Origin of the sequence: Lactobacillus sp. M0390 (assembly GCF_016102085.1) — a bacterium.
GTDB lineage: Bacteria > Bacillota > Bacilli > Lactobacillales > Lactobacillaceae > Lactobacillus > Lactobacillus apis.
In genome coordinates this window covers 1-230,686 of the sequence record NZ_JACFPH010000002.1, presented here as the reverse complement: position 1 = coordinate 230,686, position 230,686 = coordinate 1, and the positions used below count along the sequence as shown (strand labels likewise).

193 protein-coding genes, 4 tRNA genes, 1 pseudogene and 2 riboswitches (1 of these 200 cut by a window edge) are annotated in these 230,686 nt (G+C 37.6%); of the genes and pseudogenes, 167 read left to right on the top strand and 31 right to left on the bottom strand.

Features of this window, described 5'->3' with window-relative positions:
* Together H3R25_RS05150 and H3R25_RS05145 are read left to right on the top strand one after the other, a co-directional pair.
* Window positions 1-320 carry the final stretch of a C40 family peptidase gene (locus tag H3R25_RS05150; RefSeq protein WP_122036018.1) on the top strand. It extends 418 nt beyond the left edge of the window, so the window shows 320 of its 738 coding nt (coding positions 419-738); its start codon lies beyond the left edge, outside the window; its stop codon occupies window positions 318-320.
* Between the two features lie 158 nt (window positions 321-478).
* Window positions 479-1,393 carry a C40 family peptidase gene (locus H3R25_RS05145; RefSeq protein WP_198194486.1) on the top strand — a complete coding sequence of 305 codons (915 nt, stop codon included), beginning with the start codon at window positions 479-481 and terminating at the stop codon, window positions 1,391-1,393.
* Window positions 1,394-1,441: 48 nt separating this feature from the next.
* Here H3R25_RS05145 and hflX read toward each other — a convergent pair whose 3' ends face one another.
* Complete coding sequence (gene hflX, locus H3R25_RS05140; protein ID WP_198194485.1) at window positions 1,442-2,707, bottom strand: GTPase HflX; 1,266 nt, start codon at window positions 2,705-2,707, stop codon at window positions 1,442-1,444.
* Between the two features lie 271 nt (window positions 2,708-2,978).
* Between hflX and H3R25_RS05135 the strand changes: the two genes are divergently transcribed.
* The 5 genes from H3R25_RS05135 (at window position 2,979) to H3R25_RS05115 (ending at window position 8,142) form a co-directional block, all read left to right on the top strand.
* Entirely contained in the window at window positions 2,979-3,719 is a 741-nt protein-coding gene (locus H3R25_RS05135) for an L-ribulose-5-phosphate 4-epimerase (protein WP_187158347.1), read from the top strand.
* Between the two features lie 100 nt (window positions 3,720-3,819).
* Window positions 3,820-4,275 carry a PTS sugar transporter subunit IIA gene (locus H3R25_RS05130; protein ID WP_187158348.1) on the top strand — a complete coding sequence of 152 codons (456 nt, stop codon included), beginning with the start codon at window positions 3,820-3,822 and terminating at the stop codon, window positions 4,273-4,275.
* Between the two features lie 20 nt (window positions 4,276-4,295).
* On the top strand, window positions 4,296-5,696 hold the full coding sequence (locus H3R25_RS05125) for a PTS galactitol transporter subunit IIC (protein WP_198194484.1): 1,401 nt from the start codon (window positions 4,296-4,298) through the stop codon (window positions 5,694-5,696).
* Between the two features lie 18 nt (window positions 5,697-5,714).
* Window positions 5,715-6,005, top strand: coding sequence for a PTS sugar transporter subunit IIB (locus H3R25_RS05120; protein ID WP_074425849.1), 291 nt, complete (start codon window positions 5,715-5,717; stop codon window positions 6,003-6,005).
* Between the two features lie 37 nt (window positions 6,006-6,042).
* Entirely contained in the window at window positions 6,043-8,142 is a 2,100-nt protein-coding gene (locus tag H3R25_RS05115; RefSeq protein ID WP_198194483.1) for a PTS sugar transporter subunit IIA, read from the top strand.
* 164 nt (window positions 8,143-8,306) lie between these two features.
* Here H3R25_RS05115 and H3R25_RS05110 read toward each other — a convergent pair whose 3' ends face one another.
* From H3R25_RS05110 to H3R25_RS05100, 3 genes are read right to left on the bottom strand one after another with little or no spacing between them, the layout of a single operon-like run.
* Complete coding sequence (locus tag H3R25_RS05110; RefSeq protein ID WP_198194482.1) at window positions 8,307-9,860, bottom strand: hydantoinase/oxoprolinase family protein; 1,554 nt, start codon at window positions 9,858-9,860, stop codon at window positions 8,307-8,309.
* The gene (locus tag H3R25_RS05105; RefSeq protein ID WP_198194481.1) at window positions 9,861-10,976 is read right to left on the bottom strand and encodes a DUF917 domain-containing protein; all 1,116 of its coding nucleotides are present in this window, start codon (window positions 10,974-10,976) and stop codon (window positions 9,861-9,863) included.
* Window positions 10,977-10,979: 3 nt separating this feature from the next.
* Window positions 10,980-12,323 carry a cytosine permease gene (locus tag H3R25_RS05100; RefSeq protein WP_198194480.1) on the bottom strand — a complete coding sequence of 448 codons (1,344 nt, stop codon included), beginning with the start codon at window positions 12,321-12,323 and terminating at the stop codon, window positions 10,980-10,982.
* A gap of 320 nt (window positions 12,324-12,643) precedes the next feature.
* Here H3R25_RS05100 and H3R25_RS05095 point away from each other — a divergent pair, with 320 nt between their 5' ends.
* The 11 genes from H3R25_RS05095 (at window position 12,644) to H3R25_RS05045 (ending at window position 23,644) form a co-directional block, all read left to right on the top strand.
* Window positions 12,644-14,089 (top strand): MFS transporter, encoded by a 1,446-nt coding sequence (locus H3R25_RS05095; protein ID WP_198194479.1) that lies wholly within the window; start codon window positions 12,644-12,646, stop codon window positions 14,087-14,089.
* A gap of 247 nt (window positions 14,090-14,336) precedes the next feature.
* On the top strand, window positions 14,337-14,624 hold the full coding sequence (locus tag H3R25_RS05090) for a type II toxin-antitoxin system HicB family antitoxin (RefSeq protein ID WP_198194478.1): 288 nt from the start codon (window positions 14,337-14,339) through the stop codon (window positions 14,622-14,624).
* A 338-nt stretch (window positions 14,625-14,962) separates the two neighbouring features.
* Complete coding sequence (locus H3R25_RS05085) at window positions 14,963-15,529, top strand: aldose epimerase (protein WP_198194477.1); 567 nt, start codon at window positions 14,963-14,965, stop codon at window positions 15,527-15,529.
* Between the two features lie 100 nt (window positions 15,530-15,629).
* On the top strand, window positions 15,630-16,727 hold the full coding sequence (locus tag H3R25_RS05080) for an LCP family protein (protein WP_198194476.1): 1,098 nt from the start codon (window positions 15,630-15,632) through the stop codon (window positions 16,725-16,727).
* 19 nt (window positions 16,728-16,746) lie between these two features.
* A complete protein-coding gene (locus H3R25_RS05075) occupies window positions 16,747-17,364 on the top strand; it encodes a glycerol-3-phosphate acyltransferase (protein ID WP_198194475.1) in 618 nt (205 codons plus the stop codon).
* A 40-nt stretch (window positions 17,365-17,404) separates the two neighbouring features.
* Window positions 17,405-20,380, top strand: coding sequence for an alkaline phosphatase family protein (locus H3R25_RS05070; protein ID WP_198194474.1), 2,976 nt, complete (start codon window positions 17,405-17,407; stop codon window positions 20,378-20,380).
* Between the two features lie 265 nt (window positions 20,381-20,645).
* Window positions 20,646-21,911 carry a tyrosine--tRNA ligase gene (gene tyrS, locus H3R25_RS05065; protein WP_187158356.1) on the top strand — a complete coding sequence of 422 codons (1,266 nt, stop codon included), beginning with the start codon at window positions 20,646-20,648 and terminating at the stop codon, window positions 21,909-21,911.
* A gap of 99 nt (window positions 21,912-22,010) precedes the next feature.
* Complete coding sequence (locus H3R25_RS05060; protein WP_198194473.1) at window positions 22,011-22,400, top strand: NUDIX domain-containing protein; 390 nt, start codon at window positions 22,011-22,013, stop codon at window positions 22,398-22,400.
* Between the two features lie 111 nt (window positions 22,401-22,511).
* On the top strand, window positions 22,512-22,835 hold the full coding sequence (locus H3R25_RS05055) for a heavy metal-binding domain-containing protein (protein ID WP_046307748.1): 324 nt from the start codon (window positions 22,512-22,514) through the stop codon (window positions 22,833-22,835).
* A gap of 57 nt (window positions 22,836-22,892) precedes the next feature.
* Window positions 22,893-22,965, top strand: a tRNA-Thr gene (locus H3R25_RS05050).
* A gap of 25 nt (window positions 22,966-22,990) precedes the next feature.
* Complete coding sequence (locus H3R25_RS05045) at window positions 22,991-23,644, top strand: HD domain-containing protein (RefSeq protein WP_198187804.1); 654 nt, start codon at window positions 22,991-22,993, stop codon at window positions 23,642-23,644.
* Here the strand turns inward: H3R25_RS05045 and H3R25_RS05040 are convergent, their stop codons facing one another.
* Entirely contained in the window at window positions 23,645-24,145 is a 501-nt protein-coding gene (locus tag H3R25_RS05040; protein WP_370567429.1) for a methylated-DNA--[protein]-cysteine S-methyltransferase, read from the bottom strand.
* 345 nt (window positions 24,146-24,490) lie between these two features.
* Here H3R25_RS05040 and H3R25_RS05035 point away from each other — a divergent pair, with 345 nt between their 5' ends.
* The 6 genes from H3R25_RS05035 (at window position 24,491) to H3R25_RS05010 (ending at window position 31,422) form a co-directional block, all read left to right on the top strand.
* On the top strand, window positions 24,491-25,582 hold the full coding sequence (locus H3R25_RS05035) for a BMP family protein (RefSeq protein WP_046307744.1): 1,092 nt from the start codon (window positions 24,491-24,493) through the stop codon (window positions 25,580-25,582).
* 126 nt (window positions 25,583-25,708) lie between these two features.
* The gene (locus tag H3R25_RS05030) at window positions 25,709-26,779 is read left to right on the top strand and encodes a BMP family protein (RefSeq protein ID WP_198187801.1); all 1,071 of its coding nucleotides are present in this window, start codon (window positions 25,709-25,711) and stop codon (window positions 26,777-26,779) included.
* 78 nt (window positions 26,780-26,857) lie between these two features.
* Window positions 26,858-28,393: an ABC transporter ATP-binding protein gene (locus tag H3R25_RS05025; protein WP_198194472.1), complete on the top strand. Its 1,536-nt coding sequence runs from the start codon at window positions 26,858-26,860 to the stop codon at window positions 28,391-28,393.
* The gene (locus H3R25_RS05020) at window positions 28,386-29,519 is read left to right on the top strand and encodes an ABC transporter permease (protein ID WP_198194471.1); all 1,134 of its coding nucleotides are present in this window, start codon (window positions 28,386-28,388) and stop codon (window positions 29,517-29,519) included. The genes H3R25_RS05025 and H3R25_RS05020 overlap by 8 nt, the downstream gene beginning before the upstream one ends.
* Window positions 29,519-30,475: an ABC transporter permease gene (locus H3R25_RS05015; protein ID WP_046307737.1), complete on the top strand. Its 957-nt coding sequence runs from the start codon at window positions 29,519-29,521 to the stop codon at window positions 30,473-30,475. Before H3R25_RS05020 ends, H3R25_RS05015 begins: the two co-directional genes overlap by 1 nt.
* 8 nt (window positions 30,476-30,483) lie before the next feature.
* On the top strand, window positions 30,484-31,422 hold the full coding sequence (locus tag H3R25_RS05010) for a nucleoside hydrolase (RefSeq protein ID WP_122035982.1): 939 nt from the start codon (window positions 30,484-30,486) through the stop codon (window positions 31,420-31,422).
* A gap of 62 nt (window positions 31,423-31,484) precedes the next feature.
* Here H3R25_RS05010 and H3R25_RS05005 read toward each other — a convergent pair whose 3' ends face one another.
* A complete protein-coding gene (locus H3R25_RS05005) occupies window positions 31,485-32,801 on the bottom strand; it encodes a C1 family peptidase (RefSeq protein WP_109715836.1) in 1,317 nt (438 codons plus the stop codon).
* A 145-nt stretch (window positions 32,802-32,946) separates the two neighbouring features.
* Window positions 32,947-33,369, bottom strand: coding sequence for an Hsp20/alpha crystallin family protein (locus H3R25_RS05000; protein WP_046307732.1), 423 nt, complete (start codon window positions 33,367-33,369; stop codon window positions 32,947-32,949).
* A 226-nt stretch (window positions 33,370-33,595) separates the two neighbouring features.
* Between H3R25_RS05000 and greA the strand changes: the two genes are divergently transcribed.
* The 3 genes from greA (at window position 33,596) to H3R25_RS04985 (ending at window position 36,221) form a co-directional block, all read left to right on the top strand.
* Window positions 33,596-34,057: a transcription elongation factor GreA gene (gene greA / locus H3R25_RS04995; protein ID WP_198187788.1), complete on the top strand. Its 462-nt coding sequence runs from the start codon at window positions 33,596-33,598 to the stop codon at window positions 34,055-34,057.
* Between the two features lie 76 nt (window positions 34,058-34,133).
* Window positions 34,134-35,450, top strand: a complete 1,317-nt coding sequence (locus H3R25_RS04990) for a nucleotidyltransferase (RefSeq protein ID WP_198194470.1) — start codon at window positions 34,134-34,136, stop codon at window positions 35,448-35,450.
* A gap of 108 nt (window positions 35,451-35,558) precedes the next feature.
* Window positions 35,559-36,221, top strand: a complete 663-nt coding sequence (locus tag H3R25_RS04985; protein WP_187158363.1) for a CPBP family intramembrane glutamic endopeptidase — start codon at window positions 35,559-35,561, stop codon at window positions 36,219-36,221.
* 58 nt (window positions 36,222-36,279) lie between these two features.
* Here H3R25_RS04985 and H3R25_RS04980 read toward each other — a convergent pair.
* Both H3R25_RS04980 and H3R25_RS04975 read right to left on the bottom strand, forming a co-directional pair.
* Window positions 36,280-36,350: transfer RNA gene (locus H3R25_RS04980), tRNA-Gly, on the bottom strand.
* 94 nt (window positions 36,351-36,444) lie between these two features.
* Window positions 36,445-37,050 carry an SOS response-associated peptidase family protein gene (locus tag H3R25_RS04975; protein WP_198194469.1) on the bottom strand — a complete coding sequence of 202 codons (606 nt, stop codon included), beginning with the start codon at window positions 37,048-37,050 and terminating at the stop codon, window positions 36,445-36,447.
* Between the two features lie 96 nt (window positions 37,051-37,146).
* On the opposite strand from H3R25_RS04975, the gene trpS reads away from it, so the two are divergent.
* From trpS to H3R25_RS04845, 26 genes are all read left to right on the top strand, one after another.
* The gene (trpS, locus tag H3R25_RS04970) at window positions 37,147-38,166 is read left to right on the top strand and encodes a tryptophan--tRNA ligase (RefSeq protein WP_198194468.1); all 1,020 of its coding nucleotides are present in this window, start codon (window positions 37,147-37,149) and stop codon (window positions 38,164-38,166) included.
* Window positions 38,167-38,171: 5 nt separating this feature from the next.
* On the top strand, window positions 38,172-38,651 hold the full coding sequence (locus H3R25_RS04965; protein WP_109715831.1) for a deaminase: 480 nt from the start codon (window positions 38,172-38,174) through the stop codon (window positions 38,649-38,651).
* Entirely contained in the window at window positions 38,581-39,237 is a 657-nt protein-coding gene (locus H3R25_RS04960) for a TPM domain-containing protein (RefSeq protein WP_370567428.1), read from the top strand. Before H3R25_RS04965 ends, H3R25_RS04960 begins: the two co-directional genes overlap by 71 nt.
* Window positions 39,238-39,299: 62 nt before the next feature.
* Window positions 39,300-39,464, top strand: a riboswitch (M-box (ykoK) riboswitch).
* Window positions 39,465-39,550: 86 nt separating this feature from the next.
* Window positions 39,551-42,241 (top strand): magnesium-translocating P-type ATPase, encoded by a 2,691-nt coding sequence (gene mgtA, locus H3R25_RS04955; RefSeq protein ID WP_198194467.1) that lies wholly within the window; start codon window positions 39,551-39,553, stop codon window positions 42,239-42,241.
* 111 nt (window positions 42,242-42,352) lie between these two features.
* Window positions 42,353-44,329 carry a methionine--tRNA ligase gene (gene metG, locus H3R25_RS04950; protein WP_198194466.1) on the top strand — a complete coding sequence of 659 codons (1,977 nt, stop codon included), beginning with the start codon at window positions 42,353-42,355 and terminating at the stop codon, window positions 44,327-44,329.
* Window positions 44,329-45,096: a TatD family hydrolase gene (locus H3R25_RS04945; protein WP_198187777.1), complete on the top strand. Its 768-nt coding sequence runs from the start codon at window positions 44,329-44,331 to the stop codon at window positions 45,094-45,096. The genes metG and H3R25_RS04945 overlap by 1 nt, the downstream gene beginning before the upstream one ends.
* Window positions 45,083-45,655: a ribonuclease M5 gene (gene rnmV, locus H3R25_RS04940; protein WP_198194465.1), complete on the top strand. Its 573-nt coding sequence runs from the start codon at window positions 45,083-45,085 to the stop codon at window positions 45,653-45,655. Before H3R25_RS04945 ends, rnmV begins: the two co-directional genes overlap by 14 nt.
* Window positions 45,648-46,538, top strand: a complete 891-nt coding sequence (gene rsmA / locus H3R25_RS04935; RefSeq protein ID WP_198194464.1) for a 16S rRNA (adenine(1518)-N(6)/adenine(1519)-N(6))-dimethyltransferase RsmA — start codon at window positions 45,648-45,650, stop codon at window positions 46,536-46,538. Before rnmV ends, rsmA begins: the two co-directional genes overlap by 8 nt.
* 82 nt (window positions 46,539-46,620) lie before the next feature.
* The gene (locus tag H3R25_RS04930) at window positions 46,621-46,866 is read left to right on the top strand and encodes a Veg family protein (protein WP_046307712.1); all 246 of its coding nucleotides are present in this window, start codon (window positions 46,621-46,623) and stop codon (window positions 46,864-46,866) included.
* Window positions 46,867-46,990: 124 nt separating this feature from the next.
* Window positions 46,991-47,821, top strand: a complete 831-nt coding sequence (gene purR, locus H3R25_RS04925) for a pur operon repressor (RefSeq protein ID WP_046307710.1) — start codon at window positions 46,991-46,993, stop codon at window positions 47,819-47,821.
* Window positions 47,822-47,872: 51 nt separating this feature from the next.
* On the top strand, window positions 47,873-49,258 hold the full coding sequence (glmU, locus tag H3R25_RS04920) for a bifunctional UDP-N-acetylglucosamine diphosphorylase/glucosamine-1-phosphate N-acetyltransferase GlmU (protein WP_198194463.1): 1,386 nt from the start codon (window positions 47,873-47,875) through the stop codon (window positions 49,256-49,258).
* Between the two features lie 153 nt (window positions 49,259-49,411).
* Complete coding sequence (locus H3R25_RS04915; RefSeq protein ID WP_198187765.1) at window positions 49,412-50,980, top strand: SLAP domain-containing protein; 1,569 nt, start codon at window positions 49,412-49,414, stop codon at window positions 50,978-50,980.
* Window positions 50,981-51,140: 160 nt separating this feature from the next.
* Window positions 51,141-52,517, top strand: a complete 1,377-nt coding sequence (locus H3R25_RS04910; protein ID WP_198194462.1) for a glycoside hydrolase family 1 protein — start codon at window positions 51,141-51,143, stop codon at window positions 52,515-52,517.
* Between the two features lie 16 nt (window positions 52,518-52,533).
* Window positions 52,534-53,403 carry an ROK family protein gene (locus H3R25_RS04905; protein ID WP_198194461.1) on the top strand — a complete coding sequence of 290 codons (870 nt, stop codon included), beginning with the start codon at window positions 52,534-52,536 and terminating at the stop codon, window positions 53,401-53,403.
* 2 nt (window positions 53,404-53,405) lie between these two features.
* Window positions 53,406-54,389 (top strand): LacI family DNA-binding transcriptional regulator, encoded by a 984-nt coding sequence (locus H3R25_RS04900; RefSeq protein ID WP_187158374.1) that lies wholly within the window; start codon window positions 53,406-53,408, stop codon window positions 54,387-54,389.
* On the top strand, window positions 54,382-55,707 hold the full coding sequence (locus H3R25_RS04895; protein WP_198194460.1) for an alpha-L-fucosidase: 1,326 nt from the start codon (window positions 54,382-54,384) through the stop codon (window positions 55,705-55,707). Before H3R25_RS04900 ends, H3R25_RS04895 begins: the two co-directional genes overlap by 8 nt.
* A 138-nt stretch (window positions 55,708-55,845) precedes the next feature.
* The gene (locus H3R25_RS04890; protein ID WP_187158376.1) at window positions 55,846-57,174 is read left to right on the top strand and encodes a PTS sugar transporter subunit IIC; all 1,329 of its coding nucleotides are present in this window, start codon (window positions 55,846-55,848) and stop codon (window positions 57,172-57,174) included.
* A 301-nt stretch (window positions 57,175-57,475) separates the two neighbouring features.
* Window positions 57,476-58,831 carry a PTS sugar transporter subunit IIC gene (locus H3R25_RS04885; RefSeq protein ID WP_074425821.1) on the top strand — a complete coding sequence of 452 codons (1,356 nt, stop codon included), beginning with the start codon at window positions 57,476-57,478 and terminating at the stop codon, window positions 58,829-58,831.
* Window positions 58,832-58,856: 25 nt separating this feature from the next.
* Entirely contained in the window at window positions 58,857-59,957 is a 1,101-nt protein-coding gene (locus H3R25_RS04880) for a DUF871 domain-containing protein (RefSeq protein WP_198194459.1), read from the top strand.
* Between the two features lie 120 nt (window positions 59,958-60,077).
* Window positions 60,078-61,127 (top strand): MupG family TIM beta-alpha barrel fold protein, encoded by a 1,050-nt coding sequence (locus tag H3R25_RS04875; protein WP_198194458.1) that lies wholly within the window; start codon window positions 60,078-60,080, stop codon window positions 61,125-61,127.
* Between the two features lie 100 nt (window positions 61,128-61,227).
* Window positions 61,228-61,701, top strand: a complete 474-nt coding sequence (locus H3R25_RS04870) for an isochorismatase family cysteine hydrolase (protein ID WP_074425818.1) — start codon at window positions 61,228-61,230, stop codon at window positions 61,699-61,701.
* 109 nt (window positions 61,702-61,810) lie between these two features.
* On the top strand, window positions 61,811-63,784 hold the full coding sequence (locus H3R25_RS04865; RefSeq protein ID WP_198194457.1) for a glucose PTS transporter subunit IIA: 1,974 nt from the start codon (window positions 61,811-61,813) through the stop codon (window positions 63,782-63,784).
* 9 nt (window positions 63,785-63,793) lie between these two features.
* The gene (gene murQ, locus H3R25_RS04860) at window positions 63,794-64,690 is read left to right on the top strand and encodes an N-acetylmuramic acid 6-phosphate etherase (RefSeq protein WP_198194456.1); all 897 of its coding nucleotides are present in this window, start codon (window positions 63,794-63,796) and stop codon (window positions 64,688-64,690) included.
* A gap of 164 nt (window positions 64,691-64,854) precedes the next feature.
* Entirely contained in the window at window positions 64,855-65,826 is a 972-nt protein-coding gene (locus H3R25_RS04855) for a ribose-phosphate diphosphokinase (RefSeq protein ID WP_198194455.1), read from the top strand.
* A gap of 189 nt (window positions 65,827-66,015) precedes the next feature.
* Window positions 66,016-67,605 (top strand): ABC transporter ATP-binding protein, encoded by a 1,590-nt coding sequence (locus H3R25_RS04850; protein WP_198194454.1) that lies wholly within the window; start codon window positions 66,016-66,018, stop codon window positions 67,603-67,605.
* Between the two features lie 2 nt (window positions 67,606-67,607).
* Entirely contained in the window at window positions 67,608-69,200 is a 1,593-nt protein-coding gene (locus H3R25_RS04845) for an ABC transporter ATP-binding protein (protein WP_198194453.1), read from the top strand.
* A 51-nt stretch (window positions 69,201-69,251) separates the two neighbouring features.
* On the opposite strand, the gene H3R25_RS09160 is transcribed toward H3R25_RS04845, so the two are convergent.
* Window positions 69,252-69,959: a GntR family transcriptional regulator gene (locus H3R25_RS09160; protein WP_122035921.1), complete on the bottom strand. Its 708-nt coding sequence runs from the start codon at window positions 69,957-69,959 to the stop codon at window positions 69,252-69,254.
* A gap of 344 nt (window positions 69,960-70,303) precedes the next feature.
* On the opposite strand from H3R25_RS09160, the gene H3R25_RS04835 reads away from it, so the two are divergent.
* From H3R25_RS04835 to H3R25_RS04810, 6 genes are read left to right on the top strand one after another with little or no spacing between them, the layout of a single operon-like run.
* The gene (locus H3R25_RS04835; protein WP_187158384.1) at window positions 70,304-70,708 is read left to right on the top strand and encodes a PTS sugar transporter subunit IIA; all 405 of its coding nucleotides are present in this window, start codon (window positions 70,304-70,306) and stop codon (window positions 70,706-70,708) included.
* Window positions 70,705-71,193 carry a PTS sugar transporter subunit IIB gene (locus tag H3R25_RS04830; protein WP_198194452.1) on the top strand — a complete coding sequence of 163 codons (489 nt, stop codon included), beginning with the start codon at window positions 70,705-70,707 and terminating at the stop codon, window positions 71,191-71,193. Before H3R25_RS04835 ends, H3R25_RS04830 begins: the two co-directional genes overlap by 4 nt.
* An 18-nt stretch (window positions 71,194-71,211) precedes the next feature.
* A complete protein-coding gene (locus H3R25_RS04825) occupies window positions 71,212-71,958 on the top strand; it encodes a PTS sugar transporter subunit IIC (RefSeq protein ID WP_122035915.1) in 747 nt (248 codons plus the stop codon).
* Window positions 71,958-72,788 carry a PTS system mannose/fructose/sorbose family transporter subunit IID gene (locus tag H3R25_RS04820; protein ID WP_122035913.1) on the top strand — a complete coding sequence of 277 codons (831 nt, stop codon included), beginning with the start codon at window positions 71,958-71,960 and terminating at the stop codon, window positions 72,786-72,788. The genes H3R25_RS04825 and H3R25_RS04820 overlap by 1 nt, the downstream gene beginning before the upstream one ends.
* Before the next feature lie 13 nt (window positions 72,789-72,801).
* Window positions 72,802-73,473 (top strand): hypothetical protein, encoded by a 672-nt coding sequence (locus H3R25_RS04815; RefSeq protein ID WP_198194451.1) that lies wholly within the window; start codon window positions 72,802-72,804, stop codon window positions 73,471-73,473.
* Window positions 73,442-74,539: an SIS domain-containing protein gene (locus H3R25_RS04810; protein WP_198194450.1), complete on the top strand. Its 1,098-nt coding sequence runs from the start codon at window positions 73,442-73,444 to the stop codon at window positions 74,537-74,539. The genes H3R25_RS04815 and H3R25_RS04810 overlap by 32 nt, the downstream gene beginning before the upstream one ends.
* A 56-nt stretch (window positions 74,540-74,595) precedes the next feature.
* On the opposite strand, the gene H3R25_RS04805 is transcribed toward H3R25_RS04810, so the two are convergent.
* Window positions 74,596-75,963, bottom strand: coding sequence for an HD domain-containing protein (locus H3R25_RS04805; RefSeq protein ID WP_198194449.1), 1,368 nt, complete (start codon window positions 75,961-75,963; stop codon window positions 74,596-74,598).
* A gap of 191 nt (window positions 75,964-76,154) precedes the next feature.
* On the opposite strand from H3R25_RS04805, the gene H3R25_RS04800 reads away from it, so the two are divergent.
* A complete protein-coding gene (locus H3R25_RS04800; protein ID WP_074425812.1) occupies window positions 76,155-76,985 on the top strand; it encodes a helix-turn-helix domain-containing protein in 831 nt (276 codons plus the stop codon).
* A gap of 290 nt (window positions 76,986-77,275) precedes the next feature.
* On the opposite strand, the gene H3R25_RS04795 is transcribed toward H3R25_RS04800, so the two are convergent.
* A complete protein-coding gene (locus H3R25_RS04795) occupies window positions 77,276-77,512 on the bottom strand; it encodes a hypothetical protein (RefSeq protein ID WP_074425811.1) in 237 nt (78 codons plus the stop codon).
* A gap of 468 nt (window positions 77,513-77,980) precedes the next feature.
* Between H3R25_RS04795 and H3R25_RS04790 the strand changes: the two genes are divergently transcribed.
* From H3R25_RS04790 to H3R25_RS04775, 4 genes are all read left to right on the top strand, one after another.
* Window positions 77,981-78,385 carry a DUF1934 domain-containing protein gene (locus tag H3R25_RS04790; RefSeq protein WP_198187736.1) on the top strand — a complete coding sequence of 135 codons (405 nt, stop codon included), beginning with the start codon at window positions 77,981-77,983 and terminating at the stop codon, window positions 78,383-78,385.
* Between the two features lie 46 nt (window positions 78,386-78,431).
* Entirely contained in the window at window positions 78,432-78,977 is a 546-nt protein-coding gene (gene rpoE / locus H3R25_RS04785) for a DNA-directed RNA polymerase subunit delta (protein ID WP_046307684.1), read from the top strand.
* Between the two features lie 118 nt (window positions 78,978-79,095).
* The gene (locus H3R25_RS04780; RefSeq protein WP_074425809.1) at window positions 79,096-80,715 is read left to right on the top strand and encodes a CTP synthase; all 1,620 of its coding nucleotides are present in this window, start codon (window positions 79,096-79,098) and stop codon (window positions 80,713-80,715) included.
* Between the two features lie 130 nt (window positions 80,716-80,845).
* Window positions 80,846-82,120, top strand: a complete 1,275-nt coding sequence (locus H3R25_RS04775) for a UDP-N-acetylglucosamine 1-carboxyvinyltransferase (RefSeq protein ID WP_074425808.1) — start codon at window positions 80,846-80,848, stop codon at window positions 82,118-82,120.
* A gap of 465 nt (window positions 82,121-82,585) precedes the next feature.
* Here H3R25_RS04775 and H3R25_RS04770 read toward each other — a convergent pair whose 3' ends face one another.
* Complete coding sequence (locus H3R25_RS04770; RefSeq protein WP_198194448.1) at window positions 82,586-83,491, bottom strand: peptidylprolyl isomerase PrsA; 906 nt, start codon at window positions 83,489-83,491, stop codon at window positions 82,586-82,588.
* A gap of 292 nt (window positions 83,492-83,783) precedes the next feature.
* Here H3R25_RS04770 and H3R25_RS04765 point away from each other — a divergent pair, with 292 nt between their 5' ends.
* The 11 genes from H3R25_RS04765 (at window position 83,784) to scrK (ending at window position 100,704) form a co-directional block, all read left to right on the top strand.
* Window positions 83,784-89,759, top strand: coding sequence for a S8 family serine peptidase (locus tag H3R25_RS04765; RefSeq protein ID WP_198194447.1), 5,976 nt, complete (start codon window positions 83,784-83,786; stop codon window positions 89,757-89,759).
* 211 nt (window positions 89,760-89,970) lie between these two features.
* Window positions 89,971-90,261 (top strand): type II toxin-antitoxin system MqsR family toxin, encoded by a 291-nt coding sequence (locus tag H3R25_RS04760; RefSeq protein WP_198194446.1) that lies wholly within the window; start codon window positions 89,971-89,973, stop codon window positions 90,259-90,261.
* 13 nt (window positions 90,262-90,274) lie between these two features.
* Window positions 90,275-91,198 (top strand): type II TA system antitoxin MqsA family protein, encoded by a 924-nt coding sequence (locus tag H3R25_RS04755; protein ID WP_198194445.1) that lies wholly within the window; start codon window positions 90,275-90,277, stop codon window positions 91,196-91,198.
* A gap of 1,334 nt (window positions 91,199-92,532) precedes the next feature.
* Window positions 92,533-95,268, top strand: a complete 2,736-nt coding sequence (locus H3R25_RS04750) for a sigma 54-interacting transcriptional regulator (RefSeq protein ID WP_198194444.1) — start codon at window positions 92,533-92,535, stop codon at window positions 95,266-95,268.
* A gap of 143 nt (window positions 95,269-95,411) precedes the next feature.
* Entirely contained in the window at window positions 95,412-96,185 is a 774-nt protein-coding gene (locus H3R25_RS04745; RefSeq protein ID WP_074425801.1) for a PTS sugar transporter subunit IIC, read from the top strand.
* Window positions 96,178-96,966: a PTS system mannose/fructose/sorbose family transporter subunit IID gene (locus H3R25_RS04740; RefSeq protein WP_198194443.1), complete on the top strand. Its 789-nt coding sequence runs from the start codon at window positions 96,178-96,180 to the stop codon at window positions 96,964-96,966. Before H3R25_RS04745 ends, H3R25_RS04740 begins: the two co-directional genes overlap by 8 nt.
* Before the next feature lie 11 nt (window positions 96,967-96,977).
* The gene (locus H3R25_RS04735; protein ID WP_074425799.1) at window positions 96,978-97,466 is read left to right on the top strand and encodes a PTS sugar transporter subunit IIB; all 489 of its coding nucleotides are present in this window, start codon (window positions 96,978-96,980) and stop codon (window positions 97,464-97,466) included.
* Between the two features lie 15 nt (window positions 97,467-97,481).
* Window positions 97,482-97,892: a PTS sugar transporter subunit IIA gene (locus H3R25_RS04730; protein ID WP_198194442.1), complete on the top strand. Its 411-nt coding sequence runs from the start codon at window positions 97,482-97,484 to the stop codon at window positions 97,890-97,892.
* A gap of 17 nt (window positions 97,893-97,909) precedes the next feature.
* Window positions 97,910-99,319: a glycoside hydrolase family 32 protein gene (locus H3R25_RS04725; protein WP_198194441.1), complete on the top strand. Its 1,410-nt coding sequence runs from the start codon at window positions 97,910-97,912 to the stop codon at window positions 99,317-99,319.
* 15 nt (window positions 99,320-99,334) lie between these two features.
* On the top strand, window positions 99,335-99,712 hold the full coding sequence (locus H3R25_RS04720) for a VOC family protein (RefSeq protein WP_198194440.1): 378 nt from the start codon (window positions 99,335-99,337) through the stop codon (window positions 99,710-99,712).
* 119 nt (window positions 99,713-99,831) lie between these two features.
* Complete coding sequence (gene scrK / locus H3R25_RS04715; RefSeq protein WP_187158400.1) at window positions 99,832-100,704, top strand: fructokinase ScrK; 873 nt, start codon at window positions 99,832-99,834, stop codon at window positions 100,702-100,704.
* 127 nt (window positions 100,705-100,831) lie between these two features.
* On the opposite strand, the gene H3R25_RS04710 is transcribed toward scrK, so the two are convergent.
* Window positions 100,832-102,247 carry a C69 family dipeptidase gene (locus H3R25_RS04710; protein ID WP_074425793.1) on the bottom strand — a complete coding sequence of 472 codons (1,416 nt, stop codon included), beginning with the start codon at window positions 102,245-102,247 and terminating at the stop codon, window positions 100,832-100,834.
* A 147-nt stretch (window positions 102,248-102,394) separates the two neighbouring features.
* On the opposite strand from H3R25_RS04710, the gene H3R25_RS04705 reads away from it, so the two are divergent.
* Both H3R25_RS04705 and H3R25_RS04700 read left to right on the top strand, forming a co-directional pair.
* On the top strand, window positions 102,395-102,532 hold the full coding sequence (locus H3R25_RS04705; protein ID WP_198194439.1) for a hypothetical protein: 138 nt from the start codon (window positions 102,395-102,397) through the stop codon (window positions 102,530-102,532).
* A 252-nt stretch (window positions 102,533-102,784) separates the two neighbouring features.
* Window positions 102,785-103,663 (top strand): phosphotransferase, encoded by an 879-nt coding sequence (locus tag H3R25_RS04700; protein WP_198194438.1) that lies wholly within the window; start codon window positions 102,785-102,787, stop codon window positions 103,661-103,663.
* A 119-nt stretch (window positions 103,664-103,782) separates the two neighbouring features.
* On the opposite strand, the gene H3R25_RS04695 is transcribed toward H3R25_RS04700, so the two are convergent.
* Window positions 103,783-105,069, bottom strand: coding sequence for a nucleobase:cation symporter-2 family protein (locus H3R25_RS04695; RefSeq protein ID WP_198194437.1), 1,287 nt, complete (start codon window positions 105,067-105,069; stop codon window positions 103,783-103,785).
* On the bottom strand, window positions 105,069-105,647 hold the full coding sequence (locus H3R25_RS04690) for a xanthine phosphoribosyltransferase (protein ID WP_198194436.1): 579 nt from the start codon (window positions 105,645-105,647) through the stop codon (window positions 105,069-105,071). Before H3R25_RS04690 ends, H3R25_RS04695 begins: the two co-directional genes overlap by 1 nt.
* 80 nt (window positions 105,648-105,727) lie before the next feature.
* Window positions 105,728-105,825: riboswitch (purine riboswitch) on the bottom strand.
* A 156-nt stretch (window positions 105,826-105,981) separates the two neighbouring features.
* On the opposite strand from H3R25_RS04690, the gene guaA reads away from it, so the two are divergent.
* Window positions 105,982-107,562 carry a glutamine-hydrolyzing GMP synthase gene (gene guaA / locus H3R25_RS04685; protein WP_198194435.1) on the top strand — a complete coding sequence of 527 codons (1,581 nt, stop codon included), beginning with the start codon at window positions 105,982-105,984 and terminating at the stop codon, window positions 107,560-107,562.
* A 139-nt stretch (window positions 107,563-107,701) separates the two neighbouring features.
* On the top strand, window positions 107,702-108,409 hold the full coding sequence (budA, locus tag H3R25_RS04680) for an acetolactate decarboxylase (protein ID WP_198194434.1): 708 nt from the start codon (window positions 107,702-107,704) through the stop codon (window positions 108,407-108,409).
* 258 nt (window positions 108,410-108,667) lie between these two features.
* On the opposite strand, the gene H3R25_RS04675 is transcribed toward budA, so the two are convergent.
* The 4 genes from H3R25_RS04675 to H3R25_RS04660 all read right to left on the bottom strand — a co-directional run bounded on the left by H3R25_RS04675 (window position 108,668) and on the right by H3R25_RS04660 (window position 113,291).
* Window positions 108,668-110,761, bottom strand: coding sequence for an ATP-binding protein (locus H3R25_RS04675; RefSeq protein WP_198194433.1), 2,094 nt, complete (start codon window positions 110,759-110,761; stop codon window positions 108,668-108,670).
* A complete protein-coding gene (locus H3R25_RS04670) occupies window positions 110,755-111,996 on the bottom strand; it encodes a DNA methyltransferase (RefSeq protein ID WP_198194432.1) in 1,242 nt (413 codons plus the stop codon). Before H3R25_RS04670 ends, H3R25_RS04675 begins: the two co-directional genes overlap by 7 nt.
* Window positions 111,997-112,306: 310 nt before the next feature.
* The gene (locus tag H3R25_RS04665; RefSeq protein ID WP_198194431.1) at window positions 112,307-112,861 is read right to left on the bottom strand and encodes an NAD(P)H-dependent oxidoreductase; all 555 of its coding nucleotides are present in this window, start codon (window positions 112,859-112,861) and stop codon (window positions 112,307-112,309) included.
* Window position 112,862: 1 nt separating this feature from the next.
* Entirely contained in the window at window positions 112,863-113,291 is a 429-nt protein-coding gene (locus tag H3R25_RS04660) for a MerR family transcriptional regulator (protein ID WP_074425783.1), read from the bottom strand.
* A gap of 351 nt (window positions 113,292-113,642) precedes the next feature.
* Here H3R25_RS04660 and H3R25_RS04655 point away from each other — a divergent pair, with 351 nt between their 5' ends.
* From H3R25_RS04655 to H3R25_RS04640, 4 genes are read left to right on the top strand one after another with little or no spacing between them, the layout of a single operon-like run.
* Window positions 113,643-114,497: an ABC transporter ATP-binding protein gene (locus H3R25_RS04655; RefSeq protein ID WP_198187688.1), complete on the top strand. Its 855-nt coding sequence runs from the start codon at window positions 113,643-113,645 to the stop codon at window positions 114,495-114,497.
* The gene (locus H3R25_RS04650) at window positions 114,498-115,343 is read left to right on the top strand and encodes an ABC transporter permease (protein WP_122035856.1); all 846 of its coding nucleotides are present in this window, start codon (window positions 114,498-114,500) and stop codon (window positions 115,341-115,343) included. It begins immediately after the preceding gene.
* A 1-nt stretch (window position 115,344) separates the two neighbouring features.
* Window positions 115,345-115,797, top strand: a complete 453-nt coding sequence (locus H3R25_RS04645; RefSeq protein ID WP_109715785.1) for a LytTR family DNA-binding domain-containing protein — start codon at window positions 115,345-115,347, stop codon at window positions 115,795-115,797.
* 1 nt (window position 115,798) lies between these two features.
* On the top strand, window positions 115,799-116,191 hold the full coding sequence (locus tag H3R25_RS04640; RefSeq protein WP_198194430.1) for a DUF3021 family protein: 393 nt from the start codon (window positions 115,799-115,801) through the stop codon (window positions 116,189-116,191).
* 86 nt (window positions 116,192-116,277) lie between these two features.
* Here H3R25_RS04640 and H3R25_RS04635 read toward each other — a convergent pair whose 3' ends face one another.
* Window positions 116,278-117,732 (bottom strand): FAD-dependent oxidoreductase, encoded by a 1,455-nt coding sequence (locus tag H3R25_RS04635; protein ID WP_198194429.1) that lies wholly within the window; start codon window positions 117,730-117,732, stop codon window positions 116,278-116,280.
* 107 nt (window positions 117,733-117,839) lie between these two features.
* Here H3R25_RS04635 and H3R25_RS04630 point away from each other — a divergent pair, with 107 nt between their 5' ends.
* Window positions 117,840-118,760 (top strand): LysR family transcriptional regulator, encoded by a 921-nt coding sequence (locus H3R25_RS04630; RefSeq protein ID WP_198194428.1) that lies wholly within the window; start codon window positions 117,840-117,842, stop codon window positions 118,758-118,760.
* Between the two features lie 29 nt (window positions 118,761-118,789).
* Here H3R25_RS04630 and H3R25_RS04625 read toward each other — a convergent pair whose 3' ends face one another.
* Window positions 118,790-120,097 carry an APC family permease gene (locus H3R25_RS04625; RefSeq protein WP_198194427.1) on the bottom strand — a complete coding sequence of 436 codons (1,308 nt, stop codon included), beginning with the start codon at window positions 120,095-120,097 and terminating at the stop codon, window positions 118,790-118,792.
* A 225-nt stretch (window positions 120,098-120,322) separates the two neighbouring features.
* Between H3R25_RS04625 and rbsK the strand changes: the two genes are divergently transcribed.
* The 11 genes from rbsK to alr all read left to right on the top strand — a co-directional run bounded on the left by rbsK (window position 120,323) and on the right by alr (window position 130,538).
* Entirely contained in the window at window positions 120,323-121,237 is a 915-nt protein-coding gene (rbsK, locus tag H3R25_RS04620) for a ribokinase (protein ID WP_074425781.1), read from the top strand.
* 118 nt (window positions 121,238-121,355) lie between these two features.
* Window positions 121,356-122,264: an L-lactate dehydrogenase gene (locus H3R25_RS04615; RefSeq protein WP_074425780.1), complete on the top strand. Its 909-nt coding sequence runs from the start codon at window positions 121,356-121,358 to the stop codon at window positions 122,262-122,264.
* A 388-nt stretch (window positions 122,265-122,652) separates the two neighbouring features.
* Window positions 122,653-123,312, top strand: a complete 660-nt coding sequence (locus tag H3R25_RS04610; RefSeq protein ID WP_109715778.1) for an amino acid ABC transporter permease — start codon at window positions 122,653-122,655, stop codon at window positions 123,310-123,312.
* On the top strand, window positions 123,293-123,970 hold the full coding sequence (locus H3R25_RS04605; protein WP_122035837.1) for an amino acid ABC transporter permease: 678 nt from the start codon (window positions 123,293-123,295) through the stop codon (window positions 123,968-123,970). Before H3R25_RS04610 ends, H3R25_RS04605 begins: the two co-directional genes overlap by 20 nt.
* Window positions 123,971-123,975: 5 nt before the next feature.
* Window positions 123,976-124,716: an amino acid ABC transporter ATP-binding protein gene (locus H3R25_RS04600; RefSeq protein WP_122035835.1), complete on the top strand. Its 741-nt coding sequence runs from the start codon at window positions 123,976-123,978 to the stop codon at window positions 124,714-124,716.
* A 9-nt stretch (window positions 124,717-124,725) separates the two neighbouring features.
* Window positions 124,726-125,571 carry a transporter substrate-binding domain-containing protein gene (locus tag H3R25_RS04595; protein WP_198194426.1) on the top strand — a complete coding sequence of 282 codons (846 nt, stop codon included), beginning with the start codon at window positions 124,726-124,728 and terminating at the stop codon, window positions 125,569-125,571.
* A 115-nt stretch (window positions 125,572-125,686) separates the two neighbouring features.
* A complete protein-coding gene (locus H3R25_RS04590; RefSeq protein WP_046307648.1) occupies window positions 125,687-125,932 on the top strand; it encodes a type B 50S ribosomal protein L31 in 246 nt (81 codons plus the stop codon).
* 130 nt (window positions 125,933-126,062) lie between these two features.
* Window positions 126,063-127,430 (top strand): UDP-N-acetylmuramoyl-tripeptide--D-alanyl-D-alanine ligase, encoded by a 1,368-nt coding sequence (gene murF / locus H3R25_RS04585; RefSeq protein ID WP_187158419.1) that lies wholly within the window; start codon window positions 126,063-126,065, stop codon window positions 127,428-127,430.
* Between the two features lie 10 nt (window positions 127,431-127,440).
* Window positions 127,441-128,973, top strand: a complete 1,533-nt coding sequence (locus tag H3R25_RS04580) for a DEAD/DEAH box helicase (protein ID WP_187158420.1) — start codon at window positions 127,441-127,443, stop codon at window positions 128,971-128,973.
* 78 nt (window positions 128,974-129,051) lie between these two features.
* Window positions 129,052-129,405: a holo-ACP synthase gene (gene acpS / locus H3R25_RS04575; protein WP_198194623.1), complete on the top strand. Its 354-nt coding sequence runs from the start codon at window positions 129,052-129,054 to the stop codon at window positions 129,403-129,405.
* A 2-nt stretch (window positions 129,406-129,407) separates the two neighbouring features.
* Complete coding sequence (gene alr / locus H3R25_RS04570) at window positions 129,408-130,538, top strand: alanine racemase (protein ID WP_198194425.1); 1,131 nt, start codon at window positions 129,408-129,410, stop codon at window positions 130,536-130,538.
* Between the two features lie 55 nt (window positions 130,539-130,593).
* On the opposite strand, the gene cbpA is transcribed toward alr, so the two are convergent.
* Window positions 130,594-131,301: a cyclic di-AMP binding protein CbpA gene (gene cbpA / locus H3R25_RS04565; RefSeq protein WP_198194424.1), complete on the bottom strand. Its 708-nt coding sequence runs from the start codon at window positions 131,299-131,301 to the stop codon at window positions 130,594-130,596.
* Between the two features lie 223 nt (window positions 131,302-131,524).
* Between cbpA and pth the strand changes: the two genes are divergently transcribed.
* The 11 genes from pth to lysS all read left to right on the top strand — a co-directional run bounded on the left by pth (window position 131,525) and on the right by lysS (window position 144,552).
* A complete protein-coding gene (gene pth, locus H3R25_RS04560) occupies window positions 131,525-132,091 on the top strand; it encodes an aminoacyl-tRNA hydrolase (RefSeq protein WP_198194423.1) in 567 nt (188 codons plus the stop codon).
* A 1-nt stretch (window position 132,092) separates the two neighbouring features.
* On the top strand, window positions 132,093-135,584 hold the full coding sequence (gene mfd / locus H3R25_RS04555; RefSeq protein WP_198194422.1) for a transcription-repair coupling factor: 3,492 nt from the start codon (window positions 132,093-132,095) through the stop codon (window positions 135,582-135,584).
* 11 nt (window positions 135,585-135,595) lie between these two features.
* Complete coding sequence (locus H3R25_RS04550; protein ID WP_122035818.1) at window positions 135,596-135,838, top strand: RNA-binding S4 domain-containing protein; 243 nt, start codon at window positions 135,596-135,598, stop codon at window positions 135,836-135,838.
* 76 nt (window positions 135,839-135,914) lie between these two features.
* Window positions 135,915-136,292, top strand: coding sequence for a septum formation initiator family protein (locus H3R25_RS04545; RefSeq protein WP_101138680.1), 378 nt, complete (start codon window positions 135,915-135,917; stop codon window positions 136,290-136,292).
* Window positions 136,292-136,657, top strand: coding sequence for a S1 RNA-binding domain-containing protein (locus H3R25_RS04540; RefSeq protein WP_198194421.1), 366 nt, complete (start codon window positions 136,292-136,294; stop codon window positions 136,655-136,657). The genes H3R25_RS04545 and H3R25_RS04540 overlap by 1 nt, the downstream gene beginning before the upstream one ends.
* Window positions 136,647-137,906 (top strand): tRNA lysidine(34) synthetase TilS, encoded by a 1,260-nt coding sequence (gene tilS / locus H3R25_RS04535; RefSeq protein WP_198194420.1) that lies wholly within the window; start codon window positions 136,647-136,649, stop codon window positions 137,904-137,906. The genes H3R25_RS04540 and tilS overlap by 11 nt, the downstream gene beginning before the upstream one ends.
* Before the next feature lie 87 nt (window positions 137,907-137,993).
* Complete coding sequence (ftsH, locus tag H3R25_RS04530) at window positions 137,994-140,201, top strand: ATP-dependent zinc metalloprotease FtsH (RefSeq protein WP_198194419.1); 2,208 nt, start codon at window positions 137,994-137,996, stop codon at window positions 140,199-140,201.
* A gap of 48 nt (window positions 140,202-140,249) precedes the next feature.
* Entirely contained in the window at window positions 140,250-141,122 is an 873-nt protein-coding gene (gene hslO, locus H3R25_RS04525) for an Hsp33 family molecular chaperone HslO (protein ID WP_198194418.1), read from the top strand.
* A gap of 113 nt (window positions 141,123-141,235) precedes the next feature.
* Window positions 141,236-141,868: a histidine phosphatase family protein gene (locus H3R25_RS04520; RefSeq protein WP_187158431.1), complete on the top strand. Its 633-nt coding sequence runs from the start codon at window positions 141,236-141,238 to the stop codon at window positions 141,866-141,868.
* Between the two features lie 99 nt (window positions 141,869-141,967).
* Window positions 141,968-142,978 carry a tRNA dihydrouridine synthase DusB gene (gene dusB / locus H3R25_RS04515; protein ID WP_046307621.1) on the top strand — a complete coding sequence of 337 codons (1,011 nt, stop codon included), beginning with the start codon at window positions 141,968-141,970 and terminating at the stop codon, window positions 142,976-142,978.
* A 26-nt stretch (window positions 142,979-143,004) separates the two neighbouring features.
* Window positions 143,005-144,552 (top strand): lysine--tRNA ligase, encoded by a 1,548-nt coding sequence (lysS, locus tag H3R25_RS04510; protein ID WP_122035804.1) that lies wholly within the window; start codon window positions 143,005-143,007, stop codon window positions 144,550-144,552.
* 81 nt (window positions 144,553-144,633) lie between these two features.
* Here the strand turns inward: lysS and H3R25_RS04505 are convergent, their stop codons facing one another.
* Window positions 144,634-145,455, bottom strand: a complete 822-nt coding sequence (locus H3R25_RS04505) for a DUF2785 domain-containing protein (RefSeq protein WP_198194417.1) — start codon at window positions 145,453-145,455, stop codon at window positions 144,634-144,636.
* A 127-nt stretch (window positions 145,456-145,582) separates the two neighbouring features.
* Between H3R25_RS04505 and H3R25_RS04500 the strand changes: the two genes are divergently transcribed.
* The 7 genes from H3R25_RS04500 to rpoC all read left to right on the top strand — a co-directional run bounded on the left by H3R25_RS04500 (window position 145,583) and on the right by rpoC (window position 157,852).
* Window positions 145,583-145,657 (top strand) — tRNA-Gly (locus tag H3R25_RS04500).
* Between the two features lie 46 nt (window positions 145,658-145,703).
* Window positions 145,704-145,777 (top strand) — tRNA-Pro (locus H3R25_RS04495).
* 85 nt (window positions 145,778-145,862) lie between these two features.
* A complete protein-coding gene (locus H3R25_RS04490; RefSeq protein ID WP_122035776.1) occupies window positions 145,863-146,171 on the top strand; it encodes a hypothetical protein in 309 nt (102 codons plus the stop codon).
* A gap of 692 nt (window positions 146,172-146,863) precedes the next feature.
* On the top strand, window positions 146,864-147,448 hold the full coding sequence (locus H3R25_RS04485; protein WP_198194416.1) for a hypothetical protein: 585 nt from the start codon (window positions 146,864-146,866) through the stop codon (window positions 147,446-147,448).
* 379 nt (window positions 147,449-147,827) lie between these two features.
* The gene (locus H3R25_RS04480; RefSeq protein WP_198194622.1) at window positions 147,828-150,332 is read left to right on the top strand and encodes an ATP-dependent Clp protease ATP-binding subunit; all 2,505 of its coding nucleotides are present in this window, start codon (window positions 147,828-147,830) and stop codon (window positions 150,330-150,332) included.
* A gap of 211 nt (window positions 150,333-150,543) precedes the next feature.
* Window positions 150,544-154,176 (top strand): DNA-directed RNA polymerase subunit beta, encoded by a 3,633-nt coding sequence (gene rpoB, locus H3R25_RS04475; protein WP_122035770.1) that lies wholly within the window; start codon window positions 150,544-150,546, stop codon window positions 154,174-154,176.
* Between the two features lie 16 nt (window positions 154,177-154,192).
* The gene (gene rpoC / locus H3R25_RS04470; protein ID WP_198194415.1) at window positions 154,193-157,852 is read left to right on the top strand and encodes a DNA-directed RNA polymerase subunit beta'; all 3,660 of its coding nucleotides are present in this window, start codon (window positions 154,193-154,195) and stop codon (window positions 157,850-157,852) included.
* Window positions 157,853-157,922: 70 nt separating this feature from the next.
* Here rpoC and H3R25_RS09035 read toward each other — a convergent pair.
* From H3R25_RS09035 to H3R25_RS04460, 3 genes and pseudogenes are all read right to left on the bottom strand, one after another.
* Window positions 157,923-158,096, bottom strand: a pseudogene (locus H3R25_RS09035) (DUF3021 family protein); the annotation flags it as partial.
* A 15-nt stretch (window positions 158,097-158,111) separates the two neighbouring features.
* Window positions 158,112-158,444, bottom strand: a complete 333-nt coding sequence (locus H3R25_RS09030; RefSeq protein ID WP_232354557.1) for a hypothetical protein — start codon at window positions 158,442-158,444, stop codon at window positions 158,112-158,114.
* A gap of 92 nt (window positions 158,445-158,536) precedes the next feature.
* Window positions 158,537-159,226: an A24 family peptidase gene (locus H3R25_RS04460; RefSeq protein ID WP_187158443.1), complete on the bottom strand. Its 690-nt coding sequence runs from the start codon at window positions 159,224-159,226 to the stop codon at window positions 158,537-158,539.
* A gap of 180 nt (window positions 159,227-159,406) precedes the next feature.
* Here H3R25_RS04460 and rpsL point away from each other — a divergent pair, with 180 nt between their 5' ends.
* The 41 genes from rpsL (at window position 159,407) to H3R25_RS04255 (ending at window position 194,174) form a co-directional block, all read left to right on the top strand.
* Window positions 159,407-159,814 (top strand): 30S ribosomal protein S12, encoded by a 408-nt coding sequence (gene rpsL, locus H3R25_RS04455; protein ID WP_046307589.1) that lies wholly within the window; start codon window positions 159,407-159,409, stop codon window positions 159,812-159,814.
* Between the two features lie 15 nt (window positions 159,815-159,829).
* The gene (gene rpsG / locus H3R25_RS04450; RefSeq protein WP_046307588.1) at window positions 159,830-160,300 is read left to right on the top strand and encodes a 30S ribosomal protein S7; all 471 of its coding nucleotides are present in this window, start codon (window positions 159,830-159,832) and stop codon (window positions 160,298-160,300) included.
* Between the two features lie 23 nt (window positions 160,301-160,323).
* Window positions 160,324-162,426: an elongation factor G gene (gene fusA / locus H3R25_RS04445; RefSeq protein ID WP_074425752.1), complete on the top strand. Its 2,103-nt coding sequence runs from the start codon at window positions 160,324-160,326 to the stop codon at window positions 162,424-162,426.
* 388 nt (window positions 162,427-162,814) lie between these two features.
* A complete protein-coding gene (gene rpsJ / locus H3R25_RS04440; RefSeq protein ID WP_046307586.1) occupies window positions 162,815-163,123 on the top strand; it encodes a 30S ribosomal protein S10 in 309 nt (102 codons plus the stop codon).
* A gap of 25 nt (window positions 163,124-163,148) precedes the next feature.
* The gene (gene rplC, locus H3R25_RS04435) at window positions 163,149-163,778 is read left to right on the top strand and encodes a 50S ribosomal protein L3 (protein WP_198194414.1); all 630 of its coding nucleotides are present in this window, start codon (window positions 163,149-163,151) and stop codon (window positions 163,776-163,778) included.
* 14 nt (window positions 163,779-163,792) lie between these two features.
* Window positions 163,793-164,425: a 50S ribosomal protein L4 gene (gene rplD / locus H3R25_RS04430; RefSeq protein WP_046307581.1), complete on the top strand. Its 633-nt coding sequence runs from the start codon at window positions 163,793-163,795 to the stop codon at window positions 164,423-164,425.
* Window positions 164,422-164,727 carry a 50S ribosomal protein L23 gene (gene rplW, locus H3R25_RS04425; protein WP_046307577.1) on the top strand — a complete coding sequence of 102 codons (306 nt, stop codon included), beginning with the start codon at window positions 164,422-164,424 and terminating at the stop codon, window positions 164,725-164,727. The genes rplD and rplW overlap by 4 nt, the downstream gene beginning before the upstream one ends.
* 15 nt (window positions 164,728-164,742) lie before the next feature.
* A complete protein-coding gene (gene rplB / locus H3R25_RS04420; protein WP_122035762.1) occupies window positions 164,743-165,579 on the top strand; it encodes a 50S ribosomal protein L2 in 837 nt (278 codons plus the stop codon).
* A gap of 18 nt (window positions 165,580-165,597) precedes the next feature.
* A complete protein-coding gene (rpsS, locus tag H3R25_RS04415; protein ID WP_046307575.1) occupies window positions 165,598-165,879 on the top strand; it encodes a 30S ribosomal protein S19 in 282 nt (93 codons plus the stop codon).
* Window positions 165,880-165,898: 19 nt separating this feature from the next.
* Window positions 165,899-166,252 carry a 50S ribosomal protein L22 gene (gene rplV / locus H3R25_RS04410; RefSeq protein WP_046307574.1) on the top strand — a complete coding sequence of 118 codons (354 nt, stop codon included), beginning with the start codon at window positions 165,899-165,901 and terminating at the stop codon, window positions 166,250-166,252.
* Between the two features lie 13 nt (window positions 166,253-166,265).
* Entirely contained in the window at window positions 166,266-166,937 is a 672-nt protein-coding gene (rpsC, locus tag H3R25_RS04405) for a 30S ribosomal protein S3 (RefSeq protein WP_046307570.1), read from the top strand.
* Window positions 166,937-167,377: a 50S ribosomal protein L16 gene (gene rplP / locus H3R25_RS04400; RefSeq protein ID WP_046307568.1), complete on the top strand. Its 441-nt coding sequence runs from the start codon at window positions 166,937-166,939 to the stop codon at window positions 167,375-167,377. The genes rpsC and rplP overlap by 1 nt, the downstream gene beginning before the upstream one ends.
* A complete protein-coding gene (rpmC, locus tag H3R25_RS04395) occupies window positions 167,367-167,564 on the top strand; it encodes a 50S ribosomal protein L29 (RefSeq protein ID WP_046307567.1) in 198 nt (65 codons plus the stop codon). Before rplP ends, rpmC begins: the two co-directional genes overlap by 11 nt.
* Window positions 167,565-167,582: 18 nt before the next feature.
* Window positions 167,583-167,849: a 30S ribosomal protein S17 gene (gene rpsQ / locus H3R25_RS04390; protein ID WP_046307565.1), complete on the top strand. Its 267-nt coding sequence runs from the start codon at window positions 167,583-167,585 to the stop codon at window positions 167,847-167,849.
* 32 nt (window positions 167,850-167,881) lie between these two features.
* Complete coding sequence (gene rplN / locus H3R25_RS04385) at window positions 167,882-168,250, top strand: 50S ribosomal protein L14 (protein WP_034980437.1); 369 nt, start codon at window positions 167,882-167,884, stop codon at window positions 168,248-168,250.
* A 17-nt stretch (window positions 168,251-168,267) separates the two neighbouring features.
* Complete coding sequence (rplX, locus tag H3R25_RS04380) at window positions 168,268-168,519, top strand: 50S ribosomal protein L24 (protein WP_046307564.1); 252 nt, start codon at window positions 168,268-168,270, stop codon at window positions 168,517-168,519.
* A gap of 14 nt (window positions 168,520-168,533) precedes the next feature.
* Complete coding sequence (rplE, locus tag H3R25_RS04375) at window positions 168,534-169,076, top strand: 50S ribosomal protein L5 (protein ID WP_046307563.1); 543 nt, start codon at window positions 168,534-168,536, stop codon at window positions 169,074-169,076.
* A gap of 12 nt (window positions 169,077-169,088) precedes the next feature.
* Window positions 169,089-169,274 carry a type Z 30S ribosomal protein S14 gene (locus H3R25_RS04370; protein WP_046307561.1) on the top strand — a complete coding sequence of 62 codons (186 nt, stop codon included), beginning with the start codon at window positions 169,089-169,091 and terminating at the stop codon, window positions 169,272-169,274.
* A gap of 22 nt (window positions 169,275-169,296) precedes the next feature.
* Window positions 169,297-169,695 (top strand): 30S ribosomal protein S8, encoded by a 399-nt coding sequence (gene rpsH / locus H3R25_RS04365; protein ID WP_046307559.1) that lies wholly within the window; start codon window positions 169,297-169,299, stop codon window positions 169,693-169,695.
* Window positions 169,696-169,719: 24 nt separating this feature from the next.
* On the top strand, window positions 169,720-170,250 hold the full coding sequence (gene rplF / locus H3R25_RS04360) for a 50S ribosomal protein L6 (protein ID WP_046307557.1): 531 nt from the start codon (window positions 169,720-169,722) through the stop codon (window positions 170,248-170,250).
* Window positions 170,251-170,274: 24 nt separating this feature from the next.
* Window positions 170,275-170,634, top strand: a complete 360-nt coding sequence (gene rplR / locus H3R25_RS04355) for a 50S ribosomal protein L18 (protein ID WP_074425750.1) — start codon at window positions 170,275-170,277, stop codon at window positions 170,632-170,634.
* Between the two features lie 16 nt (window positions 170,635-170,650).
* A complete protein-coding gene (gene rpsE, locus H3R25_RS04350) occupies window positions 170,651-171,157 on the top strand; it encodes a 30S ribosomal protein S5 (protein WP_046307555.1) in 507 nt (168 codons plus the stop codon).
* Window positions 171,158-171,170: 13 nt separating this feature from the next.
* Window positions 171,171-171,356 carry a 50S ribosomal protein L30 gene (gene rpmD / locus H3R25_RS04345; RefSeq protein ID WP_046307554.1) on the top strand — a complete coding sequence of 62 codons (186 nt, stop codon included), beginning with the start codon at window positions 171,171-171,173 and terminating at the stop codon, window positions 171,354-171,356.
* 23 nt (window positions 171,357-171,379) lie between these two features.
* The gene (gene rplO / locus H3R25_RS04340; protein ID WP_046307553.1) at window positions 171,380-171,820 is read left to right on the top strand and encodes a 50S ribosomal protein L15; all 441 of its coding nucleotides are present in this window, start codon (window positions 171,380-171,382) and stop codon (window positions 171,818-171,820) included.
* Entirely contained in the window at window positions 171,820-173,115 is a 1,296-nt protein-coding gene (gene secY, locus H3R25_RS04335) for a preprotein translocase subunit SecY (protein ID WP_046307552.1), read from the top strand. Before rplO ends, secY begins: the two co-directional genes overlap by 1 nt.
* Before the next feature lie 10 nt (window positions 173,116-173,125).
* Window positions 173,126-173,776, top strand: coding sequence for an adenylate kinase (locus H3R25_RS04330; RefSeq protein ID WP_074425749.1), 651 nt, complete (start codon window positions 173,126-173,128; stop codon window positions 173,774-173,776).
* A gap of 71 nt (window positions 173,777-173,847) precedes the next feature.
* Window positions 173,848-174,069 (top strand): translation initiation factor IF-1, encoded by a 222-nt coding sequence (gene infA, locus H3R25_RS04325; RefSeq protein WP_046307550.1) that lies wholly within the window; start codon window positions 173,848-173,850, stop codon window positions 174,067-174,069.
* A gap of 14 nt (window positions 174,070-174,083) precedes the next feature.
* Window positions 174,084-174,200: a 50S ribosomal protein L36 gene (rpmJ, locus tag H3R25_RS04320; protein WP_046307548.1), complete on the top strand. Its 117-nt coding sequence runs from the start codon at window positions 174,084-174,086 to the stop codon at window positions 174,198-174,200.
* 23 nt (window positions 174,201-174,223) lie between these two features.
* Window positions 174,224-174,571: a 30S ribosomal protein S13 gene (rpsM, locus tag H3R25_RS04315; protein ID WP_046307546.1), complete on the top strand. Its 348-nt coding sequence runs from the start codon at window positions 174,224-174,226 to the stop codon at window positions 174,569-174,571.
* A gap of 24 nt (window positions 174,572-174,595) precedes the next feature.
* On the top strand, window positions 174,596-174,979 hold the full coding sequence (rpsK, locus tag H3R25_RS04310) for a 30S ribosomal protein S11 (protein ID WP_046307544.1): 384 nt from the start codon (window positions 174,596-174,598) through the stop codon (window positions 174,977-174,979).
* A gap of 45 nt (window positions 174,980-175,024) precedes the next feature.
* The gene (locus tag H3R25_RS04305) at window positions 175,025-175,963 is read left to right on the top strand and encodes a DNA-directed RNA polymerase subunit alpha (RefSeq protein ID WP_046307542.1); all 939 of its coding nucleotides are present in this window, start codon (window positions 175,025-175,027) and stop codon (window positions 175,961-175,963) included.
* A 26-nt stretch (window positions 175,964-175,989) separates the two neighbouring features.
* A complete protein-coding gene (gene rplQ / locus H3R25_RS04300) occupies window positions 175,990-176,373 on the top strand; it encodes a 50S ribosomal protein L17 (protein ID WP_122035758.1) in 384 nt (127 codons plus the stop codon).
* A gap of 461 nt (window positions 176,374-176,834) precedes the next feature.
* On the top strand, window positions 176,835-177,686 hold the full coding sequence (locus H3R25_RS04295) for an energy-coupling factor ABC transporter ATP-binding protein (RefSeq protein WP_046307538.1): 852 nt from the start codon (window positions 176,835-176,837) through the stop codon (window positions 177,684-177,686).
* Complete coding sequence (locus H3R25_RS04290) at window positions 177,662-178,507, top strand: energy-coupling factor transporter ATPase (protein ID WP_198194413.1); 846 nt, start codon at window positions 177,662-177,664, stop codon at window positions 178,505-178,507. Before H3R25_RS04295 ends, H3R25_RS04290 begins: the two co-directional genes overlap by 25 nt.
* Window positions 178,508-178,513: 6 nt before the next feature.
* Window positions 178,514-179,311: an energy-coupling factor transporter transmembrane protein EcfT gene (locus H3R25_RS04285; protein ID WP_122035754.1), complete on the top strand. Its 798-nt coding sequence runs from the start codon at window positions 178,514-178,516 to the stop codon at window positions 179,309-179,311.
* A complete protein-coding gene (gene truA, locus H3R25_RS04280; RefSeq protein ID WP_198194412.1) occupies window positions 179,311-180,096 on the top strand; it encodes a tRNA pseudouridine(38-40) synthase TruA in 786 nt (261 codons plus the stop codon). Before H3R25_RS04285 ends, truA begins: the two co-directional genes overlap by 1 nt.
* A 106-nt stretch (window positions 180,097-180,202) precedes the next feature.
* Entirely contained in the window at window positions 180,203-180,646 is a 444-nt protein-coding gene (gene rplM / locus H3R25_RS04275) for a 50S ribosomal protein L13 (RefSeq protein WP_103752399.1), read from the top strand.
* A gap of 13 nt (window positions 180,647-180,659) precedes the next feature.
* Window positions 180,660-181,055 carry a 30S ribosomal protein S9 gene (rpsI, locus tag H3R25_RS04270; RefSeq protein WP_074425745.1) on the top strand — a complete coding sequence of 132 codons (396 nt, stop codon included), beginning with the start codon at window positions 180,660-180,662 and terminating at the stop codon, window positions 181,053-181,055.
* Between the two features lie 113 nt (window positions 181,056-181,168).
* Window positions 181,169-181,516: a DUF6176 family protein gene (locus H3R25_RS04265; RefSeq protein WP_198194411.1), complete on the top strand. Its 348-nt coding sequence runs from the start codon at window positions 181,169-181,171 to the stop codon at window positions 181,514-181,516.
* 471 nt (window positions 181,517-181,987) lie between these two features.
* The gene (locus tag H3R25_RS04260) at window positions 181,988-186,973 is read left to right on the top strand and encodes a SpaA isopeptide-forming pilin-related protein (RefSeq protein ID WP_198194410.1); all 4,986 of its coding nucleotides are present in this window, start codon (window positions 181,988-181,990) and stop codon (window positions 186,971-186,973) included.
* An 841-nt stretch (window positions 186,974-187,814) separates the two neighbouring features.
* Complete coding sequence (locus H3R25_RS04255) at window positions 187,815-194,174, top strand: SpaA isopeptide-forming pilin-related protein (RefSeq protein WP_198194409.1); 6,360 nt, start codon at window positions 187,815-187,817, stop codon at window positions 194,172-194,174.
* Between the two features lie 140 nt (window positions 194,175-194,314).
* Here the strand turns inward: H3R25_RS04255 and H3R25_RS04250 are convergent, their stop codons facing one another.
* Window positions 194,315-195,580, bottom strand: coding sequence for an ABC transporter permease (locus H3R25_RS04250; protein ID WP_198194408.1), 1,266 nt, complete (start codon window positions 195,578-195,580; stop codon window positions 194,315-194,317).
* Window positions 195,580-196,260, bottom strand: a complete 681-nt coding sequence (locus H3R25_RS04245) for an ABC transporter ATP-binding protein (protein ID WP_198194407.1) — start codon at window positions 196,258-196,260, stop codon at window positions 195,580-195,582. Before H3R25_RS04245 ends, H3R25_RS04250 begins: the two co-directional genes overlap by 1 nt.
* A gap of 243 nt (window positions 196,261-196,503) precedes the next feature.
* Between H3R25_RS04245 and H3R25_RS04240 the strand changes: the two genes are divergently transcribed.
* From H3R25_RS04240 to H3R25_RS04225, 4 genes are all read left to right on the top strand, one after another.
* Window positions 196,504-196,818: a PadR family transcriptional regulator gene (locus tag H3R25_RS04240; RefSeq protein WP_198194406.1), complete on the top strand. Its 315-nt coding sequence runs from the start codon at window positions 196,504-196,506 to the stop codon at window positions 196,816-196,818.
* Complete coding sequence (locus H3R25_RS04235; RefSeq protein WP_198194405.1) at window positions 196,811-197,458, top strand: DUF1700 domain-containing protein; 648 nt, start codon at window positions 196,811-196,813, stop codon at window positions 197,456-197,458. The genes H3R25_RS04240 and H3R25_RS04235 overlap by 8 nt, the downstream gene beginning before the upstream one ends.
* Window positions 197,458-198,330, top strand: a complete 873-nt coding sequence (locus H3R25_RS04230; protein WP_198194404.1) for a DUF4097 family beta strand repeat-containing protein — start codon at window positions 197,458-197,460, stop codon at window positions 198,328-198,330. Before H3R25_RS04235 ends, H3R25_RS04230 begins: the two co-directional genes overlap by 1 nt.
* Before the next feature lie 131 nt (window positions 198,331-198,461).
* The gene (locus tag H3R25_RS04225; RefSeq protein WP_370567438.1) at window positions 198,462-199,532 is read left to right on the top strand and encodes a S66 peptidase family protein; all 1,071 of its coding nucleotides are present in this window, start codon (window positions 198,462-198,464) and stop codon (window positions 199,530-199,532) included.
* A 60-nt stretch (window positions 199,533-199,592) separates the two neighbouring features.
* Here the strand turns inward: H3R25_RS04225 and H3R25_RS04220 are convergent, their stop codons facing one another.
* Together H3R25_RS04220 and H3R25_RS04215 are read right to left on the bottom strand one after the other, a co-directional pair.
* Entirely contained in the window at window positions 199,593-200,876 is a 1,284-nt protein-coding gene (locus H3R25_RS04220; RefSeq protein ID WP_198194403.1) for a glycosyltransferase family 2 protein, read from the bottom strand.
* Entirely contained in the window at window positions 200,873-201,367 is a 495-nt protein-coding gene (locus tag H3R25_RS04215; protein ID WP_198194402.1) for a cell division protein, read from the bottom strand. The genes H3R25_RS04220 and H3R25_RS04215 overlap by 4 nt, the downstream gene beginning before the upstream one ends.
* Window positions 201,368-201,780: 413 nt before the next feature.
* Between H3R25_RS04215 and H3R25_RS04210 the strand changes: the two genes are divergently transcribed.
* The 9 genes from H3R25_RS04210 to H3R25_RS04170 form a co-directional block, all read left to right on the top strand.
* Window positions 201,781-202,230, top strand: coding sequence for a PTS sugar transporter subunit IIA (locus H3R25_RS04210; RefSeq protein ID WP_046307504.1), 450 nt, complete (start codon window positions 201,781-201,783; stop codon window positions 202,228-202,230).
* A gap of 2 nt (window positions 202,231-202,232) precedes the next feature.
* Entirely contained in the window at window positions 202,233-202,550 is a 318-nt protein-coding gene (locus tag H3R25_RS04205) for a PTS fructose transporter subunit IIB (RefSeq protein WP_046307502.1), read from the top strand.
* Window positions 202,551-202,552: 2 nt separating this feature from the next.
* Window positions 202,553-203,653 (top strand): PTS fructose transporter subunit IIC, encoded by a 1,101-nt coding sequence (locus H3R25_RS04200; RefSeq protein ID WP_046307501.1) that lies wholly within the window; start codon window positions 202,553-202,555, stop codon window positions 203,651-203,653.
* A gap of 76 nt (window positions 203,654-203,729) precedes the next feature.
* The gene (locus tag H3R25_RS04195) at window positions 203,730-206,399 is read left to right on the top strand and encodes a glycoside hydrolase family 38 C-terminal domain-containing protein (RefSeq protein ID WP_198194401.1); all 2,670 of its coding nucleotides are present in this window, start codon (window positions 203,730-203,732) and stop codon (window positions 206,397-206,399) included.
* Window positions 206,400-206,407: 8 nt separating this feature from the next.
* Entirely contained in the window at window positions 206,408-209,029 is a 2,622-nt protein-coding gene (locus tag H3R25_RS04190; RefSeq protein ID WP_198194400.1) for an alpha-mannosidase, read from the top strand.
* Between the two features lie 41 nt (window positions 209,030-209,070).
* Window positions 209,071-211,002 (top strand): BglG family transcription antiterminator, encoded by a 1,932-nt coding sequence (locus H3R25_RS04185; RefSeq protein ID WP_198194399.1) that lies wholly within the window; start codon window positions 209,071-209,073, stop codon window positions 211,000-211,002.
* Between the two features lie 230 nt (window positions 211,003-211,232).
* Window positions 211,233-211,493: a SemiSWEET family transporter gene (locus H3R25_RS04180; protein WP_074425732.1), complete on the top strand. Its 261-nt coding sequence runs from the start codon at window positions 211,233-211,235 to the stop codon at window positions 211,491-211,493.
* A gap of 792 nt (window positions 211,494-212,285) precedes the next feature.
* The gene (locus H3R25_RS04175; RefSeq protein ID WP_198194398.1) at window positions 212,286-226,151 is read left to right on the top strand and encodes an SLAP domain-containing protein; all 13,866 of its coding nucleotides are present in this window, start codon (window positions 212,286-212,288) and stop codon (window positions 226,149-226,151) included.
* A 557-nt stretch (window positions 226,152-226,708) separates the two neighbouring features.
* A partial coding sequence (locus tag H3R25_RS04170) for a DUF1542 domain-containing protein (protein WP_198194397.1) occupies window positions 226,709-230,686 on the top strand: 3,978 nt, incomplete at its 3' end.

The following is a 230,686-nucleotide window of genomic DNA, read 5'->3' as shown; positions in this document are numbered from 1 at the left end:
TTGGTAAGCCTTATGCTTGGGGCGGAACAGGCCCTAGTGGCTTTGATTGTTCAGGCCTAGCACAGTATGTATACAGTAAGGCTGGCCTTGACATTAGTCGCACAACTTATTCTCAAGTTAAAAAAGGTAAAACTGTTTCAATGAAGAATTTAAAACCAGGGGATTTGTTATTCTGGGGTTCAGCTTCTTCACCATATCATGTTGGCATTTATGTTGGTGATAACCAATATGTTCATGCCGCAACCCCCGCTCAGGGTGTTGTAAAAGAAAGCATTAGCTCATACTTTTACCCTTCAGTTGCTAAACGTGTACTTAATTAATTAGTTTAACAAGCTAAACACTTAGATTTTAGGTCTAAGTGTTTTTTTATTTTGTCCTTTTGGTCGGTGCCGCTTGATAAATAAATTTAACCAGTTAAAATAAAAAGTGAAGTACTAATTTATGACCACATCGAGCTACCAGAAGGAGATTGAATTTAATGAGACGTAATTTTTTAAAAATAGGTCTTGCGGCGGCGATGACACTGACAGGAGTCGCCACAGTTGCACCACAGAAAATAGTGAATGCAGCTACTTTAAAAGCGCCAATTAAACGCGTCCAAATAGATTACTTACCGGGTAAGGACGTAAAAATATGGACAAATTATCAAAAAGGTCAGTTGATTAGTTTCCGTGCTAAAAACAATAGCAAATGGAATGTTGCTGAAACTGCTGTCGATAAAAAAGGCAACTTATGGTATAAAATTGGCGACAATGAATGGATTGAAGCCCGCTATACTAAAGATTTAGATGGTGAGGCTGTTGATTCTGACGATCAGCCAGCTAAAAATCAACTAAAAGATTTGGCTACTAATAAAAAGAATAAAAAAGACAAAAAGGCTAAGAAGCAAAAGCAGCCTAAACAGACAAATAAAGAGGTTACTCCACAACCAACCAATGTGACAAATAAACCTCAAAAACCTAGTCAAGCTAAGAATAATCCTAGTTCATTACCTGCAGCAACTGCACCAGCAGCTACTGGCAGTACAGCACAGCGTCAACAAGCAGTTGTTAAATTGGCTAAAAGTCAGGTAGGTAAAGGCTATGTCTGGGGCGGAAATGGTCCGGATGCTTATGACTGCTCTGGCTTGGTGCAATCAATCTATAGTAAAGTAGGAGGGGTACAATTACCTCGCGTAACTACTGACCAAGTAAAAGTTGGAACAACAGTTTCAATGGATCAATTGCAGCCTGGTGATTTATTATATTGGGGCTCAGTTGATGCGCCATACCATATTGGAATTTACATTGGAAATAACCAGTATGTTCATGCTTCTACTCCTGATAAGGGTGTGGTCCTTGATACAATTAGCTCATACTTTTACCCTTGTGTTGCTAAACGTGTCATTCAATAAAAATAAAATAATAAAAGGTCACGCATTTGCGTGACCTTTTTGTGTCTTCTAAACAATATACTGGTGAAACTGAGCCTGCTTTTCAGGGGCCAATCTGGCAGTTACATGAACTCCATCAGTCTTATATTCTTCTAAAATAATTTGGGCGTACTCATGCAGGTTAGCCAGTGCCTTACCATCAGCCAGTGGAATAACCAAATTAACCTTCTGATAGCTTGCAAAAACACGCTTAGTAATTAGTTGGGCGAGCAGCTTAATCGACTCAGAATCAGTTGCGGAATATAAAATGCCGCTGCCCTCAATTTGCGGATAATTTCGATCGGTTTTATCAGCCTTGTTATATGCGGTAATCATTGGCACATCCTTAACGCCAATTTCGCTCAAAACGTTCTGCGTCGTTCGAATCATTTGAATCATGTTTGGATCTGAAGAGTCAACAATGTTAATCAATAAGTCAGCATCCTTAACTTCCTGTAAAGTTGCCTTAAAGGACTCGATTAGATTGTGTGGCAATTTAGAAATGAAGCCAACTGTGTCAGAAAGAATAAAGCTGAAGTTATTGCTTAGCTCAATTCGCCGTACGCTAGTGTCAAGTGTTGCAAATAACATGTCTTTAACAAAAACTTGCTTTTCATCATTTTCTTTAGAAAATTCTTCCAGTAAACCGTTCATCGTTGTTGATTTACCAGCGTTTGTATAACCGACTAAAGCAACTTTGGGAATATGAGTCTGGTTGCGGCATTTTGCCTTGATTTCTTCTTGCCCAGAAATAGCGTTAAGCTCTTTTTTAATTATCGTAATTTGCTTACCGATTGTTCTTCGATTTAATTCCAATTTTGATTCACCGGCACCACGGTTGGCAAAGCCACCACCACGTTGCTGGTCTAAATTATTTTCTGATGGATGCAATCGCGGCAATTCATACTCTAACTGAGCCAACTGAACTTGAAGCTTAGCCTGCTTTGTACGAGCACGACTTGAAAAAATTTCTAGAATAAGTTCGGTGCGATCAATAACACGTAATTTTGTCATTTTTTCCAAATTGCGAATCTGCACTGGGGATAACTCATCATTTAAAACAAGCACTTCAGCTTTTAAGCCGTGTGCCATATCTTTTATTTCATTGATTTTTCCAAGACCGAAATAAGTTCCTGCAACCACATGCTCTAAGTTTTGTCTTGATTGACCGATAACTTCCATATTGGCAGCTTGAGCCAAGTTAGCAAGCTCGGTCATATAGTAATCAAAATTTGAATCATTTAAATTAACGCCGGCGAGATAAGCTTTAACTTTACGAGGGGTATTATCAATCATTTGTTCCTCTTTCTACGTAAATCTTTGGTTTGTTTATTTAATATTCGCTGTTTTAATTTTAATAATCCACATGATTGCTATCTTCTTTCTTTAATTAGGTTAGTTTAATTGTAATACAAATGTTTGGGTTTACAAATAAGTAAAGTTTAGTTACACAAATGTAGTTAACAGTATGCACTAAAAACAACTCCTTTATTTGACTTCTTTGCTTTTTTACAGCGTGCTTCAATAATTGTTGACAAGCTAGTATTAATGAATTAGAGGAAAAACAATGTTAGAGAAGCTTAAAAGAGAAGTTTATGAAGCAAATATGCAGTTACCCAAATTAAATTTGGTTACTTTTACTTGGGGAAATGTCTCAGGAATAGATCGGGATAGTGGGTTATTCGTTATTAAGCCATCGGGTGTCAGCTATGAAGAGCTAAAGCCAGATGATCTTGTGGTAGTTGACTTAAATGGACAAGTTGTTGAAGGAGAAATGAATCCGTCTAGTGATACGCCAACACATACAATTCTTTATCGCGAATTTCCTAAGTGTGGCGGAATAGTTCACACTCATTCTCCTTGGGCTGTTTCTTTTGCTGCAGCACAGATGGATATTCCAGCAATGAATACGACTCATGCCGATACTTTCTACACCGCAATCCCAGCAGCTGAGGCTCTAAGTAAGGAAGAAATAGAATCAGATTATGAAGGTAACACAGGACGAGCTATCGTACGCACTTTTAAAGATCGTGGACTCGACTATGAGGCAACACCTGGTTCACTTGTTAGCCAGCATGGTCCATTTTGCTGGGGTAAAACGCCTAAAGAGGCGGTTTATAACGCTAAGGTTTTAGAAGTAATAGCTGAAGAAGACTACCATACTTTACAATTAACAAGGAAGAATTCTGAATTACCGCAATTTTTACTTGATAAACACTACTATCGAAAACATGGTCAAGCAGCTTACTACGGCCAAAATAATGCTAAGTCTAAGGAATATAGCAAAGCAAACCACAAGACTAGCTAGTTCAGTACTTGCACTGGTATTTTGTGTTAGCGGTTACTTATATAGTATTAACATAAATGCTTAAATGAAAAAGTAAACAAAAAGTAAAGGGGGTGGCTAGATGAATTTATTAAGTCCTCAGTTGGTTTTTGCACAAGTTGATTTTAATAGTGCAGATGAAATTATTCACTTTTTAGCAGAACAGTTAAAAAAAGAAAACAAAGTCAAAGATACGTTTGAGCAAGCAGTCAAAAGCCGCGAAGCAGTCCATCCTACTGGATTGCCTAGTGGCGAAATTGCGGTTGCGATACCACATACTGACGTTCAGTATGTAAACGCGCCTGCAATTACATTTGCGACCTTAAGTCATCCAATAAGTTTTCATAATATGGCTGTTACAGAGCAAATTTTGAATGTACAGATTGTTGTTATGCTTGCTTTAAAGGATCCACACAGTCAAGTAGAGATGCTTCAGAAGCTAATGGCTTTATTTCAAGATCAGGAATTATTAAGCAAGTTGATGCAAATATCAAGTGATGAAGATCTTTATAAAGCTGTTTCTAAGCATATACAATAAAAAAGTTTGGAGGGAAATTTATGAAACCGGTAATTGATTTCATTATGTATATTGTTGGCTTAGGTCCAACTGTTTTAATTCCAATCATCATGTTGATTTTTGGATTGTGTGTTAGGGTTCCATTTACTAAAGCATTACGTGGTGGATTGATGGTAGGTATTGGCTTTATCGGTCTGAATGCTACAGTTTCGATTTTGACTGACGTAATGAATCCTGCAATTAAGAATATGATTCAGGTTATGCACTTGAACTTACAGGTAATTGATGTTGGCTGGCCTTCAGCATCTGCTATTGCATATGGTACTGCCGTTGGAGTAAGTATGATTCCATTAGGAATTGCCATTAATATTTTGATGCTTATTACCAGAACAACTTCAACTATTGATGTTGATATCTGGGACTTCTGGCACTTTGCTTTTAGTGGCTCACTTGTTTATGCTCTAACTAAAGACATCGTTCTTAGTCTGTTTTTAGCCAGTGTAAACATGATTGTTATCATGGTAATTGCTGATAGAACAGCTCCACTTTCAGAGAAATACTTGGGTCTGCCAGGAATCTCAATCCCACACGGTTATGCTGGATCATTTGTTCCAATTGCAATCGTATTTAACTGGATTATTGATAAGATACCTGGAATTAACAAGATTCACATGGATGCAAAAGACTTTAACAAGAAATTTGGTTCTTGGGGTGAACCAACTCTACTAGGTTTTGCAATTGGTATTATTATCGGTATTTTAGCTTATGGCTTTATACCAGGGATGACAATTGCCACAAAGCTTGGAAAAATAATGCTTATGGGTGTTACTTTATCTGCGGTAATGATTATTACGCCAAAGATGGCTGCATTACTTTTGCAAGGAGTAGTACCAGTTTCAGATGCCATTCAAACTTTTATCCAAAAGAAATTCGCTGGAAAAAGAAAAATTTATATTGGAATGGATACCGCAGTAGGTATTGGTAGTCCGGTAGTTTTAGCTTGTGCTACATTAATGATTCCAGTTGCTTTGCTTTTTGCATTTATTTTGCCAGGTAATCAATTTTTGCCAACAATTGGTTTGGTTGGATTCGTCTTCATGTTCCCACTAATCGTTTCGGTTACTCATGGTGACTTTTTCAGATCATTCATTATTGGTGCGATAAATGTTGTTATCGGTTTATGGATTGGTACTAATTTAGCACCTTTAATTACTAAATGTGCTCGCGCAGCTCATTTTGCAATTCCAAAAGGCTCATCACTTATTTCAAGCATCGACTATGGCTCAAACCCATTCCCATGGTTAATTGTACAAATTGCACCATATAAGATTTTTGCTTATGCAATTGGTCTCATTTTAATTATTGGTTTATGTTGGTGGAATAGAACAAAAATAGTTGCTTCAGAAAAGCAAGATAACGCTGCAACAGACAGTAAAGAATAGAAATTAAGGAGAATAATCATGAAAAAAATTTTAGTCGCATGTGGTGCAGGTGTTGTTACCAGCACATCAGCTATGAACAAATTACAAGAAGAATTAGCTAAACGTGGAATTTCTGAAGATAAGTATACTCTGGGTCAATCATCAGTTGCCCAAGTAGAATCTTTGGCTCCAGAGTACGATTTAGTTATCACAACAACTCAATATGATAATGATGCTATCAAGGTACCTGTTATTAATGGTTTGCCACTTTTGACAAATATTGGAATTGATAGCGTAATTGATGAAGTAATTGATAAATTAGATCTTTAGTTTGAAATTATGTACTAAATAAAAAGGGTGATTAAGCGTGGTAGCATTTAACTCTACAGAGGTAATCAAAGCCCAAAATTTGCTTAATTATTTGACAAAAGCATCTGGTTTTGTGAGCTTAAAGGAAATACTCGAAACTTTTAATATTTCTCGTCGAACTGCATTTAATTGGCTAAATTCAACGAATAAAATATTACGCGAAAACAATTTAGATGAGATTGTCAATATCCCTAACTATGGGTACAAAATTACTGATCGAACAAAAAGAGAATTGAATTCTAATCATGAGATTATAAAGTCAGTCAACCAATCAAGTATGAGCTCAACTGACCGGAGAACAACGATCATCTTGCTTTTAATGAGTGAAAGCAAGGACGTTTCAATTAATAAATTGTCTACTAGATTTAAGTGCTCACGAAATACTATTATTAAAGATTTTAAAGCCATTAATGATCTTTTCCCTAATTTGAAAATAGTGAGTTCTAGGTTGGGGCATAAAATTGCAAGCGATGAAGCCTCAGTCCGAATAACAATGTACGAACTTTTACTACATCAAAATAAGGTTGCACATACATTTATTAAGAATTTAGATTATTCAATGACCGAAACTCAGCAAGCAGTAGTCAATATTCAGAAAAAGCTCCATATAAGTTTTTCAGGAAATTCCATTCAACAGTTAACGTATTTATTGGTTTTTACGCAGTGGCGGATAGCAAATAAAAAGTTAATTAATGACAGTTCAAATTTACAATGGATTGCTGATAATACTGATAATGTTTTAGCAACGTGTGAGGAGTTACTTAACTTTTTGACGAAGCAGAAAATAGAAGCTGCTGAGGTGGTTTTTATTAGTAAAATAGTTCTCTGTTCTCAAGCAACCGAAGTGGATTGTGTTAATAAAAATTTGTATAGGGACTTAGATAATATTGCTCAAGAAATAATTTTTCGCTATGAGCAGCTAACTGAACAACAAATTTCTTATAATTTGTTTACTAAAGTTCTACGTAATCATTTATATGCTACTTTTTTCCGTGTCAAATTCGATATTCCATATACGTCTAGTGAGGTAGACGAAATTAAAAAGCAGTATCCTGAGCTAATCAAATTTACAGCTATTGCTTGTGCTCCCCTCGAGCAATATTTGAATAAAAAATTACCAGACTCAGAAATTGCATTAATTTGTCTTTATTTTGGATCAGTAAATGCAAAAGGTTACCAAGACTTTTCGAATGTTGATAAGTTGAAAAGAGCATCACTTGCTGAAGTTTTAGTAGTGTGTTCAAGTGGAATTGGGACTTCGGCCATGCTATACCAGAAGCTTAGCAAAATGTATCCATTAATTAAGTTTTCTTTACCGCTTGAAATAAAAGATCTATGTGAAATATTTAAGCATAACTATCAAGCCAGATTAATTATTAGTACCGCAATTTTGCCCAGCTCAAAATATCCGATTCCTGTGGTCAACGTTAAAGCAGTGCTAACTAAAAGTGATCAGAATCTTGTTGAAAAGTACTTGCAAAAAGAGATGCCAAATAAAATTGGGCACAATACAAGTGCTGTCAACAATTTAGTGTCAATTATAAATGAATATGCAGATGTTAAAGACGAAAAAGGGCTAAGACTAAGTTTAGATCGTTTTATATCACCTGAAGCGAAGCGAGTCGATAAGCGCGACTTACCCTCTTTAATGAGTTTGTTACCAGAAAGACGTATTAAACTCATTCACAATGATGGTAGTTTGAATTGGAAAGACGTTCTACAAACGGGATGCAAGCTGCTAGAAAAAGATCAGGTGATTGATGATCATTATTTTGAAAAAATTGTTAAACTAATCGATCAATATGGACCGTATATGCTTATTTCCGAAAATATTTTTTTAGCCCATGCTGCTCCAAGTGAAAGTAATAAAAATATAGGGCTATCTTTAATAGCTTTGGATCAAGAAATAGAAATTGCTTCACGTAATCAACATGTACTCGTGGCTTGTATATTTGTGCTATCACCTGGCCTTAAAAGAGAACATGAAAAAGCTCTAGAACAGCTTATCGATATCGTTAGAAATAAAAATAATGTTTCATGTCTGGTTAATGCTAAATCGTCTAAAGAGATACGAAGATTTTTACTTTCTTTTTGTTAAACTACCTATAAGTATAATTAAAAGTTGAAAAGCAGCTGTCTAATCAAGATAGATGCTTTTTATTTACTCGATAATAAAAAACTGGATGCTTCAAATTCGCATCCAGTTTTTGGCATATTTAGTATTTAAGGATTTTAGAGATAATTAATTTACTTATTAAGAAGTTAAGCTATTTCACCGACAACCTTGGTTTTTACTCTGGTTGTTTCACCTGGAGCATAGGCAAGTGGGACTTCCGTAACCTCAACGACTTTGATCGTGTCTGGATTTGCTCCCGCCATGATTGCTTGTTGTGCAGCTTGCTTTTCTACATCTGCTAATGCATCTGAACGTTTAACTTCAACATATTGGTAAACTTTTTCATATTCACCACCGATATTGGCAATTGTTGCACCGATTGCGTTAGCAACACCGCCAAATTCGTTTTTAATGATTTGCTTAACGCCCTTGAGCTTGGTTGGTGCAATAACTGCACCACCACCGACTAAAATGACGTCAACATCTTCAGCACTGGTTTTCATTTGATCGATACCATCTTCTAAGATTTCGGCAATTTTAGCCATTGCTTCTTGTGCAATGCCTTCATCAATTGATTCAACTAGCTTTGGATCACCAACTTGGCATAAACCAAGGCGGACAGCAATATCGGTAGTCGTTAAAGTGTCCCCACCGAAAACAAGTGCCTTTTCTGTAATCGCATAACCAACACTATCAGGCCCAATTGCTACAGAGCCGTCATCTTTAACTCGGACGATCGTTCCACCGCCTAAGCCAACTGATAGAACATCTGGCATTCTAAAGTTGGTTCTTACTCCACCAACAGTAACTGCTTTAGATGATTCACGAGGAAAACCGTTGGTTAGGACACCAATATCAGAGGTAGTGCCTCCAATGTCAACGGTTAATGCATTTTTACTCTTGGATAAGTAAGCTGCTCCTCTAATACTATTAGTCGGACCACTACCGATTGTCAAAATTGGATATTTGGCAGCATATTCTAGTGACATCAATGTACCATCATTTTGACATAAGTATTCTTGTGCCTTAGTGATATTTTCCTTTGCTAAAGCATTTGAAAAGCCATTAGTAACATTTTTAATTACCTTATTTAATGCAGCATTTAAAATAGTGGCATTTTCGCGTCCAATTAAGCCAATGGAGCCAATTGATGATGAAGTAGAGACAGGGAAGTCAGCGCCCAAAATTTCATGAGCCAATTCAGCTACTCGTTTTTCCTGGTCATCGTTAATTGAAGAAAAGACACCAACAACTGCTAGACCATCAATCTCACCTTTCCACTCAGTTAATTTTTCTTTCACTTCTTGTTCTGAAAATGGCACGATTGGGTCGCCATTAAATTCATAGCCGCCATGAATTAATGCGTAACGATTTGAAAGGATAGCAGCAATGTCTTCGGGCCATTCAGTATATGGCAAGATTGAAGCAGTTGCTGGATAACCGATTCGCAGGATACCGACTTTACCCAAGTTTTTGCGTTCGACAATCGCATTGGTGGCTTGCGTTGTTCCAAGCATAGCCTGAGTAATTTGATTAACATCAATATCTTTTTCATTTACTACTGCATGAATTGCATTTTTAATTCCCGTTTCTACATCTTTAGTAGTATGCGTCTTAGTAGAAACAATTACATTAAGGTTTTCGTCTAAAATAGCTGCATCTGTATTAGTACCACCAACATCGATTCCTAATTTATACACTTATTTTTCCTCCCGCTGACTTTTGTATTCTTGACAACGTTTTTCAATTGGAATGTAGTCAACATCATATTTGAAGTAGCGCGGCCCCACCAATTCAATTCCGGCATCAGTGCGCCATTTGTCGTTAGCAGGTAAGCCAAGCACCATGATTCGTTTACCGTAACGAACCTCTTCATTTGTAATTGGCTGTAGAGTGTCTACGTCAACCATTGTGATTAAGTCGGGAACAGTTGCCAAGATTTGATCATCAAGCTGCATAATAATGTTTTCGTTTTGGAAAGAAATTTTACCAGTTTGCCCTTCATTTTCATTGAGCCCACTTAAAGTGATTTCGCCAAAGTTAAAACCGCCTTTAGTAACATGAGAAATGTCAGTAATCTTTGCAGTCATTAGCTTGTAGCCATGAGTTAATTTGAGCAATTCCTCAAGAGCACTAGCCACAGAGTCATAATCATTAGCATGTTGAATTAATTCACCAATTTTCTGACTAAGCGCAACAATATTTAAAACACCAGCCTCGCGAAGCTGCTTACCAGTCAATGAATCACTGGCACTGGATGAGGTAGCACCTACTTGAACGGTAAAATCACGTCCAATTTTTTCTGCCCAAAAAGAATCTGGTGTATTAATCAGAGAGGTGTTGCCACGTTCATCCGATAGAACCATTGGCGTTACAGAATGTCCTGCTAAAACAAAAGTAGACATTTGTAATTCAGGAAAGGCACGGCCCATCCCATCTGCATCTGCAATTGGCAAGTGCATCTTTGCAGCAGCGACAATTGGCATCATTGAGTTAATTCCACCAGCTTCAACCGGAAAGGTGCCGTAAATTTTTCTACCATAGTATTGTTCGAAAATTTTGAAGGCATTAACGAATTCATTACCGTTAGGAAACTTTTCCATTGAGACTGCTGGCGCACCAATGTTTGATGCGGAGACAAATAACTCATCATCTGGAAATTCATCAGGTTCGAGTAACGTCACTGGACCATGTTTTTTAACTGCGGAAATTGCCATCAATTCACCAATGAAAGGATTACCGCCACCACCAGAGCCAAGTAATGCAGCTCCAATGGCAATTTGCTTAATATCTTTAATTCCTATTTCTCTACTCAAAATTTACTCCTCAATTTCTCTATCTCTTAATCTACGTTGATCCACTTTTCTAACTAATAAACTGCCTAAATAGTAGACAACTCCTGAAGAAATCAAAACGTTAAGTGACTGAACGCCCCAAGTTACAAACTGACCAACCAAGATTCCAGCAACCCAAGCGATAACGGTCATTAGTGGCAGTTTAGAGGATGTTTGAGGTAATTCGCCTTTTGCACGACTGTCATCAAGTTTTTGCCGGTCTGTTTTTAAAATCCAGTAGTCAACAAACATAATTGCTGCAATTGGTGGGAAAACAACCCCTAGAATAGTTAAGAAGCCTTGGAACTTATCAATTAAACCGACTACTGAAAGAATTGTACCCAAAATTCCTGTAATAACAGTCATAACAGAACGATTCAGGTTAACACTGAATACCTGCCGGAAGAAGTTAACAACATTCAGGCTGGCTGAGTACAGGTTCATATCATTAACCTTAACCGATGATAAAACGATTAGGGCAATTCCAAGTGCTCCAGTTAATTGATAAATAATTGGCATAATTTCTTTTGAACCAATTGCATGGGCCATCAGTACACCAATGACATTAACACCTAATTCGCCGACAATTGTTCCGATTACACAAACCCAAAAGACATCGCGTCCATTTTTAGTTCGACGTGTAATATCCGGCATAATAATCGCACCAACAATGAAGTTACCGGTAACCATCGTAATGCCGGCACCCATGCCCATCGCAGCGCCAGGAGCAGCCATAGTAATTAAATGATGCAAATCGTTGCCCTTTAACATGTTGTATGTGGCCACGCCCATTACAACAATAAAGGCTGGAATAGAAATATTAGTTGTCCAACTTAAGCCTTTAAAGCCAAAGATAACTGAAAAAGTAACTAATAATCCGGTGATTGTGGCAACTAACTGATAGCTAATATTGCCGTGGGTGATAGAATGCATGATTTCAACTACACCTTGTGCAAAAACTGAGTTTTGAATTCCAAACCAACCAATCAAACTAATTGCAAAAGTTAGGCCAACAATGGCAGAGCCAATTGTGCCAAAGCCGGCCCATTTAGAAAGAAGACTTGTGGGTAAACCTTCTCTTTGACCGGCTAACCCTAAGCCGAAAGAAATAAATTGTAGAATTACACTACCTAATATAGTAGATAAAACAGCGTCACGGAAATTCATTCCATAACCTAGTTCGGCCCCAAGCATAAACTGACTTAAAGCGACGAAGCCTCCAATTTGGACCATCAAAACTTTCCACATGGGATCGCGTTTTTCTTTAGGAAAACGCTGTGTTGAATAGTCATCATAAATGTCTTCATTTGTGGTGTTCTTAGCTGCCATAATTGCCTTCTTTCTAAAATAGACTCTGTTTTGTTAATGCAATATTAAAATAACTATAGTTAGTTAATTAATATTTAATATAAAAGAGTCTAATCTAGTGGTAGTTGGATGTCAATGCTGAATGCTAAGTAATACAGAGAAGCTGACTTGATGAAAAATTAGTGAAAGCTAGATAGGGAGTGCTATTATGCAAACTTAAATAAATCTAGATAAAAAGTGAAATTAACTTATTTTTCTACTTGGCACAAAAGAAAATAAGAGTATAATTTAACTAATTAAGGTACCTAACTAAATTTCAAAAATTGAGAGGATCTGTAAAAATGACACAAGCTTTGAGTTATCAGACTGACGAAAAAGTGCAAAAAAATAGATGGTGGATCTTAGTGGCAGTCGGTTTGTTTACCTTCATGTCAACTCTAGATGGAACGATTGTTAATATCGCTTTACCAGTTATTAGTAAAAATTTGAACATTTCGATGAGTCAGTCCGAATGGGTTGTTTCATTATATTTAATTGTTGTTTGTAGTTTTATTCTATTCTTCGGTAAATTGAGTGATCTTCACGGAAAAATTAAAATCTTCCGTCTAGGTGCCATCTTCTTTATTGCTGGTTCACTTTTATCGGGATTTAGAGTTAATCTGGTATTTTTGTTAGTTTCACGTGCAATTCAGGCGTTTGGTGCCGCAATGACAATGGCAACCAATAATGGAATTATTACTGAAATTTTCCCATCAACTGAACGCGGAAAAGCGCTAGGAACAATTGGTTCATTTGTTGCCTTAGGTTCAATTGCTGGTCCTGGCTTGGGTGGCTTAATTTTGAGTCACTTGTCATGGTCATACATTTTCTGGTTGAATGTTCCTGTTGGGATTATTGCTGCAATTATTGGCGCAATTTTCCTACCAAAAGATATTACTTTTACCAATGCAGCATTGGACAAGAAGGGCTCATTTGGCTTTGCATTAGGGATGATTACTTTATTCGGTGGTGTCTTCTTAGGCCAACAATTAGGTTTTACTTCTGTACCGGTTCTAGCAATGTTAATAATTGGGCTAATTAGTTTCATTTGGTTTGTCTATACTGAAAATCACACAACTAATCCATTATTACAATTCAATCTGTTCAAAAATCCAGACTTTTCAGTTAGTTTGTTATGTGCATTGTTAATCTTCATTACAAACTTCTTCTTTAATGTAGTAACGCCTTTCTATTTAGAAAATGCGTTACACTTGGCACCAAGTCAAGCTGGTATTATCTTAATGATTTTACCTGTAGTTCAATTATTTGCTGCTCCAGTTGCGGGTACACTTTCAGATAAAATTGGACCAAAATTGATTACTTTTATTGGTTTAGTATTACTATTAGTTAGTCAAATTGGTTACTCACTATGCAATCTGCACTCATCAATCTGGCTATTTATTATTAGTATCGCAATTATGGGACTTGGTAGTGGTATTTTCAGTTCACCAAATAACTCTTTAGTAATGAGTTCTGTAGAACAGAAGGATCTTGGTGTTGCCGGCAGTATTAACTCGCTATCACGTAACCTCGGGATGGTAATCGGTATTTCAAGTGCTACGACAATCTTGTTTGCGGCAATGAGCCATGCAAAGGGTGCACGTGTGACTGAATACCTACCTAAGCAACCAGAAATTTTTATTTATGGTATGCATGTTGTATTTATTATTTCAATGATTATTTGTTTAATAACTGTTGTTTTAAGTGGCTGGCGTCTATTTAAAAAAGACGAAAAAGCAGCTAAGTAATCTATTATTAAAATAAAACTAGAAAACGTTATTGCATTATTAGCAATAACGTTTTTCTTTGTACATTAAGCAAAAAAACACTGTGAAAGCCTTATTTAACAATGTTCTAATTGAGGAAAATAGCCAATATAAAACAAAGGAATAAATAAAAATTTCATAATTTTTTCTTATTTCGCTGTTTTTGGGTATATGATGGTATTAAAGGAAAAGCTATGAACTATAACTAAACGATAGGGAGGTTGGGTAAATGGATCATCGAATTGTTACGTATCCGGCAATTTTTAAGCCGCTAGAAAATGATGTATATGTGATTCACTTTCCAGATATCAAAGGTGGTATCACAGAAGGTGAAGGTCTTCGAGAAGCGATGAAAATGGCTGCTGATACTTTGGCAAGCAGACTATATAATAAGGTAGATTTGCCAAAATGCAGTAAAACAAGTGAAATAGAGCTTCCTGATGATGGATCCTTTGTTGCACCAGTTTCCGCAGATTTGACAGAAGCATCCCATGATCGGATGAATTACGAGATATAACAAAAAAGCACCCCAGTTGCTTGAGGTGCTCTTTCTTATTAACTTGTTCCAAAAACTAATTATATTCTCGGGAACAATAGTATTATAGTATATTATAACGAAATTTGCTAATAATTTAGGCGGATTTTTTCAAAAAAATCAGTTGATAAAGGTGGTTGAGCGCTTGCAGTAAAAGCCTAACCAATCTTTTTAATATAACTGATATTAGTTTTGTAGTATAATCCTTGCACATTGAATTTCTCAGTTAAACTTAGCTAAAAAGCGGGATTTTAAGCTCGAATTGACATTAGTGTCAGTTACATGCTATTTTCTATAAGGGAGAAAGTTTGGAGTAAGCTATGCAAACAATAGAAAGTTCTATTTTGCGTGCTGCTGTTGATGAAAAGGATGCAAAGTTAGTTAATTTTGTATCCCAACATGATCAAATTGATTATTTCAAAGATGGCGACATGCAAAAGAAATTAGGAGTTACCTTTTTAGGCGACGGCCAAGGTGAAAATTGGGCGAAGCTATTGCCTTGGACAGTTGTAGATAAGGGAGACTCGCGGGTCAGTTTGGCCTTAATTGATGATAGTGAAAGTTATAAAAAGTTTCCGTATCATTTTGAAGTGATCTTAACCTATATTCTTGAAGGTAACCGGGTCGATATTAAGTACTACCTCAAAAATAATTCACATAAAGAAATGCCTTTTTCAGTGATGTTCACATTGCCGATTATCGAAGGCTGGGTTAAAAATAGAAATGTGAATGAAATTGAGTTGAGTAATGATGAAGTTAAATTAAAACTTGCTTCATCAAGTTTTGACTTAGATGTAAAAGACAAGCAAGTTGTTGCTTTACTTGATAAAGCGACACTTGAAGGTGATAGTGATGAAGAATTCACGCTAACTTTGACATTAAGCTAGATAATTAATGATTTTAATAAGATAATATAGACAAACCGCAGATGGTTTGTTTTTTTGTTATAATGTATTCATTGTATTTAAATTAGGTAAGTAAGAGAATATGGATCACAATCATAATCATCCGGACAAGAGTCGGGTAGAAATACATGTAAAAGATTACAACAAAAAGAAGAAATTGATAGCATGGCTATGTGGATTTATTTTTCTCATAGCTGCTGGTGTTGCTGCATACTCGTCTTACGTTTATTTTAAAACGAAGAATGCGGTAGACAATACCTATGATAATAATACGCATGTTCAAGTAAAAAACGGCGAATTTAATGGTAAGAAAAAGTTTGCCGTCTTACTAATGGGAACCGATACTGGAGCACTTGATCGTAAGGAGAAGATTGGCAATACTGATACGATTATTATTGCAGTTGTCAATCCGCAGAAAAAGCGCTACTCACTAGTGTCTGTTCCCCGCGATACAATGGCACAAATGGTTGGTGCTGAGCAGTTCCAAGTCGAAAAAATCAATGCTGCCTATCCAATAGGTGGTGCTAAGATGGCAATGGACAGTGTCTCTGAACTTGTTAATGTACCAATTAAATATTATGCCCTAGTTAATATGAAAGGTATCATGCGTCTTATTCGCTATGTAGGTGGAATAAATGTCAGACCTACACTTAGCTTTGAATATGGTGGTTATGTTTTCAAGAAAGGACAGCTGACTCATATGGGTGGCGGCGGTGCCCTTGCATATTCACGGATGCGCTACGACGATCCTAAGGGTGACTATGGCCGTCAGGAACGGCAAAGACAGGTCATTACGACACTTATTAAAAAGGCGGTTTCATTAAACACATTGACACAGCTTGATTCGGTTCTAACTTCAATTTCTGGCAATGTTAAAACTAATTTACCATTTGATTCATTGAAGGAGATTGCCTTTAATTACCGCAGTTCGACTAAGAATGTTAAAAATGACTATCTTCACGGGCATAACGCAATGGTTGATGGTGCATCTTATCAAGTTCAGTCAACTGAAGAGCTTCAACGAATTTCTGACTATCTTCGGGCTGAATTAGGCTTAAGTCCCAAAAAGGTTGATAATAATGAAACTTACCAAAACAAGCGAAATAAGGAACACGGCTTTGATTTCACTGATCTTGCAACGCAGGACTATAATATCTTTAGTGATTATGAAGGACAATAATAAAAGAAGGTGACGATTAATGACGAGACTGCTTGCCGTTTTAATCGGCTATGCATTCGGATGTATTTTATTTGCCATGCTAGTGGGTCGCTTTTGGTTACATCAAGACCCAACTAAAGTTGGATCCGGGAACCCAGGAACCGCCAACGTTGGTGCCGTTTTTGGTAAAAAATGGGGTATAATTACTTGCATTGGTGATATTTTAAAAACACTAATTTGCTTACTACTTGTACACTATTTTTTAGGAAAAAAGGTAATGTTGGCCTATGCAGGTTTAGGACTAATTTTAGGACACTGTTTTCCTTTTTGGGATCATTTTCGAGGTGGCAAAGGAGTGACAGTTGCTGTCATTTTAGCGGCTATTTATGATGTTAAAGCTGCGGCAGTAACGCTTTTAATTGCACTTGTTTTGACTATTATTCTTAAGAACTTAACGGTTCCGCCGTTAGTTTTTATTTTATTATTTAGTCTCTACGAATTGACTCAACTCAGGGAAGCTGGCATTGTATTATTAATTATTACCTTGATCATGACTTTTAAATTTAGATATGATTTACGGGACTTTTTTACTGGAAAAGGGAAAAAAGTAGATATTTTATACTCAATTAAGAAAAAATTGGGTATAAAAATGCAGTGATTGATAGCATCATTTTTTAGTGAGGACAGATACTAGAAACATGAATAAAAACAAAAAATCGTTAAAAGTCGTGCAGGCGATTTGCATATTAGTGGCAACGCTCTTTATGTTAATTCAAATGTATAGTTTGAAGGGTGTGGCTGCGAGAGCACATTACTCATTCGTGCGTTTTATGCCTAACATGATGCATAACGCAACAATGATGATTGTACCAATGGTTTTTGGTGCAGTTTATAGCAGGAAAAAACAAAGTGTAAGTGAAAGCTTTAAGTATTGGCTGATGGCCTTCGTTACGCTAGTTGTTTATTACGTCCTATTTTTCATTAAGGTACCTGCACGCTTTAATATGTGGCGTGTTTGGGGAATGTTGTTCCCAATTATTACCAGTACCTCAGTTTTATTTTCTGGCTTGTTTTTCAGTTTACTGGCACAACCACGGATTTATGACTTACAACATAAGCTGACTAAAAAGCAAAACTTACTAGTACTTAGCTTATTAAGTCTTCTTGGCTTTGCCTTGAGTGCCGGAAACTTATCCTTCCAATATTCACTCTATGGTTTATACCTTATTTTGTTCTTTGCATGGGGGATGTTTTTAGCTGGAGTTAAGGTTAATGGTAAGCTCTTTGGTCTAGCTTTATTTAGTGGGATTGTTTCATTCTTTGTTGTTGTAATCGGTGTTTCGGGTTTTGATGCCGTCTACTGGTCACAAATCATTTCCGGCAACGGTGGTGGTGACTGGAACAGAGAATTTTTGAACAATCCATCTTCACCATTTATGCTCCTGATGGTCTTAGCGGCATTCTTATTGTTTAAAAAGGTTATTATGACCTTCAATGAGAAGCAAATGCGTTACTTTATCCCAGTAATCATGTTCATGGATGCGCCAATTTCGACTAGGTTCATGAACGATTTCCGCTTCACTGGCTCATCTTTTGTTAACAAGCTAATCATGATTGTTGTCATGCTGCTTGCTGCTGCAATTTTGGATATGGTACTGGAAAAGTATCTATTTAAATTTAAGCCAGTTACTAAGATTGTTAAGTACTTAGATCATGAAACTAATTTAGCGAAAATTTGTGAGAAGGCTTGGACAAAATTCACTAAATTTATTGTTGCCAACAGAGTTAACTTACTGACTTGGGCTTGGTTCTATGTTTTGAGTTTTGGTTCATTTTTAATTGAATCTGATAACTTAAGAATCCAAATCAGTACTGCAGCGACAATTAATGCGATTGTTTACTTACTTGGCACCAAGTTCTTTGCCATTATTTTAACAACTATCTTCCTTGATGCGTTATTCTCAATTTTCTACTTTGTGACTACACGTTATTGGACATCCAATGTGCTAGTCAGCCTAATTGGAATTGGTTGGGCCATTGCCAATAAGATTAAACTGCTTCTTCGTGGTGAACCAATTTATCCAACTGAAATCAGTGAAATCGTCAATTGGAAGACGCTTTTACCAATGATTGGTAAAACAACAGTTATTGCTATCCTAGTTGCAATTGTAATCGTGATTGCACTGGATGTTTTCTTAGAAATCAAGTTTCCAATTAAGAAACGCGGCTCATGGAAACGACGTGGAATTTGGGCACTATTGAGTTTAGCGTTATTCATGACGCCATTCCGCTTCAACCATGATGGTGGAGTTATTTACCACATTAATCGTGGATTCGATAATAGACAGCGCTTTAGAAACCCAGAACGTGATATCCAGGTTAACGGACCAGTTCTGAATTTCTTAAACTATATTGACTTGCAAATCATGGATCAGCCAGCGACAGGCTACTCTGCTTCGACTATCAAACAGTTGAATGATAAGTATGCTAAAGTTGCTAACAAGATCAATAAAAACAGAAAGAATAAACTTAGTGACCAGACAATTGTCTTTAACCTAAGTGAAAGTTTCGTTGATCCGAATACTTTCCCAACCATTAAGATAGAACAGTCTGCACCAAATCCAGTTAAGTTCATTGAATCAATGAAGTCACGCTCTTCATACGGTACAATGCTTAGTGCTGGTTACGGTGGTGGTACGGCTAACATGGAATGGGAAACCTTAACGGGATTGAACATGGGATTGTTTAAGTCTACTTTGACGCCATATGTTCAGGTTGTTCCTAATTACAGTTTCTATCCAACAATCGGAATGAACTTTGACTACAAGTCAGCTATTCACCCATTTATTGGGACATATTACTCTAGACGTGAAGACTATCGTCGCTTTAAGTTTGATAAGTTTGTCTACACTGGTTCGAAGTATAAAGTTATTGATCAGAAGAAACTTGGTAAGAGTGGCTATAACTCTGACTTTACTACTTATGCTAATGGACTGCAGCAAATTAACGCACGTAAAGATGGCCAGTTCATCAATCTGATTTCAATTCAAAACCACATGCCATATAACAATTGGTATCCACACAACGAATATATGGGTAAGATCTCAGGTGATCTATTCAATACCCCAGCAGTTCGTGAACAAATGGCAACATATGTTAAGGGTACGCAATACACTGATAAGGCAGTTAAGCAATTTATTGGTCAAATTGATAAGATTAAGAAACCAATTACATTAGTCTTCTACGGTGACCACTATCCAAGTATTATTTCGCAGAGTTACACTGCTAAGTATCCGGTTGAAATGCACTCAACTCGTTACTTCATTTACTCGAATAAGTATGCCCGTGAACATGGTGCCAAAACGCACTTACCACGTAAGGCCAACAATTTTGTAAGTTCAAGTGACTTTATTGCGATGATGCTTGAGCAGACTGATTCAAAGGTTACACCATACCAAGCACTCCTTACTGAAGTTCATAAGAAATTGCCTGCAATTACAATTAACTTCAAGGGTGATAAGGGTTATGAATTAATTGGACGTAAGGGACAAGTAATTGAACCGCAGTACCTAACCAAGGAACAACAAGACCTCTTGGCTGATTATGAAACTATCCAATATGATATGACTGCTGGTAAAGCTTATGGTTTACAAATTAAGGGCTTCTACAAATAGTATCTGGTGTTGACTTATTAGAAAAAAATGAGTATTATTCATTTAGATATTTTAAGTAGCGCTTCAGTTCAGTGTTCAGAGAACTAGCGGTTGGTGTAAGCTAGGCAGGCTGAAGTTTCGCGAAATACATATCGGGTGGTTCCGCTAAAAACCAAACTTGAGGCGCTAATAAGCGCAAACGTGGGTGGTACCACGGCTAAAAAAGTAATTTAGTCGTCCCTGGATTTCTTAGGAAATCCGGGGACTTTTTTATTGGAGGAAAAAGATGGCAAACTTTAATATTTTAGAAGATTTAAAATGGCGTGGAGCAATTAACCAGCAGACAGATGCAGAGGGGCTAGCTAAGTACTTAGAAGAACATGATGACTTAGCACTCTATTGTGGTACTGATCCAACTGGTGATTCACTTCACATTGGCCACCTAATCCCCTTTATGATTTTAAAGAGATTCCAATTAGCTGGTTACCATCCAGTAATTGTTATTGGTGGTGGTACTGGTACAATTGGGGACCCATCAGGCCGTAGTACCGAAAGAGTTTTACTTGATGCTGAAAAGCTTCATCAAAATGAAATTGCTTTGACTAAGCAAATGGAGAAGCTGTTTGGTACTGAAAACTTTGAAATTGTTAACAACGCAGAATGGCTAGATAAGTTAAGTTTAATCGACTTCTTACGTGACTACGGTAAACACTTCCAAGTAAACAACATGATTAACAAGGACGTTGTTGCCAGTCGCTTGGAAAATGGGATTTCATTTACTGAATTTTCATACCAGATTTTGCAAGCAATTGATTTTTACCAATTAAATAAAAACCACGGTGTACAGATGCAAATCGGTGGTAGTGATCAATGGGGCAACATTACAGCAGGAATTGACCTTATTCATAAGTTAATGGGATCTGATCGTGAAGCATTTGGTTTGACTATTCCATTAATGCTTAAAGCTGATGGAACTAAATTTGGTAAATCAGCTGGTGGAGCAATTTGGCTTGATCCAGAAAAGACCAGTCCTTACGAGTTCTACCAATTCTGGATTAACCAAGACGACCGTGATGTAGTAAAGTACCTGAAGTACTTTACTTTCCTAAGTCATGAAGAAATTGATGAGCTAGCAGAACAAGTTAAGACTGAGCCATGGAAGAGAACCGCGCAGAAGACTTTGGCTAAGGAAGTAACCAAGTTTGTTCACGGTGAAGAGGGATTGGCTGAAGCAGAAATGATTACAGACTCTCTATTCTCTGGTAATGTCAAAGACTTAACTGTTACGCAAATTGAGCAGGGATTAAAGAGCGCACCAACTGCAGAATCAGGATCGGCTGCTAAGAATATTGTTGACTTTTTAGTTGATACCAAAATCGAATCGTCTAAGCGTCAAGCACGTGAAGACGTTGAAAACGGTGCAATTTACATTAATGGTGACCGTGAACAATCAGTTGATTTTGAAGTTGATCCAGCAAAAGCATTTGATGGTAAGTATGTAATTGTTCGTAAAGGAAAGAGAAAATATACTTTGGTTAATATCAAAGACTAGTTATATGAATAAAAGTCTGGTACATTATGTATCAGACTTTTTTATAAAGTGAAAAAAGTAGATGTCAAATAGTAGAGATTCAAAATAAGGGTGCTAAAAATGAGAGCACGAGTTGTCTTATATAATCCGGAATTAAAAGCTATTTTATTAATTCACAGGCTGAAAAACGAGCGCGACTATTGGGTAATTCCTGGTGGCGGTGCAGAAAACCAGGAAACGCCAATTGAAACTGCAATTAGAGAAATCAATGAAGAATTAAAGATTAAGTTGTTACCCGAAAAACTTAAGCGCTTGTTTGAAATTGACAATGAGGTTATCTTTTTAGCCCAAGCTGGGCAAACTAAAGCACCTCGAATTAGTGGGGAAGAAAAAGAACGCTCGAGCACAAAAAATATCTATGAGCCAGCTTGGGTTGCCTTAAAAGATCTCACTACGATTAATTTAATGCCACCAGAAATAGCACAACAGCTTTTAGAATTTATCAAATAATATGATATTTTTTAAGCAATATTTGACAAAATATCAGGCTATAATTCATAATCTATTTAAGGCAATAATTGCCTATTGCTATAAAATTACCCCGTTCTAGGAGGAAAAGAAATGTCTGAAATATTAGTTACTACTACGGAAAATATCCCTGGTAAAGAGTATGAGATTATTGGTGAAGTCTTTGGCTTAACCACTCAATCTAAAAATGCTTTCAAGGATTTTGGCGCAGGCTTAAAATCAATGGTGGGTGGAGAAATCCGTAGTTACACTAAGATGTTGCAAACATCTCGTGAGCAAGCTCTTGAACGTTTACGTCAAGAAGCTGAAGAAAAAGGTGCCGATGCAATCGTGATGATGCGTTTTGACTCAGGTACAATTGGCGGTGACATGCAGTCAGTAGTTGCATACGGTACAGCAGTTAAGTTCGTACAGTAAATAATTAAATTTAGCATCCACTAACTAAGGTGGGTGCTTTTTTGTTAAAATTAATTTGCCGCTTTAGCTCAGGAGGTAGAGCACCGCCGTGGTAAGGAGGAGGTCCTCAGTTCAAATCTGGGAAGCGGCTTAAGACTAAAAAAGGAGTGATTAAAATGGAAATAACAAAGGTAATCGATTTTGTTCAAAAGCAATTAGAAGGTGAAAAAACGGGTCACGATTTTTATCATGGTCAGCGTGTGGCCCACTTAGCTAGCCAATTATATTTACAGGATAATCCTGATGCACACGCAGACAGCCGCATGGTGGCGATTATTCAGACAGCAGGGTATTTACACGATACGATTGATGAAAAGATCTGTGCGGATCCTGAGCAAGTTATCGAGCAAATTAAGCATTTGCTACCACAGGTTGGCTTTAGTGAGCTTGAAGTAAAGGATATTCTTTTTACCATTCAACATATGTCGTTTTCACAAAATATTGAACACCATTATCAATTACCAGTTTCTGGTGAATATGTTCAAGATGCTGATCGCATTGAGAGCTTGGGTGCAATGGGAATTGCACGCGCATTTACCTATGGCGGTGCTCACGGGAATGTGATTTATGATCCAAAGATTAAGCCTGAAAAACTGGTTAGCCATGATCAATATCGTGAACACACCGAAACCACTATTAATCACTTTTATGAAAAGCTGTTTCAATTAGAAGATTTAATGAATACTGATGGTGGCAAAAAAGAAGCACACAAACGAACTGATTTCATGCGTGCTTTTGTTCAAGAATTTATGGATGAGTGGAATGTTTAACTAATTCTGGCGTTCGAATTGCAGTAACGCCTTCTTACGTTCAATTCCACCAGCGTATCCAGTCAATGAGCCGTCACTGCCAATTACGCGATGACATGGGACGATTAGTGTGATTGGGTTATGACCAATTGCACCGCCAACGGCGCGCGCTTTATTGGTTTTGATTGCTTGTTTTGCTTGTAGTTTGTCAGAGAGCTCACCGTAAGTGGTTGTTTCGCCATAAGGGACTTTTTGCAATTCATGATAAACTGCTTTTCTAAATGCTGTAACTTCTGGTCTAATTGGAATAACGAAAGGATCAGGGTTCAAACCAGCAAAGTAGTCATTGAGCCAGCGAAGAGCTAGCTTAAGTGGGATGTTTTTAACATCATCTGCTTGGTTCAACTGATAGTTTGCACCGAAAAATTTCTGATCCGCAAACCATAAGCCTAGTAAGGCCTTCTCATCACTAAGTAAGATCATGTCACCTAATTTTGACTGGAAAACTGCTCGATGTAACACTTTAATCACTCCATACTAATAAATTATGAAAACCATGCGGTTTCACCGGATGGTTTTTATTTGCGCATTATATTATTCATTTTAGCGTGCATTAATTTATTTTAATAGCGAACAACTTAAAAGCTCATTTTTTCAAAAGATAGTTTTAATAAACATAACACAAGTAAAAAAGTTCAAAAAATTTTCCTTGTCATATACAAAGCTCGATGGTTTAAGAGCCAAGCGCTAATTTGACAAAATCAAAAAGGTTGTTACATCAACACTCTATGTTGTATTATGACTTTGACGCGAATACTAAATATTGATATTCTAGTACTAGAAATTATATGGGGGTCATACATAACTATGAAGACTAAAATCAAGAAAATCCTATCCTTTGCTACCGTAACATTTGCGGCTGGTGTTGCACTTACTGCATGTTCGGGTAAAAAGCAGGGTGGAAGCGGTAACTCAACTGATAGCGCAAAGCATTCAATCGCGTTGATTACTGATACTGCGGGTGTTAATGATAATTCATTTAACCAATCCGCTTGGCGTGGATTTAAGGCATACGGTAAAGACCATAACTTAAAGCGTGGTAAGAACGGCTATCAGTACTTCCAATCGAGTAGTGCAGCTGACTTTGAGCCAAACTTTGACCAAGCTAGCAAAGCAGGATACCAAACAATTTTTGGTATTGGTTATAGTCTGAAAGATGCTGTTAGTGCAGCAGCTAAAAAGGACCCTAAGAAGAACTTTGTTATCGTTGATGAAGTAATCAAAGGTCAAAAGAACGTTGCTTCAGCTAACTTCAAGAGTGAGCAAGCTTCATACTTAGCCGGTGTTGCAGCAGCAACTCAAACTAAGACAGGTGTCATTGGTTTCATCGGTGGAGCTCACGGTAACATTATTGATTTGTTTGACGCTGGCTTTACTAAAGGTGTTAACGATCAAGCTAAGAAGTTAAATAAGAAGGTTACACTTCTAAATCAATATGTTGGTAACTTTACAAGTGCTGACAAGGAAAAAGCTATCGCACAATCAATGTACGCTAAAAAAGCTGACATTATCTTCCACGCTTCTGGTTTAGCTGGTAATGGTCTTTTCCAAGAAGCCAAAGCAATCAACCAAAACCGTCCTGCTGATAAGAAGGTTTGGGTTATCGGTGTTGATGTTGACCAATCATATTTAGGTAATTACAAGAGTAAGGATGGCAAGAAAGACAACTTTGTATTAACTTCAGTAATCACTGGTGTTAATGTTGCTACTCACGATATTGCAAACCGTGCATATAACGGTAAGTTCCCTGGCGGTAAAGAATTAGTTTACGGTTTGAAGACAAACGGTGTTTCCATTACACGCGGCCATATCGAAGACAAGGCTTGGAAATACTCACGTGACGCACGTCAACAAATTATTGACGGTGAAATCAAAGTTCCAATTCACCCTTCAAAATAGTTCGATTTTAGAATAACAAAAGTTTTTATATGCAAAGTCGAATAGATTTATCTTGTCTTTTTACGTATTTTATAATAAAGTAATAGATGAAAAGTTCGTATTTTTTGTGGAGGATAAAAACTAACAATGGGTAAAAAACTTGCGAGACTTTTGTCATTAGGAACTGTGGCTGCTTCAATTACTTTATTAATGAGCGGTTGTTCTGGAAAGAAACAGAATTCAACCGGTGAAAGTAAAAAGAATAGCATCGCCTTAATTACTGATAGCAACGGTGTAAACGACCAATCTTTCAACCAAGCTGCATGGGAAGGCTTTAAAGCTTATGGTAAAGAGCAAGGTCTTAAAAAAGGAAGTGGCTATCAATACTTCCAGTCAAACAGCGCAACAGACTATACGCCTAACTTTAACCAAGCGGCTAAATCAGGCTACAAAACTATTTTTGGTATTGGCTACTTATTAAAAGATTCGGTTAGCGAAGCTGCTAAGAAAAATCCAAAGAAGAATTTTGTAATTGTCGATGATGTAATCACCGGACAAAAGAATGTTGCTTCGGTAACTTTTAAGAGTAACCAAGCTTCATACCTTGGTGGTGTAGCTGCTGCTTACTCAACTAAAACTAACAAAGTCGGTTTTGTTGGTGGGGCTAAGTCAACCATTATTGAAAGCTTTGAAAACGGCTTTAAACAAGGTGTTGCAGATGCCGCTAAGGCAATGCACAAGAAGATAACAGTTGACTCACAATATGTTGGTAACTTTACCTCAACAGATAAAGCGAAATCAATGGCACAATCGATGTACGCAAACAAGTGCGATATTATCTTCCAAGCTGCTGGTTCAGCTGGTAACGGTGTTTTCCAAGAAGCCAAAGCTCACAACCAAGCACATGCTGCCAGTCAAAAAGTTTGGGTAGTTGGTGTCGACGTTGACCAAGAAAACATGGGACAGTACAAAGACAAAGATGGCAAAAAAGACAACTTTACCTTAACTTCTGTTTTAAAGGGCTTGGATGTTGCAACTAAATCTTTAGCAGATGATGCAGTTAAGGGTAAGTTCCCTGGTGGCAAGCACCTTGTTTATTCTTTAAAGGGTAACGGCGTTTCAGTTACAAAGGGTAATTTATCATCAAAAGCTTGGAGTGCAGTTCAGAAATCTAGGGCTGATATCTTAGCTGGTAAAATTACTGTAGCCGGAGATTAATCGCAAATAATCAAGTAATAGGAAACTCTTTGTGTTTTAATATACAAAGAGTTTTTTATAGAAAGAAATATAAGCAAAATGGAAAATACGACGAATGTAATCGAGATGAAGCATATTGTCAAAGATTTTAATGGCTTTAAAGCAAATAATGACATTAATCTAACTTTGCGCAAAGGAGAAATCCTAGCTCTTCTTGGTGAAAATGGTGCTGGCAAGTCAACCTTGATGAGTATTTTGTCTGGTTTGCTAATGCCAACTTCTGGTGAAATTGATGTTCGTGGGCAAGAAGTTGAAATTAAAAATCCGACTGTTGCCAAGAACTTGGGAATTGGAATGGTTCACCAACACTTTATGTTGATGGAGTCATTCACGGTTTTAGAAAATATTATTTTAGGTCATGAAACTACTAAAGGACCAAAGCTAGATTTTAAAAAGGCGCAACAACAAATTGAGGAGTTATCGCAACGCTATAATTTGAACATTGATTCTAAAAAGAAGGTTAGTGAAATTACAGTTGCGCAGCAACAACGAGTAGAAATCCTTAAGGTGCTCTACCGTGGTGCTGATATCATGATTTTTGACGAGCCAACTGCCGTTTTGACCCCGCAAGAAATTACGGAATTTATTCAAATTATTAAAGAGCTAGCTAAAGAAGGTAAGTCAATCATTCTGATTACGCATAAACTTGAAGAAATCAAGCGTGCTGCAGATCGGGTTACGGTTATCCGGGCAGGTAAAAGCGTTGGTACCTTTGATGTTAGCGGTGTAACTAATAACCGCTTGGCTGAATTAATGGTTGGCCGTCACGTTAACATGAAGCTGGATAAGCCTAGTGCTGAAGTAGGGAAAACTACACTTAAAGTTAATGACCTTAAGGTTAAGAACAAGCAAGGTATTCTTGCATTAAAGGGATTGTCATTTGACCTGCGTGCTGGTGAAATTTTGGGTGTTGCCGGGATTGATGGCAACGGACAAGATGAATTAGTACGAGCTTTGACGGGAATGCAACATGTTGATTCCGGCAAGATAAGTATTAATGATGAAGATATGACCAATCAGAAGGTACGAAAAATCACCGAAAAGGGCGTTTCGTATATTCCTTCCGATCGGCAAAAATATGGTTTAATTTTACCATTTTCAATCTCGGATAATCTGGCGTTACAGAATTACTATCATCAACCGTATTCAAGTCACCATGTAATGCACTATGATTTAATTCATCAACATGCCGATGAGTTGATTAAAAAGTTTGATATTAGAACGACTGGTAGCAGTTTGCCAGTAAGTGACTTATCCGGTGGTAATCAACAAAAGGTAATTATTGCACGTGAATTAGATCTTGACAGTGATTTGATTATTGCCTTTCAGCCTACTCGTGGCCTTGATGTTGGTGCAATCGAATATATCCACCAGCAACTCTTGCTTGAACGTGCAAAAGGAAAAGCAATTTTGCTAATTTCCTATGAATTAGATGAAATTATGCAATTGTCTGATCGAATTATTGTTCTTCATGATGGCGACATTTCTGGTGAAGTTAAGCCGGAAGAAACAAGCGATGAAGAATTAGGCTTGTTAATGACTGGCATTAAGAAAGAAGGCAACGCTCTTGCTTAAAGTAACACCAAAAACGAAAAAAATCTTAGTACCACTAATTTCTATTTTTGCTGGTTTTCTAGTTGGTGCATTGATTATGTTGATCTGGAGCTATAATCCGTTTGAAGCATATTCATCAATGTTCTCTAGTGCTTTAGGCAACATGAATGGAATTGGTGAAACAATCCGTGAAGCGACGCCGCTTATTTTTACTGCAATTGGCTTTGCCATTGCTTCAAGTGCCGGCTTCTTTAATATTGGTTTGCCTGGTCAGGCACAAGCCGGTTGGTTAACCTCAATTTGGATTGTACTTGCTAATCCGAACATGCCAAAAGTTATCTTACTGCCATTAGCAGTTATTGCAGGTGCCCTTGCAGGTGCTGCTGTAGCTGGTGTTGCCGGTTGGCTGCGTGCACAATTTGGAACAAATGAAGTTATTACTACTATCATGCTGAACTACATTGTGCTCTATTCCTGCCAGTACTTGATGCAACAAGTTATGTCTAGCAAATTGAGAATTGATACCGACACAACTAAGACAATTGCTGCTAACGGTAGTTTGAAAATTGATTGGTTGAGTTCAATGTTTGGCGATTCTAGAATTAACGCAGGTATTTTCTTAGCCTTAATCGGTGTTTTCATTTACTGGTACTTAATGAAAAAGACAACGACTGGTTTTGAGATTCGCTCAGTTGGTGCTAATCCATTTGCGAGTCGCTATGCCGGAATGTCAACGAAAAAGAATATTATCTATTCGATGCTTCTTTCGGGTGGCTTTGCTGGCTTAGGTGGTGTTGTTCAGGGACTTGGAACCTACCAAAACTACTTTACCCAGACTACTAGTTTGGACATTGGTTGGGACGGTTTGTCTGTTGCGCTACTTGGTGGCGGAACTGCAATCGGTATCTTGCTGGCAGCCATTTTGTTCTCAATTTTGAAAATCGGTGGCCTAGGAATGCAAACAATTGCGGGTATTCCTTATGAAATAGTTTCGATTGTAATTGCGGCAATTATTTTCTTTGTGGCAATTCAATATGTCATTGGACTTCTATTTAAGACCCGCAAAGCATCAGTTGAAGAGCCTGAACAAAAGACAGACGTCACTAATACTGCAAATACAACGTCAACTGAAGGAGGACAAAGGTAATGAATTTAGTTGGAATATTATCTTTATTGGTTTCGTCAACTTTTGTTTACTCTACGCCACTAGTTTTTACAGCTCTAGGCGGGGTTTATAGTGAAAACTCTGGTATTACTAACGTCGGTCTTGAAGGTATCATGACGATGGGCGCTTTTTCTTCAGTTGTCTTCAATCTGACCTTTGCTTCAACTTTTGGTAAGTTGACACCATGGTTAGGCTTACTAGTTGGCGGCGTTGTTGGATTGCTATTTTCATTGTTGCATGCTGTAGCAACGATTAATTTCCACGCTGACCACGTAATCAGTGGTACTGTGCTTAACTTAATGGCACCACCACTAGGCGTCTTTTTGGTAAAGGCAATTTATGATAAAGGTCAAACTGAAAATATCACTCAAAGCTTTGGTTACTTTAGTTTTCCTGGTCTTGCTGATATTCCAGTCATTGGACCAATTTTGTTTAAGAACACCTCTGCTCCTGCTTGGGTAGCAATTATCGTTTCAATTATCCTTTGGTGGGTATTGTATAAAACGCGCTTTGGTTTGCGTTTACGTGCCTGTGGTGAAAACCCACAAGCAGCCGACACAATGGGTGTTAATGTCTATGGGATGCGCTATGCTGGTGTTCTGATTTCTGGCTTTTTAGGCGGAATTGGTGGTGCTGTTTTTGCTCAAGCAATTTCCGGTAACTTTTCAATTTCGACCATTGTAGGTCAAGGATTCATGGCTTTAGCAGCAATGATTTTTGGTAAATGGAACCCAATTGGTGCGATGCTTGCATCACTGTTCTTTGGTTTTGCTCAGAGTATCAGTATTATTGGTAATCAATTACCATTTTTCAACCATATTCCATCCGTTTACATGCAGATTGCACCATATGTAATCACGATTGTGATCCTAGTTCTGTTCTTTGGTAAGTCAGTTGCACCAGCTGCTGATGGTCAAAATTATATTAAGTCGAAATAAGGAGAAAAATGAAAGAATTCTATTTCAATCACGATGGTAATATCGATGATTTAGTATCATACCTATTGTTTTTACAAGCACCAGAAATCAAGTTGCTTGGTGTTGGTGCAATCGATGCCGACGGTTATGTTGATCCATCAGTTGAGGTCTGCCGTAAGTTAACCGATCGTTTTAATACGCGCGGTGATAAGCTAGAAGTTGCTAAGTCAAATTCACGTGCTGTTAACCAGTTTCCTGAAGCTTGGCGGACAGCATCGTACTCTTTCAATTCATTACCAATTCTCAATGAATCAGGCAAAATGGTTACCAAGGAAGCAGACCAACCTGCTCACTTAGACATGGTCACTAAGCTCGAAAATGCTACTGAGCCTGTAACTGTTGTTATGACAGGTCCATTGACTGACTTGGCTCGTGCCCTAGATGCTGCTCCTGAAATTGAAACAAAAATTGAAAAACTTTATTGGATGGGCGGCTCCCTTGATGGTCACGGAAATGTTGTCCAAGTTAATGCAGATGGCACGCAAGAATGGAATGCATTCTGGGATCCATACGCTGTTGAGCGTGTACTAGCTTCAAATATTCCAATGGAAGTCATTGGCCTAGAAAGTAGTGAGGAACTACCGCTAACAAATGAATTGAAGATGCACTGGGCAGGTTTACGCAAGTATCCAGCTGTTGACTTGGCTGGCCAAGCTTATAGTCTTCTAGTTAATCCACCAATTCAAACAGCTCAACTATACTTTTGGGATATTTTAACTGTTATCAGTGCACTTTATCCTGAAGTTGTTTTAACAGCAGAAAAACGTAAAGTAAAAGTCATCACTAAGGGAACTGCTGCTGGCCGAATGGAAGAAGATCCAAATGGCCGTGAAATAACTTTAGTAACTAAAGCAGACAAAGATTTATTCTTCAAGAAGTTTGACGAATTACTTATGCGTGCAAAATAATAAACAAAAAGAGTGAAGTTCATAATTTTGAACTTCACTCTTTTATTTTGCCTATTTTTAGTTTAAGCGATTGAGTCCCAAGCAGGAAGATCTGTAATTGGGCCTTCTGCCAAGGCAAGTTGTTCAGAAGTTAAGTACTTCTTGTGTACGACAACTTCGTAGACATAGTCCTTGAACCAGTCATTATTCATAACGAAGAAGCCCTTGTCCCCGTTTTGTTCGCCCCATGAGTTTTCAACTTTCCATTGACGAATATGACCGTTATCTTCATCAACACCAACTAGCGTCATAGCGTGAGTAGCTGAACCAGCACCAGTACGTAATCTGTCAGCCTTAGACATTGTTAAATCAACGCCAAACAACTCGTTGAATTTGTATAGATTGTTATCAAGGTAACCTGCCTTACGGTCACTTTGTATACCAACATCATTACCAAACCAAACAGCTTCGCCGTCTTTTAATTGGTTAACTGCATAAGTTTCCAAAAACTCCATTGGCAAGTTTAGGAACTTGATTCGGCAGACACCTTCAACGTTGTCAGCGAATGGTAAGCCGTAGAGCTTGTTGTATTCATGATCAGGTGCATTTGTTAACACAACGTAGTCATCAAAGTCAACATCGCCCATGTACTTGTGCAAAAATTCGAGTGGGGTTAAGTCTTTATCTAAGTGATATTTCTTATCGTCATCACGATATTCCAAATCGAATTTCTTTGGTGGTTCACCAACAGCAATTGCTGTCATTTGGTAAACTTCACCTAAAAATTGTTCACGTGCTTTTTCGACTTCTTCGTCTTTTCCTTCTTGCTTTAATTTACGCAAAACCAAAGCGTCTTTCTTCAACTTGTCACCCAAAGCCTTACCCAAGGCACTGGTGTTATTAGCATTGAAGCTTTCAGGCATTGCATAAGAAGGTACAACACCATATTTTTCAATCAAAGCAGCTCCCATGTGGAAATGACCACCATCTTGACCGGCACCTTCTAAAATAGCTCTAACTGTCCGTGAGTTGAGGGGCTTGTCTGCTGTGTCCAAAATGTTGTCATAAAAAATGTTTGCACGCTCGATTTTGTCCCAGAAGAAGTTGTAACTTTGTGAAAAAGTAAAATTCTTACAGTTATGCTTTTTACCAAAGTTGTGGCGCAAAATATTTAATGTGGCGAATTCCCAGCAACGACCAGATTGACGTTGATTAGTAACGTTTTCTGTGTCTAATTCTGTTGAGAAAACACGAGTTAGTTCGCCTTGTACCCGTTCATTGTAAGCAGCAGCTAACACACCACTTTTTTGAGTTGCACGTGCAACTACTTGATTTTTAGGGTTTTGATTAAAATTGTCCGTAAACTTTTCTAGTTCTTGGACAGTAACTTGATGTCCCATAGATAATTCTCCTTTTTTAATCTAATTTTAAATTACTTTCTATTTTAATCTAAAAGAAAAGTGGGTTCAATAGCTGAACCCACTTTAGAGAATTATTTGTATTGGCAACTTATCTAGAACTTCTTGCAATTAAAATATAAATAAGCTAATCAATTTGAATTGAATTATCACTTTGATCAGAACTTTGTTTTGGTAAAGTAATAGTCAATACACCATTATCATACTTTGCACTGATCTCACTTGCAACTACATTTGGTAATCTAAAGCTACGAGAAATGTGACCATCGATTCTTTCACGATGAATAAGGCTGTTGTCCTTGGACATATCTTTAAATGACTTTCTTGAGCCTGAAACGCTTAAAATACCATTATTGTAGCTTAGATTAATGTTGCTCTTATCCATTCCTGGCATATCAACTTTAATCACATATTCTTTATCGTTTTCAATTACATCTGATTGCATTAATTTGGCAACATTAGTATCGTCAAAAAACTTTCTAGGAAGATCAAACCAATCATTCATTGCATCAAATAAGTCATTACGACGATTCATCATATCATTTGCCATAATTTAAAACTTCCTTTCAATTTTTTTGTTTTCAATTTAGTTAAATATGTAAGTAAAGACTTTCATTTCTTCCTTACAATTAATATTATAGTACCATTATTCGAAAAGTGAACAACTTTTTAGCACTTTTCTTCATCGAGTGCTAAAAAATAGAACAAAACGTTGATATATCAAGAAAAAAACTTGTATAATTTTTTTGCGAAAAAGTAAAAAAGGAGATAAAACTTTGGTTTATTATCAGAAAATGACGCCAACAGGCTACCAAAAAATTGAAGAAGAAATTGCTCGTTTAAAAAAGGACCGACCAAGACGAATCAAAATTTTGCAGGAGGCCCGATCACTTGGTGATTTATCGGAAAATACCGAGTATACAGAGGCTAAGAGAGACTTGGGGCACCTGCAAAGCCGTTTGCGCTACCTTGAAAAGCAATTGAAATATGCTGAAGTAATTGAAAAGAACGATGATGGCAAAGTTGATTTAGGTAAAACAGTAACGCTTCGTTTTGATGATGATGAAGAAACAGAAAAGTATCAGATCGTTGGACGAATGGAAGCTGATATTGCCGAAGGCAAAATTTCCTTTGACTCACCTTTGGGCCAGGCAATAAATAAAAAAGAAGCTGGAGCAGTGGTAAAGGTTGCAGCTCCTGCGGGTGAATACCAAGTGACAATTCTTGCAGTTGAATAAAAAATCCTTGCCGAATCGAACTTACGTTTGTATAATTTGTAATACAAACAAGAGTTCGGAATGGAAGTGGTAAAAAATGTATGATTATCGTTATGAACCTCATAATGTAGTGTTTATGATTGATAATAAATCGTTTTTTGCTAGCTGCGAAGCAATTGAATTAGGTCTTAATCCAATGAAGGCGGTATTGGCAGTTGCGTCTCATCAGCAAGATGAGGAAAGTTACGGTTCTGGCTTAATCATGGCTGCTTCGCCCTTAGCTAAGGCAAAATATGGTCTAAATAATGTAATGCGGGTTCGTGATGTTCCTAGCAAAAAAGAGGCACCTGACTTAATTTTGGTGCCCCCACATATGAATTTATATATTAAGCGCAGTACGCAGATACTTGAAATCTTTCGTCAATTTGCGGCTGATGAAGATATTCATCCCTATTCCATTGATGAAAGCATGATTGACATGACAAAATCTTGGCATTTATTTGGCGATGATCCTTATTTAGTTGCACGTAAGATACAGCTCGAAATCAAAAATAAGCTTGGCTTTTATACCACATGTGGAATAGGGGAAAATCCCTTATTGGCTAAATTATCAATGGATATCTCAGCTAAGCATCGTCACTCAATGATTGACTATTGGCACTACATTGATGTTCCAGATACCATCTGGCAGATTAAAGACATGGAAGAAGTCTGTGGCATTGGCAAACGCACAGCAAAGCATCTGCGCCGGCTTAACATTAATAATATGTATGAACTAGCACATTCAGATCCTGCAATTCTAAAAAAAGAGTTTGGCGTAATGGGCGAACAGTTATTTGCAATGAGTTGGGGGGTTGACCGAAGCATTATTAGAGAACAGTATTTTCCCAAAATGAAGAACTATGGCAATTCACAAATTTTGACAAGAGATTATACGGATCAGCGTGAAATAGAGATTGTCTTGCGTGAAATTAGTGAACAAGTGGCAGCTCGGATTAGATCGCATAGAGTGCAGACGGGATGCATTAGCCTAATGGTGAACTTTTCAAAATATCGGCTTAAGGGCAAACGAAAAGGCTTTAACGTTCAGCAAAAAGTTTGTCCAACTAATGATAATGATACAATTGCAGCAGAAGTGCTTGCCCTTTTTCGCAAAAACTGGCATGGAGAAAGGGTTCGTGCCTTAGGCGTGAGTTGTGGCGATTTGCATCCCGATAATTACCAACAATTAACCTTTTTTGTGCAACCAAGTCAACAGATTAAAAAGAAAAAAATTGATCAAACAGTTGATCAAATAAGACAAAAATATGGTTTTACAAGCTTAGTCAAGGCGTCAAGCCTGCTTCATGGTGCAACCGCAATTAAGCGTAGTAGCTTAGTTGGTGGCCATAATGGCGGTAATGCTTATGATTAGTGCTTAGTTTTTCTTAAGTGAAAAATGGTGCTGGTGTTTCATAAAGTAGTCTTTTTTTGCTATAATATGGAATTTGTAGGGTACACAAAGAGATAGGGGTAATTGATAGTGAATACACCAGCATCAAGACAGGGTAACCTAATACGCTATATTTTCTATTTAATTGGTTACTTGATGGTTGCCGGCGCGTTCAAACTGGTTACGATGAATTCACCAATTCACATCTGGGATTTGATTTTGTTTATAACCATTTCTTTGATGGTGTTGCTATTTTTTATTTACCGGTTTAATCGTGAGCAACGCTTTTTCGATAGAAGCTATTCTGGTTCCTGGCTTAATAACTTTGGCTTAATTATTGCTTCAACAATTGTTATAACAGTCTTACGCATTTTTGTTTCATGGCTACAATCAACTGGAAAATTAAAAATGTATCATTTTCAGATTGCTTATTTGCAACATGAATCGACTTTAGCCTATTGGTTTCTCGTATTGGCGTTGGGTGTGGTTATACCAGTTTTACAGGAATTCTTGATTACTGGTTTCTTGTTCAATTACGCTTTTCGCAAAAACACAGTAATGACAGCAGTTTTGGGTATTATTGTTTCAGGCGTTTTGTTTAGTTTGCTAAACTGGCAAGATTCAATTGCGCTTTTGCTAGTTAATGCGCTTTTTGGCGCAATATTTGCATGGTCGTATCTGCATACTCAGACAATTTGGATGCCAATCTACTTGGCGGTCCTAAATAGCGTAATTCTAATTATTATGACTTAAGCAAAATAACATAAAACAAAAAAGGCAACGATGATTAATCGTTGCCTTTTTCTTGTTAAGCGGATAGCGTGAATCGAACCCGCATCTTCAGCTTGGGAAGCTAACGTTCTACCATTAAACTATACCCGCATTACTCAAATAGTTTACCATGTTTCTTTTTTGAAACCAAGCACAGATTTGGTAATTAGCTTATGAAGAAGTTGAAGTTATTTTAAAAAGATACTTACTGCCGTTGAGGAAGCTTGGCACTTGTGAGCTGAAAGTGACTACGATCAACGAGGGATGAAAAGTCCTGAAAGAGCCACTGACGCAATTCGCTAGGTTTGATCACTAGCGGCATCCGATCGTGCACTTTGGCATATGCTGCTGACGGTTGTGTGGTAACCATTGAAAAATGGTCTTTTTGATAGATGCCTGCAATCAAGGTTAATGGTTCATTGGCAGTTTGGAAATAATAGCGCTCATGATATTCATGGTTGTTAGTAGCAACATAAGTTTCACGACTGGATTCAAAAAACTGGCTGGCAATAATGATGCACCGATATTTAGCAAAGGAAGAATCCCACATTGACTTCTTTTGCTCAAAAAACCGTTCAACGCGTGCGTTAAAAAGCACCTTTTGGTGGTCAAATGGACTAGGGTAACCCCAAGCTTTTGACTGGAGTTGAAGCTGATCATTTTGGTATAGCAACACTGAAGCGGCCCCTTTTGGAAAAACTGCCTGATTTTGTGGTAAGTTCTTATCGGGTTCAATTAATGGTAGGTTTAAGTCATTTACTAAGTATTTTTTAATATCTGCTAAGGTAGGCAGCTGAAATTGATTGCACATTTTATCCTCCATGTTTAATCATTGCTTGATTTTTGGTAGAATTAACTATAATTATTACATTAAAATAAATTTTAAGTTTTCAGAAAGGTAAAAACCATGGCTAAAAAAGTTATTTTGACGGGTGACCGTCCAACCGGAAAGCTCCACGTTGGACATTACATCGGTTCCTTAAAAAATCGGGTAATGCTACAAAATTCAGGGGAGTATCAGCCTTATATCATGATTGCTGATACACAAGCATTAACTGATAACGCTCGCGATCCCGAAAAAATTCGTAATAGTCTCATTCAAGTCGCATTGGATTATTTGGCTGTTGGCATTGACCCTGAAAAATCAACCATTTTTGTGCAATCACAAATTTCTGCACTATTTGAATTGACGGCATATTATATGGACCTTGTGACTGTGAGCCGCTTGGAGCGTAATCCAACAGTTAAGGCTGAAATTAAGCAAAAGAACTTTAATGATTCCATTCCGGTTGGCTTTCTGAACTACCCAGTTTCACAGGCAGCTGATATTACTGCGTTTAAGGCAACGCTAGTGCCAGTTGGTGATGACCAAGAGCCAATGCTTGAGCAGGCACGTGAAATTGTTCGCACGTTTAACCGCGTTTATGACTGCAATGTTTTGGTTGAACCAGAAGGTTACTTTCCTGAAAAAGGTCAGGGTCGTTTACCAGGACTCGATGGTAACGCCAAAATGTCAAAATCTTTAGGTAATGCGATTTATCTATCAGATGATTCTGAAACTGTTCAGAAAAAGGTCATGTCAATGTACACTGACCCTGATCACATTCACGTTGAAGATCCAGGCAAGGTTGAAGGCAATACTGTTTTCACTTACCTCGACATTTTCGATCCTGATAAGAATAAGGTAGCGCAATTAAAAGAAGATTACCAAAAAGGTGGCTTGGGTGACGTCAAAATTAAGCGCTATTTAAATGAAGTGCTTGAAAATGAATTGGCACCAATTCGCGAGCGTAGAGCAGAATATGAACAAAAGCAAGATGAAGTTTATGAAATGCTAATCGAAGGCTCGGAAAAGGCCAACCAGGTTGCAAATCAAACCTTAAGTGAGGTAAGGGATGCAATCGGTTTGAACTATTTTAAGAGGTAAAAAAGATGCGTGATCGGATTCCTTGGAAGCAATATTTTATGATGCAGGCGTTGGTAATTGCCCAACGTTCTACCTGTGATCGTGCGCTCGTTGGTAGTGTTCTGGTTAAGGATAACCGGATAATTGGTACGGGCTATAATGGCTCTGTTACGAATGAACCACACTGCGATGATGTTGGCCATCAACTGGTTGATGGGCATTGTGTACGCACCATTCACTCCGAAATGAACTCGCTTATTCAGTGCGCTCGTAATGGCGTTTCAACTGATGGTACGGAGATCTATGTCACGCATTTTCCATGCTATAATTGCGCCAAGTCGCTGGTTCAAGCTGGAGTTAAGAAGATTAATTATTATTTTGACTATCACGACAGTCCGTTAACAATTGCACTGTTTAAAGATTGTGGGGTTCCTTATGAGCAAATTAAAATCGACCGAAATTACGTGGAGCAATTGGCACGTAAATTGGAAGATGCTGAAAACTAAGCTAGTAGCAGTTATTGCACTGATCGGTCTTTTTCTAACAACGACCGCTTTTTCAAATCCAGATTTACACGATAACTGTAATTTGGTAGAAAAAGAAACTAGCAAGTTAATTAAGGAGAAAAACAACCGCTATTTACAAACCAGTGAGCAACCCAAGATTATTGTAAAAACAGTCAACCGGGTTGATCATTTAACACCTAAGAAATTAAGTAAGTATAAGCGCACTGTCTTTATTATTGTGGGTTATAAGGACAAAAAGAAAAATGTTCAGATCTATTCCAGCAAGGATTTGCATAGTGCCTTTACTGCTGACATTAGGGGTAACATTATTCGGTCACAATCTGATCAGCTTCGAAGCAATAATAAAAAAGAGTTTAATAAGGGCTTGCGGTTTGTTTTTAGAGCTTGCGCCACCACAATTGATCAGCGTTACCAATATGCACTAGATAAATATGATTTATCAAACGATGAAAGGACACAGCTTACACATCCGCGCCGTCTGGCATTACCGATTGCCTTGGCACTAGTACTCGTAATCGGTGGCTTATTATATTTCTTCAAGAGTAATATGCAATTGAAAAAATAAATTAAATAACTTGACTTAGCATAGTTTGATATATTACACTCAATATGAAAATTAAATAGCAACAAATAAACTGTTAGGTGAGACTCCTACGTGAACATATGCTATCGCCCGGAAACATCCAGAGATGCCAACGAGTCAAATAGTTTCCGTCGACATAAGGCGGCAACCAGATAGCTAGCTCTAAGCTTACGTCACGTAGTGTTAAAACTGAACGACGAGTATTAATGATACCTTGTTTTAAAGGGGTCGCCAGCGGTATGTAGGCGGCCCTTTTTTAGTTTGTTTGAGTTCTTTGAAAAAAGGAGTGAGAATAATGCTGAGAAAACCAAATGAGGCAACCAGCAACAAGGATTTAGAACTGGTGAAGGCAATTGCCAAAGAAAGCAGGTCTGAAACTTTAGCTAGACTACATGCAAGTAGTGACGGCTTATCCACTGAGCAAGCAGAAAAAAATCGTGAGGAGTATGGCGCAAATACAATTGAGTCCACCCAGCACAATTCAAAATTGCGTTTTTTGGCAGAAGCCTTTATTACACCATTTACACTGGTAATATTAGTTTTAGCTGCTTTGTCACTATGTACAGATTATATTTTTGTACCAGCAGGAGAAAAAGATTTAACTACCGTTTTAATCATGTTAATCATGGTATTTATTTCGGGAGTAACTAGTTTTATTCAAAATGTCCGGTCATCAAACGCGGTCGATTCACTGCTCAAGATGGTTTCTGTAACAACAGACATTATCAGAGACGGTAAGGACCAAGAAATTGATACCAGCGAAGTAGTCGTTGGCGATATCATCAGACTGGCTGCAGGCGACATGGTTCCTGCAGATATGCGTCTTTTAAATAGTAAAGATTTGTTCTGTTCATCCAGTTCACTAAACGGTGAATCGAATCCAGTAGAAAAGATTGCGACTAAGAAACCAAAAATTGGTGCCGATCGAGATTACCTCGACTACCCTAATGTTCTTTACGAAGGGACCACAATTGTTTCTGGTTCTGGACTAGGCGTGGTTTTTGCCACTGGTGAACGGACCATGTTTGGTAAGTTAGCCCACGATATTTCACACAATGATGTCAAAAATACAGCTTTTGATGTCGGCATCAAAAATGTTTCTAAGTTGTTGATTATCATGACGGCAATTATTGCACCACTTGTTTTCATTATTAACGGCTTAACAAAGGGTGACTGGGTTAGTGCATTAATCTTTTCAATTGCAACTGCTGTTGGCTTAACACCGGAAATGTTACCGGTAATTGTTACAACCAATTTGGTTAAGGGTTCAATCGAAATGTCTAAAAAAGGCACGATTGTTAAGAAGATGAACTCGATCCAGAACTTTGGTTCAGCTGATATTCTGTGTACTGATAAGACCGGTACATTAACTCAAGATAAAGTGGTTTTAGAGCGTCACTATGACCTCAACTTGCACGAAAACCAACATGTTTTGGAATTAGGCTATTTGAATTCATACTACCAAACAGGAATGAAAAACCTGATTGATAAGGCAATTATTGAAGCTGCCGGTGATGAACTAGACATTAATGAAATTCAACGTGACTACAACAAAATTGACGAAATTCCGTTTGACTTTTCTAGAAGAAGAATGAGCGTGGTTGTGGAAAATTCTGACCGTGAGCACGGTGAACACCTTTTGGTAACTAAGGGTGCGTCCGAGGAAATGATGGCTGTTTCCACTAAGATCGAGGTTGACGGACAGATTTTGCCACTTACTGATGAACGCAAGAAAAAGGTAATGGACAAAGTCAATGATATGAACGATGATGGCTTGCGGGTTATCATGATGGCATACAAGCGCAATCCAGCACCCGTTGGTGAATTCTCTGTTAAAGATGAGAGTGATTTGATTCTATGCGGCTTCCTTGCCTTTCTTGATCCACCAAAGGAAAGTGCTAAGGCTGCCCTTGCACGACTCAAGGATGATGGAATTACCGTTAAAATTCTAACGGGCGATAATGAAGCTGTTACCAGAACAGTTGGTTTACAAGTTGGCTTGAATGTTGACACTGTCTATTCTGGTGCAGACTTAGAAGGTAAGAGCCCTGAAGAATTGGCAAAAATGGTGGAAGAGTGCAATATTTTTGTTAAGTTATCTCCAGAAGACAAAACCAACATTATAAACTTATTGAAAGACAACGGTCACACGGTTGGCTACATGGGGGATGGAATCAACGATGCCCCTGCAATGAAAGCCGCAGACGTTTCAATCTCAGTTGATACAGCAGTTGATATTGCTAAGGAATCAGCTGACATTATCTTATTACACAAAGATCTGAACGTACTAGAAACAGGTGTTAGAATTGGGCGTAAGGTCTTTGGTAACACGATGAAGTATATTAAGATTACCTTATCATCCAACTTCGGTAATATCCTGTCGATTATGGTTGCTTCTTCATTTTTGCCATTCTTACCAATGCTGCCATTACAACTGTTAGCACTAGATTTACTGTATGGAACTAGCTGTCTATCGCTGCCATTTGATGATATGTCTGATGAATTCTTGCGTGAGCCGCGTACTTGGTCAACGAAAAAGCTGCCAAAATTCATGTTCTACTTCGGACCAACTTCATCCGTTTTTGATATTTTGACGTTTGCACTGCTGTACTTCGTCATTTGTCCACATTTAGTTGGTGGCAGCTTTACTGCAATTGGGCCAGCTAAACAAGCAGCGTTTATCGCATTGTTCCACACTGGCTGGTTTATTGAATCACTTTGGACACAAGAAATGGTTATTCATGCTTTACGTGATCCACGCTTACCATTTATTGGCCAGCACGCATCGCCAAGCGTTACTTTGTCTACTTTTGGCGCAGGGGTAATTGGAACATTGATTCCATTTTCCTTCCTTGCACAAAAATTAGGCTTTGGACCAATGCCAATTTCCTTTATCTGGATTGTTTTAGTGATTTTAGTTCTCTATATCTTGTTGACGATGATTGTAAAACACTTCTACATGAAAGATGAAAAATTCTTAATTTAAATAGGCAAATCTTTATAATATATCTAAAAAAGGGAACTCCGTGAGGAATTCTCTTTTTTATTGATGTAGTATAATATAATGAAATTAAACGAATCTTAAGGAGAACAGAATATGGCTGATAAAAAAACTTTTTATATTACAACCCCAATTTACTATCCGTCCGGCCGTTTAACCATTGGTAATGCATACACAACAATTGCTGCCGATGTAATGGCACGTTACAAGCGTAGCCAAGGCTATGACACTTTCTTTTTAACTGGTACTGACGAACACGGCTTAAAGATTGAACAAAAAGCAGAAAAGCAAGGAATTAAGCCACAAGAGTTTGTTGACAACATGGTTGTAACATACAAAAAGCTATGGAAGAGCCTAGATATTTCATACGATAAATTCATTAGAACTACTGATGAAGAGCACGTTAAGGGTGTCCAGAAAATTTTTGAACAACTATTAAAACAAGGCGATATCTATCTTGGTGAATACACTGGCTGGTACTCAGTTGAAGATGAAGAATATTTCACTGAATCTCAACTTGCAGAAGTTTATAAGGACGATGAAGGCAATGTGATTGGTGGTAAGGCGCCATCAGGTCATGAGGTTCAACTAGTTAAGGAGCCATCATACTTCTTTAAGATGAGTAAGTATGCTGATCGACTTTACCAATATTACCAAGACCATCCTGAATTTATTTTGCCTCATTCTCGTGAAAAAGAAATGGTTAATAACTTCATTAAACCTGGTCTTGAAGATTTATCAGTTACTCGTACTACTGTTTCCTGGGGAATTCCCGTCCCAAGCGATCCTAAGCATGTTGTTTACGTGTGGATTGATGCATTGTCTAACTATATTACTGCACTAGGTTATGGTTCAGATGATGACTCGCTCTTTAAGAAATACTGGCCTGCAGATGTCCACTTAGTAGGTAAGGAAATTGTTCGTTTCCATACAATTTACTGGCCAATTATGTTGATGGCACTAGACTTACCGTTACCTAAGCACGTTATTGGTCACGGTTGGGTACTAATGAAGGACGGTAAAATGTCCAAATCTAAGGGTAATGCAGTTTATCCTGAATCCATCATAAATCGCTATGGTGTAGATGCTTTACGTTACTACTTAATGCGTGCATTGCCATTTGGTTCTGACGGAGTCTTTACACCAGAAGACTTTGTTGAACGTGTTAACTACGATTTAGCAAATGATTTAGGCAACTTGCTTAACCGGACAGTTTCAATGATTAATCAATATCAAAATGGTGAAGTAGCGCCTGTTGCTAAAGACCAAGATGAGTTCGGTCAAGAGCTTGCTAGCGTTGCCACTGAGGCAATTGCTAATTATCAAAAAGATATGGATAAACTTTACTTTACCCAAGCAATTGAAGACATTTGGAAACTAGTTAGTCGCGCAAATAAATACATTGATGAAACTACTCCTTGGGAACTAAATAAGGAAGGCAAAAAAGAGGACTTGTCGCGTGTAATGTCCAACTTAGCTGAAAGTTTAAGAACTATTGCCTTATTAATTGCACCAATTATGACTAGAACTCCCGTTGAAATGTTTAGGCAATTGGGACTTGATTGGGATAATTCTGAGCAAAAGCAACTTGGATTTGGCAATTTTGCATGGAATGTCAAAGTTATCAGTGATCCTAAGCCAATTTATCCACGTTTGAAACCAGAAGACGAAATTAAGTACATTAAGGATGAAATGGCTAAGGCAAAGCCAAAAAAAGAAAGCCGCAGTGAACAAGGCAAAGAAAAAGAAATTTCAATTGATGATTTTGACAAAGTCAAAATTAGAGTTGGAAAGATTCTTTCAGTTGAGCCTGTCCAAGGATCAAGTAAACTATTAAAATTCCAACTTGATTTTGGTAATGGCGATGAACGTCAAATTCTAAGTGGTATTCGGAAATATTATCCAAATGCTAGCGAGTTATTGGATAAAAAAGTCTTGGCAGTCACTAACTTGAAACCACGTAAAATGCTTGGTCAATTAAGTCAAGGAATGCTTTTATCAAGCGAAAAAGGTGGCACAGTTAAGTTAGCAATTGTTGGCGACGAACATGAAATTGGGGCCGAATTAGGTTAATGGAATTAATTGATAATCATACGCACTTGCAAGATGGGCCTTTCCAAGGTAAAGAAGAATTTTATCTTGATCGCGCACGCCAATTAGGTGTTAATAAAATGATCTGTGTTGGTCAAGATCCAGAGTTTAATCGGGGTGCAATTGAGCTTAATCAGCGTTTTGAGCAGGTTTATGCAATGGTTGGGTACTGTCCCGATGTTGCTAAAGATTACGACCAAAAGGCTGAAGATGAGTTAATTGAGCAGCTTCAAATACCCGGTGTTGTTGCAGTTGGAGAAATCGGCCTTGATTATTACTGGGATGAATCTCCACGTGAACAGCAGCGCGAGGTATTTGCACGCCAGATAGAGGTTGCGCATGAATTGAAAATGCCCGTAGACATTCACACAAGGGATGCCTTTGCCGATTGTTACGATATCTTGAAGAATAGTAATCTGGAATACGGTGCAGTTTTGCATAGTTTTAACGGTGATGCTTCCTGGCTTGAAAAGTTTTTAGACTTAAACGTCTGCTTTTCATATTCTGGTGTCGTGTCTTTCACCAAAGCAACCGAAGTTCATGAAGCCGCTAAGAAGACGCCAATGGATCGGCTACTAGTTGAAACGGACGCACCATTTTTAACACCTAAGCCATATCGCGGTAAGCAAAATGAACCTGGCAACGTTTATTACGTTGCACGGGCAATTGCTGAATTGAAAGACATTCCGTTAGAAGAAGTTGCCAAGGCAACTTATGAAAATACGATGAGGGTATATGGTCTTAACTAAAAAACAATTTAATGCCGTTGTAGTGGTAGAAGGTAAAGATGATACGATCCGCCTAAAACAGTTTTTTCCTGGCATCGAGACAATCGAAACCAATGGCTCTGATGTGCCACAGGTGGTCTTGACTGAATTAAAAGAATTGGCGAAAAAACGTGAAATAATTGTCTTAACCGACCCAGATCTTAATGGTGAGAGAATTCGCAGATTAGTTACTGAGGCGGTCCCTAATGCCAAACAGGCTTTTATCACACGCAAAGAGGGCGATCCTCATAAAAAAGGAAAAGGCAATTCACTGGGAGTTGAGCACGCATCAAGGCAGGCACTTGTTAAGGCTCTGAGCGACTTACACGAACAGCAAGCACCTTCTAGTGATATTAGCAAGCAAGCTTATCAAAAACTGGGTTTGTCAAGCGGGCCCAATTCGCGAAAATTACGTGAGCAAGTGGGAATTAGCTTGCGTATCGGTTATGGCAACGCAAAACAGTTTTACAACCGGTTATGCACATTTGGTATTACGCTTAAGCAACTTGAGCAAGCCGTTAAGGAGGCAAAAAATGAATAACGAGATTCCAATTGGTTCCGCTGTTCGGACTCAAGCAATTATTAATCGCTACTTTGTTAAGGCGAAGAAGAACCTAGGACAAAACTTTTTAGTTGATTTAGATGCAATTAAGGGAATTGTTCAGGCAGCTGAAATTCAACCTGGTGATCAAGTAATTGAAATTGGACCAGGGATTGGTTCGTTAACGGAGCAGCTCTTGCTTGCAGGTGCAAAGGTCTTTGCCTACGAAGTTGATGAGAGTTTACCAGAAATTTTATATAATGAACTCCCTGCTAAAATAGATGGCGTCCCACTTGATGACCGCTTTAAATTAATGATGAAGGACATTTTAAAGGCAGACTTTCCGGCAGATTTTGAAGATTTTCTTGATGTAAATAAACCAATTAAGGTTGTAGCCAATTTACCATACTATATTACAACTCCAATTATTTTCTTTTTGAATCAAGCAAACTTAAATTTCACTAGTTTAACTCTAATGATGCAGGAAGAAGTGGCTGAGCGGTTAGACGCTCAGCCAAATAGTAAAGCTTATGGTCCTTTGACAATTGCGGTTCAAACGCAAATGACAGTCAAACTTGCGCTAAACGTAAAAAGCAGTTCATTTATTCCGCGCCCTAAGGTTGACTCAAGTGTAGTTGTTTTGACTCCTTTGACAGAACAGATGGATGTTGGTGATCCGAAACACTTTAATTGGGTAGTGAAAATGTGTTTCAGTCAAAGGCGCAAAACTTTAAATAATAATTTAAAGAATTTAGTACCAGATCCTGATCAACGAAAGCAATTGATAGACTCTTTGGGAGTGGATCCACGTATTAGACCGGAACAGCTCACAATCAAGCAGTTTATCCGAATTGCAGCCGCAATTTCACCGCAAAAATCATGAGAAGCTTCTGGGCTACCACTTAAAAAGAATTGAAAAAATGATAATATTGTAGTAAAATAGAGCTTCAAAGGAGTTGTTAACAGTGCCAACATCTATTACTACTATTAAGCAGAAATTAGATTCACATTTGGGTGATTCTTTGACTGTGGTTGCAAGAGCAGGACGTAAGAAAGTTACCAAAAGACGCGGGGTCTTGAAGGAAACATTCCCAGCTGTTTTCGTTGTTGATTTGGATCAGGACCAAAATAACTTTGAACATGTTTCATATAGCTACACGGATTTGTTAACCAAAAATATCACATTAAAATTTGATGATGCGGCTGAATAAGCTAGATTAAAAATAAAAAGATCATACTTTTTGGCATTAACATTTTGTAAAATGTTAGTGTCTTTTTTTGTCGTTCAGTGTATAGTAGAAACAGGCAAAAGACAAACATTAGAGAGGGGATTTTATGAAACGTTCAGAGAGATTGGTCGATATGACTAAATATTTAATGGAACGCCCACATGACTTGATACCATTACCATTTTTCGCTAAGCGTTATGGAGCTGCTAAGTCATCTATTTCAGAAGATTTGGCAATCTTAAAACATACTTTAGCTAATAATCAGGATGGTATCTTAGAAACTGTTGCGGGTGCTTCAGGAGGTGTCCGTTACGTTCCTTTTTGGGGTAAAAAACATGCGCAAAATTATTTAACTGATTTAGCTGCAAGAATTGAGGACCCGGATCGGATATTAGCGGGCGGCTTTGTTTATCTTTCTGATATTTTAGGAAATCCGCAAGACCTTGAAAAAATTGGTAAGCTGATTGCCACACGTTATGCATATTCTAAAATTGACGTGGTAATGACAATTGAAACTAAGGGTATTTCACTAGCTCAAGCTGTTGCGCGCTATTTAAACGTACCATTTATTATTGCACGCAAACGCTCAAAGGTAACTGAAGGCGCAACGGTTTCTGTTAACTACATTTCTTCTTCACTTGATCGTGTGTCCAAGATGGAATTACCTACAAGGGTTTTGAATGAGCACTCTAATGTTTTGTTAGTAGACGACTTTATGATGGCCGGTGGTACTTTGACCGGTATGCAGCAACTAGTTAGAGAATTCGATAGCAATATTGCTGGTATCTGTGTTTTATGTGAAGCTGATTTTGAAGATGAAAAGCTAATTGAAGGTCACCTTTCATTAGTTAAAATTAAGCGTGTAGACGGTAAAAAGAAAGTCATTATTGCTGAGCCAGGAACCATAGTCGCACATACCGATTATGATCGCTTTTAGTTTGAAATAATAAAAGTGGGCAAAATCAAAAATTAGAAGAGGCTAAAAATAATGAAAAAATTTGTTGTTGTCCTTGCTGCTGGTAAGGGCACGAGAATGAAATCTCAGCTATACAAGGTTTTACATCAAGTGTGTGGAAAAACAATGGTTGAACACGTTGTTGAAGCTGCACAGGGAATCGAACCAGACAAAATTGTGACTGTTGTTGGCACAGGCGCAGAAGACGTTGAAAAGGTATTAGCTGGAAAATCAGAATTTGCACTGCAGAAAAAGCAGTTGGGAACGGGTGATGCCGTTTTAACTGCAGAAAAAGAGTTAGCAGGAAAAGATGGGGCCACGTTAGTTATTACTGGTGACACACCACTGTTTACTAGTGAGACCTTTAAAAAGTTGTTTGACTACCATCAAACTAAAGGCAATGCAGCTACTGTTTTAACTGCGCAAGCACCTAACCCATACGGCTACGGTAGAATTATCCGTGACGATCAAGATAACGTCTTAAGAATTGTTGAACAAAAAGACGGCAGTCCTGAAGAACTGAAGATCAAAGAAATTAACACAGGTGTTTTTTGCTTCGATAATAAACTGCTGTTTGAAGCCCTGAAACATGTTAATAATCAAAATGCACAAGGTGAATATTATTTGACTGATGTATTGGAGATCTTGCGCAATGAAGGTCAACGAATTGGCGCATACCGCATGCGTGATTTTAGTGAGAGTATTGGTGTTAACGATCGTGTTGCGCTCGCACAAGCAAGCAAAATCATGCAAAAGCGGATTAATGAAAAGCACATGTGTAATGGTGTAACCTTTATTGATCCTGATACAGCTTATATTGATTCAGACGTGAAAATTGGTTCGGATACAGTTATTGAAGGCAATGTTGTTATTAAGGGCAAGACAGAAATTGGCAGTAATTGCTTAATTACATCTGGCTCACGGATTGTTGATTCAACTATTGGCGACCATGTAACAGTTACTTCATCAACAATTGAGAACTCACAAATGTTTGAAAACACTGATATTGGACCAAATTCGCATCTGCGGCCTAATTCAATCATCAAGAAGGGTGCACATATCGGTAATTTTGTTGAAGTTAAGAATGCTGAAATTGGCGAAAATTCTAAGGTTGGTCACTTGACTTACGTTGGGGATGCAACTTTAGGTAAAGACATTAATGTCGGCTGTGGCACTATCTTTGCTAATTATGATGGTATTAAAAAGGATCACATTAATGTTGGCGATCGTGCCTTCATTGGCTCAGGGGCAACTTTAATCGCACCGGTAAATATTTCAGATCACGCCTTTGTTGCAGCTGACTCTACTATTACCAAGGACGTAAACAAATATGATATGGCGATTGCACGTGGACGTCAGGTGAATAAGCCTGATTATTGGCACAAGTTACCATTATCAAAAGATGAAAATTGGGAATAAATCTATTTTTCAGTATTAAATTTAGAAGATAGAGCAAATGTAATTAAATAGTATTAAGAAAAGGTAAGAAGTTACCATCTTAATTGGTTTAATTGCATTTTTGGTATACAATAAATATATTAAAATAGTTTTTTAATGAGGTGTAATAGATAAATGAAACTAAGTCATAAATTAATGATGGTATCAACAGCTGCACTTATTGGTGTTAGTCCAGTATTGAGTGCGAGTCAAACTGCAGTAGTGCAAGCAGCTCATAAATCTACAGCAAAAAAGACTTCTTCTACCAAGAAAAATACTTCAAAGAAGGGCACAATTAAATTAAGCCACAATTCTTACGTATATGACAAAGACGGTAAGCGTCTAAAGACTTATATGGGTAGTGAGAAGAACACAACCATTGGTAAAGGCTATACTTTAAAATATTCAGACAAAGTAACTATTGGTGGTATTGATTTTTATGATATTGGCGGCGGCGCTTTTGTCAAGGCAGCTAATGTTGGCTATGTTGATGGTAAAAAGGTCACTAAAGCTAACACAACCACCGCTACTGCAAGTGCTAAGATTAAGCACAATGCTTACATTTACGATGCTAAGGGTAAAACTGACAAGAAGAAGATCAAGAAGGGACAAACTGCTACCTTTGATCAAGCAATTTACATTGATAAAAAGCTTTACTACCGCATTAGTGGTCAAACTAACCAATTTATCAAGGCAGCCAACGTTGGTAAATTATCTGGTGCAAGTTTAAAACCAGTCAATGAGGATAATACGCCAAGCGATAATCAAAAAGACCCTACAGTAATTACTTTGAATCATAATGCATATATCTATGACGACCAAGGTAATTCAAGCAAGACTTTACTTAAGAAGGGTCAACAAATTCAAGTTGATAAGTTACAGTACATTGACGGCAAATTGTACTACCGCATTAGCGATAGTAAATATCCCGGTGAAAACCAATGGGTTAAGAAGAGCAACGTTGGTGTAATCACTGGTAAGCAATTAAAACCTGCAAATGAAAAGCCGGTAGAAGATCAAAATGCAACTTTTGCTACTATTGCGCGTGACACCAATGTCTATGATGACAAGGGTGTTGCACAACCAACAAAGACCTTTGCTAAGGGACATGTTGCTCGTGTAAACGAATTACGTTACATTTGGGTTCAATCTGAAAACAAAGCTGTTTTGTTCTACAAATTACAAAGTGATAAGAATGGCTTTATTAAAGATGATGATGTTAACACTGTAAGTGGACATAAACTTACTCCAGTTAACACACCAGAAACTGCTAAAAGTCAGACCGTTACTGCTACTGATACAGACAAGAAGCCACTACAAGATGCTTTAGGTCAAGCAGCAGCTGTTAAGGCTAGCGATGCATATAAGCTTTCAGCTAAGTCATTACGTGATGCCTACGATGCAGCTATTGCAACTGGTACACAAGTTAATACTGCAATTTCAACTGTTGCACAGGTAAATGATACTTTAAGCAAAATAACTTCTGCTAAAAATGCTCTTAACGGCAAAAAAGTTGTAGTTAACGACTTAAAGAACTTAAGTATTAGTGAAGCTGATCAAATTGTTCAACTTGCTGCTACAGCAAATGGTGTGGACAAATCAGCAATTCAATTTAGCAATAATAACACTGTTTTAACAATCACTAGTGCAAATGGCTTCCAACAAACTTTGAACATTACTGATTACGCAACTACAAACAAATAGTTAATGCGTTTATATTAAATGCCACCAATAATTGGTGGCATTTTTTATTGTCAAAGATAGCTTACTAATATATCAGTTAAGTGGTAAGAAGCTTTACTTAATAAAAATGTTTTACTATAATATATTGAAACGTTTCAAAAATATTGAGTGAGGTATGAAAATGAATAATCAAGCGTTACCTGATAATTTTATGTGGGGTAATTCAACTTCAAGCATGCAGACGGAAGGAGCGGTCCATGAAGGTGGAAAAGGCGACTCTGTTTATGCAAACTATCGATCAGAAGACGGCTCATCAGTATGGGATGAAGCAATTGATGAGTACCATCGATATCCAGCTGATTTAGATTTGATGGCTAATCAGGGAATTAATTGCTATCGCTTTCAAATATCATGGAGTAGAGTAAACCCAATGGGTGACGGTGATTTTAACCCAGAGGGAATTAAGTTTTACTCGGATTTAATTGATGAACTGTTAAAAAGAAAAATTCAACCAATGATTTGCCTCTATCATTTTGACATGCCACTAAATCTAGCTAAGAAATATAATGGCTTCAGTAGTAGGTATGTAGTTGACGCTTTCGTTCGATACGGTAAAAAGATGATCGATCTGTTTGGTGACCGTGTTAAATACTGGATTACTTTTAATGAACAAAACCTTTATTTTATGCCTGGTGCAGCGAAAATTGCAGGCTCACTAAAAGAAGAAGAAACGCTGACGGATATTTATACCATTAGTCACCACTTGATGCTAGCTCACGCTAGAATTGCTGCTTACTTACATCAAACAACGGACTGTAAAATTGGGGGCATGCTCGCCTACAGTGAAGTTTATCCTGTTTCTGCACTTCCCAAAGATGTTTTGTATGCACGTCAATTAGATGAGTTCTTTAACAAAAATTTGTTAGATGCGTTTGTTTTTGGACATTACTCAAACGAAGTGATTAGTTTTGTTAAAAATAATAATCTTAATGTGGATGTTTTACCTGAAGACCTCAAAGAGATTAGTAAAATGAAAAGTGATTATATTGCTTTTAGTTACTATCAAAGTGCAACAATTAGTAGTAGTTTGATTCCAGACAAAACTGCGCCAAATTATTACCTTCAATATGGCGGTAAAGAAAATCCATTTTTACAAGTAAACGAGTGGGGCTGGTCAATTGATCCTACTGGCTTTAGAGACATTTTGACCAAGACGTATAATCAGTATCAACTGCCAATGTTTCCGATTGAAAATGGAATAGGAATTAGAGAGAACTACCACGGAAAAGAAATTGATGATGACCTTCGAATTAGATATCACAAAGAACATATTCAAGCATTAAAAGACGCAATTTACATCGATGGTGTCGACATTATTGGCTACTTAGTTTGGGGACTTATTGATATACCAAGTTCTTCAGGCAACATGGATAAGAGATATGGCATGGTTTATGTTAATCGTACTAACAAAGAAGTCCTTGATCTCAAACGGATTCCTAAAAAAAGTTACTGGTGGTTTAAAAAAGTAATTCAAAGTAATGGTAGGTACTTGGACTAAATACTAGGAGAGAAAAATGAAATTAGCGGTTTTCGATATTGGTGGCACCAATCTTAAATGTGGATATTTCGGTGACGATCATAACATTACGTGTCAAAAAAAGTCTGAAACACCTAAAACCTTCAAAGGACTGGTAAAACAGATACATCGCTATCTGGATACACTACTGGATATAGATGGGATTGCTATCAGTGCTCCAGGAGCAGTTGATGACACAAGGGGTGAAATTGATGGTATCAGTTCAGTACCCTATATTCATAATCGGCCAATTTTTCATGAGCTTGAAGCAGAATTTGGGCTGCCAGTAACTATTGAGAATGATGCTAATTGTGCTGGCATCTGCGAAGTTAATATTGGTGCAGGTAAAAACTTTACCAATGTAGCTTTTGTTGTAGTTGGTACTGGAGTCGGTGGTGCAGTTTTTATAAACAGAAAATTATACAAAGGTAGTCATCTGTTTGGAGGCGAGTTTGGTTTAATGTCGACTGCCGATGGCTCAATCTTGAGTATGCAAGCGACAATTGTTAAGGCAGCAGCCAAGTATGTTGCTCAAACAGAAGCCGATGATGTAGATGGAGAAAAACTGTTTTTATTGGCTGATCAAGGTGATAAGTTGGCAAATGAGCTGATTGACGAAGTGTATGACTGTTTAGCTATGGGACTTTATAACATTCAAGTTTCGTTCGATTTTGATGCAATTATTATCGGTGGTGGTGTTTCAGCGCGTAGCAGTTTTAGTGCTGAAGTAGCCAAGCGTCTAGAGGCACAACTTGTGGAAAAGAAAGTTGAAAAGATCATGCCTGTTGTTGAAACGTGTCAATACCATAATGACGCTAATTTATATGGTGCAGCCTATAATTTTATTGAAAAACAAAAAAAGAGGTAAAAATGGTCACGATTAAAGATATTGCCAATAAGTCAGGTGTGTCTGTTGGGTCTATTTCACGCTATTTGAATGGTGTTCATTTAAAAAAAGCAAATGAGGAAAAGATTCAGCAAGCAATCAAAGAGCTGCATTATATCCCAAATCAAACGGCAAAAGCACTGAAGATGAATAAATCATTTTCAATTGGGATCTTAGTTGATAATATGGATAACTTTTATAGCTCTCAGCTGCTGGCAGCATTAGAACAACTATTTGATCAAGCTGGTTACTTTTTGCTTTTAACTAGTCACCGAAACGACAAGGAAACTTTTGAATACAAGCTGAAAAAACTGATTGAACGGTCAGTAGATGCATTAATTATTTTGAAAGCTGAAACTAAGTGGGATGCATTTCAAGAAGTAGGACAGGTTGGGATTCCTGTAATCTCAGTTGAAGCATCTTTGGCAGACAAATCAGTTCCAGAAATATTGAGTGCCGATCAACAAGCGTCTCAAGAAGTTGTGGAACGAATGTTGAAAAAGCGAAAGAAAACAGCATTCATCATTCCAACTGAAAGCGATTATGTACTTCAACAACGATTAGCAGGAATTAATGCGGCATGTAAAAAAATGTCAGTTGAAATTTCATCTGATCAAATAATTTATGTTGACTATGGAACTACTGAAGCGTATGAAGCTGTATCTGAACTAATAAAAAACGGCTTTGATTCAATTTTTGTTACCAATTATACGAATGCAATTCAGGTTGTAGAAGGAATTCGTGATGCTGGTATGGAAGTTGGAACACAGATTGCAGTTGCTGGATTTGGTTACTCTCACCTACTCCAAAACATGAAGTTACCGATTACATTGATTAAGCAGCCTGTGGATAAAATTGCGGAAAAAGTGGCAGACTCAACTTTAAAACTTCTCGACAATCAAGAAGTGGATAAGCAAGTATTTATTCAGGATAAGATTTTTTGGCAAAAGGAGCTAGAAAATGAGTGAAAACAAGAAACGACAGGATATTATTGAAAACAAAGCAGCTCAGCAAGAAGCATATCAGGATTTGCCAACTGAAATTATTGATAAGCTTGAGTGGTTCCAAGATCAAAAGCTTGGCATTATTTTTCACTGGGGCCTATATTCACAAGCAGGAATAGTTGAGTCGTGGCAATTATCTAAAGAAGATGACTGGGCTCGCAAGCATGGTGCTTGGAGATCAGATTTAACCACATTAAGGCATGACTACTGGAATTTGAATAGGGAATTCAATCCAGTTAAATTTAATCCGAATGATTGGGCAAAAGCAGCTAAAGATGCGGGTTTTAAGTATATGTTATTTACAACTAAGCACCACGATGGCTTTAATATGTACGACACAAGCTATAGTGACTACAAAATAACGGCAGCAGATTCTGTGTTTCATACTAATCCACAAGCCGATCTTTTAAAGTATGTGAATAATGCGTTTCGCAAAGAAGGGATTGCGACAGGTGCATATTATTCCAAGGCTGACTGGCATAGTCCTTTTTATTGGGAGCCTAATTCAGACCCGCAAGGTCGATATGCTAGTTACGACCCTGAAGAGAAACCAGAATTGTGGCATCAATTTCAGCAGTTCGTTGAAAATCAGCTATTAGAAATTTGTCAAAATTATGGTCCAATTGATATTTTATGGCTTGATGCTGGTTGGGTTAATAGTATGCATCATGAGCAACTACCAATGGATGAAATTGCACAAAAGATTTGGCAGATTAAGCCAGATACTTTAATTGTTGATCGAACAATTGGTGGGAAATATGAAAATTATGTTACCCCGGAGCAAAAAATTCCAACAGTACCACCGAAAAAAGTTTGGGAAAGCAATCTTACTTTGGCCAAAAACTGGGGCTATGTTCCTAACGACCAGTATAAGAGCTTTGACGAAATTTTAAGTAGTATCGTAAAGATTATTAGCTTAGGCGGGAATGTGATTTTAGGTGTTGGGCCTAAGCCAGATGGGACCTTACCAGAACCCGCACTAGCTCTAATGAAGCAACTGGGTGAATGGCTAAAAGTGTTTGGGGAAGCGGTCTATAGTACACGTGGTTGTCCCGATTATGCAAAAAATCAGCTATATCTAACTAAGAAAGATGGTAATCATTATCTGTTTTACGAGCAACAACAGGGTGGTGAACAAAAATCTCTTGCTAATTTAGCTTTTTCTTATAAATCTATTGAGAACTTAGAAACAAACGAAAACATCCAGCCTGCTGGTTCTAAGATTAGTTTGCCAGAAACTGCATTTCCTTTTGGGGTACTAAAATTTAAAGCGGATAAGTAATTAAACTAAGGTAATCTGTAAAAGCTTTCATTTTTATATTGAAACGTTTCCAAAAACATTGTATAATACTATTATTGAAACGTTTCAATAATTGAATCCTTTAAGTTAGAAATTTCAAAAATAGTTAAGGGAGTAAAAATGAATATTTCTGAAAAAATTAATAAGCTTGTTTTACCTTTAGCAAATAAAATTGGTAATCAGCGACATTTAGTGGCTATTCGAGATGCCTTTGTTGACATTACGCCAATAATTATGGTTAACTCGCTTTTCCTATTATTAAACTCGCTAGTTCTAAATCAACCTGCGGTTTTAAAGGCATTTCCTTATGCAGCTAAATTGACTGAAATGGGAACGATGGTAAACAACGGTACTATGGGCTTTATGACCATATTTGTAACGTTTATAATTGGCTACCGGTTGCTTAATTCTTATATTGCTGACGGTAGAATTGGTACGAACGATATTAGTCCAATTCATGCGGGAATCTTAAGTGTAGCTACTGCCTTAATTATGTTTCCGTTGAATAATCCTGCAATGATAACTGGTACGGTCAAAACAGTCACAGTTGCTGGGGTCTACGCACAATCTCTAACTTCATCTGGTGGGATGTTTGTGGGCCTGATTGCGGCAGTTCTAAGCACAGAACTATTGTTGTTTTTCTACAAAGCGAAAAAGTTAAGAATTAAAATGCCAGACGGGGTACCGCCTGCAGTTGCGCAGTCTTTTAATTCGCTGATACCTGAGTCACTTGTAGTTATCGTTTTTGCGGTTATTACTTTTGCTTATGTCCAAATTTTCCACCAAGGAATAACCGACTTAGTTCAAGCAGTAATTTCCCAACCTTTGCAAGCAGCAATGGAGTCATGGATTGGTTGCTTCGTTATTCAGTTTGTGACACAGTTCTTGTGGTTCTTTGGTTTGCACGGACAGAATATCGTTGCATCAGTAACTTCGCCACCAATGATAGCAGCAATTCAGCAAAATATGGCTGCCTTTGCTGCCCACAAAGCCGTTCCGAATATCGTTACAAATCCTTGGATTGGTATGTACACTTTGTTTGGCGGAACCGGTGCGATTTTGCCGTTCTTAATAGCGATCTTTATTGCTTCCAAACGTAAGGAATATCGTGATGTAGCCAAATTAGGCTTGCTTCCAAGTATCTTTAATGTTTCTGAACCAATTATGTTTGGGATTCCAATTGTAATGAATCCTTACTTTGTAATTCCATTTATCTTTGTTCCACTGATTAACCTTGCAATTGCATATCCGCTAACATTATTAGGTGTAGTGGCAAAAAGCGTTGTTATTCCTGCTTGGACAATTCCTCCTATTTTAACTACATGGGTGACAACCGCAGGAGATATACCGGCAACGATCCTCTCACTCTTACTGTTCATTTTGGATATTTTCCTATATTTACCATTTGTTTTGGCAAGTAATAAAGGAGCTAAGTTAGAAGAAAAATAGATCTAGTATCACTTATGAAACTAACTAAAGGACTAATTTTTAATTAGTCCTTTTTTGATATTATTAAAAATTATGAAAGGCAAAAAATGATAATGTTTTTCGTATAATACTGTTATTTAATAATTCTGAATAAGCTGTTTTCCGAAATTAAAAGCTTATATTTATGGTTTTATACATCTAAAACTATACAAAAACCCTATTAAATACTATTATTTAATGCGTTTTTTTCACTTTTTCTAAAGCGATTTCATCTACTATGGTATAATACAAGTGTAGTTAAAAATAGTAGGAGGAAATTAAAATGAATGCTTTAATTAACTGGTTAAATAAGCATGTCGTTCCCGTTGCAGCAAAGATAGGTTCGGTTCGCTGGCTTGTAGCCTTGCGTGATGCTTTCATTTCTATCATGCCATTGATTATGGCAGGTTCTGTAGCTAATGTTATTAATGCGTTAGTAAGAGATCTACCAAATCAATTCGGCTGGACCGGCTTTGTGAATTCAATGCAATGGCTAATTGCCATTAATGCATTGGTCTGGACAGGGACAACCGCTGTTCTAGGTTTGCTATTTGCATTTACATTTGGTTACCAAATGTGTGTTCAATACAAAGTTGAACCAATTGCTGGTGGTTTAGTTACCTTAGGTACTTTTATCATGGGACTGCCACAGAGCTTCTCACTTGATTTAAAAGCTGCTTTAACAAAGGGAGATGTTAAAGCCATCACTGACGCTGGTGCAGCTGTAGCTGGTAAAAACGTTAGTGCATGGGGTTACTTCAACTTTAACAAGTACTTTGGTGCTTACGGTTTCTTCACAGTAATGATCATGGGCGGTATTGCTATTGCCGTATACATCATGTTGATGAAGAAACATATTACAATCAAGATGCCTGCTAGTGTTCCACCAGCAGTTTCTAACGCATTTACTGGAATTATTCCTGCTGTTGCAGGTTTGTATGTTGTCGGTATTATTAACTATCTATTCCAACTCAACAACACAACTGTTATTGACTTTATCTCAAAGACAATTCAAGAGCCTTTGATGAAAGTCAGTCAAGGTTACTGGTCAGTATTATTGATTACCTTCTTGGTTCAATTATTCTGGTTCTTCGGTATTCACGGTACCAACGTTCTTGCACCAGTTACCGAAAGTATTTGGACTACTGCGTTGATTGCTAACGTTAATGCCTACCACAACGGTAAAACATTACCTTACATGTGGACAAGAACAGACTTTGACCTTTATGTTTGGATTGGTGGTGCAGGTTCCACCTTACTATTGCTATTAGCAATCTTGATTTTCTCAAAACGTGAAGATCAACGTGCTGTTGCAAAAGTTTCATTAGTTCCTGGTATCTTCAACATTAACGAACCTGTAATGTTTGGTATGCCTGTTGTTTTGAATCCAATCTACTTCATTCCATTTGTTCTTGCACCATTAGTTATGGTTTCAATTTCATATGCTGCTTTGAAGTTTGGCTTGGTCAACCCAGTTAGAGCACAAATAACTTGGGCAATGCCACCATTCCTCAACGCATTCTTAGGAACAATGGATTGGCGTTCAATTGTGTTACAGGCTGTTAACATGGTTATAGGTTTCTTTATCTATGTACCATTCGTTATTGCTGCTAACAATATGAAACCTGAAGCAGAATAGTCCTAGTTTAAGGAGTAATAAAATTATGAAGCAATTAGGTATATCACTTTATCCAGAGCAAAGTACTTTTGAACAAGATCAAAAGTATATGGATTTGGCTCATAAATATGGTTATAAGCGTATTTTTACATCGCTATTGCAATTAAAAAGCGATGATGGCGAAGATTTATTAGCTAAGTTGAAAAAAGATGTTGCTTATGCAAATAAGCTAGGCTTTACGACTGTTGTTGATATTAATCCAGGCTTATTCAAGGAATTAAACATTGACTACAATAATTTAGTCTTTTTCCATGACTTAGGCGTTTGGGGCCTGCGCTTAGACGAAGGCTTCAGCGGGATGGAAGAAGCAGCAATGACTCATAATCCATACGGATTAAAGATTGAGCTTAATATGAGTCGTGGTACGAATTACCTTGATAGCATTATGTCTTATGATCCAGAGCCTGATAACTTAATTGGTTGCCATAATTTCTATCCACAGGAATATACTGGTTTGAGTGAAGACATTTTTATGGAATATTCACTCAAATATCGTGAGTATGGTTTACACACCGCTGCATTTATTTCTTCAAAGAATGCGCAATTTGGTCCATGGCCTGTTCATGAAGGCTTACCAACAATGGAAAGTGATCGTCAAAGAAACATTGCAAGCCAAGTGACACACTTACGCTTAAGCAAAATGATTGATGACATTATCATTGGTAATGCGTTTGCTAGTGAGGAAGAACTTGCTGCAGCTGCTGAAGCCTTCAATAGTCCATTTCCAGTTTTAGGAATGGATTTTGAAGAAGGTGTTCTACCAATTGAACAAACAATTTGTTTAAAAGATAAACATCTATACCGTGGTGATGCTTCTGAATACTTATTACGTGACACAATGCCACGTGTGGTTTATTCCGATGAGGACATTCCCGCTCGTAATAATGAGAAGTCTACCTTTGATTTTGGTGATGTTGTAGTTGTAAATGACAAGTATCCTCGCTATAAGGGCGAGCTACAAATTGTCTTAACTCCATTTGAAAATGACGGTAGGCGTAATCTGGTTGGCCACTTGAGAGAGGATGATCTTGATTTACTTGATCTAGTGGAACCATGGAGTACATTTGTACTTGAAGAAAATAACTAAAACTAGTTTTCTGCAAAAGAAAAGGCTATAGGTTTAACCTATAGCTTTTTTATTTTGATATCGCTTTCAAAAAAATAGTATAATAGAAATAACAGTTTTTTTATGAAGGAAAGAGAAAAAATGCTTGGATTTTCAATTTATCTGGATCATGACCTAACAGCCGATGATTACAACTACTTATTGGCAATGCGTAATGCTGGTTTAACGACAATTTTTACTTCTCTAAATATTCCTGAAGATGATGATAAACTAGTTTTAAAGCGCTTGGGGGAATTAACCAAGTGGTGTAGTAATCTAGATATAGATTTAATTGCGGATGTTTCTAAGGCTTGCTTAGAGAAATTAGGTGTAGCAATTACCGATATTGATCAGGTTAAAAAGTTGCATTTAACAGGATTAAGGATAGATTCAGGAGTTGATTACAGCACAATTGCAAAGTTATCAAAAGAGATGCCGATAGCACTAAATGCAAGCACGATTGAAAAAGACGATGTTACTGCATTGCGAAGTTATTGTGCCGACTTTACCCATTTACAAGCGTGGCATAATTATTACCCACGACCAGAGACTGGTTTATCCACAAATTGGTTAGCTACCAAAAATGCTTGGCTGCATGAAATGAACTTGCAGACGATGGCTTTTGTTGCGGGAGACGCAAAAAAGAGAGGGCCAATTAATGAGGGCTTGCCGACAGTAGAACAGCAACGAAAAGAAAATCCATTGGCAGCGATGCTTGAATTGAAAGAGCTCGGCTGTGATCACGTTTTTATCGGTGATGCTGACTTATCTCAGGCATCACTGAGAAGCTTTAAAAACTACATTAAAGAGAATGCAATTACGCTGCGAATAAACAAAGATGTACCAGAGCTATTTAGTCACGAATGGCACAATCGAAGGGATTGTGCAGAAAAAGTTATTCGTTTAGCTGAAGGACGTGAACGGCAGCTCTTTGGAACAACTCCTAATAGCGAAGCTCTGGCACGTCCTAAAGGAACGATTACATGTGATAATAGCTTATATATGCGTTATCAAGGTGAGTTACAAATCACAAAATGTGATTTGCCAGCTGATAAACGGGTTAACGTTTTAGCGCAGGTGATACAGGAAGATTTGCCATTATTAAATCAAATAGAAGCGGGTAAAAAGCTACTCTTTACATCGGATGAGTAATTTATCTTACAGCGAGTAATAAAGTTTAGGTTGAATATCAACAATATAGCGTTATAATAAAAACGGTTTCAAAGAAATATTTTTAGTTGAGAGGATAATTATGTCAGCCGATAATTTATTGTTAGTAGTTGATGTTCAGGAACAAGCGATGCACTTTTCGAGCAAGAAGACAAAGTTGCTTGAACGGATTAACCGTGTCATTAAAAAGTTTGAAGAAAATAATGATCCAGTTATTTACGTCAAGCAGGAAAACCTTGGTGACTTTTCTTCTAAGTTGAAGGTCGAGAGCTCGGCACCAGTTTTCACTAAGAACGAACCAAGTCCGTTTACGCAAACAAACTTTGCTCAGAAGGTACATGATCTTAATCCTAAAAATGTTGTTGTGGTGGGGTTAATGAATCATACCTGTGTTCAGGCAACAGTAAAGAGTGCATTGAGTCGCGACTACTCAGTTACATTAATTTCGGACGGATATGATTCTTCTATTAAACCAGTAACGAATCATTATAATCACTTATTAACTAAATTAGGTGCTCATCGGTTAACGACGGATGAATTTTTATTAGTTCAATAATTTTTGTAAGCCACGGATATACTGAAAAAGTATCTCCGTGGTTTTTGTGTTCTAAAAGCAGTAATATTTTGGTAACTAGCAAGTTATTTTTTTAAGCAAGGAGGCTTAAATGAGTATAGACAAGTATACAGATTTGGGACAAAAAATTTATGACCAGATCGGTGGAATCGAAAATGTTAAATCGCTGTATCATTGCATGACAAGGGTACGAATTTCGATAAGAGACAGAAATAAGGTTAACTTAGCCGGACTTAAGAAAATAGATGGTGTCATTGGAGTTGTTGACGGTGAAACTTTAGAAATTGTTTTAGGACCAGGGGTGAATACTAAAGTCGCTCAAAGCATGGTTGATGCTGCCGGTGTAAAAGAGAATGATCCTTTCCCAGCTATCGCACCAAGTTCGTCAAGTACCGAGACATATCAACAAGATAAATCAGAGGTAATGCAAAAAGCACAAATAGTTCATGATGCGCAAAAAGCTAGTTTAAAGCAAACTTGGTGGAGAGCAATTTTACAACATATTTCTGCTATCTTCATTCCACTTATTCCTGCCTTTGTTGGTGCGGGACTGATTTCTGGTGTGGCTGGGATGCTGAGAAACTTGATGACAGCTAAAATATTGCCACCAAGCTGGAATCTGGGCATAACTGTTTTAGGTGTAATTTCTTCTGGTTTATTTGCCTATCTAAACATTTATGTTGGTATTAATGCTGCCAAAGAATTTGGTGCTACACCAGGTTTAGGAGGCATTATTGGTGGAATTATTATGTTGCCAAATGTATTACCGCCAGTTACTATTCCGAACGTGTTTGACGGCAAACCACTTGCTGCAGGACAGGGTGGTATCATTGGAGTTTTAATATCTGTATGGCTACTTTCTTACGTAGAAAAGTTTTTCCACAAGCATATAGCCGATTCTGTGGATATTATTTTCACACCATTTTTAACGCTCTTAATAATGGGTTTAGCTACTATCTTTATTGTCATGCCTTTTGCGGGTTGGATCTCAAATTCACTAGTTAACAGTATTAATTGGGTACTTAAAGTTGGTGGTCCAATTGCCGGTTTTATTTTAGGTGCAGTATTTTTACCAATGGTTCTTTTTGGAATCCACCAAATTTTGACGCCGATTCATATTCAAATGATTCAAAAAATGGGCTATACTCCACTTCTACCGATTTTAGCTATGGCTGGTGCGGGCCAAGTGGGTGCGGCAATAGCTTTATGGATTAAATGCCGCAAAAATAAAGCGTTAACTAAGTTAATAAAAGGGGCATTGCCAGTTGGAATTTTAGGTGTTGGTGAGCCCTTGATTTATGGGGTTTCGCTCCCGCTTGGACGCCCATTCATTACTGCCTGTCTTGGCGGTGGTATTGGTGGTGCAGTCTTAGGTGCTTTTGGCAATGTAGGATCAACGGCAATTGGTACCTCAGGAGTTGCGCTGATACCATTAATTGCGAATAACAAGGCTCTATATTACTGCATTGGCTTATTAGCAGCTTACCTTGGTGGATTTGTTTTAACTTATTTATGGGGCGTTCCTCAAGATGCAATGTTAGCCAAAAATGAAGATGGCACTTTAGTAAACCAAGTTGAGGAAACAAATGAAGTGAAAAATAGTGTTTCAGTATCTTTAGCTAGTCCAGTTAGTGGTCAACTTGAAGCATTAACTGCCGTACCTGATGATGTGTTTTCGCAAAAAATGTTGGGTGATGGTTTTGCTGTTATTCCAGATAGTGATGAGATTGTTGCACCAGTTGATGGGCGAATTTTAACAATAATGGATACCAAACATGCGATTACGATGGAGTCAGCAGAAGGACCACTCGAAATAGTTCTGCATTTTGGAATAGATACGGTTGAACTTAAAGGTGAGCCATTTGAAATTAATGTAAAAAGTGGTCAGCATGTAAAACAAGGAGACTTAATTGCCAAAATGGATGTTGCAGCAGTTAAAGCGGCCAATAAGCCTACAGATGTGATGACCATTGTTAATAATATGGAAGATGTAGCTCAAATTAGTCCTATTTCTACTAAACAGGTGAAGGCAGACCAAATTGTTACAACTGTTACAACAAAGTAGAGGATAAAAATGGAAATTAAAGAGTTAAAAACTGAAGAGCGTAATCCTGCAACTAGTGAAATTGATAGAATGTCAACACTAGAAATGGTTAAGACGATTAATCAAGAAGATCAGAAAGTTGCTCAAGCAGTAAGACAGGAAAATGAGCAAATTGCCCAAGCAATTGATGCAGCAGCTAAAAATTATTCTAATGGCGGTCGTTTAATCTATCTTGGTGCTGGAACTAGTGGACGGCTTGGCGTATTAGATGCTGCAGAGCTAGTGCCGACTTATGGCATTAAGCCCGAAAGAGCAGTCGGACTAATTGCTGGTGGAAAAAGTGCAATGTTTTCAGCTGTAGAAGGCGCCGAAGATTCGGCAGAACTGGGTGAAAAGGACATAAGTGATTTGGCTTTAACTCAAAATGATGTTGTACTTGGCTTAGCTGCAAGTGGCCGAACACCATATGTGATTGGCGGATTAGACTATGCCAAAAAGCAAGGTACCTTAACAATTGCAATTGCCTGTGTAGCAGATTCTGTCATTGGTCAGCATGCAGATATTGCTATTGAAGCGGTAGTTGGTTCTGAAGTAGTCACTGGTTCAACTCGGATGAAGGCTGGTACAGCTCAAAAAATGATTTTGAATATGATTTCCACAGGCGTGATGATTAAGCAGGGAAAAGTATATTCAAATATGATGATTGATGTACAGCCGACTAATGAAAAGTTGGTTGATCGAGCATGTCGCATCATTAGTGCAACTGCCGATATTGACACTAAAAAGGCACTACAGTTCTTAGAAAAGGCCAACAAAAATGTGGCTCAAGCAATTGTGATGGCTAAAACAGGAAAGACTGAACATGAAGCTGCCGCATTACTAAAGAAATATCATGGTAATATTCGTAGTGTCTTAGATCATGAATAAAAATTTCTTTTAAAATAAGTGGAAAACTTACGCATTATCTGCGTATTCTAGCATTCGGGGCTTGAATGTCGTCCGCTAAAGTTGAATAATAGTATAGGAAAAAGCTTTTTCGGACAACTTTTGGTAAAATAATAAGTTGTTAACATTTTAATACGGAGGAAATTATGTCTTATAAAGACAATATGATGTTGTTTGCCCTCAATTCGAATTTGCCGCTAGCACAAAAAATTGCGGACCGCGTTGGGATTCCACTTAGTGAATCTAGTGTACAACGCTTTAGCGATGGGGAAATTCAAATTAATATAGACGAATCTGTTCGTGGTAAGGACGTATATTTAATTCAATCAACGAGTGTACCAGTCAATGATAATTTGATGGAATTGTTGATTATGATTGATGCTGTTCGCCGCGCAAGTGCACAGACGATAAATATTGTAATTCCATATTATGGCTATGCTCGTCAGGATCGCAAGACTCGTCCACGTGAACCAATTACAGCCAAATTAGTTGCTGATATGTTGCAAGAAGCAGGTGCCACTAGACTATTATCACTAGATTTACATGCACCTCAAATTCAAGGCTTCTTCGATATACCTGTAGATAATTTAATGGGTGCACCATTACTTGCAGATTACTTCTTAAGAAATAATCTGGAAAAGGATGCAGTTGTAGTTTCACCAGATCATGGTGGTGTTACTCGTGCTAGAAAGCTTGCAGAATTCCTAGGCACTTCAATTGCGATTGTTGATAAGCGTCGACCACGTGCTAATGTTGCCGAGGTAATGAACATCATTGGTGACGTTAAAGGTAAGCGAGCAATCATTATTGATGATATGATCGATACTGCTGGAACTATCACGTTAGCTGCACAAGCATTGATTGATGCAGGTGCAACTGAAGTTTATGCCAGTGCTACACATGCTGTTTTATCTGGTCCAGCCATTAAACGTATAAATGATTCTCCGATTAAAAGCTTGGTATTAACAGATTCAATTAACCAACCTGCAGAGAAGAAGTTGGATAAGACTTCACTTGTTTCAGTGGGACCGTTAATTGGGGATGCAATTAAGTGTATTCAAAAGAATGAACCACTTAGTCCTTTGTTTAATACCAGATATGAAAAAGATAAGCACTAAAATTTAAAATGACACGTAATAAAACCCTGAGATCAATTTGATTTCAGGGTTTTTTCTATATACTAAATTATCTTACTAATAAAATATGTGTCACTTAGTTGGAAAAAATGACCACTTAATTGAATCATATTGAATTTAAAATAAAATTAGACTTTAATAAGAAATATGAATTAAGGAGGCTTGAGACCATTGACACTAAAGCAATTATTAAAGACTAGCATACCAAGAACAATTTTAATTTTATTAGTTTTCTTGGCTTATGCACTAAGCGGTACTGCAACAACATATTTTTTCAAATACATAACTAATAATCTTAGTAATGGAAACTGGAGTGGATTTGCTTTTTGGATAATTGTAGAACTTATCATTTCAATTTTTACTATTCTTCTACTACCACTAGGAACATTTTTGTTTAACAAGCAGATTCAAGAATATTTGCACGAAATTCGCGCCAAAATAATGAAACACTATTATGCCGACGAACCAACTAAGGTTGCAGATATGCAGAATCAATTGGGAAATAATCTCAAAGTTTTGTCCGACGATTATGCGACACCATGGATAAAAATCTGGATTAATTTATTAAGCATCATTATGGCAATAGGAACACTATTAACATTGCATTGGTCATTAATTTTGATTGTGACCGTAGTAACGATTATTGTTCTTTGTTTACCTCAAATCATGACCAAAAAATTGTCCAGTTCAACTGCTAAAGCAGCTCAGAAGAATGCGCAATTTTTAAATACAATTGAGAACTGGTTTTCTGGTCTAGGAGAATTACGACGTTATGGTGCTGGTGGTCGTTTAGCCAAAGCGCTTGGTCAAGATAACCAGAAACTTGCAGATGCCAATGTAAATAGTAATAAAATGAAGTCTATTGCAATTGCAATTAATGGCGTGGGCAACTCAATCGGTCAAGTGGGAACTGGTCTTTGGGCTGGTCTACTATTTTTCAGACATATAATATCTCTGGGTGACTGGGCCATCGCTGGTGGTTTTGCTTCAACTATTTTTAATGGCTTATGGGAAATCATTAGTGCAATTACCCAAATTCGTTCAACAAAGGAATTGCGTGCTGATGTTACTAAACTCATTCAGCCGTTACCTGAAAGAAAGCCTAAGGCTGCAGTATATGGTTTAAAATGTCGCAACCTAGAGGTTCAATATCAAAATGGTGAAATAATCACTTATCCCGATTTCACTATTAATCAAGGCGATAAAGTTCTACTAACAGGTGATTCTGGCACTGGAAAGTCAACACTTTTCAAGGTTCTGTTGGGTAAAATTGAGCCCCAAAACGGTGAGGTCTATTTTATTGATCAAGCTGGTAACAAATTGCTACCTAAGCAAGCTGAATTAGGTTATGTGGCTCAAGACGCTACGCTTTTCCCAGATACGGTTGCTAATAATATTACGATGTTTAACCAAAAACTAAGTTCTAGATTAAGTGGAGCCGTTCAAAATGTACAGCTAGCTTCAGACATAGCAAGCTTTCCACAACAAATTGACACTAATGTTGATTTAGATCAAGGAAACTTATCTGGGGGGCAAAGACAGAAAGTTGTTTTAGCAAGGGCTGAAATACATAACAAACCATTTCTTTTATTGGATGAGGCGACAAGTGCAGTTGATAGCAAGACAACTAATAAAATCATTAGTGAACTGCTGCGAACAGATAAAACAGTCTTGCTAATTGCACATAATTTTAGTCCTGATTTAATGGAAAAATTTGATTATCAAATCTGCTTAAAAGCAAAGAAAAAGGAGGTCAAGTAGAAATGACTATTAAAGGTTTTTTTAAGCAAAACCCGTTACGCTTTGTAGTGATAATGGTAGTGCTAATTAGCTTTTATGCACTTATGATTGTTAACTCATTAATTGTAATGATTGAAACTACAGCAATTCAGCAAGGTAATTTTAGAACTTTCATGGTTATGGTTCTTGCTAGTTTTGTATGCATCCTGATCGATTATTTATTGCAAGGACTGCTAGGTTATCTTCAATCTAAACAAGAGGAACAATATAAAGCTGTTATTCGTCAAAAAACAATTGACCATTTTTATAAAGATCAAAAGGAGCACCCTGTAGCCCAGGTCCAGAATGGATTAACTAATGACTTAGTTCAAAGCCAAGAAAATTACTTAGAACCCTTTTTCAATTTGCTCGGTGGTGTAGCAATTATCGTGTCTGTTGTTGCGTTATTAATTTCATTACACTGGAGTTTACTTTTAGTGGTCACTTTGATGGTGATTATTTCGTTAACTGTGCCTAAGTTGCTTGAAAAACCGTTACAGCAAGCAATAACTCACATTTCTGAAAGCAATCAAAAGTATTTGGATTGCTTAGACAAGTGGCTTAGTGGCTTAGAAGAAATACAACGCTATTTTGCCGGTGAAAAGTTATTTGCGATAACAGATAAGGCAGCCAAAGACTTAGAGGATGCAAATGTTAAACAAAATGGGGTCATGCAACTGCTGTCTATTGTTAATGGGTTAATTTCAGTTTGCTTTCAAACAATCTTATTTTTATTAGCTGGCTACTTATTTCAGCAAAAACTAGTTGCTTTTGGTGTCATTATCGGTGTTGGAAACTGTCAATATTATCTAAGAATGGGCGTTGAAGAAATCATTAATTCATACGGCCAGATGAAGGGTGCCCAAGCTTTAAATAAAAAAATTGCTGAGGAAACTGAAAGTGTTGAACAGCCTAAACTAGAACAAGTCTCAGCACCTGCGGAACTGAGTGTTCGTGACCTTAGCCTACAATTTCCAAATGGTGAGAGTCTAAAATTCCCTGATATTGATATTAAAGCAGGTGAAAAAATACTATTAACTGGGGATTCAGGTGCAGGTAAATCAACTTTATTTAAACTTATTCTAGAACAGCTTAAGCCGACTACGGGAAAAATTGTTTTCAAGAATAAAAATGGCGCGCCAATTAATCCTGATATGGAGAAAATTGGTTATATCCCTCAAGATCCTGTTCTCTTTCCAGCAAGTATCGCTGACAATATGACGATGTTTGCTGATAAACTAAAAAGTGCTTTACCTTCGCTTGTAGAAAAAGTTCAGCTTAATGGAGATATTGCTAAGTTTGACCAAGGACTGAATCAGCAAATCGATTTGAATAAGTTAAATATTTCTGGCGGACAAAGGCAAAAAATTGTTTTAGTACGTGCATTAGTTCATCACAGTGAATTGATTCTAATTGATGAGGGAACTAGTGCAATTGATCAACAAGCTACGATGGAAATTTTGCGTGAAGTAACTGCAACCTCTGCATCGGTAATCTTTATAGCTCATAACTTTAATGAACAAATGAAGCAGTTATTTGATCGTGAAATTCATATAGTTAAAAATACAACAAAATAAGTAAATAAAAAGCACTCAATCTCATAGTATCAAGAGATTGGGTGTTTTTTACTAAGATTCGTTAAATCTGTAGGTGTAAAGATCTGGGTTGTAATAAGAAACAAATACACCTAATGGGACACGCTGATTATCAGAGGTTATGGTATCAGTGTTTGCCAAGGTCATTAACAAAAAATCTACGTCTAATTTGAGTGCTTTTTGCTGTTCCTTAGTTGCTTTAACAGCCTTAATTTCAACGAAATTTTGGATGACAGGCAATTTTAACTTTTTTAGGTAGGAATAAAGAGATGTTGTTAACAAATTAAAATCAATCTTTTTAATTAGTTTGGCACTTATATAGTCTTCAGTTAATGCGATCGGATTACCGTCTCCAGTCCTGAGCCTTTTCGTGTGATGGAATTTCTCAATTGGAGAGGAGAATTCATTGGCTGAAGGTACTTCATTTTGATTTTCTAAATTATAAGAAATCAGAGTTGAGCCTGGGGTCATTCTCTGTTGCTTAATAATATCGGTAAAACTGATATTGTCGGTTAGTAACCGTAGCACACTTTTTTCTTTTACAAAGGTGCCTCGTCCTGCAATTCTAGTTACATATCCTTGTTTTTCTAAATTTTTCATTGCCTTATTGACAGTCATACGGCTGTAACCGTATTTTTCACTAATTTGAATTTCGGGCGGCAGTTGATCACCTGCTTTAAGTACACCCTTGTTAATTTTTTCAATAAAGTAATCTTCTACTTTTTCATATTTAGCTTTCACTTGCGTATTCCTTAAATGATTTTATTTGTTGTCGTTGTTTTGATAACTGTTTCTTTATTAATTATAAATAATTTGTTGTGTGTTAAGCAAAAAATTATTTCCCTATGTTTCTTCATATAAAATGTATATACCATATATTTATAATAAAATAAAAAAGATAAAAATCAATTTTAAATTCCTAATAATTGCTTTAAAAATAGTATTTGTTGCCAAAATAAAATACAAGATATCATTTTTTATTCTTGCTAAAATGTATATACAGTAGTATATCTAACTTAGATTTAATGTTTACGCTAACATTTTAATCAAACGAACTGTAGAAACTAGTGAAAGGAAGTTATTCAATGAGTCAATTTATCATCGCTACGCACAGCTACTTAGCTGACGGATATAAGAATTCAATCAATTTTTTTAACGGCGCTACCAATAATGTTCATTTCATTAATGCATATGTCGACGATCAAAAGAATTTTGTTGAAGAGTTAAACGGGTTATTGGAAAAATTCAAAACTGACCAAATAGTAATTTTAACTGATATGCCTGGTGGAAGTGTTAATAAGGAAGCAGTTAATTTAATTAAAGATTACGACTGTAAAGTTATCAGCGGCATTAATCTCTCATTGGTATTGGAACTAATAATGAATCCAGATGACAAGTTGTCTGATGAAGCAATTCGCCTTGCTGTTAATGAAGCGCGTAAACAAATTATTTATGTAAATGATTTACTGAAGGAGGAAGATTTAGAATGATTAGTTTATTAAGAGCAGATGATCGACTTGTCCACGGCTTGGTTGCAGTGTCATGGACAAACCAATTACACCCTGACATTTTATTAGTTGCTAATGATCATGCGGCAACTGACTCAATGACTAAAATGACAATGAAATTAGCTAAACCAGCAGGTGTTACTCTGGGAATAAAGAGTCTTAAAGATGCAGCACAAATCTTAAACAGTCCTAAATATGCAAATAAGAAAATTTTTGTAGTAACGATTAATGTTAAGGATGCTGTAGCTTTAAAACATGATGTGGCAGGAATCGATAAGGTGAATGTAGGAACTGCAGGAATTCACTATGAAAACGGAGTTTCTGTTTTGCCACAAATTAAGATGACTGAAGAAGAGTTTGCCAGTGCCAAAGAGTTACACGACCAAGGTGTAGAAGTTTTTGCTCAGGTAACACCAACCGCTGAAAGCTTGAATTTTGCTGGTATTGAAAAAGCATTTAAGAAATAAATAAGAAGGAGATAAATTATGTTACAAGCATTCTTAGTTGCTCTCGTGGGAGCGGGAGCATACATGGAAAGTCGACTTGGCGGGCAGCACATGCTTGATCGACCAATCATCATTGGTCCTATAGTTGGTTTAGTAATGGGCGATTTTACCACTGGACTAATTTTGGGTGGACAACTTGAATTAGTGTGGATGGGTTTAGTTGGTATAGGAACAACTACTCCCCCAGATGTTGTTGTTGGTTCAGCTCTTGCGACTGCTTTGGCAATCAAGACAGGTACAAATTGGCAAACAACACTAACTTTGGCTATTCCAATTGCTTTAATTGCTCAAATTATTGCGATTGCAATTGGTAGCTTTAATGCGATTTTTACCCACTATGCTGATCGTCAAATTGAAAAGAAAAACTGGAAAGGAATTGCAATTGGACAATGGTCTGGAACAGTAATGCTATTCTTAGCAAAATTTGTTCCAATCATGGTTGGATATTTAGTCGGTGCACCAGTAATTAAAGTTATTATTAAGGCAATTCCAAAGGTTATTCAGGATGGATTAACTCAGTCTGGTAACTTGTTACCTGCATTGGGAATCGCAATGTTAATGCAGTTAACTTACGATAAAAAATACGCACCATTTCTCTTTTTAGGATTTGGTTTGGTAGCCTTTTTGAAGGTTCCAATGATAGGAGTAGCTGTGTTTGGCCTAATCATTGCTTACATTTACTACGAATTTAAACCAGCAGAAAATAACGAGGAGGACTTACTATAATGGCAGACGCAGCAACACAAAAATCAACTAAGAAGCTAACCAAAAAAGACCTGCGTAGTGTAATGTGGAGACACTACCAATTATTAGGTTCCTTTAATTATGAACGGCAAATGTCTCTTGGTTATGCATGGGCAATGACTCCAGTGATTAAACGCCTTTATGGTGATAATGATGATGAAATGCAAAAAGGATTTCAGCGTCATTTGGAATTTTTTAACTGTTCAGCATCTACTTCACCAATAATTTTGGGAATTAGTTGTGCAATGGAAGAACAAAACGCCAATTCAGAAGATTTTGACGCTAGTTCAATTAACTCTGTAAAAACGGCCTTAATGGGACCTCTTGCCGGAATCGGTGACTCAATGTTTTGGGGAACTCTACGTGTAATTGGTGTCGGGGTTGGAGCCCCACTGGCTGTTAAAGGAAGTATCTTAGGCCCAATTCTTTACTTTTTAATTAACGTTATTCCTAGTGAGCTGTTACGCTGGTTTGGTTTTAAACTAGGCTATCAAGGTGGAAACAAGTTTCTTGCTGAAGCAAGTGAAAGTGGGACACTACAAAAGCTTACGGAAGCTGCTAAAATTTTAGGATTAGTGGTGGTTGGAGCAATGATTGCGTCCATGGTAATTATTAAGGTGCCGTTAGTTATGAAATTAGGTGGAACAAAGGTCAGTTTGCAACAGACTTTAGACTCATTAATGCCTAATTTATTACCATTACTTTTGACTTTTGGCTGCTATGGACTATTACAAAAGAAGGTTAACGGCACAGTAATTCTGATTGGCTTGATTATACTTGGAATTTTAGCAGTTGCAGTTGGTCTACTATAGGGATTGAAGATTTATGCAATCAGCATTACTAGTAGTCTTGTTACTTTTGGCCTTTGGCCTTAGCTGGGTTGCAGAAGTTAAGCTAAGAAAAAAGCTACTTACACAGTTATTAACATTTCAGAAAAATGGTGATCAAAAGCGATATTTCCAGCTACTAAAATCACCGGTTGCAGTAGTTTGCTTATCTGCTAAAGCACGGGAATTTCTATCTTTAGATTATTACTTAGCATACGAGGACTATGAACAAGTTTGTCATGTTGTCGCTCATTTAACTGAAAAACAGGTTGATTTAACTAAAGAAAAAGAACAGGATCTATTGATTCGTCTGATGAGGTGCTATCTCTTTTATCTGGATGGTAATTATTTAGATAAAGCAATTGAGTTAGAAGAATATTTACTTAATAACTGCAAGCTTCCTGAAGTTCGCGCAGAAGTTCAGGAACTACATCAAGTTTATCTAGCACCAGATAGGGAAGTGTTAGCTAAATTAAAAGAGCAGTTGGATACGACCGAGGAGCCACAGCAGCAACTTATTATTTACCAAAGGTTAGTTAAAGTAACCGAAGAGTTGGGCTTAAAAAAGCAAGCAAAAGAGTATTTAGAAAAAATGCGCGAACTTGCGCAAACAACAATTAAAATGGAGGAATTTAAAGATGACAAAACTAACAATGATGGGACACATTGAGGACACAGATCGGGTATTGCAAAGAGCAATTGATGAACGAAATGATTATGGTAAGGAGTTTATTTCTTTCTGGTTAAACAATGACTTTAAAAAGGTTATTTTTACTGGTTCGGGTACTTCATATAATGCAATGCGTGTAATACGCAATATGTTTGTCAAATTACTAAATGTGGAAGGCGTTGCAATTGAACCAACTGTTTTTACTAGCTCAGAGAGCATTAATCCAAGCAGCTGTTTTAGAGATGATCAAATTTTAGTAGTAGGTTTATCCCAACATGGCGATAGCATTTCTACTTGTGAGGCTTTGCAACATGCACAAAAGTGTGGATACTCAACTTTAGGCATTTCAGAACAATTGGGATCAGCAATTACTAAAATTGCTGATCACTATGTTCACCTAGTTTGTGAAGAAGAACAGATTGGGCCAGAGACTCGTGGCTATACTGAGACTTTGTTACAATTCTATTTACTTGCTGTTGAAATTGCTCATCAATCTCAACTAATTGGTAAGGAAAAATATGACCAATTAATCAAGGATGCACAAGACTTAGTTGATAATTTCCCAACTGTTGTTAAAGAAAGTACTGCATGGTATGAAAAGCAGCAAGATGAACTAGTTGAAATGCAAAAAGCTTCAATTGCAGGTTATGGTTATAACTTCCCAACTGCACTTGAAGCTAGATTGAAGTTCTTTGAAACCTTTGGCCGTCCAACTAGTGCATATGAACAAGAAGAGCAATTGCATGGACCACTTCGCGCATATCATGACGACAACTTCATTTTCTTAATCGGTGGTAATAAAGGTTCAGAATTTGACCGCATGGTTGATGTAGCAGCATATTACCGTCGTGCTTATACTGAACATGTTTTTGTGGTTTCTGGTGAAGACTTTGAAGCAACTGACAGAGATTTAAAACTAAGTGTAAAAACTACCCCAATACTTTCTCCTATTTTTTATGTTGTTCCATTCCAAATTTTGTCAGCTAAACTATCTGAGAAAGTTGGCATTGATACCAGTGTCAGTCCTGTAACTGATACTTCAATTTCAGGACACATGAACGTGTAACCTAACAAACAGCTCCCCAAACAAAAAAGATCGAATTCAATCAGAATTCGGTCTTTTTATTTTTTATTAGTTTTTGGTTTTCGCAAATAGCGTAGTTTACCATTTTTGACATAACGTTGGAATTGTTGGTAAAGCGGGTCAAAAATTTGTGGTTCATCGCTATTGGACATCATGATTTTAGGGAAGAAGAACCGCTCGTCGCCCTGAATTGTTCCGTTAAGTGCACGAACTAACGGACTTAACTGTGACAGTTCAATTAGCTGACCGTCAGCTTGCATGATTTCGATTTGACTATTAGCGTTTTTCCCGCTTGGCTTATACGCATCATAAGGTTCATCAAAAGCGGAATTGGTGTCTGTATAATAGAGCGGATCAAACCCAGCTTGCTTAATTAGGTCCTTTAACTTGGGTAATAAGCTTTTAGTTTCGTCATCGATGCAAATACTTGCTAGTGGTTTTCGGTACAAATAGCAATTTGCTAAATCAGCTAAAATTGGGTCGCTTGCCTTTGTCCACATGGAGAAGTTTGTTTCCATGACTCCATCGTCTAATTCAAGGTAGTCGCTGAGCGTCCAGTCGCCAGCTAAAAACTTGGCTAAACTTGGTGTAACTTGCAGAGTACCTTGCTCATAAACAACTTTTGCTCGTTCAAGTAAATGCTGCAAAATAACTTCCATTGAACGGCCTACACGGTGAAAGTACACTTGCTGATACATTTGATAGCGCGAAACGATATAGTCCTCAACTGCATGCATTCCAGCCATTGTGAAGCAAATGCCACCTTGATAAGGTCTTATTTCTTGTAAAATTCGCGACAAATCAAATTCGCCGTATGTAACGCCAGTGAAGTATGCATCACGTTTAAGATAATCCATGCGGTCAGCATCAGCCTGACTGGAAATCATTTTAACGACTTGAGGATTAGGATAAGTTTTATCAATAACACTAGCAACTAATTCAGGAAAGTTTGGTGCAACTCCGCGCAAAACATGGTTAATTTCTGTATTAGGGTCAGTAATAATCTTTTGACCAATCTTTTCGTGGTTTGTACCAAATAGATGCTCAAAAGTATGTGAGTACGGTCCATGTCCGATATCGTGGAGTAAACCGGCACATTCAACTAATAAGCGGTTATTGTCGTCCCAGAGGCCATCCCCCGAATTATGAGATGGGTACTTTTCTGCGAAAATATTACAGATTTTTCTAGTTAACTCGTATACACCTAGATTATGTTCGAAACGGGTATGAGTTGCTCCAGGAAAAACATATGAAAGAGGCCCAAGTTGTTTGATACGGCGCATTCTTTGGAATTCTTCTGTTTTTAAAATGTCCAATATGACTTGATCTTCAATGTGAATGTAGTCATGAACAGGATCACGTAAAACAACTTCTTTAGTTAATTTTTTACTTTGAAATTTTGGCATAAATATTCCTCGAAGTTAGTTTATAATGTAAGATTAAAAATTGATTATTTACTTGATTATAGCAAATTTGCAATTTATAGGGCACTTTGAATATTCAAAAGGATCAATTTGTTAAAAACAAATAATATTTTTGAATGTTTTTCTGATTAGTGACCATAATATTTTATATGGAATAAAAAGGGATGATAATTATGAATCGTATTGGGAGCAAATTAAAAAAGTTACGTCATGATTTAGGTTTAACCCAAAAGGAGATGGCTGCTGATGTAATTTCTGTTTCGTTTTATTCAAAGGTTGAACGTGGCTTTCATGATATCGGAGCAGAAGAGTTGATCCAAATTCTTGAAAAACATGGGGTTAGTTTTCAGGAGTTTTTTTCTGAAACAGAAAATGGCAATTCTAATGACAATAAAATTAATTATTTGAGAAATCAACTTGTAAAGGCTGCAAATGAGGATAATGATGATGAAATAGTAAATATTACTGATCAATTAATGCAAATAGAGCCTCAAACCAGTTTAACAGAATCACTTATTTTACAGGCAAAGGTTATTTCAAATACACATAATGATGACTCACTTAAAAAACTAACACGTGCAGAAAAGAAAGAAATTAAGCAAGTACTATTTCAAAAAGACATTGATGATAATGGATACCTAAGGATTGTTTTATTAAGTAATATAATGGAACTGTATACAATAGATGAAGCTACTTTTTTAGTGAAAAGTATTATTAGGCGCTATCAAAATGTTTCTAATATTGAGAAAAAGGTTCTAGTGGCACTAAGCGTATTGGTGATTAACTATATTGACTTATGCATACAAGACAATAAAAGTAGTTTATGTATAGAGCCATTAAACTTTTTAAAGCAGTTGCCTAATACTATAGAATTGGCATTTACTAAAATGTTAGGAAAGTACTACGAAGACGTAATTAATGATAATCAAGAGGAGGCCGATCAAATAAAGAAAGTACTAATCAATTCTGGCTATGAGGTAACTGTTGATAGGTTAATAAAGTAATATTTTTCGAATATGAAAATCACCTTGTAAACAGTGCAATAGGGGTTATTATAATTAATGAAAAGTTTGGTTAATATTGATTTATATAGGAGAAGAAAAATGTCATTAGCATTATTTAAACCTGTCATTATTATTGTTACAGATTAAGAATTAATCATTTAAGAAGTAATATAGTATAAATTAAAGTAAAAAAGAGCTAGCTCAAGTTTCATGCTTGACTAGCTCTTTTTGTTTTTATTTGTTTTTGAAGTCAGATTTATTTTTAGACTTCAATCTAAGTTGACGAGTTTCTACTTACTCCTCTGTTCCCAGATAGCTTTGATTCGTGCTAGCTCTTTCGGGTCAGGATTCATTGCATTAGCCTTCAATTTCTCAATATCATCAGAAGATGGTTCCCAGCCATCTAAATGTGTAGCTTGAACTACTCCTCTAATTTGCTGGAACATAGTCTTGTCGGGTATAAAAATGCCTTGAATGGTTTGCTTCTCGTTGTCAATGTCTAAGCTATATTTTTTTGAATTTGACATATTTAGTAAGTCTCCTACATTTTAAGCTGGTAAAAAACAATGGACCCTCAAAAGGGTCAAATTGTAGTTGTTCTTCTTAAGTTCTAATGATAGTTAGGATTATCACAATTCATCTTTTAATTGGTTGCAATCATGCTATGAGTTACTATCAATATAGTTATATTTTATCAAATTTTGCTCATTTATGGGCGAGTGTTGACCATAATCAGAAATATTGGTGCCCAGTTTCATCAATGGTTTCAGGTATAATTCTTGATTGTGCCAGTGGAAAATTTATTATTGTCTTTTGCTCAAGCTTAATCACAATAGGTGGGATTAAGCTGGTAATATCACCGAAAAAGGAATTGGAGTAATTACTGGTATAAAAAAATAATTTGTTTTATAATGTTTTCTGCTAAAATTAAGAAGGATATTAAGAATTATTGCTAATCTTGATGGTTAGCTTTTTTATTGCAAAGAATCAAATATATGACTAAAGTAAAAATTGATTTTACTAGTAAAATTGTTCAGGAAAAGGAAAGTGAGACTTTCCATAAAACTGGCCAGGGTGAACTAATCGAAAATGGAGATGTGACTAGGGTTTCTTACTTAGAAGATGACAAAGTTCCAGTTAAGCTGCTAATTAAAGAAAATGATGTAATCATCAAGCGTGGCAATACTAACGATGATTATTCGCAACTTCATTTTACGGTTGGACAAAAAAAGGACTGCCGCTATGTTGCATCTGGCTACCAAATGGACCTGAAGAGTTCCACTAAATTAATTAAATTTTTCCCTAAAATTGACGGTTCAAAGCAACTTCAGATTGAATATGACCTCTTTAGTGGACTATACTTAGTAGGAAGTTACACAGTTACGTTGATTTTTACTTGAGCGCCTAGTAAAATAAAAAGGATTGTTAAAAGAGAGGAATACAATTGTGGGATTAAACGACTTTAAAGACAAAAATCGCAATGAACTATCAATGATTGAAGTTGCTCGTGCAATATTGGAAGATAACAATAAAAGAATGGGTTTTGCCGATATTGTTAATGCCGTACAAAAGTACTTGGGAGAGAGTGACGAGGAAATTAGGGAACGTTTACCCCAATTTTACACGGACTTGAATACCAACGGTGAATTCATTTCAATGGGTGAAAATGTTTGGGCTTTACGTTCATGGTTTCCTTATGAATCAGTTGACGAAGAAGTTAACCATCCAGAAGATGAGGACGAAGATGACAGTCGTGCACATCACAAGAAAGTTAATGCTTTCTTAGCAAGTGCTACTGGAAGCGACGACATTATTGACTACGATAATGACGATCCAGAAGATGAAGATTTAGATGCGACAGCTGACGATGAAGCAGATGACTTTGTCGAAGATGAAGATTTCGTTGATACTGATGATGACGATGATGAAGATTTGCCAGATGGCATTGAAGGTCAATTGTCAGAATTAGATGATGACGAAGATGATGAATAATTCTCTTGACTTAATGACGCAAAATAGATAGTATTTTAATTGGGCACCCTTATGTGCGTTTATGCTCCCTTTTTGGGAGCTTTTTTATTTTTATTTTTTGCAAAAAGGAGTTTGGCTAATGACAAAATATATTTTCGTTACGGGCGGCGTTGTTTCTTCACTAGGCAAGGGAATTACTGCTTCAAGTCTTGGTCGGTTATTAAAAAATCGTGGTTTGAAAGTAACCATGCAAAAGTTTGATCCATATATCAACATTGACCCAGGTACAATGAACCCATATCAACACGGTGAGGTTTTTGTAACTGATGACGGAACAGAAGCAGACCTTGATTTAGGCCACTACGAGCGAATTGTAGATGTGCGTACCAGTAAATACTCAAATGTAACTACTGGTAAAATTTACAAAGAAGTTTTGGAAAAAGAACGTCGTGGTGATTACCATGGCGCTACTGTTCAAGTTATTCCTCATATTACGGATATGATTAAGCAAAAAATCATGCGTGCAGGCTTAACCACTGACTCTGATGTGGTTATTTCTGAAATCGGTGGTACTGTCGGTGACATTGAGTCTACTCCTTTTATGGAAGCAATCAGACAAATGCGTCGTGAGGTCGGTGAAGAAAATGTGATGTACATTCACTGTACTTTAGTACCATATTTACACGCTGCTAAAGAAATGAAAACTAAGCCAACCCAGCATTCAGTTGCTGAATTGCGCAACATTGGTATTCAACCAAATATGCTAGTTTTACGTGCAGAAATGCCAATCAACCAAGAACATAAGGATAAGATTTCTAACTTTACTGATGTTCCAGTTGATCGAATTATTGAATCAATTGATGCGCCATCACTTTTCGACTTACCATTAGCCTTCCAAGAACAAGGTATGGATCAAAAAGTTTGTGACTTTTTACATATTAAGAGTCCAAAAGATGAAGCTGATATGGCTGAATGGACCCGTCTTGACGAAAGAGTTAAGAACTTAAAGTACAAGACCAAGATCACTTTAGTTGGTAAATATGTTGAACTTGAAGATGCTTATATTTCTGTTACTGACGCACTTAAGCATGCTGGTTATTCTTATAATACTGATGTTGAAATTAACAAGGTACAAGCAGAAGATATAACTGAAGATAATATTGCAGACTTCATGAAAGGTTCCGATGGCTTGATTGTTCCCGGTGGATTTGGTTCCCGTGGCTTTGAAGGCATGATTACTGCAATTAAATATGCCCGTGAAAATGACATTCCATTCCTTGGAGTATGTTTGGGTATGCAAATGGCAACTGTTGAATTTGCACGTGACGTTTTAGGATATAAAGATGCAAATACTGCTGAAGCTGATCCGAACACTAAGCACAATGTGATCGATATTATGGCTGATAAACGTGATGAAGAAAACATTGGTGGAACTCTACGTTTAGGTCTTTATCCAGCAGCATTAAAGCCTGGTACTAAGACCGCAGCTGCTTATGACAATCAAGATGTTATTCAAGAACGTCACCGTCATCGTTACGAATTTAACAATGAATACCGTGAAGCATTTGAAAAGGCTGGAATGACCTTTGCAGGTGTCTCACCAGATAACCATTTAGTCGAAGTAATAGAACTTACAAAGAATAAGTTTTTCATTGCTGCACAATATCACCCTGAATTTTTGAGTAGACCACAAAGACCAGAAGGACTATATAAGGCCTTTATCGGTGCTGCTTCTGGTTTAGAGGAAGAAAAACTATAAAGAGTGAAATTGAATAATACAAAAATCTTTATTTTTAAGCAGGGAAGACGAAGGTCTTCCCTTGTTTTTTCCGGTAAATTCCTTTAACATAATTATGACTAATCGAAAATAGAAAAGGATTTTTTCGCCAATGAAGCAAATGATAATTCATGGTGGAAAGCCCCTACAGGGTGATGTCTGGATTGGCGGCGCAAAGAACTCAACCGTTGCACTAATTCCGGCATCAATTTTGTCGCGTACACCGGTAACTTTGGAAGGCGTTCCAAGGATTGCAGATGTTGACAACTTAATGGATTTACTGAGTGAGATGGACGTCGTTTGTTCTTTTGAAAAGACAACTTTACAAATCAATCCAGAGAACATTAAGATGAGCCCATTGCCAAGTGGTAAAATCAAGAGTTTACGAGCTTCCTATTACTTTATGGGTGCTCTTCTTGGCCGTTTTGGTAAGGCTGTTGTGGGCTTCCCTGGCGGGGATGATATTGGACCCCGCCCCATTGACCAACATATCAAAGGTTTTGAAGCCTTAGGTGCATGTGTAACAAATGAAAATGACCAAATAACAATTACTGCTCCCGATGAAGGACTGCAAGGAGCGACTATTCACCTAGAAATGCCATCCGTAGGCGCGACAATGAATATTATCATGGCTTCAGTTACCGCAAATGGGCAAACTGTTATTGATAACGCTGCTAAAGAACCTGAAATAATTGACTTAGCAACTTTCCTTAATAATATGGGTGCAGTTATTCGAGGAGCAGGAACCGATTCAATTCGAATCGAAGGTGTTGAAAAGTTAGAAGCTAGAGCTCCGCATACGATTATTCCTGATCGAATTGAAGCTGGAACGTACATTTCTCTTGCTGGCTGTATTGGCAACGGTATCTGCATTCATAACATTATTGAAGAACACCTGGATTCTTACCTTGCGAAGGTAGAAGAAATGGGACTCGTCATTGATGCAGATGAGGACTCACTTTACGTTTATCCTGCTGGCGACTTGAAAATGACGCAGATTAAAACTGGTGCATACCCAGGTTTCGCTACTGATTTGCAGCAGCCTGTAACTCCTTTGCTGTTATCTGCTAAGTCTGGTGAAGGTGTAATAATTGATCGTATTTACCCTAAAAGAATTGGTCATATTGAGCAATTGCGTAAGATGGGTGCTGACATCAAAGTAGAGGATAATATTATTCTTGTTCATCCGACTGAAAAGCTGCATGGGGCAACTGTTGCTGCTGGAGAAATCAGAGCTGGTGCATGTTTGATGATTGCGGGACTAATGGCAAAAGGTGACACAATTATCAATAATGCTGGTAATATTCTTCGTGGTTATGATCGCGTCCAAGAAAAATTACGCTTGCTAGGTGCTGACGTTACGATCAAAGACGTTCCAGATAAGTAGCTAAAAATAGTGCAATTAAAGACATTTAAGTAAACGACTAATCTTTTGATTAGTCGTTTTTTACTATTTTCATTAATACTCATTACTAGTATTCTTTATTATTTTATTAAATCTGCTTTTTGTAGTTCTATTTGATTGTTTAATACAACATGCTGATTTTCAGAAGATGAAAAATAATTAGATATTAGAGTTTATAATATATTGCCGCTAGAATAATACTTTTAATTAACAAAATAGAAGGCAAATCTCAACTTTAGAGGTTTGCCTTCTATTAGTCTGTAATCATCTAAAAGAATGGATATAGTTTAACATCTTTTGCAATTTAGTCTGTTTGGTAAATATTCCTGACATGTTGTCGCAAGTTGCATAATGAAAGTAGATTATAAATGATTTGTGATTGATTAGATATTTAAAAGTTTTGAATCGTTAGTAAGTGTTCAACATGATTTTATAAGCAACTAAACGCTAATTTAGCCCTGACTTTGTAGATCCTTTGTATTGATCCAAGGCAGATTTTAAATCTTTGTCTGTAATTTTGACGTTTTGATCTTTCAAAACTTGACTGATTACATTTCTCATAACAGCAGAATTTGCAGCCCATTTGTCATAAAGATTATTTGTTAGTTCTGCTTTATTGTTCTCAAAACTTCCTTTAGCTGGATGGTTAATCATTTTTATTATTTCATAGCCATTAGTAACTTTTACTGGGGTGCCAGTATACTCACCATTTTTAAGTTTATATGCAGCATTTTTGAAAGTAGAATCCAAATTTTTATTTTCTTGATTAAAGGGTGCTAATTTTCCGCCATTAGTGCTGGTAGAACTATCCACAGAATATTCTTTTGCTAAACTTGAAAAACTTTTTCCCTTATCCAACTGATTGATAATTTTTTCAGCTGTTGATTGACTCGTTACTAAAATATGCTGAACAGTAATTTTTGGTTGATACGTTTTCCATTCTGCTCTTAATTGCTTATCTGTTGGCTTGATTTGAGAACGCAATGCAATTTCACTAAGTAGGTTAATTTGAATCATTCTCTTAAATGATGACTTAGTGTATAAATTTTGTGCTAAAAACTCATCAAATTGTGAACCATAGCGTTCTTTATAATTATTGTATTCTTGAGTAACTTCTTTAGAATTCAGTTTTTCCCCATATTGGGCTTTTAGAGCGTCATAAATTAACAAATTAGCTAAAACACTTTTACTCGAAGGAGCTGACTTAAGTTCCTTATAAAACTCTTGTTGCGTAATTTTTTTGTCTTTTCCATATTGAGCAACTTCTGCATTATTTGACTTTGAACAGCCTGCTAAGCTTAGTAAAGAAATACCAGTTACGGCAGTTATTATACCTTTTAATAATTTGTCCATTTTATCTCCTCCAATGAAGATTTCTTATCTAATTATTAAAAACATTAAAGCAGATTGCAACTTTTTATTTAATAAAATTACAAAAAATAACAAGTAATAAACAGGCACTCATCAAGGTTGAAGCTAAAAAATCCATGTATTACAGCAAAAAGTAATTGAAAACCAATAACTATCATTACTAAAATATTGTTGATTTTTTAATTTATTACTATATAATTTTTAATTAAATTGGTAGCATTATTAATTTAATCAGGCAAAAACACTTTTATTAATTAGGCTTGGGGGACTAACCATGAAAAAAAATAAGTATGTGGGAGTGCTAGTTTGTGCGGCTGCACTTTCTGTATTCTCTAATGCTGAACTGCAAGTTAAAGCCAGTGTTGACAGTCAAACAAAAACTGTTGCAAAAAGCTCTAAAGTAACAGAATCAGCTACAGTGGGCGTGACAAACAAAGCAATTGAAGCACAATTAGCTGCAAAGGGAGTTAATCTTAAGCATTTAACTTCTAGCGAAAAGCAAGATGTATATGTTGATGTAATTGTTCAATTGTCTGCTGCACCTGCAGCTGCAAATGGTTCAGTAAACACAAATTCAAGTAGTGCAGAAATTGAGCGGGCTACAAAACAAGTAATTGCCCAACAGGCTTCAGTTAAAGCAAATATAAAGGCAATTACCAATCAAGCAATTGGCCAAAGCTATGGTTATGTAGTTAACGGTTTTGCTACTAAAGCAAAGGTTAAAGATATTCAAAAATTAAGAGCTATTCCAGGTGTTAAATCTGTAACTTTGGCAAAGGTCTACTATGCCAATGATTCTTCAGCTGATGATATGGCTAATGTTTCAACAGTTTGGAATAATTATAAATACAAAGGTGAAGGCACTGTAGTTTCTATCATCGATACAGGTATTGATCCTAATCATAAAGATCTACGTTTGAGTGATGAATCTAAAGCAAAATTGACTAGAGAAAAGGTTGCTGCTTTCACTAAAGAAGCAGGTTATGGTCGCTACTTTACTGAAAAGGTCCCATATGGACATAACTATTCAGATAACAATGATAATATTACTGACAATAGTTCTAGTACTCAACACGGTATGCACGTTTCAGGTATCGTAGGTGCCAATGGTACTTCCGATTCTGTTAATTCAGTTGTAGGTGTTGCTCCAGAAGCTCAGTTATTAGCAATGAAGGCATTCTCTAATTCAGCTAGTTCTGCTTCTACTGATTCTACTAGCGTTATTGGGGCAATTGATGATTCAGCTAAACTTGGTGCTGATGTTTTGAACATGTCCTTAGGTTCAGTTTCTGGTCAGCAAACTGATGATGATCCAGAAATTGCTGCTGTTGAGCGTGCTACTAAGACAGGCACTGCTGCTGTAATTTCTGCTGGTAACTCCGGGACCTCAAACTCAAAAGCTGATGGCAACAACAAGGCATATTATGGCAATCCTGATATGGAAACTATAGGTAGTCCGGGTACTGCCAGAACTGCCACAACGGTTGCATCAGCAGAAAATAATAAAGTTACTACTGATGGTATAACTTTTACTTCAGCTGATGGTAAAACTGTAGTAGCAGGCCCAGAAGCTACTCAACTTTCAGAAGGTACCGATCGTTCATTCTTTAATGACAGGCAATTTTATGTTGTTAAAGATAAAAACGGACAATTAGGTATAGGCTCTGCAAATCAATATACATCTGATGTTAAGGGGAAAATTGCCATTGTTAAACGTGGGGCTCTTGCTTTTACAGATAAACAAAAATTTGCACAAGAAGCAGGGGCTGCTGGTTTAATCATTGTTAATAATCAAGCCGGTGCATTAACTAACATGCAACTTAATGCCGGGTTTCCAACTGTTGGATTATCAGGGGCTGCTGGAAGCAAGTTAGTAGAATACGTTGCAAAAAATCCTGATGAAGCATTAAAGGTAAGTATTGCTGTACAGCCATTAGATAATTCAGCGCTTAAGACAGATTTAATGTCTGACTTTACTTCATATGGTCCTGTTTCTAATTTGGCCTTTAAACCAGATATTTCAGCACCTGGTGGAAATATTTGGTCAACGCAAAACAATAATGGCTATACTAACATGTCAGGTACTTCTATGGCGTCTCCATTTATTGCTGGTACGCAAGCACTTGTTAGTCAAGCAATGAATGATAAAAATGGTTCTTTCTATGAAATTTATCAAAAGATGAGTCCAGATGAAAGAACAGCATTTATTAAGGCTTTGGAAATGAATACTGCAAGTATTCAACCTGATATTAGTCATGATAATGTAATTGTTTCACCTCGTAGACAGGGTGCTGGATTTGTCAATGCACAAGCTACTATTCAGGCATTAGCTAAAAATCCTTCGACCGTTGTTAGTAGCAATGACTATCCAGGTGTTGAACTTAAGAGCTTCACAGATAGAACGCACAAGTTCCAAGTTAAGTTTGTTAATAGAACGGATAAGACTTTAACTTATAACTTAACTAATAATGGTAAAGAATCAGATGTTTATACTTCTGCTATTGATAGTAGTTCAGTTTTATACGACAAGAAGATTGATGGTGCTTCAGTTCAAGCTGATGGTGATGTAGCTGTTCCAGCAAATTCAACTAAGGAATTAACTATTACATTAGCACTGCCATCTGATTTTAAGGAAAACCAGTTTGTTGAAGGATTCCTGACCTTTAATGGATCAGATAGTTCACAATTGCGTTTACCATACATGGGATTCTTTGGCGACTGGGCAAGTTCAGATTTGCCAATCTTTGCTGGCTTAAATGATCCAGACGTGTTCCACCCTGAGAATAACATCTTGGGTACCATTGTAACTGTTGGTAATGACTCTATTAATGCTAACCCGGGCTTAGACATTGATGATGAAGGTAATTATGTATTTGATTCCTCGAAATTCGCAATTTCTACTGCAGATAATGCTCAATTCCAATGGTTTAAACCGACATATTACTTATACAGAAATGCGAATAATGTTAAGGCTCAAATTTTGGATAAAGATGGCAAAGTAATTAATACTTTAGCTTCATTGAGCAATATCACTAAGTCATACTACTATGCACCAGCTCAAACATACAATTACTTTGATGAAGCTCCTGAGTGGCATGGTACATACTTTGACCAACAAGCTAACAAGACAGTTAAAGTGCCTGATGGAACATACACTTACAGAATCTCTGCTACTGTTGATGGCACAAACACGGAGCAGCACTACGATATGCCAGTTAAGGTAGACAGTGTCAAACCTGTATTAAAGAATCTCAAGTTAGAATCAGATACAGAAAAGGGCGCCGACGGCCAAGAAAAGACGCGCTACTACTTGTCTGTCGAAGCTAAGGATGACCTTAGTGGTTTGAGTGGTGACGCGAATGTTTCTATAAATGGTATCTTCAGTCAGTTAGCATATAATCCAACTGCTAAGGCAGATGAGGATGGCTTCCAAAAGGTTGAAATCGACTTATCTTCTGAACAGGTAAAAGCTTTACAAGCAGGTACTAATGACTTTGCTGTAGCTTTATTTGATAATGCTTCAAATGCGGGAACTGCTTCAGGTAAAAGCAATAAACCTGGTGAAACTGACTTTGGCTTAGTTCTTAGAGATGGTGGCTTACCAGATAAGATTTCTTCAAAGACTAAGAATTACGATCCTGACACTGAATCCTTTGTCTTCTCAGGTAGTTATCCAAGCAAGGTATATGGTACTTATACTGATAAGCATGGTGAGATTCATGACTTAGATATCGAAAGTGACGATGACAATACATTTGCTGCTGCGCTTCCACTTACTAAGGACGATTACAAGACAAAGGTTACCCTTTATGCTGATGCTGACCATAAGACCGTCCTTAAAGAAAAAGAAATTACAGTTAGTCTTGTACCAGCTAAGGTTGAAAATTTAACCGTTGATAAGACTGATACTTACGATGCAAGTAAGGATTCATCAGCTAAACTGGCCCAAACATCTGAAGCTACTGTTAAGCTTTCAGGTAAGGTAAGTGATGATACTAAGTCATTAGTAATTAAGCAAGATGGCGAAGACGACATATCAGTTGATTTAAAGGATGACCATACTTTCTCCATTGAATTACCAGTAAGCTTTGGTGAAAACAACTTTAATCTTGTGGCAACTGATGAAGATGGTAATTCATCCAGTGTTGAACAAAAGGTTAAGTCTAGTGACCGCGGTAAAACAACTGTAAAAAGCAGTGACGTTACATTCGATAACGGCATCAAGTGGGGCACCAGCACCGTTAGCGCTAATACCAAAAACTATGACCCTAAAACTGGTCAGTTGACTATTACTGGTAAGGTAAGAAGACCAACTACTACTTTGCAAATTGATGGTAAGGACGTGAAGATTAATTCTGATCAAACATTTGAAGTAACTCTAAATGTTGGTACTCACGGTGCTAAGATTATAAATGCTTTGATTGGTGATTCAACTGTTAGAGAAACTACTCAAGAGAGGCTAACTTTCTATGTAGATGCAGAATCACCTGTTTTAACCCTGGATGATGATGGTCCTGTTTACATTAACAAGGATAAATATACTATTTCTGGTACTGTCACTGATGACTACAATTACTATGGACTATCAATCAACGGTAATAGTATTGAATCTGCCTGGGGGGATGTAGATTACAACAGCAAGGAAGGTGTCAAGAAGGACTTTAAGTATGAAGTTGAATTGAAGAAGGGTAAGAATACTTTTAATATTAAAGTAACTGATGCCCAAGGCAATGAAACTACCCAAGCTTTAGTTGTTTACTATGAACCAAAAAAGACCTTAGATGAGCCTGATGTAAAGCAAACTGTGGCAGAAGATGCTGAGTCTGCTCTCCTTGAAGCTACTACCAAGGAGCTTGATGCAAAGGTGGTTTACAGTGTTGATGGCGGCAAGACATTCAAGGATCTGCCAGCTGACGGACTCAAAGTCACTGAAAATGGTACTGTTGAATTCAAGGCTGTTGATAAGTATGGCAATGAATCTGATGTTAAATCTGTAGAGGTCAAGGATCTTAATGAGAAAACTAACCCTGGTGCAGATGACGAAAAATTATCCAAGGCTAAAGAAAAGCTTCAAGCTAGTGTTGATGCTGGCGAAAAGAAAGACTTGAGTGGCTACACTGATGATTCTAAGAAGGCTTATGAAGAAGCTTTAAACAAGGCAAAAGATGTCCTGGCAGACAAAGATGCTACATTGGAAGATGTTCAGGCTGCAACTGATGCATTAGATAAAGCAGAAAAGGCATTGGCTGATAAAGAAAATGGTACTTCAGATGACGAGTTATCTAAGGCAAAGAAGGAACTTCAAGCCAAGGTTGACGCCGGTGCGAAGAAGGACTTGAGTGGCTACACTGATGACTCCAGGAAGGCTTATGAAGAAGCTTTAGGCAAGGCAAAAGAAATCTTAACAAAAGACGACGCTACATTGGAAGATGTCAAGGCTGCAACTGATGCATTGGATAAAGCAGACAAGGGATTGACTGATAAAGAAAAAGATACTTCAGATGATGAATTGCCTAAGGCAAAGAAGGAACTTCAAGCTAAGGTTGACGCTGGCACCAAGAAGGATTTGGGTAAATACACTGATGAATCCAAGAAGACTTATGAAAAAGCTCTAGACAAGGCAAAAGAAGTCTTAGCAAAAGACGATGCTACATTGGAAGATATCAAGGCTGCAACTGATGCATTGGATAAAGCAGAAAAAGATTTAACTGTTAAGCGTACTGAACCATCTATTCCATGGACCAATACCACTCCAAGTTCCATTGAATCTACTTCACAAGCAAGTGCAGATGTAACTGCTTCAGATAAGAACAAGGATAATGCGGAAAATAAGGATACCAAAGAAGAGGGTAAATCAACTAAGGTAATGTTCAAGTCTGTTCTTTACACTAAGGAGATCAAGAAGACTTCTAAGACTGCCAAGGCATATAGCTTCCTTAATCTTGTAGTTGAAAATGATAAGTTAAAGGTTTATACATTTAATGGTCAACATTTCTACAAGGTAGTAGATAAAGACGAATATGTTCGTGTAAGAAACATTACTGGCACCAAGGCTAAATTGAAGAGAAATTCTTACGTATACAAGTCTAATGGTAAAAAGGCATCACGCCAGCTTCTCAAGAAGGGTGCCACTGTAACCATCTACGGTAATCAATATAAGGCTTTAGAGAAATTCAAGAAGACATATAGAATTGGCGAAGGCAAATACGTCAAGAGCGTAAACTTCTATGAAGTTCATCTTGTAAAATAGCTTCTAGATTTTAAAAGATGATCAAATACGTCTCTTTGCTAAAACCTGTTGGTAAAGATTAAATGAAAAGAAGCAAGCAGCTAAAAACTGCTTGCTTCTTTTACCTTGTTTCTGCCAATCTGTATGGAACTACAAAGTATAATATTTGCTAATTGCTACTGATTAGTAGTAGATGCTACAATAATGTAGAAATGATACTTGGAGGTTTGTAATGGAAGTTGCTGAGGAATTAGCGAGGCTAAAATTCTTGGTGAAGCATGATCATTTTCAAATGGTTCAAAGAAGAGACAAAATGGCAATGCCAGTTTCAGTAACTTTGGCGAAAGAAATAGTTAAGCAGTTGTCAATCAGTGATTTTGTCAAACATGAACCGAATAGAAGTAATCCATTACAATTTGTCTGGGTATTTAAAACAAGCGATGGCCAAACTTACTACATTAAATTCGTATTTACTGAAGACAATCAAAAAGTAGTATTTATTAGTTCCCATCTTGATTATTAAAGGAGGGGTTTATATGGCTTACCAAAAGGATTTCACTACTATTTATACTATTGATGGACATAAGTATACAGTAACAGCACCAGCTCTTTTTGACAGTAAAACCAATGAACTGATTCCAGATAAGGCATTAGATGATCAAGCTGCTGAAATTGCCCGTCAAAAATATCGTGACGAAATGGGTCTATTGTCACCAAAAGAAATAAAACAATATCGAGCTAAAGTTGGATTAACACAACGTAATTTAGCAGAATTAACCGGATTAAGTCCAAATACGATTGCTCTTTACGAAACAGGTGCATTTCCAACAAAGGCTAATAATAGGTTGTTAAAAGCTCTCATAAAGAGCGATAATGTACTTGAACAATATATTTCTGATGAGAAGAATAAATATTCTGATGAATTGATAGCAAAAGTTAATTCCTATTTGAACCATAGTGATAGTGTTGTAGAATCACAGCCTGAGCAACCTAAGTTCACTGCTGTGCAGTTAGCCAATTGGTTTCGAGTTGAGAATTACTTTGAGCAGGATAATGATTTGAATGTTGATCCATTAACGCAAATGAAAGCCAATAAGCTTCTCTATTTTGCATATGGTAGATTTTTAGCTAAAACTAGAAGTAGGCTGTTTTCTTCCCCTATTATTCATTTACAATACGGTCCAGTAATAACTGAAGTACATAAAAAGTTTAATGGTAAGCGTGTTTTAGATATTGATAAACCAGACAAAGAGGCCATGAATGACTATAACTTGGTTTCTAAAGATGGTGAAATTGCCGATTTACTAGATAAGGTTAATGATGATTACATTAATTACAATGCTGCTCGATTAAGTAAGCGGACTCATCGGTCCGGGTCACCATGGGATTTAACTCCGGATAGAGAAATAATTAAAGATCAGTTGATTTTTGATTCGTTTAATCGAGGAATAGAAGAATAGTTTGAGAAAGAATAAATAATAAGTGTCCTAATGTGGGTCTCAACAAATTTATTGAGTTGTAGGCTCAGTCTTTTGCTTAATCCTATAACAGAGCTAACTGACTTTAAAGCAGTTGCTTGAAATTTAGAGAAGAAGTCTTGTTTACAAGGCTTCTTTTTTATATCTAGGCTATAACTTAGATAAATTAATCTTTTGCAAGAAATTGCTGAAAATGGTAATTATAATTGGTGCAGCAATTATTGAAGTAGTATTGAGCACACTCATGGTTGAAGATAAAATTCTTAATCAACTTTATTATCAAGCCATTTGAGTTAAATTTGGGCTTGCAGTACAATATAATTTAAGTGTACAAAATTATAAAAGTATAGTTTTAATTGATAATATTGGGCTAATAAAAATGGCGAATCTGGTGGATCGCTACCAGTTCTTATTAGTAATTTTAGAAGAATGCCACTGCATTTAGTGAGTGAATATATAGCTTGCTTAAGATAAGTTTTTATAAAAATTAAGCTAATGAACAATTCTAAAAATAAATCTTTTTTCTTTAGGAGTAGATTATGAAAATGAAGCTTAGAAAAATTTTTTCTATTTCAATAGGTATTATATTGATAATAATTGCGATAAAAGATTTTTCTACTTGGCGTAGTACAGGGGAAATAATAACAGGACAATAACATTGGCAGTGGCATTATTTTCCAAAAGTAAAGACCAAGAATCAACTTCTTCTGAAATAGATCACTTAGTTGACCACAAAGTTGTAATTTATTCGGAATGCATTTATTTGGCGATGTTTTTCGTCTTTCTAATTTTATATTACTTAGATGGGAAAAATGTTATACTCGGCGTTATATCTATTTATTCGTTATTGCTTTGGTATATTCAACTGGTAATGCAATTAATAATAAGTGTTTTAGAGATAGTAAAAAGCAATAAAAATAAATAATTTTTAAACCTTTTACTTGTTGTTTGAATGTTGAAAAAGTAGCTGAAACACTAGTATTGCTGATTCGTTGCTATCCAAGAAATGTAGTAGAAAAATAATTTAATTTAAACAAAAATGAGTTTTAAAAGACTTGAAGACAATAGCTTCAAGTCTTTTTTGTTTTCACACTGATATAAATTTTTCACACAAATGCTTTTTAAATTAATAAAAAGTGTGTGCGCCAAAGAGAAAAAACGCTATAACAAGAACGAATTAGATGAAAAAATCTTTTTCTGCCAGCCAGATTCACAGTTTGCTACAGTGAAAAAAGCTCAGATTTGTTAATAAAGTTAATGTAAAATGACTTTGAAAGCGGTTTTAAGTTGAGACGATATTTAAAAAAGAGGTCATTATGCTAAAAGACGAGATTTTACATTACTTGGATAAAGAAACGAAAACAGTCAATTTGGAGGAATTAGATGACAAATTTACGGCTGGTGGAATTGCTAAAGCTTTAAACGCAAAGCGTAATACCGTCAGCTTGTATTTAAATCAACTGACTAATGAAGAGAAATTGGTAAAAATTGAAACTAGACCTGTGCATTTTCTTCACCGCTCAAGCTTTGAAAAAGAGAACTACAAACTGAAAAAAAGTGTCTATCAATCTGTTACAAAATTAGAACAGGAAAATAGCAACCAAGATTTGCTAAAACGATTCGTCCAAATTAATCCTAGCTTGAAGGAGAGCATTGAGCGAGTCAGGGCCGCAGTTCTATATCCTAACGGCGGCTTGCCTTTACTGATTAATGGAGAAAGTGGTACAGGAAAAAGTTATTTGGTCAGCTTGATCAATCGTTTTTGCCGCACACATAAATTAATTAAAAAGTCTGCGCCCTTTATAACAATCAACTGTGCGCAGTACGCTGACAATCCAGAACTATTAACTAGCAATCTTTTTGGCTATAAAAAAGGTGCTTTTACTGGTGCTGATGAAGATCATGAGGGTGCATTTGTGGAAGCAGATGGTGGAATTCTCTTTTTGGATGAAGTTCACCGACTTGGTCCTAAAGGGCAAGAAAAGCTATTTACTTATTTAGATCAGGGGATAGTTTATCCAGTTGGTGAAACGAAAAAAGGAAAAAGGGTCCATGTGAGATTGTGTTTTGCCACAACTGAGGATCTGGATACCAGTTTTTTAACTACTTTTACACGTCGTATTCCCGTAAAAATCACTTTACCTCCGCTTAGTCAACGGAGTAAGGAAGAGCGCTTGAATTTGGTTTATACGCTTTTTAACAATGAGCAAAAAAAGATTGCTAAACCACTTTCTATTAGCGATCAAGTTTTAGACATGTTGGCCAACTATCAGCCAACCGGCAATATAGGAGACTTGAAAAATGCAATTAAGTTAACAATTGCTCGCGCTAATGCTGATCAAAAAGACAACGAGACAATTACTTTGACGGCATATAACTTACCACTAGACGTTTTGAGTAAAAGCAAAGTGGAGGTCTATCATCCTTCTTCTAAGCCAATTATGATTACAAATGAAACAGAAGTAGATGATTTAATTGAACGAAATTTTCCCGAAAAGAAAATTTTTCTTAACAGCTTAAATAAGTTACTCAAAGTCTATGAGCAAAGTGATGATAATTTGGCTGAATGTGAATCTAAGTTAAAACAAATAGTGTATCAGCTATTTGATTCCTTGCTTTTTGAAAAAAATAATAGCGATCATATTCCATTGCTTTCGTATGTGATCGATGGCGTTAACCATTTGTTTGAACAAATGAAAACAGCTTATCAGCTAAAGATTAGTAATAATGCAGTATATGCAGTTAGTTACTATTTATTTGAGCGCCAAAAGTTTCAATGGAGCAGTGAGGAAATAAAGAATCAAAAGGCTTTGGTGAAGCTCAACAAAGATGTTCGCCAACGCTATCTTGACATTTATGTTTATGTGACCAAGTTAATTAATTTGATTAAGACAAATTTGGATATTGAACTTAATGAAGTAGATTATATCTTTCTAACTATTTATCTAAACAAGTTGGAGATTATTACCAAGACTGGTTTGATTAAAGCAATTGTGATTGCTCATGGTTATGCCACAGCTGGGAGTATAGCCAATGTAGTTAACCGGCTTTTGGGTGCACATACACTTGATGCATTTGATATGCCAATTAATGTTAGTACGCAAGAAATTGCCGACAAAATAATTGATTATACTGAAAATAATGATGTGACGCATGGCCTAATTATTCTAGTTGATATGGGATCATTGAAAGAGATTGAAACACTTTTTCCACGCCAGATTAATGCACCGATTTTATTAATTAACAACGTTTCCACATTATTAGCCTTAACGGTGGGTGAAAGCATTCTAAAGAAACGTAATTTTCGGAAGATTAGTCAATTAGTAAAACAAACCGGAGAGATTGAAATTAAATTAACCTACCCGGAAACCAGTAAGCAAAAGGTGATTCTAACAACTTGTTATTCTGGAATTGGAACCGCAACGCATGTCGCAAGACTTTTGGAGCGTTGCTTGCCGAATAAAAAAATTAAGATTGTACCGTATGATTTTCAAGCTTTGAAAGATACTCATGAAGTGGGCATTATTAAGAAAATGTATGAGGTTGTTGGCATCATTGGAACTGAGAACCCAAGCATTAACGGAATTGATTTTATTTATCTTGAAAAAATTTTATCTGACAAAGATACAGCTAAGTTAAGTGACTGGCTAAAAACAGCATTTTCGAATCAAGAAATAGAAACGATTCTCAATAACTTAGTTAAGAACTTTTCCTTAGAGCAAACCATTAATATGGTTACTATTCTTGATGCACCCAAAGTCATTGAAAACATTACTATTTTTATTCAAGAGCTTGAGCGTCGATTTTCAATTACTCTGTCTAATCAAAAGAAGTTTACCCTTTATGTTCATGTCAGCTACTTAATTGAGCGGTTAATTAGGAAGGAAGCTAATAATCTTGATTATGATTATGAAAAATCATTCTCCCAAAAGTACGCTAATGAACTAAGCAAAATAAAAGCCGCATTCAGTGTGATTAGTGATAATTATAGTGTGAAAATTCCACAATCTGAGTTAATTTACATTGATCAAATAGTTTTTGATCGACAATAAAAGCCGCATTTACCAATGTCTATTAGGTAATGTGGCTTTTTTGTTTATAACTTGGCACAAAAGTTGCTAATTAGTTGATGGAAAGAAGTGTTTGGATAAATCAATCACCAAATTAATTTATTTTCTAAAAAGGAGAACGAGAAATGATATTACGAAATATTCTTGTCGTAATTTATGGCTTTATTATCAACTTTGATAAAGAAGGACCAAAATTGGGTATCTCACAACCGGTTGTGGCTGGTTTCATTACCGGTTTAATTATGGGGGATGCAGAAACTGGGCTATACATAGGTGGTACATTACAATTAATGACACTTGGTATTACCAGTTTTGGTGGAGCATCAGTTCCAGACTATCAAACGGCAGCTTTGATTGGTACGTACTTAACTTTAGCGACTCATCAAAAAGCCGCTATCGGAATCACGCTAGCAATTCCAATTGCTTTGCTAATTGTTCAAGTTGATGTCTTAAAATGGTCAGCTAATATTTTCTGTCAACAAAAGGCTGAAAAATATGCTGAACAAGGAAACTACAGAATGATTAACTGGATGCAATATCTAGCAACTTTAATGACAAGTTGTGTATCAGGTATTCCAGTTCTATTGACTGTAATTCTTGGGCCTCAAATTGTTGGTAGTTTTATTAACTACATTCCTGCTTGGCTTTCTGGTGGACTTAAGACAGCTGCCGGCATTCTACCTGCAGTAGGTATTGGAATGTTATTACAGTACTTACCAACTAGAGACTACTTTTCATACATCATTATTGGATTTGTTTTAGCCATTTACTTAAAGATGCCAATTATTGGTATATCACTAATTGGCTTTGCAATTGCTTTGCTTCTATATAAGAACCAAACCAAGGGTAGTGAAAGTGGACAGGCAGCTGTAGAAGGGAGTGCTGACGAAGATGAGTAAAATGAAAAAAGTTTATCGTAAAGTAATGAACCGGTGGATTGTTTTTGGTGCTACTTCTTTAAATTATGAAAAATACGAAGGTTTAGGCTATACCTACGCGATGTTACCATTTATTGAAGAGAACTATCGCAATGATCCTGAGGGTAAAAAAACTGCTATTAAAACGCAATTGCAGTTCTTTAATACAACTCCATACACTGCACCATTTATTATGGGAATTGATGCAGGAATGGAAGAAAGTGGTAAAACCGCGTCGCTTGAAGCAGTTAGTGCTTTAAAAACAGGTTTAATGGGACCATTAGCAGGAATTGGTGATAGCTTGTTTGTTACTATTCCATGGACAATTTTCGGTGCGATTGCAGCTAATATGGCACTTCACGGTAATCCATTTGGCGTATTCATGTGGATAATTGCTTCAATTTTAATTAGATTGACAGCATATCCTTTGTTCAATGCTGGATACAAATCTGGAACTAAAATGCTTTCCTCAATTAATACAACGTTGAAGGCTCTTACTAATGCAGCATCTGTTTTGGGCTTGATGGTTGTCGGTGCATTGGCTGCAACAATGGTAAAAGTAAATCTAGCATTTACTTTTAAACAAGGAAAATTAACAATGACTGGTAATAGTATTCTAGATCAAATTATGCCTGGACTATTGCCAGCAGCAGTTGTTGCAGGAATCTATTATTTACTGGGTAAGAAGATAAAACCAGTATATGTAATTTTGATTGTTTTGGTAGTATCTGTTGCATTAAATGCAATGCACATTTTGGCATAGAGGTGTAGACGATGGCAGAAGGAATGGAAGGAATTGTTCACGTTAGAATTGACGACAGAATGATTCATGGTCAAGTGGCAACACAATGGAGTGGCCGCTTAAATGCAACGAGAATTATGGTTATCAATGATTCGATTGTAAATGATGACATGCGTAAAACTGTAGTTAGATTGGCTGCCCCAGCAAACGTAAGCACATCCATTTTAGGAAGAGAAAAGGCGCTAGCTAATATTAAGAGCGGGCGCTATAAGGGACAGAGAGTACTTTTAATCTGCGTTTCTCCGATGGATGTTAATTATTTAATTGATAATGGGTTACCAATTAAAGAGGTTAATGTGGGTAATATGGCGGCAAGAGAAGGTACGGAACGTATCCGACCATCAATTAATGTTACTCAGGAAGAACGTGCTTCATTTAAGCAATTAATTGATCGTGGCATAAATGTTACTGTTATTCCGACACCACAAAGTCCAACTGTTTATTTAAAAGATTATATTTAGAAGGATTGAAATTCAATGTTCAACATAATAATAGCTACACATGGTCATCTCGCCGGAGAGTTCTTAAGTGTTTTACAGTCATTTTTTGGCCAGACTAAAAAAGTGAAGACTGTTGAATTGGGTGATCAAGGAATAGATCAATTTTCAAAGAAGGTTGAAAATGTGATTGAACCATTAGTTGATGAGCCAGTAATTATTTTCTGTGATATAGCTGGTGGGACACCATTTAATGAGTTTGCTAAAAAAAGCACTGCTTGGGAAAATGAATCATATTTATTTGGCGGTGTTAGTTTACCAGTTCTTGTTGAAACTTTGAATTTAAGAATGCAAAACAAGCCACTAAAGGATGTAGTGGATAAAATTGAGAAAATGGTCCCTTTGACACGATTTGAATTAAAAAATGTTAAAGGTGATGATGATGAATAAAGAAAGAATTAATTAAAATGCAAAAAATATTTTATCAACCAAAAGATTATTGGTTTGGGGACTGTATGCCTTTCTTTAATGAGGATAATCAAACTTTTTATCTTTTCCATCAAAGAGATACTCGAAAACCTAAGCCTCTAACTGATCCGTTTGGCTGGTCACTGGTTACAACAAAAGACTTTGTTAATTTTAAAGACTATGGTGAGGTCTTGCCCAAAGGATCGCATGATGCAGTTGATCAATTTATTTATGCCGGAAGTGTTACTCAAGGAAAAAATGAGAAGATTGCCTTTTATACAGGTCATAATCGCCAAGCTAAACTAGCTAAAAAGACTTCTGAGGTTTTAATGTCAGCTACTAGCCAAGATTTAGTTCATTGGAAAAAATCAGGTCAAGCAACTAGTTTAGTTCCACAAACTGGTTACGATCATAATGATTGGCGTGATCCAGTAATTGTTTATTCTCAAGAAAAGCAATGCTATATTTTAGTTCTTGGTGCAAGACTGCCTAGTGATAAGAAAAAGCCAACAGGTCGATTAGTTTATTTCGAATCTCAAGATCTTAAAAATTGGGATTTCAAAGGTGATTTTTGGACACCAAATGAATTTAATATGATCGAAATGCCTGATCTATTTCAGATAGATGGTGATTGGTACTTAATCTTTTCAGAATATTCTGAAGATAAAAGAACTAAATATCGTGTTGGAAAAGACTTGTTTGGCGATTGGCATTCTTTAAGCGATGAATTCTTTGATGGTAAAGCTTATTATGCCGCTAGAACGGTAGGTAATGAAAATGTTGGTCGCTTTTTAACAGGCTGGGTAGCGACTAAAGAAAATAATGATGATTTAGGAAATTGGGATTGGGGTGGAGCATTTGTACCACATCAAGTAATTAAAAGAGAAGACAAAACTCTTGGGGTAACTCTACCTCAAACCATTATTAACAATTTCGCAAAAACAGCCTCCTTACCAACATTTGAACTTGGAAATTCAACCGAAAAAGCAGAACACAGTCTAATTGAAAATCTACCAAATCAATTTTTACTTGAAGGACAAATCGATGCTCTAGAAGATACTAAAGAATTTGGAATAAAGGCTTTTGTTAATAGTGAGACTCGAGAAGGATACCAATATAAAGTCTCACGTCCTGAACACATGCTTAAATTTACTCATACTCCAAATTACCCTTGGCCATCCTACTTTACTACAGGATTACAGCGTCCAATTTCTTTGGTCAAAAACCAAAAATATGACTTTAAACTGATTGTAGATGATAGTATTATTATTTTGTATATAAACAACATAGCTTTAAGTGCTAGAATGTACAATAAAATGGGCAAGCAGCTAAGTTTCTTTGTAACGGAAGGTAAAATCGCTGTTTCTAATTTGCAGTATCATACTCAATGGAAAGATTCTTTAAGATAAAATATGAGGTAAAAAATGTTTTTTAATGGTTTACAACATATAGGAATTCCTACAAGAAAATTTGCTGAAAGTAGGAAATTTTACGAAGCTCTGGGCTTTGAATTAGTGAATACAGAAGACAACGATGGTAGTAAAGTTGGTTTTTACCAGTTAGGTACTTTAATGCTTGAGAGTTGGGAATCACCAGAAGAAGCACCTGAAAAGGTAGGAGCTATCAATCATATTGCTTTAGATACTAAAGAAATAGAAGCTACTTACGAACAAGTTAAACAATTAAAAGTTGAATTTGTTGAAGATGGTATACAGAGCTTGCCATATTGGGAAAATGGTATTAAGTACTTTAATTTCTATGGTCCAAACAAAGAAATTTTTGAGGTTTGTCAAAAACTGTAGCCTTGATAAAACTGAGGCCATCATTTTTTTAATGATGGTCTTTTCTTGACTAGCTTTATTTATAATTTAGCTTAAAATTAACTTTGTAAATTAGAATTAAAAAACGAAAGGACAACTAAATGTTATTAGGATCAATTGAAGCTGGTGGAACAAAGTTTGTTTGCGCCGTGGGTAACGAAAATTACCAGATTAAAGATCAAACTACTTTCCCAACCACAACTCCAGAGGAAACACTTCGCAAGACAGTCGACTACTTCAAAAAATTTGATATTGATGCGATTGGAATTGCCTCTTTTGGACCAATCGAAGTACGTAAAACTGCATCGAATTATGGCTACATTACTGACACACCTAAGGCAGGCTGGAGTAATACTGACTTTGTTGGTTATTTGAAAAAAGAGATTGATGTACCAATGTACTTCACAACTGATGTAAATGGATCAGCGTATGGTGAGTATGTGATGTCACAATTATCTAATGAAGACATTGACTCTCTTGTTTATTACACTATTGGCACCGGTGTTGGTGGTGGAGCAATTATTAACGGCAAGTTGGTTGGTTCACTTGGTCACCCTGAAATGGGCCATGTTAAGCTTAAGCGTCATCCTGATGATCTTGATTTTGCAGGTGTTTGTCCTTTCCACAAAGATTGTCTGGAAGGTTTAGTATCTGGTCCAACTTTTGATGCTCGTTTGAATAAGCCAGGCAAGGATGTTCCACTATCAGATCCTGTTTGGGACATCATGAGTTATTACGTTGCTCAAGCTGCTTTGCAAGTTACACTGATTTTGCGCCCTGATAAAATTGTTTTTGGCGGCGGCGTTACTAGTGAAAAGTTTTTAGAAAAAGTAAGACGTGATTTTGCCAAACTGTTGAATGATTATGTTCATGTACCTGAACTTGATCAATACATTGTTATGCCTGAAATTGAAAATAATGGTTCAGCAACTGTAGGTGATTTTGCACTTGCAAAGCGATTATTAAGAGAATAATCTATCCAGCATATTAAGCAAAAATTTTCATAAAAGATATAAAAGTCAATAACACTAAAAAAGCCAATGGCATCTATTTGATGTCATTGGCTTTTTGTTGTGTCTATTTAGTAAGGTACCGATAATCTTAGTCTAATAAGTCAAACTTAAGTGTAGCTAAGTTATGACCTTCATTAACCATGTTGCTGAGCAATTCAATTGTATTGTTGTAAACTTGGTCGGCCATCTTTTGGTTAGCTTCAGTTAACAAGTCTTCAGCTTCTTTACCTGTAAGACCTGCAGCCTTCTTATCAGTTTCGTGTTGAATAAAGTGGCATTGTGATAATGATTTTTGTTCAAAGTCACTTTCAAGCTCGCCATATACCTTAAAATTAGTGTCTCCAAGTTGTGCAGTTAGCTTGTTTAACCAGAAAATCTTGTTGAGATCAAATTTTGGACCGGTTTGGAAGCTTGCAGGAGTGTCATTAACATTGGTATAGAAAGGAACAAAGCTGTTAAAAGTGTTTGGACCGAAGCAAAGCCATTGAACACCAGCTATTTCTTCTGGAACATCATTTCTAACTTGGAGAATATGAGTTTCAAAGTTACGGTTAAGTGCAATTGGACGATAAGTCTTCTTTTGCTCAGGAGTACCAAGGTCACCGTATGGGTCAAACGGTGTATCTTGGTAGTGTGAACTTTCTACAAAACAAATGTCTTCAATACTAATCTTACGGTTAGCGTGGCAAATGAATGGTTGGTCTTGATCAGTTGGTTTGCCACCAAATTCTGGATCGAAGTAATTGTGTACAAACCAAGCACGAGGATTGTTGTAGTGAGCATCTTTGACAGTTGAACTGCCAAAAATGTGACGCATGTTGTAGCCTTCACGATCAGGGTTTAAGTGGTATTCTTCGATTAAACCTTCCAAAGTATCGTCAGCTAAAAAGCCGTCTTCACCAAAGTGGAATTCATCAATGTTCAAACGGTTAGGAGCAACAACATAAGCGTCATCAGGGATGCGACGAGCGATCCAGTGATGACCACCGATTGTTTCAAGGTACCAAATTTCATCATGGTCAGCAAAAGCCATACCGTTCATTTCGTAAGTACCATACTTTTCAAGTAAGTAACCCATCCGTTTAACACCGTCAAGAGCACTGTGGATATAAGGCAATGTCAATGTAACAAAGTCTTCTTCACCAAGTCCACCTTCAGTTACTAGTGGGTCGATTCCTTGGATGCGGGAATTCGTAGTGATTGTTTCAGTTGCAGTCATTGCAATGTTTTCGGAGTTAATTCCGGCTGCTGCCCAAATACCACTTTCACCTGATACGTCTGGTGCACTAGTGTAGCGTAAAGGAGTATCTGCTAAGTCCTCATCATCAATTTTTTGGTGACTAATAACACTTTCATAGTGCTTAGGTTGCTTTTCTGGTGTAATGAGTTCGAAACCTTCGGGAATAATTTCACGTCCACCGTCTTCGCTTCTGGCAATCATTGCTGAGCCATCAATTGAAGCATTTTTACCGACAAGAATAGTCGTACATTCTGCTTTTTTCATTTAATCTGTCCTTTCAAAATAACTTAATCTATATTGTATTAAAAAGGATAGCTATAATGCAAAGAAATACGCAAACTTAACCTGAAATTATTTATTTGATTGTTGGAGTTGAGAAAAATGTGAAGGAAAATACTTCTTGATTAGATATTGCTTAAATATGTAAAACATGTTTTGCTTAAATTACCTAAGAATCAGCGCAATTCACAGGCTCAATTAACAGAAGAAGTAATGTTAGTTGCCAAACGATTAATGGAATTGAAAATGACAAATATGGTTCCTGACTAGATTTGGCTTTTCAGCTGGCAGATATATTAGGGGTTACAGTTGACGAATTGTTTATTAATAAGTTGCCAGCGCAATCAATTTAGATACCTACTTTAGTTTCTGCTATGGGTATTATTGAGTTTAGCAATCTAATCATTATAAGTCAGTGGGCTTTTGCCTTTGCGGACTTCTGCCTTGAATGGTAAAAAAATCGTGTGAACTATTTTGAATTAAAAATTATAAAAAGCTATAGAGACTAAAAGAGATATACATATGGAAACTAGAAAAGTTTTACAGGAAAAATTAAAGGCAACATTAACCCAAATAACGCATGAGTCACTAAACAGCACTTTTGTTGGGTATAGTGAACTTTATAAACAAGTGATTTTTGTCAAAGTTTTTTTTCAAGAAGGTAAATTTTTAACCGAAAAAGCTGTTAATGAACAACTTAATTCACGCGTATTAGGCTTTTTTACGATTGAAAATCCGCAGCGCTTCATATTAATAATGAAGGATTGTGATCCGATAGACTTAAAACTACCGCTTACAACCGAATTGGCTTTTGAAATAGGGCAGGAATTGTCAGCTTTTCATCAAAATGTAAAACCATTTGAGGGCATCTATCTTAATGAACAGCTTTTTAAAAAGGTTGAGACGGATGTTAGCAGTCTAAAAAACGTTGTGGTCAAGGACAGACTTGAAGAACTGTTAAAAGCATTTAATCCAATTAAAGCCAAAATTGCACATGATTTATGTGCTTATTCCACGGTAGTACTTCATGGTGATGTTGGCGTGCGCAATTACAAATTTGTCAATGGGAAACTGCGTTTAATCGACTTTGAGCGAGCAAGGAAAGGTGTAAACTATCAAGACTTCATTAAACTGTTTTATCAAGATTTTAATTTAAACAAAAATCTGATTAGCTCGTTTATAGAAGGATATAGGACAAAAGGTGCTAAGGTTGAGATTTTGCCTGAAACACAAGTTTTTCTAATCTTTGTTACAGCAGTTGGAATTATGAAGTACGTGGAAAAAATAGAAGATCAACCGTTTGAAAAGATTGGCGAATTGATGTTAGAAACTTGCACGCAATATTTCAATATGGATTTTGGGAATGAGTCCAAACAGAAATTGAATGCAATAATTGAATAGAGCGTGAGCTATTTTGGTAATTAAAAAAGGCATCTTCGACTTAGAAGATGCCTTTTGGCGCGAACAAAACAATTTTAAGGGAAAATAATTGTTCACATGATATTTGCAGTTTGATTTTTCTATTTTTCCTTTGACTCACCTCCCTTCAATAAAAGATTTAGAAGTGTAGCGGATAAACTGGTGATAACAATTCCGTTACTTAAAAATAATTGAACTGTTGCAGGTAAGTTCTTGAAAAATTGTGGATAAATAGTGACGCCAAGTCCTAAGCCAACTGAAATTGCGATGATTAGGATATTATTATTGTCACTCAAATCCACTTTTACAAGTGTTTTAATTCCTTGAACGGCAATCATGGTAAACATTACCAGCATTGCACCACCTAAAACAGGAGTAGGAATAATAGTAACTAGTGCACCAATTTTTGGTAACAGTCCCATAGCCATTAACAGGCCAGCTGCCCAATAAATTGGCCTTTTTGTTTTAATACCTGACAGTTGAAGTAGTCCAACGTTCTGTGAAAAGGTAGTGTACGGAAAAGCATTAAACAAACCACCAAAGATTTGTGCTAATCCTTCTGCACGATACCCCTTTTTTAAATCTTCTTCAGTTACATCATGGCCGATTAGGTCACCTGTAGCAAAGAAGACACCGGTAGACTCAATCATTGAAACTAATGCGATAATCATCATGGTCAAACTGGATGACCATTCGAATTTCGGAACACCGAAGTAGAATAACTGTGGTAAATGAAACCAGGAAGCTTCTAAAACTGGTGTCAAGGACACTCGTCCCATCAAAGACGCAATTACGGTCCCGGCAACTAAGCCAATAAGAACCGAGATTGACCGCAAGAAGCCCTTGGTCCAGATTTCTAATGCCAAGATAATGAGCATTGTGCTAAAGGCCAATATCAGGTTTTGGCTACTACCAAAGTCTTTGGCACTAGCATTGCCACCACCCATATTTTGAACGGCCACAGGGACCAGCGTAAGACCAATAGTAGTGATTAGAGTTCCTGTAACCACTGGTGGAAAGTACTTCTTGATTTTTGCAAAAACGCCAGAAATCAAGATGACAAAGATTCCAGCAATGATAATGGCACCATACATATCGTTAATCGAAAACTTTTGACCGATCATTTGTAAAGGTGCAACCGCTTGGATGGCACAACCCAAGATTACTGGGAAACCAATACCAAAATATTTGTTTCGCATGAGTTGTAGTAGTGTTGCAAGCCCACACATAAAGATGTCAATTGAGACAAGATAAGTCATTTGTTCTGCGTTGAACTTTAGCGCGGTTCCAATTAATAATGGAACGGCAACTGCACCAGAGTACATCGCCAATAGGTGCTGTAGACCTAAAATAGCTGCTTTTTGGTGACTAACTTCTTCTTGCTTCATTATTTTTCGTCCGCAAATTGAACTTCACCGTTAGCTAAACTAGCGATATTTGCTAAGGATTCTAGACGATAGCCGTGTTCTTTAATCCAGCTGCTACCACCTTGGAAAGTTTTCGCAACCACGATACCAATTCCAGTCACATTAGCCTTGGCTTGATTAGCAATGTTAATCATTCCCTTGACTGCTTCGCCGTTAGCCAAAAAGTCATCGATAATCAATAAGTTGTCGTCTTCATGTAAAAATTTTTGTTCTACACAAATTTGATTTGTGGTTTTCTTGGTGTAGGAATATACGTCAGCCCAGTAAACCGCATCATTAAGTGTTGATGGTTTTTTCTTGCGGGCAAAAACCATTGGCACATGAAGTTCGTATGCTGCCATTACTCCGGGAGCAATACCAGAAGCCTCACAGGTTAATACTTTTGTAACTCCGCTTTGATCAAACAGACGAGCAAACTCCTTGCCCACAGCCATCATCAGCTCTGGATCAACCTGATGATTCAGAAAAGAATTAATTTTTAGTACATCACCAGGTAGAACCTCACTGTCTTGACGGATCCGATCTTCTAAAAGCTTCACAATTTCCTCCTTGAAAAATAAAAGGGCCTTCTCTACCAAAACTATGATAAAAAAGACCCTTAAGGCAGCTTGCGCTGAATTAATTGTTATTGTTTATCCATAGTTCAGAATTTACGGTTCTGAGTAGAGACTGTCGACCACATTACGACAATATATAGATTAATATTTACTTGTTGAGTGAATTCTAACAAACCAAATTAAGTTGTGCAAGGTGAAGTTAAAATTCAGAATTTTAAACAGCATCGATCAAATATAGTTAAATTGTACAAGTGAATTTCCAGTGAAAAAAGTAGTTGACCAAAGAGACAATTCTTAGTACAGTTTAAATAAATTCATGTTTTTTAGAAGAGGAGCTCGGATATCTGTGAAAAAAGACATTCACGATTTTGATGAAATTATCGTTTTAGATTTTGGTAGTCAATATAATCAATTGATTACCAGGCGCTTGCGCGATTTTGGGGTTTATTCTGAGCTCCTACCGCATGACATCAGTATGGAGAGAATCAAGGAAATTAATCCAAAAGGGATTGTTTTTTCTGGTGGTCCCAATAGTATCTACGGTGAAAATGCACTTAAGGTTGACCCAGCAATTTTTGACTTAGGGATTCCAATCTTAGGTATCTGCTACGGAATGCAATTAATGTCGTACTATCTGGATGGTAAGGTTGAAAAAGCTGACAACTCCGAATACGGTCGTGCAGAAATTGAAGTTGAAGATTCTAGCAACGTTTTATTCAGTGACTTACCAAAAGAGCAATATGTGTGGATGAGTCATGGGGACCTAGTAACTGGGGCTCCTAAGGACTTTGAAGTCGTTGCTTCAAGTAAAAACTGTCCGATTGCTGCGATTGCAAACGATCAAGCCAAAATGTATGGTATTCAATTCCATGCCGAAGTGCGCAACACACAATATGGTCTCGACATTTTACGTAATTTTGCTTTTAAAGTATGTGGTGCCAAAAACGATTGGTCAATGACCGACTTTATTGACTTACAAGTTGCAGAAATCAGAAAAACAGTTGGTGACAAAAAGGTCATTCTTGGTTTATCCGGTGGGGTAGACTCCAGTGTGACCGCAACACTTTTACATAAAGCAATCGGAGATCAATTGACTGCAATTTTCGTTGATCACGGGATGCTGCGTAAAAATGAGGGTGACGAAGTAATGGCAGCCTTAAATCGTGATTTGGGTGTGAACATTATTCGTGTGAACGCTCAAGAACGGTTTTTAAATAAACTAAAAGGTGTCACTGATCCGGAACAAAAACGTAAAATAATTGGTAAGGAATTTATCGAAGTATTTGCTGATGAAGCTAAGAAAATTAAGGATGTTGATTTCTTGGCTCAAGGTACCCTTTACACTGATGTAATTGAAAGTGGAACTAACACAGCACAGACAATTAAGTCGCACCACAATGTAGGTGGTCTTCCTAAGGACCTAAACTTCAAGTTGATTGAACCATTGCGTAAGTTGTTTAAAGATGAAGTGCGCGAATTGGGCGAAAAACTAGGTATTCCACACGATTTGGTTTGGCGTCAACCATTCCCTGGACCCGGTCTTGGTATTAGAGTTCTTGGCGAAGTAACAGAAGACAAACTAAAAATTGTACGTGACAGTGATGCTATTTTACGTGACGAAATTAAAAAGGCAGGACTGCAAGAAGACGTATGGCAATACTTTACTGTTTTACCTGGAATTAAATCCGTTGGTGTTATGGGTGATGGCCGTACTTATGACTACACCATTGGTATTCGAGCAGTTACTTCAATTGATGGGATGACAGCAGATTTTGCCCGTCTGCCATGGGATGTTTTGCAAAAAATCTCGACTAGAATTGTCGATGAAGTGCCAAACATTAACCGCGTCGTCTACGATGTAACGAGCAAGCCACCTTCAACAATTGAATGGGAATAAAAATAAACAATCTGGACTTATTAAGTTAAGCGCTCATTGGTATTAAACCGATTTGTAAAAACTAATTATGTTCCGATTGTTTTTTGCTTTCTGGTGATTAAGAAATAAAAAATCTAAAAGGATGGAGTAGTGAAATAATATGGCAAATACTTTATACCAACACGGCACAATGCAAATGTTAGTTGAAGGTTTATTGGATGGCACAATGCCGATTGAAGATTTATTGACACATGGAAGTATTGGCATCGGCACTGGTGATGGTGTGGATGGTGAACTCGTTATTTTAAACGGTGTTGGCTATAAAATCGATACGAGTGGTAAAGCAGTTGAATTACCAAAAGATTTTAAAGTAACCTATGCAGATGTTTGCAATGATAATTATCGTGAATTTAAGCAATATCAAAATGTTGAATTAGAGCAAATGCTTAATGATGTTCTTGATGTTAATAATGGCCAAAATCAGTTTTTTGCTATTTTGACTAAAGGAGTTTTCCAAAAAATTAGAACCAGATCATCTAAAAAGTCGCAAAAGCCCTATCCATCTTTAGGAGCGATTGCACAAAATCAGGTTGAATTTGAGGCAGAAAATATTGCAGGGACAATGATTACTTTCTACACTCCTAAAGTTTTTCAAGGTGTGGGAGTTTCAGGCTTTCATAACCACTTTTTAGCTGATAACCTATCATTTGGTGGACATGTTTTAGCCGCAACAATGAAGGATGTCACTGTCAGCATTCAACCAATAGAAAATTTTGAATTACATTTACCAGTAAATAGTCAGGAGTATTTACAAGCTGACTTGAACGATACGAGTAGTCTGGATAATGTAATCTCAAAGTCAGAATAAGTATCAATAAAGTAAAAGTTATTACTAGTTGGGTTAGTGACTATAGCCTATAAAAATAAACAGTATTTATACTAGTTAAAGCGGATTTTTTATTTTAACCAGTGCAATTAAATAGTAAAAGACCACCGAGTTCCGGTGGTCTTTTTTGATAAAACTAATAAGTTGTTTCTAGTAGATAAGAAGAATAGCTCTAAACTCTTAAAATCATAGATTATTCAAAATAATAAAGATATTTATGATAATAAAAACTTATGTTAATTATATACGATTATTTAATACGAAATTTAAATACGAAAATAAGAACTTTATACAAGTTTTTCTTGTTTCAACATCATTTTTTGATAGTATCCTTGTTCCTGAATGTGTATATATATTTAATACATCAATCGTAGAAATTTTATTTTCTTCATCCAATATTAGTTTATAAGATGATTCAAGTGATTGTTTAAGCCTTTTATCTTTGATGTTGTCTAAAAAACTATCCTTGGCATATTCTTTAGACAACACTTTTTCTAGCTTTTTCTTGAGTCCTGGATCGTCTTCTGAAAATGTTATTTCTAAAGCTTTAACAATTTCTACTACTGTCACTTCAACAAATGTCCTAATTGAAGAAACAAAAACTATATCCATATTTTTCATGCAATACACTTTATTTATTTGGTTTTTAAAATTTAATAGCCACGGTAATTTGTCGCTTTCGTCAACTAGCGATTCTATAAAAAATTTTGTTTGCTTCGAGATTCTATTTTTGTTTGTGGCATTAATTTGAATTTCATAAATTTTCGTCTCATTTGTGGTTTTATCTTTATATGTTTGAGTTAATGTATATAATTCAGAACTATTAAAAGTAATAGTTTGATTTCTTTTATCAATACTTGCATCATTTTCAGGGGAAATATCTAAACTTAGGGGTTTAACTCGTGATCCACCCTCGGAATCTTTTAAAGTGATTAATTCGTCATATGTATAGGCAAGACCAGTCGAAACATTAATAGGTGTTTCGGTTAGACTGTCAGTAGAATCTTCAACCGAGCTGTCATTAGTAATTGCTTTAGCTGGGGTGTCAGTAAATTCTCCAACCGAGCCATCATTAGTAAGTGCTTTAACTGAGGTGTCAGTATAGTCTTCATCTGAGCTGAATAAATCCATCTGAGATGATGCTTTATTGTTTTTACTTACTGAAAGAGGCATGTGTTTAACTGTATCACTGCCTTTACTTATAAGTAATCTTAGTTTTTCTTGGAACATTCTTGAAAGATAATTAGTAAACGATTTTAAGTATTCGTAATTGAGAGACTCATTAATTTTTGTTCTATCAGGATTAAATTGTAAAATCCTGTCATTAGACAGGTAAATAGTTATAATTCCAGTTTGTTGTCTAAAGACATATTTACTACTACGAGAAGCATTAATTTCTGTGTTATAAATGTTATTGTCTTCAAACAGAGAGTCATTTATATATACCAATGGCTTAATTCTGTTGTAATCACTATAGTAGTATACTCTAGGAGCATTTTTAGTTTTTATCTTTGTGTTTTTAAAACTGTAAACATTTATAGAAATGTTAATTTTAAAATCTTCTCTTTTTATTAACTTAAGATATTCTGGATCTCCCTCAAGAATACTATATGGATATTCTTCATTATCGTAAATTATCCGATAATGAAGATAGTTTTGAATGGAAGAATACTTGAATTCTGCAATCTTAGTAGATTCAAAGTCTTTAGTAGGGTTCTTGTCATTAACTACTTTTACTCCATTAATTACAATATTTATTTTAAAATTGGAATCATTTATTATATTAGAAAGTCTTGAAGAGGTTCCATGGTCATTCATTGTTTTTCTAAAGATTCTTATAGTTTCAGAATCTAAATCTTTTATTATTATTTTTGTACCATTGAAAGTAGAAGAACTTTTCTTATGAAGTGGAATATCAATCGTACTAATATTATCTTCTTTAATAATTTGAGTTAAATCTAAACTAAAATTATATACAAAATGCTCTTTGGGCACGGAAGTTTTTACTTTTACTTTGTTTCCAAATTTAAATACAGAAAAAAAACCTATTCCTTTTTCACCAGAAACGTATCGATTATTAATCTTCTTACCAAATTTTTTTTCGCTTTTACTTATTGTCAGTAAAGACGTGATATTCTTTTCTGTCATTCCACAGCCATTATCTGAGATGACTAATTCTGCACAATCGCTATTAGTATCGTTAAGTTCAATATTCACTTCAGTAGCTTGTGCCTCATAAGAATTTTTAATAAGCTCTTTTAATGCGAATTCACTACTTGGTATTTTTTGTGATAGTTCTGTTATAACGTTTCCAGCTGCCTGAAGCTTTACCATTTGTTTCCCTTTCTGAATACAAGAATCTTTTCTTTACTCATAGATTTGATTTTTTTGTTTATTTTAGATGTTCTTTGTGGGGTTTGACGAAACAGAATATTTCTTGAGAATTCATCAACTAAATTAATACCTTTTTTTTCGAACATTTCGATAGTCAGTTTATCTAATGGCTGAGTCTCATTATCAACTACTCTATTACCTACAGTAAAAATGATTAATCCGTCTTTTTTAATTATTCTTGAAAGTTGTTTTACGATTTTCCAATAATCAGAAATGAATTTTCTGACCTTTTTTTGCTTAGACGAGTCTATGCTGTTAATGTATTGCTCTAGGGTTTTAGATGAATATGCATATTCATCTGCTTTTGCTCCGCCAAGGCTTAGAGAATCAATAGCGGAATAATTTGATAGTAGTGAATCTAAGTTTGAACTTTCTAAGTCATTTTTATCAATCCATTTCAAGAATAAAATGGAAGACTGTCCATAAGTAACAGTTGTTGCATTTTCCCCATATGGAGGCGAAGTACAAATCATGTCAACGGATTCAGTGGGAATTTTTGAACATATGCTTATAGAATCACCCGAGTATATATATGAATTAGGTAATTTCTTTTGAGGCAAAAAAACATGTTTTTTTGACAATACTTTTTCAAATTCACTGTATATATCATTAGGTATGCTTTTAATTTGATTTTTTGGCTTTTGATATAACTTGAACGTGGAGGTGCGATCATTGCTATGAGTGTATATTACTTCAGACATGCAAACCCATAGGAATTTTCTAATCCATGGATCAGACTCAGACATAATTATATTTCTAATCTTGCTTAGGCTTTTGATAATATCCGGTCTAAACCATTTTTTAATATTACTAAAGTTATGAATCGGGAATCTAAAATCTTCACTTTCAATTTTTTTATGTATTCGCATCATAACCTTGTTCCATTTGATATCCGAATAATCATGTGTTTTAACTTGAGAAAGTAAAATTGCGTATGGATTTAGGTCAATCCCGATTACTTCCATATCTAACTTTTGTGCTTCTACTAAAGATGTTCCAGATCCAGCAAACGGATCCAACATTATTGAATAGCAATTTTTTTTCCAGTCTTTCATAAGTTTTAATTGCATTTCTGGAACCATCGTAGCAGGATAATGTCCTAGTGTATGAAGATCAGTTCGGAAACTTCCTTTATAATCCCAAAAATTTGATTTATTATTGTTATCTTTAGTCAAGGCACACCTCAAACGTTGATTTAAATTTTAAGTACTATTAACAAGATATAGTAATAGTTCAAAACGAAATGACATTTCTATTATATCATCGATATATGTATCTAGATTAAATTTTTATGTGACCGATTTAGTTTATCTCCCTGAAACTATTTGAAAAAGATTTATATATTATATGGGAATTGATTCATGAAACATGTTTCTGCTCCTAATGCAGAATTGCTGTTAGCTATTTTTATGTGCAAAAGTTTTTCACAGAGAAAGATGCTTTTATTTCATACATAAATAGTATTACTATACTCAACGATGACAACTAAGAGATTCTTTCAACATAGTCAAGAAACTTGTTTCTGTTTTTATCACTCGTTTTTGTAATGTTACCCAAGTGAACCCATTTTACATTCTTCAAACCCATGTCTTTAAATACGCGTTTTCGTAAAGTTCTGATTGGATTACCAGCAAAGTACTTTATATACCATTTAGGTGATTCAGCAGTTGTTATTAAAATTGTTTCCTTAATATTATTTAGAGTCCCAACTAATCGACCACTTTCTTCACGATAAGAGAAACCTTTTAACATTACTTTATCAAGGAACCCTTTATATATTGCTGGAAGTCCATACCACCATATTGGGGTTATTATAATTAACTTATCAGTTTGCGATAAAATGTTCTGATATTTTCCTACAAGTGGATCAGCAAAGTTTCCTCTTGAAAATCCGGCTAAGTCGTTGGAAAGCATGGCAGGGTTGAAGTTATCTTCAATCAAATTAATTACGGTTGCATTTGTCTTTTCTTTTACCCTTTCTAGGATTGCATAGTTATAACTTTTTGGATATGGATGGCCAATTAAGACTGTTGTGTTCATTCTATTTTTCCTTACTTATCTTTTTAAAAATCAAATCAATTTGGTGTTCCAGTGCAAGCTTGTTTTGAGTTGTGGTTTTAGCAATTGCTAGCGGCTGCAACATGTCTAATAACGCTACGATTTTTTGATAATTATTAATTTTTTCCAGTATTTCATTCTTTTTCTTTGAAATTAAGTTGTTTGTTTCTCTGATACATTGATCCTCCATAGTAGGATTATTATTTAATGTCAGCAATGCTTTAATTTCTTTAATAGAAAAACCGGAATATTTCATTACTAAAATTAATTTCAGTTTTTGCTCGTCTTCCAGACTATATTCGCGATAGTTATTATTTTTTCGCTGAATATCTAACAGACCTTGTTTTTCATAATATCTAATAGTTGAAGCGGGTATGTTTAGTCTTTTTGCGATTTCCTTTATTGTGCTCATTAGCTTTATCTACCTCCCGATTAAGAGATTAACATTGAACCTAAGTTTAAAGTCAATGCTGGTTTTAAGAATTGATACTAAGTGGGGCAAAAGTAATCTAAGTACGCTGTCAAGTTAAAAAGACAGCCTTTTGGTTGTCTTTTAGATTTACATATTTTTTTAAAGCCTTTAAATTGATTGTAAATAAATTGATTTTAAGTATTAAAGGTGCTGACCATAAATTTGGCTCGCACTTTTTTCATGCCTTAATTTTAGCTTCTTGTGATTACTATTTCGCCTCTTATTACCAAATGCGCTACAAATTTCGTTTTCGCTAGTATGCTTAATTTAAATTGAAGAAGAGGTGTCGCTATGTTAATTGAAACGCAGGAGTTAACTAAAAAATTTGGTGATAAAATTGCCGTTAACAAAGCTAATATTCAAATCAAGCGAGGACAATTAGTGGCGTATTTGGGAACAAATGGCGCAGGCAAATCTACCACAATAAATATGTTAACAGGACTATTAAAACCAACTTCGGGAATCATTTCAAAAGCTTCAAATCTTAAAATAGGGGTAGTTTTCCAAAATAGTGTTTTAGATAATGCTTTAACAGTCAAAGATAACCTTTATTTAAGAGCTCAGATGTATCGCAATTATTCGCCAGATTGGCTTGAACATCTAATTGCTTTGATGGATATCAAAGAATTTTCAAATCAAAAATTTGGCACTTTATCAGGTGGACAAAAAAGGAGGGTAGACATTGCTCGAGCACTGATTTGTAAACCGGACTTGCTCTTTTTAGATGAACCAACTACAGGGCTTGATATTCAAACCAGAATTGTTATTTGGAACTTATTGACCAAATTGCAACAACAGCAAAACCTAACTATATTTTTGACAACTCATTATTTAGAAGAGGCAGAAAATGCTGATCAAATGTATATTTTGGAAAATGGTCAAATTCTTGCAAGTGGTTCTGCAGCAGAAATCAAGACAGAATTTGCCCCTAATAAACTAATTCTTACTGTAAATGACACCGAAATTTTACAGGCTAAACAAAAAGTCATTCAGTTCAGTCACAATCAGGTTGAAATTGATTCATTATCTCCTCAAGAAGCAATTGGAATTTTAAAAACTAATCAAGAAAATATTACTGATTTCTCGTACCGCAAAGGAACAATCAATGATGCCTTCCTTCAAATTACCGGAAAGGAGATACATTAAATGTTTGCTTTATTTCGTAGAAATTTGAAAATTTATTTCTCTAACATTCCTGGTGTATTCATGTCATGCCTAGGTGCACTGATTTCCTTCTTTATCTATATTGGCTTTTTGCAAAATAATTTAAAAAGCAATTGGCAGCAATTACCTCATGTGACTAAGATGTTGGATTTATGGATGATAGCAGGTATCGTTGCAGTTTCTGGCATTACTACGGCTTTTCAAGCTTTGGGTCAACAAGTAAGTGATCGCGAAACTCGAGCTGAGGCCGATTTTGAACTGACAGGAATATCACGCTTTGCAGAAAATTTTGCATATATTTTATCCGGTATAGTAGTCAGCTTTTTTATGCAAATCATCACTTTTGTTGTGATGGCAATGTACTTTTCATTAGTTGATCATATTACGATTCCTCAATCAGCCTATTTACCAGGACTTTTGTATATCTTGGTAGGTGCGATTGCAGCAACTTTATTAGACGAAATAATCGTGCTTTTCATGCATTCCAGCACTACTTTTAGCAGACTTTCCGCCGTTTTAGGAGCTGCTGCTGGCTTTGCTGTAGCGACTTATTTGCCATACGGTATATTGGTCTCCCAAGCACAAAGTTTGGTAAAATTAATACCAAGTAGTTATGAAGCAGCTGCTTTAAGAGACTTTTTACTTAAACAGACATTGGCAGATCTTCCAACTCATGTAAAAAGTCATCTTGTTTATTATTTGGGAATACAATTTAAAATGGATAGTTGTCGACTAAATAATATGCTTGTTTTGCTATTAATGATTGCAATACTAATTTTGGTAATTGGATTGCTTTCTTTTATCACTGATAGAAGGCGCAATAAGTAAAGTGAAAATTGAATTTAAAACAGATTCGACTTTAGACGAACAAGAAATTGAAGTTGAAATTAAAGCAGCTCAAAAAAGTGAAGCAGTTAATAATTTAATTAGCTATTTGCATAAATTTGGCAAAAAAAGATATGATCTTTTACCAATTAAAGTGGAAGACTGTATAGTAACAATTAAGCGTACAGAAATTATTAAAGTAGAAATTCAAGCAACAGATATTACGTTTTATACTACTGAAAACATAATAAAAACAACTGGTCGATTATATCAGGTACTAGAAAAACTGGGTGATGGCTTTATTCAGGTTTCAAAACACGGCATTATTAATATCAATTTTCTGGAATCGATAGAAGTAGGTTTTTCAGGAAATATGATTGCACTTTTAAAAAACAATCTAAAAGCTGACGTTTCTAGACTGTATTTGCCTGCATTAAAAAGAGAGTTAGGTCTTTAAAATGAGAAAATTAAGTAATTTCATTAACTATTTCTTTACTGGTATGGGCTTTGGTGCAATTGCTTATTTGATAATACTTACCTTTGCTTTCCCAGGTGTTCCTACTAGTCCCTTAGGTGTTATTTCTGTTTTCATTATTTCTGGGTTAATAGGTATTTTATCTATGATTTTTGCAATGGATATACCGCTTGTTATGGCCTTTAGCGTTCATTTGCTAGGAACACTTTTACTGGTTTTAATAATGATCTGGATAAATAATTGGCCGATTAATTTTTGGTTGATTGGTGTCTTTGTATTAGTTTATATTGTCGTTTGGCTAATCGTTATTTTGTCACAGACGCAGACTGTAAAAGAAATTAATTCCAGTATTAAAAAAAGAAATTCCAAAAAATAAAATTTACTTTTGATATATAAAAGCCAGAATCTTTCAGTGAAAATTTCTGGCTTTTTAAATTTACATATTTTGTTTTTTTAAATAGATTATCCTTTGAGTTGATCATAAATAATATTTGCAACATGTTTGCCGGAGTAAAAGACAAAGCCTGCTTCAGTACCTGGCATGTTAGGACCATAAGTATCACCAATTAGCATCCCCGCAGCGTCATTGCCTGCAGCGTACAATCCATTAATTGGTTTACCAGCTTTATCAAGTACTTCATGTTCAGTGTTAGTCTTCAAACCGCCCATCGTACAGAAGGCACCGACACCTAACTCAATTGCATAGAAAGGACCATTTTCTACTGGAATCAAGAAATCAGACTTTTTACCAAAATCGGTATCTTTACCAGAATGTGCTAATTCGTTATAGTGCTCAATTGTCTTTTCAAGATCCTCTAGTCCTACCTTTTCTGCTAATTCATGAATTGAGTCAGCTTTAGTTAAATAAGGAGCCTTTTCATCAAATGCCTTTTGCATTTCTTCTTTAAGATGAGGCAATTTAGTGTCGTGGTAGTCCCAAGTTCCCATTTGTTTGTACAATTGATCGTCTGTTAAATGATCAATTGTGCTCTGATCAACAATTGTAAAAACTTTACCCTGGGTGCATAGTGCATTGCCAGCTAAAGCAAAGTTATCAACAACTTCTTCATTAACAAAACGATCACCATTTTCATTAACCCATAGAAGTGATTGCTGATCGGCTGCACCGTTAAGTTCGGAATAACGGTAAACGTAGCCAGGCTTAGTGTGATCTTTTAAATAGCCACCGAATAGCATTGCTGTCCCCATAGCGTATTTTTGAGCGCCAGCGTCCCAAGCGAGTTTAAGACCATCACCAGTATTTTTCTCTGAGTTAACAGGGATAATCTGTTCTGCATCATAATGGGTATCGTTCTTAATCATATCTTCATTGTTTAAGTAGCCACCGGTAGCCAAAACAACAGCTTTAGTTGCAACAGTCTTTTTCTCATGATTGCTTAAATCTTCTAGTTCAACGCCAGTTACATTGCCTTTACTATCTAAATTAACTTTAGCAACTGTGGTTGAGGTAATGACATTAGTCCCTTGTTCCTTAGCCTTTGGCTCTAAAACATCATGAATGACTGATTTGCCTAGTCCTTTGAATAAGTGCCATGTGCGGTAGCCGCTACCTAAAGGAGCAACATCTAAGTACTCAACACCAAGGTCTTTTAACCACTTAATAATATCTGCTGAAGCATCAATATATTCTTTCCAAACTTGAGTATCAGCACGATAATGAGAATATTCAAGTTCTTCGTTTAAAACATCTTCTTTAGTTAAAGCAACATTGTGTTCTTTTTGTAAGTAAGAATCAACTGCAAAAGCACCCTCAATGTATTCACCACTACCACCAGTATTACGGCCTTTTTCTACGACCAAAGTTGAAAGGCCGCGATGACTAGCTTGGTAGGCAGCAGTAAAACCTGCAGCACCACCACCAACGATAACGACATCATATTGTTCATTAGTTTTCATTATTAAATCTCCTTTTTCTTTACACAAAAAGTATAACCGCTTACAGAAGTAATGTGGTATAGTGAATTTAGTCACGAGTAGGACATAAAAGTACGGGTGATAATAAAATGGATAATGAACAATTAAAGGTATTTTTAGCGGTAGTTCAACAAGGAAGCTTTGGTAGGGTAGCTGAGCAAAAGTTTGTGACACAACGAGCAGTATCGCGCCAAATTTCACGTCTTGAAACTGAAATTGGAGTAAAATTGTTTAAGCGATCGAATAATCATATTACTTTAACTCCTGCTGGAAAGTACTTTGCAGAGCGTGCTCAGGAGTACTTGAATAATTTTGATTCCACCGTATCAGAATTGAAAAATATTGCTAAGTCAGTTGAAGAAACCCTTTATATTGGCTATTTTTCCATTTTTGATGCTTTTATTATGGAAAAGGAAATTATTAACTACCAAAAATCAAAATCACAACCACCAATCAGTTTTTTTACGACAGAAGAAAGCGTTGAGCACAGTTTAGCTGATCTTGCTCTGAATAAATTAGATTGTGCGTACATTAATCACTACGGTAGTTACGATATTCCACAAGCCGATTTGTATGAATATGTGCCTGTTTATTCAAACGAAATGGTTTTGGGAATTAGTAAGCAGAACAAGCTGAGTGAAAAAGAGTATCTTGATGAAGACGACTTAGTGGGACAAACCTTGTGCTATTACAGCATTGAAAATTCCGACTTCATGCGTAAGACCTTTGCAGCAACGGTTGATGAAAAAATACGAAATTATCAAATTGAGCGTGTGTCTTCAATTGAGCAGTTGATGACGAGTACGGCGCTAAACCAAAGTATTGCATATATTCCTCGCGGTTTAATCGATCAGATTATGCAGCCTGATCCTGAAATCGTATATCGCCACTTCCGATCAAAGCAAAAGAATCAGAAATACTCAATGCAGTTAATTTATTTAAAGACCAATAAATCGAAGGCACTCAAAAGCTTCGTTCAGTCAATCAAGAACTTTAATCTGCAAAAATAAAAGGCTTTGTCATATAAGACAAAACCTTTTTAATTTGCTTTTTGGCGGTGAACATAGAGATAAACAGGCCAGCCGCTCAAAGTGAGTAGAATACCAATTGCCGACAAGACGGGCTGCGTTAGCGTGGTAGTAATCACTATAAAGAGAGCGCCGCAAATTGCTAGCAGTGGTGGCAGTGGGTACCAGGGAATCTTATAAGGACGCTCCAGTTCCGGCTGCCTTTTTCTTAAAATCAATACACCAACAAATAACAGGATTGAAAAGATCCAAGAAACGTAAACAAGCATATTGGTCAGTGAATCGAATGTTCCCGAGAAAATCATCACTGTCGCAATAGCACATTCAAAGAGCATACTGTTTGTTGGCACCATTGTTTTACTATTTAGTGAACCAAAGAATTTAGCAGCAGGTAACTGATGTTCTTTACCCAAAACGTAAGGCATTCTTGAGCCCAAAAGCGTATGACCGTTGATGGCACCGAAAACAGAAACCAAAATACCAATCGCAATGATAATACTGCCGAAGTGTCCAAAAAGCTTTTGCGCGGTTAATAGTGCAGTCGTTTGATTACCAACTACCTTGGACCAAGGAATGATTTTTACATAGCTCCAATTGAGTAGGGTGTAAAAGATAGTTACGCCGAATAGTCCCCAGATAATTGCTTTGGCTAAAGTCTTAGCCGGATTCTTAATTTCACTGGCTAAGTTACCAATGCTAAGCCAACCGTCATAGGCAAATAAAACTGCCAATAGCGCCTGACCAAAGGTTGCTGCACCAGCACCTGATGTTAAATGTGGAGCTGGTGCTCCAGCCAATTGATTTGGTCCCTGGTAAAAGAGAGCAAAAATGATAATTGCTGCAATTGGTAATAACTTGATGACCAACGTAATTTTTTGAACTTGACCACTTAGTCTAGAGCCAAGCCAGTTAATTAACAAAACAACCAGCATAACAATTAATGCGATGATTGTAGTTGAAAAGTTTTTAAACTGAGGAATTTCTTTTAACTGGGTTGCAAAAACAATTGAAAGTGCGGCGATGTTGGCTGGGTAATAAATAATAATAAGTGACCAGCCAAACAGAAATGAAACTTTGGGACCGTAAATTTCGTCGAGGTATCTGACTGGTCCACCGTCTTCAGGGAAAACGGACGCCAGTTCAGCGATACTGAGTCCCGCCATTAGGGTAATGAAGCCCGCCAGGGGCCAAACTAGAATGCTTAACCACGCGTTGTGGGTTAATGATGAAATATTAGCTATTTTGAAAAAAGCTCCGCCACCAATCATGGTTCCCATGACAGTGGCAAGGGCAGCGAAGAAATTGAGTTGTCTTTTCATAATAATTACCCTATAACAAGAACGGAAAATAAATTTAATAAATATTATATGCTAGGATTATGAAAATAAAAAGAAAGTCGTTGAACTAATAACAAAATTTAAGTAAAGTTCTTCTTTGCCTACTTGAATTTGAAGTATGGTTTTTGCTAAATTGAAAGCAATTACAGCTTACAAGCTTTTTGAATAACAAAAGATGATTTTCTTTTGATTTGATAAGGAGAAAAAATGAACAAAGTTACAGTAATAGGAAGTATTAACTTAGATACTAATTTACGTGTTGCGCAGATGGCTAAACCAGGTGAGACAATCCATGCCAAGGAGCACTATTCGGCAGCTGGTGGAAAAGGTGCCAACCAAGCAGTAGCTGCTGCGCGTTCTGGTTGTGCTGTTAGTTTTGTTGGTGCCGTTGGCGATGACGCACCGGGTAAGGAAATGCTTGCTTTATTAAAAAAAGAAAACATTAACCTTGATGGTGTTAAGGAAGTTGCTAATGAGTCAACAGGTCAAGCTTTTATTACGGTAGATGATTCTGGTCAAAACTCAATTACCATTTATTCTGGGGCTAACTACGCTTTTGACCAAGAGGATATCAAGCAAAATAGTAATCTGATTGCTGCAAGTGACTTTGTTGTTGCGCAGTTTGAAACACCAATTGAGGCAACAATTCAAGGATTCAAAATCGCGCGTCAGAATAGTGCAAAAACAATCTTAAATCCAGCACCAGCAATTACTGAAATTCCGGCTGAATTATTGCAAGTGACGGATATTATTATCCCTAATGAGACCGAAGCTGCCACTATTACAGGAGTCGAAGTTGTCGATGAAAAAAGTGCTAAAAAAGCAGCTGACAAACTTCATGAATTAGGTGTCTCCGCCGTCATAATTACAATTGGCGACAAGGGTGCATTTTACGATTTTCAAGATAAGCAAGGTCTGATTCCTGCATTCAAAGTAAAAGCAGTTGATACTACAGCAGCCGGTGATACCTTTATTGGTGCGATGACCAGTATCTTAAAACCAGATTTTTCTAATTTAAGTGATGCAATTACATTTGCTAACAAGGCTTCTTCGTTAACGGTTCAAGGTTATGGTGCACAGCCTTCAATTCCAACCAAGGCAGAAGTTGAACAAGTTAAGTAAAATTTCTGATTAATTTAGACGATAAAAAGTTTAATTTAGGCTGAAGAAAAACTATAATTAGCTTTATAAAGATGTATCGCAAAAAGCGATAATAATAATCTAGGAAAGGTTAAAAATTATGTCTACTAAAATTGGAATTATCGGTGATGGCCACGTTGGCTGCACGATTGCACATGAATTAATTATTTCGGGCTTAGTTGATGATTTGGTAATGATTGACGTCAACGAAGGCAAGGTTAATGCCGATGCAGTTGATTTTGAAGATGCAATGGCCAATTTGCCATATCACACAAATGTTGTAGTTAATGATTATGATGCTCTTAAAGATGCAGAAGTTCTTATTAGTACACTAGGAAAGATTTCGCTTGAAACTAAGGGCGACCGTTTCCAAGAGCTTGAATACAATAAGAAGCAATTGCAACCAATTACTGAATCGATTAAAAAGAGTGGTTTTAATGGTATCTTGCTGGTAATTTCCAATCCAGTTGATGCAATTACCAACCTTTATCAACAATTAACAGGCTTACCAAAAGAACATGTTTTGGGAACAGGAACACTTTTGGATACAGCTAGAATGAAGAAAGTCGTAGCTAAAAAATTCAACGTTGATCCAAGATCAATCAGTGGTTTTGCATTGGGTGAGCATGGTAACTCTCAATTTACTGCTTGGTCAACCGTCAAAGTTTTGGAGCAACCAATCACCGAGCTAGCAAAATCAGCTTCTTGGAGTCTTGATGACCTTGAAGATGAAATCAGGACAGGTGGTCAAACAGTATTTATGGGTAAGCACTACACTAATTATGGTGTTTCCGCAGCTGCAGTCAGAATTGTACGTGCAATTTTAACTGATTCACATACTGAACTTCCAGTTTCAAGTTACCAAGAAAAATACGGTACTTATATGTCATATCCAACAATTGTTGGACGTAACGGAATTGAAGCTAAAATTAAGTTAGCGTTAACTCCTGAAGAAGAAGAGTTGCTGGAGCAATCAGCACAGGCAATTAAAGAAAAATCACAAGCTTAAAATTAAGCTAATCAAAAGGCATCCCGTTAGGGGTGCCTTTTTTACTCTCTGAAGTAACTGATTGATAAAAAATAATTAAAAATGAATGATGCAAATCTGTTGACAAAAAGTAAGTATAAGCATAGCATGTGAAGAGTAACAGTTATTACAAAAAAGGAGTACAAACTATGTTTAAACTTGGTGTAAGTAAAACACAATGTCAAAAAGTCTGTTTTGTTAAAAACAATGTGGACAATCTTTTGGCACGCGGATTCTTAAAGTTAATAACTGCTTAATTAAAGAATCGACGTGCCGACGCGGCTCGTGGTTTTTTGTTATTGGAATTAGACAAGACCTATGAAGTCCATGTGGATAAATAGGTCTTTTTTATTTAGAAATGGGGATAGAAATGAACTGGCAAGTTATTAGTCACAGTTTACCAATCTTTGCCCAAGCTTTTAAGCTAACTTTATGGCTTTCGCTTGTTGGTATCTTAGGCTCGCTAATTGTTGGTGCGCTAAGCAGCCTGATACAGTATTTTAAAGTGCCAATTTTAAGTCAGCTATTTACAGCTTATGTTGAACTGGCAAGAAATACACCATTATTAATTCAATTATTTTTCCTGTATTATGCTTTTCCTGTTATTGGGTTGAAAATGTCCGCTACAACTTGTGGCATTATTGGACTAATTTTTCTGGGCGGTGCTTATATGGCAGAAGGATTTACCGGTGGTTTTAGTGGTGTTAACCAGACCCAAATTGATAACGGTAAGGCGCTGGGGATGAATAATTTACAATTAGCGCGTTATGTGGTTTTTCCACAAGGTTTTGCACTGAGTATGCCTGCACTAGCTGCTAACGTCATATTTTTGATTAAGGAAACTTCAATCTTTTCTGTAATTGCTATCCCAGAATTAACAAATACAGCACTTGATTTAATTGGTATGTATTACCGCTCTAATGAATACTTGTTTGTTCTCGTTGTTGCGTATGCAATCATCCTCATTCCAATTATTTTGCTCTTGAATTTGCTTGAAAGGAGAGTGCGCTATGGAACATTCGGTGATTAATGTCCTTTTTGCAGGAAACAATTTTGCCAGAATCATGCAGGGATTGTGGACATCTGTGTGGATTTCCGTTGATAGTCTAGCTGCTGGTTTAGTCCTGGGGACACTTTTGGGAATTCTAAGAACACTACCTAATAAGCCACTACGCTTTATTCTAAGGCTTTACCTTGAGTTCTTTAGAATTGTGCCAACAATTGTCCTGCTTTATTTGGTTTATTACATTTTGCCACGCAGTTTCAACATTAACTGGCCGGCTAGTTGGATGGCGATTCTCGCCTTTGCATTGTGGGTGGCCGCAGAATTTAGTGATATTGTCCGTGGAGCTATCGAATCAGTACCAGTAACGCAAAAAGAATCTGGTTTGGCATTAGGCTTAAGTAAAACGCAGCTTTTCCGCTATGTGTTATTACCACAGGCAGTTAAGTTGGAATTGCCTGCAACGATTAACCTCGCTACGCGGGTAATTAAAACAACTTCGCTCTTAATGATGATTAGTATTATGGATGTAATTGCAATTGGTCAACAAATTATTGAAGCTAATAACCAAAAATATCCGACTGCAGTTTTTTGGATTTATGGTCTGATTTTTATTTTGTACTTTATCATCGATTATCCATTGTCACTTTGGTCTAAAAAGTTGGCAGCTAAAGAGAATAGGTAAGAAAAATGACAGAAGAAATTTTACGAGTAGAAAATTTAAACAAGTTTTATGGTGATCGCCATATTTTACACGATATTAATTTTACGTTGCATCAAGGTGAGGTTCTAACTCTACTTGGTCCGTCGGGCTCAGGAAAAAGCACTTTAATCAGATGCCTTAATGGATTGGAAGATTTTAGTAGCGGTGCGGTTTATTTTAAAGGTGAAAAAATCAAGCCAACCGATAAAAATTGGCAAGAGATACGACAAAAAATCGGTATGGTCTTTCAAAGTTATGATTTATTTCCTAACTTAACTGTCATGGAAAACATTTTATTAGCTCCTACTAAGGTACAGAAGCGTGCAAAAGATCAGGTGGCTCAAGAAGCAGAAGGATTATTAAAAGACGTTGGGCTTGAGAAGTATGCGGATTCGTATCCTCGAGAATTGTCTGGGGGACAAAAGCAAAGAATCGCTATTGTGCGCGCCTTAATCATGCACCCAGAGGTAATGCTGTTTGATGAAGTAACTGCTTCACTTGATCCAGAAATGGTGCGCGGCATTTTGCAGATAATGACTAAGTTATCAAAAAAGCACCATATGACCATGATTATTGTGACGCATGAAATGGGCTTTGCGGAACAAATAGCGGACCAAGTCCTATTCCTAGAAGATGGGCGCATTTTAGAAAATACGCCAGGAAAAGCTTTCTTTGCCCAACCTAAAACTGAACGTGCGCGCGACTTTTTAGAGAGTATGGATTTTTAAGGAGTTATAATGAAGAAAAATAAACTTAAAAGGCGTATAGCAATTTGGTCAGCTGCAATTGTTGTCTTGTTAGTTACCTTTTTTGGCTTCAGGTCCTCGTTAAATGATAGTACCGGCGGAAGCGACAGCAGTGTAGTCGCAATAAAAAAGCGTGGCGTTTTGCGTGTAGCGGTTTTTGGTGATTTGCCACCGTATGGTTGGGTAGATGAACATGGTAACCGGCGTGGTTATGACTTACGCTTGGCCCGCAGAATGGCCAAAGATCTTGGCGTAAAAGCAAAGTTTACGCAGGTCAACGCCAACAATCGGGTTGACACACTGAATTCTGACAAAGCTGATATTGTTTTGGCCAACTTTACAGTGACACCAGAACGTAAGCAAGTGGCTGATTTTGCTAGACCCTATATGAAGGTATCTGTTGGTGTGATTTCACCCAAAAATGCACCGATTAGTAATGAGCGTCAATTGAAAAACAAAACGGTTATTGTGAATAAGGGTACTACTGCTGAGAATTATTTTACTGAAAAAGGCGGGGTCAGCTTGTTAAAATTTGATTCAAAAACGCAACAGTTTAATGCAATTAAGAATAAACGAGCTGCTGCATTAGCGGATGACAATTCATATCTGTATGCGTGGGTTAAACGAAATCCAAGTTATACGGTTGGGATTAAAAACATTGGTCCTAATCAATACATTGCGCCAGCAGTTAAAAAGGGCAATAAATCTCTACTTGATTGGACTAACCAAGAAATCACTAAACTAACAAACCAAGGCTTTTTTGTGACAGATTACAATAAAGAACTGAAGCCTTATTTTGGCAAAGAAGTAAAGCCGAGCGATATTGTTCTTAATTAATAAAAAGCTAGTTTAGTAATATATCTTGAAATTGACTCGGAAAAATGTTATTGTAATAAACGTTAATCGATTAATCTATGGCTTGAAAGAGAGTCATGGCAAAGGAGTAATAAACATGAAACAAGGCATTCACCCAGATTACCAAGAAGTTGTCTTTATGGATTCCGCAACAGGTGCAAAATTTGTTGCTGGTTCAACCTTAAAGTCAAAAGAAACAGTAGATTACGAAGGTAAAACTTACCCATTGATTCGAGTTGAAATTACTTCAGATTCTCACCCATTCTACACAGGCAAGCAAAAGTTTGCTCAAGCAGATGGACGAATCGAAAAGTTCAACAAGAAATATGGTGTCAACAAGTAATATCTTTAATCTGGTGGAAGCAGTCCCATTGGGGCTGCTTTTTTATGTAAGACGTAATTATTATGTTGTAACAATTATGCAGACATAATGTTGGGTTGAGCAAAATTTCTTTTAGGTAGGAGAGTATTAGATGAAAATGCAACTGGCAGAAATTGCCAAAGCAATTAATTCGACTTGTGAAGGTAACGACCAAACTGTTATTACTTCTGTTGCCTTCGACTCAAGAAAAATCTCTGAAGGCGGACTATTCGTGCCGCTAAAAGGCGAACGTGATGGCCATGATTTTATCAATAGTGCAATTAGTAATGGCGCTAGTGCAACTTTATGGCAAAAAGACCGTCCTAATAAACCTGAAAACATTGCTGTTTTAGAGGTTGACGATCCACTTTTGAGTATGCAACAACTAGCGCAATATTACCTTAACAAGGTAAATCCTACAGTAGTAGCAATTACTGGTTCTAATGGTAAAACTACTACTAAAGATATGACTGCAGCGGTTTTAGCTAAGCGTTTTAATGTCCACAAGACTGACGCCAACTTCAACAATGAAATTGGTGTTCCAATGACTATTTTGGACATGAAACCTAATACAGAGATTTTAGTTCTGGAAATGGGAATGGATCACGCTGGTCAATTACACCAGTTAAGTGAGCTAACCCATCCTGACGTAACTGTTATTACCATGATTGGTGAAGCTCATATTGAGTATTTAGGTTCGCGTGAAGGCATCGCTGATGCCAAAATGGAGATTACCGATTTCTTGCGTGAAGATGGCGAGCTCATCTATAATGGGGATGAACCACTTTTACGTGAGCGTGCTGAAAAGCTTGAGCAAGCTAAAATCACGTTTGGCTTTGACCAAACTGATAGCGTTTATGCAACTGGCTATCGTAGCTATAAGCATCATGCAACATTTACAGTCAACGACTCTGACAGCCAATTTACTATCCCAATGATTGGTAAACATAATGTTTCAAATGCTCTTTCGGCGCTATGCGTTGGTCGTCATTTTGGTGAAAGTGATGAAGAAATTGCTACCGCATTAGCAAGCTTTACTCCAACAGCTGATCGCATGGAATGGGAAAAAGGCGATGTGGGCGAAGACATCATGAGCGATGTCTATAACTCAAACCCAACAGCGGTTCGCGCAGTTATTTCCAGCTTTGGTCAAATTCAGGTCCCTGAGGGCAGTCGCAGAATTGCCGTTTTAGGTGATATGCTTGAATTAGGCGAAAGATCGGCTGCATTACATGCTGGACTTGCTGATTGCCTTGATCCGCAAGTGATTAACGAAGTATATTTATTTGGTTCAGAAATGGAAAATTTAGCTGATGTTCTAAAGAACACATATGAGCCAGAGAATTTACATTATTATAAAGAAGATCAGATGCAGCGATTGATAGCTGATCTGAGAAATGATATTAAGCCGCACGACATTGTTGTTCTGAAGGGATCACATGGGATGCACCTTGAAAAAGTAGTAAAGCGGCTTAGATAAGGAGAACTTAGTGAAATTTTCAGAATTAGGATTAAATGACGAGCTTTTAAAAGCAATTAAACGTTCAGGCTTTGAAGAAGCAACGCCAATCCAGGAACAGACAATTCCTCTTGCCTTAGCGGGTAAAGACGTAATTGGTCAAGCGCAAACAGGGACAGGTAAAACTGCAGCATTTGCTTTGCCAATTTTACAAAATTTAGATAAACACAATAAAACTATTCAAGCGTTGATTATCGAACCAACACGTGAATTAGCTATTCAAACTCAGGAGGAGCTTTTCCGCTTGGGTCGTGATGAAAAAGCACGTGTTCAAGTAGTTTATGGTGGTGCAGACATTGGCCGCCAAATTCGCTCACTTAAGAACCATGTACCAGCAATTTTGGTTGGTACACCAGGTCGTTTGCTTGACCACTTAAAGCGTAAGACAATCAACTTGGAAGGTGTCAACACAATTGTACTTGATGAAGCTGACGAAATGCTAGACATGGGCTTCATTCAAGATATTGAAAGCATTTTGAGTTATGTGAAGAATCGCAGCCAAACTTTGCTTTTCAGTGCCACAATGCCAAAACCAATTTTGCGCATTAGTGAAAAATTCATGCACGATCCAGAGATTGTACGCATTAAGACTAAAGAATTAACTGCTGATTTAATTGATCAATACTACGTTCGCTGTAAGGACGCAGAAAAATTCAATATCATGTGTCGGTTAATTGACGTTGAAAGTCCAGACTTAGCGGTTATCTTTGTTCGAACTAAGAGAAGAGTTGACGAAGTTACTCGCGGTTTGCAAGCACGTGGCTATAATGCTGCTGGCATTCACGGTGACTTGTCACAAGCACGTCGAATCAGTGTTTTGAAGAGATTCCGTGCAGGAAAATTAGATATTTTAGTTGCTACCGATGTTGCAGCACGTGGGCTTGATATCTCAGGTGTTACTCACGTTTACAACTATGATATTCCTCAAGATCCAGATTCATATGTTCACCGTATTGGTCGTACAGGTCGTGCTGGTCAAAATGGTAGTTCAATTACTTTTGTTACTCCAAACGAACTTGGCTACATGCGTACAATTGAGCAATTAACTAAGAAAAAGATGACTCCACTTCGTCCACCTTCAGATGATCAAGCGCTTCGTGGTCAATTAAAGATTGCTAAGACTAAGATTGAAGACTTGATGAAGGAAGATTTGAGTAAGTACACTGATGACGCTAGTGAGTTACTTGAAAACTACTCAGCCATCGACCTAGTTTCCGCATTTTTGAAGAACCTTTCAAAAGATTCTTCTGATGTTGAAGTAACTATTAGTTCCGAAAAGCCATTGCCATATAAAGGTGGTAACGGTGGTGGTCGCCGCAATGGTGGCGGCAGAGGCCGTGGACATTATGGTCGTGGCAGCGGTCGCGGTGGTAATAGCCGTGGCGGTCACGGTAATTATCGCGGTGGCGATCGTAATCACGGTGGTCATAGCAGTTACCGCGGTGGCCGTTCAAACCGCTCAGGTAGTGGTCATGATTTCGTAATTAAAAACAAAAAAGATTAACGTTTTTGCTAAAAAGAGGGTTGTGGTTATGTGCAACTCTTTTTTTGTATTATAATTTTGGCTTAAGAGGTGAGCAAATTGATTTATGGTGTTGGTATTGATGCAGTAGAAGTAGAACGTGTAGCAAAAATAGTTGCCAAAGGTGATGGCTTTGCCAAAAAGGCATTAACACCAAATGAATTTGCCCAGTATCAAAAAATGTCTGGTAAGCGTAAGGTTGAATACTTAGGTGGTCGCTTTTCAATTAAGGAATCATTTTCCAAGGCAGTGGGAACTGGTTTAGGAAAAGACCTTGGCTTACAAGATGTCGAAACACTTTGGGATGAAAATGGTCATCCGATAACAACTTCAGCTAAGTTTGAAGGCAAAATTTGGTCAAGTATTACTCATGATAATCATGAAATAGTTACTTTAGTTGTATTGGAGAAATAAAAATGGTACCTGGAATACATCGCCCAGCCGCTGTTTATGTCAATTTAGCAGCGATTAAGCACAATTTAAAAGAAGAACAACAGCAACTAAAACCTGGACAAAAATTATTTGCAGTAATCAAAGCTAATGCATACGGCCATGGAGCAGTTAGAGTGGCTCAAGCCGCGACTGAAGTTGGCATTGACGGCTTTTGTGTGGCAATCTTAGATGAAGCATTGGAATTGCGGCAGGCAGGCATTAAGGCACCTATTTTAGTTCTAGGTGTCACACCTACGCAATACGTTTCACTGGCTGCCTCACATGATATATCTTTGACTGTTCCGGATTTGGCGTGGCTAAAAGAGGCCGATAAAGAACTTACAGGAGAAGACAATGAGCTGAAAATCCATCTTGCAGTTGATTCCGGTATGGGACGCATTGGCTTCAGCGAAGATCAGGATTTTCTTGCAGCCAACGATTTTCTTTTGGACAATCATCACTTTAATGTCGAAGGAATGTATACCCATTTTGCCTCAGCAGATAGTAGCGATGATTCGTATTTTAAAAAGCAGGTTGAGTGCCTTAATCATTTTAAAGGCCTACTTAAGCTTAAACCTAAGTGGATTCACGCAGATAATACAGCTGCAAGCCAGTTCCACCAACAAGTTGAAAGTGATATTGTTCGTTTTGGAATAGGAACCTATGGCCTGAATCCATCGTCTAATCCCGCAAGTCAAGATTTGCCTGTGCGTTTTAAGCTAGAGCCAGCCTTATCTTTTGAAAGTGAATTAGTTCAGGTACATACGGTTCATAAAAATCAGGGCATCAGCTATGGCTCAACTTATGTTACCGATAGTGACCAAATTATTGGTACTGTTCCTGTCGGTTATGCCGACGGTTTTATTAGAAAGTTTCAGGGCTTTACGGTAAAAGTGGGAGATGAGTACTGTCCAATTGTTGGCCGGATTTGTATGGATCAGCTGATGGTACGTTTGCCGCATGAAATGCCAGTAGGAACAAAAGTAATTTTAATTTCAAATAATCCGCAAGCGCCTAATGACATTAAGGCTGCGGCTGATTACGTGGACACCATCCATTATGAGGTTGCTTGTTTACTTGATGACCGTTTACCTCGGATTTATTATGAAAAATAAAGGTACTAAAAAAGCACTGCAATTAAGTAGCAGTGCTTTTTATCTTGGTTAAAAATTAGTCTTCAGTTGGTTCACTTAAGAAGACACCAGGATTTTCATCACTCATGATGGTCATTCCAGCTTGTAAGTCTTCAATTTCTGCAACCACATATCCTTTTGCTTCAAGTTTGGTAACAATGGTCTTCATTGTGTCATCTGTCACACCAGCAGGTAGGGTGAAGAGAATACGTCTAACAAAGTTATCATTAATTGTGTTTGGCGATGAATCCAAGCTCATAACACCAGCAATTTCTGAATATTTACTAATCACTTTTGACATTTTAACTAAATTACCACGAGAATTGTCGGTTAAAACAGTTAATACATAAGAACCAGTTTTAACATTCCAAGCAGCTGACAACATGTCAAGCAGACGAGAGTGCGTCAAGATACCATAGAACTTGTTGTCTTCATCTAAGACACTGATGTAAGGTAAGTCCTTAATCGTGAAGAAAACTTTGAAAAATGGTGAGTTAACTTTAATAGTTTTTGTAGCATTTTTCAGTAAGTAGGTAACTGGCAGGCTCATGTCCTTACCTTCAGACTTGTGACGATAAATATGCATGCGGTAAATATTACCGCGGAAGATTGTACCGGTATCATCTAAAATCGGTACACACCGAAAACCAGACTCCTCTAAAGTCTTTAGTGCTTCTTCAAGCGTTGCGTGTTCGTTAACTGTTGTAAGATAATCTTTTTTTCTAACTAAAGATTTGATGAGCATGAAACTGCCTCCGTTTTTAAAAATAATCTAATCAATTATACCATATGATTTTTGATTAAATAAAAATTAAAATAGTTTTTTCGAATAAATAGAGTTTAGCACGTGTGAGCTAAATAAAAAAGTAATTTTGTTCACTGAAACTAAAGTGTAATAGTCTGAGAGAAACTGAGTTGGGTTGAATGTGCTATCATTAAATACGATTATTTAATTAAGGGGAAATATGATGAAACTAATTGCGGGTCTGGGAAATCCAGGCAAAAAGTATGACGGAACTAAGCACAATACAGGCTTTATGGCACTTGATCAGTATTTAGCTAAAAATTCTTTGGTTCTTGAACGGGAAAAGTTTGAGGGTAAATATACTAAACAAAAAATTAAAGGTGAAGACGTAATTTTGCTTGAGCCACAAACATATATGAATGATTCTGGGCGCTCTATTGCGCAATTTGCGCACTTCTTTAAGATTGATCCACAAGATATTTTAGTCATTCATGATGATATGGATATGCCGTTAAGTAAAATCCGCATTCGTGCAAATGGTAAGTCAGGCGGTCATAATGGTATTAAGAGTATTATCCGTGACTTGGGTTCAAGTAATTTTAACCGGTTAAAAATAGGTATTAGACATCCCGACAACGTGACAGAATCTAGCGTTATTTCATGGGTTTTATCGCAATTTGACAGCCAGCAACAGAAATTAATGGATGCTGCATTCGATACTAGCTGCGAAATAATCGACGATTTTATTGCTGGTAAGGACAGTCAATTTTTGATGAATAAATATAATTAAAATGCGCTTAACAGAGTTAATTAAAGAAGATAAAGAACTAACAGATTTCATTAATAAGACAGCTAAAGTCAAAAGTTCATTAATCACCGGCGCTAATGCCGGTGCTTTTGGTCTGCTCTTATGTCAGATTGTGACTTCGCTTAACTGTCCACTATTATTAATAGAAGAAAACGAAAATAAGGCACAGAAGCGGTATAGTGAATTAAATGCAGTTATGCCTGATGGAAGTGTTCAAATCTTTCCAGTTGATGCTACAATTGCAACCCAAACTGCTGTTAGTTCGCCAGATGAATTAAGTAGCCGAATTCAGGCGCTTAATTTTTTATTGACTGGACAAATGGGGATTGTTGTAACCACGCCGCAAGGCTTGCAGTATAAGTTATCTAGACCAGAGCAATATAGCGCTACAAAGCGTGATTTTGAAACGGGAAAAGAATTTGACCTTGCCCAATTGACAAGTTGGTTGGTAGCAGCAGGTTATCGCCGTGAAAATTTGGTTGCGCGAGTGGGTGAATTTGCTTTGCGTGGGGATATTTTGGATATCTACCCTCTGGATCGCGAAAATCCGGTCAGAATAGAATTTTTTGGTGATGAAATTGACACAATAAAAGAATTCGATTTGTCCAGTCAGCGTAGCAAAGATGTAATCGACAATGTTACAATTGGTCCTGCACAAGACCGTGTTTTTACGGAAGCAGACTTTCAACGGGCTGTGACTAAAATAACTAAGGCAATGGGGGATGCGCCTGCCCCAGAAGAAGCAGTGAAGGATCACTTTACCCAAACTCTGGATGAGCTAAATAGTTCTACTTTGCCCTCAAATTATGCTTTTTTGGTTGATTTTTTACTCGAGAAACCAAGTAACTTACTCAAATATTTAAGTGCAGATGGTTTAATCATGCTTGATGACTGGCCGCTAATTGATCAAGCTGTTAAAACAGTTGATCAGCAAAATGCCGGTTTTATTGACGACGAACTGAAAACTGGTGCAATTTTACCTGGTCAAGAGCTGAGAGCTGATTTTAATCGCGTTTGGACTAAAGATGATCATCATCACCTTTATTTTTCACTATTCCAACGATCAATTGGGCGGATTCGGCTTGATCAGTTATTTGACTGGCAAACACGTGAGCCGCAACAATTTTTCAGTCAGATGCCTTTGATAAAAACAGAAATTGAATCGTATCAAAAAAATAAGCAAACAGTTATTTTGCAAGCTGACAATCAAAAGCGAGCACGCCAAATCAGCCAAACAATGATTGAATTTGGCATGTCGATTCCAATTGTTGCTAAAGATGATCTTGTTGAAGGACAGACACAAATCATTGTTGATTCTTTTGCCAGCGGCTTTACACTACCGAAAAACAACTTGGTTTATCTGACAGAGCATGAGCTGTTTAATAAAATGAGCCATCACCGTCGACGTGTCAAGACTTTGGAAAATGCACAACGTTTGCGTAATTATAATGAACTCAAACCAGGTGATTATGTAGTTCACGTTAACCACGGTATTGGCCGGTTCGAAGGAATCAAAACACTAGAAAACAACGGTGTTAAACGCGACTACATTACGATTACCTATCAGCACGGTGATCAATTATTTGTGCCAGCTGATCAATTGAAATTAGTGCAAAAATATGTGGCTTCGGAAGGTAAAACGCCTCATGTTAATAAGCTAGGTGGCAGTGAATGGGCTAAAACTAAGCGCAAGGTTGCAGCTAAAGTTGAGGACATTGCTGATGACTTGATTGACCTTTACGCTAAGCGAGAATCAGAAAAAGGTTTTGCCTTTTCAAAGGATGATGAATTGCAACGAGAGTTTGAAGATTCGTTTCCTTACGTTGAAACGGCAGACCAGTTGCGTTCAATTAAAGAAATTAAGCATGATATGGAACAACCCAAACCAATGGATCGGCTACTTGTGGGTGACGTTGGTTTCGGTAAAACTGAGGTGGCTTTGCGTGCGGCTTTTAAAGCAGTACAGGACAATAAGCAGGTAGCGTTTTTAGTACCAACTACCATTTTGGCGCAACAGCACTTTGAAACAATCCAAGACCGTTTCAAAAACTTTCCGGTTAACTATGCGGTTTTGTCACGCTTCCAGACCGCAGCAGAATCAAAGGAAATCACAGAAGGATTGAAAAGCGGTAAAATTGATTTAGTAGTTGGTACGCACCGATTGCTATCCAAAGACGTCCAGTTTAAAGACTTGGGCTTGTTAATTGTTGACGAAGAGCAGCGCTTTGGTGTTAAGCATAAAGAGCGCCTTAAGGAATTGAAGGCTAACATTGATGTCTTAACTTTAACGGCCACACCAATTCCCCGAACCTTGCATATGTCAATGGTTGGTGTGCGTGACTTATCTGTTATGGAAACTCCGCCATCCAATCGTTATCCAATTCAAACTTATGTAATGGAACAAATTCCAAGTGTAGTTAAAGATGCTTGTTTGCGTGAAATGCAACGTGGTGGGCAAGTCTTTTATTTGCATAATCGAATTGACGACATTGATGATGTTGTAAGTGAGCTGGAGGACTTGATACCAACGGCACGAATTATTAGTGTCCACGGACGAATGAGCAAGAATATGATGGAGGATATTCTCTATCGCTTTCTAAACCGTGAGTTTGATATTCTGGTTACAACAACAATTATTGAAACGGGAATTGACATGCCAAATGTCAATACAATGATTATCGAAAATGCAGATCACTATGGCCTGAGCCAACTTTACCAGCTCCGCGGTAGAATTGGTCGAAGTGCACGGCTTGCCTATGCTTACTTCCTATACCAGCCAAACAAGGTCTTAACAGAAATTGGTGAAAAACGATTAGAAGCAATCCGCGATTTCACCGAACTTGGATCAGGCTTTAAGATTGCTATGCGCGATTTATCGATTAGAGGGGCTGGCAATATGCTTGGCGCCCAGCAGCACGGCTTCATCGATAGTGTTGGGTACGACCTTTATTCACAAATGCTTTCTGATGCAATTAAAAGCCGTAAAGGCAAGAAAAAGGTCGATAAGAGTAACGCTGAGATTGACCTTGGATTGGAAGCCTATATTCCTGAAAGCTATATTGCGGATCAAGAAGAAAAGATTGAGTTTTATAAGAAGATCAAAGCGGCTAATGCTGATGACATTGAGCAAATTCAAGATGAATTAATTGACCGCTTTGGTGATTATCCCGAACCTGTTGAAAATCTATTGGCAATTTCAAAACTAAAAGCTGAAGCTGATTTGGCGCAAGTGCTTAACATTACCCAAATTAAGCAGCAGGTGAAAGTTGAATTTAATAATAGTGCAAGTAAAGAACTGAAGGGGCCTAACATTTTTAAGGCACTCGAGCATGTTTCGTTCAAGGCTAAAATTAATCTGTCACCGCAACAACGCCTTGTCGTTTTATTAGACTTACCAGCGGATATCCATCATCGGCGACTTTTTAATGAATTAACGACATTTATGACAGCAGCAAGTGACATTATTCAAAGATAACGAGGTAAAAAATGCGTATTGATAAATTTTTGAAAATTTCAAGATTAGTTAAAAGAAGACCCGTGGCCAAGGAGATGGCAGATCAAGGTCGAATTAAAGTAAATGACAAAGTTGTTAAGTCAAGTTATGACGTAAAAATCGGTGACGTTATTGAAGTGGGTTATGGCTCAAGAGAGGTTAAGGCCAAAGTCTGTGACATCCGCGAGACAACCAAAAAAGCAGAGGCAAGTGAACTTTATGAATTAATCGAATGATAACTTTGTTATTTAATGACTTTTATGAATGGTCTTGTTATAATTAAATAGTATTTTAGAATTACAGAGGACAAAAATTATGAAAGGACCACGTATCTATAATTCGCTTAGTCCAGAAGAGCGAATTGCGCGCCTAAAGCGTAAGCAAGAAAAACGGGAAAAAGAAGTACACCGAATTCGACGCAATCGTATTATTGCCGTCTTTTTAGTCTTGTTTGCACTTTTAGGTATTCAACTTACGGTTACGCGTGTACAAACACAGCGCATCAATGAGCAAGTACAAACGCAGAAAAAATCGCTCAGCCAAATTGATAAGCAAAAACGTGCTTTGACAGCTAAGCGCGACGACTTAAAAGATCCTGATTACGTGGCCAAACTTGTCCGCTTTAAGTTTTTATATTCTAAACCAAATGAGACAATTTATAATTTACCTGAGGGCAAAGACGATAATTGATGAAATTTCAAGTAGGACAACGTGTTACAGGTACAATTAACAACATCACCGATTTGGGTATTTTTGTTACCCTTCCTAAGCATACGTCGGGACTCATTCACCAAAGTGATTTTGGCGAAAACTGGGTGCGTGAACGTGCTAACTATCAGATCGGTGATTCTATTCGTGTAGTTGTAATTAATAATTTTAAAGGTAAAATTGGTCTTTCAAGAATGCGGTTAAATGATCCGAATTTAATTGACCATACTAATGAATTTTCTGATGTAAAAAAAGAGCAGTTTTTAACTGTTTTAACCAAAACAATCACTGATTCTGAGCAAGAAATCAAAAAACTGCAGCAAGAATTGAACAATTATGCTGATTGATGACTTCTTTAAAGCAAATAGTTTGCCGTTAGAGGGTAAAACACTTGTTGTAGCGACAAGTGGTGGACCTGATTCAATGGCACTCCTTGACATGGCTAATGAAGCTAAGGCGCAATATCATTTTAAGTTAATTGCGGCTCATTTTAATCACCAATTGCGTGTTGATTCCAATTGCGAGGATACAGTAATTGGTAATTATTGTCAGATAAAGCAAATTGAAGTTGTTACTGGAAAATGGTCGAAACAGTTGCAACCGCAAAAAGGAATTGAAGCAGCTGCGCGCCAAGTTCGCTATCAGTTTTTGACTGAAGTAATGAAGAATAAGGCTGGCGACTATTTGTTAACGGCACATCACAGTGATGATTTGCTGGAAAATATTTTGCTTAAATTTATCCGTTCTGGTAATCCAAGTGAAATGAACAGTTTGCAACCAGTTAGCAAAATGAATGACCAGATTTTGTTACGACCACTGCTAACAGTTGAAAAGGCAGAGCTATTAACTTATGTAGAGAAACGTCAAATTCCTTTTGTGATTGATCAAACCAATAATGAGGATGACGCTTTACGTAATCGGATAAGACATAAAATTGTGCCTCTCTTGAAGGCTGAAAACCCAGAAATAAAGCGCAGCGCTTGGCGTTTTAGCGAGCAAATGAACTTAATGACATCGCTAATTACTGGTGACTTTGAGCAGATAGAGCAGCCCAGTGAATATCTCGGTTTTTTCTATCGGCTAAAAAAAGAAAATCTGACTTCTCTAACTGAAAAGCAGAAAGTACTGTATTGGCAAAACTTTATTTGGAAAACCTGGCATGTGCGCGTTAATGATAATCTAGGCAATTTTGAATTACTGCCTTATCAAGATTATTTTTATCTGATTGAAAAACCATTGCCAGACATTGAGCAAAAACAGCAAGTTGAACTAGGACAAAATTTTAAATTTGGCAGTAGGGAATTTGTCATTACTGATAAGTTGAATGCTAATGGCAACTTGATTGCTAAGATTAGCATTCCAGAAGGCGCTAGAATATATGCTGGACCAACTGAGCCTGGTGCTAAACTTAGTCTAAAAAATGGCCAACACGTCAAAAGTAAGAAAAAGTTTGCTCAAAGCGGCATTCCTAATGTGCTACGGCCATATTGCTTGGCTATTCTTGCGGATAGCGAAGTGGTCTTCATTGAGGATACTTATTCAAGTCAAAAAAAGGTAGAACATAAACGTCATTTTTATCTATATGGCAATATTTGATAAGAAATTTTAAAATAATAGAGTGATACTGAAATATGTGTTAAACTTTTATTCGTATATCTCTAGGAACTTTTGTGGAGGATTTTTATGAAAAATAACCGGAATCGGCTGTTTTCAAATGGCTTGTTCTATATAGTTGTTTTCCTTTTATTATTAGGAGGAATCAACTGGGCACTTGGTGGCACCGATAATTCCGGTGGTAGTGAGAACATCAGCTACTCGGAATTTGTCAAAGATTTGAATGACGGTAAGGTCAAGAACTTTAACGTTCAGCCTGCCAACGGTGTTTACACTGTATCAGGCAGTTACAAAGAGGCCCAAGATACTAAAAGCCAATCAAGTAACAGTCTTGACTTCTTTAATGGTAGCTCTGGATCAAAAGTGAAGCGTTTCTCAACAACTATGCTTCAAAATGATTCGAGTGTGTCGAATGTTCAGAACTTAGCTGAAAAGAGTGGCACGAAAATGACCACTCAAGGCGAATCGCAGTCTGGCAACTGGATCTCAACCATTGTAATGCTGGTGCCAACTATTCTGTTTATTGTCATGCTTTGGATGATGATTAGTCAAAGTAGTGGCGGTGGCGGCCGTGGTGGTAACGGCGGTATTATGAACTTTGGTCGTTCTCACGTTAAGCCAGAAGATCCAAAGAAGAATAAGGTTCGTTTTTCTGACGTTGCCGGTGAAGAAGAAGAAAAGCAGGAACTTGTTGAAGTTGTTGAATTCTTAAAGAATCCAGCTAAATTCACTAAGTTAGGTGCGAAAATCCCATCTGGGGTTTTACTCGAGGGTCCTCCGGGAACTGGTAAGACTTTGCTTGCTCGTGCTGTTGCTGGTGAAGCCAACGTACCATTCTTCTCAATCTCGGGATCTGACTTCGTTGAAATGTTCGTCGGTGTTGGTGCCAGTCGTGTACGTGATTTGTTCACTAATGCTAAGAAGAACGCACCAAGTATCATTTTCATTGATGAAATTGATGCCATTGGTCGTCGTCGTGGCGGAAATGCCAGTGGTGGCGGTAACGATGAACGTGAACAAACTTTGAACCAGTTGTTAGTTGAAATGGATGGGTTTGAAGGTAACGAAGGTGTTATCGTCATTGCCGCAACTAACCGTTCTGATGTTTTGGATCCAGCTTTGCTTCGTCCTGGTCGTTTTGACCGTAAAGTTCTAGTTGGTTCGCCAGACGTTCGTGGTCGTGAAGCTATCCTGCGTGTACATGCCAAGAACATGCCATTGGCAGATGACGTTGACTTAAAGGAAATTGCTCGTCAAACTCCAGGTTTCGTTGGTGCTGATTTAGCTAACTTGCTAAACGAAGCTGCGTTATTGGCTGCTCGTCGTAATGGCAATGAAATTACTGCTAATGACTTAGATGAAGCAGAAGATCGAGTAATTGCTGGACCAGCTAAGCGTGACAGCATGATCTCAAAGAAAGAGCGTCAAAGAGTTGCCTTCCATGAGGCAGGACACTCGATTTGTGGTTTGGTTCTAAGTGATTCACGGACAGTTCGTAAGGTTACAATTGTTCCTCACGGTCGTACAGGTGGATATAACTTAATGCTACCTAAGGATGATCAGTTCTTACTAACTAAGAAGCAATTAATGGAGCAAATCGTCGGCTTAATGGGTGGACGTGCTGGTGAAGAAGTTGTGGTTGGTGACCAATCAACTGGTGCTTCCAACGACTTTGAACAAGCAACACAAATTGCTCATAGTATGGTTGTCAACTACGGTATGACTGATTCGCTAGGAATGGTTGAACTCGAAAAAGAGGGCGAAACTAATCCTTACGGCTTTAAACCATATAGTGAAGCAACTTCTGCCAAAATTGATGAAGCTGTCAAGCAAATTCTTGACGAGGCCCATGAACAAGCAGTTGAAATCGTTAAGAATAACCGTGAAAAGCACCGTATTATTGCGGAAGCATTGCTTAAGTATGAAACTCTAGATGAAAAGCAGATTATGTCGCTTTACACTACTGGTAAAATGCCTGAAAAGACAGTTGAAGAATACCCAAGTGAATCTAAGGCTTCTACTTATGAAGAAGCTAAGGCTGCTGCTGAAAAGAGAGAAAATCAAAAGGCAGTTGCTAATTCTGATGAAACTGGTGTAGAAGGACAAGAAAAAGCTTCTGAAGAAGAAAAATCTGAATCTCCATTACAAAAGAATCAGGAAACTGAAAAACGTAATCCAGAAAATCCAGAGAAACTTGAATTTTCAGAAGAACAAAATTCTTCACAGACTACAGAAGATAAAGCTGATCATTCATCTGATGATCATCCTCAAGATTAATAATTAATAGGGCCTGTTTAAAGGCTCTATTTTTTTAGGAGAATTAAAATGAACGATTATTTAATTAAAGCAATTGATAAAACTAAAAACTTACGTTTATTGACAATTAATGCCCATGATTTAGTTCAAGAAGCACAAACTAGGCATGACACTTGGTCGGCTTCTTCTGCTGTTTTGGGAAGAACATTAATTGCTGGTGTTCTATTAGCAGGCGCTGAACTAACTGACAAAGAAGAGTTAACGATCCGCCTATTAGGTGATGGTCCAGTGGGACCAACAATTGTAACCGCCAAATCTGATTTGACGGTTAAGGGCTATGTCAAAAACCCTCATATTGCTTTGCCACCTAAGGAAAATGGGCATATTGATGTTAAAAAGGCCGTTGGTAAAGGTTGGCTTGAAGTGACTAAAGATTTAGGACTAAAGGAACCTTATACTGGTCAAGTTCCGATTGTTTCCGGTGAAATCGCTGAAGATATTGCTTACTATTTAACTAAGTCTGAGCAAATTCCTTCTGCTGTTGGTCTTTCCGTTTTTGTTAATCCAAACAACACAATTGGCGCAGCAGGCGGCTTTATGCTTCAGGCATTGCCTGGTGCCAGTGATAGTCTAATTGATCAAACGATTGATCGGATTAACAATTTACCTGCACTCTCCAGTTCATTTTTAGACGGCATGACTCCTGAAGAATTGGCTAAGAAGATTTTGGGCGATGACTGCAAGATTTTGGAAAAAGATGATGTTGCATTCAAATGTGACTGTTCAAAAGAAAAATACGGTAACATTTTAACAACTCTGAAAAATGGTCAGTTAAAGGAAATGATTGAAAAAGATCATGGTGCTGAATTGACTTGTAACTTTTGTGGTGAAAAATACGATTTTTCTGAAGATGAGTTAAAGGCGATTTTAGCCAAAAAATAAGTTGAAATAGATTTGTAGATTAATCACACGTATTATTAAATTTTGGTGCGGTAATTAGCATTTTTGATTATAATGAAGAAGTTGAATTAAATGAAATTAAAGGAGTGTAACTAATGCTAAACGTGTATATCGTTCGTCACGGTCAAACTGATACTAACAAAACCCTTGCAATTAACGGCTCGGGTACCAACTTGCCATTAAACGAAACAGGAATTAAGCAGGCTGAAGCTTTACGTGACAGTTTTGACATTGATCGAATCGATTATGTTTATGCTAGCCCTTTGACCCGTGCAAAACAGACTGCAGAAATATTGGACCAAGGGAAGCATAAAATTATTTACGATGACCGCTTAAAGGAAATGAACTACGGTAATTGGGATGGTAAACCTGCAGCTGAAATTCATGCAAAATATCCGCAAGCTTTTGATGATTTAGGCTATTTTACTGAAAACTATAGTGATTATTGTACTGGTGAAACATATCGTCAATTAGCTGATCGATTAATGGACTTTTGGCACGATCTTGTAAATAAACACGTAAACGAATCTGTAGTATTAGTTTTCCATGGGACTGCTTCACGCTCATTAGTACAAAATATTTTAGAGAGCACAGGAATTTCCAAAATTGGTGAAATGCAAAATGCTGGTGTAACCAATATTTCTGTGGATGATACAAGCAAAAAAGCATTTTTGCGTTACTATAACCGTTCAGCCCCTTGTGACTTCTTTCTTGAACCAAAGAGCTAATGAATAAATTTCTACAATTTTTTTCTTAATAAAAAGGTTGAAGTTTTGCTTATTAGGCCCTTTTTGTTATGATGTTAAGGTATTTGAAAGGATGATTAGGTGGATAATAGCTGGAAAATTCGCGAAATAACCATCCCTAATCGGGTTGTTGTTGCTCCAATGGCTGGAGTATCTAACTCTGCATTTCGAATGATTTGTAAAGAATTTGGTGCAGGCTTAGTTGTGTGCGAAATGATTTCCGATCACGGAATTATTTATCGTAATAAAAAGACAATGTCAATGATGAAAGTGGATCCGCGTGAGCACCCCATGAGTATTCAAATCTTTGGTGGGACAGAGGAGACTCTTCTTGAGGGAGCGCAGTATATCGATCAACATACTGATGCTGATATCATTGATATTAATATGGGTTGCCCCGTTCCTAAAATCACTAAGACTGATGCAGGTTCAAAATGGCTTTTGGACTCAAATAAGATCTACCAAATGGTTCATAAGGTAGTTCAGAATGTTTCTAAGCCCGTTTCAGTTAAGATGCGGATTGGCTGGGATCGAAAACATATTTTTGCAGTTGAAAATGCTCTAGCTGCACAAGAAGCTGGTGCAAGTATGATTGCAATGCACGGTCGAACCCGTAAGCAGATGTATGCTGGTGAAGCAGACTGGGAAACACTTCATGATGTCGCTCAAGTGCTTGATATTCCGTTTTTGGCTAATGGTGATATTGCTACGCCAGAGCTTGCCCAAAAGGCACTAGATGAAATTGGATGTACTGGTGTCATGATTGGCCGAGCTGCTTTGGGTAATCCTTGGATGGTCAAAGATATGGTTCATTACTTGGAAACAGGTGAAAAATTACCGCCTCAAACAGTTCGTGAACGTGTAGCAACTGCTGAGCATCAACTCCAAGGCTTAGTTGAGCTTAAAGGTGAAAAGATTGCTGTGCCGGAATTTCGCCAACAAGCTGCATATTATTTAAAAGGAATTCCCCGTTCAGCACGGACTCGTGCTAAAATAAATGAAGTTTGGACTGCACAAGAAGTCTACGATTTACTTGACAATTTTGTTGATGAGTATGAAAAGAGACAGGCACAAAAGGTCGCAAGAAATTAAAGTGAAAGATAATGGAGGAAAAATAATTGGCTAAAAGTGAAATGAATGACCAATTAATCGTTCGTCGCCAAAAGATGGAAGAACTTCGTGAAAACGGAATTGAACCATTTGGCATGAGAAAATTCGACCGTCAAGATTTGGCTCGTACTTTAAATGAGAAGTACACTAAAGAAGACAAGGACGAATTAAACAGTGAGTTACCTAAAACCAAAGTTGCTGGTAGAATGCTCGCTAAAAGAGGCAAGGGTAAAGTTGGCTTTGCTGACTTATATGATCGCACTGGCAAAATCCAGATTTATGTTCGTAAGGATATTGTTGGTGAAGAAAACTACCAAATTTTCAAAAAATCAGATATTGGTGACTTCTTAGGAATTGACGGCGAAGTCATGAAAACTGATACTGGCGAATTAACAATTCGTGCAACTCATGTAACCTTCTTATCTAAGGCCTTGCGTCCACTTCCTGATAAGTATCATGGTTTAAAGGATGTTGAACAAATTTATCGCCAACGTTACCTTGACTTAATTACTAATCATGAAAGTTATGAGCGCTTTGTTAATCGGACTAAGATTATCCAAGCAATTCGCGACTTCTTAAACAACAAGGACTTTTTGGAAGTTGAAACACCAGTTTTGCACAACATCCCTGGTGGTGCAGAAGCACGTCCATTTATTTCTCACCACAATGCCCTTGATATTGACCTTTACATGAGAATTGCTTTGGAGTTACCTCTGAAGCGTTTAATTGTTGGTGATATGGAACGCGTTTATGAAATTGGCCGAGTTTTCAGAAACGAAGGTCTTGATACCCATCATAACCCTGAATTTACTGAGCTTGAAACTTATGCCGCATATTGGGACTTCCATGATGTCATGGATGAAGCAGAAGGAATTATTCGTGCTGCCGCAAATGTTGTTACTGATGACGGTAAAGTCACATACCAAGGCACTGAAATTGACTTAGGTAAACCATTCCGTCGTGTACATATGGTTGACTTAATTAAGGAAAAGACCGGTGTTGATTTCTGGCAAGAGATGAGCGTTGAAGAAGCAACCAAAATTGCTGAAGACCATGATATTAAAGTTGAAAGCTTTTGGAAGGTTGGTCATATTATCAATGCCTTCTTTGAAAAGTACTGTGAAGAAACAATTGTTGACCCAACCTTTGTATATGGTCATCCAGTTGAAATTTCACCACTTGCTAAGAAGAACGCTGATGATCCACGCTTTACTGATCGTTTTGAAATTTACATTATGGGTGAAGAGTACGGTAACGCCTTTTCAGAACTAAACGACCCAGATGACCAACGTGAGCGTTTTGAAGCACAAATGGCAGAGCGTGAAGCTGGAAACGATGAAGCTGATATGATTGATGAAGATTACTTACGTGCTATGGAATATGGTATGCCACCAACAGGTGGATTGGGAATCGGAATTGACCGTCTTGTAATGCTTTTGACTGATGCGCCTGCAATTAGGGATGTTTTACTATTCCCAACAATGCGTCCAGAGCGAATTGAAGATATTGAGCGCGAAGTCGAAGAAGACATGAAGAAAAAAGAAAATAATAAATAATCGTTTTGCTAGCACTATAATATGCTAGCTAATGACACTACTAAAAAAGAATCCTTCTTTAAGGATTCTTTTTTAGTTTGCCTACAATGTAAAACCCATTTTTTCGTTGTAGGCAGTTATTTTCGAAAGTAGATTATCTTGAACTTCCTTATTGGTAGAAAAATAAAAATACCAATTTTGTAATAACCTAAACCACGAACTCAAGCAATACCAGTTAGCACGATCATCATGTAAAAGCTGCTGATAAATTTTCTTATCGAAGTCGTCAACAAATGAATTAAAGTCGGCTGAAGCTAACTTTTGGAAATGAACGCCTTGAAAAAAAGCAAATGCTATTCGCTGTTCTTCATCATCAACAAATGGATTTTTTAAATTTTGGAAAATACTCGTAATTACTTCAAATATTGCACTTACACTCTTAGGCTTGAAATCATGGTGACTCAAAGTAGCACCCAGAAAATCACTTCCATGCGCGACACTGTGTGCCCAACCTTTGTTTGTCACATAGCCACGAAAATCTTTTTCTTCTTTTAGATACCTAATGCTCCAGTCAAAAAGTAATTGACGTTCACTATCTGTTAAGATTGGCTTGTCATTATCTGATTCTAAAATGAGTGCGCCAAGTAAGGCACTGAAAGTTCTTAGAAAAACGGCATCGTTTTCTGGTTGATTAATTTGTCTAAAAAGACCTCTGTTCTGAATAAAACTGTCGATAATTACCTGAATCTGTTTTTGTTTAAATGCATTTTCTGAAAAGCCACGTGCAAAGAGGGTGTAGACAAGGTTATCTCTAATATGTGGATTCAAATTGCCAATATTGTCTAATAAGAATTGAATCTGCTCATTAGTAAAAACGAGCTTTCCTTCTGGCAGATCAACTAGTTTCTCCAATTCATTTTGCATAATTTTTCCTTTAAATCTATAAGTGTATTTTAGTTATAATTATATAATAATCGGAGTTTTTTTGGTGACTTTTTTTAAAAAAGGGGTTGAAAAAGATAACTGATTTGCTATAATAATATTTGTTCTTGCGGAAGTAGTTCAGTGGTAGAACATCACCTTGCCATGGTGGGGGTCGCGGGTTCGAATCCCGTCTTCCGCTCCAAGAGAAACAGAAAAAACTCACCGCTTTGGTGAGTTTTTTTGTTAACCGGGAAATAGCTCAGCTTGGTAGAGCGCTACGTTCGGGACGTAGAGGTCGCAGGTTCAAATCCTGTTTTCCCGATAAATGAGATTTTGCCTTTATGTCATACTTTTAATCATGAGTAAAAAAAAATAAAAAGTAAGTTTAATTATTGAGGAACATTAAGATGAAAACAAATATTGGAATTATTGTTTTATTCATATTTATGATTTTATCTAGTATAGCTGCTGCTTGGGATTTTTTTGAAAATGATAAGCATTCATATTTAGACATAATAACTTTTCTTGCAGGATTATCTGTTTTTACATTCTTTTTAGTTACTTACAAACAATTTTTAACTATAACTATAATTTCGAATTTATTAATAGTCATTTCAGCAATTTTGCATGGTATTTTGAATAAATCGTTTCATCTAATGCACCATGTAGTCAGAATAGTTTTATTGTTTTTGGTATATATACTTTTATTAAGTTAATTAACATATATAGTATAAAGCTTGACGTTAGGCTAATCATTTAGAAAATTATAGTCGGACAATAATCTTTCAGTACTTTAAAAGTAATTTTGAGAAGTCAATCAAAAATTTAGTAAAGCCCAAGGATACTAGTAGCTACATTGACTATACAATATAAGAAGATTCTATTTAGGGTGAGTTCAGAAGGTTAGACAATTTTGGGGTTATTCATAAGTTAAGGCCTTTCACCAGCAATCGGCGTATTAAAACATAGTGGTTTTGTAATCAAAGATAAGAATGTTAGGCGTCTGATACATAAATTAGAATTAATATGTTTACGTCGACATAAACGCAAGTATCCTAACTATTAGAAAACGATGGGGGAAGATTCTTCCTAACTTCATTCAACCGCAATTTATTTGTTCTATGCTCTAACCTGAAAGTGCTACATTGACATAATCAGGTTTTACCCTGTAGGAATAAATTTTATTCTATGCAATTTTATGGCATCCAAATCTTAACCTGATAATGATATTGTTTAATTACATACACTTAAATTGTGCAGCATTATGTAAATATCTTGTGCGGCTCTTTGTCAAACAAATATTTAACTTTCAAAAAGGCACTTTTCTGAAGCTAGCTCAAATAGGAAATATATAAACCTGGAAAAATTAATAAAAAACTTGAAGCATAGCAAATAAAGGAGACTTTGGATGATAATCAACAAAAAAGATTGGAATAACTACCTTAATAAAAAGGAGTTAGTGAAAATTTATGGGAAATCACAAGATAGTTATATATTTGCAGTAGGATATATGATTGCCGATATAGGACAATACTATATCTTTGAAGTTGTAGACGATGTTGGCAGTTTAGATAGTTATGTTTTATATAAAAAGACGGAAATTAAAAAATTAGTATGTAATGATAGTCATACAAGGATGTTTGATTTCTATATTGACTACCTAAAAAAACAAGATGAATATGATAGATTAAACTTACAAAAAGTATATAATGATATTCCACATAATGATATCCTTACTTTGTTAGATTATTGTTGTAATTACGGCTTTTATGTCACCATAGCTGAATCTGAAGATGAATATGAGGAAACTGTAAAAATAATTTCTGTTGACACGCAAAAGGTATTAATTGATCAAACAGAATATTGTAAAGACCATAATTTGATGGACGAGGTTAGATCCGAGCCAATCAAAATCGCTGATATTCTGACACTAGATATTATTAGTAAAGAGAATTTTTTGTATGAACAATATCTTAAACAAAAAAATAGCTAGTTAAATTTATTCGCGCAAAAAAAGCAACTTTTTAGGTTGCTTTTTATTGTACACAAATTTAATTATAAATAAGGTTAATTGAGTACATACGATTTCTGAAATCGATTAGTAAGTGAATAGAAATTTATATTACTCGTACCTAAACTAATCTACTTATATAGTGAATCTTTTGCTACAATCAAGGTATTTTGTTTAACTAAAATAAAACATTTGTAAAAGCATTTATATTAAGAAAATTGAAATTAGCATCATTAGCTAGTCTTTGCTATAATGGTGGCAATGTTTTTACGCTAAAAGCACTTTACTTGAAACAAAATATTTTACAATTCAGCCAAAAAGTTTATAGTGGATACACATCGTTTTTAAAGGTGGTGCTATGATGAAAAAATCCTATACCAAAAGTGCAAATCAAGTTTTAGAAATTGCACGTGAACAGGCACAGAGCTTTCATCATCGTTTAATCGGTACGGAACACGTACTGCTTGCGATGGTAATCGAATCTGATGGTGAAGCTGGTAAAAACTTGCGTGAATGGGGCGCAACGCCAACGGCTATCCGTGAAGAAATTGAACGCTATACCGGCTATGGCTCGGCAGGTAAATCTACTTATATGGAAATGTCACCTCGGTTGAGTATGGCATTATCTTATGCAGGAGTCTTAGCTGAACGTGAAGGTTCAGCTCAAATTAAAACCAGTCATATTTTGCTTGGTTTGATTCTCAATGAACAGATTCTTGCTTCTGTAATTTTACGAAATTTGAACATAGATCTTCCTGGTTTGCGCAATGATTTATTACACTCGCTAGGTGAAGATATCGATAATATTGATGATAATGATCAATCTGATAATAGTGGTTGGTCAAGTTTTAATGGTGCGGATTATAGTAATTCCACTAATTCGCAAAGTAAAACGCCAACTCTTGATCAAGTGTCAGTTAACTTAAATGAACGAGCAGAAAATGGCAAAATCGATCCAGTGATTGGGCGAGATAAAGAAGTCGCTCGTGTGATTGAAATTTTATCAAGGCGTAATAAGAATAATCCAGTTCTAATCGGTGAACCGGGAGTCGGTAAGACGGCTGTTGCTGAAGCGATTGCGACAGCAATAGTTAATAAAAAAGTGCCGCATGACCTAATGGACAAAAAAGTCATCTCACTTGATTTGGGAGGTCTTGTTGCTGGTACTAAATATCGTGGTGAGTTTGAAGACCGACTGAAGAAAATCATCAAAGAAATTGTTGATGACGGAACAATTATTCTGTTTGTTGACGAAATGCATACCTTAATTGGTGCTGGTGGAGCCGAAGGATCAATTGATGCAGCTAATATTTTGAAGCCATCACTTGCACGTGGTGACATTCAAATGATTGGTGCAACAACTTTTGACGAGTACCAAAAGTATGTTGAAAAAGATCAAGCATTAGCACGTAGATTTCAAATAGTGCGTCTAAATGAACCTTCTAAGGAAGAGACACTAGCTATTTTAAGTGGTTTGAAACCAAAATATGAGAAGTTTCACCATGTCACGATTACTGATGCGGCCCTTGAGAATGCAATTGATTTATCAAGTCGCTATATTTCTAACCGTTATTTGCCGGATAAAGCAATTGACTTAATTGATGAAGCTAGTGCAGCTGTCAAAATCAAGTCTGGTAAGGGCTCAAATAACCAGCTGGTTCAACTTAATGAACAAATTAAAAAAGTTATAGAGCAAAAAAATCAAGCTGCGATTAATCAGAATTTTGTCAAAGCGGCTCAGCTTCAAGATAGACAAAATAGCTTGCAATTACGCCAAGATAAGTTAAACGCTAAATTGGAAAGTGCGACTAGTAAAAAGTCTACAGTGCAACCAGAAGATATTGCTAAGGTGGTTTCAAACTGGACAGGCGTACCTGTTACTCAAATGAATCGCGATGAATCAAAGCATCTGGCTAATCTGGAGGCAGATTTGCATAAGCGCATTATCGGACAAGAGGATGCAGTTCGTGCAGTTAGTCGCGCAGTTCGTCGTAGTAGGAGTGGAATTAAGGATGAAAATCGTCCAATCGGTTCATTTCTATTCTTGGGCCCAACAGGTGTTGGTAAGACAGAACTAGCCAAAGCAATAGCGGCCTCAATCTTTGGTTCAGAGAATAACTTAATCAGAATTGATATGTCTGAATACATGGATCAAATTGCTAATAGTAAGCTGATTGGCTCAGCTCCAGGCTATGTTGGCTATGATGAAGGTGGACAATTATCCGAACAGGTTCGTCGCCACCCATATTCTGTAGTTTTGCTCGATGAAGTTGAAAAAGCCCATCCTGATGTTTTTAACCTACTATTGCAAGTACTTGATGATGGCTTTTTGACCGATTCAAAAGGACGCAAAGTAGACTTTAAGAATACAATTATTATTATGACTTCCAACTTAGGCTCGCGTTCTTTATTTGATACCAAAGAAGTCGGCTTTAATGCTGACAATTCAAGCCAAGTTGAAATGCGTAAAGATCGTGTTCGTCAAGCGCTTAAACAGTTTTTCCGTCCAGAATTTTTAAACCGAGTTGATGAAACAATTATCTTTGATGAGCTTAACCAGCAACAATTACGTCAAATTGTCACTCTACTTACTCATAAGTTGATTGTCCGTTTGCAAAAGCAAGGCGTGCAATTGAAAATTTCACGTGCTGCTTTGGATAAAATTGCTAAAGATGGCTATAATCCTGAGATGGGTGCAAGACCTTTGCGCCGCGCAATTCAAAAGGATATTGAAGACGAAATTGCCTCAAAACTAATTACTGGTGAACTTGGTGATGGCGATCTTCTCAAAATTGGTTGTAACCATGACAAATTAAAATTTGAAATAGTTAAAGCAGAACCAAAAAATCTAGTTGGCTCTAAGTAAAACAATTGACAAATCAGTTATCATTTGCTATATTAGTGCGTGATTAAAAAGGCTGATTTTCAGGATTTTGCTGATATATTGTCCAGCAGAATAATAAAGGACAAAAACGACAAAGGTTGTTTTTGTCTTTTTTATGCTTAAAAATCCCGCTTTTTGAAATTGTAACCAAAATGTAATATTAGCTTTCTCTGACAGAAAGGATGTTTTCTCCTTGTTAAATGGACACGTAGTGAACTTCGGTAAGCATCGAACAAGACGTAGTTTTTCACGTATTAAAGAAGTACTGAAGCTACCTAACTTGACAGATGTTCAAACCGAATCGTACCAAAACTTTTTGGATGAAGGTATTAAGGAAGTCTTCGACGACATTATGCCGATTAGTGACTTTTCAGGTAAGCTTTCGCTTGAGTACGTTGGCTATAAACTGCAAAAGCCAAAGTATACTGTTGATGAAGCGCGTGATCACGATGCAACTTACGCTGCACCAATGCACGTTACCTTAAAACTGACTAACCAAAAAACTGGTGAAATTAAGACCCAAGATGTTTTCTTCGGCGATTTACCTTTAATGACTGAATCTGGTTCATTCATTATCAATGGTGCCGAAAGAGTTATTGTTTCCCAATTAGTTAGATCACCAAGTGTCTACTATTCTGGCGACTATGATAAGAATGGTCGAGAGATCTTCGGCACAACTGTTATTCCTAACCGTGGTGCATGGCTAGAATATGAAACAGATGCTAAGAATGTTTCTTATGTACGTGTTGATCGTACTCGTAAACTGCCTTTGACTGTTTTAATTAGAGCTTTAGGAATTGGCTCAGATGACGAAATTATTGATATCTTTGGTGAAAGTGATACTTTGCAATTCACTTTGGATAAAGATGTACACAAGAATCCAGCAGATTCACGTGTCGCTGAAGCCTTAAAGGATATCTATGAGCGTCTACGCCCAGGTGAACCAAAGACAACTGATTCTTCACGGTCCCTCTTATATGCTCGTTTCTTTGACCCACGTCGCTACGACTTAGCCCCCGTTGGTCGATACAAGGTTAATAAGAAGTTATCATTAAAGAACCGTCTCTACGGTCAAACTTTAGCAGAAACTTTAGCTGACCCAGATACTGGTGAAATTATTGCTAAGAAGGGTACTGTTGTTACTCATGAAGTAATGGACGGCTTAGAAGAGTATCTTGACCGTGATGACTTCAAGATGGTTACTTATGAACCTTCAAAAGAAGGTGTCTTACCTGACCCAATTGTTGTTCAAGAAGTTAAGGTATATTCAAAGGCCAACCCTGAACGTGTTGTTAAGTTGATTTCTAATGGTCACATCGATAAGGACGTTAAATACTTAACTCCTGCAGATATTTTGGCATCAATTAACTACTTCTTCTTATTACAAGATGGTATTGGTGATACTGATGACATCGATCACTTAGGTAACCGTCGTATTCGTCGTGTTGGTGAATTGTTACAAAATCAATTTAGAATTGGTTTGGCAAGAATGGAACGTGTTGTTCGTGAAAGAATGTCAATTCAGGACCCTTCAACTGTTACACCACAACAATTAATCAACATTAGACCTATTGTTGCCAGCATCAAAGAATTCTTTGGTTCATCACAACTTTCACAGTTCATGGACCAACATAACCCGCTTGGCGAATTAACACACAAGCGTCGTATGTCTGCTTTAGGGCCTGGTGGTTTGACTCGTGACCGTGCTGGATATGAAGTTCGTGACGTTCACTATACTCAATATGGTCGTCTTTGCCCGATTGAAACTCCTGAAGGACCAAACATCGGATTAATTAACTCTCTTGCATCATACGCAGTTATTAACAAATACGGTTTCATTGAAACACCATATCGTCGCGTTTCATGGAAGACTCATAAAGTTACGGATCGAATTGATTATCTAACAGCTGATGTAGAAGATAACTTCATTATTGCCGGAGCAAACACCAAATTAAATCCAGATGGTTCTTTCAAGGACGATTTGATTTTAGCTCGTCATAAGGAAGATAACGTCGAAGTTAGTCCTGATAAGATTGACTACATGGACGTTATTCCTAAACAAGTTGTTTCGGTTGCGTCTGCATGTATTCCTTTCCTTGAAAACGATGACTCTAACCGTGCATTGATGGGTGCTAACCAGCAACGTCAGGCTGCTCCATTGATTGATCCACATAGTTGTCTTGTTGGTACTGGTATGGAATACCGTGCTGCGCATGACTCTGGTGCTGCAATTGTTGCTAAGGCAGCAGGAACTGTTGAATACGTTGATGCTAATACAGTTAGAATTAGACGCGCTGATGGCACTTTAGATAAATATGTGCTTGAAAAATACCGTCGTTCTAACAACTCCAAGTCATATAACCAAACACCAAATGTTAGATTAGGTGATCAGGTTGAAGAAGGCGAAGTAATCGTTAATGGTCCAACAATGGATCATGGTGAACTTGCTTTGGGTCAAAACCCAGTAATTGCCTTCATGACATGGAACATGTACAACTATGAAGATGCCATCATGCTTTCAGAACGTTTAGTTAAGGATGATGTCTACACTTCAATTAGTATTGAAGACTATGAATCAGAAGCTCGTGATACTAAACTTGGTCCCGAGGAAATTACACGCGAATTACCTAATGTTGGTGAGGATGCACTTAAAGACCTCGATGGTCAAGGAATCGTTCGCATTGGTGCTGAGGTTCATGACGGTGACATTTTAGTAGGTAAGGTTACACCAAAGGGTGTGACTGAACTATCCGCTGAAGAACGTTTGCTTCACGCTATCTTTGGTGAAAAAGCACGTGAAGTACGTGATACATCATTACGTGTACCTCACGGTGGTGGCGGAATTGTTCGCGATGTTAAAGTATATACTCGTGAAAATGGCGATGAACTTTCCCCAGGTGTAAATACCTTAGTACGTGTTTACATTGCACAAAAGAGAAAGATTCAAGTCGGAGATAAGATGTCTGGTCGTCACGGTAACAAAGGTACTGTTGCTGCAGTTGTTCCTGAAGAAGATATGCCATACTTACCAGATGGTACTCCAGTTGATATTTGTTTGAACCCAATGGGTGTTCCTTCACGTATGAACATCGGACAGTTACTTGAATTGCACTTGGGCTGGGCTGCTAATAGTCTAGGCATTCATGTTGCAACTCCAGTATTTGATGGTGCGAGTGAAAATGATGTTTGGGATACTGTTCATAAAGCTGGTATCGACAAAGATGGTAAGACTGTTTTATATGATGGTCGTACTGGAGAGCCGTTCCATAACCGTGTTTCTGTCGGAATTATGCACTATCTGAAATTAACCCACATGGTTGATGATAAGATTCATGCACGTTCCATTGGGCCTTACTCGTTAGTAACCCAACAACCTCTTGGTGGTAAAGCACAATTTGGTGGACAGCGTTTTGGTGAAATGGAAGTTTGGGCACTTGAAGCTTATGGTGCTGCATACACATTACAAGAAATTTTGACTTACAAATCTGATGATGTTGTTGGTCGTGTAAAGGCATACGAAGCAATTGTTAAGGGTGACAGAATTCCTAAGCCAGGTGTTCCTGAATCATTCCGTGTTCTTGTTAAAGAATTACAATCTTTAGGATTAGATATTCGTGTTCTTGACATGGATCACAATGAAATCGAACTTCGTGACATGGATGATGATTCAAATGAACATTTGAATATTGATACCTTGTCGAAGATGGCCGAAGAGCAACAAAAGAAGAAGTTAGCCGAAGAAACCGCAAAATCAGAAGATGAAGAATCAGCCGAGATTGAAGCTCCAGTTGATGAGTCTGACGATGATAACAAGATTTCTAAATAAGTAGGGGGTTAAACTTTTGATCGACGTAAATAAATTTGAAAGCATGCAAATTGGCCTTGCTTCTCCAAATAAAATTCGGAGCTGGTCGTATGGTGAAGTAAAAAAGCCTGAAACGATCAACTACCGTACTTTAAAACCGGAAAAAGATGGTCTGTTTGATGAAAGAATCTTTGGACCAACCAAGGATTGGGCATGTGCATGTGGCAAATATAAAGGTGTGAGATACCGCGGCATCGTTTGTGATCGTTGTGGTGTTGAAGTTACCTCTTCTAAAGTTAGAAGGGAACGGATGGGTCACATCGAATTAGCAGCCCCAGTAACCCACATTTGGTACTTCAAGGGAATTCCATCTCGAATGGGATTGATTCTTGATATGTCACCAAGATTATTGGAAGAAGTTATCTATTTTGCGGCATACATTGTCATTGATCCAGGTGACACTGAACTTGAATTCAAACAGCTTTTAACTGAAGCAGAATACCGTGAAGAAAAAGCTAAGTACGGTAATCGTTTTGAAGCAAAAATGGGTGCCGAAGCAATTCGCGACTTGTTACGTAAAGTTGACCTAGAAAAAGAAGTTACTGATTTAAAGAAAGAATTGGAAACTGCTACTGGTCAAAAGCGTACACGTGCAATCAGAAGATTAGATATTCTTGATGCATTCAAAGATTCTGGTAACAAGCCTGAATGGATGGTCATTGATGCGGTACCAGTTATTCCACCGGACTTGCGTCCAATGGTTCAATTAGAAGGTGGTCGTTTCGCTACTTCTGATTTGAATGACTTGTATCGTCGTGTAATTAACCGTAACAACCGGTTAAAGAGACTGCTCGACTTAAATGCACCAAATATCATTGTTCAAAATGAAAAGCGGATGTTACAAGAAGCCGTAGATGCACTGATTGATAATGGTCGTCGTGGTCGTTCTGTTGTTGGACCTGGTAACCGTCCACTTAAGTCACTTTCACACATGCTTAAGGGTAAGCAAGGTCGTTTCCGTCAGAACTTACTTGGTAAGCGTGTTGACTATTCCGGTCGTTCAGTTATCGATGTTTCACCAAAATTGAAATTCTATCAATGTGGTGTTCCTCGTCCAATGGCACTTGAATTATTCAAGCCATTTGTAATGCACGAATTAGTTAAGCGCAAGATTGCTTCTAACATTAAGAGTGCAAAACGTAAGATTGACCGTGAAGACGATGATGTATGGGATGTACTAGAAGATGTTATCAAGGAAAGAACTGTTTTACTAAACCGTGCGCCAACTTTGCACCGTTTGAGTATTCAGGCCTTTGAACCAGTTTTGGTACCAGGTAAGTCAATTCGTTTGCATCCACTTGCATGTGAAGCCTACAATGCCGACTTTGATGGTGACCAGATGGCCATTCACGTTCCTTTATCTGACGAAGCTGTTGCAGAATCACGTTTGTTAATGCTTGCAGCTCACCATATTTTGGCACCTAAGGATGGTAAGCCAATTGTTACACCATCTCAGGATATCGTTTTAGGTAACTATTGGTTGACTCAAGCTGAAAAGGGTCGTGAAGGTGAAGGAATGATTTTCAATTCACCTGATGAAGCAACAGTTGCATATAATAATGGTGATATTCACTATCACACTATTATTGGTATGTCTGCTGATTCAATGCCTAAGAAGTCATGGCCTAAAGGCTACGAACATGGTATTTTTATTACCACTTACGGTAGAATCATTTTCAACCAAATTTTCCCAGAAGATTACTTCTACATTAATGAACCAACTGAAGAAAACTTGAACCACCCATTAAGCGCTAAGTACTTCTTAGAGCCTGGTGAGGATATTCATGAAAAGATTGATGATGTTGCTGGTGATTTAATCTCAACTCCATTTAAGAAATCTTTCTTATCTGATTCAATCGCAACTATTTACAAGTACTACAAGGTTCAAAGAACTTCTGAATACCTTGATGACTTAAAGACGCTTGGTTACACTAGTTCAACTACTTCTGGTATTACAATCGGTATGACCGACGTTCCTGAAATTGATGATAAGGATGAAAAGGTTGCTAAGGCGCACAAGCAAGTTGATGTCGTATCTAAGCAATTTAGACGAGGTTTAATTACTGAACAAGAGCGTCACGATCGTGTTATCAGCATTTGGAATGACTGTAAGGATCAGGTTCAGGACGAAATTGCCCAAATTTATGATCCTCGTAACCCAATTACAATCATGGCCGACTCTGGTGCTCGTGGTAACATTTCCAACTTTACTCAGTTAGCTGGTATGCGTGGATTGATGGCCACTCCTAACGGTGGATTGTTCGAAATTCCTGTTACTTCAAACTTCAAGGAAGGTCTATCAGTTCTAGAACTATTCATGTCCACTCACGGTGCTCGTAAGGGAATGACTGATACAGCCTTGAAGACTGCCCAGTCAGGATACTTGACTCGTCGTCTAGTTGATGTTGCTCAAGATGTTATTATCCGTGAAGACGATTGTGGTACTGACCGTGGTATCAATGTTCATGCCATTATGGAAGGTGACGAATTAATTGAGCCATTATACGATCGTTTATTAGGACGCTTTACTGCTGAAACTGTTAAAGATCCTAGGACTGGCGAAGCTATTGTTGGACCAAATGTCATGCTTGATGAAGATTTATCACATAAAATTTGTGATGCTGGTGTGACAGATGTTAAGATTCGTTCTATTCTAACTTGTGATACTTCCCATGGTGTTTGCCGTAAGTGTTACGGTATGAACCTTGCTACTGGTGAAGAAGTTGAAGTTGGTGAAGCAGTTGGTACAGTTGCAGCTCAATCAATTGGTGAACCTGGTACTCAGCTTACTTTACGTACATTCCACAACGGTGGTGTTGCCGGTGCAGAAGATATTACTCAGGGTCTTCCTCGTGTTCAAGAATTGTTTGAAGCACGTAATCCAAAGGGACGTGCTATTATCTCTGAAGTAGATGGTATAATTGATTCAATTCAAGAAAACCCAGCAGAGCATACACGTGAGATTACTGTTAAAGGTAAGATTGATACTAGAAGCTACAGTGTGCCTTACACTGCATCAGTTGCAGTTAGTGAAGGTGATGAGGTTAGTCGTGGATCCAAGTTAACTCTCGGATCAATTGATCCAAAGGAACTCATCCAAGTTACTGATACCTTAACAACTGAAGAATACATCCTAGTTGAAGTTCAAAAAGCGTACCGGATGCAGGGTGTAGACATTTCTGATAAGCACGTCGAAGTTTTGACTAGACAAATGTTACAGAAAGTGCGTGTACTTGATCCAGGTGAAACGAACTTACTTCCGGGTGAGATCATGGATATTGGTGAATTCAAGGAACGTAACACTTCAGTTATTATTTCTGGTGGTATTCCTGCCACTGCACAGAGTGTTATTCTTGGTATTACTAAGGCTGCTCTTGAAACTAACAGTTTCTTATCAGCTGCTTCATTCCAGGAAACCACCCGTGTATTAACTGATGCCTCAATCAGAGGTAAAAATGATCCATTACTCGGTTTGAAGGAAAATGTTATCATTGGTAAGATTATTCCTGCCGGAACCGGTCTTCCAATTTACCGTGATATGGAACCTGAAGCTGATGTTCAAAAACCTAAATCTGTTTATTCAATAGCTGATATTGAAAAGAAGATGAAGGAAGCTGACCAAGCTACAGAATCATAAAAAATAATATAAATAAAAACTGTTCTGTTAGAAGTTACTAACGGAACAGTTTTTTGTTTGCTCGAAATTATTACTTTAAAATTTTACCAAATAGAATATACGATATTGTCCATAAAATAATGCCAACAATCAGAAAGAAGCCAAATATTTTTACTAAGTCTAATATTGATTTAGTCGAAAACCAGCCACTGAATACTAAACAAGGATATACGGTAACCAGCATGATTAGAAAATGAACGACAGATTGTCTTGCTAATGTTCAACTTTTGACATCATAAATAACAGAGGTTGCTGCAACTGCAGTTATTATCAGTCCCGTAATAAATGTCGAGTTGACGCTATAATCATCGATATGTTGTAATTTCATAATTATAAAAGGTATGGCGCCACGTATTGCTGCAGATAAAATATAGTGCATTGTTTTTCCTTGATAAACTTTGAATTTTCTTATATAAAAGATTTTATCATAGGTTAAAATGAAAAATAAAATAGGTGATAAAACTGGCTCATACTTCACTGGATTAATATGATTTAGAATATTATGGTTAAATGGCAATCTTTGATTTAAAAAAACATGAAGAGGGATTGCCAATTTATATTACTTCCAATTACTCAGACTCAGAGAAATTATCAATGTATGTAGTAGCACCTTTAAGCCTTTGGAGACATGTCTTAGAAGTCATTTTATTTGTACAAAAGTTGAGTGATTACACCAATATAAATAAATGGAATAAACGCAACAGAAGCTTTTCTATCTAGCTCATCACTTTTAAAGAGAATAATTAAAATAATTGATGCGACTAAAAAAGCTAAATTCGCAAATTGAGGACTAAAGTATAGGGCTAGAATTAAATAAACAAGTAGATCCCCGAAACCCAATTTATTTTTGAAGATTTCATAGACAAAAAGAGCAAAAATAGGAAAAAAGTGAATGAGATCAACAGAACTGATTTTTTTGAAATTTACTAGTAAGTGTATAGTTGTAATAATGAAAGCCGGAACAATGAATGCAACATCAAACTCTTTACTTTGATAGTCGCTAATAGCTGCAAGTAGTAGGCTAAATAGTACAAGTGCAGTATTCATGCCACTAATACTACTGAAATCAATTTTACAAAAGGCAAAGCCACCCAAAAATTCTATTAAGAAATATTCACAGGGGATGTGCACTTTGCAATAGCGGCAGCGACCTTTGAGCATTAAATAAGAAACTAAGGGGATTTCATCAAGTAAGCTCAGTTGTTGTTTGCAATTAGTACATTTGGAACGAGTAAAAATAAAATCCTCTTTGCCTGCTCTTTCAGCAATTACACATGCGTGGGAAGCCAAACAAGTCCCAATCAAAAAATTAGTCAATTGATAAAGTAAATTCATTTTTCCACCTCACATATTTAAATACGCAGAAAACTAAATTTTGCTTTTTCAAAAAAGAAAATTGCATTTTGTTGAAAAGGTAGTACAATAGTCTTTGTGTATTTTGGAGATAACTCAGGTCTAAAAAAGAAACTCCTGGGTGTGTGAACAAGATAATCAAATTTTAGGAGGAAAAAGTTTATGCCAACCATAAACCAATTGGTAAGAAAAGGCCGTCACACTAAGACGACTAAATCAAAGTCACCAGCTTTAAGCTATGGCTACAACAGTATGAAGAAGGAATTAGTAAACAACCCTGCACCACAAATGCGTGGAGTTGCAACTCGTGTTGGTACTATGACACCAAAGAAGCCAAACTCAGCTTTACGTAAGTATGCTCGTGTTCGTCTTTCTAACTTAATCGAAGTTACTGCCTACATCCCAGGTGAAGGCCACAACTTGCAAGAACACTCGGTTGTTTTAATCCGTGGTGGACGTGTAAAGGACCTTCCTGGTGTACGTTACCATATTATTCGTGGTGCCCTTGATACTGCTGGTGTTGATGGCAGAAAACAAAGCCGTTCTAAATACGGTGCTAAGAAAGACTAAAGGAGGAGTTAAATAATGCCTAGAAAAGGACATATAGCTAAAAGAGATGTTTTGGCAGATCCAGTATACAACTCAAAGCTTGTTACTAAATTAATCAACCACTTAATGCTTGATGGTAAGAGAGCTAAGGCATCTTCAATCCTTTACGATGCTTTTGACATTATCAAAGATAAGACCGGTAAAGAACCACTTGAAGTATTTGAAGAAGCAATGAACAACATTATGCCAGTTTTGGAAGTTAAAGCTCGCCGTATCGGTGGTTCTAACTACCAAGTCCCAGTTGAAGTTCGTCCTGAAAGAAGAACAACTTTGGGCTTAAGATGGCTTGTTTCATACGCACGTTTACGTAATGAACACACAATGGATGAACGTCTAGCTAATGAAATCATTGATGCTTCAAACAACACTGGTTCAGCTGTTAAGAAACGTGAAGATGTACACCGTATGGCTGAAGCTAACCGTGCATTTGCACACTATCGTTTCTAATTTTATAAGGAGAGAATGAATTTATGGCTAATAAACGTGAGTTTCCATTAGAAAAAACACGTAATATTGGTATCATGGCCCACATTGATGCGGGTAAGACTACCACTACTGAGCGTATTCTTTATTACACTGGTAAGATTCATAAAATTGGTGAGACCCACGAAGGTGACTCACAAATGGACTGGATGGAAGAAGAAAAAGAACGTGGTATCACTATTACGTCTGCTGCTACTACAGCTCAATGGAATGACTACAGAATTAACATCATTGATACCCCAGGACACGTTGACTTCACTATCGAAGTTGAACGTTCCCTACGTGTTCTTGATGGTGCCGTAACTGTTCTTGATGGTCAAGCAGGTGTAGAACCACAAACCGAAAACGTTTGGCGTCAAGCTGAAACTTACGGTGTTCCTCGTATTGTTTTTGTTAACAAGATGGATAAAATTGGTGCAGATTTTGATAAGTCTGTTACTTCTTTACATGAACGTCTAAATGCTAACGCAATCGCTGTTCAAATGCCTATCGGTTCTGCTGATACTTTTGAAGGTGTCATCGACTTAATCAACATGGTTGCTGATGTTTATGATGAAGACAAACTTGGTTCTAAGTGGGACACTATTCCAGTTCCTGATGAATACAAGGAAGAAGCAGAAAGACGTCGTAACGAGTTAATTGAACAAGTTGCTGACGTTGACGATGCAGTTATGGAGAAGTACCTTAACGGTGAAGAAATTTCCGTTGATGAAATAAAGGCTGCTCTTCGTAAAGCAACTTTGGAATTAAAGGCTTTCCCTGTCTTTGCAGGTTCAGCATTTAAGAACAAGGGTGTTCAAATGATGCTTGATGGTGTTGTTGATTACTTACCATCACCATTAGACGTTAAGCCTTATATTGCTCATGATCCTAAGACTGATGAAGAAGTTCAATTGATTGCTGGTGACGATAAGCCATTCTCAGCTTTAGCATTCAAGATTGCTACTGACCCATTTGTTGGTCGTTTAACTTACATTCGTGTTTACACTGGTTCACTTGAATCAGGTTCATACGTTTTAAACGCATCAAAGAACAGTCGTGAACGTGTTGGTCGTCTATTGCAAATGCACGCTAACTCAAGAAGTGAAATTTCTGAAGTCTTCTCAGGTGATATCGCTGGTGCTATCGGTTTGAAGAACACTACTACTGGTGACTCTTTAACTGACCCAGATCATCCATTGATTTTGGAAAGTTTGGAAGTTCCAGACCCAGTTATCCAAGTGTCAATCGAACCTGAATCAAAGGCTGACCGTGATAAACTTGATGTTGCTTTACAAAAGTTAACTGAAGAAGACCCAACATTCAGAGCTGAAACTAACGCTGAAACTGGTCAAACCTTGATTTCAGGAATGGGTGAATTACACCTACAAATCATGGTTGAACGTATGAAGCGTGAATTCCACGTTGAAGCTAAGATTGGTGAACCACAAGTTGCCTACCGTGAAACCTTCACTAAAGAAGCTAAAGCACAAGGTAAGTTTGTTCGTCAATCAGGTGGTAAGGGTCAATACGGTGACGTTTGGATTGAATTTACTCCAAATGAAAGAGGTAAAGGCTACGAATTTGAAGATGCCATCGTCGGTGGTGTTGTTCCTCGTGAATTTATCCCATCAGTTGATGCTGGTTTGCAAGAATCAATGAAGAACGGTATCCTTGCAGGTTACCCACTGATCGATGTTAAGGCTAAGCTTTACGATGGTAGTTACCACGAAGTCGATTCATCAGAAGCTGCCTTCAAGGTTGCTGCATCTCTTGCTTTAAGAAATGCTGCTCCTAAGGCTGGTGCTGTAATTCTTGAACCAATTATGAAGGTACAAGTTATTACTCCTGAAGAATACTTGGGTGATGTAATGGGTTCAGTTACTGCTCGTCGTGGTACAATGGACAACATGGTAGACCGTGCTGGTGCCAAGGTATTGAATGCAATGGTTCCACTTGCTGAAATGTTTGGTTACGCAACTACTTTACGTTCATCAACTCAAGGTCGTGGTACATTTACTATGGTATTTGATCACTATGCTGCAACTCCTAAGTCAATTCAAGAAGAAATTATTAAGAGTCGTGGCGGTAACAACAATAACGCTGAATAATTTTAACTAAACAATTTGTTTAATCGAGCTATTGGTAAATCCAATAGCTCTTTTTTTGTTTAAAAATAAGCAATTTTCTTGCTATATCGAGTTATAGATAGTAACTTAGGCGCTGTTGAAAAATTTCAATTTTAATTTTTGAAAAAAGTATATTAATTAATTGGTCAAAATCGAGAAAAATATCCTAAAACCCTTGATATCTAGCCATAAAATCAGTATACTAGTCTTTGTGCGCTTAGGGCACACTATGCTCTAATGCACATATTTGTTGTAAAGCGTTGATGCAAAAGGTTGCGGCACACCAGGCTGCATTGCCACAGAGGCGGTGCCGGGAATTTTTGCGGAGGCTAGTCATCTTTTAAAAAGAAGACGTTGAGGAGGTAATTCAATGGCAAGTCAATCAATTCGAATTAGACTTAAGTCTTACGAACATGGTATTCTCGATGAATCGGCTGCTAAAATTGTAGAAACAGCTAAGAGAACTGGTGCTGAGATCTCAGGTCCAGTTCCACTACCAACAGAAAGGGTTTTGTTTACTGTTCTTCGTTCACCACACAAGAACAAGGACTCACGTGAACAATTTGAAATGCGTACGCACAAGCGTTTAATCGATATTTTAAGTCCTACACCTAAAACTGTTGATTCTTTAATGAAGCTTGATCTACCAAGCGGCGTTGACATCGAAATCAAATTATAATTTTTAAAAAGAAAGAGGTGTAATCATGACCAAAGGAATCTTAGGAAGAAAAGTCGGTATGACTCAAGTCTTCACCAAAGATGGCATCCTTGTTCCTGTAACTGTTGTCGAAGCAACTCCTAACGTTGTTATGCAAGTTAAGACTGTTGAATCAGACGGTTACGAAGCAATTCAATTGGGATACCAAGACAAGCGTGAAGTTTTGAGCAACAAACCAGAAAAAGGTCATGCTGAAAAAGCAAAGACTTCGCCTAAGCGCTTCATACGTGAAATCCGCGGAGTTGAGCTTAAGGACTACGAAGTCGGCTCAGAAATTACTGTGGACACATTTAAGGAAGGTGACGTCGTAGACGTTACTGGTACTACAAGAGGTCATGGATACCAAGGTAACATTAAGCGTTGGGGCCAATCACGTGGACCTGAAACTCACGGTTCAAGATACCACAGAGTTCCTGGTTCAATGGGTTCCATCATTAACCGTGTACCAAAGGGCAAGCGTTTGCCAGGTCACATGGGTATGAAGAAAGTTACCATTGAAAACTTAGTAATTGAAAAAGTTGTAGCAGACAAGAATGTTTTGCTTATTAAAGGTAACGTTCCAGGTGCTAAGAACTCATTAATTACTGTTAGATCTGCTGTTAAGAATAGTAAATAGGAAGGAGGACTAGAATGGCTAATTTAAAAGTTATCGATCAAAAAGGTAAAGATGCCGGTGAAGTTACTTTAAAAGATGAAGTATTTGGTATCGAACCAAACGAAAGCGTAGTTTTTGACGCAATCATCAGACAAAGAGCTGGCAAGCGTCAAGGTACCTCAAAAGTTAAGAACAGATCTGCTGTTCGCGGTGGTGGTAAAAAACCATGGAAGCAAAAAGGTACTGGTCGTGCTCGTCAAGGTTCTATCCGTTCACCACAATGGCGTGGCGGTGGTGTAGTCTTCGGACCAACTCCACGTTCTTACGCATATTCAATGCCAAGAAAGCAACGTCGTTTGGCTATCAAGTCAGTTCTTTCCCAAAAGTTGATTGATAAGAATTTGATCGTTTTAGACCAGTTGACAATGTCTGCTCCTAAGACTAAAGAATTCAAGTCAATGTTAGACAGCTTAAATATTGAAGGTAAAGTACTTGTTGTTTCAGAAGACAAGAATGTACAACTTTCAGCTAGAAACTTACCAAAGGTTAAGGTTGTTCCTATCAACGGTTTAAACGTTGAAGACGTTGTCAACTATGACAAATTGATCTTGACTAAGGATGCTATTGAGAAGATTGAAGAGAATGTTGAGGGGGCTTCGAGAAAATGAGTGCACATGATATCATTTTAAGACCTATCATTACTGAAAAGTCAACGAACTTAATGGATGATAAGAAGTACACTTTCAACGTGCTTTTAACTGCAACCAAGACTCAAGTTCGTAATGCTGTCGAAGAAATCTTTGATGTCAAAGTTAAGAAAGTTAATATCATGAATGTTCGTGGTAAAGACAAGCGAGTTGGTCGTTACACTGGTAAAACTGCTCGTACGCGTAAAGCAATTGTCACATTAACTGATGATTCAAACGACATTAAGATTTTCAAAGACGAAAATCAAGAAGAAAATAAGTAATAGGAGGTCAGTCAATTGGCTATTAAAATTTATAAGCCAACCACAAATGGTCGCCGTAATATGACTTCTTCCGACTTTGCTGAGATTACTAAGACTACGCCAGAACGTACCTTACTTGAATCTCAATCACATACTGCAGGTCGTAACTCATATGGTCGTATTACAAGTAGACACCGTGGTGGTGGTCATAAACAAAAGTACCGTATCATCGATTTTAAGCGTAACAAGGACAATGCAAAGGCTGTTGTTAAGTCTATTGAATATGATCCAAACAGAAGTGCTAACATTGCGCTTTTACACTACACTGATGGTATCAAAGCTTACATTTTAGCTCCTAAAGGCTTAAAAGTTGGCGATGTTGTTGAATCTGGTCCAAATTCAGATATTAAACCAGGTAACGCTTTACCATTAGCAAACATTCCAACTGGTACTTCAATTCACAACATTGAATTAAGACCTGGCAAAGGTGGACAATTCGTAAGAAGTGCCGGCACCAGTGCTCAAGTTTTAGGTAATGACGGTAAGTACACTTTAGTTAGATTACAAAGTGGCGAAGTTCGTAAGATTTTGTCAGCTTGTCGTGCAACTATTGGTGTTGTTGGTAATGAACAACACTCATTGATTCAATTAGGTAAGGCTGGCCGTAGTCGCTGGTTAGGCAGACGTCCACAATCTCGTGGTTCTGTAATGAACCCTAACGATCACCCACATGGTGGTGGTGAAGGTAAGGCTCCAGTTGGTCGTCCACAACCTATGACTCCTTGGGGTAAGAAAGCTCGCGGTATTAAGACTAGAGATAGTAAGAAAGCTAGCGAGAAGTTAATTATTCGTCACCGTAAGGGTAGCAAGTAACAGAAGGAGGGTTAATTAATGAGCCGTAGTATTAAAAAAGGGCCTTTTGCTGATGCATCATTGCTGAAGAAAGTCGATGCACAAGCAGACACAGAGAAAAAACAGGTTATTAAAACCTGGTCGCGTCGTTCAACTATTTTCCCTTCCTTCGTTGGTTTGACTATAGCTGTTTACGATGGTAGAAAACATGTTCCAGTTTATATTACTGAAGACATGGTTGGTCACAAGTTAGGTGAATTTGTTCCAACGAGAACTTTCCATGGACACAAGACATCTGACGACAAGGCCACTGGAAAATAGAGGAAGGAGAAACACTTAAATGGCAGAACAAATTAGTTCAGCTAGGGCTGAAGCAAGAACTGTTCGTATTGCTCCAAGAAAAGCACGTTTGGTCGTTGATTTGATTCGCGGCAAAGATGTTGCTGAAGCATTGGCAATCTTGGAATTTACGCCTAGAGCTGCTTCCCCAATCGTTGAAAAAGTTTTACGTTCAGCAATTGCTAACGCAGAACATAACTACGATCTTGAAAGTGCTAACCTTTACGTATCAGAAGCATACGTAAATGAGGGTGCTACTTTAAAGAGATTTAGACCACGTGCCAAGGGTATGGCTTCTCCAATTAACAAGAGAACTAGTCATGTAGTTGTTGTAGTTTCAGAAAAGAACGATTAAGGGAGGTATATTAATGGGTCAGAAAATTAACCCAAATGGTTTTCGTCTCGGCGTAATTCGTGACTGGGAATCTAAATGGTATGCTGACAGAGGATATAAAGAAACCTTAAATGAAGACTTGAAGATCAGAAACTTCATCTCAAAGAAATTAAAGGATGCCTCTGTTTCTACTATTGAAATTGAACGTGCAGCAAATAGAATCAACGTATCAATTAATACCTCAAAGCCTGGTATGGTAATTGGTAAAGGTGGTTCTGAAGTTGAAGCTTTAAGAAAACAATTAAATGCATTAACTAAGAAGCAAGTTCACGTTAATATTGTTGAAATTAAGAAGCCAGATCTTGATGCTAAGTTAGTTGCTGACAGTATTGCAGCTCAACTTGAAGCTCGTGTTGCTTTCAGACGTGCTATGCGCCAAGCAACTCAAAGATCTATGCGTGCTGGTGCCAAAGGAATCAGAGTTCAAACTTCTGGTCGTTTAAACGGTGCTGACATGGCAAGAAGAGAATGGCACACTGAAGGTCGTGTTCCATTACAAACTTTAAGAGCTGACATTGATTACGCTTGGGTAAATGCCTTCACTACATACGGTGAAATTGGTGTTCAAGTATGGATCAACCGCGGAGAAGTTTTACCTTCAAAGAGTAAAAATCCTGCAAAAGCTGTGAAGGGAGGAAACAAATAATGCCTCTAGTACCTAAAAGAGTAAAGCACCGTCGTGAATTCCGTGGAAAGATGCGTGGTGCTGCTAAGGGTGGTAAGACCATCGCTTTCGGCGAATACGGTTTACAAGCTCTTGAATCTCACTGGATTACTAATCAACAAATCGAAGCTGCCCGTGTTGCGATGACTCGTTACATGAAGCGTGGTGGTAAAGTTTGGATTAGAATTTTCCCTCAAAAGTCATACACTGCCAAAGGTGTTGGTGTCCGGATGGGTTCCGGTAAAGGTGCACCAGCTGGTTGGGTAGCTGTAGTTAAGAGAGAAAAGATTATGTTTGAAATTGGCGGAGTTAGTGAAGAAGTTGCTCGTGAAGCTTTAAGACTTGCTTCAACAAAATTGCCAATTAAATGTAAGTTTGTGAAAAGAAGTTCGGAAGTAGGTGGCAATTCTAATGAAGGCTAAGGATATCAGAGCACTAACCACTGATCAGATGTTGGACAAGGAAAAGCAATATAAAGAAGAACTCTTCAACTTGCGTTTCCAACAAGCAACGGGTCAATTAGAAAATACCGCTCGTCTACGCAAAGTCCGTAAAAACATCGCTAGAATTAAAACAATTCTAAGTGAAGATGCATTGAAGAAAGATTAGTGGAAGGGAGTTATTAACTTGAGCGAAACAATCGAAAGAAATCGTCGTCACGTATATCAAGGTCGAGTAGTTTCAGATAAGAATGACAAGACTATCACAGTTGTTGTTGATACTTACAAGAATCACCCTGTTTACAAGAAGCGTATCAAGTACTCCAAGAAGTACTACGCACAAGACGAAAAAAATGAAGCTAAAGTTGGCGATACTGTTCGTATCATGGAAACCCGTCCATTATCTCGTACAAAGCGCTTCCGTTTAGTAAAAATTGTCAAGAAATCTGTATAGTTTTGCGGATTTAGTGAGGGGAGGATTAAATAGTGATTCAAAATGAATCCCGTTTGAAGGTTGCTGATAACTCTGGTGCCAGAGAACTATTAGTTATTAGAGTCTTAGGTGGATCAAGACGTAAGACCGGTAACATTGGTGATATCGTAGTAGCAACTGTTAAACAAGCAACACCAGGTGGCGTTGTCAAAAAAGGTGACGTTGTCAAAGCTGTCATTGTTAGAACAAAATCAGGCGCACGCCGTGAAGATGGTTCATACATCAAATTTGATGAAAATGCCGGCGTTGTAATTAATGCAGATAAGAGCCCACGCGGTACTCGTATCTTTGGGCCTGTTGCACGTGAGTTGCGTGAGCACGACTTTATGAAAATCGTCTCTCTTGCTCCTGAAGTCTTATAATTAAGTGAGGTGCACTGATGTTTGTTAAAACTGGTGACAAAGTAAAAGTTATTGCCGGAAAAGACAAAGGCAAAGAAGGTACTGTTCTTTCTGTTAACGTTAAGAAAAACCGTGTGGTTGTTAAAGGCGTTAATACAATTAAGAAACACCAAAAACCTTCTCAAACCAATGCTAATGGTGGTGTAGTTGAATCTGAAGGTTCAATCCACGCATCAAACGTTAAGGTTATTGCTAAGTCTGAAAGCAAAAAAGAAGAAACTAAGAAATAGGAAGGAGGACACAAATGGCAAATTATTTAGCAGAAGAATATAAAGAAAAAATTGTTCCTGCATTGCAAGAAAAGTTTGAATACAGCTCAGTTATGCAAGTACCTAAAATCGAAAAGATCGTTTTGAACATGGGTGTTGGTGACGCTGTTACTAATGCAAAGAACTTGGATGAAGCTGTCGAAGAATTAGCTTTAATCTCAGGTCAAAAGCCTTTAGTAACTAAGGCTAAGAAGTCAATCGCTAACTTCCGTTTACGTGAAGGTATGTCTATCGGTGCTAAGGTTACCCTTAGAGGAGATAGAATGTATGACTTCTTGTACAAGTTAATTAGTGTTTCACTTCCTCGTGTTCGTGACTTCCGCGGTGTTTCAAGCCGTTCATTCGATGGTCGTGGTAACTACACTTTAGGTATTAAGGAACAACTTATCTTCCCTGAAATTGACTTTGATAAAGTTAATCGTACAAGAGGTTTAGATGTTGTTATCGTTACTACTGCCAACACTGATGAAGAAGCTCGTGAGCTTTTAAGTCAATTTGGTATGCCGTTTGCAAAATAATGGAGGACACTAATGGCTAAAACATCACAAAAAATTAGAAATCATCGTCCTGCTAAGTTTTCTTCACGTGAATACACTCGTTGCGAGAGATGTGGTCGTCCACACTCCGTATATCGTAAATTTGGTTTATGCCGTATTTGCTTGAAGGATTTAGCACACAAAGGTCAAATCCCAGGTCTTAAAAAGGCTAGTTGGTAATACGGTTAGGAGGATAGCATAAATGGTCATGACAGATCCGATCGCAGATTACTTGACTAGAATTAGAAATGCCAACATGGCAAAGCATAGTTCAGTTGAAATTCCTGCATCAAACATTAAAAAATCTATTTCAGAAATTTTGAAACGCGAAGGCTTCATCCGTGATTACGAAGTTACTGATGACAACAAGCAAGGCATGATTAAGATTTTCTTGAAATATGGTCCAGACGGAGAACGTGTCATTTCAGGCTTAAAGCGTATTTCTAAGCCAGGTCTTAGAAACTACGTAAGTGCTGAAAACTTACCTAAAGTTCTTAACGGTTTAGGTATCGCCATCGTTTCAACTTCTGCCGGTGTAATTACCGATAAAGAAGCTAGACAAAAAGACGTTGGTGGCGAAGTTGTTGCTTACGTTTGGTAATTTTGACAGAAAGGAGAACAATCAATGAGCCGTATCGGTTTAAAAACAATTGAAGTCCCAGATAGTGTCACAGTTACCAAAGATGGTGACAACATCACCGTTAAGGGACCTAAGGGTGAATTAACTAGATACTTTGATCCAAAGATTACTTTCAAGCAAGAAGATGGCAAGATCAACTTTTCACGTTCAAGTGAAAGTGATAAGGCACTTCATGGTACTGAAAGAGCTAACTTAGCTTCAATGGTTGAAGGTGTAGTTAATGGTTATAAGAAGACTTTGAAGTTAATCGGTGTTGGTTACCGTGCAACTGCACAAGGCAACAAGTTAACTTTAAATGTTGGTTACTCACACCCAGTAGAAATGACTGCACCAGAAGGTGTTTCCGTAAAAGCTACTTCAGCAACTGAAATTGAAGTAGAAGGAATTTCAAAGCAAAATGTTGGACAATTTGCTGCTGAAATTCGCGATGTACGTCCACCAGAGCCTTACAAGGGTAAAGGTATTCGTTACACTGACGAATACGTACGTCGTAAGGAAGGTAAGACAGGTAAATAGTAAATAAATTTTTGAGGTGAAATTGTGATTTCAAAACCAGATAAAAACAAGTTACGCTTAAAGCGTCACAAACGTATTCGTGGCAAAATTTCTGGTACTGCTGAGCGCCCACGCTTAAGCGTTTTTCGTTCAAATAAAAACATCTACGCTCAATTAATTGATGACGTAGCGGGTGTAACGCTAGCAAGTGCCTCATCTTTAGATGATTCTGTTGCAAAGGATTCAGCTAAAGTAGAACAGGCTCAAGCTGTTGGTAAGGCAATTGCCGAAGCAGCTAAAGCTAAAAACATTTCAAATGTTGTGTTCGATAGAAGTGGTTACTTATACCACGGCCGTATTTCAGCTTTGGCAGATGCCGCTCGTGAAAACGGATTAGATTTCTAGGGAAGGAGATAAATACATGGCAAACCGCAACGATTCTCGTAATAATCGCAGAAATAAAGACGACATCGAAGATCAGTTAGTAGCAATTAATCGTGTCACCAAGGTTGTCAAGGGTGGTCAACGAATGAGATTTGCTGCCTTGGTAATCGTTGGCGACAAAAAAGGTCGTGTAGGCTTTGGTACTGGTAAAGCTCAAGAAGTTCCAGAAGCAATCCGTAAGGCCGTTGAAGCTGGTAAAAAGAACATGATTACTGTTCCTAAGGTTGGTACTACCATTCCTCATGAGGTAATTGGACACTATGGTTCAGGTAGTATTTTAATTAAACCTGCCCCAGCTGGTTCCGGAGTTGCTGCCGGTGGTGCCGTTCGTATCGTTATGGATATGGCTGGTATCGCAGATGTTACTTCTAAGTCACTCGGTTCAAACACTCCAATTAATGTTGTTCGTGCAACTATTGATGGTTTGAAGAAGCTTAGAACTAGTGAAGATGTTGAAAAGCTTCGTCACGCAGATTTAGATTAGGGAGACAATATAAATGACTGAATTAAAAGTTACTTTAATTAGAAGTGCTGCGCACCGTCTACCTAATCAACAAAAAATTGTTAAAGCTTTGGGCTTAGGTAGAATCAATAGTACAGCTACTCTACCAGACAACGCTGCTACTCGTGGTGCACTGATGAAAATTGCACACTTGATCTCAGTTGAAGAGATCAACAAATAAATTATTGAGGAGGTGCCGAATTAATGAAGCTTCATGAATTACATGCTGCTGAGGGTTCACGCAATACTAGAAAACGTGTTGGACGTGGTACTTCAAGTGGTTACGGTAAGACTTCAGGCCGTGGACAAAAGGGACAATTAGCCCGTCAAGGTGGACACACTCGTTTAGGTTTTGAAGGTGGACAAATGCCATTATTCAGAACTATGCCTAAGCGTGGTTTTAAGAATGTTAACCGTAAAGAATATGCAATTATTAATTTAGACGACTTAAACAAGTTTAAAGACAATGACGAAGTAACTATCGCAAGTCTTAAAGAAAACGGTTTGGTAAAGAAAGAATTATCAGGCGTTAAATTACTTGCCAATGGTGAGTTGAAAGTTAAGTTAAACGTAAAGGTTAACAAAGTTTCCGCCGCTGCCAAGAAAGCAGTTGAAGCTGCAGGCGGATCTGTTGAGGTGATCTAATGTTTTCGACTTTGAAGAACGCCTTTAAGGATAAAGAAATTAGAAATAAGATTTATTTTACCCTCTTTATTCTTTTGCTTTATCGCATTGGAGCTAACATTACTGTTCCAGGTGTCAATGCAAAAGCGATTACTCAAGTTGCACAAACTGGTTTGGTCCCAATGCTGGACACTGTGTCCGGTGGTGGACTAGATAACTACTCAATCTTTTCACTGGGTGTTTCCCCGTATATCACTGCACAAATTGTTATTCAATTATTGCAAATGGATATAGTTCCTACATTAGTAGAATGGGGAAAGCAAGGTGAAGTAGGTCGTCGTAAGACAAACAATGTGACAAGATGGCTTGCATTGGTTGTTGCTTTCATTCAGAGTATCGGAATCACGCTTGGTTTCAACGCTTTGACTGAGATGGGATTAGTCAAATCACAGACTTGGCAATCCTATGTTGAGATTGCAATTGTGATGACTGCCGGAACAATGTTACTAACCTGGTTAGGTGATGAAATCACTGATAAAGGTTTAGGAAACGGAGTTTCAGTTATCATTTTTGCTGGTATTATTGCTCGACTTCCGCGCGGCCTATGGCAGCTTTATAAAGATGAAGTTATTAACAATAGTGCGAGTGACCGTTGGCAAGGAATTGTGTTCTTCATTGCGATTATCATTGCAATACTCATCGTAACTCAAATTGTTACTTGGGTTGAACAGGCAGATCGCCGAATTCCAATCCAATACACTAGACGAGCAACTACCAGTGGCTCAGAAAGTTTCTTACCATTAAAAGTTAATGTTTCAGGTGTTATTCCAGTAATTTTCGCTAGTTCGTTTATCGTAACACCAGCGACAATTTTAATGGCCTTTCAAAGAACCCAAGGCGATCAACAATGGTACAAGGTAATGACTACAATCTTTAGTCTGCAAACTACGCCTGGTGTAGTAATTTACACAGTGTTGATTGTACTGTTTACTTTCTTTTATGCTTTTGTTCAGGTTAATCCTGAGAAGCTTGCTAAGAACTTGCAAAAACAAGGTGCATACATTCCTAGTGTATGGCCGGGCAAGGATACTCAAAAATACGTTTCAAAGGTGTTGATTAGATTATCAACAGTTGGTTCAGTATTTTTAGGTTTGGTAGCATTGCTACCACAACTTGCAACTAATTTGTGGGGCTTACCAAGTTCAATCGGACTAGGTGGAACTAGTTTATTGATCGTAATTGGGGTTGTCTTGGAGTTATCTCGTCAAATTAACGGCTTGTTAATGAAGAGAGAATATGTAGGATTCATCAGATAGGAACGAATAAATGATTAATTTATTTCTTTTAGGTTTGCCAGGTGCTGGTAAAGGAACAGTATCAGAGCAAATTGTTGATAAATATCATCTAACTCATATTTCAACTGGGGATATGTTTAGAGAAGCAATGGCTAATGAGACCAAGGTTGGTCTTGAAGCTAAGAGTTATATTGACAAAGGTGATTTGGTACCGGATGAGGTTACAGCTAGATTAGTTGAAGAACGTTTGGGCCAACCTGATATTAAGGAAGGTTACATTCTAGATGGTTTTCCAAGAACTATAGTTCAAGCAGAACTTTTAGAAGAAATCACTAAAAAGCTAAATAAGCCTTTGACTAATGTTATCTCACTTGAAGTTAAAGAAGATACTTTAGTAAATCGTTTGTCAGCACGCTTCATGTGTAAAAAATGTGGTGCAACATATAATAAGATTACAAAGATGCCTAAAGTTGAGGGTACATGTGATCGTTGTGGTAGCCACGAATTTTACCAACGTGAAGATGACAAGCCAGAAGTAGTAAAGAATCGTTTACAAGTTAACGAAAAGATGAATACACCTTTAAAAGACTATTATCAAAAGAATGGAATTCTCAGCGTCGTTGACGGTGAGCAAACTCCAGAAAAAGTCTTTGAAAGTGTTGATGCGGTTTTAAGTAAATAGTAATAATTTGTATATTTACTTTTCCGTGTTATAATTTCAAAGTATGACTGTTTAAATGCGGAGGAACCACTTTGGCAAAAGATGATGTCATTGAAGTAAAGGGTAAAGTTATTGATACTTTACCTAATGCTATGTTTAAAGTTGAATTGGAAAATGGAGCTGAAATTTTAGCACATGTTTCTGGTAAAATCAGAATGCACTATATTCGTATTTTGCCTGGAGACCGTGTTACTGTTGAACTTTCTCCTTACGACTTAACAAAAGGTAGAATTACTTATCGGTATATAAAATAATAACGGAGGGAAACATGAAGGTTAGACCATCTGTTAAACCAATGTGTGAACATTGTAAGATTATTAAAAGACATGGTCGTGTAATGGTTATTTGCCCTGCAAACCCAAAGCACAAGCAGCGTCAAGGTTAAAAACAAAATAGGAGGTGCAATTTATGGCACGTATTGCTGGTGTTGACTTACCAAGAGATAAAAGAATCGTTGTTGCATTAACATATATTTACGGTATTGGTGAACCAACAGCTCAGAAAATTTGTGCGGATGCTGGTGTTTCTGAAGACATACGTTCAAAAGATTTGACTCCAGATGACCAAGAAAAGCTTCGCGCAGAAGTTGATAAATACCGTGTTGAAGGTGACTTACGTAGAGAAGTCAGCATGAATATCAAACGGTTAATTGATATTGGTTCTTACCGTGGTATGCGTCACCGCCGTGGACTTCCAGTTCGTGGACAAAATACCAAGAATAATGCCCGTACACGTAAGGGCAGTAAGAAGAGATAAATAAAATTATAAGGAGGTTTATTGATGCCTAAAACAGCACGTAAACGTCGTGTAAAGAAGCACGTTGAAAAAGGCGTTGCTCACATTCACTCTACGTTTAATAATACTTTAGTCATGATTACTGACGCTCAAGGCAATGCAATTGCCTGGTCTTCAGCTGGTGCATTGGGCTTTAAAGGTAGCCGTAAATCTACACCATTTGCTGCTCAAATGGCAGCAGAAGCTGCAGCTAAGAGTGCAATGGACCAAGGAATGAAACATGTAGAAGTTTCCGTTAAAGGTCCTGGTGCTGGACGTGAATCTGCTATCAGATCACTTCAAGCTACTGGTTTAGAAATCACTGCAATTCGTGATGTTACACCAGTTCCCCACAATGGTTCTAGACCACCAAAACGTCGTCGTGTTTAATTTTGTTCTTAATGAAGGACGTTGCGTTTTGAAAGGGGCCTAGTAATGATTGAATTTGAAAAACCAAATATTACCGTTGTGGACCAAGAGAAGTCTTATGGTAAATTTGTCATTGAACCACTAGAACGAGGCTTCGGTACTACTCTAGGTAACTCATTGCGTAGAGTTTTACTTACATCTATTCCAGGTACTGGACTTGTTTATGTTCAAATTGATGATGTTTTACACGAATTCTCAACCGTTCCAGGTGTTAGAGAAGACGTTGCTAAAATAATCTTGAACCTAAAGAAGCTTCAATTGAAATCATTTTCTGATGAGCAAAAGACAATTGAAGTAGACGTTGAAGGTCCGGCTACTGTTACTGCAGATGACTTAAAAGTCGACTCAGATGTGCAGGTTCTTAACCCAGAGCAATATATTTGTACTATTGCTGAAGGTGGACACTTACACATGCAAATTGCAGTTAAAAATGGCCGTGGTTACGTTGCAGCAAGTGAAAATAAGAGTGAAGATATGCCAATTGGTGTTATTCCAGTTGATTCTCTCTTTTCACCAATTGAAAAAGTTAATTATCAAGTTGAATCAACTCGTGTTGGTAAAAGAGATGATTTTGACAAGCTCACTTTAGAGATTTGGACTGATGGTTCAATCAAACCTAATGACGCCCTTAGTTTTGCTGCTAAAATTTTGGTAGCACACTTTAAAGTGTTTGAAACTGCTGATGCAAATACCCAATTCAATGACGTGATGGTTGAAAAAGAGGACGACACTGCAGAGAAGAAGCTTGAAATGACAATTGAAGAGCTTGATTTGTCTGTTCGTTCATACAACTGCCTGAAGCGTGCTGGTATTAATACTCTGCAAGAACTGACTGATAAGACAGAAGCAGATATGATGCGTGTACGTAATTTGGGACGCAAGTCATTAGAAGAAGTTAAAAACAAATTAACTGATTTGGGACTTTCACTTCGTCAAGAAGATTAACCTAACAAATAAAAGGAGGTAAACTGATGGCATACCGTAAATTAGGTCGCGATAGTGCACAAAGAAAAGCAATGCTTAGAGAAATGACCACTCAATTGATCATGAACGAACGTATTGTTACTACTGAAACACGTGCTAAGGAAGTTCGCAAAACTGCCGAAAAGATGATTACTTTAGGCAAGCGTGGTGACTTAGCTGCAAGAAGAAGAGCTGCTCGTTACGTACGTAATGAAGTTGCTGATATTCAAGAAGAAAAAGATGCAGTTGTTGTAAAATCAGCATTGCAAAAGCTTTTCAGCGATATTGCACCTCGTTATAAAGACCGTAATGGTGGTTACACCAGAATTATGAAGTTGGCTAAACCTCGTAGAGGCGATGCAGCTCCAATGGTTATTCTAGAATTAGTTTAATTTAGATAACCAACTTAATAGCTATTAAGAATTACCCGTGAGAGTGAGAATAAGCGTTAAGATGATGACGAAAGTTTAGTCTAGCTTAGATAAGTAAATTATCCCTCCTCATGGGTGATTTTTTTTGCTCTTTTTTATTCTGCTGAGTCAGCTTGCTTAAGCTATCAGCAGGATTTTTATTTTTAAAAATCATCTTTTTGAATGTCTAGTTTTCACCTTAGCCGTAAGTTATTATAATAGATACAGTAATAGAAAATTTAACTCTTAAAGATAGAATTACAAAGTAAAAAGTTTACCAATAACGTTATGCGGTGTGAAACAGGTGAACTGATAATCATCTAGCGAAATATGTGATTAATAGTCTTAAAGAGAAAAATAAAAAAGTGTAAGAAAGCATGATCATCGAAGAATTTTAGTTATTTTTTGGTACAATTAAATCATACTGTGAGAAAGGTGAAATCATGACAACAGATAATATTATAAAAATCAAAAATATCAGCTTCACGTATCCTGAGTCTGATTCGCCTGCTATTGATCAACTTAGCTTTGAGATTCCGAGAGGATCTTGGACATCAATTATCGGTCATAACGGAAGTGGTAAATCGACAATCGTCCGTTTAATAAATGGCTTATTAGTTCCGAATGAAAATGAAGACTCATTTATCGAAGTTGATGGAACAAAACTAACTGATGATTCTGTCTGGGACATTAGAAATAAAGTTGGGGTAGTTTTTCAGAATCCCGATAATCAATTTGTAGGGGCAACAGTTGCTGATGATGTAGCCTTTGGATTGGAAAATCGAGGCGTACCCCGGTCGGAAATGGTAAAGCTTGTTCCAGAAGCAATTAAAGCTGTGGGAATGACGGATTATACACATACTGAGCCAGCTAACTTATCAGGCGGTCAAAAGCAGCGGGTAGCAATTGCCGGTATTATTGCAATTAGGCCAAAAGTAATTATTTTGGATGAGGCAACTTCAATGCTTGATCCTGAAGGCAGAGATCGGATTTTAAAGACAGTTCATCAGATGCAGGATGATTACAATTTAACGGTTATTGCAATTACACATGATATCGATGAAGCAAGCTTGGCAGATAATGTGATTGTCATGGACGACGGTCATTTAATTACCCAGGGCACTCCTAAAGATGTATTCGCACAAGCCAAGTTGTTAAAAGAAATTGGTTTAGATATTCCTTTTTATATGCAAGTAAAACAGGCATTACTCGAGGATGAATTTCCAATACCAGAACAAGTTAATTCAGAAAAAGAGTTGATTAAGTACTTATGTCAATTAAATTCGAAAAAGTAGGATATACATATTCACCAGGCTCACCACTAGAGAAAAAAGGACTTGATGATATTAGCTTCGAGTTAAAGGAGGGCTCCTTTACTGCAATTATAGGGCATACTGGAAGTGGTAAGTCCACGCTGATGCAACATTTTAATGCGTTGCTTAAGCCTACCGAAGGACAAATAGAAATTGCAGGAACAACGATAACACCTGAAACTTCCAACAAGAACCTAAAACAACTTCGTAAACATGTTAGTTTAGTATTCCAATTTCCAGAGTCGCAGTTGTTTGAAAATACTGTACTTGATGATATAGCATTTGGACCAAAAAATTTTGGTTTTAGTGAAGAGGAAGCTAAAGAAAGTGCACGTTCGTGGCTAAATAAGGTTGGTTTACCTGATGAAATTGGTGAACGCTCTCCCTTTGAACTTTCCGGCGGACAGATGCGTCGTGTAGCAATTGCAGGTGTAATGGCCTATGAACCAGATATTTTATGCCTTGATGAACCCGCAGCTGGTCTTGATCCACGTGCACGTAAGCAGATGATGAATTTGTTTTCTGAATATCAAAAAGCTGGTCATACTATTATTTTGGTTACACATAATATGGATGATGTAGCTAATTATGCTGAGGACGTTCTTGTCTTGGAGCATGGTAAGCTATTGATGCATGATTGCCCTGACCAAGTATTTAAAAACCGTGCGTGGCTTGAAGAACATCATTTAGAAGAACCCAAGGCTTCACTTTTCGCTGCACAGTTAGAAAATTTCACTTTTGCTAAGCCACCGTTAACAAAACACGATTTGGTAAAAGAAATAGAAAAGAATTTAAAGGGGTGAGTGTGCGTGAGTAAAATTTTAATTGGGCGCTATATTTCTGGTAACTCGCTGGTTTATAAAATGGATCCACGCGGTAAATTACTAGCCACTATCTTTTTTATTCTGATTGTTTTTATGGCGAATAACCCTCTTTCTTATTTAATTGTTACAGTATTTAGCTTAGTTGCTGTTGCTGCTACTAAGTTAAAGCCAAAGATTTTTTGGGATGGTGTCAAACCGTTAATATGGTTGATACTATTTACTTCCTTTTTGCAGCTCTTTTTTACTGTGGGAGGAAAAGTATATTGGCGATGGACAATATTTGCAGTTTCAAGCTATGGTATTGAGAATGCGATATTCATTTTTATTCGCTTTACGGTAATTATTTTAATTTCGACCGTTATGACGGTTACAACTATGCCACTTGAAATTGCTGATGCAATTGAATGGATCTTGACACCGTTGAAGCTAATAAAGGTTCCTGTTGATAAAATTGCGTTGGTTATGTCGATTGCGTTGCGTTTTGTTCCAACATTATTTGATGAAACATTTAAAATCATGAATGCGCAGAGATCGCGGGGAGCGGATTTTAATAATGGTGGATTAATTACCAGGGCTAAAGCTGTAACACCGCTTTTAGTACCATTGTTCATTAGTTCGCTTGAAACTGCGATTGATCTGTCGACGGCAATGGAGTCGCGTGGTTATCGCGGAGACGAAGGTAGAACCAAGTTTCGCGTTTTAAAGTGGTCAAAATATGACTTAGTGAATTTGGGCTATTTTGCTATTTTAATTGTACTGTTATTAGTTTTTAGGACACATTAATGACTACTAGATATAAGATGACTTTGGCCTATGACGGTCACTTGTTTCATGGCTTTCAATCTCAACCCAATCAGAGAACGGTGCAAGGAACAATTGAAGCAGCTTTGAAAAAAATGACGAAGGGACAAGATGTTCCAATTGAAGGCTCAGGCAGAACAGATTCTGGGGTTCATGCATTAGGACAGGTTATTCATTTCGATTATCCGGGAACAAGAATTCCGCCAGAAAGAATGATTCGGGCTCTTAATTCAATTATGCCTCTCGATATTGTTTTTAAAGAATGTGAAATAGTTGATGAAAGTTTTCATGTTCGCTATAGTGCAAAAGGTAAATGGTATCGTTATCACGTTAGCTTAGATCGCTTTGTTGATCCATTCAAACGTTTTTATACAGGACATTATCCGTATCCAGTTAATTTGGAAAAGATGCAGCAAGCTGCGACTGACCTAATTGGTACTCATGATTTTACTAGTTTCGCTGCAAGTGGTGGACAAATAAAGAATAAAGTACGGACAATGTATTATGTTAATATTCAAAAAGATGAGCAAGAAAACGAAATTGTTTTTGATTTTATTTGCTCCGGCTTTTTGTACAATATGGTGCGAATTCTTGTTGCAACTTTATTAGAGATTGGCAATGGGAAAAGACCGGTGGATGATCTTCCTAGAGTAATTGAGGCAAAAGATCGGGAACAGGTCAGAGAAACTGCACAAGCAAATGGTCTATTTTTATACCATGTTTTTTATGAAGATATCCCCAAAAAATATCGACTGGACAAGGATTAATATTGACAAACTGCTCAAATAGACGTATTCTATTTAAGTATGTTTGTCCACGATAGGCCCCGGAATCTTATTGTTTTCAAACAACGTATTAACGGAGGAAATTAAATTGCGTACTACACAATTAGCAAAACCTAATGAAATTGAACGTAAGTGGTATGTTATTGACGCAACAGACGTATCTTTAGGTCGTCTGTCTACTGCAGTAGCAACTATTTTAAGAGGTAAAAACAAGCCTCAATATACACCAAATGTTGACACTGGTGACAACGTTATTATTATTAACGCTGCTAAGCTTAAGTTAACTGGTAAAAAGGCTACTGACAAGATTTACTACCACCACTCTTCTTACCGTGGCGGCTTAAAAGCTACCCCAGCAGGTGACTTACTTGCCAACAACCCAGTTAGATTAGTTGAATTGTCAGTTAAGGGAATGCTTCCAAAGAACACTCTTGGTCATCAAGAATTCATGAAGATGCATGTTTATGCTGGTGAAGACCACAAGCATGAAGCACAAAAGCCTGAAAAATTAGACATTAACAAATTAATCTAGGAGGTTAAATTAAATGGCACAACAAGTTGCATATGCAGGTACTGGCCGTCGCAAGAATTCAGTTGCGCGTGTACGTTTAGTACCAGGCAGTGGTAAAATTACTGTTAACAACAAAGACATTGATGAATACATTCCATTCCCTAACTTAGTTAAGGACTTGAAGCAACCATTGACTTTGACAGAAACTGACAACCAATATGACGTTAAAGTTAACGTAAATGGTGGTGGATTCTCAGGTCAAGCTGGTGCAATCCGTTTAGGTATTGCTCGCGCTCTTCTTGAAGTAGACCCAGATTTTCGTGGTCCATTAAAGAAGGCAGGTTTCTTAACTCGTGATCCAAGAATGGTTGAACGTAAGAAACCAGGTCTTAAGAAAGCTCGTAAAGCTTCACAATTCAGTAAGCGTTAATTTTATTTCATATTTATTAACGTTTTGCCGTAAGATTGCAGAGCTTAAAATAAAAAAAGCACTTACTGTAGTTTAGTAAGTGCTTTTTTGTTGTAATTTTTTGGAGATAGATAATGGTACAAATAGAATTAACTCGCTTTAGAATTAAAAAAGGTAAAGAACAAAGGGCTGAAGAGTGGATGAAATTCCTAAATGATCATCATGCTGATACAGTTGCAACGATGGCTGGTGAGAAAATGTATGTTGAAACTGTTTTTAAAGAAGAAAATGCCGATGGCTATATGTACTTTTACTGGTACTCAATTCAAGGTGAAAATGGTAATGCAGTTGAAGACTCGGAGAGCTATATTGATAAAAAGCACCTAGAGTATTGGGAAGAGTGCATTGATAGTACGTACCGCCCTGTTGATATGACCTTGATGCAAAGTTTGCTTGCACCTAAAATTGAAGAAAATATGTAGTAATGCATAGATAAATATTCAAAGCTGGAACCAATTATAGTTCCGGCTTTTTTCTTTTCTCAAGTTTTGAAAAATAAGTATACGGGTAGAATATACATGAATTCTATGTGTCATTAATAAAAAAATATAATTGGATTATAGATGAGCAAAATTACATTTAACTGTTATTTATGAAAAGTCGGTTCACATATAGATATCAAAGAAAGAAGTGACAGTTCCTACTGTAATACTATGTTATTTTATTTTTCCAGCTTGTTATTTAGCTTATAAATGCTATGTTGACGCAAAAGTTACCATAATATATAATCATAAAACGTGATAATTAAATAAATAATTCTATGATATGTGTTATTTAATTTGGTATAGTTGTTACTATACCTACTGCTTGTAAGACATTTTATAGAAATTTTCATTTAATAGTATGGTCATTATTTTTTTGAAATATAAAAATATGGAGAAGTGTAATTTAATATGAAGAAAATTAAAAAGGCTCTATTTTGCTTTATGAGTTTAATGGTTCTCTTGCAGTATATGATGCCGACAGTTGTCTTTGCTGTAGAAAATCAAGGCGACTTTCAGTTAACTTCTTTATCTGTCGATAAAGAAGAGAAAGACACGATTGAAGCGAAAATAAGCCTTTCTTTTAAAGCTCAGACAGAAGAAAGCCAAACGTTGATCTTTAACGAAGACGCAACCGTTAAAGATGTAAAAATAGAAAATGAAACTGAGTCAACTAAAGTTGATTACGTTATCAACAAAAATAAAATAGAGATGAAGATTGCTCCTAGAACAGAGGGAACAATTATCCTTTCTGTTTTACTCGACTCTTCAGATTTAAAAGATGATAATCTGATGCTTACAAATGGTGTTCAAACACTAAAGGCTCCGCTAAAAATGCATGAGTCAGAATCAGAAGAAGATGCAACTAAAGAAACAGAAGAGTCTGAAAAGGAATCTGAATCTGCTGATAAAGCTAAAGAAGTAAAAATAAAACGTGATGGCGGCAAGCAAAACATTCGTGATTTATTAACTAAAGTGGGAATTAGTCCTGCAACAATTATTGACGATGTAAAAGTTGTATATATTGATAGCAATGGTCACATATGTACGGACTTAGATAGCATACCAGCTAATGCAAGTGTTGAAGTAAATTACTCTTGGAGTCTTCCCGAAGAATTATTCGGAGTAATCAAGGAAGGTGATTATTTCGAATTTAGCTTACCAGATGCCATTCGAGTTTTTCCGGGAACTGGACCACTTATAGGAAATCTAGGTCAATATGGTTCATATGAAGTTTTCACTGATGGTAGAGTACGGTTTGAATTCAACAAGAATGTAGAAACTGATCATGATATAGTGGGTAGCTTCAGTTATTCAACAAAGTTTAAGCGGACTGAACCTGGAGTAGTTGTCGTTCAAACACCAAATGAAGATAATGCTGGACCGAGCAAAATTCGTATTCGTCCAAATTATGATCAAGCTATAGATAAAAGTGGTCACGTTAATAAAGTACCTAATCCAACTGGAATAGTTTGGGAAGTCAATATTAATCGTCCCTTAAGTAATATGAAGGATGCCGAGCTTGTTGATATTGTACCTGCTGGTACAAGTCTGAAGAGTATTGAGATTTATCCAGAAACTGTAGATGGCACTGGTGCTATTGTAAATATTGACAGGGATCACCCATTAACCGAAGGCGTAGATTATAAAAGAATCTCATCTGGTTCGACTGAAACCATTAAGTTTATTGGAAAGTACGCAGAGACTCATCAAGCCTTTCATGTTGTTTATACAACAATGATTGATGAGGATAGAAAACCTGAGAAGGGTGGAAACGTAGAATTCAAAAACCGTGCTACTCTTGATGATGGTACTTCCAGCACCTCTGCTGAAGCGAGCGTCACTGCCCATTATGAGCGACCAATTACAAAAAATGGTCCGTTTGCCACAGGTAATGATCAAATATATAAATGGATTGTTAGATACAACTACAATGAAAGGAAGCATCCCGCTGGCTCAACGATTACGGATACAATGTGTGATAGGCTTTCTTTAGTCAAAGATTCCGTTAAGTTATTTAGGATTTCATTTACTGGTGCTGGTGATGACGAAATAATTGGCGATTCCTTGGTAGAAGGTAGCGATTACGTAATAGAAGAAAGTTCATCTAATGCGCACCGATTTATCATTAGGTTTTTAAAGGAAATCGATTATCCAGTTAGAATTGACTACCAAACAAAAGTGAACGGTTATGTTGACGAAACTACTCCAATTTCTAATTCTGTCATAACAGATATCGGAGATAGTGACGAGAGTGAAGGTACTGGACATAAAGATGAGATTAAAGGGGATGCAAACCAGCAGAGTATTGCTAAGAGTATTGACGGTGATATTGACTACGTAACTCATGAAATCCCATGGCAAATTCAAATTAATAAGTCTGGCTATTTGCTGAAAAATTGGTATTTGGAGGATACATTCAGTAAAGGACAAAAATTAGTAGATGGTAGTTTCAGAATCATCGATCTAACCGAAGAGAAAGCGTTGAGTTCAGATCAATATACATTTACTAAAACCGACAATGGCTTTAAGGTAGAATTTGAAGGCGAACTGAAAAACGGCACTGATCATAAATATGCCATAACCTATAAAACTAATTTTGATATTGCTGCAATAGAAGGCACTGGAAGTGAAGATTCATTTATATTTAAAAATACGGCTACTGCAAACTGGATGGATAAATCTGGTGGCAGTCATTCAAGCACAGATTGGGTAGAATTTGATCCACTGCAAAGATTTAAATACAATGGAAACAAAATTGGTGTGTATAATGCGATTAACAAGAAGATTACTTGGACAGTAGCAGTAAACTATCGTCATCAAGAGTTGAAAAATGCAACGATTACGGATGTAATAGAAGCGCCACAAGATTATGTTGCAGGTAGCGCGAAACTATATGAAGCAACGGTCAATAGTAATGGTACTTACACTTTAGGTGATCAAGTTGGGGCAGACCTAGTTGAGCCTACGACTGCTCTGCCAACATTACAGGTTAACTTGCCAGAGAACAGTAACAAAATGTACGTACTTGTCTTCGAAACAAGTCTGGCAGGAAAAGTAATCAATCAACAGTATTATAATAATAGGGCGGTCTTTACCACTGAAGGTGTATCACATAATTTAAACTCGAGTATTTCACCAGCCCATTTCGGCGAATTACTTGATAAGGATGGTGCACAGGATCCTGATGATAGCGGTTATGTAAAATGGAACTTAACAGTTAATGCTTCACAATCTACTTTAAACAACGTAAAAATTGTGGATACTCCATCAGCTAACCAATTTATTTCTAAAGATGGGATCGTAATATATGGAACTATTGTTGACAGTGCAGGGAATATCGAAAAAGATAGTTCAACTGTTTTAGCTGAAGGTACAGATTACAAAGTAGATATTGAAACTAACAATGCAACAGGTGCTCAGGTAGTTACAATTGAGTTTCTAAAGCAAATTACCACATCATATATAGTGGAGTATCGTTCATTAGTTCTTTTAGATAAATTAGTTGACACAGTTGCAAACTCTGCCAGTATATCCGGGCTGAATGAGCAAACTATAACTCAGGGTCAAGCTAAGGAGATTGTTGTAACTAGCACGTCTGGAAATGCTACAGGGTCAAAGGGATCGATTAAACTTATTAAAGAGGATTTAAGCGGAAAGAAGAGATTATCAGGTGTTCACTTACAATTGTGGACAATCAATGAAAAGCTGGAGAAAAATAAGCTTGTTCGTGAAGGTGTTACAGATTCAAACGGTGAATTAGAGCTTGGTAATTTGCGAGTTCAAGAATATCTCGTTGTTGAAACTGAAGCTCCTGCTGGCTATACAGTCAGCGATGAGTTGGCAAAAGGTAAGAGAATCAAGGTTATAAAAGATAAAGCAGGCAGTACTACTAAAGTAGTTCATATTTATAATGAACCAACAAAGGTGACTTTTAGAAAAGTGAGTGAGCCTGACGAAAAAGGTTCAAAACTTCCACTAAAAGGAGCGGAATTTAAAGTTCTTGATTCTAATGGAAAAGTTGTAGAAGGATATGAAAACGTCGTTTCAGACGATGAAGGAATCGTCACGATTGAAGGTTTGGTTCCAGACAAGTACCAAATTGTAGAAACAAAGGCACCTACTGGATATAAATTAGACGATAAGCCAAGAGAGTTTACGGTAGAAAAGAAAGCTGACGGAATAATTCCTCCAATTAACTTAGGTGATTGGGAAAATAAGCGTCTAAATTATAAAGGATCTGCTAAACTACTCAAGACTGATAGTAAAGGCAATCCACTAGCTGGAGCAGAATTTAAAGTAGTCGATAGGGATGACAATATTGTTAAATCAGGTTTGACTTCAGATGCCAATGGAGTTGTTTTAGCTACATCGTTGGCACCAGGTAAATATGAATTTGTCGAAACCAAAGCTCCTGAAGGATATGTTATTAACTCAGCACCAGTTAGTTTTACAATAAATGAAGAAGCTAAGGAAGATCCAGCTGCGGTAGTTACAGAGTGTGAGTTAATTAACTACAAGGGATCAGCTCAATTAGTCAAAACTGACAGCAAAGGCAATCCTTTAGCTGGAGCAGAGTTTAAACTGGTTGACAAAGATGGTAAAACAGTTCGCGAAAACTTGGTATCATCAGAAAGTGGTATCGTCTTTGTCTCAGACTTGGCACCAGGCAAATATGAATTTATCGAAACTAAGGCACCAACTGGCTATGTTATTAATTCGACACCGACTGATTTCACCATAAGTGAGTCAGCTCAAGGTGAGCCTACTGTTGTTGAAGCCAAATTAGTTAACTATAAAGGTTCAGCTCAATTAGTTAAAACCGACAGTAATGGTAAACCTTTAGCTGGAGCAGCATTTAAAGTAGTTGATGCAGATGGTAAAACTGTACAGGAGAAACTGGTCTCGTCTGACAAAGGTATTGTTTCAGTAACTGACTTAGCACCAGGTAAATACCAATTTATCGAAACCCAAGCGCCTAAAGGTTATTACTTAAATAGTAAGCCAGTTGATTTTACAATTGATAAAGAGGCAGTGGGTGAGCCTGTCTTAGTGAAAGCTGGAAACTTAGTCAACATGGAAATTAAGAATGATACACCAGAATGGCCAAGTAATCCTGAAACTCCAAGTGCACCTGACGAACCAGATAGTCCGGATAATCCTGAAAAGCCAAGCATTCCAACAGATCCTGGAAAGCCAAGTATTCCGGATAATCCAACTACGGCAAAAACTGTGTATGATAAGAGATATAATAAAAAAAATCGGCACGATACAAGTCAAAAACTGCCGAAAACGAATTATCAAAATACATTATGGCTAACAATTTTAGGCTTGGTTATTCTTATGCTTGTAGCTGTGATCATCTATCGAAATAAGAAAGTAGACCAAGCTGAATAGTTATCTAGTTCATATCATGAATTAAGAAAATCAAATTTTTAAAACAACTAAAAGTGCACAATGTAATCTTCAAGGTTAAGATACTTTATTAGTTGATTTCTAAGGACTAACTTCCGAGATTTTATCGAAGTTAGTCCTTTTAGTTTGACTTTTATTTTTCGATTGGAGGAATAGTTAATGTTACTCTTCAATCGCAGTTTACAGTCCCGTAATAATTTAATTGAAAAAATTTTTTTCGTTTTAACATATTCCATAAACCGTTCACTAATTCAGAATTAAATGATTTTCTCATATGAAATACTGATTTTTCCAATCAATAATTTTAACGTAACTGAAAAGGCATTATGTAATGCAAATCTTGAATGGCGTGGAAGAAAAAAATATTCAATTCTAATAGCCAGAACACAATTTTTTATTAAATATATTAATATACTTAATTAGTATACACAGGCTTTTGTTTATAAATAGTAAAAAACAGTAAATAAAATTTTTATATTAATTTTAAGAAGTAAATTTCCTGAAAAGGTGTTATTTTTTTGAATCCACTTTCTATTTGATTATCTAAAGTAAAAATGTAAAAAACAACAAGTCATAACTGTTATTTTATAGTTAGAACAGGTTATATATCAGATAAATACTATGTTGACGCTACATAAGCTATACTATATAATCAAAAAACGTAGCATATGAATATATAGTGTTAAATAGAATGTGTTATTTTATTTAAGGAGTACGTTACTATATCTGTCACTGATAAAACATTTTATAGGAAATATTTATTTCGCGATTAGGTCTATATTTTTAAGGGAAATATAGGAAATATGGGGAAGTGTAATTTAATATGAGGAAATTTAAAAAGGCACTATTTTGCTTTATGAGTTTATTAATTCTCTTGCAGTATATGGTGCCGACAATTGTCTTTGCTGTAGAAGATCAGGGAGATTTTCAATTAAATACTTTATCTATAGATAAAGAAGAGAAGGATAAGATTGAAGCGAAATTTAATATTTCCTTTAAGACTCAAACTGAAGAAAATCAAACTCTATCTTTTAACGAAAATGCAGACGTTAAAGATGTGAAAATAGAAAACGAAGTAGAATCAACCAAAGTTGATTATGTTATTAAAAAAAATAAAATAGAAATGAAGATTGCCCCCAGAACCGAAGGGACAATTAGTATTGCTGTAACAATTGATTCTTCGAACTTAAAAGATGATAATTTGATACTTACAAATGGAGTTCAAACACTAAAGGCTCCAAGAAAGATAAGTGAGACAGAAGAAGAATCAAATAAGGAGAAAGAGTCAGAAACTGCAGATAAAGCTAAAGATGTAAAACTGAAACGTGATGGTGGTAAGCAGAACGTTCGTGACTTATTAGCTAAAGTGGGAATTAGTCCTGCAACGATTATTGACAGAGCAAAAATTTCATATACTGACAGTAATGGCAATCCATTGACTGATTTAGATAATGTGCCAGCTAATGCAAATGTTGAAATAAATTACTATTGGAGTCTTCCAGAAGAATTATTTGGAGTAATTAAAGCAGGCGATTATTTTGAATTCAAATTACCAGATGTTATTAGGATTTTTCCAGGAACTGGTCCACTTGTTGGAAAATTAGGCCAGTATGGCTCTTTTGAAGTTTTTACGGATGGTAGAGTTCGATTTGAGTTTAACCAAAATGTCGAAACCGATCATGATATAACAGGGGACTTCAGTTATGCAACAAATTTTAAAGAGTCAGAACATGGTGAAATTGTAATTAAAACACCAACTGAAGAAAATATTCCACCTACCACAGTTCGTATACGTCCTAACTACACTCAAACTATAGATATGAACGGATACTCTGATAAAAAGATGAACCCAGATAATACAATTTGGGAAATTAATATTAACCGTCCTTTAAATAAAATGGTAAATGCTACTGTTACTACAGATATAGAAGATTTTGAGACCGTTAAGATATATCCAGAAACTGTGGACAATAATGGAAATATTGTAAGTATTGATAAAGGCCACCCATTAACTCAAGGTGTGGATTATAAAAGAGATTATACTGGCCCATCTAAAACCATTAAGTTTATCGGCAAGTATGCAGAGACCTATCAAGCATTTCATATAGTTGTTGTAAACAAAATTGAAGAAAGATATAAAAGTAATTCAGGTAACACTGTTGTGGTGTGTAACCGAGCTACTCTAAATGATGGAAGTTCCATAACAAAGGTTGAAGCAGAGGCTAGAAATCAATTTGGAAAACCAATTTCCAAATCGGGTCCTGTTTCTACGGGTACTCATAATATATATAATTGGACTGTTAGATACAACTATAATGAAAGGAAACGTCCAGCTGGTTCTACAATTACAGATACTATGAGTGATAGATTGTCTTTGCTCACTGATTCTGTTAAATTGACTAAAGTTTCATTTAATAATGAAGGCAATGAAGTAGTTGGGGATACCTTAATAGAAGGACAGGATTATAAGGTAGAGCAGAATTCGTCTAATATTCACAGGTTCATTATTAGATTCTTAAAAGATATTGACTATGCAGTTAAGATTGATTACCAGACAAAAATCACTGATTATGTTGAAGTCACAACACCAATTTCAAACTCCATAGAAACAGATTTCGGCGACGACCGTGATATAAGTGGTACTGGAACTAATTTTAAAGATGAAAAAGATGCAAATGCGTTCCAACAGAATGTGGAAAAAAGTGTTGATGGTGAAGCTAACTATCAAACTTGTGAAGTTCCATGGAAAATAGAAATTAACAACGCTGGTTATTTTCTGAAAAATTGGAAACTTGAAGACAATCTTCGCAAGGGACAGAAATTATTAGAAGACAGTTTCAAAATTGAAGATACTACTGAAAACAAAATTCTTAGTCCAGATCAATATACATTTACTAAAACTGACATTGGCTTTAATGTAGAATTTGAAGGTGATTTAAAAAATGGTACTAACCATAAATTTACAATCACGTACAAGACAAAGTTTGATCTCAGTGAATTAGAATTAGACAAAGAAGAAGGATTAGAACATTTAGTTAATATTTATAATGAAGCTAGTGCAAAGTGGATTGATAAAGAAGGTAAAAATCGTAAATCCAATACGATTGCGAAATTTAGCCCAATTAGTGAATTTCAATTTAACGGTAAAAAATCTGGTGAGTATAATGCGATTACTAAAAAGTTCACTTGGACAGTGGCTGTAAATTACCGTCAAAAAGGATTAAAGAGTTCAGTAATAACAGATACAATTGAAAAGTCGCAGGATTATGTTCCAGGCAGTGCAAAACTATATGAAGCGACAGTTAATACTGATGGCTCATATACTTTAGGTAGTCAAGTTGGGGCAGACCTAGTTGAACCTACGACTGCTCTGCCAACATTACAGGTTAATTTGCCCGAGAACAGTGATAAAGTGTATGTACTTGTTTTTGAAACAAGTTTGGCAGGAAAAATAATCGACCAACCTACATATAACAACACTGCTAGATTTACAACTGATGGAACCTCACATAATTTGAATGCGAGCATCTCACCAGCTCATCATGGAGAGTTTTTAAGCAAGGACGGTAATCAAGATCCTGATGATAGCAGTTATGTAAAGTGGAACTTAACGGTTAATGCTTCGCAGTCAACCTTAAGTGACGCAAAAATTGTGGATACCCCATCAGCTAACCAATTTATTTCTAAAGATGGAATCGTAGTATACGGTACGACTGTTGACAATGCAGGGAATATCGAAAAAGATAGTTCTACAGTTTTATCTGAAGGTACAGATTACAAATTAGATATCAAAACTGACAATGCAACTGGTGCTCAAGTAATTACAATTGAGTTTCTAAAGAAAATTACCACATCATATATAATAGAGTACCGTTCTTTAGTTCTTTTAGATAAAGCGGCTGACTCCGTTACAAATTCAGCCAATATATCTGGGATGAATGAACAAACTGTAACTCAGGAAAAAGCTAAGGAGATTGTTGTTACTAGCACATCAGGAAATGCTACAGGATCGAAGGGATCAATTAAACTTATTAAAGAAGATTCAAGTGGAAAGAAAAGATTAGCAGGTGCTCATTTACAACTATGGACAATCAACGAAAAGCTGGAGAAAAATAAGCTTGTTCGTGAAGGTGTTACAGATTCAAATGGTGAATTAGAGCTTGGTAACTTACGAGTTCAAGAATATCTTGTTGTTGAATCTGAAGCTCCTGCTGGCTACAAGGTCAGTGATGAACTGGCAAAAGGTAAGAGAATCAAGGTTATAAAAGATGAAGCAGGCAGTACTACTAAAGTGGTTCATATTTATAATGAACCAACAAAGGTAACTTTTAGAAAAGTGAGTGAGCCTGACGAAAAAGGTTCAAAACTTCCATTAAAAGGAGCAGAATTTAAAGTTCTTGATTCTAATGGAAAAGTTGTAGAAGGATATGAAAACGTCGTTTCAGGCGATGAAGGAATCGTTACGATTGAAGGTTTGGCTCCAGGCAAATACCAACTTGTAGAAACAAAGGCACCTACTGGATATAAATTAGACGATAAGCCAAGAGATTTTGCGGTAGAAAAGAAAGCTGACGGAACAATTCCTCCAATTGACTTAGGAGATTGGGAAAATAGACGTCTAAATTATGAAGGATCTGCTAAACTACTCAAAATTGATAGTAAAGGTAATCCTCTAGCTGGAGCAGAATTTAAAGTAGTCGATAAAAATGGCAACATTGTTAAATCGGGGTTAACTTCAGATACCAATGGCTTTGTTATAGTTGCATCTTTGGCTCCAGGTACTTATCAATTTATTGAAACTAAAGCTCCAACAGGTTATGTTCTGAATTCCAAACCGGTTAGTTTTACAATAAGTGAAGAAGCCAAGGAAGATCCAGCTGCGGTAGTTACAGAGTGTGAGTTAATTAACTATAAGGGATCAGCTCAATTAGTAAAAACTGACAGCAAAGGCAATCCTTTAGCTGGAGCAGAGTTTAAACTGGTTGACAAAGATGGTAAAACAGTTCGCGATAGTTTGGTATCATCAGAAAGCGGCATTGTCTTTGTCTCAGACTTGGCACCAGGCAAATATGAATTTGTCGAAACCAAAGCACCAACTGGTTATGTTCTGAACTCAGCACCGGCTGGTTTTACAATAGATGAATCAGCCCAAGGAGAGCCTGCAGTTGCAGAAGCAAAATTAGTCAATTATAAGGGATCAGCTCAATTAGTAAAAACCGACAGTAAAGGTAATCCTTTAGCAGGAGCAGAATTTAAAGTAGTTGATGCGGATGGTAAGACAGTTCAAGAAAACTTGGTATCATCTGATACAGGTATAGTCTTTGTTTCAGACTTGGCACCAGGAAAATATGAATTTGTCGAAACTAAGGCACCAAGTGGTTATGTTCTGAATGATGCTCCGACTAGTTTTACAATAGATGAATCATCACTAGGAAAGCCTAAAGTAGTAGAAGCAAAACTAGTCAACTACAAGGGTTCGGCTCAATTATTAAAGACTGATAGTAAGGGTAATCCTTTAGCAGGAGCAGAATTTAAAGTAGTTGATGCGGATGGTAAGACAGTTCAAGAAAACTTGCTATCATCTGACAAAGGTATAGTCTTTGTTTCTGACTTAGCACCAGGTAAATACCAATTTATCGAAACTAAAGCCCCAACTGGCTACGTTCTGAATTCGACACCGACTGAGTTCACCATAAGTGATTCAGCTCAAGGTGAAACTTCAGTAGTGGAAGTAAAATTAGTCAACTACAAAGGCTCAGCGCAACTAGTTAAAATTGACAGCAAAGGCAATCCTTTAGCAGGAGCAGAATTTAAGGTGGTCGATAAAGATGACAATATTGTTAAATCAGGTTTGACTTCAGATGCCAATGGTACTATTTTAGTTACAGATTTGGCACCAGGAAAATATGAATTTGTCGAAACCAAAGCACCAAGTGGTTATGTTTTGAATTCAACACCAGCTGGTTTTACAATAGCTGAAACAGCTCAAGGTGAACCTACAGTTGTCGAAGCAAAATTAGTCAACTACAAAGGTTCAGCTCAATTAGTAAAAACTGATAGTAAAGGTAATCCTTTATCTGGAGCAGAGTTTAAACTAGTTAATAAAGATGGTGAGACAGTTCGCGAAAACTTGGTATCGTCTGATACAGGTATAGTCTTTGTCTCAGACTTGGCACCAGGAAAATATGAATTTGTCGAAACCAAAGCCCCAAGTGGTTATGTTTTGAATTCAACACCAGCTGGTTTTACAATAGCTGAAACAGCTCAAGGTGAACCTGCAGTTGTCGAGGCAAAACTAGTCAACTACAAGGGTTCGGCTCAATTATTAAAGACTGATAGTAAAGGCAATCCTTTAGCTGGAGCAGAATTTAAAGTAGTCGATAAAGAAGGTAAGATAGTTCAGGAAAACTTGGTGTCATCTGATGAAGGTATTGTTTTTGTCTCAGATTTGGCACCAGGTAAGTATCAATTTGTTGAAACTAAAGCACCAACTGGATACATTTTGAATTCGACACCAACTGAATTTACAATAAGTGAGTCAGCTCAAGGCGAACACGCAGTTGTCAAAATAAAATTAGTCAACTATAAGGGTTCGGCCCAATTAGTTAAAACTGACAGTAATGGTAAACCCATAGCTGGAGCAGAATTTAAAGTGGTTGATGCAGCTGGTAAGACAGTAAAGGATAAACTAGTGTCGTCTGACAAAGGTATAGTTGCAGTGACGGATTTAGCACCAGGCAAATACCAATTTATCGAAACCCAAGCGCCTAAAGGTTATTATTTAAATAGCAAGGCAGTAGACTTTACAATTGATAAAGAGGCAGCAGGTGAGCCGAGGTTAGTGGAAGCTGGGAGCTTAGTCAACCTGGAAATTAAGAATGATACACCAGAATGGCCAAGTAAGCCGAGTGATTCTGAAACACCAGGTACACCTGACGAATCGGACAATCCTGGGAAACCAAGTAGGCCCGCTACCCCAACCACATCAAAAACTATGTATGATAAAAGATATAATAAAAAAGGTAGTAAAAAAGTCATTCATAGTAAGGATAAAAGTAAGGGTGAAAAATTGCCAAAGACAAATTATCAAAGTACAATACTGTTAACAGTCTTAGGCTTGATTATCCTTATGCTTGTAGTTTTAGTTATTTATCGAAATAATAAAATGGACAATGATGAATAGTTATCTAGTTCATATCATGAATTAGTAAAACTAAGTTTTTAAAACAACAAAATAGGTACAGAGTAATATAAAACTCTGTACCTATTTTTTATTAATTACGATTTAAAAAGAAGTTAGACTACTCGAGTGATCCTATCTTTTTATTCATAGCGCAAGGCCGTAATTGGATCTAATTTTGCAGCTCGTCTTGCTGGCAACGTTCCTGCTAAAAATGTAATTAGGCAAATGATACCGACGATTAACAAGCTACTGGACCAATTAAACTGGACTAAAACAAAACCATCTATTCCTTTAAGGAAACTACTTGTTGCTGCTTTATTCAATAATTGGCCTAAGCCCATTGCAGAAATTAAACCTAACAATGACCCGATTAATCCAATTAAAATAGCTTCACAGCTAAAAATTGAGAATACTTTCCCGCGGCCTAAGCCAAGGGCTTTCATCAAACCAATTTCACGTGTTCGATCACGAACTGACATGTAAAGCGTATTGATAACACCGAAACTAGCAGCAATCAATGCAATTGCCCCAAAGATAATTAACACACCGGTTGCTGCATTAAAGGTTTGAAATAGTTGCTTGACGGCTTCCTTTAGAGTTTGTGCGTCATAGCCCTTTTTGCTAAGGGCCTTTTCGGCCTTTGCAACTGCTGCGTCGCTTTTTCCAACTGGAGTTGCCACAACTTCGGTATAACGATCTTTAAGTGTTTTCGGCAGACCATCTTGATTGGCGGTAACAATTTTTTCACTTAAGCCATGACTATATACTGATTGACCGCTGTTTACCATACTTTCGTTTCTAATACCAACAACTTTTGCAGTGATAGTTGATTTTTTCTTGGTAACAGGTGAAATGACAACCAAGTTTATCTTTTTGCCGAGAATTTTACGAATTTTTTTATAGCCAAAAGCCTTAGCCATTTCTTTTGTTAATAAAATCTCTGATTTATTTCCAGAAGTAGCCACTTGTTTACCAGCAAATAAATCATATTTGATACCAAGGGTAGTTTGCGCATTGATCACATATTTAGTATTACTTTTACCTTGAGCATATTCAACGTTATCATCTTTCATTGCTTTAACGTTTTTAATTCCCTTAGTGCGCTTGATTTTTTCGACATCTTTTTTAGTCATCATGCCGTCAGCGTTTTGACTACTTTTCTTAGTACTATATTTCTGCGGTCCTGTACCATCTCCAGCTGAGTATTGCGGTGAAATGATCATTTGTTCAGTGTTACCAACATTACCAATTTGTTTATGTAAATAGTCATTAACACCCGTATTAATTCCTAGTGTAATACTAATTGTTAAAGAACCAATTAAAACCGCAATAATAGTTAATAGAGTTCTTCCTTTGTTATGCCATAAGTTGGATCCAGCAGAGTTTAAAATATCACGGAATTTCATTAGAAATCTCCTTTCACTACTTGACCATCTTTAATTTGGATTTGACGATCACATTTTTGGGCTAAGTCTGGATCGTGGGTAACGATAATCAAGGTAATACCTTTTTCACGATTCAGTTTGAAAAGAATATCTTCAACTTTTGCACCGGTATTAGAGTCTAAATTACCTGTTGGCTCGTCGGCAAAGATAATTTCTGGATTGTTAACAAGTGCTCGGGCGATACAAACGCGTTGCTTTTGACCACCTGATAGAGCACTAGCTTTATTATTCATTTTTGCTTCTAAACCAACCGCTTCAAGTGCAGAAGTTGCTAATTCACGTTGTTTTTTGCCAGTTACACCGGCTATTTTCATTGGCAACATAACGTTCTCAAGAACACTATCTTGTGCATTGAGGAAAAACTGTTGAAAAACAAAGCCAAAAGTCTGGTTTCGCAACTTGTTTAATGACTTTGCCTTAATTTTTGCTGTTGGTCGGTCATTTAGTAAAATGCTGCCTGAAGAGGGATGATCTAGCAAAGCCATAATATGCATTAAGGTTGATTTGCCAGAGCCACTTTTACCAATGATAGCAACTGATTCTCCTTTTTCAATCTTCAAACTAACGCCGCGTAATGCCTGAAAGCTAGTTGTTCCTTTCCCATAAGTACGTGTAATATCCCGCGCCTCAATTAAACTCATTTTATTCACTCCTTTTGTACTGCTGTTATATATAAATAATACACTAGATGATTTAAAATTCAATACATTATGGAACTAAAATTAAAAAAAGATGTAAATGAGAGTAATGTAGTAGCGTAAAATTCATTAGTTGCTTAACTAATTGAAGTTTAATTGACGCTTCGGTTGCAATCTGATGGCTTGCATAACATGTTTTTAGGTTCTACAATATTATATAAAATATAGTATAGAGGAGATGGAAACATGCATTTTCAAATTCAGTCACGCTTGCTTGACGGTGCAATTTTATCCTTTATTGATGAAGAAAGTCTTTATGGGTATGCAATTGTTAAGCGTGTTAGATCAATTTTTGCTGTATCAGATTCTTCAATATATCCCGTACTTAAGCGGTTAAAAAAGCAGCAGCTTGTTACTACTTATGATCATTCATATCATGGTCGTAATCACCGTTACTATAAGATTACAGCAGCAGGAAGCGCTGAACTACACTCAATTTCTAAGGAATGGTGGAGTTTTAGCAACAAAATTAATGAATTGATGGGAGAAGAAAATGGATAAAATAATTGAAAAGTATATTAATGACTTAAACAATAATTTACTAGATCTTCCGCATGATGAACGCCAAGATGTAATTGAGTTTTACCAAGAATTTTTATTTGACGGCAATTTTAGTAGTGAAAAGGAGATTATCAAGGATTTAGGTACACCAAAGCAGTTGGCACGTATGATTTTGGCAGATTACTCAGTCTCCAAGGATGTACCTCAACCTGATATGCATGAAAAACCAAGCTCCAAAACCAACCTAAAAACAATTTGGCTAATTTTGCTTGGCGTTTTAGCGGCGCCCGTTGGCATTCCCTTGGTCTTAGTAACGTGTTTTTTGATGATTGCGGCTCTAGTTGCATTTTGCGGAATTTTTGTTGCCGTTGTAGTGACTACGGTTGGCCTATTTGTATTGGGAGTTTTCATCCTGTTAAAAACTTGTGGATTACTTTTTAGCAATTCTTGGTCAACAGGGTTGTTTTACACAGGAATTAGTATTTGCCTGATTAGCTTGAGTCTATTCTTATTCCCGCTAATTATTAAATTCATTCACTTCTTGATCGCTGAATGTACAGTCTTTTTCCGCTATCTAGGTAGAAAAATTTTCAAGAACCATTATTATAAAACAAATTCTGCAATGAAAACGGAGGGATAATGATGAAAAAATTTTACCAAATAACTGGGCTAATCGGGGTTATCGGTATAATTACTGCACTACTAGGTTGGGCGAATGCTGGAGTCAATCCAGTATTCGATAATCATAATCAATTTACCTTTGAGACTTCTGGCAGTACGGTACATAAACGCGAGTTAACTACCAGCCCTAACTTTGATCAAATTATTGTACAAACTGACAACTCTGATATTTATTTGCATTCTGGTAAAAAGTATCAAATTACAGTTACTGGATTAAACCCTAACGCAGTCAAAGCCAAAGTTAGAAAAAAGCGACTTGAAATTAACGAATCTCGTCCGGTTGCAATTAATTGGCGAAATGACAGCTCTCGAATCGATATCACGATTCCTAAAAACAAGTATTTAGCTGAAGTTGATAGTAGTAGCGACAATGGCAACCTTAATATCAAAAGTATCTCAATAAATGATCTTTTTGCGAATGCACAAAATGGTAAAGTCACTGTGGATAAACTAACTGCTAAGAAGACCATTTTTGCTAGCTATGGTAATCATCGGATAGATATTGGCAATTCAGATATCGGCAAGTCGCTTATTACAATTCATGGAGGTCAATTAAAAATTGATCACAGTAAATTAACTGCGGATGCCAAAGCATACTCAAGTCAGGTAGCGATTACTGACTCACAACTAATTAACCGAAACTCTTTCCAAATGTTAAGAAAAGGCGATTTTACAATTAAAGCTGCGCCTAATCTCAGCTACGAGCTCGCAGCCGACGGACCAAATATTAGATACAAGGGGCAGAAAATCAATAATAAGTTAACCAAGAAGTTGTCAGCTAAAAACAACCTCGAAGTATTCGCAGCAAAAGGAACAATTACAGTGGAATAGGACTAAAGTAACTGAACTCATTTTCAAAACCACCTTTAATTCAAATTGACTTCTTGTCTTTAAACCAGCATAATCAGCAATAACAATTTTTTACTAAGTGCAAACGGCACAAGAAGGAGTGGATTATAATGTTGAAAAAACCATCTAAATTAGCTCAAGGTGACAAAATTGCTGTTGTGAGCCTTTCGCAGGGAACACTAGGTGAGGACTTTGCAGCTCATCAACTTAAGCTGGGTAAAAAAAGAATTGAAGAACTTGGGTTAACCCCTGTTTTTATGCCTAATGCCCTTAAAGGAATAGATTTTGTCAAAAATCATCCTGAAAAAAGGGCGGCCGATCTGAAACAAGCTTTTCTTGATCCAGAAATAAAAGGAATAATTGCGGCTATTGGCGGCGATGACACATTCAAGATTTTGCCCTTTTTAATGGAAGACGAAGAATTTAAACAGGCAGTGGTTAAGCAGCCAAAACTGTTCACCGGTTTTTCAGACACAACAATTGACCATCTGATGTTTTACCGTCTAGGGATGCAGAGTTTTTATGGTCCAAGCTTTTTAAACGATTTTGCAGAACTTGATACAGAAATGCTGCCGTATACGAAGAAGACAATCGAGCACTTTTTCACCAATCCTGCCACTACTGAAATTCCAGCGAGTGAAACTTGGTATGAGGAAAGAACAGATTTTTCTACTGCCCAAGTTGGCCAACCACGTGTCAGTCACCAAGATTCTGGATATCAAGTCTTGCGTGGACACGGGCAAGTTCAAGGTCATTTGTGGGGTGGCTGTATCGATAGCATTTATGATGCATTAGATGGAGAACGCTATAGCGACGAACCAGCAGTGATTGCACGTTATCAATTGCTTTTAAAGCCAGAAGAAACTAAGGACAAAATCATCTTTCTTGAAACTTCTGAAGAACAGCCGGAACCAGCTTTGTATCGGAAAAAGTTGACGCGCCTCGCTGAAGCTGGAATTCTTGAAAATGCGCAAGCAATTCTAGTTGGCAAACCTCAAAACAAAAAGTACTTTGCTGAATATCAAAAAGAACTGCTTGAAGTAACACAAGAATACAATACACCTATTTTGTATAACGCCAATTTTGGTCACGCTTATCCACATACGGCATTGCCATATGGTGCGTTAGCGAAAATCGACTTTGATCAGCCAAGTCTGACAATTATGGAACCATGGTTTGCATAATTACAAGAAAAAGCCATCTAGCATAGAGCTAGGTGGCTTTTTGTGTGAATAAATTAAAAATTAGCGTGAAGGACTGACCCAAGTTCCAGAGCCATGACCCAAGATAGTTTTAATTGCAGGAACAAAAGTTGTCACAATAGTAAGTGTGTTGATAATCCACAAACATAATAGGTAAATTGGTGCAAATAGTAAATACTCAATCTTATTGCCTTTGCGGTCAATCATTAGTGCGATAACTAATTGCATTGTACCCGCAATCATCTCAAAGCAAATCAAGATTAAAGCGGAGAACAACAAATAAACTAACTGGGACCAATTTTGTGTAAGTGCAAAATCACATACTAAATAGGTGAAAACAAATGTGGCTAACCAGAAGAAGAAAGACCAACAAATGCTTAGTGTTTGATCCAGTAACATTAATGACTCACCTAAATTTTTAAGTGGATGGCGTAAAACCTTTCTTAAGTTAGTCAACCAAACTTCGGTTCCACCCTTTGCCCAGCGCTTACGTTGGTGGTAGAGCTCTTTGAGCGTTTCTGGGACAAGTGTGTAAGAAATGATTTCAGGGGCAAAAACTGCCAACCAGTTGTTCAGTTGGTGGTCCCAAGCAACACTAATGTCCTCGGTTGCCCGGTCCTGCCGAAACATCCCCACATCAATCAAGGCACTCTTGCGGTACATCGTGTTCGCACCACTATAGGCAAAAATACTACCGAAAACCCCCATTTCCGCTCTTTTAATAATGCCAACAATGCTTGAAAATTCAACTGTGGTCGATTTGGTAATCAACTTGGTTCTATTTCGAACTTCTACATTAGAAGTCACGGCAGCGATATTTTGTCCTTCCGGACTATTAAAATAGTTAACGTAGCGCATCAGAGCATCTGCTTCTGGAAGTGTATCCGCATCGTTGCTGAGCACTAAGTCACCTTTAGCAAAAGCGAGGCCAATATTAAAAGCATGAGCCTTACCCTTATTTTCAGCTAAGCGAATTACGCGCAATCGCTTAGATTGTTGCTGCAATTTATGCAGAATTTTGGGCGTATTGTCGGTTGAGCAATCGTCGATCACTAGTACTTCATAATTAGTGTAGTTTAACTCATTAAGTAGGTAGCTAATCGTTTCTTTAATTGTAACCTCTTCATTATGAGCGGGAACCATGATGGTAATAAAGGGCTGTTCACGTGAGTCCAAAATCGTGAAGTCCCTCTTTTTGTTTTTAAAAACATATTTATAACAAAGTCCACCGACAAACCAGGCCAAACCGCCTAAGATTGGGTAGGAAACTAAAATCAAAAATAATACTTTAAAAACTGTTTTAGCTATTAGCCAGATTGATGTCATAACTTCCTTTCTCCTTTGGCAAAAAGTGTCTGGGCAAAGTCAGTCTCAAGGTTTTGTTGCGGCTCAACACAGTAAAAACTGCAGGTGTGCCGTTCGTCCGAGTTGCCAAATTTCTCCTGCCAGGCCTGTTCGACTAGTTGTGAGCGTTCTTGTTGCCGGTCTTGGTCAATTACAAGATGGTCGCGCCAGCTAGTAGCAAAACGGTAATTGTTTAAAAAAGTTAATGTTAGGTAGGAGATGCTGATAAAAACAAAGTAATCGTCAAAGAATTTTGTTAAAAATTCCAGTGGACGCAAAATAGCAGTATTGTAGTTAAAGGGGAGTAGGGATGCAAAGTGAGGCTGCCAAAGTGGTAGGGCTAATCCAAAAAAGGGCAAAAAAACAAATAGCCAGCCGAGCAAAGCTATGCTTGTTTGCTCGATTTTTAGGTGCCAATCTCCACTAGTAAAATAGTCATCTTCAATTAAGTCAATTGTGCTTTTCCGCTTCAAGATAAATTCCCTCCTTGCTAGGTAAACTGTGCATTAACAAAGTGCGTTTTATACTTTATTATGGTTTGGATTTATGTGCAATTTTGAATACCTAGCTTTAGAAATTTTCAAGAAAGATTATCATTTGCTTAACCACTTTAACCTTACTTAATAAATGTTGAAGTAGATTAAAGAACAATTTTAGGCGCGCTAACAGAGTCATTTTCAAAAAAATGGCTCTGTTTTTGTGCAAAAACTACCGCAGAAATCTGCAACATAGTTGCATAAAGTGCTTTAGCACCTTGTTTATTAGCTGTTAATAAAAATATGCTTTTTCCACTTAATATGGAAAAAGCTCGTAATTACAAAATATTGATAACAGTCTAGTATAAATAAATGTAAAGGGTTTCAAAACAAGGAAGTGAGAACAGGTAATGAAATTTTCAGCTAATGACGTTTATTTGGACGTCAATGAGCAAAGTGTTGATTCCTTTTTAAAGTATGCTTCGCAAGTTGCTTGTAATGCAGGTTTTGCTGCAGATGCAAGTGAACTAGAGCAAAGCTTTTTGGCAAGAGAACAAGAATATCCAACTGGGTTAGAAGACGGTTTTGCAATCCCACATGCAAAAACGGAGACAGTCAAGCGGCCAGGGTTTATCTACTTCAGATTGACCACACCACTTGATTGGCAAACATACGATGACAAGCCAGTGACGGATGTATTTGCGTTGATGGTGCCACCAGAAAATGCTGGGGATGAGCACTTGAAAATGTTAGCAAGTTTGTCTACTGCCTTACTTGAGGATGATTTCAAACAACAGTTACGTCAGTTGACTTCTAAAGAAGAGATAGCCAACTTTATTAATCAAAAGATTGGAGAATAACCATGAATGTAGTAGGAGTTTCAGCATGTCCAGCTGGATTAGCCCATACCCCAATGGCAGCGAAAGCCTTGGAAAAAGCGGGTAAGGAATTAGATTGGAATGTCAGAATTGAGCAACAAGGGATGATGGGTCCAGTTAATCCAATTACCCAAGCAGAAGCAGATGCGGCTGACTTTGTCTTGATTGCATCTGATCAAAAAATCACTAGTATGGAACGTTTTGAAGGTAAACCAATTATTCGAGTAGATATCAACACTTGTATCAAGGCACCTAAAGCTGTCTTGAAGAAGTGTGCTGCTGCGGTTAAGAAGGAGAACTAAAAATGAAGAGAATTTTGAAGGAATGGGAAGGAGCCATTATGAGTGGGATCTCTTACATGATCCCGACAGTTATTGGTGGTGCGCTAGTTGTTGGTGTTCCGCAATTAATTGGTATGTGTTTTGGTTATGGTGACCTTTCTAAATTTGCCAAAACCGGTGGCTTTTTCCACTTGCTTTATCAAATTAACTCCGTTGGTTGGATCGGTATCGGCCTAGTTAACCTGGTTATTGGTGGCTACATTGCTTATGCGCTTGGTGACAAACCAGCTTTGGGAGCCGGCTTTATCGGTGGACAATTAGCAACCAATAACCAGCTTGGTTTCATCGGTGCGATTGCAGCCGGTTTGATTGCAGGTTATGTTGCGCGTTGGTGCCGTAAAATCAAAGTTCCAGAAAAGTGGAATTCAGCTATTGAATTAATTGTTATGCCACTTTTAACCGTTGGTTCGGTTGCTTTGTTTGTTGGTGTAGTCTTAACGCCGCCACTTGCCTGGCTTAATAATGGTTTAACCTCATGGGTTAAGTTCATGGTAGAACAAAAGACTAACGCTATTTTGTTAGCTGCTATTATGGGCGCCATGATTGGTTCAGACCTTGGTGGTCCGATCAACAAGGCAGCTTGGGGTGTAGGTAACTTCTTCTTTATCGAAGGAATTTACCAACCATGTCTGTATACCAACATCGCCATTTGTGCAATCCCAATGGGTTATGCACTTATGAGTTTCATTTGGCCTAAGAAGCGTTTCTCAGCAGAATTGCTAGAAATGGGTCATAACAACTTAATTATGGGTACATTTGGAATTACTGAAGGGGCTATTCCATTTATGATGAAGGCTCCTCAATTAATCATTGTAAACGTTATCGGTGGTGCACTTGGTTCAGCAGCAGGTGCATGGCTAGGTGTTAAATCACATATCCCACCTCTAGGCGGTTTACCTGGAATTTTAACAGCCGACAACATTTTAGCTTACCTCGGCGGAATTCTAGTTTGTGCTTTGTTCATTGCAATTGTCGCTCCATTAGTTGCTGACTTTACTGATAAAGATTCTACACCAGGTGAAGAATCAATGAGTGATGATGATATTGAATTAAACATCCAATAATATGAAACCGAAAAAACTATAGTTGGGAATCAAATCAATCTTTTCTAGCTATAGTTTTTTATTTTTAGGAGAAAAAATGGTAAAAAAAGTTTTTGTCGTTCCACATACTCACTGGGATAGGGAATGGTTCTTTACCTCAGATCAAGCGAAAGTATATCTACTAAAAGATTTAAAAGATGTTCTTGATCATCTTGAAGCTTCAGGACAATATGGTTCTTTTTTGCTGGACGGTCAGTCTTCACTAATCGAGGATTATTTAAATTGGCGTCCGCAAGAGCGAAACCGGGTTGAGAAGTTAGTTAAAGAAAAGAAACTAATTCTCGGACCATGGTATACCCAAACGGATCAATATCTGGCTTCTGGGGAAAGCATTATTAACAATTTACGTATTGGAATGAAGCAGAGCGATGAATTAGGTGGCCATATGAATATTGCCTATGTTCCTGATTCATTTGGTCAAGAGTCAAGTATGCCCCAAATATATCAACAGCTTGGTATTGATGATGCTGTTTTGTACCGCGGCTTTTCACTTGATGATACTAAGCAATCCGAATTTACTTGGCAAGGTGAGGACGGCTCAGAAATCAGTGTTTTCCGGATGGCCTGTGGTTACTTTATTGGTGGCGTAGTCGATGAAACTAAGCTAGCCCAGTTAATGACTGAAGAACCATTTAAAACGGTTGTTGACCAAGCTTCAACTGATAATGTGCTGTTTCCAAATGGCTCTGATATGGCACCGCTACGTTTTGACCTACCTGAGTTTATCGAGCGGCTTAATCAAGCAAATAAAGGAAAGTTCACTTTTGAAGTTGCTTCACTCGAGGATTACATTACAGCTGTTAAAGAAGCTAAACCTGAATTGCGGCTGATTACGGGAGAGCAGGATTGTGGCAAGGACATGCGTGTTCATAAGTCAATTTCATCTTCACGTGCCGACTTAAAAGCCCTTAACACCAAATTGCAAAATTATCTTGCGAATGTCGTAGAACCAGTTCTTGCACTAGGAAGCTATTTTGGCTTGCCTTATCCAACCAAAACGCTTGAAGACTTGTGGAAAAAAATGGCTAAGAATGCAGCACATGATTCAATGGGAAACTGTGTGTCTGATCGGGTAAACGCTGATATTAAAGCACGCTACCAAAAGGTTGAAGATATAGCGACTGCACTGGTTGAAGTAACTTTGCGGCAGATTTCTACAGGTGTTAAAAATGATGGTCACCCAATTACACTAACTGTTTTCAATACGTTGCCAGTTGAACGTGGCGGTGTGGTAAGCAAACGGATATATTCCCCAAGTCGTAACTTCAAAATTCAAGATTATAATGGGCAAAATATTCCCTTTGAAATTACTGCTGTCAAAGATGTAACTGAGTTAATTACGTCTTCAACAATTCAACTTGATCCAGGTCAAGCAATTTATTTACCGGAAAAAGTGTATCAGCTTGATGTGAATATGCAGTTAGCAAACATCCCCGCTTTTGGTTACAAGCAGTTATCTTTGGTTTCAGAACAGGACCAAGAAATAGACTTACCAACAAGACAAACTGGAACCAAGATTGAAAACGAGTTCTATCAAATTTCAGTAAATGTTGATGGTAGTTTAGACATTTTGGATAAACTGAATAATCACTTATATCAGAAACAAGCAATCTTAGAAGAAAATGGTGATGATGGTGACTCCTACAACTATTCACCTGCCAAACAGGATTTAGTTAGTTACTCAACAGCACAACCGCATCGCTCACAATGCATCCAAAATGCACTAAGTAACAAATTAATTATTGATTACGATTTTAGTGTACCCAGTGATTTAGCAGCTCGGGCTAAGGGCTTGACTGATGTGAAGATGCCAACGCAAATGATAGTGACACTTGATCGGGCATCAAAGCTGATCAAATTTGAGCTTAATGTCGATAACAGACTGCCAAAGAGTCACCGTTTATGCATCGATTTTGACAGTGAAGTAGTTACTAATACAAGTATTGCCGACATTCAGTTTGGTACGATAAAACGTCCGCTGACGAAGAAGCAAGCTTTAAGAGACTGGCACCAAAATCAAGGTGCGTGGCAAGAAAAGCCAATTTCGATTAACACTGTTCAAGGCTTTGTTGCGATGTCCGATGATGAACGTGGACTTGCACTTATTCCACAAGGAGTTCGTGAATACGAATGTATTGGAAAAGACAAAGCCACAATTAGATTAACTGTTTTCCGGACATATGGAATGCTAGGAAAACGCGACTTGCTCTATCGACCGGGAAGAGCATCGGGGGATGAAACTGTGCCAACGCCTGAGGCTGAACTAAATCAGCACTTATCCTTCGAGTTAGCCATGACAACCATGCAAAATTGCTATGATCAGGCTGCTTTGGCTAGCGAGATTAAAGCGTTTGAGACACCACTACAGGTCTATCAATATGCGGAATTTTTGAATGGTCGATTAACTTTTCCATTCAATCCGGTTAAGCGAACAGCTGATCCCGAACTCAGCCTCTTTAAGACCGATGACAAGTTAGTTATCAGTACGGTTGAACAAATAGAAGAGGGCACAGGCTATCAAATGAGATTGTATAATCCGCTGTTTCATCCTGTAGGTGACAAAATTACGTTTAATAAGCAACCACAAGTGGTGCAACTAGTCGACTTATTAGGAAACAAAATTGCGGATTTGCAGGTAGACAATCGGACAGTTGTTCTGCCAGAAATTGATCACGCTAAGTTCATGACAGTTTATTTTGAATTATAGGAGAAATTATGGTTAAAGCATATTTTGTAAATCACACACACTGGGATCGAGAATGGTATTTCACTACTCAGGATGCTCAGGTTTTAAGTGATCAATTGTTTACACAAGTTTTGGACGAACTTGAGGATCATCCAGAAGCAAACTTTACTTTGGATGGCCAGATGTCAATTGTGGACGAGTATGTCGAAATTCATCCTGAAGCTAAGGAACGAATTCACCGTTTAGTTAACCGAAAGCAGCTATTCATTGGACCATGGTATACCCAAACAGATGCAATGGTACCGAGTGCTGAGTCATTATTGCGTAACTTGATTATCGGTATTATCGACGCAAGAGAAAATTATGGTGAACCAATGATGTTAGGTTATTTGCCTGACACTTTTGGCTTTAATGCCAACTTGCCAATGATTTTAAACCAAGTGGGAATCCATGACTTTTTATCTTGGCGTGGGACGAATTTTAAACGACAAACTAATTCTGTATACTTTAAATGGAAAGCAATAGGTGGCAAAGCTGTCTTTGTAGCTAATTTCCCACTGGGATATTACACCGGTCAAATCGATTTGGAATCAAAGCGCAACTTACAAGATTTTGTCAAAAATCGCTTAGATAAGGGAATTGAATTTGAAGCATTAAATGGCAATAATGATGAGGTTTTGGTTCCTTCTGGAATCGATCAAATGAACATCATTCATGATGTTTCAAAAACAATTGAAAAAGTTAACGAGCTTTCGCAAAATGATGTCGAAATAAGTACATATCCACAGTTTATGAACAAGTTACGTTCTAAGAAACTACCAGAATATCAAGGGGAATTAAGATACCCAACTTATTCTCGAGTTCACCGGACAATTACATCGGTTAGATCACGTAATAAGCGTAGTAATTTTGAACTTGAACAAGCTATTACCAGACGCTTAGAACCACTTATGGTAATTGCCAAGTATGCAGATATTCCAATTTCAAATGGAATTGTGGTTAAACTGTGGAAATTATTATTTGAATTGCAACCACATGACACTTTGGGTGGAAGTGTTACTGATAATGTTGCAGTTGACATGGATCACCGGATTAAGCAAGCAAACGAGATTGCTGATGGTGTGGAAAACTATATTAAGAAGAGAATCGCACAACGGCTAAATCTGTCTGATCACGATGTCATTATCTTTAATACTGATCCATACGAATTTAATGGACGCAAAACAGTTGAAGTAGTTAGTCAAAGTAGCCAAGTGAAATTTCCAACAGAGAATAAGGCCGTGATTGTGGACAAAGAAGAAGTTAAATCGCGTCCACATATTATGCAGTTAACGCCCAACGGCTATGAATTTAAGGATGAACCAGGCTACTTTAAGCTCAAGGTCAGTCTAGAAGTAAAAATGGCTGGTTTAGGTTATCAAGTGCTGCATTTCGAGGATAGTGATCAAGCAGTAGACGAGTTCCAAAGCATAAGTGGAAAATCAATTGGTAATCACCGGGTTCAACTGGCCTTTGAAGATGGTGCTTTTTATTTAAGCACTAAATACAAGACATTCAATGATGTTATTAGTATTTATGATCAAGCTAATGATGGTGATACCTATGATTTCTCGCCACTTCGAGGGGATGAAGAGAAGCGACTTAATTGGAATGGAACAATCAAAAAAGAAGTTGCTGATGGAATTGAAAGATTGATTCTAACTGGCACATGGCAATTACCGTTTGATTTGGAAGACCGGGTTGATGGCGAAGCGCCTAAAACAGTTGATGTCAGTTACCAATTAATTTTAACGATAGCAGCCACTTCGGATGTGATTTCAGCCAAATTAACGATTGATAATCAGGCTTTGTCACATCGCTTACGCTTGCGTCTAAAAACTGGTATTACGACTAAGGCGGCACACGCGCAGATTCAAGGTGGTTTTCGTCAAACAGAAAATGAAGCGATTGATGATAATTGGAACGATGAATTTGTTGAAAAACCAGTTAACATTTATATTTTTGATCGTGCAGTCGGCTTACATGATAAACAAGACGGTCTCTATTTCTTTGGAACTGGTCAAAAGGAATATGAAAAAGTTGACGATTCCCTTTATATCACGCTTATGGCAACTACGGGACAACTGGGTAAATCAGACTTATTGTGGCGTCCTGGACGTGCATCTGGAGACACAACTTCTGTTGGCCACATCATGATGCCAACGCCGTTAGCTCAAGAAACTGGAACTAATGAGTTCTCGTTCGGTTTGTATGCCCCAAGTAATGCTGAGCTTGCAGAAAATAAACTGACAAAAGTAATCAGTGATTGGTATTCACCATCTGTTAGTTACCAGATGCAAAAATATAATCTCTTTGTTAATCGTCTTGATAACAAGTTATGGGATATTGAATTTTCACCAAAATTAACCAAGATTGAACAAACTGAATCTTGGCTAAATATCAAACAAAATGTTGAAGTTTCAGCACTGTATCCTGCATACACAATTAAAAACAACTTGGTTCTCCGTCTTTCAAATCCGACAAAAGAAGCGGTTGATGTTTCTTATCTAAAAGACGCTGGCTTTACTGTAGTGAACGGTTTGGAAGAGATAATTGACCAGGATTACCAAATTGCCCCTTATGACATGTTGACCTTGATCAAGCAAATATAGCAGTTTGTAACTTATATAACTAAATGAGAAGAAGTGAATGTATGAAACTATCTTATAAACGATTGGGAATAATCCTCGAATTTTTATTAAATAATTCCGCCAACCGCTACGTTTCTGCCTCCTTTTTAGCTCAAAAGTGCAATGTAAGTACGAGAACAATTAGATCCGATATTCAAGCATTAAATCGTGAATTAAGCAGCTTGCAAGTTGAAATAAAAAATAAGCGAGGCGAGGGCTTTTACCTAAGTGATTTTGATAAAAAAACTGAGCAAAAGCTAACGGAATTGGCACGAAGTGATTTGCCGGCTTCAAGTTCAGGTGAGCGAATTGCTGAAGTTGAGCAGTACTTATTGGTTAATAGTCGTGTTAAATTAGATGATCTGACAGAGAAGCTGTTTATCAGTGATAATACCTTCTTCACATACTTGGTAACAATTAAGAAAGAGTTCAGTGATTTTGGACTACGAGTTGTGAAAGATGGAGATGAGTATTATGTTGACGGCTCTGAATCTGCCAAACGCAATTTTATTATTAGTAAACTTATTAATAAGAAGTCGAATAGCTATATCGTTGACTTTACAGAACGCGAGAAGAGTATTTTTGCTAACTTAGATTTGAACTTGTTAAAAGAAACGGTGCATGGTTTTTTACGTCATTATAGTTACCACTTATCGGACATTAATACTAAAAACATTATCTTGCATCTAGCTTTAGCAATCTCGAGAATTAAGATGGGTTACCGTTTAGAGACTGGTAATTCGGTGGAAATTAAGCCCCCAGTTCAAAGAGCTGTCCAAAAGCTACTTCAAAAATTGAAAGCAGAATTCCAAGTGGAGTTCAATCAAGTAGAGGCCAATGACCTAATTTATCATTTTGCTTTGAATTATCCTGAATGTGTAAGTGAAAATGATCACGTTAGTATAAAGGACAATATTAATAGTGCCATTACGATTTTTTTGGAAAACATCAAAAAAGAGTTCGCAATCGATTTATTAGATGATCGTGAACTGCGGGTTAATTTGACGCAACACTTAACCAATCTAGTGAAAATTAAGACGGTTAATGGTAATCGGAAGAATCCGTTGTTAAACGTCATATTGTCCACTTTTCCCTATGCGTATGAGATTACCGCTTATTCAGCACCAATTTTGGAGCACATGCTCAACTTAAAATTGAATGACGATGAGCTATCCTTCATTACGTTGCATATAGGTGCCTCGATTGAGCGGCAGGGAAATCTTTCGTCTCAAAAAAACGCTGCACTAATTTGCGGGAATGGAATTTCAACAGCTGCACTTGTACGTGCAAAATTGCAAACTCAGTTTGCGTCCTTTTTAAACATTACGGGAACTTATACCTATGATGAGTATCTAGCAGGTAAAGCAAGTGGTAATGACTTTCTCATTTCGATGGTGCCTTTGACTGATGCCACGGTACCAGTGATTCAAATTGATTTAACTAATTTTCACAATGATATCTTGCAACTGTCTGAATATTTGAAGTCACTTAATAATCCATACCGCGCGATTAATAAGCTGTTTGATGAGGAAAATATCTACTTAGTGCAAGAACCGTTATCTAAAGCGCAATTACTCGATATGCTAATTAAAAACTTAGAGCGTAAAAAAATTGTTAACAAAGATTTCAAACAACGTGTAGACGAACGAGAAAAGATGTATTCAACCGCAATTGGTGGAAAAATAGCTATCCCGCATTCCTTAGGCTATGCTACGAAAAAATCAAAGGTATCATTTGCTCGCTTAGATAAACCAATCAAATGGGACGAAAAAAATGAAGTTAAATATGTATTTCTCTTGGCAATTGCCCGTCAAGACTATCTAAGTGTACAGAAATTATTTGACTTCATTGTTGATTTACAAACTAATCTGACTTTTCGCAAAATTATTGATAAGAGCTCGAGTCCCAAAGAAATTAAGCACGCAATTAGTTCATTAATTAAATCAAGCTACTGATAGTACAAAAATTATTTGATCAGCGAAACGAACTGCTTTAGCAGTTCGTTTTTTGCTAGTTTTAAGTCAAATTGTTCTATACTGAACTTGTAAATAAGCTTGAAGTTAAAGGCTTTTGTCATAGCAATCGGCCTTAACTAAGACTATATTTTTAAAAACTATAGCCAAACTAAATGCTCTTGAGTGAAGAATTACACAATGATAAAATTGTGCGACAAGGAGATGAAGCAATGAAATTAGAAAAAGCAATGACAATTTTAGGATGGGTTGCCTCTGTAACGGCAATTATTATGTATGTGTCCTACATTCCACAAATTATTAGTAATTTGCATGGAGTTAAAGGCAATCCAATCCAGCCACTCGCTACAGCAATTAATACGCTACTATGGGTTATTTACGGACTCTTTAAAGAAGATCGTGATATTCCAATAGCTGCCTGCAATGCCATCGGCTTTGTTTTCGGCTTAATTGCCTTTTTCACTGCTCTATAAGAGTTAAATATTGAAAGGTCATTCCTACTTTTAGGGATGACTTTTTTATTTGCTGCAGTGATTACTAATCTATTTTACAAATACAAAGATGAAAGATTGTAAAATAAACTTTAGTACTTCGGACAGAATTTCCATTGGACTGAGTAAAAAAGATAACCGCAATACAAATAAAAATATATAACAGGAAACTTATTAGACAAAAAGCTCTTTTTTAATAAATAAGAGCTTTTTTTGTTTACCGATAATTCTAAAAAACTATACGTAGCCCTTCATCAACAACAATATTATAAGCAGGTTGAAAATGAATAATGAAGACGATTTTACGAGATTTAAATAACACCTCTAAAAGAGTGAGAAGAAAAATTCTTTAACTAGTTTAAAGATGTGAAAATGCCGAGAAAAGGCAAGATTAATTATTTTAATTCTCCAAACAGTAAATGCATCTAATGTAGCACAAAATATATGAGTTATTTTATTCAGTTATTATTACATGTGTTATTTTTTAAAATTTGATGCGATTTTTAAATAAAGTAACAAAAGTTACTTTATTTATATAATTTTATATTATATAAAAAGTAAAAATAAAATATAAACATCATAACTTTAAAACGGCTTTTTCGATTTTGGAATCCAATTGTATATATCGATATAATTGCTTTTATATCAGCGATTATATCGATAAAATTCAAAATAGGATTTGTCCTCAAAAAATCAAAAAACAGCTTTATGTAATTTAATTTATGTGATAGACTTTCTCATTATATAGTAAATGAATGAATAGGAGAGTATAATTTGAAAAAGAACTTAAAGTTAGTCGAAGAGACTAAAAACACAAATTATAAATTACATAAAAGTAAAAAGAGCTGGCTAGTTAGTTATTCTTTAGTAACTTTTATGTTAGGTGGAATTTACCTAGATAGTCATGCTGGTGTTCCAGTTAAAGCCGCTGAGATTGACTCTAAGACGGAGCAAAAGAAGGGGATCAATCAAGACTTGCAGCAGTCTGTGGACTCTAAATCCATAGACAATGCCAAACAGAATTCTTCTGTTGACCTAGACACTGCTGCAACCACCGTAAAAAGCAAAATTAATTCTGATACTGGACTTTCAAGTAGTGATAAGTCCAATCAACTCAAACAAGTTGATGCGGTGTTGGAACAGGCAAAAGCTGAAGTAGAAGAAGCCAGTAGTTTAGTTGACATTAACGCAACTTTAACTCAGGCAATTGATGACATTAATTCTTGCTATCATGCTAGTGCTGCTAATACAACAGTAAAAAAGAATAAACAGAATGCAAAAAAGGCGCCGATTGAGAAGGCACCACTTGTTAATAAAAATAAAAAGCCAATCACTAAAAAGGTGAGTGTTTCAACATATGAAGGATTGAATTCATTCTTTAAAAAAGCTGAAACACCAGCCGTTGCGCCATCAGAAAAAGCGAAAGCAGCTACTGAATCTCCTAAAGCTCAAGATAGTATTACTGCAGGTGCTCAAGTAGAAGAAACAGAGAAAGCAGGAATATCTTCTAACTCTGCTGAGACTGGCATAATCAATAATGAAACTGAAGCAAATGATACTGTATACCAAAAAAACACTAATCCAGATGCTTCACAGGCTGTCGTAACTCCAAGGGCAGGCACAGTAAGTCAAAAAGACGATGACAAAAGTATATTGCTTACTTCTGACACAGCAGAGCATTCTAACTACATTAATACTGCTGCAACAATAACTGAGCAGAATAAAAAAGATATTAAAAATCCGTCAAATCATGTTTCGCTCCCTCTTCAAATTACAAATCCAGATAATTTTAAGACTAAAGTTGCAACTGTATCGACATTTGAAGAATTTGCGACAGCCTGGGCTGATAACAAGGTATCATATATTAATATTGTCACTGACATCTCTAATGAGCAGAGCAAATTAGAACTCGGTAAAAGGTCTGGAAGAGGTAGTGTAGTAATAAATGGTAACGGGCATCGGATTGATTTGGGAAATGCAGCTTTTAAGTTCACTCCTACTACCCTTCCAGTCCAATTTGCTTTAACAAATGCTTTGCTAACTAAGACGGCATCAAGTGATAGCGAAAGCAATCTTATTGACTTTAAAGGTAGTGATTGGTCAGATCATGATGCTCCGAAAGCCTCAATCTATTTTGATAATGTTACGGCAAAAAGTAGTGATAAAGCTAATTCGAGTAATGAAGAACTTTGTTACATTACAAGAGTTGGCAAGGCTTCAGTTAAGTTTTCTGGAACTAATTACTTTGAGGTCAGAGAGGGTTTTACCAATCAGTATGGATTTTCATCTGTAGAATTTGCTGATAATGCTGATGTAACAATAAAAACAACTAATACAAAACAAAGTACACTAATTAATACCGACGTAACTAGTAGTTCTTCTGTTTCCATAGGCAATGGAGCTTCATTAACAATTTACGAAGATTCTGATGAAGCATCAAATAAATCAGTTTTTAGAGGGGTTAGTGCTTTAAAAGCTGGTAATGATGTTTCTTGGAATCAACATGGTTGGGGAGCTTTTATTGACTCGGACATATTGGGTTCTGAGTATTTTTTTGGTGAGAGATTCACTTTAAATCATGATATTTTAACTCCAGAGATAATGCCTTCCATTAGACTAGTTAATACGTTTCCAGGTAGTCTTGCCCCAAGTGTTACTTTTAGTAAGGGTGCGTCTTTAACAATAAAATCAAATTCTGAATTAAGTCCTATATTTGATTTAGTCTCTACTGCATCTTCATCTGGAGTTGGAAACTACGACTACGATGAAGCCTATATTTCTTGTCCTAAATTAACAATTAATAGTCCTCGTGCGTTGGATATATCCTATTGTGACGAAGATGGAGAACCCATTACACCGTCAGTAGCGATGATTTCGACTTACCGAGATCCTGAAAATCATATCGGCTCATTTAATATAAATGGTGTGACACAACCTCTTGATTTTTGGACTAGTAATAATGTAAGTACAACACCTGATAAAACTGTCAATGGTTTTGACACATTCAAAATTTGGAAAAAGACTAGTACATTTGATTCCGCAGGAAACAAAACGGTTGATTCTTCGCTTTTCCCTTTAAAATATAGAGAGATGAGGCTTAGTAACAATGATATCCCTAAGGTTGGATCTGCTGTTGTTCAATATGTTGGTCAAAGTGGAACAGTAATAAAAACTGTTAACATGCCATTAACGGATAAAGATAATTTTGTTGGACAGAGATTTCGCCTTTTGGATACGAAATATGCTGTAGATGAAATGCCAGCTGGATACTTTCTGGCTAGAGCTACCAGTGGAGACTTATTTCCTGGAGCAGTAATAGATCCTGATTTAATGCTGACCGATGCTAATGGCCAAGCAAAATATGTATATGTTCCAGGAAGAACAGCAACGAGTGCAATAAAGCCGGATCGGATTTACACCATATATGTTTGGGGCACGCCACAAACAGTTAAATTCCAGTATGTGGACATTAATCATAAGGATCGAGGTCCAATCGTACCGACATCCAAAACTTTGTGGTACGATAAAAAAAGTACGTCAGCTAACACAGGAAATGTTATAAATTGGACAAGCGACAGATTTAAATCATATATTCCATCAGGTTACCACTACTATGTTGAAAAAAGTGGGGAGAATATTCAACCCAAAACCACTACCGTTGGTGTGGACAATCCAATTGTTACAATATATGTAGAGGGTGATGAAAAAAATATAAATATAGGATATAGAGATACAGTTACTATGTATTCTCTCTTCCCTTCAAATCCAGTTAAAATTACTGGAAGAGTGGGAGACACGGTTACTATACCAGATGCACCGGACATACCAAAATACATCTTTTCCAGAGTTACGGATACTAATGCTAGTGGTTCTGACGTAAAGTCTATTAATATAGGTTTGAGCAATCCGGTAATTACATATTGGTATACCAATCTTGATAATATTATTGGTAAGTATCAAGATGGTATTACTGAGGCGCGAGAAAAAGCTAAAATCGAAGTTAATAAGAATGATACTATTACGCAAGATGAGAAAACTTCATATATAAGAGCTATTGATAATATATACACTAAATATATTGATAAATTAAAAACTGCAAAAACGCTCGATCAATGTGATCAAACTGTCAGTGACGCCAAAAGTGAATTCCAGTATATTGTTGACCAAACAGGGTTACCGCTTGAAACCCAAAAGAAAAATGCTAAGGCAAGAATAGATCAAGCACTTGCTGAGATTAAGGAAGTAATAGACGCTGATAAAAACTTAACTTCAACAGAAAAGGCAGATTTATGGGAAAAACTAAGTGGACCGACAGCTGCAAGTGCTAAAAATGCAATAGACGCTGCAACCAATGCGGATAAATTATCTACAGCGTTAGAAAAAGGTGTAAATGATGTCCAAACATATGCACCAGAATTCACATTAGACAAGAGAAAAGCCAACGCTAAGGCAGAGCTATCTGATAAGTTCAAATTGATACAGCCTATTAAAAACACGATTGACACCGATCCTACTTTATCTGCTGATGAAAAAGCAGCGCAAAAGGCAGCAATTGATAGGGATGTTCAACAGGGTACTGAAGAAATTGGCAATGCTAAGAATGCTGATGAAGTAGTTAAGCTTCTTGAAGATTGGATAAATACAGTTAAATCGGAATATAAACCTGGAGGAAACGGCTCCGGCTCAAATGGTTCAGACTCAAATGGCTCAGGATCTAACGGCTCAGACTCCAACGGTTCAGGTTCAAATGGATCTGACTCAAATGGCTCAGGATCTAACAGCTCCGACTCAAATGGCTCAGGTTCAAATGGATCTGACTCCAATGGTTCCGGCTCCAACGGCTCCGACTCCAACGGTTCTGAATCAAATGGCTCCGGCTCAAACGTCTCAGAATCAAACGGTTCAGTATCTAACGGATCAGGCTCAAATGGTTCCGGCTCAAACGGCTCCGAATCAAATGGCTCTGACTCCAACGGATCAGACTCCAACGGTTCAGGATCTAACGGATCAGAATCCGACGGATCAGGCTCAAATGGCTCAGAATCAAACGGTTCAGACTCAAATGGCTCAGGCTCCAACGGTTCAGAATCAAATGGCTCAGGCTCAAATGGTTCAGAATCAAACGGTTCTGACTCCAATGGTTCAGGCTCCAACGGTTCAGAATCAAATGGCTCAGGCTCCAACGGTTCTGACTCAAATGGTTCCGGCTCCAACGGCTCAGGCTCCAACGGTTCAGACTCCAATGGCTCAGAATCAAATGGTTCCGGCTCAAATGGCTCAGGATCTAACGGCTCAGACTCCAACGGTTCAGGTTCAAATGGCTCAGACTCAAATGGCTCAGGATCTAACAGCTCCGACTCAAATGGCTCAGGTTCAAATGGATCTGACTCCAATGGTTCCGGATCTAACGGCTCCGGCTCCAATGGTTCAGAATCAAACGGTTCAGACTCCAATGGTTCCGGCTCCAACGGCTCAGACTCCAACGGTTCAGAATCAAACGGCTCAGGTTCAAATGGTTCAGGCTCCAATGGTTCAGAGTCAAATGGCTCAGGATCTAACGGTTCAGAATCAAACGGTTCTGATTCAAATGGCTCAGGCTCCAACGGTTCTGAATCAAATGGTTCAGACTCAAATGGCTCAGGATCTAACGGCTCAGGATCTAACGGCTCAGAATCGAATGGCTCAGACTCAAATGGTTCAGGTTCAAATGGTTCAGGTTCAAACGGTTCTGAATCAAATGGCTCAGGCTCAAATGGCTCAAGCTCAAATGGTTCTGACTCAAATGGCTCAGAATCAAATGGATCAGGCTCAAATGGTTCAGAATCGAATGGCTCAGACTCAAATGGCTCCGAGTCAAATGGCTCAGGATCAAACGGATCAGAGTCAAATGGCTCAGGCTCAAACGGTTCTGACTCAAACGGTTCCGGTTCAAATGGCTCAGGCTCAAATGGTTCAGACTCAAATGGCTCAGGTTCGAATGGTTCTGAATCAAATGGCTCAGACTCCAACGGTTCTGACTCAAATGGCTCAGGTTCAAACGGCTCAGAGTCAAATGGTTCCGGCTCAAATGGCTCAGGCTCAAATAACTCTGATTCAAATGGTTCTGGCTCTAACGGCTCCGGCTCCAATGGTTCAGACTCCAATGGTTCAGGCTCAAATGGCTCAGGCTCCAACGGTTCTGACTCAAATGGCTCAGGCTCAAATGGCTCAGAATCAAATGGCTCAGGCTCCAACGGTTCAGACTCAAATGGCTCAGGCTCCAACGGTTCTGACTCAAATGGTTCAGGATCAAACGGTTCAGACTCCAACGGCTCAGAATCAAACGGTTCTGATTCAAATGGTTCTGATTCAAATGGTTCAGGATCAAACGGTTCAGACTCCAATGGCTCAGAATCAAATGGTTCAGGATCAAACGGTTCAGACTCCAATGGTTCAGGCTCCAACGGCTCCGAATCAAACGGCTCCGAATCAAACGGTTCAGGATCTAACGGCTCCGAATCAAACGGTTCAGACTCCAATGGTTCAGGCTCCAACGGCTCAGAATCAAATGGCTCAGGATCTAACGGTTCAGGTTCAAATGGCACAGGCTCAAATGGTTCCGGCTCCAACGGCTCAGAGTCAAATGGTTCCGGCTCAAATGGCACAGGCTCAAACGGCTCCGGCTCCAATGGCTCAGACTCCAACGGCTCAGAATCAAATGGCACAGGCTCCAACGGCTCAGACTCCAACGGTTCCGGCAGCAACGGTTCTGACTCAAATGGCTCTGACTCAAATGGTTCAGGTTCAAACGGCTCAGACTCAAATGGCTCCGGCTCCAATGGTTCCGGATCAAACGGCTCAGAATCAAATGGCACAGGCTCAAATGGTTCAGAATCTAACGGCTCAGACTCAAATGGCACAGGCTCAAATGGTTCCGACAGCAACAGTTCCGGCTCAAATGGCTCAGACTCCAATGGTTCAGGCTCAAATGGCTCAGACTCCAATGGTTCAGGCTCCAACGGCTCTGACTCCAACGGTTCAGACTCAAATGGCACAGGCTCCAACGGTTCAGACTCGAACGGCACAGGCTCAAATGGCTCAGAGTCAAATGGCTCAGGTTCGAATGGTTCCGGCTCCAACAGCTCTGATTCAAATGGCTCCGGCTCGAACGGTTCAGACTCAAATAGTTCAGGCTCCAACGGCTCTGACTCCAATGGTTCAGAGTCAAATGGTTCCGGTTCAAACGGTTCAGACTCCAATGGCTCAGGATCCAACGGTTCCGGTTCAAATGGCTCAGGCTCAAATGGTTCTGACTCCAACGGTTCAGGATCTAACGGCTCAGACTCCAATGGTTCAGGCTCAAACGGCTCAGAATCAAACGGTTCAGGATCTAACGGCTCAGACTCAAACGGCTCAGACTCAAACGGCTCAGGCTCAAATGGTTCTGACTCAAATGGCTCAGGCTCAAACGGTTCCGACTCAAATGGCTCAGGCTCGAACGGTTCTGGTTCAAATGGCTCAGAATCAAACGGTTCTGACTCAAATGGCTCCGGTTCAAATGGTTCAGACTCCAATGGTTCAGGTTCGAATGGTTCAGACTCAAATGGCTCCGGCTCCAATGGTTCAGACTCAAATGGCTCCGGCTCCAATGGCTCAGGATCAAATGGCTCCGAATCGAACGGCTCCGGTTCAAATGGTTCAGGCTCAAACGGTTCCGACTCCAATGGTTCCGGCTCAAATGGCTCCGGCTCGAACGGTTCCGGCTCGAACGGATCCGAGTCCAATGGCTCCGGCTCTAACGGATCTGAGTCAAATGGCTCCGGCTCAAATGGCTCAGACTCCAATGGCTCCGACTCAAACGGCTCCGGCTCAAATGGCTCCGGCTCAAACGGTTCTGACTCCAATGGTTCCGGCTCAAATGGTTCCGGCTCAAACGGCTCCGGCTCCAACGGTTCAGACTCAAATGGTTCCGGCTCAAACGGCTCAGACTCCAATGGCTCAGGATCTAACGGTTCCGGTTCAAACGGTTCAGAGTCAAATGGCTCCGGCTCAAACGGTTCCGGCTCTAATGGTTCTGATTCCAATGGCTCAGAATCAAATGGTTCAAGCTCCAACGGTTCAGAGTCAAATGGTTCAGGTTCAAACGGCTCAGACTCAAATGGCTCCGGCTCAAACAGCTCTGATTCAAATGGCTCCGGCTCAAATGGCTCCGGCTCAAATGGTTCAGACTCAAATAGTTCCGGTTCAAACGGCTCCGGCTCCAACGGTTCCGGTTCAAATGGCTCAGACTCCAACGGCTCTGAATCCAATGGTTCCGGCTCCAATGGTTCTGACTCGAATGGCTCCGGTTCAAACGGCTCAGACTCAAACGGTTCAGAGTCAAATAGCTCCGGCTCAAATGGTTCCGGCTCGAACGGCTCAGAGTCAAATGGCTCCGGCTCGAACGGTTCAGAATCAAACGGCTCCGACTCCAATGGCTCCGGCTCAAACGGCTCAGAATCAAACGGCTCAGGTTCAAATGGTTCCGACAGCAACGGTTCAGACTCAAATGGCTCAGGTTCAAATGGTTCAGGCTCGAACGGCTCAGACTCCAATGGCTCCGGCTCAAACGGTTCAGAATCAAACGGCTCCGGCTCAAATGGCTCAGACTCCAATGGTTCTGACTCCAATGGTTCCGGCTCAAATGGCTCCGGCTCCAACGGCTCCGAATCAAACGGTTCTGATTCAAATGGCTCAGGCTCCAACGGCTCCGGCTCAAACGGTTCAGAATCAAACGGCTCAGACTCCAATGGTTCCGGCTCAAATGGCTCAGGTTCAAACGGTTCTGACTCCAATGGTTCCGACAGCAACGGTTCAGACTCCAATGGCTCAGGTTCAAATGGTTCAGGCTCAAACGGCTCAGACTCGAATGGCTCCGGCTCAAACGGTTCAGACTCAAACGGCTCAGGCTCCAATGGCTCAGGTTCAAACGGTTCAGACTCAAATGGCTCAGAATCGAACGGTTCAGAATCAAATGGTTCCGGCTCAAACGGCTCAGACTCAAATGGTTCCGGCTCAAACGGCTCAGAATCAAACGGTTCTGACTCAAATGGCTCAGAATCAAATGGATCAGGCTCGAACGGTTCTGACTCAAATGGTTCTGACTCAAATGGCTCAGGTTCAAACGGTTCTGACTCAAATGGCTCCGAATCGAACGGTTCAGGCTCAAATGGCTCAAGCTCAAATGGTTCTGACTCAAATGGTTCTGACTCAAATGGTTCTGACTCAAATGGCTCCGAATCGAACGGTTCAGGCTCAAACGGTTCTGACTCAAATGGCTCAGAATCAAACGGTTCAGGTTCAAATGGCTCAAGCTCAAATGGTTCTGAATCAAATGGCTCAAGCTCAAATGGTTCTGACTCAAATGGTTCTGACTCAAATGGTTCAGGTTCAAACGGTTCTGACTCAAATGGATCAGGCTCAAACGGTTCTGACTCAAATGGCTCAGGCTCAAATGGCTCAGACTCAAACGGTTCTGACTCAAATGGCTCAAGCTCAAATGGTTCTGACTCCAACGGCTCAGACTCAAATGGATCTGACTCAAATGGTTCAGGTTCAAACGGTTCTGACTCAAACGGTTCTGACTCAAATGGATCAGGCTCAAATGGTTCTGACTCAAATGGCTCAGAATCAAATGGATCAGGCTCGAACGGTTCTGACTCAAATGGTTCTGACTCAAATGGCTCCGAATCGAACGGTTCAGGCTCAAATGGTTCTGACTCAAACGGCTCAGAATCAAATGGTTCTGACTCAAATGGTTCTGACTCAAATGGTTCTGACTCAAATGGGTCAGGTTCAAACGGTTCTGACTCAAATGGCTCCGAATCGAACGGTTCAGGCTCAAACGGTTCTGACTCAAATGGCTCCGGCTCAAATGGCTCAGAATCAAACGGTTCAGGTTCAAATGGCTCAAACTCAAATGGTTCTGACTCAAATGGCTCAAGCTCAAATGGTTCTGACTCAAATGGTTCAGGCTCAAATGGCTCTAACTCAAATGGCTCAGGTTCAAATGGTTCAGGCTCAAATGGTTCTGAATCAAATGGCTCCGGATCAAACGGTTCTGACTCAAATGGTTCTGACTCAAATGGCTCAAGCTCAAATGGTTCTGAATCAAATGGCTCAGAATCAAACGGTTCCGGCTCGAACGGCTCAGACTCAAATGGTTCTGACTCAAATGGCTCAGGCTCAAACGACTCTGACTCAAATGGTTCAGGCTCGAACGGCTCAGAATCAAATGGTTCAGGCTCAAATGGTTCTGACTCAAATGGTTCTGACTCAAATGGTTCAGGCTCAAATGGCTCAGAATCAAATGGCTCCGGCTCAAATGGCTCAGAATCAAATGGTTCAGAATCAAATGGTTCTGACTCAAATGGTTCAGACTCGAACGGCTCAGAATCAAATGGCTCAGGTTCAAACGGTTCAGACTCAAATGGCTCAAGCTCAAATGGCTCCGGCTCAAATGGCTCAAGCTCAAATGGTTCTGAATCAAATGGCTCAGAATCAAACGGTTCTGAATCAAATGGCTCCGGCTCGAACGGCTCAGAATCAAATGGTTCTGACTCAAATGGCTCCGAATCAAACGGCTCAGGCTCCAATGGTTCAGGTTCAAACGGTTCCGGCTCCAACGGCTCCGACTCCAATGGTTCAGGTTCAAACGGTTCAGAGTCAAATGGCTCAGGCTCAAATGGCATAGGTTCCAACGGTTCAGACTCAAATGGCTCCGGTTCAAATGGTTCCGGCTCCAACGGCTCAGGCTCAAATGACTCCGAATCAAACGGCTCAGGCTCAAATGGTTCAGGATCTAACGGATCAGAATCAAACGGCTCCGGCTCAAACGGTTCAGAATCAAATGGTTCCGGCTCGAACGGTTCAGAGTCAAATGGCTCCGGTTCGAATGGCTCAGAATCTAATGGATCAGGCTCCAACGGTTCAGACTCAAATGGCTCAGGCTCAAACGGTTCTGACTCCAATGGTTCAGGCTCCAACGGCTCAGGCTCAAACGGTTCTGACTCCAATGGCTCAGGCTCCAATGGCTCAGAATCAAATGGTTCCGGCTCAAATGGTTCAGAATCAAACGGTTCTGACTCCAATGGTTCAGGCTCCAACGGTTCAGACTCCAATGGCTCAGGCTCGAATGGCTCCGACTCGAACGGTTCCGGTTCAAACGGTTCTGACTCAAATGGCTCCGGCTCAAATGGCTCCGACTCGAACGGTTCCGGTTCAAACGGTTCTGAATCAAATGGCTCCGGCTCAAACGGCTCCGACTCAAACGGTTCAGGATCTAACGGATCAGGCTCAAATGGTTCCGGCTCCAACGGTTCCGGTTCAAATGGCTCTGACTCCAACGGATCAGAATCCAACGGTTCAGGATCTAACGGATCAGAATCCAACGGTTCAGGCTCAAATGGCTCAGAATCAAACGGTTCAGACTCAAATGGCTCAGAATCCAACGGTTCTGACTCAAATGGCACAGGCTCCAACGGTTCAGGCTCCAATGGTTCAGGTTCAAATAGCTCAGGCTCAAATGGTTCCGGCTCAAACGGCTCAGGTTCAAATGGTTCAGGCTCCAACGGTTCAGACTCAAATGGCTCAGGATCTAACGGTTCTGACTCCAATGGTTCCGGCTCAAACGGTTCCGGCTCCAATGGCTCAGACTCCAATGGTTCCGGCTCCAACGGCTCAGACTCCAACGGTTCAGACTCAAATGGCTCAGACTCCAACGGTTCAGACTCCAACGGTTCTGACTCAAATGGCTCAGGTTCAAACGGTTCAGAATCTAACGGCTCAGACTCAAATGGCTCAGGCTCAAACAGTTCAGACTCAAATGGCTCTGACTCAAATGGCTCAGGTTCAAACGGTTCCGGCTCAAATGGCTCAGGTTCGAATGGCTCAGAATCTAATGGCTCAGGCTCGAATGGCTCAGGCTCAAATGGTTCAGAGTCAAATGGCTCCGGCTCAAATGGTTCAGAATCAAACGGCTCCGGCTCGAACGGCTCAGACTCAAATGGTTCAGGCTCAAACGGTTCCGGCTCGAACGGTTCAGACTCAAATGGTTCAGGTTCAAATGGCTCCGGGTCAAATGGCTCCGGGTCAAATGGTTCAGGCTCAAACGGCTCAGACTCCAACGGTTCAGAGTCAAATGGTTCCGGTTCCAACGATTCAGATTCAAATGGCTCAGACTCAAACGGTTCAGGTTCAAATGGTTCGGACTCCAACGGTTCGGACTCAAATGGTTCAGGCTCAAATGGCTCAGGCTCGAATGGTTCTGACTCAAATGGCACAGGCTCAAACGGTTCCGGTTCAAACGGTTCAGGCTCAAATGACTCAGAGTCAAATGGCTCAGACTCAAACGGTTCAGGCTCCAACGGCTCAGAGTCAAATGGCTCCGGCTCCAACGGTTCAGGCTCAAATGGCTCCAGCTCCAACGGCTCAGACTCCAACGGTTCAGGATCTAACGGCTCAGACTCAAACGGTTCAGAGTCAAATGGCTCCGGCTCAAATGATTCAGGCAGCAACGGTTCAGACTCCAACGGTTCCGGCTCAAATGGCTCCGGCAGCAACGGTTCCGGCTCCAACGGCTCAGACTCAAATGGTTCAGGCTCAAATGGCTCCGGCAGCAACGGTTCAGGTTCAAATGATTCCGGCTCAAATGGTTCAGGATCTAACGGCTCCGGCTCCAACGGCTCTGATTCAAATGATTCCGGCTCAAATGGTTCAGGATCTAACGGCTCCGGCTCCAACGGTTCTGACTCAAATAGTTCAGACTCAAATGGATCAGACTCAAATGGCTCCGGCTCAAATGATTCAGGTTCAAACGGTTCAGGCTCAAATGGCTCCGGCAGCAACGGTTCCGGCTCGAACGGCTCAGACTCAAATGGTTCAGGCTCAAATGGCTCCGGCAGCAACGGTTCCGGCTCGAACGGCTCAGACTCCAACGGTTCAGACTCCAACGGTTCCGGCTCCAACGGCTCAGACTCAAATGGTTCAGGCTCCAACGGCTCCAGTTCCAACGGTTCCGGCTCCAACGGTTCCGGCTCCAACGGCTCTGATTCAAATGGCTCCGGCAGCAACGGTTCAGACTCAAACGGCTCAGACTCAAATGGTTCCGGCTCCAATAGCTCCGGCTCCAACGGTTCAGGCAGCAACGGTTCAGGCTCAAATGGCTCCGGCTCAAATGGTTCAGGATCTAACGGATCTGACTCCAATGGCTCCGGCAGCAACGGTTCAGGCAGCAACGGTTCTGACTCCAATGGTTCTGACTCCAATGGCTCAGGTTCGAACGGTTCAGGTTCAAATGGCTCAGAGTCAAATGGCTCCGGCTCCAACGGCTCAGGATCTAACGGATCTGACTCCAATGGCTCCGGCTCCAACGGTTCCGATTCAAATGGCTCCGGCTCCAATGGTTCAGGATCAAACGGTTCAGGTTCAAACGGCTCCGGCTCCAATGGTTCAGGTTCGAACGGTTCAGACTCAAATGGCTCCGGCTCAAATGGCTCCGGCTCCAATGGCTCAGGATCAAACGGCTCAGGATCAAACGGTTCAGGCTCCAACGGCTCAGACTCCAACGGTTCCGGCTCGAACGGCTCAGGCTCGAACGGTTCAGACTCCAATGGTTCTGACTCCAATGGTTCTGACTCGAACGGCTCAGGATCTAACGGTTCAGGATCAAATGGTTCCGGCTCCAACGGTTCTGATTCAAATGATTCAGGATCAAATGGTTCCGGCTCCAATGGCTCAGAGTCAAATGGTTCAGGTTCAAACGGTTCTGAATCAAACGGCTCAGGCTCAAATGGCTCAGGCTCAAACGGTTCCGAAACTGGTACAGGAACATCTGCAGAAACTGCTGGAGTTGATCTGACTAAGGCTGCTGACAGAAAGCTGGCACATAATGCCTACTTCTACAATAAGGAAGGTAAACGTGCTAACTTGTTAATAGCTAAGAAGGGTTCAATCCTGACAACCTACGGCATTCGGACGATTGGTAATCGTGAATTTTATGAACTCAAGAACGGTTTGTTTGTCGCAGTAAATAACTTTAGAGTTAAAAAACGTACATTAAATAAGAATGCATTTGTATATAAGAAGGATGGCAAACGAATTGGGAGCGCAGTACTGAGAAAGAACAGTAAGATTGGTACTTACGGCGATCCAGTAATAATTCGCGGCAAATCCTACTTCATCATTGACAATAACCGCTATGTGAAGGCAGCAAACTTCGGTCTAGTAAAACTGGAAGCAAATAATGTACCTGCAGCAGGAGTAACAGCTAATGCTGTTTTAGGTCACGATGCATACATTTATAACGGTGAAGGTCAACGGATTAATAAGTTGGTCATAAAAGTTGATTCTGAAATCACAACGGGTGAGACTAAGACTATTAATGGTCGTCAGTTCATCCAAATTGACAAAGATGAGTATGTTGACAGTAGTAACGTAACTGGTAAAGCTCGTGTATTAACAACCAAAGCTTACGTATACAGCCAATACGGTAATCGAATTGGTAAGATTGCCAAAACTGCAGGTGAGACTGTTCAAACCTACGGTGCAATTGTCGCTATTAACGGCAAGGCATACTACTCAATCGGTAACAAGCAATTTATTAAGCAAACTGCATTTGAATAAAGCTAAACTAGTTATTTAGAACACAGTAGCTATTTAGTTAAAGCAAAGAAGCTCTTATCTAATTTAAGATAAGAGCTTCTTTTTTTTGCTTAATTAACGTTATTTTATGTTTTGTATTAGACAAAAACTATATTTATTAGTGTTTGGTAACAAAAATGAATTTATAAGTGTAAATCATATATATTTATCAAAAACAAAAAATATCATCACTAGTTATATTTAAAAAACATTTTATTAATATATATATTTAATCAATAAATAAACATATAAAAAATAAATTATAATTAGTGTTATTTATTTTTATCTATCATTTGCGGATAACAGCATAAAAAGCTGATAAATAGCCGTTTATGTCTGAAATTATCATAAAAAAGGCAAGCACATCATGAAAAATATGTAATTATGCTTGCTAGATTTGGCGTTATATTAGCATTTTTATGTTTGAATATAAAAATAATATAAAAACATCTTTATATTTATAAATAAAAATGTTACGATTTATCCTGTATACATAGAGTATAAAGTAAATTAATAATGTAACGTTTGAGAGGACATCAATGAAAAAATTCAATAAATCCAATCCAACTGAAGAAGTCAAAAATACCAATTATAGAATGCATAAGGGTAAGAAGGGCTGGTTAGTCAGTTACTCACTCTTATCATTCGTATTGGGTGGAGTCTACATGAATAATGTGGCATCAACTCCTGTTAAGGCTGCTGAAGTTGAAGCCCAAAGTGATGCGAAAACGCCAGACAAGGATGCTCAGAAGGAAGTCGATGAGCAATCATTATCTGCTGCTAAGCAGAATGCGATTACTACTTTAGATAACAAAGCTAATAGTGTAAAAGCAAAAATTAATAGTGATCAGAAGCTATCCGCAGATGACAAAGCTGCACAAATCGCAACTGTTGATAGCTTGGTTAGTGCTGCCAAAACTAAGTCTAGTGAAGCTACTGATTTAGTAGGTGTTAAAGAAACTTTAGATAATGCCGTTGCTGCTATTGAAGCTAGCTATCAAAGCAAAACTGTTACTGCAAACAGTAATTCTATAACCAAGCCACTTAAGGCAAAGGCTGAAAAAGCACCTAAAGTGAACAAGGCTCAAAAGCCAGTTGCTAAAAAAGTAACTGTATCAACTTTCAATGGACTTAGTTCATTCTTTAAGACAGCAGATGACGCAAATACTAATTCTGTTAGTTCATCAGCTAAAAATACTAGTGAAAAAACCACTTCGCTAGTTGCTTCTGATTCAGTCGCAAATACCGAATCAGCTAAATTAGCTGGTGTGGCTACCAGAGAAGATGAACCAGCAACTGATACAAGTGAAGCATCTGTTGCTGGCGATAAAGATGAAGGGCGTCCCGCTTTTAATGATCTTCTAGGTCAAGCAAGTGGTAAGACCGAAACTTCTGTAAATGTTCCTGTGCCAACCCAAGTAACTAATCCAGACAAGTCAAGCTCTGTTGATGTTGCAACGCTTGCACAATTAGCTGCAGCTTGGAATAACGCAGCTGTTACTTACATAAACATTACTAGTGATATTACTTACGATGCTAGTGTGGTTCTTGATGCTCGTACTGCCGGTTCAAGTGTTGTAATTAATGGTAACGGACATACAGTTGACTTAGGTAATAAGTTTTTCCGTTATGCATCAACTGCAACCTCGCCTATTACCTACTTTACGTTGATTAATACTAATTATAAGCAAGGATTTACTGGAACAGATGGGACAAATAAAGCTCTTCTCTATATGGGTGGAGCTACTGGTGGTAATCATTTAGCTATTAATGTTGATAATATTACTCTCAGTGCATCTAAGACTTTAGGAGCTAACTATAATGCAATTCGTGGTTTTGTTGCAAGAGGCTCGAAAATAACATTTTCAGGTACAAACAGATTTACGATTGCTAATGAGATTTATCAAGGAGCATCCGTATATATTGCTAACGACAGTTCAGTAATCATGGAAAGAACTCCTGGTGCAATAACAGACGATCCTGGCGATGATCCAGATAATCCGCCTGTTCCAGTGGATCCAGCAGATCCAACTAGTGCATCTACTAATGGAGAATTCAGTTTTAAATCTAAGGCTGCTAAAGGTTCAGTAGGTGAAGGTAACCTATTCGTAATGGGTGATCGGTCGTCCAATCGGGCTGCAACGCTTGAAGGCAAGCCAGCTAATTACCCGGCTATAACTGGTTATGTTAATGGAATCAAAGTCGGAGATGATGTTTATTGGATGCAAGATGGTTTCCAAAGTTTCTTTGCTGGTAATACATCTGATGCCGCGGCACAATATGTTTTTGGTCAAAACTTCAAATTAGATATACCAAAAGCTACTAGAGGTGCAATTCGGTTGAGGGGAACCCAATCGATGGTCTTCAATGCCGGAACTGAGATGGACATTAACCAAAATATTGCTACTACGCCAATTATTAATCTTCTCGGCAAATCCACTTTGACTTTCATTTCACCAAAACAATTACATTTGGCGATTGGTACGGAAACCACAGCTGGTGCTACTAGACAGGGGATTGTTAGTGGAGCTGGTACTTTTAGGATTAATAACTCAAGTATTAGAACTTGGGATGGTTTGAATACATCCACTAGTATGCCAGCCGGTCAATATTCTGGTAAGTTTACCAACATGACAGTCACAAATAAAAAAGTGTCAGTTGCAGCAACGCCTGGTAGTGTGATTGATCCAAAAATCATGACTACAACCACCCGTGAACTACAAACAGATGCAATTACACCGGGTAAGGTTAAGATTCAATATATTGATCAATCAGGTAAGCAAGTAGGGCAAGATTACGAATTACCATTTGGCAGCAAGGATACGCCATATGAAGATGCTTATATTGGTAAACAAATTCCATTAGTTAGTCAAGATATTGTTGATCATATTCCAGCTGGTTACATGTGGGCCCTAGGCAAGCAAATTTATGCTGGTGCTAAGACCGATAAGCAAAGCGGTGGTGCAGGTTTAGCTGATAAAGGTGACGCTGATGGTCAGGCAAACTTAGCTTATATCCCAATGGACACTGGTTCATACACTTACAAGGTTTATGTTTACGGTGCTAAACAAAACGTAACCTATAAATATGTAGATGTAAATCATCCGGAGAAGGCTTTAGTACCAAAGAATGTAGAGGGAACAGAAGCAGATAACGGCTTAGCTACCGCAAACTACGGTAATACGATTGACTGGACAAACAAGTACTATACAGAAACTAATGTGCCAGTAGGTTACCACTACAAGACTGATGCAGCTAACCAACCAGCAACAACGTTAGTTTCAGAAACTAATCCAACAGTCGTACTGTATGTTGAGGGTGACGAACAAGAAATTGTTCCAACTTATCTTGATGAAAATAGTGCTGCCTTAACTCCAGCAAACCCAGTAGTAATTAAGGGTAGAACTGGAGACACAATCACAATTCCAGAAGGACCTGAGATACCAAACCAAGCGCTTGCAACGGTTACTTTAAACGGGGTTCCAGTATCAGTAGGATCAACCTTTGAAATGCCAAGTCAAAAGGACTTACCAGCAGAGCAAAAGTATACTTTGGTTTACAAATACACAGATTTGTCTACTCTAAGAGGTAATGCAATTACAGCTATCAATAATGCATTAGCGAGAGTTAAAAATATACTAATTGCTAATGATCAATTTCTAAGTGAAGCCAAAAAGAAAGAGCAAAATGCAGAGGCAGACAATCGTGCAACAGCAGCAATTGCTGCAATTAATAATGCGACTACTGTCAGCGCAATAAACAAGATAGTTGATGACGCTGTGAACAACAAAGAGTCAGCAACTTACATTGAGGGTGCATATGTTGAAGGATCACTTAAAGACTTCAAACAAAGCTATAAAGATTTGCTTGATCAAGCAGTTTCAAGCGTCAAAGATGATATTGCTAAAGATACTACGTTAAATAGCACACTGAGAGCTAAGCAAAGTAAAGCGGCAGAAGATGCTGGAGAAAATGCTAAGGCGGCAATTGATCAAAAAGCAGTAGATACTGCTGATAAAGTAATTGATGCATATAACAAAGGCGTAAAGAATATTGAAGCAGCTCACACGTCAGTTAACTTGGCAGATGCAAAACTGAAAGCTAAGGGAAGCATAGATCAGACGGTTAAAGACACTCAGACTATTATTGACAGTGATAGTAATTTAAGTGATTCAAGAAAGACAGAGCAAAAGGCAAATGCAGCAGCGGCTGGAGAAGACGCTAAGAATAACATTGATTTAGCTACAACTGGTGATGAACTAGAAAAGGCTTTCAATGATGGTGAAAAAGCAGTAGCAGCGGCTCATGTAATACTTGGACTAGATGAAATAAAGAGCGATGCTAAAGGTGAAATTGATGACGCAGTAGCAGCCACTAAGGATAAAATTAATCAGGATTCAGCATTAACAACTACTGACAAAGCTACCCAGATAGCAAACGCTGAAGCAGCAGGTGCTGCTGCTAAGGACAAGATTACTGCCGCAACAACTGGTGAGGAAGTAGCCCAAGCTTTAGCA

What these genes read in the sequence shown, in the direction of transcription:
- H3R25_RS04700 (WP_198194438.1), top strand. Translation starts at nt 102,785, where the DNA reads ATGGAAACTAGAAAAGTTTTACAGGAAAAATTAAAGGCAACATTAACC.
- secY (WP_046307552.1), top strand. Translation starts at nt 171,820, where the DNA reads ATGTTTTCGACTTTGAAGAACGCCTTTAAGGATAAAGAAATTAGAAAT.
- rplQ (WP_122035758.1), top strand. Translation starts at nt 175,990, where the DNA reads ATGGCATACCGTAAATTAGGTCGCGATAGTGCACAAAGAAAAGCAATG.
- H3R25_RS04250 (WP_198194408.1), bottom strand. Translation starts at nt 195,580, where the DNA reads ATGAAATTCCGTGATATTTTAAACTCTGCTGGATCCAACTTATGGCAT.
- rpsE (WP_046307555.1), top strand. Translation starts at nt 170,651, where the DNA reads ATGGCAAACCGCAACGATTCTCGTAATAATCGCAGAAATAAAGACGAC.
- fusA (WP_074425752.1), top strand. Translation starts at nt 160,324, where the DNA reads ATGGCTAATAAACGTGAGTTTCCATTAGAAAAAACACGTAATATTGGT.
- H3R25_RS04825 (WP_122035915.1), top strand. Translation starts at nt 71,212, where the DNA reads ATGTTACAAGCATTCTTAGTTGCTCTCGTGGGAGCGGGAGCATACATG.
- rpsS (WP_046307575.1), top strand. Translation starts at nt 165,598, where the DNA reads ATGAGCCGTAGTATTAAAAAAGGGCCTTTTGCTGATGCATCATTGCTG.
- H3R25_RS04295 (WP_046307538.1), top strand. Translation starts at nt 176,835, where the DNA reads ATGACAACAGATAATATTATAAAAATCAAAAATATCAGCTTCACGTAT.
- H3R25_RS04765 (WP_198194447.1), top strand. Translation starts at nt 83,784, where the DNA reads ATGAAAAAAAATAAGTATGTGGGAGTGCTAGTTTGTGCGGCTGCACTT.
- tilS (WP_198194420.1), top strand. Translation starts at nt 136,647, where the DNA reads ATGCTGATTGATGACTTCTTTAAAGCAAATAGTTTGCCGTTAGAGGGT.
- H3R25_RS04305 (WP_046307542.1), top strand. Translation starts at nt 175,025, where the DNA reads ATGATTGAATTTGAAAAACCAAATATTACCGTTGTGGACCAAGAGAAG.
- rpsL (WP_046307589.1), top strand. Translation starts at nt 159,407, where the DNA reads ATGCCAACCATAAACCAATTGGTAAGAAAAGGCCGTCACACTAAGACG.
- H3R25_RS04830 (WP_198194452.1), top strand. Translation starts at nt 70,705, where the DNA reads ATGATTAGTTTATTAAGAGCAGATGATCGACTTGTCCACGGCTTGGTT.
- mfd (WP_198194422.1), top strand. Translation starts at nt 132,093, where the DNA reads ATGCGCTTAACAGAGTTAATTAAAGAAGATAAAGAACTAACAGATTTC.
- H3R25_RS04180 (WP_074425732.1), top strand. Translation starts at nt 211,233, where the DNA reads ATGAAATTAGAAAAAGCAATGACAATTTTAGGATGGGTTGCCTCTGTA.
- H3R25_RS04205 (WP_046307502.1), top strand. Translation starts at nt 202,233, where the DNA reads ATGAATGTAGTAGGAGTTTCAGCATGTCCAGCTGGATTAGCCCATACC.
- H3R25_RS04505 (WP_198194417.1), bottom strand. Translation starts at nt 145,455, where the DNA reads ATGCAAAATGAATTGGAGAAACTAGTTGATCTGCCAGAAGGAAAGCTC.
- H3R25_RS04775 (WP_074425808.1), top strand. Translation starts at nt 80,846, where the DNA reads ATGAAGCAAATGATAATTCATGGTGGAAAGCCCCTACAGGGTGATGTC.
- budA (WP_198194434.1), top strand. Translation starts at nt 107,702, where the DNA reads ATGGCAAATACTTTATACCAACACGGCACAATGCAAATGTTAGTTGAA.
- H3R25_RS04245 (WP_198194407.1), bottom strand. Translation starts at nt 196,260, where the DNA reads ATGAGTTTAATTGAGGCGCGGGATATTACACGTACTTATGGGAAAGGA.
- H3R25_RS04855 (WP_198194455.1), top strand. Translation starts at nt 64,855, where the DNA reads ATGTCTTATAAAGACAATATGATGTTGTTTGCCCTCAATTCGAATTTG.
- rpsJ (WP_046307586.1), top strand. Translation starts at nt 162,815, where the DNA reads ATGGCAAGTCAATCAATTCGAATTAGACTTAAGTCTTACGAACATGGT.
- H3R25_RS05100 (WP_198194480.1), bottom strand. Translation starts at nt 12,323, where the DNA reads ATGGCAGCTAAGAACACCACAAATGAAGACATTTATGATGACTATTCA.
- rbsK (WP_074425781.1), top strand. Translation starts at nt 120,323, where the DNA reads ATGAACAAAGTTACAGTAATAGGAAGTATTAACTTAGATACTAATTTA.
- rnmV (WP_198194465.1), top strand. Translation starts at nt 45,083, where the DNA reads ATGGTCTTAACTAAAAAACAATTTAATGCCGTTGTAGTGGTAGAAGGT.
- H3R25_RS05075 (WP_198194475.1), top strand. Translation starts at nt 16,747, where the DNA reads ATGACGAGACTGCTTGCCGTTTTAATCGGCTATGCATTCGGATGTATT.
- rplE (WP_046307563.1), top strand. Translation starts at nt 168,534, where the DNA reads ATGGCAAATTATTTAGCAGAAGAATATAAAGAAAAAATTGTTCCTGCA.
- H3R25_RS04255 (WP_198194409.1), top strand. Translation starts at nt 187,815, where the DNA reads ATGAGGAAATTTAAAAAGGCACTATTTTGCTTTATGAGTTTATTAATT.
- H3R25_RS04835 (WP_187158384.1), top strand. Translation starts at nt 70,304, where the DNA reads ATGAGTCAATTTATCATCGCTACGCACAGCTACTTAGCTGACGGATAT.
- H3R25_RS04235 (WP_198194405.1), top strand. Translation starts at nt 196,811, where the DNA reads ATGGATAAAATAATTGAAAAGTATATTAATGACTTAAACAATAATTTA.
- rpsK (WP_046307544.1), top strand. Translation starts at nt 174,596, where the DNA reads ATGCCTAAAACAGCACGTAAACGTCGTGTAAAGAAGCACGTTGAAAAA.
- H3R25_RS04630 (WP_198194428.1), top strand. Translation starts at nt 117,840, where the DNA reads ATGGATAATGAACAATTAAAGGTATTTTTAGCGGTAGTTCAACAAGGA.
- H3R25_RS05145 (WP_198194486.1), top strand. Translation starts at nt 479, where the DNA reads ATGAGACGTAATTTTTTAAAAATAGGTCTTGCGGCGGCGATGACACTG.
- rpmD (WP_046307554.1), top strand. Translation starts at nt 171,171, where the DNA reads ATGACTGAATTAAAAGTTACTTTAATTAGAAGTGCTGCGCACCGTCTA.
- pth (WP_198194423.1), top strand. Translation starts at nt 131,525, where the DNA reads ATGAAACTAATTGCGGGTCTGGGAAATCCAGGCAAAAAGTATGACGGA.
- H3R25_RS04595 (WP_198194426.1), top strand. Translation starts at nt 124,726, where the DNA reads ATGAAGAAAAATAAACTTAAAAGGCGTATAGCAATTTGGTCAGCTGCA.
- rplP (WP_046307568.1), top strand. Translation starts at nt 166,937, where the DNA reads ATGCCTCTAGTACCTAAAAGAGTAAAGCACCGTCGTGAATTCCGTGGA.
- trpS (WP_198194468.1), top strand. Translation starts at nt 37,147, where the DNA reads ATGGCTAAAAAAGTTATTTTGACGGGTGACCGTCCAACCGGAAAGCTC.
- alr (WP_198194425.1), top strand. Translation starts at nt 129,408, where the DNA reads ATGGTACCTGGAATACATCGCCCAGCCGCTGTTTATGTCAATTTAGCA.
- H3R25_RS04895 (WP_198194460.1), top strand. Translation starts at nt 54,382, where the DNA reads ATGAGTGAAAACAAGAAACGACAGGATATTATTGAAAACAAAGCAGCT.
- H3R25_RS05120 (WP_074425849.1), top strand. Translation starts at nt 5,715, where the DNA reads ATGAAAAAAATTTTAGTCGCATGTGGTGCAGGTGTTGTTACCAGCACA.
- H3R25_RS05015 (WP_046307737.1), top strand. Translation starts at nt 29,519, where the DNA reads ATGAATTTAGTTGGAATATTATCTTTATTGGTTTCGTCAACTTTTGTT.
- rplO (WP_046307553.1), top strand. Translation starts at nt 171,380, where the DNA reads ATGAAGCTTCATGAATTACATGCTGCTGAGGGTTCACGCAATACTAGA.
- H3R25_RS04905 (WP_198194461.1), top strand. Translation starts at nt 52,534, where the DNA reads ATGAAATTAGCGGTTTTCGATATTGGTGGCACCAATCTTAAATGTGGA.
- H3R25_RS04695 (WP_198194437.1), bottom strand. Translation starts at nt 105,069, where the DNA reads ATGAAGCAAGAAGAAGTTAGTCACCAAAAAGCAGCTATTTTAGGTCTA.
- H3R25_RS04195 (WP_198194401.1), top strand. Translation starts at nt 203,730, where the DNA reads ATGGTAAAAAAAGTTTTTGTCGTTCCACATACTCACTGGGATAGGGAA.
- H3R25_RS04735 (WP_074425799.1), top strand. Translation starts at nt 96,978, where the DNA reads ATGGCAGAAGGAATGGAAGGAATTGTTCACGTTAGAATTGACGACAGA.
- H3R25_RS04540 (WP_198194421.1), top strand. Translation starts at nt 136,292, where the DNA reads ATGAAATTTCAAGTAGGACAACGTGTTACAGGTACAATTAACAACATC.
- H3R25_RS04910 (WP_198194462.1), top strand. Translation starts at nt 51,141, where the DNA reads ATGAATAATCAAGCGTTACCTGATAATTTTATGTGGGGTAATTCAACT.
- H3R25_RS04945 (WP_198187777.1), top strand. Translation starts at nt 44,329, where the DNA reads ATGGAATTAATTGATAATCATACGCACTTGCAAGATGGGCCTTTCCAA.
- glmU (WP_198194463.1), top strand. Translation starts at nt 47,873, where the DNA reads ATGAAAAAATTTGTTGTTGTCCTTGCTGCTGGTAAGGGCACGAGAATG.
- H3R25_RS05030 (WP_198187801.1), top strand. Translation starts at nt 25,709, where the DNA reads ATGGGTAAAAAACTTGCGAGACTTTTGTCATTAGGAACTGTGGCTGCT.
- rplV (WP_046307574.1), top strand. Translation starts at nt 165,899, where the DNA reads ATGGCAGAACAAATTAGTTCAGCTAGGGCTGAAGCAAGAACTGTTCGT.
- H3R25_RS04750 (WP_198194444.1), top strand. Translation starts at nt 92,533, where the DNA reads ATGCTAAAAGACGAGATTTTACATTACTTGGATAAAGAAACGAAAACA.
- H3R25_RS05010 (WP_122035982.1), top strand. Translation starts at nt 30,484, where the DNA reads ATGAAAGAATTCTATTTCAATCACGATGGTAATATCGATGATTTAGTA.
- H3R25_RS05035 (WP_046307744.1), top strand. Translation starts at nt 24,491, where the DNA reads ATGAAGACTAAAATCAAGAAAATCCTATCCTTTGCTACCGTAACATTT.
- H3R25_RS04490 (WP_122035776.1), top strand. Translation starts at nt 145,863, where the DNA reads ATGAAAACAAATATTGGAATTATTGTTTTATTCATATTTATGATTTTA.
- H3R25_RS04675 (WP_198194433.1), bottom strand. Translation starts at nt 110,761, where the DNA reads ATGGTAAAGCTTCAGGCAGCTGGAAACGTTATAACAGAACTATCACAA.
- rplF (WP_046307557.1), top strand. Translation starts at nt 169,720, where the DNA reads ATGAGCCGTATCGGTTTAAAAACAATTGAAGTCCCAGATAGTGTCACA.
- H3R25_RS04520 (WP_187158431.1), top strand. Translation starts at nt 141,236, where the DNA reads ATGCTAAACGTGTATATCGTTCGTCACGGTCAAACTGATACTAACAAA.
- H3R25_RS05085 (WP_198194477.1), top strand. Translation starts at nt 14,963, where the DNA reads ATGCAAACAATAGAAAGTTCTATTTTGCGTGCTGCTGTTGATGAAAAG.
- hflX (WP_198194485.1), bottom strand. Translation starts at nt 2,707, where the DNA reads ATGATTGATAATACCCCTCGTAAAGTTAAAGCTTATCTCGCCGGCGTT.
- H3R25_RS05055 (WP_046307748.1), top strand. Translation starts at nt 22,512, where the DNA reads ATGTCTGAAATATTAGTTACTACTACGGAAAATATCCCTGGTAAAGAG.
- H3R25_RS04880 (WP_198194459.1), top strand. Translation starts at nt 58,857, where the DNA reads ATGAAGCAATTAGGTATATCACTTTATCCAGAGCAAAGTACTTTTGAA.
- H3R25_RS04740 (WP_198194443.1), top strand. Translation starts at nt 96,178, where the DNA reads ATGAGTAAAATGAAAAAAGTTTATCGTAAAGTAATGAACCGGTGGATT.
- H3R25_RS04625 (WP_198194427.1), bottom strand. Translation starts at nt 120,097, where the DNA reads ATGAAAAGACAACTCAATTTCTTCGCTGCCCTTGCCACTGTCATGGGA.
- rpsC (WP_046307570.1), top strand. Translation starts at nt 166,266, where the DNA reads ATGGGTCAGAAAATTAACCCAAATGGTTTTCGTCTCGGCGTAATTCGT.
- H3R25_RS04485 (WP_198194416.1), top strand. Translation starts at nt 146,864, where the DNA reads ATGATAATCAACAAAAAAGATTGGAATAACTACCTTAATAAAAAGGAG.
- H3R25_RS04635 (WP_198194429.1), bottom strand. Translation starts at nt 117,732, where the DNA reads ATGAAAACTAATGAACAATATGATGTCGTTATCGTTGGTGGTGGTGCT.
- rplX (WP_046307564.1), top strand. Translation starts at nt 168,268, where the DNA reads ATGTTTGTTAAAACTGGTGACAAAGTAAAAGTTATTGCCGGAAAAGAC.
- H3R25_RS04900 (WP_187158374.1), top strand. Translation starts at nt 53,406, where the DNA reads ATGGTCACGATTAAAGATATTGCCAATAAGTCAGGTGTGTCTGTTGGG.
- H3R25_RS04480 (WP_198194622.1), top strand. Translation starts at nt 147,828, where the DNA reads ATGAAAAAATCCTATACCAAAAGTGCAAATCAAGTTTTAGAAATTGCA.
- H3R25_RS04660 (WP_074425783.1), bottom strand. Translation starts at nt 113,291, where the DNA reads ATGAGCACAATAAAGGAAATCGCAAAAAGACTAAACATACCCGCTTCA.
- H3R25_RS05090 (WP_198194478.1), top strand. Translation starts at nt 14,337, where the DNA reads ATGGATCATCGAATTGTTACGTATCCGGCAATTTTTAAGCCGCTAGAA.
- H3R25_RS04815 (WP_198194451.1), top strand. Translation starts at nt 72,802, where the DNA reads ATGCAATCAGCATTACTAGTAGTCTTGTTACTTTTGGCCTTTGGCCTT.
- rpsG (WP_046307588.1), top strand. Translation starts at nt 159,830, where the DNA reads ATGCCTAGAAAAGGACATATAGCTAAAAGAGATGTTTTGGCAGATCCA.
- H3R25_RS04795 (WP_074425811.1), bottom strand. Translation starts at nt 77,512, where the DNA reads ATGTCAAATTCAAAAAAATATAGCTTAGACATTGACAACGAGAAGCAA.
- H3R25_RS04745 (WP_074425801.1), top strand. Translation starts at nt 95,412, where the DNA reads ATGATATTACGAAATATTCTTGTCGTAATTTATGGCTTTATTATCAAC.
- H3R25_RS04370 (WP_046307561.1), top strand. Translation starts at nt 169,089, where the DNA reads ATGGCTAAAACATCACAAAAAATTAGAAATCATCGTCCTGCTAAGTTT.
- H3R25_RS05045 (WP_198187804.1), top strand. Translation starts at nt 22,991, where the DNA reads ATGGAAATAACAAAGGTAATCGATTTTGTTCAAAAGCAATTAGAAGGT.
- H3R25_RS04185 (WP_198194399.1), top strand. Translation starts at nt 209,071, where the DNA reads ATGAAACTATCTTATAAACGATTGGGAATAATCCTCGAATTTTTATTA.
- H3R25_RS04965 (WP_109715831.1), top strand. Translation starts at nt 38,172, where the DNA reads ATGCGTGATCGGATTCCTTGGAAGCAATATTTTATGATGCAGGCGTTG.
- H3R25_RS04210 (WP_046307504.1), top strand. Translation starts at nt 201,781, where the DNA reads ATGAAATTTTCAGCTAATGACGTTTATTTGGACGTCAATGAGCAAAGT.
- H3R25_RS04460 (WP_187158443.1), bottom strand. Translation starts at nt 159,226, where the DNA reads ATGAATTTACTTTATCAATTGACTAATTTTTTGATTGGGACTTGTTTG.
- H3R25_RS05025 (WP_198194472.1), top strand. Translation starts at nt 26,858, where the DNA reads ATGGAAAATACGACGAATGTAATCGAGATGAAGCATATTGTCAAAGAT.
- H3R25_RS05135 (WP_187158347.1), top strand. Translation starts at nt 2,979, where the DNA reads ATGTTAGAGAAGCTTAAAAGAGAAGTTTATGAAGCAAATATGCAGTTA.
- H3R25_RS05095 (WP_198194479.1), top strand. Translation starts at nt 12,644, where the DNA reads ATGACACAAGCTTTGAGTTATCAGACTGACGAAAAAGTGCAAAAAAAT.
- H3R25_RS04240 (WP_198194406.1), top strand. Translation starts at nt 196,504, where the DNA reads ATGCATTTTCAAATTCAGTCACGCTTGCTTGACGGTGCAATTTTATCC.
- H3R25_RS05080 (WP_198194476.1), top strand. Translation starts at nt 15,630, where the DNA reads ATGGATCACAATCATAATCATCCGGACAAGAGTCGGGTAGAAATACAT.
- H3R25_RS04725 (WP_198194441.1), top strand. Translation starts at nt 97,910, where the DNA reads ATGCAAAAAATATTTTATCAACCAAAAGATTATTGGTTTGGGGACTGT.
- rplD (WP_046307581.1), top strand. Translation starts at nt 163,793, where the DNA reads ATGGCTAATTTAAAAGTTATCGATCAAAAAGGTAAAGATGCCGGTGAA.
- H3R25_RS05130 (WP_187158348.1), top strand. Translation starts at nt 3,820, where the DNA reads ATGAATTTATTAAGTCCTCAGTTGGTTTTTGCACAAGTTGATTTTAAT.
- H3R25_RS04655 (WP_198187688.1), top strand. Translation starts at nt 113,643, where the DNA reads ATGTTAATTGAAACGCAGGAGTTAACTAAAAAATTTGGTGATAAAATT.
- H3R25_RS04875 (WP_198194458.1), top strand. Translation starts at nt 60,078, where the DNA reads ATGCTTGGATTTTCAATTTATCTGGATCATGACCTAACAGCCGATGAT.
- rsmA (WP_198194464.1), top strand. Translation starts at nt 45,648, where the DNA reads ATGAATAACGAGATTCCAATTGGTTCCGCTGTTCGGACTCAAGCAATT.
- H3R25_RS04290 (WP_198194413.1), top strand. Translation starts at nt 177,662, where the DNA reads ATGTCAATTAAATTCGAAAAAGTAGGATATACATATTCACCAGGCTCA.
- H3R25_RS05000 (WP_046307732.1), bottom strand. Translation starts at nt 33,369, where the DNA reads ATGGCAAATGATATGATGAATCGTCGTAATGACTTATTTGATGCAATG.
- H3R25_RS04720 (WP_198194440.1), top strand. Translation starts at nt 99,335, where the DNA reads ATGTTTTTTAATGGTTTACAACATATAGGAATTCCTACAAGAAAATTT.
- H3R25_RS05070 (WP_198194474.1), top strand. Translation starts at nt 17,405, where the DNA reads ATGAATAAAAACAAAAAATCGTTAAAAGTCGTGCAGGCGATTTGCATA.
- truA (WP_198194412.1), top strand. Translation starts at nt 179,311, where the DNA reads ATGACTACTAGATATAAGATGACTTTGGCCTATGACGGTCACTTGTTT.
- cbpA (WP_198194424.1), bottom strand. Translation starts at nt 131,301, where the DNA reads ATGCTCATCAAATCTTTAGTTAGAAAAAAAGATTATCTTACAACAGTT.
- H3R25_RS04885 (WP_074425821.1), top strand. Translation starts at nt 57,476, where the DNA reads ATGAATGCTTTAATTAACTGGTTAAATAAGCATGTCGTTCCCGTTGCA.
- H3R25_RS04640 (WP_198194430.1), top strand. Translation starts at nt 115,799, where the DNA reads ATGAGAAAATTAAGTAATTTCATTAACTATTTCTTTACTGGTATGGGC.
- H3R25_RS04605 (WP_122035837.1), top strand. Translation starts at nt 123,293, where the DNA reads ATGGAACATTCGGTGATTAATGTCCTTTTTGCAGGAAACAATTTTGCC.
- hslO (WP_198194418.1), top strand. Translation starts at nt 140,250, where the DNA reads ATGAACGATTATTTAATTAAAGCAATTGATAAAACTAAAAACTTACGT.
- H3R25_RS04760 (WP_198194446.1), top strand. Translation starts at nt 89,971, where the DNA reads ATGGAAGTTGCTGAGGAATTAGCGAGGCTAAAATTCTTGGTGAAGCAT.
- purR (WP_046307710.1), top strand. Translation starts at nt 46,991, where the DNA reads ATGAAACGTTCAGAGAGATTGGTCGATATGACTAAATATTTAATGGAA.
- guaA (WP_198194435.1), top strand. Translation starts at nt 105,982, where the DNA reads ATGTTTTTTAGAAGAGGAGCTCGGATATCTGTGAAAAAAGACATTCAC.
- H3R25_RS04805 (WP_198194449.1), bottom strand. Translation starts at nt 75,963, where the DNA reads ATGCCAAAATTTCAAAGTAAAAAATTAACTAAAGAAGTTGTTTTACGT.
- H3R25_RS04590 (WP_046307648.1), top strand. Translation starts at nt 125,687, where the DNA reads ATGAAACAAGGCATTCACCCAGATTACCAAGAAGTTGTCTTTATGGAT.
- H3R25_RS04790 (WP_198187736.1), top strand. Translation starts at nt 77,981, where the DNA reads ATGACTAAAGTAAAAATTGATTTTACTAGTAAAATTGTTCAGGAAAAG.
- H3R25_RS04190 (WP_198194400.1), top strand. Translation starts at nt 206,408, where the DNA reads ATGGTTAAAGCATATTTTGTAAATCACACACACTGGGATCGAGAATGG.
- H3R25_RS04200 (WP_046307501.1), top strand. Translation starts at nt 202,553, where the DNA reads ATGAAGAGAATTTTGAAGGAATGGGAAGGAGCCATTATGAGTGGGATC.
- H3R25_RS04610 (WP_109715778.1), top strand. Translation starts at nt 122,653, where the DNA reads ATGAACTGGCAAGTTATTAGTCACAGTTTACCAATCTTTGCCCAAGCT.
- H3R25_RS04650 (WP_122035856.1), top strand. Translation starts at nt 114,498, where the DNA reads ATGTTTGCTTTATTTCGTAGAAATTTGAAAATTTATTTCTCTAACATT.
- rpsI (WP_074425745.1), top strand. Translation starts at nt 180,660, where the DNA reads ATGGCACAACAAGTTGCATATGCAGGTACTGGCCGTCGCAAGAATTCA.
- H3R25_RS04845 (WP_198194453.1), top strand. Translation starts at nt 67,608, where the DNA reads ATGACTATTAAAGGTTTTTTTAAGCAAAACCCGTTACGCTTTGTAGTG.
- H3R25_RS04615 (WP_074425780.1), top strand. Translation starts at nt 121,356, where the DNA reads ATGTCTACTAAAATTGGAATTATCGGTGATGGCCACGTTGGCTGCACG.
- H3R25_RS04550 (WP_122035818.1), top strand. Translation starts at nt 135,596, where the DNA reads ATGCGTATTGATAAATTTTTGAAAATTTCAAGATTAGTTAAAAGAAGA.
- H3R25_RS04260 (WP_198194410.1), top strand. Translation starts at nt 181,988, where the DNA reads ATGAAGAAAATTAAAAAGGCTCTATTTTGCTTTATGAGTTTAATGGTT.
- rpmJ (WP_046307548.1), top strand. Translation starts at nt 174,084, where the DNA reads ATGAAGGTTAGACCATCTGTTAAACCAATGTGTGAACATTGTAAGATT.
- murF (WP_187158419.1), top strand. Translation starts at nt 126,063, where the DNA reads ATGAAAATGCAACTGGCAGAAATTGCCAAAGCAATTAATTCGACTTGT.
- rplC (WP_198194414.1), top strand. Translation starts at nt 163,149, where the DNA reads ATGACCAAAGGAATCTTAGGAAGAAAAGTCGGTATGACTCAAGTCTTC.
- H3R25_RS04770 (WP_198194448.1), bottom strand. Translation starts at nt 83,491, where the DNA reads ATGGACAAATTATTAAAAGGTATAATAACTGCCGTAACTGGTATTTCT.
- H3R25_RS04230 (WP_198194404.1), top strand. Translation starts at nt 197,458, where the DNA reads ATGATGAAAAAATTTTACCAAATAACTGGGCTAATCGGGGTTATCGGT.
- rpsM (WP_046307546.1), top strand. Translation starts at nt 174,224, where the DNA reads ATGGCACGTATTGCTGGTGTTGACTTACCAAGAGATAAAAGAATCGTT.
- H3R25_RS04890 (WP_187158376.1), top strand. Translation starts at nt 55,846, where the DNA reads ATGAATATTTCTGAAAAAATTAATAAGCTTGTTTTACCTTTAGCAAAT.
- ftsH (WP_198194419.1), top strand. Translation starts at nt 137,994, where the DNA reads ATGAAAAATAACCGGAATCGGCTGTTTTCAAATGGCTTGTTCTATATA.
- H3R25_RS04665 (WP_198194431.1), bottom strand. Translation starts at nt 112,861, where the DNA reads ATGAACACAACAGTCTTAATTGGCCATCCATATCCAAAAAGTTATAAC.
- scrK (WP_187158400.1), top strand. Translation starts at nt 99,832, where the DNA reads ATGTTATTAGGATCAATTGAAGCTGGTGGAACAAAGTTTGTTTGCGCC.
- mgtA (WP_198194467.1), top strand. Translation starts at nt 39,551, where the DNA reads ATGCTGAGAAAACCAAATGAGGCAACCAGCAACAAGGATTTAGAACTG.
- H3R25_RS04810 (WP_198194450.1), top strand. Translation starts at nt 73,442, where the DNA reads ATGACAAAACTAACAATGATGGGACACATTGAGGACACAGATCGGGTA.
- H3R25_RS04865 (WP_198194457.1), top strand. Translation starts at nt 61,811, where the DNA reads ATGAGTATAGACAAGTATACAGATTTGGGACAAAAAATTTATGACCAG.
- H3R25_RS04820 (WP_122035913.1), top strand. Translation starts at nt 71,958, where the DNA reads ATGGCAGACGCAGCAACACAAAAATCAACTAAGAAGCTAACCAAAAAA.
- H3R25_RS04220 (WP_198194403.1), bottom strand. Translation starts at nt 200,876, where the DNA reads ATGACATCAATCTGGCTAATAGCTAAAACAGTTTTTAAAGTATTATTT.
- H3R25_RS04780 (WP_074425809.1), top strand. Translation starts at nt 79,096, where the DNA reads ATGACAAAATATATTTTCGTTACGGGCGGCGTTGTTTCTTCACTAGGC.
- H3R25_RS04265 (WP_198194411.1), top strand. Translation starts at nt 181,169, where the DNA reads ATGGTACAAATAGAATTAACTCGCTTTAGAATTAAAAAAGGTAAAGAA.
- murQ (WP_198194456.1), top strand. Translation starts at nt 63,794, where the DNA reads ATGGAAATTAAAGAGTTAAAAACTGAAGAGCGTAATCCTGCAACTAGT.
- H3R25_RS04870 (WP_074425818.1), top strand. Translation starts at nt 61,228, where the DNA reads ATGTCAGCCGATAATTTATTGTTAGTAGTTGATGTTCAGGAACAAGCG.
- H3R25_RS04710 (WP_074425793.1), bottom strand. Translation starts at nt 102,247, where the DNA reads ATGAAAAAAGCAGAATGTACGACTATTCTTGTCGGTAAAAATGCTTCA.
- H3R25_RS04915 (WP_198187765.1), top strand. Translation starts at nt 49,412, where the DNA reads ATGAAACTAAGTCATAAATTAATGATGGTATCAACAGCTGCACTTATT.
- rpsH (WP_046307559.1), top strand. Translation starts at nt 169,297, where the DNA reads ATGGTCATGACAGATCCGATCGCAGATTACTTGACTAGAATTAGAAAT.
- H3R25_RS04990 (WP_198194470.1), top strand. Translation starts at nt 34,134, where the DNA reads ATGTATGATTATCGTTATGAACCTCATAATGTAGTGTTTATGATTGAT.
- H3R25_RS05060 (WP_198194473.1), top strand. Translation starts at nt 22,011, where the DNA reads ATGAGAGCACGAGTTGTCTTATATAATCCGGAATTAAAAGCTATTTTA.
- metG (WP_198194466.1), top strand. Translation starts at nt 42,353, where the DNA reads ATGGCTGATAAAAAAACTTTTTATATTACAACCCCAATTTACTATCCG.
- H3R25_RS04800 (WP_074425812.1), top strand. Translation starts at nt 76,155, where the DNA reads ATGAATCGTATTGGGAGCAAATTAAAAAAGTTACGTCATGATTTAGGT.
- tyrS (WP_187158356.1), top strand. Translation starts at nt 20,646, where the DNA reads ATGGCAAACTTTAATATTTTAGAAGATTTAAAATGGCGTGGAGCAATT.
- H3R25_RS04755 (WP_198194445.1), top strand. Translation starts at nt 90,275, where the DNA reads ATGGCTTACCAAAAGGATTTCACTACTATTTATACTATTGATGGACAT.
- rpmC (WP_046307567.1), top strand. Translation starts at nt 167,367, where the DNA reads ATGAAGGCTAAGGATATCAGAGCACTAACCACTGATCAGATGTTGGAC.
- H3R25_RS05005 (WP_109715836.1), bottom strand. Translation starts at nt 32,801, where the DNA reads ATGGGACATCAAGTTACTGTCCAAGAACTAGAAAAGTTTACGGACAAT.
- H3R25_RS04975 (WP_198194469.1), bottom strand. Translation starts at nt 37,050, where the DNA reads ATGTGCAATCAATTTCAGCTGCCTACCTTAGCAGATATTAAAAAATAC.
- H3R25_RS04600 (WP_122035835.1), top strand. Translation starts at nt 123,976, where the DNA reads ATGACAGAAGAAATTTTACGAGTAGAAAATTTAAACAAGTTTTATGGT.
- H3R25_RS04730 (WP_198194442.1), top strand. Translation starts at nt 97,482, where the DNA reads ATGTTCAACATAATAATAGCTACACATGGTCATCTCGCCGGAGAGTTC.
- H3R25_RS05125 (WP_198194484.1), top strand. Translation starts at nt 4,296, where the DNA reads ATGAAACCGGTAATTGATTTCATTATGTATATTGTTGGCTTAGGTCCA.
- rplW (WP_046307577.1), top strand. Translation starts at nt 164,422, where the DNA reads ATGAGTGCACATGATATCATTTTAAGACCTATCATTACTGAAAAGTCA.
- H3R25_RS04330 (WP_074425749.1), top strand. Translation starts at nt 173,126, where the DNA reads ATGATTAATTTATTTCTTTTAGGTTTGCCAGGTGCTGGTAAAGGAACA.
- H3R25_RS04960 (WP_370567428.1), top strand. Translation starts at nt 38,581, where the DNA reads ATGAGCAAATTAAAATCGACCGAAATTACGTGGAGCAATTGGCACGTA.